This is a genomic window from Lentzea albida (assembly GCF_900111005.1).
Lineage (GTDB): Bacteria > Actinomycetota > Actinomycetes > Mycobacteriales > Pseudonocardiaceae > Lentzea > Lentzea albida.
The window spans coordinates 55,245-285,930 of sequence record NZ_FOFV01000009.1 but is presented as its reverse complement, the minus strand read 5'-3'; the positions used below and the strand labels follow the sequence as shown (position 1 = coordinate 285,930).

The following is a 230,686-nucleotide window of genomic DNA, read 5'->3' as shown; positions in this document are numbered from 1 at the left end:
GTCGCGCGGCCGGTTGGGACGGTGTTCCGGCACGTGGCCGGCAACGGCGTCGAGAACTTCTCCGTGCTGCGCGAGGACGGCCTGGCGCCGGTGTCGCGCACCGAGGCCGTGCTGCTGCAGGCCAAGAACGGCGGCGCCGCCGTCGAGATCGGGTCCGAGGTGCTGGCGAGCGCACCGCACTCGGGTGACGACTCGCTCGTGACGCGCGTTCCCGACCTGCTGGCGGCGAAGCCGGTCCCCGCAGGAGAGCGCGCGTTCTGCCTGCGCCAGCAACCCGACGGCGCGGAGGTCGTGAGCCAGGCCGTCACGGTCGACCGCGCGGACGCGGGGTTCGGCATGAACGAACGGGTCGGGGTGCGCGCGAAGCCCGCCACGGGTGTGCTCGCCGCGTCGGTGCCCGCACCGAAGGGTGCCGGTGCCAAACCCGACCGCTACCTCATCACCGATCGCGGCCTGAAGTACCGGCTGGCCGACGACGACAGCATCAGCGCACTCGGGTTCGGCGGTGTCGCACCGGTACCGGTCGCCGCCGGGGTGCTGGCGCAGATTCCCAGCGGTCCGGGCCTCAGCCGGGCCGCCGTGGGCGTGAGTGGGAAAGGACGTGGCTGAGTGAGCCTGCTGACCAGGAGGCCGGATCACCGCGGTGGTGACCGGGACATGACCAGTCACACGATCGGCAACGCCCTCGTGGTGCACCCGCGCGATGTCCTGCGCGACGAGGTCCGCGACATGGCGCTGAACCTCGCCGCCGACCCCGACCACGAGCTCGTCGTGGTCGACCTGCCCCCGTCGAGCTCGTTCACGACGTGGGAGTCGGCGGCGAAGCTGTTGCCGCGCAAGCGACGTGGCGTGCGGCTCGTCATCGGTGGCCGCGCCAGGGAGACGACGGTGCTCGCGGGCCAGTGGTTCTCCGAGCGGCTCGGCCGCACCGTGATCGCACCCGACGGCGCGGTGATGCCGGGCGTCGGCGGCTCGCTCTTCGTCGACGCGGGGTGGGGCACCGGGTGGGTGCGGTTCCAGCCGGGAAAGCCCCCCAAGCGCGATGGCAAGCGCTTCCCCAGGCCCACGTGGGAGTCGGTGTCCGCGCTCGCCGAGGTGATGCCGACCAGCGCGAGCGCGGTGAGCGAGCCCTTGCCGGGCGGGGTGTGGCTGCGTCCGCGCGGGTCGGAGAGCCTGCTGATGCAGCACCGCCAGCGGTTGATCGAAACGATGCCGTGCCAGCCCGACGTCTGCACCATCGTGCTGGGCTGCCCCGGCGCCGCTCCGATCACGCTCTACGACATCACCCGGTTCTGGAGCTGGCTGCCCCAGGACCTGCGGGCCAGGCTGCGACTTGTCCGGTTCGGCCCGATGACGTTGCCCGACAGCGGTCCGTACGGCCAGCACGTCGCCGATGCGCTGGGCGAGCAGATCACCTGCTACAACGGTTTGCCGGTCGGGTCCCGCACCGATCCCCGCATCGTGACCCTGCGTTCCGACGGCACGCCGGGCTGGCAGCCGTTCGCGCTGGAGGTGGCCTACTTCCCCGCTCAGCAGGGGCAGACCGCGCCGCTGCCGACCCTGCTGAGCTACCGGGACCCGCTGTTCGGCATCGAGGAGGTCGAACCGGCCGTCTACCGGTACACCCAGGACGTGCTGCTGGAGGTCGTTCCGGCGGGGCTGTGGGTTCGCTTGGAGCAGGAGGTCGCCCACGGTCCGGCGGTTCGGACGGCCGAACCGGACGGCGAGCGGCACCTGGTGCTGTTCGAGGAGGGCGTTGACGCGGTGACGCCGGAGGTGCGGCGCGCGGCCCAGGACCTGCTGGGCCGGCTCGACTCGCAGACGCGCCGGGTGAGCGAACTGGTGCCCGCGCTGGCGGTCGCGCGGCAGCGCAACCAGGTCGGCGGCAAGGCGTGGGGCGTCGTGGAACAGCAGCCGGCCGAGCCGGTCGCCGCCCCGGTGCCGGCCCCGGTCATCGAGGTCGCGCCACTGCCGGTGGCCGAGCCCGTCGTTCCGTCGCTGCTGACCCCCGAACCCGCACCGCACGTCCCGCGCGAGTTCGCCACGGCGCCGACCGACGCGCCGTTCGCCCTGGAGCCGTCGTTCGAGACGGCGACGGTCCGCCTGGAGAACGGGCAGCTGGTCGCGGACCCGCTGCCGGCGCAGTCGCCGCTGGTCTCCGGCTCGGCGCCGGCGGAGGCGCTTTCCCGGCCGATGCCGGACTTCGCACCGGTTTCCGCGCCTCCGGCGAGCACGCCGCTGCTCCCGCCCTCGGAACCCGATCTGACCGTCGCCGAGCCCGCTGCTGCTCCGCCATCGGAGCGTCCGGTCGAACCCGCGGCCACGGAGCCTGCCGCGGCCCCGACCGACGAGCTGCCCCAGGTCGAAGAACCGGCACCGCCGCGGTCCGCGGCACGCCCGGTGGTGACGGCCGTGCAACCGACTCCGGCGGCCGCCGCGGCGGCGCTCGTTCCGCAGCGCGGCCTGGAGGAGGAACGGGGGTGGCTGCGCCGCACGCTCAGCCAGGAGTACGCGGCCGTGGCCAACTCCGTGAACCGCGTGCTGTCCGAACACCCCGGGTTCCAGGGCGCGATCGAGCGGTCGTCCGGCGCGGTGCTGACCGACGCTGTGGCGATCCGGCTGTACCTGTCGCCCAGCGGTGACGGCCTCGACCAGTCCCTGCGCTCGGGCGGGGTCGGTCCGCACGTGCCGTTCGCGCGCTGCGTCGTGTCGGGACTGAGCAGGCTGCCGTCGCACCGGGGGCCGGCGGTGTTCTCCACCTCCCTGACCGAGCAGGAGCTCGCCTTCTACGGCGGTCGCAAGCTGCTCACGGAGTGGGGTTTCATCAACGCGTTGAGCGCGCCCTGTGCGCGCCAGTCCGAGCAGAACGACGTCGACGTGCTCGTCTGGTCGATGACCGCCCGGCGGACGAAGCTGCTGGAACCGGACGCCGACGCCGTCGCCGACCGCGTGCTCTTCGTCCCGGGCACGAGCTTCAAGGTGCTGGAGCTGACCCCTCCCGCGGACGGTGCGCGCGGCCGGTTGCTGCTGCGCGAGCTCGCCGCCGGCGAGATCGACCCGACGGGCAAGGTCGACCGCAACCGCGAGGCGCTCGACGAGCTGGCGCTCAACTCGTTGCGGCGGTGCGTGCAGACCTGGGGGTCGGGCACGCGGGAGGCACGGGTCCCCGAGTCGTCGCTGGCGCGCTTCGTCCAGCGGCCGGGGCTCACCAGGACCACGACCCACGAGGAGAGCTGATGAACCGGCAACTTCTGGTGGTCGCCACCGACCGGCCAGGCGCCTACCCGACGATCGGCGCCGCGCTGCGGGACGCCCGCGACGGCGCCACCATCAGCGTCCTGCCCGGCCGCTACGAGGAGAACCTCGTCATCGAGCGGATGGTCACCATCACCGCCGAGGACGGAGCCGGCACGGTGGAGCTCGTCGCCCAGACCGGCAGCGTCGCGGTCGTGGCAGCGGCGGCGGCCCAGTTCTCCGGCCTGGTGGTCACGTGCGCCGACTCCGGTGTGCCGGCCGTCGACATCCGGGCCGGCGAGATCGCGCTGAACGACTGCCGGGTCTCGGCGTCCTCGTGGGCGGTGCTCGTGCAGGGGCGGGGAAGCCTGGTCCTGCGCGGGTGCACGATCACCAGCACCGGTGGCGCGGGCATCGTCGTCACGTCGAGCGTCCTCAGCACGGTCGAGGACTCCGAGGTGGTCGGCAACGCCTCGTCCGGCGTCGTGGTGACCGAGGAGGGCAACCTCGTGCTGCGCCGGGTCGCCGTGCGCAAGGCCGGCGGCAACGGCATCTGCGCCAACGGCCGCGCGCGGCTGGTCGTCGAGGACTGCGAGATCATCGAGGCGGACAAGCCCGCGCTCGTCGTGGAGCAGGAGGCGAACGCGGACGTCCGAGGCGTCAAGATCAGCCAGAGCGCGAGCCTCGACCTCTACGTGCGCAGCACCGGCGACGTCACCGTCACCGACTCAGTGTTCACCGGCGCGGGTGTGCAGTCCGCGCACATCGCGGGCGGTGCCTCTCCCCGGCTGCGGGGCTGCCACTTCACCTCGGCGGGCCGCAACGCCGTCTACGTCACCGGTGGGGCCTCACCCCGGTTCGACGACTGCCGCGTCGGTGCCAGCCCGGTCGGGGTGGTCGTCGACACGGCGTCCAAGGCCGTGTTCGGCAAGCTCACGGTTGAGGGCAGCGACCGCGGCGCCGTGCTGGTCGACTCCGGGTCGGCGGTGGAGCTCAAGGGCTTCCGCGCCACCCCGGCGAGCGGTCCCGCCGTCCTGGTGAAGGGGCAGTCGCGGCTGCTGCTCGCCGACGCCGTGATCGACGTCGGTGACGCGGCGGGCATCTCGCTGGCGGAGGCGGCGCAGGCCGAGGTGGCGGACGTGCGCGTCACCGGGTCCGCTGAGCACCTGGTCACCGTGCTGAGCGGAGCCCGCGGGGAGTTCGCCTCCACCCTGGTCCGCGGCGGCGGTGTCCACGCGAACGACGCCTCACTGTCCATCAAGGACAGCGAGGTGGTCGCGGCGGCGGGAGACGGGCTCAGCGCCGGTGCGGGCAGCGTCCTGCAAGCGGTGCGGTGCCGGGTGAGGTCGGCCCGGCGGCACGGCGTGCACCTGCTCAGTGGTGCGCGGGCAGAGGTGCGCGGCTGCGAGATCACCGACAGCGCCGGCGACGGCGTCCTGCTGGACACCGAGGAGGCGGTGACCGTCGCGGACTGCACCGTCACCGGCAGCGGTGGCAGCCCGGTGCGCCGCGCGGTCGAGCACGAACGGTTGTCCGTCACGGGGATCGCCACCGGTGAGCAGGCCTCCCAGCAGCCCGCCCAGCCTGCAGCTGCACCACCCAGGCCGGCCGCGCCGGAGCACCCCTCCGACGCCGGGTCCCCGGCGTCGTCCGCGCTCGGCGGTGCGATGGGTGCCGAGCTGGACGGCCCGCTGGCCGAGCTCGACTCGCTGATCGGCCTGGACGGCGTGAAGCACGAGGTGCTCGGCCTGATCAACCTCATCAAGATGTCCCAGCGGCGGCAGCAGATGGGCCTGCCGATGCCGCCCATGAGCCGCCACCTCGTCTTCGCCGGCCCTCCCGGCACGGGCAAGACGACGGTCGCACGGCTCTACGGCTCCGTCCTCGCGGAGCTCGGCATCCTCGCCAAGGGGCACATGATCGAGGTCGCCAGGGCCGACCTGGTGGCCCAGTACATCGGTGCGACGGCCATCAAGACGGCCGAGGTCGTCACGAAGGCGATGGGCGGCGTCCTGTTCATCGACGAGGCCTACACCCTGTCGAGCGGGTCGGGCGGCAGCGGTCCCGACTTCGGTCAGGAGGCCATCGACACGCTCATGAAGATGATGGAGGACCACCGCGACGAGATCGTGGTGATCGTGGCGGGCTACTCCGAGCTGATGGAGCAGTTCCTCGCCTCCAACCCCGGTCTGGCGTCCCGCTTCTCCCGCACCATCGAGTTCCCCAACTACAGCGTCGACGAGCTCGTCACGATCACCACCAACCTGTGCCGCAAGCACTACTACGAGCTGACCGACGACGCGGTCGACGCGCTCACCGACTACTTCGAGCGCGTGCCGAAGAACGACACGTTCGGCAACGGCCGCGTGGCCCGCAAGCTGTTCGAGTCGATGGTGAACAACCAGGCGTCCCGGCTCGCGCTGGCGCCACCGGACAAGGACACCGAGCTGAACAGGCTCACCGGTGACGACCTCGCCGCGGAGGTCAGCGCGCTCGGTGAGGTGGCGCCCAGGAGCGCAGGGCCTGACTCGGCCACGAACCCCGTCGCCGCCGTGGAAGCGACGCTCGGCTGGCAACGCGTCGTCGCGATGTCCGGGCTCACCGGTGTCCGCGAAGCTCTCGGCCGCACCCTGGTGCAGCTGTGCGGGCTCAAGGCGCGCAACAAGGGCGTCGGCCGGCACGCGAACGTGGTGCTGTCGGGCAGCAGGGGCATGGGACGGCGCGCGGTGGCCACGCACTACGCGCAGGCCTTGGCGGAGCTGCGGCTCGTCGACTCCGGTCACGTGACGCGGTTGTCGCTCGGCACGGACCTGTGCCCGCGTTGGCCGGGACAGGCGATGAGCCTGATGGCCACGGCCTTCGACGACGCGCGCGGTGGCGTCCTGCTGCTCGATGTCGACGACGAATGGGCCGCCGACTCCGCGGAACGGCGCATCGAGGTGCTCGAGGCCTTGGTGGAGGTGACCCGGCGCAACCCGGCCGGACCCGTCGTCCTGCTCAGCGGTGAGGACCTCGCGCTGGCCCGCCTGCTGGAGTTCTCCTCCGAGCTGAGCGGGTGCTTCGCCCAGCGGTGGGACTTCGAGGACTACGACGTGGACCAGTTGGCGGCGCTGGTCGTGCGCCACCTGACCCGGCGCGGGCACGAGGTGCCGGAGGAGGTGACGGCCGCGCTGCGCGACCTCCTGCCGCACACCCGCGGCCGGACGGCCAGGGACGTGCACCGGCTCGCACAGCGGCTCGCCACCACGGCGGCCTCCCGCACCCTCACCGCCGCCGACCTCGAACTGCTCATGAGGAGCGGGATGTCGCGGGTCGCCGCCGAGGAGGGGCTGGCCTCCGTGGGCTGAGCGGCCGGCGTGATCAGGGGTTCCAGCTCCGGCTGTAACCCCTGATCACGTCAGGCGGAAGCTCAGGAGAGGTCGGCGCACGGGATGACCGGCGCCGAACCCGTTGTCCCCGAGGGTTCCCACCGCACCTCGGCGAACTTGGCCTCGAACGTGCCGGTGGTGTGCACGAGGAACGGCACGTCGACGGCCGCCGCGTTCAGGCCCTTGCCCGCGAAGCAGCTCAGCGGGATCCGCATCGTCGTCTTCTCACCGATCGGCAGCCGCCGCATCGAGCTGGTGGCGTTGAGCTGCGCGGCGCACGGGTAACCGCAGTGCGCGGCGAGCGACACCTCGGCGGTGGGCGCCTTGACGACGACCACGTCGAACGTCAGGGTGCCCGACTCCACGTAGGACGTCGCGTCCAGGCGGCCCTGGGGGTTCTGCACGTAGAACTGCGCCGCGCCCTTGCCGGTCCACGTCACCTGCCGCCCGTCCTTCGAGCCGTTGACGTCGGCGGGGCGGACCGCGACCGCCTGCTGCGAGGCCTTGCCGTCGGCCGTCAGCGCGGTGCCCGCCCAGTTGGCCTCGGAGCCGACCATGCTGTGGAACGGCGCCACGTCCCGGCCGTCGTGCAGGAACAGGGGACCGGAGGAGGCCGGGGGAGTGCTGGTGCCGTTCGCCGCGGCTGGAGCCGTCGGTTCGGCGGAGTTCCCTCCCGAGGTCAGCACCACGGCCGCGGTGATGGAGCCTGCGGCCAGCACCGTCACGGCCGCTGCCGCGATCACGGCGGTGTTCCGCCTGCGCGCGGACCGGGTGGGCGGTGCCGCCGTGAAGTTGCGACGCCGCACCGGGAGCTCGTCGACGGAGGCGGCGGGCCGGATGCCGGGCAACGGCGGGCCTGCGGGGCCTGCGTGCGCCGACGGGCCCGAGGGAGCAGGCGGGTTCGTGTGCACTGGCATGCCCGCGGTCGGCGCACCCGCCGGAACCGGCGGCCCGGCCGGACGTCCGGGCACCGCATGAGCAGGCGCAGCGGACCGGTGGGCAGCGGCCGGCACGGCAGGGGAGCGCCGGAGTGCGTTGCGCGCCAGGGCAGCGGCGCCCAGGGCGACGGAGAGCTTGGGGTGCAGTCCGGCGCGGAGCGGTTTGCCGACGGCCTTGGACAGCGTGTCGGCCACCAGTGGGATCTGGGAGGACCCGCCGACGAGCAGCACGCTCGCGAGGTCGCCCGCGCGCAGGCCGGCCGACGAGATCGTGCGGCGGAACGCGTCCGTCGTGAGCGCGAGCTGCGGTGCGATGGCACGTTCGAAGTCCGCGCGCGTCACGGTCACCTCGCGGGTGCCGTCCGGGAGGTCCAGCCGCAGCACGGTGTCCGTGGCGGCGGACAGCTCCTCCTTCGCCCTGCGGCACGCCTCCCGCACCGCCAGCAGGACTCGTGCGTGTGCGGCGTCGGCCGGGTCGAGCCGGGTGATCTCGCCGTCCACCCGCTGGTCCACCAGCGCCACGAGCGAGTCGTCGAAGTCGATGCCGCCCAGTCGTTCGACCCCCTCCGGAGTGCCGAGGATCTCCATGCCGTGCCGCCGCGCCCGCAGCACGGTGGCGTCGAAGGTGCCGCCGCCGAGGTCGTAGACACCGACGATCTCGCCCTCGCCGAGCCGGCGTTCCACCGAGTGGTGCATGGCAGCGGCTTCCGGCTCGGTGACGATGACGGCGTCCCGCACGCCCGCCAGCCGCGGCACCTCCGAGAAGTGCTCGCGGCGGTACGGCCCCCACACCGCGGGGCAGGTCAGCACGACCGACTCCGGTGGCCGTCCCCGCGTGGCGGTCGCCAGCGAGATCGCGTCGCGCAGCTGCGCGGCCATCAGGAGCGCGGGGGAGCGCACCACGTCGCAGATCTTCAACGGCGTCGGGTCGGCCAGCCGCCGCTTGTGGGAGTGGGAGGCCCGCAGCGGCTGCTTCCTCGACTCCCCGTCCGCGGCGTCACCGGTGATCAGCTCGCCGCCCTCGGTGGCGAACACGACGGAGGACACGACGACGTCGCGGCCGAGCGGGATGGCACGGGTGCCCGAGGCGTCCGACACCGCGGCGGCCGTGTAGGTCGTGCCGATGTCGACACCCAAACCGTAAGACATGCGAGAACTCCATGGTGTTTGCCGCAGTGCGGTGGCATCCCAGTCAACTGGAGATCGCGGCGGCCAGTCGGAACTCGAACCGAACAGGCAGACATGTCTGCCTCCGGCCGGCCTGGGTGTTCCGGTGGCCGCGGAGCCGGTGCGGTCTCAGCCGATGAGCGTCCGCGTCCGCGCGGCTGCGGTGACGGGCCTCGCCGGGCGCAGGCCGGGCGGAACCACCGCGATGAGGGCCGCCAGTACCGAGCTCGCGGACGGCAGCCGGCGGTCGTCGGCCTTCGGGCAGCGCACCCAGCTCCTGTCCTGGGCGGCCGCGGCGACGTGCACCACCGGCAGCTCGACCGTGCTGGGTGCCATGAGGTAGCGAACGCCACCGGGCATCTGGCACTGCCCGAGCACGGCACCGTCGGACTCCGCGAGGACCACCGCGGTCCTCCCGCGCCGGTCCAGCACCGTGGGAGGCATCTCGATCCCGCTGTCCTCCATGACCTTCCGCGCACGGAGGAGAAGAGAAGCGGTGGTCTCGAACGCGACCAGCCCTCCGCCGAGCGACAACACGATCGACCCGCCGGCGACGGCCGTGTTCCAGAGCATGCGTTCGCGGTACCACTGCGCGCCGACCTGTGCAGGCTCGGGCTTGGTGAGCACCATCGGCCACCTCCTCGCTGGGGCACCCGTGAGTGAGTGCGGTTCCGAGGTTAGGAGCCCGTTCCGCTCCGGTGGGGTAACAGGTGCTCAGGGGCAGCGCGGTTCTCCCTTGTGGTCCACCTGCGGCCGGATTTCCCGTGATCTGGACGGGATCCGCCATCCGGAAGGGCAGGCGGGGCAGCGCCGTCCGCCAGGAGCAAGGGCCTGGCCCGAGTCGCGCTCAGGTCTGGTTTCTTGTCCACCGCGAGGACGGTGCGCTCGTCTCTCGCCCGCTGGAGCTTGTCGGCCACGGCGGTCCAGGTGGCGTCGGCGAGGAACATCTGGTCGTGCGCGGTGGACTCGTTGCGGCCGACGACGGTGCCCACTCCCAGGTGGTCGACGACCTTGCCCTTGTACACGCCGAGGGAGCCGTCGTCACCGGCGAATGACGACACGACCTCGTTGAACGCCGCGTCGACCTCCCGGTGCCGCGCGGGCGCCGAACCCGCCAGACCCTCTACGCAGCCGCGCACGCCGAGCCCGCGCGCCGTCCGTGCTCCTCGCCGGCCTCCGCCGGGACGTGTCCGCGGACCTCGACCACGTCCCCGCTCATGTGTGCACCGCGGTGACCGGCAAGGTGGAAGGCGTCTCACGAGGTCTCCCGATCCTTCGAGGTGATCCGACCAGCGCAGGTCGCGGGCGGCGGGAGCTGCCGGCGTTTCGTCCTCGAGCCGGGAGGACTGCTCGCCCCGCACCGGTTGTGCGTTCGTCGAGCTGGCCGGTCGGTGCCGACGTGGCTGCTCACCGGTGCGGACCAGAGGATGCTGTGGCGCCGGGCTGCCCCGGAGAACGTCCCGTCCCGACGGGCGGAACGAGTTGATCGCCTGACCGGAAGTGCAGGGCGGCGCGATTTCGTGTGCGTTCAGGCAGAACGGAACCGCGGCCGGCCTGATCGAAGTACAGTGGCCGTCGGCTGATCCAGCCGTTGTACGCCGCGCCACGGTGTACCCGTCCCGGGTTCGTGCCATCAGGCCGGGCCCGGGATGCAGCCGCCCGCAGGCTGATGTCTACTTAGGACTGTTTTCGGCCGCTGGGATTCAGGCAGAGTCCGGAGTTCGTTCGGGCACCGAGCTTGAGGCGCCGCTCGACACGCGGGAACCTGATTCCGGTCGCTCTACGCGATCACCGCCGATGACGGCGGCCACCGCTGCGATCGGAGAACGGATGTCTGAGCCCGGTGGGGAGAACGAGCACGGCTCCCTGGTCGATCTGGTGAACGACGTCTCGAGGGCCGTGGAGGCGGACTCCGCGCGGATCGTCGTCGCGGCGCGAGAACGCCTCGCGCGCCTCCCGGAAGCACCTTGACGAGCTCCCCGTCCCGGCAGGTGGGCTGACGTGGCGCGGTCGCTCGGAGAAGTGCTGCGCCGGCTCTGCTCGGCACTGCGGAACGCCGGTGAGGGCCGCTCCGCGCAGGACTTGGGAGAGCTCCAGTTCGCCGCCGCCGCGGCCGCCGAGATGATGGCCGCGTTCGAGCGGGGCGATCACGAAGCGGTGGCCTTCCACCTTGAGCTGCTCGCTCGTCAGGTGGAAAACCCGCGAAACCCGGGTTTCCGCACCAGCGAGGAGTGAACGGCTTTCAGTCCACAAAGGACATCGAGTGTCAGCGGTCGGCCGTCATCGTCGGGCTGGCGGTACCGTCCAGCACCGCGCTGAGCCCCGCCGACACCTCGGTCAACCAGGACACCGTCGGCTCGCAGGCGTTGCCGCGCACCTCTCCCCGTTCATCGGCCACCGCGGTGATGGTGACGAGGACGAGCCGGATGCAGCTCAGCCAGGCTTCCGCTTCCGCACGGGAAGCGAGGCGGACCACGCCGGTGGAGGACGACAGCGCGCACGCCATCAGGTGAGCGCGGGTCGAGACGTCGCGCAGGCACGCGGCCGCCGAGACGGAGTGGACCCAGTCGGGTTCCTGCCCCCCGATCTCGGCACGGAGGATCGCGGTGGCTCTCACGTCGCTGTGCAGCGAGGGATGCGGCCAGGACCACCCGTCCGGCGTCGTGTCGAACAGGGCGAGGTGGTGGTCCAGCAACGAGACGAGCCCGTTGGCGTAGCTGCGCAGCACCTTGATCTCGTACCTGCTCAGCACTCCGACGTAGGTGGAGTCGCCGCAACGGTCCCAGCTGATCATCGAGACTCCTCCGGTCCGTTCGGCGTTCACCAGGTCGGTGGGGATGCTCGTCCCATCGCCGGAGGTTCTCGACCGCACCGGGGCTTTCGAGTCCGTTTGGGCAGGAACTGTGCGCGAACACCCCTCCCTGCGTCGCACCACGGCCAGACTGGCCGACGTGCTCGGAGTGGGCCTCACCGTCCTGCCCGGTGGTCACGAGGGGTTCCTGACCCGTCCCGCGGCGGTCGCCTCGACGGTGCGTGCGCTGCTGACCGTGCCGGACGCCCGTGTCAGCACGCCACTCCCGCGGTGATGATCCCGCACGACGGGTCACGGCTGATCTCCGGCATGGGCATGCGCAGGCCGGGGTCGCGCACTCCGTACAGCCCACCGGGGTAGCGGTCGCGGATGAACGGCAGTCTTGCGGCGTCGGCACCGAGATGTGCGGCGTAGGAGCGGACAGCCGTGGCGATGCCGGGGTGGTGCAGCGTCCGCAATGGACGGTCAGACGTCAGGTCGGGCAGTACCGTGCGGAACTCGGCCGCCATCATCCGGCACACCGCCGGGTTGCGCGTGACGGTGGCGACGGCGTTCGCCCCGGTCGTGTCCACGAACTCGCGGAAGCACCGCGTTCCCAGCCCTTCCCTCTGATGAGCGGGTGTGATCGCCCGTCCCTCGACGACCCACAGGTCCTGCGCCAACTGGTTGAAAAGGCCGAAGCCCACGATCTCACCGCCGACCCGCAGGATCTGCGCGAGCGTCGCCTGGGCGAACCGGTCGGCGACCTGTTGTCTCATCACAGGTTCGGGCCGGGCGAAAGCGCTGGCGCCGATGTGCGTCAGCACCTCGGTGTGGTGGCGGAAGAACGCCGCGGGATCGTCCGGCCACTCGATCCGGAGGTTTTCCACCGAGCTGGTCACGAAGGCTCCTCGGCCCGTTCGGCCGTGCCCGAGCCGAACCGGCCCGGGCACGGCCGTGGGCAGTCAGAAGTGGACTACCGGGGCTGGACCCAGAGGCCGACCTGCTTGGAGTTGGGGTAAGCCTGGTACATGCACGTGTTGTACCAACGACCCTGGGCGACGCCCTGCTTGCAGGCTTTCACCGCCGCGTCGTGGTTGGGGTAGACGCCCGCGAACGACGCGGCGTGCGCGGCCGGGGCGACCACCACGAGCGAAGCGCACGCGAGTGCGGCACCGGCGATCAACTTCTTCACCATGCTGTTCCTCTCAAAAAGATCATGGATGTGCCCGACTGGGGCGGCGTGTGGCACAGCCTGGCGAACAGCCGTGGTGGTGCCAAGGAAAAGACGACGACAAGGGCATGGGGCGCACACTTGCTTTCCTCTACGCCCATTGGTCACACCGCGCACCCGCACTCGTCCCGGACAGTGGAACGCGCGCTTCCACCCTTGCCGCGCAACGGGTTTCCATTGCTTCGCCGGCGACCACGGGAGGGCGCGGGCGGCCGGCACAACAGGCGTTCCGCCGGGCGGGACATTTCCGGGCCATCGGGCCGAGAAGGCGAATGACCATGTGCGCACAAAGCATTTCCCCTTCGTCCGGGTGTCAGTGCGTCGGTGTCCTGCGCACCGCGAACCCGTCCGACGGAATCCGGACCGCGCGATGACGACCGCACGCGAGCGACCGCTCGGGCTCGACGTCCTGTGCCTGCCGATGCCCGGCGAGCCGCTGGCCGAGCCGGACCCCGTCTTCGGAACCGGTCCGGTGGCGCCGAAGGCGTCCGCACCCGTCGCGAGGGTGGCGGCCGACGACTCGGATCGGGCGTTCTACCGCTGGATGATCGGCCACCACCTGACGTTCGGCGTGTGGCGCATGCTCGCGGACGTGCTCGCCGACGCGGGACGAACCGGCGGCCTGTCCGAGGCCGGCACGGCACGGGCGGCGTGGTGGTACGACTGCTACAGCGCGCTGCTGCTCTACGCGGGCAGCTGCACCCCGGAGGTCTACGCCCGGTCCATCCGTCCGCGGATGGCCGCGACGCACCCGGCGTTCAGCGGACTGTGGGCCCGCGACCACGAGTGGGTGGCCGGTCTGCTCAGCACGCTGAGCCTGCCTCGCGACGGCGTGCTCAAGCGAGCGCTCAAGCGCAACCGCCTGGTGCACATGACCGTGGCGCAGATGCTGGTGCCCGGAGGTGCCTCGCTGTTCAAGGGCCACGGAGGCCGCGCGGCCAACGGCGTCACGGACGCGGAACGCGACCTGTTCGACGAGTTCTTCCTGGTACACCGGGAAGCGGTCACGCAAGCCGGCTTCACCGCCGCGATGCTGACGCGGCTGGGCGCGGTCCGGGACGACCTCGCCGCTGATCCGATCGACGCGAGGGCCGATGTGTTCGCCCTTCTGCCCACCGACCTCCCCGGCATGGTCGACGAGTTGATCGCCGTCGTCGGCGAGCCCCTGGCGGCCGAGGCGCCCATCGGGGTCGCCCTGCCGTGAACGTCCCGGCTGTCCGTCCGTCCCGGCGGAACCGGGATCGAGCTGGCCGACTCGGTCAGCTCGATACCCCGTGCCCGCGCTCAGACCGTCCTCGTCAGATCATCGCCGGTACCCGGCGGGTAGTTTGCGCGCGATGGTCAGCCCGTCGGCCAGCGGCAGCATGACCGCCTGCACCCGGTCGTCGGCCCGCACGTGCTCGTTGAACGTGCGGATGGCAGCGGCGTTGCCCTCGGCGTGGACGCTGGTCGCCTCACCGGCGTACAGCACGTTGTCGGCGATGATCAGTCCGTTGTCGACGACCCGGGGCACCAGTTGCTCCCAGTACCTGATGTAGCTCACCTTGTCCGCGTCGATGAACACGAGGCCCACGGCCGGCTCAGGAGGCAGCTGGTCGAGCAGGTCCGCCGCCGGACCGATGTGCTGGCGGATGCGGTCGGCGAACCCGGCCTCCTGCCAGGCCCGCCGCGCGGTCGACGACCACTTGTCGGTGATGTCGTAGGTGTCGATGACGCCCTCGGCGGGCATGCCTCTGGCGAATGCGAGCGCGGAGTAGCCGGTGAACGTGCCGACCTCGACGATCCGGTGTGCTTTGCTCGCAGCCGCGAGCAGGGTGAACAGCACCGCCTGCTCATGGGCGACCTGCATCTCGGCTACCTGCCCGAGCGCGGTCGTGGCGTCGATCAGCCACTGCTGCACCGGCACCGGTTGCTCGGTGCAGGTGAGGACGTAGTCGAGGATCTCGGGCGTCAACCGGATCCGCTTGTCCACCTGGGTGGCGCCGTTCAGGGTCACGCTCATGCCAGACCTCCTCGATCGGTGCGGCGGCTCAGAGGCCTTGGTTCCACGCTGCGGTCGTGACGTCCCCGGAACCACCGGGGTCACCGGGCTCGGCCATCCCGGCACCGGCGACGTAGGCGTCCACGACGCCGGCCGCCAGGCGCACGTCGGCGTCCAGCGGCCGGTCCTGCTCGATCGGCGGGACCACCTCGGCCAGCCGGTCGGCGAGGCCGGCGCAGAACGGCGCGGTCGGCCGGTCGGCGCGCAGGTGCACCGCCTGCCGCAGCGCGACCGCCAGACCGCCCTGCAGGTGCCGCAGCAACCGCGCGGTCTCCCACGCGTTCTGCGCCGCCTGCGTGCCGAACGGGACGATGTCCTGGTTGTGCAGGTTCGTCGGGAGGCTCTGCACGCTCGCGGGCACCGCCTGCCGGCGCATCGCCGCCACGATCGCCGTCGACGCCAGCTGCACGCCCTGGACCCCGTGGTGCACACCAGGACACGGTGACAGCATCGGCGGAAGTCCGGTGTTCCGGTTGGGGTCGACGAGCAGATCCAGCTGCCGCTCGGTGAGGTTGCCGACCTGCACCGCGACCGTGGTGAGCAGGTCACTCACGAACGAGCAGGGCTGGCCGAAGAAGTTGCCGCCGTGCGCGACGGCCTCGTCGTCGACGAAGAACAGCGGGTTGTCGCTGACCCCGTTCAGGTCGTCGTGCACCACCCCGCCCGCATACCGGTGCGCCGACGTCGCGGCGCCGAGGAGCTGCGGGGTGCACCGGACGCTGTACGGCTCCTGCAGCGGCCGCAGGCCGGTCGGTCGGGTTCCGTCGAGCATCGCGGTCATGCGTGCGCCGACCTCACCGGCGGCGGCGTGGCCGAACGCGGCGAGCAGCCGGTGGTCGAGGAACGCGGTGGTGCTGCCGAGCACGTCCGCCAGCAGCGCGCTCAACGCGGCGGCGGTGTGCAGCGAACGGCCGATCGACCGCCACGCGAGACCCGCGGTGGCAGCGGTCAGCGAGGTGCCGTTGACCAGGGCGAGCGCGTCGCGCCCGTCGAGCTCCAGCGGCGTGAGTCCGGCCGCCCGCAACGCCTCGGCCGCGGGCAGCCGCGCACCGTCCACATAGGCGTGACCGGTGCCACGCAGTGCCTGTGCGACGTAGGCCAGCGGGACGAGGTCACCGCTGGCTCCGACCGACCCGTAGGTCGGCACCGCCGGGGTGAACGTCGTGCGCAGCATCGCGGTCAGACCGTCCACAACGGAGGGTGTGACACCGGACCTGGCCTTGGTCAGCGACGCCAGGCGAGCCAGGACCGTCGCCCGCACCACGGGTATCGGCAGGTCGGCGCCCTGTCCTGCGGTGAGGTGCTGCAGAGTGTTGTCGCACTGCCCGGCCGCGGTGTCCCGGCCGGCGTAGGTCACCAGCGGACCGAACCCCGTGGTGGCGCCGTACACCTCGTGGCCGTCGGCGACGACCGAGTCGACGAACCGGCGGCAGCGTTCGAGCTCACCGCGGCCGGACTCGGACAACCCGACGTCGAGCACCCCGCTCGCCCGCTCCAGCATCACCGCGTCGATCCGGCCCGGCAGGGTGACGTCGTGGGTGACGATGTCGTGAACCGTCGACATGCGAGCTCCAGTGGGTGATGGTGGGTTGAGACGAAGTCACCAGGTGACCGGCGTGAGACCGGGGCCGCGCACCACCCGGTGCTTCCACTCGCCTCCCAAACCGGTCGGTGACCACGGCGCGAACGACGTGATCCACCTGACGGAGGTAGGTGTTGTGCTTTCGATGTCCACCGGCCGATTGTGTGTCGGCAGCCGCGCGCTGTCTGCCCATCGTTCCACGAGCTGGGACGTCGCTCGCGCAGCGGTTCGACAGGTGTCGGGCACAGCAACGCCATCGGTCAAGCGGGAACGGTGCCGCGACTGTCCACAACCGACTCTCGGGCGCTCGTGTCCAGGTGGTCGTGTCACGACGCCGGCACCGAGCACCGGCCAGATCGCGAACGCGTCCACCGCCCGGATCGCGATCCACGGGCACGAGCCTGCGCGGCATCCGCGGCCGGACGAGCGACAACTGCGGAAGTCCACAGGGGTGTTCTGCTCGTCCTGCCTCTAGTGTCGTCACCGTCCTGCCGCTCCGGAGCGCGGTCCGGGCACGCTGCCCGCAGTGGGCGCCTGATGTAGCCGTCAAGTGACGAAGCCGGGCATGGACTGGGCCGCGTCCCGGAGCGGCGGGGGGTTCCTCGATGCGCCCGTGTGCGAGCGGCAGGAGAAGGTATGACGACATACGGGCACTGGACGAGGAACCTCGCCGAGTCGGTCTGGCAGGACGCCACGTCCCAGCGCACAGCGCTCATCGAGCACAGCGGCGGACGCTCGTATCGGTACCCGGAGCTGAAACGAGCTGCTGAACGGTTCGCCGCCGCACTGCGTCCACGGCTCCATCGTCCGGACGAGGTTGTTGCACTTGTGTGCGACAACACGGCCGAGTTCGTCGTGGCCTACCACGGCACCCTGCTCGCAGGTGGCGTCGTGCTCCCTCTCGAACCGCTCGGCACCCCGGACGAGTGGCAGCCAGTGCTGGAACAGTGCCGTGTCGCCCATGTGGTCGCCTCGTCGAAGTCGTGGCGGCAGCTGTCCGCTCTCCCGTCGGCCGCGTCGTTGCGCACCGTGGTCGTGCTCGACGAGTCGTCGTCTGACGGCAGGACGATCGGCTGGCACCAGTGGCTCGACGTATCGGTCGTCGACGCGGGCCCGGCCGTCGGAGGCGAACGGCCGGCGCTGCTCGCCACCTCGAGCGGGTCCCTCGGGCTCCCGAAGCAGATCGTGCTCACGCACCGCAACCTGGTGTCCAACCTGGACCAGATCGGCGCGGTGCACCGGCTCGCCGCCGACGACGTCGTGCTCGCCACGACACCGTTCCGGCACATCTACGGCATGCAGATGGCGATGAACCCCACGCTTCGCGCGGGCGGCACACTTGTCACGGTCCGCACTCCCTTCGACATCGACGACCTGGTGGAGGTCATCGAAACGCAGAAGATCACCGTCGCGTACCTGGTGCCGAGCATCCTCGCGGAGCTCGCCCGCCGCGGCGGCACCGGTGGCCGCGACACGAGCAGCCTGCGCCTGGTCTACTCAGGTGGCGCCCCGCTCCCCGCGAACGTCGCCCAGAGCTGTGCCCGCCTGCTCGGTGTGCCGGTGGTGCAGGGCTACGGCATGACGGAAGCCGGGTGCACCTTCGCCCCGCCCGACGGCATCCCTGCGGTGCCGACCTCGATCGGCAAGGCGTTGCCCGACACCGAGATCCGGCTCGTGGACCCGGCGACCGGACTGGACGGGGAGACCGGGGAGATCTGGGTTCGCGGCCCGCAGGTGTCGCCGGGCTTCCTGGGCGAGGACGGCACCGTGCACGGCCTCGCCGACGACGAGCGCTGGCTGCACACGGGTGACATCGCCCGGCGCGAGCGGGACGGACACGTCACGATCGTCGGCCGGATCAAACAGCTCATCAAGTACAAGGGCCACCAGATCGCGCCCGCTGAGCTGGAATCCGTGCTGCTCAGCCATCCCGACGTCGCCGACGCCGTCGTGACCGGAGCGCCGGACGAGGTCGCGGGCGAGATCCCGGTCGCATACGTCGTGCTGAGCGGGCCGGTGGCGTTGTCCGAGGTGACCGACTTCGTGGCGTGCCGGGTCGCGCCCTACAAGAAGATCCGGTCGATCACCGCGGTCGACCGGATTCCGCGTTCCGCCATGGGCAAAGCGCTGGTGCACCAGTTGAACGACGTCGGCGCCGGAGGAACGCGATGAGCAGAGGGTTCCGGTCACGGGTGGAGCCGCAGGGTTCGGTCGCGTCTTCGCGGAGGAGATGTGCCGCGCCGGAGCGGCGGTCGTCATCACCGGCGGGGAGCCCGGGTCACTGCGGCAAGCCCGCGACGAAATGCTCGACCTGATGCACGGATCGCATTGCGGCGAGACGACCGGTCTCCGAGAACCGCTCGGCCTCGGTCCTGTGGTCGGGTAGGAGCTGCATCCGGTGCCGGCTGGCTGAAGAGCCAGATCGTCGTGACATCCATGCACGACGACGAGATCGGCCGCCTGTTCGAGGAGGCCTCCTTCATGCTCGGACACCCGAGCGCGCTCACGGCGCCCGCGAGGGGTCCAAGCGTCGTGCAACAGCCTCCAACGAGGACAAGGGGTGATGACAGTCGCGGGTTCCATGCGCAGTGGTCCCAACGTACGAGACAGTGCCTTGGTTGCGGTGTGAGCGTGTTCGTACCATGCCGGTGCACGACCGAGTACCGGCTGTCCCGGCATCCGACCGGAGGAGGAAGATGCCCACCTCCGCAGGCTGGCGGACAGCTTTCTGCTTCTCCGGTGCGGGAGCCGTTTTCGCCGATCCGTTCGCCTACTGCCCGGCCGGCCGTGGCATCGCCGCCGGGATCGCGAGGCGGATCGACGCCGTCACGTCGGGCTACGGCTGGCCGTCCGTCTTGACCGGACCCGATCTCAGCTCGTGGAGCCCGCTGCTCGAACTGCAGACCTACCACGCGCAACTGGCCTGCTACCGAGTCCTCCTGGACGAGTTCGGGGTTCGCCCGGACGTTCTGCTCGGGCACAGCCTCGGCGAGATCACCGCATTGGTGGCCGCGAACGGCCTTACCGTCGAGGACGGTGCGTTCCTGCTGTGCGAACGCGCCGTCGCGCTCGCGGCCCACGCGGATGACGATGCCGCGACTGCGGCGTTCATGCTGTCGCCACAGGAGGGAAGGGCGTTCGCCGAACAGGCGGAAGGCGTTTCAGTCGCGGCGGTGAACAGTCCCGCACAGGTGGTTCTGTCCGGTCCCGCTGACCAGATGATGCGACTCGGAGACCTCGCCGGCGCCCGAGGCGTCACCGTGACTCCGTTGCGCGCGGGGCCATACGCCCAGCACCACCCCGCTCTCGAGCCCGCGTTCGAGCGCTACCTCCAGTCCGTGCGAGGCGTCCAGGCCGCGCCGCTGCGCACCGCGGTCTGGTCCCCGGTGCTCGCCAGGGCTCTCGAGCCGGAGGACGATCTGGTCCTGCTCGCCGCCCTCCAGATGGTGCGGCCACTGGACTTTCGCGGCGCCGTCGCCGAGTTGCGGTCGGCCGGGGTCGGCGAGTTCGTCGAATGCGGTGTGAAGGACACGTCGACACGGCTGGTCACCGCGACGCTCGGTGACCGGGTGCGCGTGTCCGCGCCGTTCAGAAAACGGTCGGCCGAAGCCGAGATCCGTCAGATCACCGCCCACCTCACCAGTCACGAGGAGCACGCCATGACCGACTCGAACGACGACATGATCGGCCACCTGCGCGAGGACTACGCCGCCGCGCTGCAGATCCCGGCGGAGATGGTGACTCCGGACGTGGACCTCGAGGCGGAGTTCGGGCTCGACTCCCTGCAGCACCGCCTGGTGCTGGTGAAGGCGGCCGAGCGGTGGTCGGTCGACCTCGCCCGTGCCGAGTCGCCCGCGACGATCACCGTCCGCTCGGTCGCCGGGATGGTCAGGGACGCGGGCGCGGCGGGACAGGCCTGAACCGTGCACACCGACCGGGTCTGTCTCATCGCGGCCGGTGTCGTGACGCCGGGTTGCGAGAACGTCGAAGAGCTGTGGCGGCGGGCACAGGACGGCCCGATCGTGTTCGGCCGTTCCGACCGCTTCGGCGGGACCGGGTTGGCCTCCACGCTGAAGCACAGCGAAACCGGTCTGCCCTACGACCTCAGGTACGGGGAGGTGCGGGACCTCACGGCCGACGGGTCAGGTGATCTCCAGGTGGGGTGGCTGCGCCATGCCCTGTGGCAGTGCCTCGCCACCACGTCCGCCCCGGCCGGCCGCACGGGTCTGTTCGTCTCCGCGTCGACCGACACGAGCTACGAGATGGACCTGGCGCTCGCCGCGGACACGCTCGCGGCACAGGCCGCCGCGCGGTCGCCGGAGAACGGGCGTGCCCAGCGGTACGAGGCGATCCGGCGCAGGTTCGCCGAGTCGGACGCCTGCGTGGGCCGTGGACACACCGAGTTCTTCCCCCACAGGCAGGTCGCGCGTGCTGCCCGCGGACTGCTCCCGCCGGACACGAGAACGCTCGTGTCGAACAACATCTGCCCGTCCGCCCTGTACTCGGTGGACCTCGGGGTCCGGCACCTGCTGGACGGCGCGGTGGATGTCGCGTTCTGCGGGGGAGTGAGCTCGCACGGGCCACTGCGGCAGGTGTACTTCGCCGAAATGGGCACCCTGTCGCGCTCCGGACAGCTGCGTGCCTTCGACGTGGACGCGGACGGCACGGTGTTCTCCGAGGGCGCCGGCGTGGTGGTGCTCAAGCGGTGGAGCGACGTGCTGCGGGACGGCGACGACGTGCTGGCCGTGCTCGCCGGGTTCGGTGCCGCCTCGGACGGCAAGAGCAAGGCCATCTTCGCGCCGAGCCAGGATGGACAGACCCGCGCGATGACGCGGGCGAGGTCGGTCAACGGCGTGACCGGCGCCGAGGTCTCGTGGGTGATCGGGCACGGGACGGCGACGCTGGCGGGAGACGCGACGGAGCTGCGGTCCATCGCGGCCGCTCACCCCGGCGGCGAACCGTGGGTGACGGGGAACAAGGGGTATCTCGGTCACACCGGCATGGCCTGCGGTGTCGTCTCGCTCATCCAGGCCGCGGCCGGCCTGCACCGGTCGACGGTGCCGCGGCAGCCGAACCACGTGGAGCTGCCGGAGTACGCCCGCTCACTGTCTCTGCGGGTGCCCTCGGCGCCGGTGCCGCTGCCGGAGGAAGACTCCTCGTACGTCGGGGTGTTCGCCTGCGGGCTCGGCGGCATCAACGGGTACCAGCTGCTCCGCTCGCCCCACGGACAGGTGGGCGACGTGCGGTCCGCCCCGCCGGACCTCGGCGACGAGCTGGTGCTCGTGCGGTGGAGCGCGTTGCTGCCGGGCAAGCCGTCGGACGACGAGATCGCGGCCCGGCTGGCCCGAGGTGACGAGCCGGCCGACGACACCCGTTTCGAGTCCCCTTATCCGCTTCCCCCGTTCCCGGACACGCTGATCACGCCCAAGGTGGCGGCCGCGCTGGACATGAGCCAGCTGCTCACCGCCGAGCTGGCGAGCAGACTCGCCGGTCCGGCCGGCGGTGCGCCCCTCTGGGAGGGGGTCGAGGAACGCACCGGCGTGTTCGGCGCCCAGTACGGCCTCAGCACGTCGGCCGTCGAGTCCACCGTGCTGTGCCTGGGTGATGGGTTCGTGGAGACGCTGGAAGGCGAGGAGAAGGCGGCCGCCGCGGCCTACCTGGCCGAGCTTCGCGGACGAGTCGCGCCCATCAGCCCCTACAGCCTGGTCGGACGAATGTCGTCCACCGCTCTCGGCTGGGTCAGCAACCGGAGGAACCTGCGCGGTCCCACGATGATGGTCGACACCGGTGAGACGTCCGGGCTCGCCGCGCTGCACACAGCGGGTAGCTACCTGCGGCGCGGCGACGTCGACCTCGCCCTGGTCATGGCGTGGAACGCTTCCGCGCCGCAGGACGCGGCACGCTCGCTCGGCCTCGGGGAGGAGGACGTCGCCGAAGGTGCGGTCGCGGTCGCGCTCACCCGCCGGGAGATCGCCACGGCCCGTGGCTGGGAGGTGCTCGCGCGAGTCCGGACCGATCTCGGCCCGGCGCCGGAGCCGTCGCGCCGCGGAAGCGGTCGCTACCGGGCCGCGGACGGCGTGCTCGACGTCGTGCGGTGCGTCGTGCGCGGAGAGTTTCCACGGTGGTTCTCGGCCGAGTCCGGTCCTGCCGTCCACGTGCTCCCGCCGTCATGACGTCCGCCGTCGTGGCAGCAGGGGTGGTTCAGCCGTACGCGCTGAGGCTGGTGGCACGCCCCGCGACGCCTCAGGTCCCCGAACGCGAGCCGCTGCCGCCCGGCGCGCTCGTGCTCACCGACGACGCGGAGATCGCTGACCGGGTACGCGCCACCGCCGGACACAGCGTCACGGTCGTGCTCGTACCGGAGACGATGGCCACCTCGGACGAGGAAACGGTGACAGGCCTCCTCGCCGCGGCGGGGCCGGTCGGCGGTCACCTGCGCGTGATCACGTCCCTGCGCGACGCCGAGTGGCCCGCCCCGCCCCGGCAGGGCCTGGTCGCTCTGCAGGAGACGGTGTTCGTCGCGTTGAAACGGCTGGCCGGCTCCGCTCACGACGACTCGTCGGTGGCGATCCTGGTGCTGGACCGCCTGGACGGGGGAGTGCCGCACCCGCACTGCGCGCTGCTGACCGGCCTGGCGAAGTCCGTCGTGTGGGAGCTGCCGGAGACACACGTGCACGCCCTGGTCACCGATGCCGGCTTCTCCGGCGCAGTGGCCCAGCTCCGCGTGGAGTCCGGCTGCGCCAAGGGCCTGCCCGTCGCCTACTACCGCACGGCGTCGGTTCCGGTGGGCCGGTGGGAGGAACGGCTCGTCCCACTCGGCGAACTCGCCGCGGCCGTCGGCCACTCGGATGCCGAGGGTCCCGTGGTGGTCGCTGCCGGAGGTGCGCGGGGCATCACCGCGCGATGTCTTGAAGGCATGAGCCCTCCGCCCTCGATGCTGTGGTTGCTCGGCAGCACCGAACCGGAGGCCATGGCTGCCCTGTCCGCGGAGATCGGTGACCTCAGCGGTGCCGACTACGTGCGGGCGAAACGCCTTGAGGACCCGAGCGTCCACATCGCAACGCTGCGGGCGACCTACGACCGGGCCCGCCAGGCGCGCGAATCGCTCACGACCATCGAGGCCCTGCGCGAGCGGATCGGCGCGGAGCGGGTGCGCTACCTCGGGTGCGACGTCACCGATCCGGCCGCTGTCCGGCGTGCGGCGGCGACGGTCGCGGCGGACTCGTCGCGCATCGACCTCCTCGTGAACGGAGCGGGAATCGGCGGCGCTCGCCGTCTTCAGTCCAAGGACCTCGCGACGTTCCGCCGGGTGCGCGACACCAAGATCGCGGGTCACCACAACCTCAAGGCCGCCTTCCGCGACCCCGCGCCATCGGCGTGGTGCACCTTCAGCTCCGTCGCCGGAGCGTTCGGCCTGCCCGGTGAGATCGACTACGGACCCGCCAACGACGTGCTCAACGCCGCCGCCCGCTACGAGCAGGGCCGCGGCTCGCCCGCCGAGTGCGCGATCGGGTGGAGCCTGTGGGGCGAGTCCGGGATCGGTCCGCGCACCGGGTTCACCGACTACACGGCGAAGACCGGGCAGCTCGGCCTCCTCGGTGACGCGGAAGGGCAGCGGCTGTTCACGAGCCTGGTCGCGCCGGACCGCATCGGGCGGCACCCCTCGCCGGTCCTGCTCGGCGAGGCGGAGCGGCGGCTGGTGAGGACGCGTTTCCCCGGCCTGGTCGACGACGGCATCCGGCTTCCCTACCTGAGCAGCCCCCCGCACACCCGTCAGGACGACACCGTCTGGCCGTTGGACCTCGTTCGGTACGACCACCTGCGGGGACACGTCCGCCAGTCGCGAGCGCTCGTGCCGGGCGCCCTCGTACTGGAACTGGCCGCGCACGCCACCGACCACCTCGCCGGGAACGGTCTCGTGGACAGGTTCCAGGACATCAGGTTCGGCGCTCCGGTCGCCGTCGACCCGCAGCTGGCCGAGTACACCGTCGCCGCGTCGTTCGTGCCGTCAAGCCCGGACGGCGGCGTGGTCCGCGTCGCCGTCCAGTCACAGCTCGGGGCGGGGAACGGCGACCGCCGCGTCACCCACGTCGAGCTGGCGGTTCCGCTCGGCGACGACGTGCCCGTCCGCCTCCAGCCACCTCAGCCGAGTGTCCGCCGCGCACCCGCGACGATGTCCATGTCAGGACTGTTCGACCAGGTCCGCGACTTCCACGTCACCGACGACACCGCCTCGGCCCGGTGGGAGCCGTCGCTGACCGCCCGCGAGTTCTTCTCCTCGCACCGGCTTCCGTGGCTGCTGATCGACGCGCTGTTGCAGACCGCCTGCGCCACCGGCGTTCCGCATCGGTACGCGACACCGCACTCGATCACGGAGGTGCGTCTGCACACCCGTCACAACGACCTCGCGCTGGCCGACCAGGCGACGAGCGTCCGCCTGCACGTGACCCACGAGGCGGGCGTCGCCAACGGCGTGGCCGCCACCGATGACGGCACCGCGCTCGTGACGCTGACCGGGCTCGTGCTGAGCGGACGGGACGGTGTGACGTGATGGGACCGCACGACCTGCTGCTGGGCCTGCTGTCGCCTGCGGGACGCGTCGACCCCTACCCGTACTACCGGGATCTGATCGAGCGCTGGCCCGTCCTGCCGATCACCCGTGAGCGCCTGCTCGTCACCGGTTACCAAGAATGCGTGGGCGTCCTGGTGAACCCCAGGCTCTTCCCGGTGCCCGACCGCCACTGCGCCGACCGGCTGTGGCCGGCGTGGCGCACGTTCCCGTCGACCGATTTGCTCTACCGCAGCCTGCTCTTCCGCAACGCGCCCGACAACCAGCCGGCCCGGCGGCTGCTCGCGCGCTTCTTCGGTCCCGGCGAGGTCGCGCGGATGCGACCGATGATCACCCGGCACGCCGAAGCCGGCACGGCACCGTTCGGCGCTGCCCATGCGGTGGTGGACGCAGCGCGAACGTTCATGACGATTCCCAACGGGGTCATGGGCGAGTTGCTCGGCTTGCCGCGGCAAGACGACGAGATCCTGGCAGGGTGGGTCAACAGCTTCCTGGAACGCAACGAGCTGCACCCACCGGACAAGGCGCTCGCGGTGGCGGACGAGGCGGCGACGCGGCTCGTGGAACACTTGGACGCCACGGCCGGCGGCGGGACCCCGCTCGTCCGCACGCTCGCGGGCCACGGCCGGCTCAGCGCCGGCGACCTGATGAGCAACCTGGTGTTCCTGCTCGGCGCGGGCACGGTGACCACGGGATCGCTGCTGGGTACCGGTGTACGCCGCCTCGCGGCGCGCAACGACCTGTTGCCGCGTCTGCGGGAGGACGACGCGTTGCTGCGGTCCTTCGTCCAGGAGACGCTGAGGTACGACCCTCCGATCCAGTACGGCGTGAGGGTCGCGGCGGAGGACACCGAGCTCGCTGGAGTGCCGCTTCCCCGCGACAGCGTGGTGCTGGTGTGCTTCGGTGCGCTCGGCCGTGACCCTGCGAGGTTCGCCGATCCCGACGTGTTCGTGGTGGACCGCTTCGACACGCTGGAACCTGCGGTGCGGGACGTCCTGTCGTTCGGCCTGGGCGCGCACCGGTGTGCCGGTGCCGAACTGGCGCTCGTGACGAGCGAGATCGCGTTCCGGCAACTGGCGGCGCGCGTGGACGCCATCACGGAAGCGGGCAGGCCCGAGAGGCAGGCCCGTGCGGTCACCCGCAGCTACACCAAGCTCGCTGTCGAGGTCGTACCGGTGGATCGCTCCTTTCCGGAAGGCGCCACGACGGTGAGGTGATCAACGACTTCACGTGAGCCGGCCGTGTTCGAGATGGGTACGAGTGCTGCTTCGACGACGTGTCCGACTGCCCAGCCATAGTGAACGAGAGCTCAGGACGCCGGCGTGCGAGGTCACGCTGCACCGACTCGGCTGCGGAGTGGCTACGTCGCTCGGACGCTCTCCACCATCAAGCCCAGTTCTGGTGGAGTGCCGTCGAGGGTCAACAGGGCTCGCACCCTCTCGATCGTGTAATCGGCGTAGCCGAGCTCGTGAAATGTGCGTGGGCACCACACTGTTCCGAGCAACCGCCACGCATGACCGCCACTTGCGTCGAGTACGGCCGGGCAGCTCTCAAGCCGAGAACGCCGCCCGTGGCGACAACTGAACGCACGTGGTCGGCCAGATCGGCCTGACCGGGACCGCGTTCCCCGCGCACCGAAGTCAGGCACATCACCGGCCGGGAGCGATCATGACCACCTGGTGGTCTCCCGGCCGTCCGCTGAGGACGTCCATCATCGCCGCGACCGGTCCGCCGTCCAGCGGCACGACGTCGGTGATGATCTGGCCGACCGGAACGCTGCCACCCGCGATGAGGCCCAGGGCCGCCTCGAACGCGCCCCTGTTCTGGGCGAAGCTGCCCACGATCCGGATCTCCTTGGTGATGAGGGCGACCGAGTCCAGCTCGGTGGGCCGCTCGTTCACCCCGAGTGCGACGACCGTTCCCCGTGTCCGCACGCGCCGGGCCGACTCCGCGAGCGCGGTCACCGAACCCACGCACTCGAACACCACGTCCGCGGACGCGGTCGTCTCGTCCACGTCCACCGCGGTGATCCCGGTCGCGGCCAGGCGTGCCCGCCGCACGGCGTTCGGTTCCACCACCCACACGTCCTCGACTCCCCGCAGCCGCAGCACGTGCGCCAGCAGGAAGCCGACCGTGCCGCCTCCGAGGACCGTGACGGTGTCCGCCGCCGACACCCCGGAGCGGTCGACCGCGTGGACCGCGCAGGACAGCGGTTCCGTCAGGGCGGCGTGCTGCAGCGGAACGCCGTCCGGCACCGGGTAGACCGTGTGCTCGGGCACCACGATGCTCTCGGCGTAGCCGCCGGGACGGGTGCCCAGGCCGAGGGAGCTCAGGTGCCACGGTTGCACCGCGCACAGGTGGTTGTCGCCCGCCCGGCAGTCGCCGCAGTCCCCGCAGCCCGCCTTCGGCCACACGACCACGGCCTGTCCCTCCGCCAGCCGCTGCCCGCCCGGTGCGGCGACGTGACCGGAGATCTCGTGTCCGAGCACGGCCCCGGCCGGGACGACGTGCGGCATGGCCCGCAGGTGCAGGTCGGAGCCGCAGATGGCGCAGAACGCCACGTCCACGCGCACCCAGCCGGGGGCCGGCTCGCGGTCCTGGAGCTCCGCGAGGCACAGCCCGCGTTCCTCGGTGACGACCAGCGCCCTCATTCTTCCTCCACAGCTTTCTCGTCGGCGAGGAACGCCCGGATCCGCGCGACCAGGACGTCGGGTTGCTCCTCGGCGGGGAAATGCCCGCAGGAGTCGATCCGGGCCCCCTCGACCCCGGTGGCGTAGTCCCGCCACAGGTCGAGCACGGGCAGGCTCCCCACGAGTCCTTGCGCGCCCCAGGCCAGCTGCACGGGCATCGTCAGGCGGCGGCCCGCTTCCGCGTCGGCGTCGTCGGCTTCCAGGTCCTCGTGGCGGGCGGCCCGGTAGTCGTCGAAGCTCGCGCGGAGCGCCCCCGGCCGGGCGTAGGTCTCCGCGTAGTGGCGCAGGTCCTCCTCGGTGAACGCTTCGTGCCGGAACGCCCCGGCCGCCAGCATGAACCGCACGTACTCCCCGCCCTTCCCCTCGGTGAGGAACTCGGGGAGGTCGGGAACGAGGTGGAAGAGCCAGTGCCAGTAGGCGGTCCCGACGCGTGCGTCCATGTGCCGCCACATCTCCCGCGTCGGCACGACGCTGAGCAGTACCAGGCGGCTGATCTCGTGCGGCCGGTCCAGCCCCCACCGGTGGGCGACGCGCGCACCCCGGTCGTGGCCGACCACGACGGCCTGCTCGTGGCCCAGCTCGTGCATGAGCCCGCTCATGTCGGCCGCCATGGTCCGCTTGTCGTACCCGGTGCGGGGGCGGCTGGACGCCCCGTAGCCGCGCAGGTCCGGCGCGACCACCTCGTGGTCCCGCGCCAGAGCGGGGAGGACGTGGCGCCAGGCGTGGCCGGTCTGCGGCCAGCCGTGCAGCAGGAGGACCAGCGGGCCCTCTCCGGCGCGCCGCAGGCGGAACCGCAGTCCGCCCACCGCACGCGTCTCCTCATGAACGCGCATCGCCACGGCGGCGGTTCACCTGCCTTGTTCCGGGATGTGCACGCCCAGGGCCCGCGCCGAGGAGGTGAACTCGGTCAGGTAGCGGTCGTCGACCATGGGGGCGGTGACGAGCTCCGGCAGAGGTGCGAGCAGGTCGGCCAGGAGGTCGATCTTCTCCCGGTCGGGCGACACCGGCCGGTGCGGCTCGCGCAGCCGGTGCGCGGCGAAGTCGGCCACCAGGTCGTCCATGACCTGCTGCGGCACCAGCGGCTCGGCGTCGTGCTCGGCTGTGATGAGGTCGAGCATGCGGGCGTGGACGAGCACGACGGCCTCGGCGTGGGTGAAGGACCCGTTCTCCCGACTGCGCCACGTCTCGGTCAGCGCCCTCTCGACCCGTTCCGGCAACGTCACCGGCGGGCGGGAGGCGAACCGGTCGGACCCCAGGGCGCTGCGCGCCACCTGGTAGGCCATCACGGAGTTGTCGCCCGCGAAGGTCACGTTGACCTCGAAGTCGGTCCGCAGGGTGACGATCTGGTTGTGGCCGTGGAAACCCTGCGAGCCGCACATCTCCCGGCATGCGGCCAGGACCTCCAGGGCCAGCCAGGAACCGCACTTCCCCGTGGCGGTGAGGACGTGCATGTTCTTGCGACCGGGGTCGGTGTGCCAGTCGCGTTCGACACCCCTGACGACGGCGCGTTCCAGCAGCCGCAGCGCGAGGCTGCGCAGCTGGACCTGGTACAGGCGGTCGCGGAACAGCGGCTCGTCCAGGAGGGTCCTGCGCCGGGGCGCACCGCGGGTCTCGCGGTGGCCGGCGAACCGCCAGGTGAGGTGGGTCGCGAGCTCGGCGGCCCGCGCCCCGGCGCTGAGCGGGAAGATGCGTTCCTGCACGAAGGTCTCGATCGACTTCACGAAGCGGGTGCCGGCATCGGGCAGCGTGCTGGAGAAACGTCCGTTCTCGTCGATGCGCGAGTACCGTTCCATCAACGCCTCGCGGGGGAGCCGGACCCCGGTGAAGCGGGCACCTCCGACCTGGTTGGCCTGGATGCCTCCCTTGGGGTCGCAGGAGAGGATCGTGATGCCCGCAAGGGGAGGGCCGTTCTCCTCGTCGCGCAGCGGGACGCGGAACCAGTGGTGGCCGACGTCCTCACCGTCGATCACGAGGCGGGCCAGGACCATGCCGACGGTCGCGGCGTGCTTGATGTTCCCGATCCAGAACTTGCACGCGGCGTCCGAAGGGGTGTCGAGCGTGAAGCACTGCTCCGCGCGGTCCCAGGACACCGTCGTGCGGATCTCCCGCAGGTTGGTGCCGCCCCCGATCTCCGTGCAGCAGAAGGCGTAGACCTGCCGCATCTGCGTGATCTCGTCGTGGTGGCGGGCCACCTGCTCGGGAGAGCCGTGGTTGAACAGTGCGCTCCCCGCGATCAGGTGGTCGGTGATGGTCGAGGTGAGCGCGAAGTCGAACGCTCCCGTCAGGCCCATCACGTCGCACATGGACCGGAACCCGTGCTCGCCTGGGCGGCCCATCCACATGTCGTTGTGCACCAGGCCTTCCCGGAAGATCGCCTTCATCCGGTCGATGGTCAGGTCCATGTAGTCGCGCAGGGACAGGTCGTCCCGCAGCCGCGGATCGAACAGGTCCTCCCGCAGCAGGTCGCGCATCGTCTGCCGACAACGGGCCGAGGTGAGGAGCGGGTGCTCGTGAGGACCTGCGGTCGCGGTCATGTGGTCGAATCCTCTCGATCTGCGGGTACGCGCATCCCGATGGGCGGGTACCTGTGAGAAGTCTTCGGTCTGCGGCTGACCGATGAGCGGTGGAGCGTCCGAGGCGAAGCTAGCGGTGTTCCGCGAGTTGATCACGCCCTGGTCCCACGGCGTGGTACGCGTCCGCTGTGGCCTCGAAGTCGCAGGCGTACCGTCGTTCCACTGCCGACGAACGCGCCGTCCGCCGGCGATGTCCAGTCCACAGTGGATTATTCAGCGTCGAGGAGCGTTCCATGACAGTCAACCGCCGCAGTCTTCTGCTGGGCAGTGCGGCTCTGCTGGCGGGTACCGCGGGTGCGGCCGGTACCGCGGCCGCTGCGCCGGCGGGGTTTCCGGACTACCGGTACCGCGGGCTCGCGCTGGTGAAGAGCAAGCTGCGGTACAACCCGACAGGTGAGCTGATCTTCCCGACGATCCGGGGCACCAAGAACCGGATCCCCGGCGCCCGCGCCGCGTACTACCTGTACTACGCGCCGCACGACGCACCGGGCGGGATCTGCCTGGCCTACGCCAACAGCCTCGACGAGGAGTTCACCGAGCACCCCGGCAACCCGATCATCACCCGCAGCTGGCCCGGCGAGTACAGCGTGTCGCACGTGTCGTCTCCGCACGCGATGTGGAACGACGACGTCAAGCGCATGTACCTGTACTTCCACGGCGAGAACACCGTGACCCGGCTGGCCAGCTCCGCCGACGGCATCAACTTCCGCTACGAGAAGGAGGTCCTGTCCACCCGGCTGATGCCCGCAGGCACCACCGAGACCTCCTATGCCAGGGTGTTCCGCCACGACCTGCCCGCACGCGGCGCCCGGTACGTCATGGTGTTCATGATCAACAACAAGACCGACCACCGCGACATCGGCTGGGGCTGGTCGCCGAACGCCCGCGACTGGACGTTCGCCCAGACCCCGCTCATCCGTCACCAGGACGTCGGCGCCGTCAACGTCGGCGGGCCGCACCTGCTGTTCCGCAACAACAGCGCCTACGTCGTCTACAACACCGACATCGGCAGCGGCGGCAACATCCTCATCACAGAACTCGGTCGTGACTTCACCCAGCGCCGCCACCTCGGCGTCTTCCACGACTCACTGTCCGGCGCACCCGACAACGGCCGCTCCGCCGCCCCCTCGTTCGGCACCTACCAGGGACGCGAATACATGATCTACGAGGCCGGCGACCGGCTCGCGGGCAACATCGCCATCGCACGAGCGGTCTGACGCCGATCGGCATCGCCGGCCACTCCTGTGTGGAACGGCCGATGCCGGTGGGCGGTCGTGCTCATCCGGCGAGCCGGTGACCCGTGGACGGGGGAGTGGAGTGGAGCTCCCTGGACGCGATCTCGGCGGTGTGGTGGACGCGGCGCGCGACGGCGTCCGGGCTGAGGCGCTGCACGGGGCCGAACACGGAGATCGCGCCGACGAGGGTCGGGCCGGGTCCCCACACCGGGGCCGCGACACCGGTGAAGCCGGGAAGCCATTCGCTGCGGTCGAAGGCGACGCCGTGCTTGCGCACGCCGGTCAGCGCGGACTGCAGCACCCCCGCGGAGGTGATGGAGGCGGGAGTGAGCGCTTCCAGCCCCTGGGCGCACAGGACGGGGAGCAGGCCGGGATCGCCGGCCAGGAGGACCTTCCCCGGTGCGGTGCAGTGCAGGGGGAGGGGACCGCGCAGGCGCGTCGCGAGCTCGCTCGACTGCCTGCCGTGCAGGCGTTCGACGACGCGCGCCGTGGTGCCGCACAGGACGGAGAGCTGGACGGCCTCGCGAGTGGACTCGTAGAGGTCCGCGAGCACCGGCAGCAGTCGTTCGCGGGTGTGGTCGGAGATCTCCAGGGGAACGGCGGTCGACAACTCGGTGATCTTGGTGGTGAGGAGGAAGCGGTTGTCGATCATCTCGACGAGCCCCTCGGCCCGCAGGAAGCCGACCATGCGGTGGACGGTGGACTTCGGGAGGTCGGCGTAGCGGGTGAGCTCGTTCAGCGACGCCGCGCCGTCACACGCGCCGAAAGCCTGGAGCACGGACAACACCTTCGTGGCCGCGGTGCGTCGCGAAGGGTGGGGGTCTCGCGCGGGCGGCACGGTCGCGGGGACTTCCAAGGCGGTGTTCTGGTTGGTGATCACGGTTTTCTTCTTTCGCCTGTGGGTTCCACCACACCGTATTGAGGGCGTCGCGTTGTGTAGCTACGGAGTTCCACAAAGCCGCACGCGAAAGAGTGAACGTTGCGAGCACTCGGGGTTACCGCCCGCTGATGTCCGAAGAGGTCCCACCGGTTGGCACGGCTGGTTGACCGGATGGATCGGTTGTGAATAGGTTCGTTTGGGACCAATTTTATTGGTGCTGGGACGCGGGATCACCGTGGAGCTGCGCAAAGACGGTGGCCGGTGTGGACCGGAAGCCCGATCGCCGAAGTCGTGGTTCCCCCCGCGACACCCGAGGAGCTGGTAATGGCCGTTCTCCCGGAACCCTCCCCGAAACCGTCCGCCGAGCTCGCCGCCGCACTGATCCGCACCGGGTTCTTCGACACGTACTTCCTCTACGAGCACGGCGAAGTCTGGACGATCGCCTGGGGCGTGCGCGTGGAGATCGTGGTCGACGCGACCCGTGTGCGGGTTCGGCGCGACTCGGTGGAGGAGTCGTGGCCGGTCGTCGGCGGGCCCGTGCGCGCGGCACGGGCGGCGCTGGAGCGGTTGTCGTTGCCCGAGTGGACGGTGTGCGGCTGGATCGCGTTCGAAGCCGTGCACGTGATGAACGACCGCTCGGACCTCGCCGGGGACTCGGAGGTCGTGCACCTCGTGGTGCCCGAGGTGGAGGTGCGCATCGAGAGCGGAAGGGCGAGCGTCGTGCGGGGCGGCGACGCGCGGCTTGGCGCACTGCTCGAACACCTGCGCACGGCACCGGTCGAGGACGCGCCGGCATCAGGGCGCGCGACCGTGCCGGTGGACCTGGACGCGGGCGGCGGCCGGTACCGCGACGCGGTACTGGAGGCGGTGGAGGAGATCCGTTCCACCGCATTGCGCAAGGTGACCCTGTCCCGCAGCGTGCCCGTGGACGAACCCGTCGACTTCGTCGCGACCTACCTGGCCGGGCGCGCGGCCACCGCACCGGAGCGGTCGTTCCTGTTGTCGATCGGAGGCCTGACGACGACGGGCTTCTGCCCGCAGACGGTGCTGGAGGCCGGGTCCGACGGGAAGGTGGTGACGCGGCCGCGGCTGGAGACCCGTGCGGACGAGCTGGTGCCGGACCCGGACGAGGCGCACGAACACGCGATCGCCGTCGAGTGCGCGTTCGCCGGGCTGACCGAGGTGTGCGAACCGGGTTCGGTGGTGGTGGAGGAACCGCTGGCGGACACGGCCCCGGGAGGTGTCCACGACCTGGCGTCGCGGCTGTGCGGCCGGCTGGCCGAGGGCAAGACCTCCTGGGACGCCTTGGAGTTGCTGTTCCCCGGCGCCACGATCTCAGGTGCGCCAAGGGAAGCAGCGTGCGAGTTCATCTCTGGGGCGGAAGCCGCACCGCGGGGGGTCTACTCAGGTGCCGTGCTGTTCGCGTCGGACGACGGTTTCCTCGACGCCGGCCTCGTCCTGTGCGCGGTGTACGAGCTGAAGGGACGGCGGTGGTTGCGCGCGGGAGCGGGGATCGTGGCGTCCTCTCGCCCGGAGCGGGAGCTCAGGGAGACCTGCGCGAAGCTGCGCGGCATGTCGGCGCACCTCGTGGCGGGCACTGCGTGACGGAAGCCGTTCCCTACCTGCTGCTGCCGGTCGAGTAGAGCATCGCCGCCAGTTGCGTGCGCCGCTTGATCCCGAGCTTGCGGTAGACGTGCGTGAGGTGGAACTCGACGGCCCGCCGGGACACGGACAACTTCCGGGCGACCTCGTCGTTCGAGGAGCCCGCGGCCACCAGGCTCGCCACGCGGTGCTCCTGCGGTGTCAGCGGAGAGCCCGCGGAAGCGGGAGCGGCCGGCACGGCGTCGGACCGCCGCACCGCCTCCGGCGGCAGTTCGGCGAGCTTGGTGAGCAACGGCAGCGAACCGCACCGCTCGGCGACCGTCTTCGCCTGGGCCAGCTCCTCCCGGGCGAGCTTCTGCTGCCCGTGGTGCCACCGCGTCGTCCCGAGCTCCACGAGGATCGTCGCGCGCAGCAGCAAGGCCTGCGTGTTGCGCAGGACGTGTTCGGCCTCCATGAGCCACGGCAGCGCTGCCGCACCACCGGTCGCGAGGCCGACGGTGAGCATCGCGCGGGCCAGACTCGGTGCGGAGGTCCACTTCTTGGCCAGCTCGAGCTCTTCGAGGGCCAGCTGCACGGCCTCCAGCGACTGACCGAGGTGGAGGTGCGCAATGGCCGCGTACGAGCGCCACGGCAGGACGGCGGGGCCGGGAGCACCCCACGACTTGAGCCTCCGTCCGCACTCCAGGTGGTCCATGAGCGCGCCGGCGTCGTCCCCCAGCCGCATGCGGAGCTGACCGCGTCCCTGCAGGAGGCTGGTGTGGTGCCAGCTGTTCGGCAGCGGGCGGGTGAGGCCGATGGGCTCGACCAGCTCCCGTGCCGCCTCGACGTCACCGAGGTGCAGCAGCGCGGACAGGAGCGCGTCCATCGGCCAGATGCGGCCCGGGTGGCGCTGGTGCAGGTTCATCCGCTGGGCCTTGGCCAGTGCGAGCCGGGCGTCCACGACCGACTGGGACAGCGCCCCGCGGTGGAAGTGCACCCTCGACCGCAGCGTGTGGCCCAGGACGAACACCAGGTCCAGCTTCTGGCGGTGGGCTTCCAGGATCGCCTCGCTGGAGTACCGCAGGGCCAGCTCGAGCTCGTCGGTCCGGATCAGCGAGGTGATCGCGGCCATCATCCGCTGCGGATCCTGCATGATCGACACCGCGCCCACCGACAACGCGGCCAGCGCGGCCTCGCGGGACGTCGTGAGGTCTTCTCCCCGGTTGCTCAGGTCCTCCGCCACCAGGGCGGCCAGCCCGCGGCCACGGGCGTCGCGGCGCCGCCAGTCGACCGCGACGCGGTCCGGAGCGGCGTCGTGCTCCCCGGACTGCTCGGTCGGCAGGGTGACGCGGAGCGCGAGGCGCAGCTGAGCGGAGAACTCCGGCGCCGAGGCGCACATCCTGGCTATGGACTCGCTCAACGCCCCACGCGCGTCCTCGTAGCGCCCGTCGAGGTACAGCGTCCGGGACAGCAGCGAGGTGACGTCGAGGAGGAGTTCGGGCTCCTCGATGTCCTCCAACGCCTGTTTGAGGTGCGTGGCCGCCTGGTAGGGGTCGAAGAACGATTCGGCGTGGCCGAGCTTGACGAGCAGCTTCGTCCTGAGTTCGGTCGGCACGTCCTCCTGCAGAGCCCTGGTGAGGAAGCTCGCGGCGGTGGTCGCGTCACCGTCGTGCAGCAAGCCGTCCGCTGCCCGGTGGAGGGCGTCGGCGGCCCACCGGCCGAGCTTCGCGGAGGTGCACTGGACGTGCCGTGCGACGAGCGCCGCTCGTGCCCCGGACGCGTGCAGGCTCGCGGCGGCCCGTGCGTGGAGGTCGTCCCTGGCCGCACGCGTGATCGAGCCGGTGATCGCATCCGTGAACACGGAGTGGGTGAACGCCGGCTTGCCCGCGCCGGTCAGCAGTCCCATCCGCGTCAGCCGGTCGGCGCCGTCGGTGGCTTCCGGCACCGTCATCCCGGCGACCTCGGCCGCGAGCCCGAGGTCCGGGGGTTCCACGACCGCGATCGTCCTGGCCAGCCGGACGAGGTGCTCGGACTCGCCGTGCAGCCGCGCGAGCACCGACTCGCCCAGCTCCTCCACCCCGTACGAGGACGGGATCTCCTGCACGGAGAACTCCCCGGTCGTCGACAGCAGGGAGCGGAGGAGCAGCGGGTTCCCACCCGTGGCCGTGTGAAGGGCTTTGACGGTCTCAGGTTCGGGCCGGCTGCCGAGCACCGGCTCGGCGAACTGCGACACCTCCTCCGCGGTGAGGCCGCCGATCCGCACGCGAGCGGCGTAGATCTGCACCTCCGCGACCTGGAGCGGGTCCGCTGGGTACACCCCGGTCGTGCAGCTGAGCAGGACGGCGAGCGGCAGCTTGGTCGCCCGCCGCATTAGGTAGTTGAGCCATTGCAGCGACGAGACGTCGGCCCACTGCAGGTCGTCGACGACGAAGCAGACCGGTCCGCGGTCGGCGAGGCCGCTCACGAGCCGGTAGAGGTCGTCGTAGGTCTGGTGGGTCGCCAGTTCGTCGAAGCCCGCCGCGGTGCGGTGGTCCGCTCCCGGCCGACCGCGCACACCGATGATCGACTCCAGGGCGCCGGCCCCCGGACCCGCGGTGAGGTTCTCGAACAGCTGCCGGACGACGGAGAACGACATGAAACTGTCCAGAGTGGACGTCACGGCACCGGCCACCTGGAACCCGCGTGCCCTGGCGGCGTCCGCCACCTCGCCCAGCAACGTCGTCCTGCCGACGCCGGTGGTGCCCTCCAACAGCACCACCGCCGGCCTGCTCGTCTCCGCCGCGGTGAGCGCGCTGAGCAACCGGCCGAGCTCCTTGCCCCGGTGGACCGGCAGGGGCGCGTCAGAGGAAGTCCTATGTGGTTCGTTGCGCTGCTGAGCCATCTGCGGAGCTCCGTCGTGAGTCGGTCCGGTTGGTGAGCACCAGCGACGCCACAGCCTGGCTCAGGCCTGCTGCGGCGTCATGTCGCGCAGGGTGGACCCCTCGGCCATGACCGCGTGCAAATTCGAATTAGCACGGAGTTTGCGGCAGTGCTCAGTCGACGTCAACCCGCTGCTGACCCGGGTCGGCGCCGTGTCGAGCCGCTGCTCGTGCGAGTGCGCGACCGGGATGTCGGCCGCTCCTCCCGGCTCGGCCCGCGTGGTGGATGCGGGGTCCACCGGCCACAGCCGGCCCTCGGGTTCCTCTAGCATGTCGCCTCCGCTGCCTCGACGTCCGCCAGCGCTTCGGGGCGAACAGTACGACAGCCGCGCCAGTCGCCGTCGCGTCCACATCGGCGGCGAACAGGCCGTGGTTCCCGGACTTCGGCAGTGGAAGTGCGGTGCTGGAACGCTCGTGCGCGAGGTGCCGTCGAGGGTGTCCACACCATCCGGTCGCGAGGCGGTCCACCGCAGCCGGTGATCCTGTGCGAGCGGTGTGACCCGGAGCGTGCGGTTCGCTGCTCATTGATGTCGTGACCAGCGGTGACGTTGCCCGCCAGGTCGGCGGAACCCGAATTCCGCAGCGGTCCGGTCGCCACACCCCCGGTGATCTCCGCGGTGACGGCCGCCGTCACCGCGGGAGCGGTGCCGAGCGCGCCGGGACACCGTGTGCGGAACACGGGCTCGCCGCGCGGCTTGGGCACGACGGGCAGGAGCGCGCCCGATTCCGCACTGCCCGCCTAGACCCCCGTGTCTGCCTCAGCGATCACGTCGCGGACAACCCAAACGAGACGTGACCACACGAGTTACGTCTCGGAACACGACGATCCCGGTGGGTCCGCACGGGCGGACCCACCGGGATCGCTCAGCGACCGCCGTGGGCCGCGGCGCGCACGTCTTCCAGGTCCACCGCCCCGTTGGCGTAAGCGGTGCGCATCAGCTCCTCCATGTCGGCCAGCACCGGCTGCCTGGGGTTGGCCGGAGCGCACTGGTCGTCGAACGCGTTGAGGGCCTGCTGCGGCAGCGAGCTCAGGAACGCCGCCTCGGGCACCCCCGCCTCCGCGAACGAGGCGGGCAGCCCGACGGCCGCACGCAGCCGTTCGATCGCGGCGGCGTAGGAGCGCACCCCCTCCTCAGGCGTGGCGGCGGGCAGTCCCAGCGTGCGGGCGATGTGCTGGAAGCGTTGCGGTGCCTGGTAGTTCTCGTACTTGGGCCAGCCGGTGAGCTTCGACGGCGGCTGTCCGTTGTAGCGGATCACGTGCGGCAGCAACAGCGCGTTGGTCCGGCCGTGCGCCAGGCCGAAGGTCGCGCCGAGCGTGTGCGACATGGCGTGGACGATGCCGAGGAACGCGCTGCCGAAGGCCATGCCGGCGATGGTCGCCGCGTTGTGCATGGCCTCCTGGGCCTTCTCCGCTCCCAGCAGCACGGAGTCCTCGAGGTTCTCGAAGATCAGCTTGATCGCCTGCAGGCACAGGCCGTCGGTGAAGTCGTTGCTGTAGACGGAGACGTACGCCTCGGTGGCGTGGGTGAGGGCGTCGAACCCGGAGTCCGCGGCGAGCCCGGCGGGCAGCGAGCGCACGAGCACCGGGTCGACGATGGCCACGCTCGGGGTCAGCGCGTAGTCGGCCAGCGGGTACTTGCGGCCCGTCTCCCGGTCGGTGACCACCGCGAACGGGGTCACCTCCGAACCGCTGCCCGAGGTCGTCGGCACGCACACGAGCTTGGCGCGCTCCGGTTCGGGGAAGCGGTAGAGGCGCTTGCGGATGTCGGCGAACCGGCCCCTCGCCTCGGCGAAGTCGACCTCGGGGTGCTCGTACCACAGCCACATGAGCTTCCCGGCGTCCAAAGAGGACCCGCCGCCGATGGCCACGATGGTGTCCGGCTGGAACTCGCGCATCATCTCCGCGCCGCGCTGCACGGTCTGCAGCGACGGTTCCGGCTCGACGAAGTCGATCAGCTGCACGGCCACGGGCTCGGAGCGGGCGGCCAGCACGGAGCGCACCTTGTCCGCGTAGCCGAGCTTGGCCACCGTGCGACCGGTCACGATGCTCACCCGGTGCACCCCGGCCATCTCGCCGAGGTAGCGGATCGAGTTCGGCTCGAAGTAGATCTTCGGCGGCACCTTGAACCACTGGATGTTGTTGTTGCGACGGGCGATGCGGCGGATGTTCAGCAGGTTCGCCGCGGTGACGTTGCCGGAGACCGAGTTGCCGCCGTAGCTGCCACAACCGAGGGTCATCGACGGCAGGAACGCGTTGTAGAGGTCACCGATACCGCCCTGCGCCGCAGGTGAGTTCCACACCACCCGCACGGCCTTGACGCCGTTGCCGAACCGCTCCGCCAGGCGCTCGTCGGCGGTGTGCACGACCGCCGTGTGGCCCCTGCCGTGGAACTCGACGACCTCAGCGGCCCGCCGGATGCCCTCCTCGGCTCCGGTCACGCGCAGCAGCGCCACGACCGGGCACGGCTTCTCCCTGGTCAGCGGTTCGTCCGGGCCGATGTCACCGACCTCGGCGAGCAGGAGCGTGGTGTGCTCGGGGACGCTGAACCCGGCGCGGCCGGCGATCCAGTGCGCCGAACGGCCGGAGGCGGCCGGGTTGACGGACACCTTGCCGTCCCTGCGCGCGTCCGGGCCGAACAGGAAGTCCTCCAGCGCGCGCTTCTCCTGCGCGGTCAACACATGCGCGTGCCGAGTCCGCAGGCTGTCCACGGCCTGGTCCCACACCCCGGTGTCGATCAGCAGGGTCTGCTCGGCGGCGCACGTCATGCCGTTGTCGAAGCTCTTGGACAGGACGACGTCGTGCGCGGCGCGGGCCAGGTCGGCGTCGGCGGCGATGAACGCGGGCACGTTTCCCGCTCCCACGCCGATCGCCGGCTTGCCGGCCGAGTGCGCGGCGCGCACGACGTCGTTGCCGCCGGTGGCCAGCACGAGCGAGACGCCGTCGTGGTTCATCAACGCCTGCGTGACCGCACGCCTGGGCGTCTCCACCCACTGCACGCAGTGCGCGGGCGCACCGGCCGCGACGGCGGCGTCGCGCACGATGCGGGCCGCCTCGGCACCGCAGCGGGGAGCCAGGTGGTGGAAGGCGAAGATGATCGGGTTCCTGGTCTTGAGCGCGATCAGGGCCTTGAACACGACGGTCGAGGTCGGGTTGGTGACCGGCGTGATCGCACACACCACACCGACGGGCTCGGCGATCTCCACCAGGCCGGTGAGCTCGTCGCGGCGGACCTCTCCCGCGGTGCGCAGGCCGGTCATGCTGTTGGTGACGTGCTCCGCGGCGAAGAGGTTCTTCACCGCCTTGTCCTCGACGACCCCGCGCTCCGTCTCGGCGACCGCCAGCACGGCGAGGTCCAGGTGGTTCGCGGCGGCGGCACGCGCCGCCTTCGCCACGATGTGGTCGACCTGCTCCTGCCCGAGCGCGTGGAACGCCTCCAGCGCCTGCCGCGCACCGCGGACCAGACCGTCCACGAGGGCTTCCACGCTCTCCGCCGGAGCCGCGGCGGACGGCTGCGGCCGGTGGACGACCGGGCCGAGGGAGGCGGCGAGGTCGCCGACGGTGCGGTGCTCGTAGAACACCTCCAGTTCCAGGACACCGAAATGCGCCTGCAACGCGACCGCGGCCTCGACCAGCGCGAGCGACGAGGCACCGAGCTCGGCCAACGCGCTGTCCGCCGTCAACGCTCCCTGCGGCAGTGCGAGCACGTCGGTCAGCGCGTCGACCACGATCGCGAGAGCGTCCTGCTGCTCGGCACCCGCGGCCTCGCCGGGTTCACGCGCGCCGGCCGGGTTCTCGGCCAGTGCGGCGAGCGTGCTCAGGCGCGGTCCCGCGTCGACCACCGCGACCGCGGAAGTCTCCGGGGCATCGTCCGCCAGGACGGCCGACTCCGGGTCGAAGCGGACCTCGGCGGCCTGCTCCGCCGTCAGCAGGTAGTCCGTGCCCCCGGCCGCCGGTGCTCCGCCGGCGACGCTGTCGAGGAAACGACGAGCAGGCTCGTTCTTGGCCGTGGGCACGTAGGGCAGGCGGATCTTCGCGGACGTCCCCGACCCGAGTGACGCCAGGACCTGGTGCTCCACGCCCCTGCCGAGCACCCGGCAGCTGAGCAGGAACGTGTCGACGACCAGCTCGTCGGTGTCCTGCCTGCTGATCACCGCGCCCACCACGCCGTGGTCACCGAAGCGGTCGGTGGCGCGCACCACCTGGCAGCGCACGCCCGGCTCCGCCAGCAGGGCGCGCAGCTCGTTCTCCTGCCTGCGCACGGTGCTGAAGTTGAACTGGTTGGTGCGCTGGGTCATCTGCGCGACCCGGCGCAGGTCCGCCTCCGTCGCGGGCGCGATGTCCACGACCAGGTCGAGGCCTGCGATGAAGTCGGCGAAGGTCAACGAGGACCGGCGCAGCTCACCGCGGTCCCGGTTGGCGTCGTAGGCGGCAGCGCGACCGCGGTCCTCCTCCGTCACCACCAGGCGGTCGAAGGCCCACACCCGTTGCAGGAACGGCTTGATGTCCTCCTCGTCGGCGGGCACGGTGAGCGCCAGCACGCCGGGGCACGCGGCACGGACCTGGCCGACCTCCACCGGGTTGTCGTCGAGGAAGACGAAGCTGTCGAGGCCGAGGTTCAGCTCCGCAGCCAGCCGCGCCAGGCCGACGGGCTTGGGATCCCACCCGATCGCCCGCGCGGCGACGTGGTCGAGCCGCAACGGGAACTCGGGACGGGCGCGGAAGACCGCGTCCACGGTCTCCGGGTCGTTCTTGCTGGCGAGAGCGAGCAGCACACCCCGCTCGCGCAGGGCGACGGCCCACTCCTGCACGTGGCGGTGACCGCCGGTGAGCTGAACCCCTTCCGGACCGTCCTCGCCGGCCACGCCCGCCCACAGGGTGTTGTCGCAGTCGAGGACGAGCACCTTGAACGGCCGGGCGAGCAGGGCGTGCACCGAGCGGGCGATCCCCGTGGCCAGGGCGTCGTAGCCCGCCGGCGTGTAGGCGAGGCGCGCGATGCGGTAGCGGGCCTCGTCGTGCACGTCGCCGGGATCGGTGCCACCGTGCCAGTCCTCGGCGCCGAGCAGGTGCACCCCGGAGGTGTCGCCCAGATCGGCGAAAAGCCGTTGCTGGCGCGGGTCTGCGCCGGGGGCCGACGGGCTGGGGCAGATGCGGAGCAGCAGGGGGACGCGGGCCCGACCGGCGAACGACCGCACGGCCTCGGCCAGCTCGCGCAGGGTGCGCTCGGTCTCCTCGGCCGGCCAGTCGTCGAAGCGCACCAGCACCACCGCACATCCCGACCGCGCGGACCCGAGGGTGCTCGTGGGGTCGAGCAGCTCCTGGAACACCTGGCCGAACGGCGCGAGCACCGGGCGCAGGCCGAGACCGAGGTCGCGGCACCACGCGGCGAGGGGCTCCGCCAGCGGGTCGGTGGTGAAGGTCGCGGCGACGGCGAGCACGGCGACGTCCGCCGCCGGCGTCTCGGACGAGTGTGCGGTTGCGAGCACGGCGACATCCGCCATCGGCGGCTCAGTTGCGGGTGCGGGTGCGAAGGACTCCAGCACCTCGACCCGGCCGGCGCTCATCCGACCGAGCCCGGCCACCGCGGCCGCGGCGACCGCTTCGACGGCGAGTCCGTCGACGACCCCGCGGACCGTCGGCGAGAACCCCGTGTCCATCCTCGGGGGCCGCAGGACGAGCCCGCCGAGGCCGGGGTGCCCGCTGACCGTCGTGCGCAGCAGCTCCTCGCAGCGGCGCTTGGCGTCCACGTAGTGCTGCCAGGTCCGTGCGGCGCCGGCGACCACGTCACTGGACACGAGCACGATCCGGCCACCGGCCGTCGACAGCGGCTCGGCCAGAGCGGCGAGCGGTGCGGACACCGCCGTGACGGCCGAGGTGACGTACTCGGCGGCGCGATCGGCGGTGTCCGGCCCCGGCAACAGTGGCTGGAAGCTCGGGAACGCGTTGAGCACCACCAGGTCCAGCCTGCCCTCCTGGGCGAGCACGTGGTCGCGCAGCCGTGCGCACCCGCCGCGGTCGGCCGCGTCGGAACGCACCGCGTGCAGGCGCTCGGCGGCCGCTCCGAGGCCGGCCAGCAGGTCCGGCGGGAAGCCCGGGTCCCGGCGGTGGGTGACGTACACGTGCGCACCGCGCAGGACCAGTGCGGCGGCGAACGCGGCACCGAAGCCGCGACTGCCACCGGTGACCACGGCGACCTTGCCCTCCAGGTCGACGTCCTGACCGGCGAGGGCGGCGGCCAGGACGTGCGCGTTCGGTTCGGCCGGAACGGCCCTGGCGACGACGGCCAGCTCGACGCGCCCCAGACCGGGCAGGGCGCCGCCGAACCGCACCATGTCGCGACGTTCGTCCACGGCCGTGACCTGGACCGAGCCGTCGCCGGTCGCGGCCGGGTCGAGCTCGACGGTCAGCGAGGAGATGAGCGACTGCCGGCCGGGGACCTCCATGCCCGCCAGGTAGCTCGCCCAGCCGAGCAGCCGCGCGACCTCTTCCCGCACACCGCTGCCGATGCGGTCGAGCAGGCTCGTGAAGTCGCCGGGATCGCTGCGGTAGGACACTGGGATGGTCTGTCCCACTTGGAGTTCCGCCGGCACGCGGTCAGCGGCCTGCTGCCTGCGTTCTCCCGACCCCACGCGCACCGCGCCGACCTCGGCGCTGCCCGTGCCATCCAGTTCGAGGTCGACGGTCGCGACCGGCTGCCCACCGTCCGACACCTCGAGCCGGACACCCCCGTTCCCGGCGCGTGCCACGTCCAGCGAGTACGACTGCGCCGGGTAGACCGCGGCGTGGAAGCGCGCCCGGACACGCCGCACCGCCGCAGCGTCCTGCGAGGGCAGGCCCGCCACCGCGTGGAGGACGGTGAGCGCGCCCTGCGCCACCTCCGCGCCGAACCCGCTCCTGGACGCGTAGGCCGCGTCGAGGTGCAACGGGTTGAGATCGCCGCTCGATCCAGCGAATCGGCCGAGATCATCAGGATTGACATGCACTGCGAACACCGAGGACTCCGTTTCGACGCGCCCGTGAACGGGCAGAGCAGGGATTGGAGTCGAAGCTAATGACGTCGCGGCAAAGCAAGAAGCTCGCGTTCCAACCGTTGGGTCGGCTGACGAAATCGCCTTTGTTCAATCCTGGAATATCCCGCACATTCACCGAAGCGCGACATGACTGAATTCAGCTCCGCCCGGCGACGCCCAGCTGCTCCGTCGCCAGCACGAAGAGCTGGTCGAGGTAGGCGTTCCCAGTGGGCTCCGTCAGCGGCCACCAGACGAAGTCGTCGTGCGTGCTGTCGACCCGCGGCCGGGCGTCGTGCTCGGCGTGGGCGAGGAAAGTGACGTTGACGGTGTGGGTGGGGGAGTTGCCGTGTGCAGACGCCTCGAAGACGGTGGAGAAGGTCCCCAGCACACCGCGCAGGGTCAAGCTCAGCCCGGATTCCTGCTCGGCCGTGCGCACCGCGGCCTCGGCGAGCTGCTCGCCCTTGCGCATGCGGCCGCCCTGCAACCACAGGGAGCCTGCCTGGGGTTCCTGGCTGCGGCGGGTGAGCAGCGCCTCGCCTGCGCGGACCACGAGCGTGTCGACGCAGACGACGGGCATCCGTTCCAGGATCTCGCGGTAGAGCTCCTCCGGCACCCACGCGTGGCCCCCGGCGCCGCGGCCGTCGCGCCAGTCGAGCACGGGTGGTGCGGACAGTGCGTCCGACTGCACGGGGTTGAGCGGTCCAGGCATCGTCCTCCGCCTTCCGATGATCGCATTCCCGGTGGAAGGTATGGACCTGTTGCGCACCGGACCACCTCCCGTCCCGTTCGGTGGGACGAACTCCGCTTCGTCTGGCCCGGCCGGAATTCCATCCCGAGCGCTGGAACGGGCTTTGGATGATCGATGCCGGCTGTCACACACTCCCTTCAACCGACGGGCGGCTGCTGGTCGAGAACTCCCACAGGCAGCTGCGAAGAAGAACACGACAGCCCGATCTCACGAATGGAAATTCCTCATGACCCAGCAGGAATTCTGGCGCGGCAAACGAGTGCTGGTCACCGGTGGCTGCTCGTTCATCGGATCGCACCTGGTGGAGCACCTCGTCAGTGCCGGTGCCAGGGTGCGCGTCGCTGACGACCTCAGCTCGGGACGCTTGGAGAACCTCAGCGCCGTTCCGGAGTCCGCGTGGGAGTTCGTGCGGGGCGACCTCTGCGACCCGCGGCTCGCCGCCGAGGTGATGCGCGGGGTCGACGTCGTCTTCCACCTGGCCGCCATCCACGGGGGACGGGGGTTCATCGAGCTGCACCAGGCCGCGTGCTCGCGCAACTTCGTCCTGGACGGCGTGGTCTCGCAGGCGGCGGTCGACGAGGGCGTGGAGAACTTCGTCTTCGCGTCCTCCGGCTGCGTCTACCCGGTCGACCTCCAAGCCGACGTGAACGAGGAGGTGCGACTCACCGAACCCCAGGTGGGGCCGCCCTTCCACGCGGACGGGATCTACGGCTGGGCCAAGTTGATGACGGAGCAGCGGCTCGCCGCGCTCCACAGCGAGCTCGGGTTCCCGTCGGTGTCGTGCCGTCTGTTCACGGTCTACGGCGAGCGCTGCCCGGAAAGCCATGCCCTGACCGCCATGGTGGGCCGGGCGTTCATCCAGCAGAAACCCTTCGAGGTCTGGGGTGACGGGACGCAGATCCGCAACTGGACCTATGTCACGGACATCGTGCGTGGTCTGGTCCTCGCCGGTGAGCGCGTCCACGACGGCAGCGCGATCAACCTGGGCACCGAGGAGCCGATCCAGGTCGGGCAGGCGGCCAGGATGATCCTGGAGTTCACCGGCCAGGCCGACACGGAGATCAAGCCGCTGCCGGACAAGCCGACCGGCCCCTACAACCGGGTCGCGTCCGCGGCCATGGCGTTCGAGCGGCTCGGCTGGACGCCCGAGGTGCCGTTCCACACCGGCCTCAAGCGGCTCACCGAGTGGTACTTCGAGTCGCGGCAGGCGGAGCGGATGACGACCGACGAGTTCGCCGAGCGGCTGACCACGAGGTAGGGATGGCCGACGCACCGCGGTCGACACCAGGACCGGAGATCACCACCGGGGAACACCGGCGCACGGCGTGGTCCAACTGGAGCGGGGCGGTCCGCGGCATCGCGGACCGCCTCCTCGCTCCCGACATCGCGGACCGCCTCCTCGCTCCCGACATTGCGGACCAGCTGCGCGACATCGTGCTCGACGACACCGCACGCGCACGTGGCATCAGCGTGGTGGGGTCGGGGCACTCCTACGCGGACCTCGTCGCACCGACCGGCCGGACGCTGGTCGACCTGCGCCACCACCGCGGTGTCGTCGCCGTCGACCCGGCGGCCATGACGGTCAGGGTGAAGGCGGGCACGACGATGCGCGAGCTGAACCGGGAGCTCGCCGCGGCGGGCTTCGCGTTGCCGAACCAGAGCGCGATCGACGAGCAGACCGTTGCCGGTGTCGTGGCCACGGCCACCCACGGGAGCAGTCCCCGGCACGGCACGCTCTCCAGCCACGTCGTGGCGGCGCGGATCCTCACCGCGGACGGCCGGGTGCGCACGATCACGCAGGACGCCCCGGAGCTCGACGGGGTCCGCGTGCACCTGGGGTGCCTCGGTGTGGTCCTCGACCTCACCTTCACCGTCGTGCCCGGCCACCGGCTGCGCAAAGTCGTCCACCGCAGGCCGCTGCCCGAAGTGCTGGCCGATCTCGACGCGTTCCGGGAAGTCCACTTCGGAGGCTTCTGGTGGTACCCGCACACCTCGCAGGCGATCGTCTGGGAGGCCGCGCCGACGGACGAGCCACCGACCCCGCCACCGGGACCGCCCGGTGCCCTGCTCGGGTTGCTGTGCAACAACTCTTGGCCGCCGCGGGTGACGGGCGCCGCGCACTACGCGGCCGCGGTGGCTGCCGGGCGGAGCGGTGCGCGGGTCCTGCGTTGCGACGACGCACTGCTGCACCACCTCCCGCCGCCCGTGCAGGGAACCGAGTACAGCGTCCCGTTCGACCGGGCGGCCGACGCGATCCGCGCCCTGGTCCGGGAGGTCCGCCGAGGCGGGTTGCGCGTCAGCGCACCCGTGGACGTCCGCTTCACCGCCGCGGACACCGGCTGGCTCAGCCCGAGCAGGCAGACCCCCACCTGCCACATCGGCGTGACGCACCCCGTGTCGGCGCGGGATCCCGAGAGGTGGGTCGCACCGCTGCGCGCCGTGGACTCGGTGCTGTGGGAGTTCGACGGCCGGCCGCACTGGGCCAAGGTCCACTTCAGGACGGGCCGGGAGCTGGCCGGGCGCTACCCGGAGTGGGACCGGTTCCAGGAGCTGCGCAGGGCCTGGGACCCGGACGGCGTCTTTCTCGGAGGGCACCTCCGAGAGCTCTTCGAACGCTGAACCCTTCGAGAGGCGGAAGCTCATGGCGATGAAGTTCGGCTACCACACCTGGTCCTACTCCAGCTTCGGCAGCTGGGTCCCCGCGTACACGTTGGACGAAACCGTCAAGCGGCTGGCGCGGATCGGCTTCGACGGCATCGAGATCGGGGCCGCCGCACCGCACGCCTATCCGCCGTACCTGAGCCCTGCCAGGCGGCGCGAGGTGCGCGCCCTGCTCGACGACCACGGCATCGAGGTCTCGGGCATCGGCCCGGCGCCCACCGGGGGTCCCGGCTACAACCCGAGCTCTCCTGTGGCCGAGGAACGCGAAGCGACTGTGGAGCACTACCGGGCGATCAACGAGCTGTGCGCCGAGTGGGGCGCCGCAGCGGTGGTCTACCTGCCCGGCTGGGTCGTGTTCGGCACCCGGCGGCGGCAAGCCTGGGCGTGGTCGCGCGAATGCCTGGCCAGGGTCGCCGACGACGCGGCGCAGTACGGCCTCACGGTGGTGGTCGAGCCGCTCGCGGAGAACTCGAACCTGTGCGAGAGCGGCGAGGACGCCATGGAGCTGATGGAGGACATCGCGCGGCCGAACGTGAAGGTGATGTTCGACTGCAGCCACGTCCGTTACCGGCGGGAGTCGCTCACCGACCAGGTCCACCTGATGGGTGCGGACCTGCACCAGATCCACATCGCCGACACGCGGGGAACGCAGACCCGGTTGCCCGCCGGTCTCGGTGACGAGGACTGGGAGGGCCTGGTCGACGCCTTGCTCGACACGGGTTTCGACGGCTACCTCACGGCCGAGACGGGGTTCCACCGCCGCGGGATCGACCCCGACCACGACGCGCGAACCGGGCTCGCGTTCCTCAAACCGCTGGTGGCCCGGAAATGCGCCGAACGCGCCGCCGCGTCGACGACCCTCGCACCCTGACCGCGGCCCCAGCGACCCGATCGAAAGGTACCGGCACGATGGAGACAGTCGCCCTGCACACCAGGCTCAAGCCGGGCAAGGAAGCCGCCTACGAGGCCGCGCACGCCCGGATACCCGATGAACTCGACGCGGCGTTGCGCGCGGCGGGTGTGCGGTCGTGGCGGATCTGGCGCAGCGGTCTCGACCTCTTCCACGTCGTCGAGGTGGACGACTACGCGGCCATGATGCAACAGATGCACGGGCACCCCGCAGACATCCCGTGGCAGCAGAAGATGGACGAGTTCCTCGATGCTCCGCTCGACTACGACTCGGGCCGCTCGGACGCGAAGTTCGTGTGGGAACTACCGTGATCATCGGCCTCGGCCTCGGCGGGTCCGCACTGGGGAACCTGTACCGTCCCGTGTCCGAAGTGGACGCTCGTGCCACCGTCGACGCCGCGTGGCTTGCCGGCGTCCGGTACTTCGACACCGCTCCGCACTACGGCCTCGGCCTGTCGGAGCGGCGGCTCGGTGCAGCTCTCGCGGAGCGGCCTCGTTCGGAGTTCGTCATCTCGACCAAGGTCGGCAGGCTGCTGGAGCCCTGCGCCACCGGCGGCGACGACCTGGCCGAGGGCTTCGCCGTGCCCGCGACCCACCGGCGGGTGTGGGACTTCAGCGCGGACGGGGTGCGCCGGTCGCTGGAGGCTTCCCTGGCCCGGCTCGGCCTGGACCGGGTCGACCTCGTCTACGTCCACGACCCGGACGACCACAGCGAGCAGGTCCTGCGCGAGGCGTTGCCGGCCTTGGCGGAGCTGAAGGCCCAGGGCGTGGTCCGCGGGATCGGCGTCGGCGTGAACCGGTGGGAGGTGGCGGAGCGGTTCGTGCTGGCGCATCCCCTGGACCATGTCATGCTGGCCGGCCGGTACACGGTGCTCGAACACGCCGCGACCGCGGACTTCCTGTCGCTGTGCGCGGAACGGGGCGTCTCCGTCGTGGCAGCCGGCGTCTTCAACTCCGGGCTGCTGGCCCGCCACGAGGTCCCGGCCGACGCCACGCACGACTACACGACGGCACCGGCCGCGCTGGTCGCGCGGGCCCGCAGGATCGCCGGGATCTGCCGGCGGCACGGCGTCCCGCTTCCGCGGGCGGCGCTGCACTTCCCGTTCGGGCATCCGGCGGTGCGGGCGGTCGTCGTCGGTGCCCGGTCGGCGGCGGAGGTCACCGAGAACGTCGCGATGGCCGCCGGCGAGGTGCCCGCCGGCGTCTGGTCCGACCTGCGTGCGGAGAACCTGCTCTCCTCGACCGTTCCCGTGCCGCTGCCGAAGGGCTTCGAGAAGGCGGCCGACTGATGTTCCTTCGATCTTCGTTTGGGGTGTGTGATGTTTGAGCTGCGAGGAAATCCCACGGGCTGGCGACTGCCGCAGGAGCCGATGACGGCGGGCGCGGCATACCAGGCGGTGCAGGACGAGCTGCGCCCGGACGTGCGGCCACAGCTGAACCTGGCGACGTTCATCACCACCGGGATGGAACCGGAAGCCGAACGGCTGATGGCCGAGTTCCTCTACCACAACACCGTTGACGGTGTGCAGCCGTTGCACACGGCCGACTTGGCGCAGCGGTGCGTCGCCGCGCTCGCCGATCTGTGGCACGCTCCAGATCCGGACAGCGCGGTCGGCACGTCGACCGGCGGCTCCAGCGAGGCCTGCATGCTCGCCGGGCTGGCGATGCTGATGCTGTGGCGCTCCCGCACCAGCGGCTCACGCGAGCGGCCCAACCTGGTCATGAGCACCGCCGTGCACGTCTGCTGGGCCAAGTTCTGCGCCTACTGGGACGTCGAAGCGAGGCAGATCCCGGTGGCCGAAGGGGGCTCCGGCATCGACCCGCACACTGCGGCCGAGGCGTGCGACAGCAACACCATCGGCGTGGTGACCGTGCTGGGCACCACCTACGACGGCTTCTACGAACCGGTGCAGCAGGTGTGCGCCGCGCTGGACCGGCGGTGCGCCCGCGACGGCGTGGACGTGCCGGTGCACGTCGATGCGGCCTCCGGCGGGATGGTGGCACCGTTCCTGGACCCCGCGCTGGTCTGGGACTTCCGGCTGCCCAGGGTGAGCTCGATCAACACGTCCGGGCACAAGTACGGCATGGTCGCTCCGGGGCTGGGGTGGATCGTGTGGCGCGACCCCGGCGTGGTGCCCGCTGAGCTCGGGTTCTCGACCGACTACACCGGTGGCCGCATGTCGACCCAGACCCTGTCGTTCACCCGGCCTGTCGCGCCGGTCATCGCGCAGTACTACCAGTTCCTCCGCTTGGGTGCGGAAGGTTACCGCGCTGTCGTGCAACGCTGCCGCGACCTCGCCCAGTCACTGGCCGCCCAGCTCTGCCAGGTCCCCGAGTTGCGGGTGATCTCCTCCGCGGACCATCTGCCCGTGGTCGCGTTCACGACCCACGACCACGCCGGCTTCAGCGTCACCGACCTCGCCGACCGCCTCCGCCGGCGCGGCTGGCTCATGCCCACCTACGCACTCCCGTCCGACCAGGCCGACGTCACCGTCGCGAGGATCGTCTGCCGCAACGACCTCTCCGACGTCCTCGCCCGCCGGCTCGCGGACGACATCGCCACCGCGGTCACCGCACTCCGCGCCGACCGCGGTGGCTCGCGCTCTCGGCGACGCCGCGACGTGGTGCCGTCGAGCTCGGAGATCGCCTTGACGATCGACGCGGGGAAGACCCTGGGGCGCGGGGGATCCGCCGATCTCGACACCGTGGTCGCCGGGGTCGCGCCCTGACGCTCGTCGGAAGTCGCCTCACCGCGTGCACGCTGTGTCCGATGATCTGCCTGCGCACCCCGGCTTCCCCGGGGGCGCAGGCCGCCGAGGAGTCGTCACGTCCCACCCGAACGACGAGTCCTTCCCACTGCCGGGCGCCGATCTGACCCGATCGAGCGTCGCCCGGATCTACGACCACCACCTCGGCGGAACCAACAACCGGGAGGCCGGCGGGCAGTTCGCCGAGCGCGTCCTTCGCGACCACCCGGTGGTCAGGTCGGTTGTCTGCGCCAACCGGATGTTCCAGCGCAGGGGTGGTGCGTTACCCCGTCCGGTTGGGCATCCGCCAGTTCACCGACATCGGGTCCGGCACGAGCCGGTGATCGTCGATCACGCGAACCCGCTGCTCGAAGGCAACGGCGAGCCAGGCCGACATGCGGCTGTCCACGCGGACATGCGCGACACGGAACGGGTCTGGTCGTGAATCGCGGACACCGGCGTGATCGGACTGCAGGGACCGGCGGCGGTGCTCCTCATGGTGGTGCTGCGCAGCGACAGCACCGAGGACCTCGGCCCGTGCCTCGACGCCACCTACCGCGACCTGCTCGTGCCGGGGTCGTACCTCTCCCTGTCCCATGTCACCGACACGGAGATCTCCCGGCAGAGCGCCGCGATGCTCGGCGAACCGAAGAGCATGTACGCGAACTCCGTCAGCGCAGCCATCTTCCGCGTCCGCAAGGGGATCACCGCTCTTTCGGAGACTTCACCCTCCTGGAACCCGGGGCCACCTGGGCATCCGACTGGCATCCGGAAGAGGCGAGCGGGCACGATCAGGTAGCGGATCTCAGCGAACCGAGCGGGTCGCTGCTCCTGGTCGGCCCCGCCCGGAAGTGAGGCGCCGGACCGGGCGAGCCGGTTCCGGCGCCGAAGCCGGTCAGCCCGGCCGACGAGCTGTGCGCCACATCGGTTGCAGGAGTTCGTGGCCGTCGAGAACGACGGGTGGGCCGAGCGGCGTGTAGTCGCGGGAACCGAAGAAGTCCACCAGCCGCCTGCTCGAGGCTTCGCCGTAGGCATCGCGGCCCAGCTCGTCCAGGACCTGGTGGTGGTGGTTCAGCAGCAGGGTGGCCGCACCGTTGTTCTGCTCGGTCGGGCGCACGGCGAGATATGCGCCGTAGTAGTGGGACTGGTGCGGATGCGCGGAGAGAAAGGCCGCCTCGAACCGGGCGAACCGTTCGAAGTACGGACCGGTGAGGTCCCTGAGCCAGCTCTCCCGTTCCGGTGTCGGCTCGGGTTCGACCGCGTGGTCGAACGCGACCAGGGCGGCGGACAGGTCCGGGAGGGTGTAGACCACACCGCAGGCGATGGCGTCCCGAACCTCGCGTTCGAGGTAGTGAGGACCGATCTTGCGCCAGTCCTCCAGGTCGTCCACCAGCCAGCTGGTGAGGTCGAGGTCGCGGAACGACTCCGTGATGAGTTCGCCGAGCGCTGGAGCGTCCGACTCTGTCGCGAGCACGATCTGCATGGCAGAACTCCTAGGTCAAAGCCGGGCGGCTGATGGGATCGCCGCGCGACGCATCTTCACAGCGGGCACGTTCGGCCCGCTGACCCGTCCGCGACCTCCTGCTCGACTGCGCTCGGATGTCCGCCCGCCGGTGTGCACCGCCCCAGCCGGATCACCGGGATTCCACCAGTCCTGCCTGTTCTTCCGCCGCAACGGCGACGACCTGGTCGAGCAGGGAGCGGTAGTCGGCGCCCGAGGCGTTCGGGTGCAGGAGGGTGAGCTTGAGCCACAGCTTCCGGTGACCGTCCACTGCGTCCGGCAGTGCGGCTCGCCCCACGATCGCGGTCCCCCTGGCCAGCAGTTCGCGCCGGATGCGGCCGACGAGCGCGTCCCCCGCGGTGATCGGCAGCTCGTCGAGGACGGTCGGCCGGAAGAGCACGGTGGACAGGGAGGGGCTCTGCCACAGCCGCAAGTCGGGCCGGCGGTCGATCTCCGCCGCGACCTCCAGCGCGGTCGCGCAGCAGTGGTCGACCAGGCGACCGACCCCGTCGGTGCCCAACGCCATCAGCGTGACCGCCATCCGGAACGCGTCCGCGCGCCGCGAGGTCCAGATCGACCTGCCGAGCAGGTCCGGCAGGCCGGCGTCGACGTCGTCGGACGCGTTGATGTAGTCCGCGCTGATGGTCAGCGCACCGAGGTCCGCCGCGTTGCGCGTCGCGAGGAGACCGGCCGCGATGGACTGCCAGCCGAACTTGTGCATGTCCAGCGTCACCGAGTCTGCCAGCTCAACGCCTCGCACGTGCCCGCTCCACTCCTCGCTGCACAGCGCGAGTCCGCCGTAGGCCGCGTCCACGTGCAGGCGGGCCCCGAACCGGCGGCACGCCCCGGCGATCTCGGCCAGCGGGTCGATCCGGCCGGTGTTGGTGGTGCCCGCGGTGGCGACGACGAGGGTGGACGAACCGAGCCGCTCCAGAGCGGCTTCCAGGGCCGCCGGAACCATCCGGTCGTCTTCACAGGCGACGACGACCGGGGTGGGCAGACCGAGGAGCCAGGCCGCCCTCGTCACGCTGTGGTGGGCGTTCGCGCCGCACACCACCTGGAGGTCGGCACCGAGCAGAGTGCGCGCGAGGAGGAGCGCAAGGAGGTTCGACTCGGTCCCCCCGGAGGTGACCACGGCGTCGGGGGAGAGCTCGGCCGGGTAGCAGAGGCCGGCGATGCCCGTGGTGAAGTCCCGCTCGATCTCACTGGCCATCGGCGCCAGCTCCCACACGTCCATGGACGGGTTGAGCGCGCTCGCCACGACGTCCGCGGCGACGGACACCGCCAGCGACGAGCAGACCAGGTGGGCCGCGCAGTGCGGGTGGGCGGGATCCGCCGAGCCGAGGCCGAGGAGCCTGCTCATCTCCTCCAGCGCGCGTTCCTCGCCGATGCCCTCACGGGGCAGCCGGCCCGTTCCCCCGCCGGCTGCCGCGAGAGCGGCCGAGACGACAGCGGGCCCTCCCGCGGGCAGCGGGCCGCCGCGTTCGCGGATGCCGGCCTCCATGCCGCGCAGGGCCACCCCGAGCAGAGCGCTCAACTGCTCGGCGCCCTGCGGTCCGCTCGCCAGCTGGACACCGTGTGCGCTCATGTCGACGCTCCTCCTCGAATCTGCGCTGCCGGGATCTCGACGGCTTCGACCGAGACCCGGTTGTCGTGGAACACCGCTCCACCGCCCATGTCCGCATCCCGCTCGTCCACCGTGGCGTTGACCGTCGCGCCGCCGGTGAGCTTGAGCCAATGGCCTTTGGTCGTGCTGAGGACACCGCGGCGGACCCGTGCGTCGACCAGCACGTCCGCGGTGAACTCACCGCGTCCGTTGAACACCCTCACGTGGGTGCCGGTGGCGAGCCCGTGTGCGAGGGCGTCGTCGGGGTGCACGACCACGGTCGGCGAGCCCGCTCTGCGCCGCAGCTCGTCGTTGTTGCCGAAGATCGTGTTGATGGCGAAGTGCGATGCCCCCGCTATGAGCACGAACGGGTGGCGTTCGGCCATCTCGTCGTCCACGACCTCCAGCGGCGGGGTGTAGCCCGGCATCGGGTCGAGGCCGTCGGCGGCCGCCGAGGCCGAGACGAACTCGAACTTCCCCGACGGGGTGGGGAACCCGTGCTCGAACGGCGCGAGCGGGCTGGGGTAGTTGAGCCGGGCCCACCCGCTGGCCCGCAGACCGTCGAGCGTGATCCCGTGCAGCGAGGGGTGGTCGGAGTCGAGGAGCTGCTCGGCGAGCCGCTCGTCGGAGTCGTAGAGGCTGGGCTCGCGCAACCCCATCCGCTTCGCCAGGTCGCGGAAGGTGTCCGTAGTCGATCTGCATTCGCCCGGAGGCTCGACGGCACGTTCGTTCCACGCGAGGTACAGGTGGCCGTACGCGTCCATCAGATCCGTGTGTTCGTGCTGCATCGTTGCGGGCAAGACCAGGTCGGCGTAGTCGACGGTGTCGGTCGGGAAGTGGTCGATCACCACGGTGTACAGGTCTTCCCTGGACAGCCCCGCGCGCACCCGGTTCTGGTCGCTGGTGCTGACCACCGGGTTGGCGCCGTACACGACCAGCCCCATCACCGGTGGGTCGCTCGCTTCGAGCAGCCCCTCGGCGAGACGCGTCATCGACAGCGTCCGCACCGCTTTCGGGCGTAGGTCGTCGCGGAACAGCGCCTCGCGGTTCCCGCCGAAGTAGGTGTCGGTGGAGAACATCAGCCCACCGCCGGGCCGATGCCAGTCGCCCGTGACGGCCGGGATGCAGGCCAGCGTTCGCAGTGTCGCGCCCGCACCCGCGTGCCGTTGGATACCCTGTGAGGTGCGGATCGCGGTGGGCTTGGTGCACGCGATCCGCTCACCGAGATCCCTGATCTGCTCGGCGAGGACACCGGTGATGGACGCGGCGCGTTCGGGCGTGAAGGCCAGCACGCGCTCGCGGAAGTCCTCCCAGCCGAAGCAGTACCGCGACAGGAAGTCGTCGTCCTCCCGGCCAGTCGCGACGATGACGTGCATCAGGCCGAGTGCGAGCGCGCCGTCGGTCCCGGGCATCGGTGCCAGGTGTTCGTCCGCGGCTGCCGCGGTCCGCGTGCGCATCGGGTCGATGGCGACGACGTGACCACCGTTCTTGCGCCCCGCCTCGATGAACCTCCAGAGGTGGTGCCCCGACGTCAACGTGTTCGTGCCCCACAGCAGGGTGAGCTTGGAGAGCGCGAAGTCCTCCGGGTCCATGCCCCTGCTGGTGCCCAGCGCGTACGTCAACCCGGTCAGGCCCGCGATGGAGCAGATCGTCATGTCGTGGTGGGATGCGCCGAGCACGTTCCACAACCTGGTGCCCGCTCGCCCCTGCACTCCCTGGAGGTACCCGAGCGCACCGGTTCCCTGGTAGGGCCACAGCGCCTCACCGCCGTGCTCGTCGGCGATGCGGGAGAGCCTGTCGGCCATCTCGTCCAGCGCCTCGTCCCACCCGATCCGCGCGAACCGGCCCTCGCCCTTCGCCCCCACCCGGCGCATCGGGTGCAGGATCCGGTCCCGGTGCGAGGCCTGCTCCAGGTAGCGGTTCACCTTGACGCACAGGGTGCCCCTGGTGATCGGGTGTTCCGGGTTGCCGCGCAGCCCGGTCGCCAGCCCGTTCTCCACGGTGACCAGCCAGCTGCAGCAGTCGGGACAGTCGAGCGGGCACGCTCCGGCGACCTCGCTCGTGGTGCCGGTGATGGTGAGCAGGTTCTGGCGAGGCACGACACTCCCTCAGGACGGTTGCGGTTCTTTCACCCGCGAGGCGATCCCGGCAGCCAGCCGGCCCGTGGCGATGTGCTCGACCTCACCGGTCATGAGCACGGTGCCCCGGCGGTCGAACCGCGTGGTGAAGGCACCGCCGCTCATGACCACTTCGACCTGGTCCCCGACCAGACCGAGGCGGCGTGCGGCTGCGGCGGCCGCGCAGCCACCACTGCCGGAGGCCAGCACGCGGCCCGCTCCCCGTTCCCACACCACCACGCCCAGCACGTCCTGACCGACGACCGCGGCGAACTCGACGTTCACCCTGCCGGGAAACCGTGGATGCGCGGACAGCAGAGGACCGACCGAGTCGACCAGTTGATCATCCACAGCGGACAGCACCAGCACCGCGTGTGGGTTGCCGTTGTTCAGCGCGGTGACCCGCCACCGGATACCGCCGACCTCGATCGGCACGTCCACGGCCTCGCCCGCGCAGCCCTGCAGGGGCACCGACTGTGCGGAGAAGTCCGGGCGGCCGAGCTCGATCGACACGATCCCGGCGTCCACGTCGTCGACGGAGATCGTGGACGTGCGGAACCCCGTGTCGACGACCAGCTGCCTCGTCCCGTGCAGGCGTGCGTGCTCGAGCGCGAACGCGCGCAATCCGTTCGCACTCCGCTCGCACGCCGAACCGTCGGCGTTGTGGATGCGCACCTCGACCGCGCCCGCCGCGCCCGGTCGTCCCAACGGCCCGAACACCACCCCGTCAGCGCCGACCCCGAAGTGGCGATCGCACAGAACGCGTGCGGCGAGCGGACCTGCGGCCACGCCGTCCTGCGGCTCGACGAGCAGGTAGTCGTTGCCCATCGCGTGGTACTTGGCGAACGCCACCATCGCGGTCAGTCCTCTGTGGTACCGGACGTGCCGTCGGCGAGCGCCTTCGCGTCGTGCTCGTCGCCGTACCACTTCCTGCTCCACCGGGAGAACGCCGCGATGAAGATGTCCCTGTTGGCCGGGCGACCGTCGATCGACTCGACGTCCGTGACGTCGTGCTGGATGGCCCGGTCGTCGAGCAGGACCGCCTGCCCCTCCTCGATGGTGCCGCTCCAGAAGGGTTCGTCGGCGCCCGGCTTCCACAGCCTGGTCAGCGCACCCCCGACGTTGGCCCGCCGGAGCACGCCGATCATCACGTAGTCGTGGCCGTCGTGGTGCACGCCCTCCGGGGTGAGCGGCGCGGTCGAGGCGTTGGTCGCCTGCGACCGGTTCTGGTGCAGGTTGATCGACCAGTCCTCGGAGAGGTCGAGCGGAAACCCCTGTACGCCCGCGCGGAGCAGGTCGGTGAAGTCGACCTCGACAGGCTCGTACCGGCGCCGGATACCGCCCGCCACCGGGTTGAACTTGACGAAGGTCGTGTAGTCGCGTTGTGGCAGCAGCTCGAACGAACAACCGGAGTCCCGGTCCTGGGACAGCCGGTACTGGCAGAACCGCTTGAACCTCGTGCCATGACCCATGTACTCGTCGACCGGTAGGTTGTCGTAGCTCGCCAGCAACTCGGTGGACGCCGCCGGGAGGTCGATGATGCTGAAGCCTGCTTCGTTGAGTGCCATGTCCGGGAACCCCTTCCTCCTCAAGACGCGGGACGGCCGCTCACCCGGCGGTCGTGAGCCTCGCGGACAGGTCCACTTCGGACATCCGTTCGTCGAGGTAGCGCTGCGACGAGTTCAGGCGCCACAGCGTGCCGCGGGCGATTCCCCTGCGCATGGCGGGTGATGTGGCCGCGGGTTTGATGACGTTGTGGAACCAGCCGGCGGCGTGCTGGGCGTCCACGGTGATGTGCAGGCGGTGGTAGACGATGCCCACGTCCGGCAGACCGAGCCGTTCCCAGGCATGCACCACCTGGACGAAGCGGTCGGGGACCAGCCATTCGGTCATGCCGAGGAAACCGACCGCCTCCGGGTAGCTGGAGCGGTAGCGGCACAGCATGACCGCGAGGTTGCCGGACAGCAACGCGTTGGCGGTGAGGGCGTTCTCCAGTTCGTCGTCGGTGATGTCGAACACCTCGAAGATCTGCTTGAACAGGTGGGTGTGGACCTCTGCCGGGTTCCCGTTGCCCATCTCGTCCCAGAAGTTCCGGGCGATCTCCATCTTGGCCGGACCGCTCGTCCCCACCTGCATCAGTGCGAGGAGGTCGTCGAAACGTCCGTCGATCACCGACTCCTGGATCATGTAACGGCGGATCGCTTCGGAGTCGGCGCGGTCGCGGATGAAGTCGGTGTAGTAAGGGTGCTTGAAGACGGTGTGCCGCCGCGCCAGCTTCTTCAGCCAGGACACGAACTCGGCGGGTTCCGCGGGCGCGTTGTCGAGCGATCCCGCTTCGATCCGTGAGTCCTCCGCCGCCGCGGTCGCCTGTTCCAGCAGGCGCGTCACCCGGTGCAGCGCGGTCGAGCCTTCGGCAGACGGTTCGCCGGGCGCCACTCGCAGCTGCGTGGTGTAGATCCGCGACAGCAGGAGCTGCTGCCGGTAGAACATCTCCGGGTCGCTCGCGGCCGCTCGGCGGTTGAGCTCGTGGATCGCACCGAGCACCCGTTCCAACTCCACCGGATGCACGAGCCGGTCGACTTCGTCCGCGGGCCGGCCGAGCCAATCCGACACCCGCTCCACTGCATCGCTCACTGGAAACCCTTTCCGGAGGCCAGGTCTGAACGACTGCGAGTGCCCTTCCGGTGTAGACGGAACTCGACCGCCGTCCCAAGCGAGGACAGAGAATCACCCGAACAGGTCGGAGTGGCGTGCCGCACATGCGGATTGCCCCCGCACACCAGCGGATCGACCCGAACACCCACCTGGAACAGGAGAGGGTCCACATGCTCAGCCGGGGCTGCCGGGCGGATCGTGGAATGCCGTCGGCAAAACCCGTGCCGGCGCGTCCCACGCGGTGGACAGGCAGAAGTGCCCACCGCCGATGAGCTTGTCCGCGCCCAGCACCCGCCGACGTCTCGGAGTCGAAGAATCCCGGTGACACGCAGTTGATCAGCAGTCACCGGTGCCATGCACGGGCGAGCGACCGGGTGGCCGACTCCATGGCGCCCTTCGCCGCCGAATGAACGCGCCGTCCCGGACGGCCGCGTTGCGCGCACACGGACTCGATCATGACCAGACGACCACGTTTCCGGAGGAACTGGCGTCGTCTGCGGCTCAATGTTCACCTTTCCGACTTCCCCTCAGTGCAAGTCTTCCAAGAACGACAGCCGCGGCACGGCGAACTCGGCAGGCCTGCGGCGCGCATACACCCGTAGCCGCACGACCGCCGGCTGGCTGAGGAGCACTTCACGCACGGCCGGTGGTGAGCCCGACGCCGTGGTACGGACTGCGGACCAGTGACTCCCGTTCCGGATCCTCAGCCGAGGACGGTCGATGTCCTCCTTGGTCAACCAGGACAACAGGAAACCAGCGCGGCCGTCATGCACCGCGAAAGCCGCACCGGTCTCGGTCGACGCGTAGATCCAGCTGATGCGGGCACGTGGGAAACGGCGGGCTTGTTCGTCGAGCAGACGTTGTTCGACGGCCTCTCCACCGAGGGGGATCTGCTCGAGTGTCAACCACGACGGCCCGCTCGCACCGCGCAGCAGCGCACGACGCTCAGAATGTCGGCGTGGCCGACACCGCGGTGACACCCTCCGCCGCTGTCAGGTCCGCCCAGTGCTCCAGTTGGTGGGCACCCACCCCCACCCCGGCGAGACCCTGGCCGGGCACTGCCATGGACGAGGTGACGAGCTGCCACCAGGCACAGCTGCCCGGGTGAAGGGGAGGAGCCACCGGCGGCGTTCCTGGGCCGCTTCACCGTCGTCACCCCGGCGAGCGTGTGAGCCACTCGCTTCGGGCGGCCGGAACTGCCGCTGGTGGGAACCCACGTGCGTCCGGGCGTTGCGTCCGACGCGTGGTGGTCCGCGCGTCCCGGAACGGCGAAGCCCGCCGCTTCGAGCTCGGGGGTGCAGGTCTCGTCGAAGCGTTGCGCGGGAACGACGAGCAACTCCGTGTCGCCGCGCTGCTGGTGCACCGACACCGCGGCCAGAGCCGTGCGGCGGTGGTTCGTTGCGATCACCGCCGAGCGCTTCGAGAGCAGGCCTCCCGCGGCAGGTCGCGCCGGGAGCCCCGGATCTCGCCGGCGACGATGAAGTTGTTCGCCGTCAAGGTGAACGCATCAGGGAGGCCAACTGGTCGATCGGGTCACCGATGGTGTCGAGCGGTGACCGGCGAGCTGAGGTACTTCCAGTGACGGTAACGAGTTCCCGTCCGCTGATCCGGCCCGAACCGCCACGACGACCGCCCGTGCAGGCCGCGCTCACCTGAGCTCGGTGTGGGAGACGGCCAGCGCCTCCACCCTGTAGTGCAAGTACGGGATGAAGTCTTCGAACTCCGGTTTCATCAGCGCGCTGCGGATGATCCGCGCCTCGGAGGCATCGGCGGTGATACCGGGATGTCGGCTGACGAGTGCATCGGATCGCACCTTCAAAGTGCTCAAGAACACCGCGTCTGCCTCTGTGGCACCGCTCTCCAGCATTGCGGCCGAGGTCTGATCCACCAGCCGCATGCTCGCGGGCCGGACGACAGGGAAGTAGGTGACGATGTCCAGCTCAGGTTCCTGGTACAGCTCGAGGGTCTCGGACGACGCTATCCTGGCTGACCACTCCAGGGCGGCCCGCCTGCCGGCGCCGAGCACTTGGCCCAGTCCCGAGGGGGTCGGCGGCAGGACCTGGAAGGTGAGCCAGAGGGCTGCCGCGGCCGCACCGGCCCGCGAGCACTCCAGGCTCGTCTCGCCGGGGTTGAACTCGGCAGGAGCGCAGTAGGTGTACGGAGAGTCGTGGGCGTAGAACCGGTTGACGTCCGGGTCGTTGAAGAGCACCGCGCCGCAGCCGTAGGGCTGCAGTCCGTGCTTGTGCGGATCGACCACCACGGAATCACACCGGGAAATGGCCTGCCACGGCTCTGGCGGTAGCGCCTCCGCGGTGTCCGATCCCCTGAGCAGCGTGAAGAAACCGCCATAAGCGGCATCGACGTGGATGCGGATGTCGTAGCGCTCCCGCAACGCGAGGACCTCGTGGATCGGGTCGACCGCGCCGAGACCGGTCGTGCCGGCTGTCAGGACGACTGTGCCGATGCGCTGTGTCCGCAGCAGCCCCTCCAGGGCCTCGACGTCCATTCGGCCCCGGCTGTCTGCCCGCACCGCATGACTTTCCAAGCCCAGGACGCGGCACATGCGGCTGTGCGTGAAGTGGGCTTCTTCGCTGAAGGCGACGCCTCGGCCCGGTCGGAGTTCTCGCGCGACGTAGAGGGCTTCGAGGTTCGCGATCGTGCCGCTGGTGGTCAGATGGCCGAGCGAGGTGCCGAACCCGAACATGCCGGACAGCTGGGCGACGACCTCCTTCTCCATCTCGACGGTGGCCGGGCCACCGTCGAACGCGTGGTTGTTCGGGTTGACCAGCATGGCTGCCAGGTAGCCGATGGTGGCAGCGGAGTGCGGCGGGCGGACCATGTGCCCGGCGTACGACGGGTGGAAGAAGGGGTAGTTCTTCCCGAGCCTCTTCGTGAAGTCGTGAAAGGCCGCCGCGAACACGTCATCGTCGACCTCCATCGACGGATGGGGTGAGAACGGTGGGAAAGTGTTCTGCCACCTGGCGTTCTCTTCACGTGCTCGGATCATCCACTTTGTCAGATCCACGGATATCCTCGGCTTCCGTCGAAGGAAGGATCGTGCTGGGGGCGCTGCTCGCCGATCGGCCAGAAGAGCCGGTTCTCCGTGCACCGCTGCAAGTACTCGATGCCCTCTGTGCCACCGGTTCCGCTGCTGCCGCTTATCATCGATCGCGCGATGGAGTGGTGAGTGCGCTTCCACTTCTGATGACTCTGTTCCAGCAGCTGCAGCGCGTTCGTCACCAGCGTGCTCTCCGCGTCACTCCACCTGCTCTGCCGGCGACGGTGCCAGGCGGACAGGGAGTCGTGCCCGGACAAGGCGCGCAGCCGCACGCGGGGAACGGAGAGGAACGCGGGGGAGTCGAGACGACCTCTTCTCGGCAACGCGCAGAAGATCTCCACCAACTTGTACGCTTCCGACTGGATCGCGCTCGATCCGTCGGTCCGCATGCGGAAGGCCCGGAAGTTCGCGGGCGGCATGGTGGCCAGCAGGCTGAACAGTCCCGACGCCTGGTCCAGCGTTGTAGCAGCCGACTCAATCCGAGCGGCAACCTCGGAGACGCATCCGGACGCTGCAACCGCAACTGCTTCCTCAAGCGTGGCCGCCATCATCGTGAAAACCGTCTCGTAGCATTGCAGAACTCGGATGAAGAGATACTCGTCGTGGTGGTCCGAGACGGGGAGAACGCTGAAGCGGACGACTTCCTCGACCAGTTCTCCCGCGAAACCAGGTCTTGTTCTCGGTGGGTCGAAGTGCTCGCGCAAGGAGGCTGTCTTGTGAATTCTCTTGAGTGCGAGCTGACGGCTTGGCCGACCGTTCGGGAGGAACTCGCTGCCGTCGTCCTTCATCGTCATCCACTCGAACTCGGCCAGGTCCCGCAAGAGGTGCGCGACGAGGTCCCGTCCGGTGTGGGTGTTCCCCGTCGTCGGGAGCAGGGGCTTCAGAACGTCCAGGGCCAGGTAGCTCCGGTAGGAGTACCGGTTCTCTGCTTTGTCCAGAACGCAGTTGTAGAACTCCGCGATCACCGGTTCGGTCGCGGCGTCGGCGCGGTTCGCTCTGACCTGTTCCAGGGCCTCGTCCCCGAGCCGGTCCTTGCCGTGCCGCAGTATCTGCAGACGGATCGAGCTTGCCAGGCCCGGTGTCGTTTTGCCTTGCCGTGCATCGGTGACGGAGGCCGCCGCGCGCTCACCCACTGTCGTTCTCCGCGGCTCAGACATCACGCCGGAGACCGGGTGGAACTGCCGCGCCCATCCTGGTCAGCGCGTAGGCCCGATACGGTCCGGAGTAGACGTTGATGGCGTGGTTCAACCCGGCATGCGCATCGCGCCAGAAGCGCTGCATGGGCCGATCCGACCGCAAGGCGTTGCCGCCTGAATGGCTGTAGAGGCGGTCGAGTGCCTCTACAGCGCGCCGGCTGCCGCGGACCTGGTCGCAGCGGGCCGCGGCGCGGAGCTCGAACGGCACCTCTTTCCCGGAGCCGACGATGTCCCACATCCGGCCCACGTTGGCCATCATCTGGACTCGCGCGGACTCGACCTCGGAATGGCACTCGCTCAGCTGCGCCAAGAGGAAGTTGTCCTCACGCACCAGCCGACCGGACTCGTCGACCCGGTCGCGCTGGTAGTCGAAGGACGCGGCGAGAGCGCCGCGGCACATGCCGATGATCGCTGCCGTGATCGCGTTGGGGAAAATGGCGGACCAGGGCATGCGGAAAAGGTTCTCGCTCCTGCCTGCTTCCCGGGCCGCGACGCCGCTGACGATCTTCTGCTCCGCTATCACGCGCTCGGCAGGCACGAACGCGCCGCTCACCGTGACGTCTTTGCTTCCGCTGCCGCGCAGCCCGACCGCGTTCCACGACCCGTCGATGATCGTGTAGTCGCTCCGCGGCAGCAGCATGTGCAGGGTGCCGTCGGCACCGGCGCCATCGCCTTCGGCATCGACCACGGTCGCACCCAGCCAGGCCCATTCGCAGTGGTCCGTGCCGGATGAGAACGGCCACCTGCCGCTCAGCAGATAGCCTCCCTCAACCTTTCGCGCCTTGCCGAACGGTGAGAACGGCGACGCTATCCAGGTGTCCGGATCAGCCGCCCACACGTCGTCCTGAACGGACTCCGGCATCAAGGCCAGCTGCCACGGGTGTGAACCCAGGACACCTGCGACCCAGCCCGCCGCGCCGCAGGACTCGGCGGTCATGATCACCGCGTCGAGGAACTCCCGCGGATCGGCCTCGAGGCCACCGTGCTTCGCGGGTTGCAGCATTCTCACCACACCGGTTTTCCGCAAGATGTCCGCGGTGTGCGTGGGGAGTGTCCCCAGCTCCTCTGCTTCGGCTGCCTGGGCCCCGAGTTGCACACGGGAACCCTCGATCTGCTCAAGAACATCGTTCGCCATGTGAAGTGGTCCTTCATCGTGAAGTGTTCGGTGCTTCTGTCTTCGTTCGGAGCTTCAACCGCGAACGCAGCAGATGGGCGGCCGCAGCAGCCGACAACGCGCAGATGACCGGGAGGAAGAACGTCGACCGGGCACCCAGCTCGTCTGAGACCTTGCCGACGATGGCGGTGCCCGAACCGAAGCCGAGCGAGAGACTGGACCACACCCAGTTCATCGCTTCGGTCTGGATCGCCACCGGAACGAGCTCGTCGAGGAGGTGAAAGCTGTTGATGACGGTCGGCGCCATGCTGAGGCCGTTGACCGCAGAGCACGCCATGAGGGTGGGCAAGCTGTCCGCGGTCAGGTAGAGGGCGGGGAGCAGGCCGAAAGCCGAGGCGCTCAGGGCAAGCTGAAGCGACGTCGGCCTGCTTCGCGTCCGTGAGCCGTACAGGATGGCCGAGACGCCACTGCCCACTGCGAAGCACGTGAGAACGAGGCCAGCGCCACCTGGCCTGCCCAGGTCGGCCGAACGTGCGACGAGCAGCACTTCCGCGGCACCGCAGGTGGCTCCCACCACGAGCAGCAGGAGGAGCAGCAGCGGCATGCCCGGATACCGTGCGGCGAGGCGCCGATGCCCGCGGGAGACGGGAGGTTGCCTGGGCGGCTCGGTGTGTCGCTGGAAGATCAGCCAGGTCGCGCCGGAGGCGGTGAAGAGGACTGCCGAAGCGACGGCCAGGTACGGCGAGACGTGGACCGCGAGAGCTGCTGTCAGGAGAGGGCCGATCGCGAAGACGACCTCGTCCAGTACCGTTTCGACCGAGTAGGCGGCGGATCTCTCAGCGCTGTCGCCCGGCCACATCGTCGCCCATCGCGCTCGCGTCATCGGGCCGGTGTTGACCACTGAAGCGCCCAGGAGAAGTGCCAGGAGCAGGGTCGCCGGAAGAGGTGCGCCGAGTGCGACCGATCCGAGCACCATCGTGGCCAGCGCGAAATGCGCGAAAATGGACAGGAGCAGTGTTCTGCGCTGCCCGAAACTGTCTGCGATGATCCCGGCGGCGGGACTGCCCAATGCGTTCCCGATCGTCCAGCAGCCGCTCACCAACGCGGCTTTCCCGTACTGTCCGGTGGGCAAGGCCAGCAAAAGGAGCAAGCCGAGCGGGTAGATTCCGACGAAAAGACGCGACAGCACACCCGCGATGCAGAAGGACGCGGCACCCCGCTTGGCGAAGGCGCTGCGGTAACCGGCGAACACAGCGGACCTCCAAGGGCGGTCGGACGAGTTGGTGGACAAGACAGCGAGAATTCACCGCGCTCGTGGAGATCAGGTCGCCGCAGCGCTCCGACACTGTGCATCGCGGATGGTCGCGGATGCGAGGCTCGTTTCGCCTGGCGGGACGGTTTTGTGAAGAACCGGTCGACAACGTCGCCGCCCGTGTCCGATCGGGAAGCTCGCCGAGGCGAACGGGCAGACATTCTTGGTCCGAAGTCGACGGCTGGTAATGGTCCCGCGCTGAAGCTAAGGGGCAACCGGGCGTCGGGGGACGGGCGAACCCACCATCTCGCGCGGACGCACGAGCGAGTGCTGCAACAGTCCGTCCAGCCGGGAACGCAGGAACAAGCGGTACGGGTTCGGCTCGCACAGTCCCGCCAGGGTGCTCACCGCCCGCGAGTGCAGGTCGTGGATCTCGCGGTCGTACAGCTGCACGGCACCAGGGGTGCTGGAGAGGTCCCGGAGCACCGTCCTGGCGGCGGCGTTCCGGCCGGCCTCCTCGCCGAGTCGAATCATGTGGTGCCTGAGGTGCGTGCTCGCGACCTTGCAGGCGTTGGCGAGCAACAGCGGTGGTGTCCGATCGTCGCCGGCGGAGTTCGCGGCGGCCTGATCGGCCAGCAACCCGTACAGCCTCCCGAACTCGCGCCACTGCGGCCCGTCGGAAGGCGCGCAGGTCCGCGCCGCCATGAACGCCTCACGCGCGTAGGCGTTGCTTCGAGCGCTTGGCCTCGAAGCGAGATCGACCGCCGTCTCTTCGAGGTCGGTGGTCCACCCCCTGCGGAGGTCCTCCGCGATGTCGAGAGAACGCAGGTAGCGCAACGGCAACCGGGCGGCCGCCCCGCTCGTGCGCGTGTCCGCACCGGCCCACCACAACGCCGACATCACCGACACCGGCATGGTGTTGTGCAAAGAACCTCCCGCTGCCGCCGCGGTGACGACGGCGAACAGCCGGGCGAACACCAGAGGCGGCTCCACCTGCCTGAGGAGCTCGGCGCTCGACGGGGGAGCCGCCGCGGCAGCCCGGAGATCGGTCGCGAGGCGGAGCTCCGCGTCGACGCAGCGAACGGCGATGCGCAGGGTTCTGGCGAAGTTGCCGAGAGGAGGCCGGGCGCGATGCTCGGTACTGGGCATGGTGGATCCCAACTGCTCAGCTGGAGGGGAAGGGCAGGCGCCACCGGCGTGCCGCCGGCGGCGTGCATCACAGCACGCCGTTGATCTCGCGGTGAAGTGTTGTTCCGCACCGCGTCACCTTCAGGCCGATGATCGTGGCGGTTCGGGCACCGGGCCGGAGGACGCAGGTTCGCGAATGATCTCTCGCGTTGCCCGTACCCGACTTCGATCTCCGGAGTCGGGTACGGGCATGGACGGTGACCGTGGGTCGGGTTCGCGCCTGTTCCGACCTGTGAGAGCACCTCGTAAAACGTCCTATGTAGACGATTTATCCTGTTCTTCGCGGACTTCCCGGGACAGTCTGGAACAAGGAAGATCAACTGTGAAGGAAAAGCTGATGTCGTCTCTGGGGAGAGGTCGGGGCCAGGAACCTGACACGAGGAACTGAACCTCAGAAGTATCCTTCGGACACATGCATCGCGGCATTGTGACGACTTGCGTCGATCTTACTGTGACGTGGACGCAGGGGCCCATGTGGTTGCCGAGCCTGTCCCGCACGTTGGAATGACGGCTTCTGCGGAACGGGCAGACCTGTCAGACTCCGAAGGGAAAGGTTCGCTCTCATATCCAGAAATGGACCGCAACCGAGATTGCTTCGCATTCTTCCGAATGTCGCGGTTTCATTGAATCGTAACGGGCACTCCACGTGACCTCGCTCGTACGAAAGTCAGTGGCCAAGTCGGATCACCTGGTGTGGCCAGGTGGTCGAAGTTCCCTGAGGAGTCGAATGTGGCCAGCGCAGCACCCCATCTCATCGGCGGCACCACCACTGCGACGGTGCCCCCGGCCCGGACAGGCGCTGAGCCCCTGTCGCTGCTACCGGCCGAGGACCTCGACACCCTGCTGATGATCCGCCACTTCGAACTGGCTGTGCTGGAACTGTTCTCGCAGGGTCTGCTGCACGGCACCACGCACACCTGCCTCGGACAGGAGTACATCCCCGTCGCGCTCTACGCACTGCTGGACGAGGGCGACTACATCTTCAGCAACCACCGCGGGCACGGCCACTACCTGGCCCGCTTCCGCGACCCGCACGGCCTGCTGGCGGAGATCATGGGGCGCGAGGGCGCCGTGTGCCACGGGGTGGGCGGCAGCCAGCACATCTACCGCGACCGCTACCTGTCCACCGGCGTACAGGGCGAGAGTCTGCCGGTGGCCGCGGGTGTCGCCCTGCACCTGCGACGGGCCGAGCCCGGACGGATCGCGGTGGTGCACATCGGCGACGGCACGTGGGGCGAAGGCGCGGTGTACGAGGCGCTCAACATGGCCCAGTTGTGGCGGCTGCCCCTGCTGGTCGTGGTCGAGAACAACAAGATCGCTCAGTCCACCCCGACCGAGCGGCAGATGGCCGGCACCATCCAGGCCCGCGCGGCGGCCTTCGGCATCCGGTACCACCACGTCACCTCTCATGACGTCGTCCAGGTGCGCCGGGAGCTGTCCGACGCGATCGCCGACATCCGCACCCGACCCCAGCCCCTGGTGGTGGAGTTCAGCACGCACCGCGTGGGCCCGCACAGCAAGGGGGACGACTCGCGCCCCGCCGAGGTGGTGCGGCACGCGGCCGCCCGCGACTGGTACCACCGGTACGGGGAGCGGCACCCGGAGCAGTTCGCCGTGGCGGACCGCAACCAGCGGCTGGCGATGGCCGAGGTCGTGCGCGAGGTCCAGGCCCGTCCCGCATCCCGCTGGGAGCACTCATGACCAGGCCGGAGAGGGTGATCGGCAACCTCAACAGAGCCCTGCACAAGCTCCTCGACGACGATCCCCGCGCCTACGTCGTCGGCGAGGACATCGCCGATCCGTACGGCGGCGCCTTCAAGGCCACTCGCGGTCTGTCGGACCGTCATCCGGAACGGGTGATCTCCTCACCGATCAGCGAGGGCGGCATCGTGGGCGTCGCCGCCGGGCTCGCCCTGACCGGCAACCACCCGGTCGTGGAGATGATGTTCTCCGACTTCGCCGCCCTCGCCTTCGACCAGCTCCTGAACTTCGCCAGCAAGTCCGTGTCGATGTACGGCCGCACCGTTGCGATGGGCATGGTGGTCCGCTGCCCGACCGGCGGCAACCGGGGCTACGGGCCGACCCACAGTCAGAGCCTGCAGAAGCACTTCATCGGCATCCCCGCGCTCAGCCTGCACGAGATGTCGCCGTTCCACGACAACGCGGACGTCCTCACGGCGATGCTCTCCCGCGAGCAGCCGTGCATGTTGTTCGAGGACAAGACGCTCTACACCCGCGGCATGCACCAGGGCGGTGTCGTCGACGACCTCTTCCGGTACGAGCTGCTCGACGACCCGAGCCGGACCGCGCGCGTGTTCCCCGTGGACTGCGGCGACCCCGACTGGATCATCCTGGCCCCCGGCGGTCTGACCGAACGAGCCGTCGCCGCCATGCGCACCCTGCTGCTGGAGGAGGAGGTCACCTGCGAGCTGCTGGTGCCCTCCCGGCTCTACCCGTTCACCGTCGAACCGCTGCTCGAGACGGTGTCCCGCGCTCGCCGCATCTGCGTCGCGGAGGACAGCGCGGCAGACGGCACCTGGGGCGAAATGCTCGCCCAGCAGCTGCACCAGCACCTGTGGCGACGGCTGGCCCGCCCCGTGCTGCTGCTCAGCGCCCAGCCGAGCGTGATCCCCACCGCCGCCCACCTGGAGCACGCCGTCCTGCTCCAGGCGACCGCACTCCGCCGCGCCCTCACGGAGGCTTCCCAGTGATCAGCGTCGAGCTGCCCACACTCAACACCAACGACGCCAGCTACGTCCTGGTCGAATGGCTCGCCGAACACGGCGCGCACGTCGCGACGGGGCAGCCGCTGGTGGTGATCGAGACCTCGAAGGCCCAGCAGGAGATCGACAGCACCGCCGACGGCATCCTCCACACCCTCGTCGCGGACGGCGCGGACTGCCGCCCCGGTCAGACTGTCGCCCACGTCTTCGCCTCGGCGGACGAACGCAGTGCCTACCTCTCCGCTCCGGCCGTCGACCCCACGGCACGGCCGGAGCCGGCAACCGGTGCCGGCCTGACGCTCACCAAGGCGGCGCGCGCCCTCGCGGACCAGCACGGCCTGACCGACGACGAACTGCGCGGCCTGGGCCGCACCGTGATCCGCGCAGCCGACGTCGAAGCGCTGGTGCCACGCCCCGTGCAAGCGGGTGTCCCCACCGTCCGGCGACTGCCGGCACAGCAGCGGGCGGTGGGCGCCGTGGTCACCGAGTCGATGCGCACCATCCCGGCAGCAGCCGCCTACGCCAAGGTCGACGTCGGCCAGGCTCAGGACCTCGCCCGGCGACTGCGCCGGCGCACCGGCAGCGTCGTCTCCCTGCTCGGCCTGCTCATCAAGTCGGTGGCGGAGCAACTCCCGGCGCACCCGAGTCTGTTCGCCCAGCTCCTCGACGACGGCACCTTCCAGCCTGCCCCCCGCGCACACGTCGCGGTGGCCGTGGACGCCGGGAAGGGCCTGTACACCCCGGTCGTGCACAACGCCGCCGCACTGAGCGTCGCCCAGATCGCCGACGCCGTGACAGGATTCCGCGACAAAGCCGTCCGCGGCACCTTCCGGGCCGACGAGCTCACCGGCGCCAACATCTTGATCGCCCCACACACCGCAGACGGCGTGGTCTTCGCCACCCCCATCGTCTTCCCCGGCCAGACCTGCGCGCTCTCCTTGGGCGCCATTGACGAACAGCTCGTCCTGGACCAGCGGGGCAGGCCGGAAGCCCGCCGGTTCACGTACCTCGGCCTGGTCTACGACCACCGCGTGGTCAACGGCCGCGACGCGATGGCCTTCCTCGGCGACCTCAAACGAGCACTGGAGACACCAGCCGCCCTCGCGGCCGGCGCCGAAGGCGACGAGGACGCGCAGAAGAAGGCGTGCGAGCCCGCGACCTGACAGCGGGACCTCCACGCACGGCGGACAGCCGGAGCACGGCGTCCGCAGCCCACCCCTCGGCACACGAGCGCTGGTGCCGGGGTGATGACAGTGATCCCGTCGAAGGACTCAGTGTGCGGCTGGTCCGGTCAGTCAGCCTTCGGCGGCGCTCCGCAACACCGAGAAGTTCCGGTCATTTCGAGGAGGCTGCTGCCCGATGGAGAAGTTCGCCTTGCTGTGCGACGCCGTCGCCCACATCCACGCCGGCCGCCCCGCGCAGGCTCGCCCTGCGCTGGAGACGTTGCGGAAGCTGATCGGGCCTGAGGTGCAGCCGCAGGACGCGGCGTACGAGCTCTACCGCGCCGCACTGGTCAACCGCGTCGAGGAGCACGGCAGCCCTTCGGAGACCAACCTGTACACACAGACCTACGACCAGGCGCAGATCGATCTGTACTACCTGCTCACCACCCACCTGCCGTTCATGGACACGAGCCGGGTCGTCAACGAGCTGCTCGCCGGGCAGGTGGGCGCCGCAGACGACTTCGCCCTGATGTCGGTCGGCATCGGGCACGGCCGCCAGGAGAGCGCGCTGCTGCACGGTCTCGCGGCCGCAAACCCGGGGTTGCGCCACTGCACGGTCATCGGTGTCGACCCCGACCGGGAGAGTCTGGCCACAGCCGAGCGCACCCTGCGGCAGGCCACGGCCGAGCACGGTGTCGATCTGGACTTCCTCCCGGTGGCGAAGGTGGCCGAGGACCTCGACGACGACGACTGGATGAGCCTGTCCCGCATCGACGTCCCGTTGGTGGTCAACGCCTCTTTGGCGCTTCATCACATGCAGGACCCGAGTCCCGGTCACGACGCCCGGGACGAGTTCTTCCAGCGGTTGCGCATGCTGGACCCGTGCGGGGTGGTGCTGAACGAGTTCGACACCGACCACCACGAGGTGTCCTTCCCACAGCGGTTCTTCAACTCATGGCGGTTCTTCGGCACCATTCTCCGCGCCATCGAGGCCGCGCCCGCCACCCGGCAGGAGAAGGACCACATGAAGACGTTCTTCGCCCGCGAGGTCATGAACATCGTCGGCTCGCGCACCGACGACCAGCGTTTCGAGCGGCACGAGGCGGCCGTTACCTGGATCAACCGGCTGCGCCGCTGCGGCTTCGAGCCTTACGGTGACGCCCCGGGGCTTTCGGTTCCCCCGCTCCCCGCGGACTTCACGGTTCGCGTCCTACCCGACCAGGTCCGGCTCGGCTACCGCAACGCCACGGTCTGCTCGGTCATCGGCGCGCGTCCTGCCGGATGAGGCATCCGGAGGCTTGCGCGGTGACCACACTTGCCGAGCACCTGTCCACTGTCGCATTCGTACGCGCTCAATCAGGGCAAGGGGTCCAGCTTGCAGTTCAGAAATCCTGCCCCCTTTTGGCGCAAGTCAGGTCGCCAGGGGGTGTGGTCGCCGGTGAGGGCACGAGGGCAGTGGCGACCTCGTTGATGCCGACAGGCGAGGAACTTCGGGTTTCAACCGCCGCAAGCTGCATCGCTGCTGATCAACCGCATCGTCGCCGTATCACGGCCGTTGTCGGGAGGATGCTGGCCACCTGATTTGCGCATTGGTGTTCGGCGCCCATCGTGGTCGACACAGAACCGTAGTGGGAGGAAAAGGGGAGAAGTCAAGGCGGGGTAACGGGATCGAGCTGCCCTCAAGGGCACCCAACTGCACCGCCGTGACCTGCTGCGGCGACGTTCCTGCAGGTCAAGCTGTGGTTTGATCCACCCTGGGGGTCAAGGGTCGCAGGTTCAAATCCCGTCGTCCCGACGGTCTGAATCAGCCCGCTGATTCTGGGTGAAAGCCCAGGTCTGCGGGCTTTTTCGCGCGCTCGAAATGATCATATATTGATCATCATTTCCATGATCAACAATTAGATGAAGGAGTGAATCCGGAGCCGCTCACTCCTTCTTTTTGGACTAACGCCAAATGGGGTCACCACGAACGGGTGAACTTGCTGAACGGGTCTGAACAGGCGTCAACCAGCCCGAGCCGGCCCTGCCTGCCGCCAAGCTGCTGTGACGATCTGCGCTTCTACGGGAGAAGAAGTCGATCACGAGGAGGCCGTGAGTGTGCTCGAACGTCCTTGTGTCGACCTGCGGAGTGGTGTCGCTGCCGCAACGTACGGCAACGGGCATGAGTTGGAGTTCCACCGACTGAAACCGAACGAACTGTGGGTCACCGACATCACCCAGCACAGGACAAGAGAAGGATGGCTCTACTGCGCCGCGGTCCTCGATGCGTTCAGCCGGCGGATCGCGGGCTGGTCGATCGACTCCGCACAGGACTCAACCCTGGTCGTCAACGCACTCGACATGGCCATCCACAACCGGCGCCCCGAGCCCGGCGGCATCGTCCACGCCGACCACGGAACCCAGTTCACCTCCTGGGTCTTCGGCGAGAAGGTCCGCTCAGCCGGATTGCTGCCGTCCTCCGGAAGCGCCGGCGACGGCCTCGGCAACGCGATGATGGAATCCTCTGGTCATCGATGCAGATCGAGCTACTGAACCGCCAGAAATGGAAGACCCGCGTAGAGCTGGCCAACGCGATCTTCGACTACATCGAGATCTTCCACAACCGCCGCCGACGGCACTCCGCCCTCGGCTACCTCACCCCAATCGAGTACGAACTACGCTCCGACCACGACACCATCACCGCTGCCAGTTAGCCACGACGACTGGAACCCTTCCGGTGGGGCAGGTCAAAGATGTCACCTAACGGTGCAGCAGACCCGTCCGTCGTCCTGGTACAGGCTATGGCGCGGAACTCCAACGTCGACGTCGTGCCCTCATGGAGAGCAGGGCGTCGACGTCGCCTACCCGCTGATGCGCCGCCAGAAGACGATTTTGTCGTCACTTGGTCCGTAGAACTCCCGGATCGTGGCCTCTTGGACGAATCCACGAGCGAGGTAGAAGTGACGAGCACGCCGATAGGAGTCCGTGCTCGACGTTTCTACGATGAGCACTCTGGCGATGGACTCGCCAGCGCTGGTCAGGATGGTTACAACGTGATCGACAAGCGCACTTCCCGCGCCGCGTCCGTGAACGGCAGGATCGACCGCGAGGAAGTAGAGGTTCCACACCCGATCTGCAAATGGTTCGGGAGCCCAGTAGCACGCCCCCTGGATCGCCGGATTGGCTTCGGATACCGCCACGGCCCACTGGTGCTCGGGCATCGTGGCGTCGAGATAGCCCGACAGCATCTCGTCGAAACCGGTCATGTCCTCGGGTGCGAACATGTTGTTGATCAACGCGAGGTCGCGGACCGCGGAACGGTCGGCACGCGTGAGAGGACGAACGTGAAGAGAGGGGGCTGCCAAGGCAGGTCCTTTCGCTGACACAGCACACCGAAGCGATTGCGCGGTGAGCCGTTGTTGCAAACGGTTGCGGATCTTGCGCAACTGCAGAGGTTCGGTCCTGCGGAGATATGGCGCCGAGGTGGTCCGAAGGACCAGCTGGTCAGGCCATGTGTGCGTGGATCATGAAGCTCCTGTGTCAGTGAAAGGCCGTGTCCTCATCGCAGCCTAGATTGACGCACAGTTCTGTCTCCAGCGGGTTTCTCATCACGAGTGGGTCCTTCGGCACCGTACGCCCGCATCGCCGGTGATGCCGATCGGTAAGCGCATCCCGCTGGAAAGCCGGCGGCACTGCGAGTTTCGTGTGGTGATCGCGCCGACCGGATCAGCGTCAGCTAGCCCGAACCGCCCGCCGACAACGCGGATCACGGACATTCTGTGACGAGTGGTACGGCTTTCTAGGAACCGCCTCAACCACCGGAAACCTTTGCGTCTCAGCCTGACGAGGCCTGGCACCGCGTGGACCACGACCGCGCGGTCGTGACATGGCCGAGCACGCCGGCCGGATCAGCGCATGGAGCCTGTGGCAGGCGGTGCTCTTCACCGACCTCGTCTGACTCATCGAGGACGTCGTGATCAAGGAGCCGCACAGGGCGCCGAGTTCGGTCCCGACTTCACCACAACCTCGCCTTGCACCGGCCGGTCGGCCACCCTCTTGGGCTGCTCGGCACCATCCTCCGCAAGGCCGAACGCGACCTCGAGATCTCCCCTGCGGTCACGAAGCGCTCGTTGACCGAGAAGGAACCGTTGATCGGCCTCGCGTCGTAGATTCGGTTCGGTCGCAGGTTCGAATCCTGTCGCTCGATGGTCTGAATCAGCCCGCTCACAGGCTGTCGATGTGCCTTCTGAGTGGTGCGGCGAGGTCCGGGTGGTGTCCTCTGTCGATGCGGTGGAGCAGTTGGGCGGCCACGTAGAACTGGGCCAGCAGGCCTGCGTCGGTGGTCAGCACGTCGGCGAACACGCTTCGCACCCGCTCGGCCGTGTGCGGTACGAGGAGGCTGTGGCTGAGCAGGGTGGCGGCGTCCGTTCCCGCTGGACCGCGGCCCCATGTTTCCCAGTCCAGCAAGCCGAACGCCGGAGCCATCAGGTTCGCCCAGTGCAGGTCGCCGTGCACCGTCTCCCATTCGCGCACGACGGGATTCACCGAGTTGCCGAACTGCTGTTGGATGCGGCCGGTGACCAGGGCTTGATCCGCGTGGACGCGGTGTGTTGGCATCGCCGCTGTCGACTTGGTCGTTCTGCACAGTTTTGCCCACCACTCGTCTGGGAGGTCGATCGGGTGGCGCAGGACGTTGCTGCGGGAGCAAGGCGAGCCTGGCAGTGCCGTCATCAACTCTGCTCGCTGGTGCCGTTCGTCCTCCCACTCGAAGACGGCGACAACGCGAGGCTTGGACAGGTCTGCGAAGGCGTTCGCTTCGAGGTTGCCGGTCCATGACTCGCCTTCGACCCACTGCCTGTCCTCGGACACCACTCGTAGCCACAAGTGGTCGCCGCGGCCTCGTACTGGTGCGCTGATCGACCGGTCCTGGCGGCCGAGGCCGGGGTCGCCGAGGACGGTGAGCCCGAAGTGCTCGGCGGCGTGGGCGAGGTTGTCGTGCATCCACCTCCGGAAGTGCGCGTCGGCCGCGCTGAGGCGTGAGTGGTCAGGTTGTTCTGGCACGGGATCCCTTCACCTCGAGCATCCCCCGCCGCTTGTTCTACTGGTTGGAATTCCTCCAAAGCGAGACGCCGCAGAGTGTTTACGTCTTTCGAGTACGTCGGGGTCAGGTGATGTTGTGTTGCTGCAACCACAGTTCCAGCACGCCGAGGTGCCACAACTCGTTGCCGCCCGCCTTGGTGGCGTGGCCGTTCGGGTCGGCCAGCAGGTCGTCGACGTAGTCGCGGCGGAGGACGCCGCGGCGGCGTGCTTCCGGTGAGGTCATCGTTGTCCGCAGCAGGTCGAGGACCTCGCCGTCGAGCCTCGTGAGGGCCGGTACGGGGAAGTAACCCTTCTTGCGGTCCACGACTTCGAGCGGCAGCAGGTCGCGGCCGATGTCCTTGAGCAGGCCCTTGCCGTTCTGGTCCGACTTGAGGTCCGGCGGGCACGCGGCGACGAGTTCGACCAGGTCCTGGTCCAGGAACGGGACTCGTGCCTCGACGCCCCACGCCATCGCCATGTTGTCGACCCGCTTGACCGGGTCGTCGGGCATCAGGAGGTGGGTGTCGGTGCGCAGGACGGCGTCCAGTGCCGTGTCCGCGCCGGGGTCGGCGAGGTGGGTGGCGGCCAGGTCGCCGCTCACGTCGTGGCGGGGGAGCCAGTGCGGTTCCAGGACTTGTGTGAGTTCGTGGTGCTCAAGGTCGTGGAACGCGTTGCGCAGGACGTCGGCTGCTTTGCGCCTTGGTGCGTTCGCGGCGGGCTGGTGGTAGCGGTAGCCGGCGAACACCTCGTCGGCGCCCTGGCCGCACTGGACGACCTTGACGTGCTTCGAGACCTCGCGGCACACGAGGTGGAACGCGGTGACGTCGTGGCTGCCCATCGGCTCGCTCATCGAGCCCACGGTGTCCTCGACCGCCTTGGCGATCTCCTCGTCGCCGATGCGGATCTGGTGGTGGTCGGTGCCGAACTTCTGCGCGATCGCGTCCGAGTAGACGAACTCGTCGCCTTCGACGTCGTCTCGGCTCGTGAAGCCGATGCTGAACGTGCTCGGCTTCTGGCCTTCCGCTGCGAGGAGCGCGACCAGGAGGCTCGAGTCGAGGCCGCCGGAGAGAAGAACACCTACGTCCACATCGGACACCGTGCGGCGACGTACGGCTACCTGCAGTGCTTCGCGGACGGCCTGTCGCCAGTCCTGGGCCGTCCAGTCCGCGTACTCGGGGCGGCGCGTGTACGACGGCTGCCAGTAGACGTGGTCGCGGGGAGCCTGGCCGCGTTCGAACACGCGGATGGTGGCGGGCGGGAGTTTGCGCACTCCACGCAGGACGGTGCGCGGGGCGGGAACGATCGAGTGCCACGTCAGGTAGTGGTGCAGGCCGACCGGGTCGAGTTCGGTGTCGACGCCACCGCCCGCCAGCAGTGCGGGCAGGCTCGAGGCGAACCGCGTCCGTCCGCTCATCTCGGCCACGTAGAGCGGTTTGATGCCGAGGCGGTCGCGGACGAGGAGCACGCGGTCGCGCCGGCGGTCGACGAGGGCGATCGCGAACATGCCGACGAGGTGGTCGACGAACCGGTCGCCCCAGTGGTCGTAGGCCTTGAGGATCACCTCGGTGTCGCTCGTGGACCTGAACCGGTAGCGCCCCGACAGTTCTTCGCGCAGCTGCTCGTAGTTGTAGATGCAGCCGTTGAACGCCACGGCGAGCCCGAGTTCGTCGTCGACCATGGGCTGCGCGCCGGCGTCGGACAGGTCGATGATCGACAGCCGCCGGTGCCCGAGCGCCACGTGTCCTTCCGACCAGTGGCCTGCGCCGTCCGGACCGCGCGACCACATGGTGCGCGTCATGCGCTCCACCGCGCTGAGATCCGGCCGGCCCGCCTGGTCGGTGACGATCTCACCGGCGATTCCGCACATGGCATCTCCTCGGGATGTTCGGCTGACAGTGGTCATCCGGGTACCCCGGAACGCCGATGACCATGTTCCACCTGTGGTCTGGCTCGCGTGTGAGCAAGACCACGGCCACTTCGCCCGCCTGCCGGTTGCGCGCGCGGACCGGCGGGCGGGCAATGGACGCATGCAACTGTCGGCCGCCGATCTCGACCGGGCGACCATCCCGCTGCTCGCGCGCCGGATGGCGGACGGCGAGCTCACCTCGTCCGGTCTGACCCGTGCCTACCTGCGCCGCATCGCCGAAGTGGACCGGGTGCTGCGGGCCGTGCTCGCGGTCGATCCGACCGCCGTGCGCCAGGCGGAGGAGAGCGACCGCAGGCGGTCACGCGGTGAGTCACGCGGGCCGATGGACGGCATTCCGGTGCTGCTGAAGGACAACATCGACACCGAGGGGCTCGCGACCACCGCCGGGTCGCGGGCGCTGCGCGTGCCGCCTCGCGCCGACGCCGAGGTGGTGACGCGCCTGCGGGCGGCCGGTGCCGTGGTGCTGGGCAAGACGAATATGACGGAGTGGGGCAACTTCCGCTCCCCGCAGGCGACTTCGGGATGGTCGGCGGTGGGCGGGCAGACGGTCAACCCGCACGTGCTGGACCGCACGCCGTGCGGGTCGTCGTCGGGCTCGGCCGTCGCGGTCGCGGCGTCGCTGGCGCAGGTGGCGGTCGGCACCGAGACCAACGGGTCGATCGTGTCCCCGGCGGGGCATTCCGGCGTCGTCGGGTTCAAACCGACGCCCGGCAGGGTCGGCAACGCGGGCATCGTGCCGATCACCTCGCTGCGGGACACGGCCGGCCCGCTGGCGCGGCACGTCGTGGACGCGGCGATCCTCCAGGCGGCGATGGAGGGCGCGGACCTCTCGTTCACCCCCGGCACGTTGCGGGGCACCAGGGTCGGCGTGTGGCGCAGGGCCGGGTTCGACCCGGAGGTCGACCGGGTGATGGAGTCCACTGTGGACCTGTTGCGGGAGAACGGGGTCACCGCGGTGGACGTCGAACTGCCGCACCAGGACGTGATCCACGCGGCCGACCGGCCGGCCATGATCGTCGAGTTCCGGCACGACCTGGAGCAGTACCTGCGCACGAGGCCGGGAGCGCCGGGCACGATGCGCGAGCTGATCGAGTTCAACGAGGACGACCCGGTCGAGCTGAGCCGGTTCGGTCAGGAGTTGTTCCACGACACCGGGAAGGCGCGGCCGCTCACCGACCCGGTCTACCGCCACCAGCGGCGCACCGCGACCGGACTGGCACGCCGCAGCATCGACGAGGTGCTCACGGCCCACGGCCTGGACGTGATCATGGCGCCCACCAACGGGCCTGCGTGGCCCGCCCGCGGTGCCGACCCGGCCGGTCCCTGCACCGCGCTGCCCGCGGCGGTCGCGGGCTACCCGAACGTCAGCGTTCCGGCAGGGTTCGCGGGACCGTTACCGCTCGGCGTGTCCTTCATCGGCGGCCACGGAGCCGATGACGAGGTGCTGCGCTTCGCCGCCGCCTTCGAAGACGCGTCACGCGTGCGGCGGACGCCCGCCTTCCTCCCTTCCGTCTGACGCACCGTTCCGCGTGGCAGAACGCGGTGCTTCGTCCACGCGTGCGCTGAATCACATACTCCGGCCCGGCAGAGCACACCGCTCACCACCGGGAACCGCGGAGGCGGTCTACAGAGGACGAGGGTCGTCAATGGAACTCAGCGCCGAGCAGGTGGACAGACCACCCACCGAGCAGTTCGTCTCGTCACGAGGGCGCGTCCCTCTCATCGCGGTGACCGTCGTGATCGGCTTCACCGCCGCCGCGGTCACGTTCATGCTCTCGCCCCTCCTCCCCGTTCTGCTGCGCGACTTCCAGCTCACCGTCGGTGACGTCGCGTGGGTCTTCACGGCGTTGCTGATCGGCAGCGGCGTCAGCACGATCCTGTTGCCGCGCCTGGCGGACGTGCTGGGCGACCGCACGGCCACGGCGCTCGGTCTGGTGTTCCTCGCGATCGGGGCCGCGATCCCCGGCGCCGTGCACACGTATCCGGCGCTGCTGGCCGGCGCGTCGGTGATGGGGGTCGGGGCGGCGACCGGTCAGCTCGGCGTCGGGGTGCTGCGCCGGCACCTCCCCGGCGAGTCGGTGCGGACGGCCGTCGTCGTCACGCAGTTCGCCCAGGCGAGCGGCTCGGGTGTCGGTCTCGTCGCCGGCGGCATCGCCCTGAGCCACATCTCCATGCAGCAGTTCTTCCTGTCCGCCATGGGTGTCTACCTCGTCGTGGCCGTGCTGGCGTGGCTGGTCATCCCGTCCAGTCCGCGCGATCGCACGGTGGTCTTCGGGGTGGGCAACGTCGTGGGGCTGGTGGCCTGGCTGGTGCTGCTGCTCTACGGCATCAACACGGCCGGCTCGGAGGGCGTCACCTCGCCCAAGGCCATCGGGTTCGCCGTCGTGGGTCTCGCCGGCGCGGTCGTCTGGGCCGTGCTCGAGAAGCGTTCCCAGGCACCGGTGTTCGACCTCGCCCTAATCCGGTCGGGCACCGTGGCGAGGACCATGCTGGCGGGGCTCACGATCGGCATGGCCATCCAGTCGGTCACCTTCCTCATCCCGTTCTACGTGCAGACGCCGAACGCCGTCGGGTACGGCTTCGGCTACGACGCGCTGAGCACCGGCCTGATCCTGCTGCCGTACTCGGTGGTCGGCGCCGTGGCGGGTATCGCGGGCGGGGTGATCGCGGCGCGCACGCGGCCGCTCGTGGTCGCCGGGATCGGCGCGGTGTGCCACGCGGTCGCGGCGCTGGTGCTGATCACGAGCATGCCCGGCGCCTCGGCGACGTCGTTCTTCGTGGCGGCGTGCGTCTACGGCGTGGGCAGCGGCATGGTCGGCGTCGGCCTGTTCGCGTCGATGCAGAGCTGCGTGCCGCAGAGCCTGACGGGCATGGGCACGAGCATGGTCGGGATCATCGTCACGATCTCCGGGGCGCTGGGCCCGGCGATCTACTCGACCATCCTGCAGTCGAAGAGCCTCGCCGCCGCTCCCGGTGTGCCCGCCGAGGACCGGTTCCAGATCTGCCTGGCCGTCGCGATCGTCTGCGACGTGCTGGTGGCCGCCATCTGCCTGACGGCACGCCGCAAGGCCGCACCCGCGAGCTGACGACCGAACGCGGGGACGGGGGTGACCCGTCCCCGCGTTTCCGTTCGCCCGCATCGTGTTCCGCACAACGGCACGGTGCGCTCGTCCGAATGCCCGCCGCCGAGCAGAGTTGGCCCATGACAAGAGTCATCCACACGGCGTTCATCGGCGGCGACATCGTCCCCGCCGAGCTGGTGCCGCAACCGCACGTCACGGCGGGAGTCGGCTTCGTTCTCAAGGAAGACCTCGGCGACGGCCCTCTCGACGACGCGCAGGTCCGCGAGGCGATCGCCTACGGCGTCGCCGTGATCGAGGTGTGCGGCGGCCGGGGTGCCTTCGTCACAGGACCGCGCCGCGTGGCGTTGCGGGACTTCGACCCGACGCAGGTGCGGATGTCGTTGCACGTCAACGGAACCGAGGTCGCGACCGGCGGCGCCGCGGACCCCCTCGGTGCGCTGGCCCTGCGGGCGCGCGCCTCCCGTGACCGCGGCAACCCCTTGCGCGCCGGCGAAATGGTGTTCACCGGCGCGCTCGGTCCGCTGTGCGCTCTCGTCCCGGGTGACGTGGTCACCGCGCACCTGTCCGGTCTGGGCGCGGTCAAGATGTACTTCGGGCACCGGGAGCCGTGACCCGGGCTAGCCGGCGCTGCGGCCCGGTAGGCGCAGCGCCGGCACGACGGCCAGTACGGTCAGCACGACCGGCAGCCACGACAGGGTGGCGAACGCGTCGGCCAGCGCGGGTCCGAGTTCGGCCCGCGCGGTGTCGTCGAGTTCCACCAGGGCCTCGACGCCGCGTCCGCCGGTGACCTCGTCGAGCCGCAGCTGCACCAGCACCGCGACGACGGCGGTGCCCAAGGCGCCCGCCACGTACTGGTTGATGCTCATGAGCGTCGAGGCGCCGGGGATGTCCGCGTCGCGCAACGTCACGTAGCTTGCCGTCGTCAACGTGGTGGCGGCCGCCCCGACACCGACGCCGCGGACGAACCAGGTCGCCGACAGCCACACCTCGCTCGTGTCCGGTCCCAGGAACAGCAGCGGCAACACTCCCAAGAGGACCATCACGAGACCGGACAGGACGAGCGCACGCGCGCCGAACCTCTCCAGCAGGCGTCCGGCGAACAGCAGCACGAGCATGGCGCCGAACGCCGACGGGGCGACCAGCACCGCCGACCTCAGCGCGCTGGCGCCGCGGGCGAACTGGAAGTACAGCTGGATCAGGAAGAGGACGGCGTTGGTGCCGGCGAGGTAGAGGAACAACGACGCCCCGGCGCCGCGGAACGCCCGGTTCTTCCACAGCCGCAGGTCGACCAGCGGGTGGTCCGCGCGCAACGCGTGGAAGACGAACCCGCCCAGCAACACGACCGCGAGCCCGCCGCTGATCACCACCGGCGGGGTCAACGCGGGTGAGTTGCCGAACTCGGTGAAGCTGTACACCAGCAGCGCGAGGCCGGGCGGCAGCAGGCACAGGCCGACGACGTCGATCTTCCGCGACCCTCCCGGTTCGCCGCGGTCGAGCACCACCGCGGCGAGGGCGAGCGCGATCACGCCGACCGGCAGGTTGACGATGAAGATCCACCGCCACGAGAACGACGACAGGATCAGCCCGCCGAAGATCGGTCCCAGCAACGGGCCGAGCATCGCCGGGATGCCGACGACCGCCATGACCCGTCCCAGCCGCGCGGGCCCGGCGTGGCGGGCGAGGATCGACTGGCCGGTGGGCAGCAGCATCCCCCCGCCCAGCCCCTGGAGCACGCGGGCGACGATCAGCAGAGGCATCGAGTTCGCGAGTCCGCACAGCAGCGAGCCGATCAGGAACAACGCCATCGACGCGATCCACGACCGCTTGAGGCCGAACCGGTCGTTCGCCCACCGCGTCAGCGGCACGACACCGGCGAGCGCCAGCAGGTAGGCGGTGCTCACCCACTGGACGGTCGACAGCGACGTGTCGAAGGTGCGGACGAGGGTCGGCAGCGCGACGTGGACGATCGTCGTGTCGAAGATGGCCACCAGCGAGCCGAGGACGGTCACGCACGCGATCAGCGTCATCCGGCGGTCGAACACGCGGGGGCGCGGCTCCGTGGAGGTCGAGCTCACCTGTGGACACTCCTCCTGGTCGGCCGCCGGTCGCCGGCGGCGGCAGGAGCAGTGTGCGTCGCGCGTTCGTCCTGCGCCGCAACGGTGTTCCGGCAGGCAGAATGACGCGGCCGACGTCTCAGCGAGGGGCGAGCCCGTCGATCAGCAGCTCCATCGTGCGGTGCACGTCTGCCCGGCTCTCGTGGTAGTCGGACGCGAACGTCATGCCGATGACCAGGGCGACTAGTTCCTCGGCGGTGAGGTCGGCACGGATGCCGCCCGCCTGTTGCGCCGGCAGCAAAAGACGCGCGACGACCGGTACCACCTGTGCCCGGCCCTCCCGCGCGTTCGCGTTCGGATCGCTCTCGTGCAGGCCCTGGGACAGCAGGACGGTCAGCACCCGGTGCGACTCGACGCTGAAGTCGATGAACTCGCGGAGCCAGTGCAGCAACGCGTCCATCGGCCCGTGGGCGGCGCTTAGTTCGGGCGCGCGGTCGAGCACCGTCAGCATCCGCGAGCGGTACACGGTCTCGAACAGGTGCATGCGGTTCGGGAAGTGCCGGTACAGCGTCGCCGGGGCCACGCCGGCACGCTTCGCGACCTCGTCCAGCGAGACGGCCGGGCCCTGCTCCTCGACCAGGGCGTGCGCGGCCGTGACGATGCGGTCGATGCTGCGCCGGGCGTCGGCGCGCAACGGGCGTGCCGGTGCGGCGGCGCGGAGGTCGTCCGTCAACTCGTCGTTCCTTCCCTCTTGCGCAGTGAGCACCGTCACCTTAGTGTGACGGCGAACTGAGAGTACTACTCCGACTTAAGGGGCGGTCGATCCGGCGGCGGGCATCGTCGCCTCCTGGTGCGGGACTTGCGGAAAGAAGCGTCAACGTGGACGAGCAACGGCAAGCAGTGGTGACCGGCGGGCGCGAGCCGTCCGCCAAGAGCGACACGTCGGTCGGCAAGGGGCTGTGCGTGCTGGACGCGCTGGCGACGTCACGGGCGCCGCTCGGCGTCTCGGAGATCGCCCATCGCACCGGGATGGCCAAATCCACCATCCACCGCCTCCTGATGTCGATGATCTCCCACGGGTACGTGGCGAAGGTCGACGACCGGTACTCGCTGGCCGACCGCGTGTTCGAGGTCGGCAACCGCGTCCAGGTCGGCGAGGTCGGCAACCTGAGGGAGTCGGCGGCGCCGTACCTCGCGGAGCTGTTCGCCCTGACTCGCCAGACAGTCCACCTCGGTGTCCTCAATGGATCGGACGTGCTGTACGTCGACAAGGTCGCGGGAACGAGCAGTCCGCGCATGACGACGCGCGTCGGCGGCCGGCGCCCGGCGTACGCCACGGGGCTCGGCAAGGCGCTCCTGGCGTTCGCGAGCCCGCCGGTCGTGAAGCAGACGCTCGCCGGTTCCTTCAAGCGCTTCACGGCCTACACCGTTCCCGACGCGCAGCGGATGAAGCAGTCGCTGGTGCGCGTGCGGGAGACCGGCGTCGCGACGGACTACGAGGAGTCCTTCCTCGGCGTCGCGTGCCTGGCGGCACCGGTCTGGAACGCCGACGCGACCCGCGCGGTGGCGGCGATCTCCCTGTCGTGCACCGTTTCCGGTCGTTCCCCGTCGCGGTACCGCACCGCGCTGAACGACGCCGCCCGCCAGCTCTCGGCCGCGTTGGCGAGCGGGTCCCGCTGACATTCCGCCTCGCGGAACGCGACGCTTTGCGCGTAGGTAAAAGCCTTGCAGGATAAAGGAATCACCGCCAGGTACGCGCCCGCTCGGGCCAGCCCTGTGCAGGGACCCAACTCAAGGAGCAGCCACCGTGGGGTACATCAAAGCGCTGGGCTACATCGGGATCGGGGCGAGGGACCTCGACGCGTGGGGCGAGTACGCGGCCGACGTCCTCGGCCTGCAGGTCACGCGCGGCCGCGACGACCAGGACGTCGAGACCCTCTTCCTGCGCATGGACGAGCGCCACCACCGCATCGCGGTGCGATCCGGGGACGACGAGCTCACCTATGTGGGCTGGGAGGTGCCCAACGAGCTCGACTTCGACGCGCAGGTGGCCGACCTGGAACGGCAGGGCGTCGCGGTGAAGGAGGACGCCGGGCTCGCCTCGCTGCGCGGTGTCCAGCGGCTCGCGCGCTTCACCGACCCCGCGGGGTTCCAGCTGGAGCTCTTCTTCGGCGCCGCGGTCGTCGCCAGCCCGTTCGTGTCGCCGACGGGCGTGCGGTTCGTGACCACCGACCCGGCCGGCAACGACCTCGGGGTCGGGCACGTCGTGCTGCAGGCGCCGAACACCGACGAGATGATCGACTTCTACCTCAACGTCCTGGGCTTCAAGGTCAGCGACTACATCGTCATGAAGCAGTACGGCATCTCGCTCACCTTCACGCACGTCAACCCTCGCCACCACTCCCTGGCGTTCGGTCCCGCCGAACCGGGCAGCAAGCCCGTGCTCAACCACTTCATGCTCGAGATCGACACCCTCGACGGCGTTGGCCGCGCCCTGGACCGCGTGCGGGAGAAGAAGATCTCGCTCACCGCGGCGCTCGGGCGGCACACGAACGACGGGATGCTCTCGTTCTACATGGAGTCGCCGTCCGGCATCGGTGTCGAGTACGGCACCGAGGGGAAGCTCATCGACGACGAGACCTGGACCGTCACCGCGTGGGACGCGGCGCAGCTCTGGGGTCACGACCGCTCGCACACGCACTGATCCCCGGCCCAGCCCCCGAACCCCGGGCCGCTCCGCCGTGCCCGCAGCAAGGAGACCAGCATGACCGACGTCCCCAGCGTCGTGGACCGGCTCGACGACCTCGTCCGCCTCGACACCGGCGAGCTCGACCGGCGCATCTTCAGCGACCAGGAGATCTTCGACCTGGAGATGAAGAACATCTTCGGCCGCGCCTGGCTGTTCCTCTGCCACGACACGCAGATCCCTAAGCGGGGCGACTTCTTCGAGGCGCCGATGGGATCGGACAACGTGCTCGTCGTGCGCCAGCGGGACGGGAGCATCCGCGCGTTCCTCAACACCTGCTCCCACCGGGGCAACGCGGTCTGCCGCGCGGAGGAAGGCAACGTGCGCAACTTCATGTGCACGTACCACGGCTGGACGTTCGGCCTCGACGGTGAACTGGTCGGCGTGCCCGGCAAGTCCATCTTCTACAAGGACAAGCTCGACCTGTCGAAGCACCCGCTGCGCAAGGTCGCGCAGCTGGACACCTACCGGGGCTTCGTGTTCGCCACGTTCGACGAGACCGCTCCGCCGCTGGAGGAGTACCTGGGCGCCACGGGCCGCCTCGGCCTCGACCTGATCGCCGAACGCGGCGACATGGTGGCCGTTCCCGGCGTGCAGAAGTTCACCGTGCAGACGAACTGGAAGTTCACCGTCGACAACGTCTTCGACTACTACCACCCGCAGATCACGCACATGTCGGCGTTCTCCGTGGGCCTGATCCCCGCGCCACCGGACGACTTCGTCGAGGGCGGCGCCAAGTCCGACACGGGCGCGAACCTCGAGGTCCCCTTCCTGCCGACGGACCTGCACAACTTCGTCGTGGTGGGGGAGTACGGCCACGCGATCTCCGGCCCGGACCAGGAATCGCTGGAGGTGAGCGCCGGCCCCGAGCCGTTCGCGTGGCGGCACAAGCCGGAGGTCGAGGAACGGCTGGGCCGCCACGGCGGTCGGGTCGCCGGTCACCCCCACATCTTCCCGACCACCTGGGTCACGACGAACGCCCAGCTGAGCCTGCGGGTCCCGCGCAGTCCGGACGTCACCGAGATCTGGTGGTTCTCCTTCCGGGACAGGAACGCCTCGCAGGAGGAGCAGGCCGCGTCGCTCGACTCGCAGATCCACTTCTTCGGACCGGCGGGGATGCTCGAGCAGGAGGACGGCGAGAACTGGGCGCAGTCGACGCTGCAGACCAAGGGGCTCCAGAGCCGCGAGGTCCCGCAGTTGCTGAAGATGGGCCTGGGCACGTCCGAGGTCGTCAAGGAGGACGGGCTGGCCTTCATGGACGCGCCGATCAACGAGCACGCGCAGCTGTGGACCTACCACGCGTGGCGTGAATGGCTGCGCAACCCGAGCTGGGAGGAGTTGCGCGAGCGCACGATCCCCAGGGACCGCTACTAGGCCGAGGTGGACCGATGACGATCGAAGCCCCGTCCGCCACGCAGTCCACAGTGGACGCGATGGTGGTGCAGCACCAGGTCGAGCAGTTCCTCTACCACGAGGCGGCCCTGCTCGACAGCCACAGCTACGAGGAGTGGGTCGCCCTCTTCACCGACGACGCCCACTACTTCATGCCCCTGCGGCGCACGATGACCCGGCGTCAGCTCCACCTGGAGTTCACCAAGCCCGGGGAGATGGCGTACTTCGACGAGAACAAGACGTGGCTCGAGACCCGCGCGGCGAAGTTCGCCACCGGGACGTCGTGGGCCGAGGACCCGCCGTCGCGGACGCGCCACCTCGTCACCAACGTCCGGATCGTCAAGGACGACGGCCACGAACTGGCCGTGCACAGCAACTTCCTGCTCTACCGCACGCGGCTCAAGAACGACGTCGACCAGTGGGTCGGCCGCCGCGAGGACCGGCTGCGCCGCGTCGGCACCGGCCTCGCCATCGTCAAGCGGTTCATCTACCTCGACCAGACCGTCCTGCAGTCGGGGAACCTCAGCACGTTCTTCTGATCCGCAGCCAGCACCGACCGAAGGTTTTCGACCATGCCCTGGATTCGCGCCTGTTCCGTCGACGAGCTCGACGACGGTGATGCGCTTCAGATTCCGACGAACCCGCCCGTCGCCGTCTTCCGGGCGGACGGGGAGTTCTTCGCCCTCGACGACACGTGCAGCCACGGCCAGTCGTCGCTCGCAGACGGGTACGTCGAGGGCGACCAGGTCGAATGTGCCTGGCACATGGCCAAGTTCGACCTGCGGACGGGTGCCGCGCTGACGCTGCCCGCGACGAAACCCGTGTGCACGTACCGGGTCAAGGTCGACGGTGACGACGTCTCGGTCGAAGTCCCCGATCGGGTGTGAGCGCCTGATGCGCAGATCGAGTTGCGTGATCGTCGGCGCCAGCGCCGCGGGCATCTCCGCGGCCGTGGCGATGCGCCGGCTCGACTACCGCGGCAGGATCACGGTCGTCGACGCCGACCCCAACCCGCCGTACGAACGGCCGCCGCTGTCGAAGTCGCTGCTCGACGGCACGGCCGGCGGGCTGGTGCCCATCCTGCCGTGGTCGACCTACGACGACCTCGAGATCGACCTCCGGCTGGGCGAGCGGGTGACCGCGATCGATCTCGGCGCGCTCCAGGTGCGCCTCGGTGGCGGCGACCGGCTCGACGTGGACCGGCTGGTGCTCGCCACCGGTGTCACGGCGCGACGGCTCACCGTTCCGCACGCCGACGCGGACAACGTGGTGAACTTGCGCGACGCCGCCGACGCGTGGCGGCTGAACTCCCTGCTCACGAGGGGCGGTCCGCTCGTCGTGATCGGCGCGGGGTTCATCGGGCTCGAACTCGCGGCGGTCGCGCGGCAACGCGGCATCGACGTCACCGTCGTCGAGGCCCAGCCGCACCCGCTCGCGCACGTCGTCGGGTCCGAGGTGGCGAGCCTCGTCGTGGACCTGCACCACGGGCACGGCGTGCGCCTGATCACCGGTGCGACCGTCGAACGCTTCGTCGCCACCGGAACGACGGTCGAGCAGGTCGTCCTCTCGACGGGTCGGCGGATCGACGCCGCGACCGTCGTCGTCGGCGTCGGTGTGGAGCCCCGCACCGAGCTCGCCGCGTCGGCCCGCGTGGACGTCGACCGCTGGGGCTTCCCGGTGAACGAGTTCGGCCAGACCAGCAGGGCGTGGATCTTCGCCGCCGGTGACGTCGCGAGCCAGGCGCACCCGCACCTGCCCGCGCGCGGGCGCCTCGAGCACTGGGACGTGGCGCAGCGCCACGGCGAGGCGGTGGGCTCGACCGTCGCCGGGGAACCGGTGCGGTACAGGGAAGCCCCCTACGCCTGGTCCGACCAGTACACCGGCACGTTGCAGATCGTCGGACGCCCGCGCGGCACCGACCAGGTGGTGCTCCGCCGCGGAGCGACGCCGGAGCGGTTCCTGGCCTTCTGGCTGCGGGACGGACGGGTCGGGGCCGTCGCCGGCATGGACGCGTCCCGCGAGATCGGCGTCGCCCGCCGCATGGTCGCCGCGAACGTGCTGGTGGACAGCGATGTGCTCGCCGACGCCGCCACGGACCTGCGCGGCCTCCTGAAGCCGCGCCGCACCCGCACGACCGAACAGCTCGCGGGCTGACGCGGTCGAGCCCCACCAACCGAAAGGCATCGCGCAGTGACCTCCGTGACCACGGACCTCAGCAACGAGTCGACCTACCGCCTGGTCGACACCGCCGACTACCGGATCCAGATCAACGAGGCGGGGCAGGGACATCCGCTGCTGATGATCCACGGCACCGGCCCCGGCGCCACCGGCTGGTCGAACTTCGAGCCCAACATCCGGGCTCTCTCCTCGTCGTTCCACTGCATCGCCGTGACCATGCCGGGCTGGGGCGACTCCTGCGAGCAGAGCGTGACCACGGGACGCGACCAGGGCCGCGCGGCGCTGCAGCTGATGGACGCGCTCGGCATCGACCGGGCCGCGATCATCGGCAACTCGATGGGCGGCGGCATCGGCACGATCCTCGCCACCGAGCACCGCGACCGCGTCTCGCACCTGGTGATGATGGGCGCCGGGATCTGGGGCCCCAGCGTCATGTCGTCCAACGGCCTGTCCGAAGGCATCCGGATCATCTTCGACACCTACGAGGACCCGTCGGTCGAGAACTTCGAGAAGCTCGTGAGGGTCATGTGCTACGACCCCGCCTTCGCCACCCGCGAGCTGGCAGAGGAGCGGTCGCGCACCGCCCTCGCGAACCCCGCGCACCTGAAGAACTGGCTGGAGGTGATGCGGTCCGGCATGGGAGCCCACGGTTTCCTCGAGGCGGCGCAGAAACTGGCGCAGTGCGACGTGCCGACGCTGGTCGTCCACGGACGCGACGACCGCACAGTCCACTTCGAACTGAGCCTGCGCGCGCAGGGGATCATCCCCGACTCCCGGCTGCTGATGTTCAACCGCTGCGGGCACTGGGCGCAGCTCGAGCACGCCGACGAGTTCAACTCGACGGTCCGGCACTTCCTGGAGACCCGCTGATGGCTCGGGACGGCCGGCTGGCCGGTCTGTCGACGCTCGTGACCGGGGGCGGGTCCGGGCTGGGCCGCGCGATCGCGGACCGGTTCGTCGCCGAGGGCGCGACCGTCACGGTGCTGGAACGCTCCGCGGCCAAGATCGAGAGCCTCGTCTCCGCGCACGGCGACCGCGTCCGCGGCGTGCGGGGTGATGTCACGTCCGCCGCTGACAACGCCGAGGCGGTCAGCACGGCCGTGTCGGCGTTCGGCGGCCTCGACACCTTCGTGGGCAACGCCGGGCTCTGGGACTTCGGCCGCGAGCTGCGGGCAATGAGCCCGCAGGAGCTCGAACGCGGCTTCGACGAGCTGTTCGGCGTGAACGTCAAGGGATACGTGCTCGGCGCCCGCGCGGCCGCCGAGGCCGTCGCCGAACGCCGCGGTTCGATGATCTTCACGCTGTCCAACGCGGCGTTCCACCCGCGTGGCGGGGGAGTGCTGTACACCGCGTCGAAGCACGCGGCGGCCGGGCTGATCTCCCAGCTGGCGTACGAACTGGCGCCCCACGTCCGGGTCAACGGCGTCGCGCCGGGAGGGATGGCGACCGACCTGCGCGGACCGGGTTCGATGGCGCTGGACGGCACCGCCATCACGGACGTGCTGCCGGACGCGGACTCGCTGGGCAGGTACTCGGCGCTCGACTTCAGCCCGCGGGCCGAGGACTACGTGGACTCCTACGTGCTGCTCGCCGCCCGCGGTGAGTCGAGGACGGTCACCGGTGCCGTTTTCGACATCAGTTCGGTGGGGACGCCACGGCGTCCGGATCTGCCGGTCTGACGGCGTTTCCGCTGGCGTGAAAAGAGATTTCGTGCCCTCGCAGGCACCTCCGTAGCGTCGATCGCATGGGATGGAGCTTTCACTCGGCCGAGGAACTCGTCGCCGCGATGCGGGCCGGTGCGGTGACGTCGCGGGAGCTGACCGACGAGGCCATCGCCCGCGTCGAGCGCGACGACGTGGTGGTCAACGCGATCTGCGTGCCGGACTTCGACCGCGCCCGTGCCGCCGCGCGCGCCGCGGACAAGGCACGGGCGAGAGGCGAGGACCGGCCGCTGCTCGGTGTCCCGGTGACCGTCAAGGAGTCCTACAACATCGCCGGGCTGCCCACGACGTGGGGCATGCCACCGCACCGGGACCACGTACCGGCCGAGGACGCGGTGCAGGTGTCGCGGCTCAAGGACGCGGGCGCGGTGGTGCTCGGCAAGACGAACGTGTCGCTGGGGTTGCAGGACGTCCAAAGCTTCAACGAGATCTACGGCACCACCACCAACCCGTGGGACCCCGGTCGCACGGCGGGCGGGTCGTCCGGTGGGTCGGCGGCGGCGCTGGCGGCCGGCTTCGGCGCGGTGTCCATCGGCTCCGACATCGGTGGCTCGCTGCGCACGCCCGCGCACTTCTGCGGTGTGTACGCGCACAAACCGACGCTGGGGCTCGCGGCGAGCCGCGGCATGGTCGCGCCTTCCGAACCGGCGCTGCCGATCGACCTCGACCTCGCCGTCGTCGGCCCGATGGCGCGCACGGCCCGCGATCTCGCGCTGGTGCTGGACGTGATGGCCGGACCGGACCCGCTGACGTCCGGCGTGGCGCACCGCCTGTCGTTGCCGCCCGCCCGGCACGACCGGCTCAGCGATTTCAGGGTGCTGGTCCTCGACGAGCACCCGTTGCTCCCGACCGGTGCCGCCGTGCGCGCGGGGGTCGAGCGGGTGGCCGCCGCGCTCACCGGCGGTGGTGCCCGCGTGCAACGGCACAGCGCGCTGCTGCCCGACCTGACCGAGGCCGCGACCGTCTACATGCAACTGCTGGTCTCCGGTTCCGCAGCGCGCTTTCCCTTCGGCCCGCAGGAGTCCTGTGTGGACGACCGGAGTCTGCACGCCGTGCGACTGCGCGCCGTGGAGTTCACCCACCGCGAATGGCTCGAGGCCAACGCCCGCCGCGAAGCCCACCGGCACGGCTGGCGGCGGCTGTTCGCGGAGTTCGACGCCGTGGTCTGCCCGGTCACGCCGACGCCCGCGTTCCCGCACGACCACAGCCCCGACCCGATGCGGCGGCTGATCGAGGTCGACGGCGTGGAGCACCCGTACCTCGACCAGCTCGTCTGGGCGGGGCTCGCCACCATGCCCGGCCTGCCCGCGACCGCCGTTCCCGCCGGTCGCTCCTCCGAGGGGCTGCCGGTGGGTGTGCAGCTCATCGGCCCGGCGTTCGAGGACCGCACGCCGTTGAGGCTGGCCGAACTGCTCGAACGGGAGATCGGCGGTTTCCAGGTACCGAGGTGATGCGCGGGACGTCGCGGTCGCCGCCGCGTTGCCCCCGCGAGTCGAACCTCACCCAGTTCACTATTTGACTAGTGAAAGCTGCTACCTTGCCGTTGTCCGATGACGAGAGGAGGTGGCCGTGACCACGCGAAGGCACCCTGACCGGGCGCTTCCGGTCCTTGCCGAGGGGGTGGGCAAGAGGTATCGCAGGGGCTGGGCGCTGGAGGAGACCTCCCTGGTGATCCCGGAGAACCGGGTGGTGGCCCTGGTCGGTCCGAACGGTGCCGGGAAGAGCACGTTGATGGGGCTGGTCACGGGCATGCTGCGCCCGTCGGCCGGGTCGATCGCGGTGTTCGGGGACGAGCCGAGCGGCAAGGGGCTGCACCCGGCGGTGTCCTACCTGGCGCAGCAGAAGCCGTTGTACCGGCAGCTCACGGTCGCGGAGACGCTGACGTTCGGGGCGCGGACGAACCCGACCTGGGACCAGGGGTACGCCTCGCACCTGGTCGAGCAGGCCGGGGTGCCGATGAACGCCAAGGTGGGCACGCTGTCGGGTGGGCAGCGCACGCGCGTCGCTCTGGCGCTGGCGCTGGGGAAGCGGCCGAGGTTGTTGTTGCTGGACGAGCCGCTGGCCGATCTGGACCCGTTGGCGCGCGAGGCGGTGCTGCGCGTGTTGATGTCCGAGGCGAGGATGCAGGGGATGACGGTGGTGTTGTCCTCGCACGTGCTGGCGGAGCTGGAAGGGGTGTGTGATCACCTCGTGTTGCTCCACAGAGGACGCGTGCTGCTGGCCGGGGACGTGAACCGGCTGAGCGGGGACGGGACGCCGTTGGGCGAGTTGGTGCTGCGGCACATGCGTGCGGCGGCGGCGCAGGAGGTGGCGGCATGATCTGGGCGGCGTTCCGGTTGCAGCGCCTGCAACTGCTCACCCTCCTCGGACTGCTCGTGGCCGGCTCGGTCACCGTCGTGCTGCTGCGGTCCACCATGGTCGACTTCTTCACCTCGACGCGGCTCATCGAGTGCGTGGCGCCGAACGCCGGCCCGTGCCCGGCCTCCCCGGAGGACCTGGACGCGTTCGCCGCGAACTGGGGTGACCTCTTCCTGGTCGGGCGCGTCGTGATCGTCCTCCTGCCGGCCCTGGTCGGCGTGTTCATCGGGGCCCCGCTGTTCGCGCAGGAACTGGAACAGGGCACCCACGTGCTGGCGTTCACGCAGTCGGTGAGCCGCACGCGGTGGATGTTGAGCAAGCTCGTGGTCGCGCTGGTGCCCGCGCTGGTCGTGCTGGTGGTGCTGCAGTACCTGGTCTGGTGGTGGCTGGACGCGGCCGGTGTGCTGGGGCCGCACGCGAACGGTTCGTTCCACGTCCTCAACTTCGGCGTCGAGCACGTCTCACCGGTCGGGTACGCGCTGTTCGCGTTCGCGCTCGGCACCTTCGCCGGGGCGGTGTCCCGCCGCACCCTGGTGGCGATGACCGCGGGACTCGGGGTGTTCGTCGCCGCGCGGTTCGCCCTGTTCGGGCTGGCGAACCGCTGGGTGCCGCGCGAGCGCCGGGACGCCCCGGTCGGCGCGGACGCGGACCTGAGCCAGGGCGGCGGCCTGTGGGTCGGCTCGGGCTGGCTCGACACGGCGGGACAGCAGGTGTCGCCCGACAGGGCCGCCGCACTGACCAGGACCTGCAAGGGGGGAACGGAGACGCAGGAGGCGTACACGGCCTGCCTGCAGCAGTCCGGCGTCGCCAGGCGGTACGTGATCACGATTCCCGAGAGCAGCGCGTGGCTCGCGCACGTGTACGACTTCGCGGTGTTCGGAGGGCTCGCGGTGCTGCTGCTGGCGGGCACCGCCTGGGCGCTGCGGCGGCAGAGCTGAGTGTGGTGGAGGCCTCGGGCAGGGGGAGCACCTATGCTGACGGGCGTGATCGAGTTCCGGATCGACCGGCACTCCGGGGTCTCCACCTACGTGCAGATCGTGCAGCAGGTGAAGCAGGCCATGCGGCTGGGGCTGCTGGCGCCGGGGGACCGGCTGCCCTCAGCGCGGGAGGTGGTGGACGCGACCGCGGTCAACCCCAACACCGTGCTCAAGGCCTACCGCGAACTCGAGCGCGAGGGGCTCGCGCAGGGCCGCCGCGGCCTGGGCACCTTCATCACCAAGTCGCTGGCGTCGGAGGCGACGGCCGGGGACGACGCACCGTTGCGCAAGGAACTGGGCCGCTGGATGGGCCACGCCCGCGAGGGCGGCCTGGTCGTCGAGGACGTCGACGCCCTCTACTCCGCGGTCCGCGACGAGCACTACCCCGCCGAGGAACGATCATGACGCCGTTGACCGCGACCGCCGTGGGCAAGCGCTACGGCCGCCGCTGGGCGGTCCGCGACTGCACCTTCAGCCTGCCGGAGGGCAAGGTCGTGGCCCTGGTCGGCCCGAACGGCGCCGGCAAGAGCACCCTGCTGCGCATGGCCGCCGGCCTGGTCCGGCCCACCACCGGCGAACTCCGCGCCTTCGACACCCCGGTGCGCGGCCGCATCCACCCCGACGTGTCGTTCCTGGCACAGGACCGGCCCCTGCACGGGCACCTGACCGTGCGGGAGATGATCCGCCTGGTCGCGGCGCTCAACGACCGCTGGTCCACCGACCGCGTCGAGGAGATGCTCGCCCTGCAGGCGGGCGTCGACCGCGACGCCACCATCCGCACCCTGTCCGCCGGCACCCGCACCCAGGTCGCCATCGCCCTCGCGCTGGGACGGCTGCCGCGGCTGCTGCTGCTCGACGAACCGCTGTCCGACCTCGACCCGCTGGCCCGCGACGAGACGTTGCGGATCATCATGGCCGAGGTCGCCGACCGCGGCACCACCGTCGTGATGTCCTCGCACCTGCTCGCCGACCTGCGCGAGGTCTGCGACCACATGTTGCTCATCGACGACGGCCAGGTCCAGATCGACGGCGACATCGACGACGTGCTCGCACGCCACCGGATCCTCGTCGGCCCCGCCGCCGACGAGACCGCGGTGCAGGGGGCGCTCGTCAGCGCCACCCGCACCCCGCGCCAGACCACCATGCTCGTCCGCGACCCCCAGCCGACGCCGCACGGGTGGACGGGTACCGAACCCGACCTCGAGTCGCTGGTCATGGGGTACCTGCGCGCCGCACGCGACCGGTCGGCGCGGCGCGACTAGCGCGTGAGTCGAAGTCCGATCCGCGACAGCCGGGCCCGAGGCGTTGACCACCAGTTCGGGCTCCTCGCTCGCCGGGGGACCGGACATCCGCCGGGAGCGGTGGGGGTGGCGGCGGCCGGTCTGGGAGGTGCTGGAGGAACTGACCGGCCTCGTCACGAGGTGAGCGCGGCGTGCGGGACCTCGACCCGCGTTCCCGGCAGCACCAGCCGGACCGCGACCTGGGGGGCGAGCCGGGCGACCGCGTCGGCGTAGTGGCGCGGGTCCTGGTTGCCTCGCGTGATCATCCGGTCGCCCAGTTGCCCGCTGTGGAAGGCGTAGTGCTGCGGGATGGCCATGACCGGGTTCAGCACGGCGGTGAGGGCCGCGGCCTCCTCGGCGTTCATGACGACCTGCCTCATGTTCAGCGGCCGCAGGCACAATCCGTTCGTCGGCAGGAGGGCGAGGTCCACCTGCCCGAACCGGGCCGGGATCTCGTCGAGTTCCGGGACGCGCAGCGAGTCGCCGCCGAAGAAGACCGAGCGGCCGCCCGCCTGCAGCACGAAGGTGACCTCGTGGACGCCGTGCTTGCCCGGGGTGGCGGTCACCGTGAGGTCGCCGGTCGTGGCGGACTCCCAGCTCTCGATCGCCTGGACGTTCCGGAAACCCCTTTGCCTGGCCAGTTCCGCGACGGTTCCCGGCCCGATCACCGGGGTGTCCAGGTCGAAACCGCCCGCGACGAGCGCGTCGAGGTCGCAGTGGTCGTAGTGCTCGTGGCTGATGACGAGCGCGTCGATGCGGCCCAGTTCGCTGACGGTGGCGGCCACGGGCTCGCCGGGGTAGTAGGTCGCCTTCTGGGTGAACCACGGGTCGGTGAGCACGCGGGTGTCGCCGAACTCGATCAGCTGGCAGGCGTGCCCGATGCGGGTCACGGCGAGGGTGGTGTTCATGTGGGTCTCCTGTGGGGGTTCAGTGGTTGCCGAGGTCGAGCAGCGCGCCGAGCAGTTCCTCGGGCGACTCGAGCTGGGGCAGGTGTCCGGTGCGGGGGATCGGGGTGAACGTCGACATCGGGACCGCGGCGGCGAAGGCCTTGCCGTACTCCAGGTCGACGATGCCGTCGCTCTCGCCCCACAGGACGTGGAAGGGGACGTGCACCTGCCCGAGCCGTTCGGCGAGCGTCGGATCGGACATGGCGGGCCCGGTGTAGTTCAGGAGGGCACGCACGTCCGGGCCGGGGCCGGTGCCCGTCGGACGCGGGGCCTTGGCCGGGTCGTGCCAGGAGAGGGCGCTGAGCTCGGCCGGGGAGAGGCCGCGCACGTCCGTGGCGGGGTGTCCGGGGACGTCGAGCCCGATGCCGTTGACGATCACGGCGCCGCTGACGCGCGGGCTGTCCAGCAGGGCGATCTCGGCGGCCAGCCAGCCGCCGAACGAGTTGCCGATCACCGTGACGTCGCTGAGGCCGAGCTGGTCCAGCAGCGCGACGTACGTCTTCGCGAGGCCGACGACGCTGGAGAGCGCTTCCGGCCTGGGGGTGCCCGCGAAACCGGGATGCGTCGGCAGCAACACCCTGGCGTGGGTCCGTTCGGTGAGCAGGCCGGCGAAGCCGGTCATCGTCGCCACGCCACCGCCGCCGTGCAGCAGCAGGTAGGGCCGGGTGCGGTCGCGGTCCTGCACGGTCAGCTCGACCGGGCCCGCGGGGGTGTCGAGCACGTGCGTCTCGGTGCGGGTGGGCCTGAGGCTGCCTGCCTCGGGGGTCGGGGTCATCGTCGCTCCAGGTGTTCAGGTTGCTTATGTAAGGAACCTTAGATCAGGTTCCTTAGTTACGCAAGGCCTGCCTGTGCCCGGAGGAGTGGTGGGTTTGTTCTTGCTGGTCGCGCGAGTGGCGAGAAGGTGTCAGTGCGTTCCGTGTGGCCGGCCGGGGCGCAGGGGCTGGCGAGGAGACGTGCGGACCGGGGGGCGCGCGGATGGCGAGTCGGCGAGGCGGTCCGTGGGGGTGCGGGGGCGCGCGAGGCGGGCGGTTCGTGGGGCGGCGCGCGCGAGGTGGGGCCGGGCTCGGGCGCGTGAGCCGCGTGGTGGCCACGGGGATCGCGTCATGCGCCGGCCATCTGTGTCGCCGGCGGCGGCACGCCCGCCGCCCGTCCCCACCGGGCGACGGGCGGCGGGACCGCGGCCGCTAGGCGTGCCGGGCCGCGCGCTCCCGCAGCACCTCGAGGGCCTGGTCGGCGTGGACGGTGAACTTCAGCTCGCTCTTGACCACGGCGAGCACCGTCCGGTCTGTGTCGATGACGAACGTGTGCCTCTTGGCGTGCAGCGGGCTGAAGCGCCGCCAGACGCCGAACTGCTTCGCCACGGCACCGTCCTCATCGGACAGGAGCGGGTAGTCGAAGCCGTAGGTGGTGGAGAACGCGCGTTGCTTGCTCACGGCGTCGGGGCTGATGCCGACGCGGTGCGCGCCCACGTCGCCGAACTCCGCCGCCAGGTCGCGGAAGTGGCAGCTCTCCGCGGTGCAGCCGCCTGTCATCGCGGCCGGGTAGAAGAACAGCACCACCGGTCCGGAGGCCAGGAACTCGGACAGGGTGCGGGGGTCGCCGTTGTCGTCGGGCAGGGTGAAGTCGGGGGCGGTGTCTCCTTGTTTCACACCAGGTCTTCGGAGCCGCGACCGGTGAGGATTGCGGCTGCGAAGACCTGGCGAACGCCGCAAGGCCGCCCCGGGGCGCGGTCGGGGCGGCCTTGCACTGGCGGGTGGGTCAGAGGCTCAGGTCGAGGTCGTTCAGGACGCCACCGACGTTGACGTCGCCCAGCTCGCCGGAGATGTCGCCGATCTTGCCGAGGTCGCCGACGGAGCCGACGCCGGTCACGTCGCCGACGTTGCCCACGTGCGAGACGACGTCGGTGACGTTGCCGACGTGGTCGAGGGAGAGGTCGTTGCCCGTCACGGTGCCGATGGCGGAGGTGATGTCGCCGCTGAGCACGTCGTTCACGCCCAGGTCGCCGGTCTGCACGCCGCTCGTGACGTCGCCGACGACGTCGGTGACGTGCGTCGTGTCGAGGACGTCGGTGCCGTTGGTGATGTCGCCGACGGTGTTGGTGACGTCGAGGTTCGTGACGGTCTCGGTGACGTCGGTGATCTCGGTCCCGGCGACGACGTCCAGGGCGCTCGACGGGTCGCTGAGCACGTCGAAGCCGTTGGTGACGCCGTGCACGGCGGCGGTGAGGCCCGAGACGGCGCCGAGGACCGTGTTGTCGTCGAGCTGCTGGCCGACGGTGTTCTGCAGCGTGCTCATGAGGTCGAGCTGCTGGTCGAGGTCGAGGCCGGAGATCGTCGAACCGAAGTCGCCGAGCGAGGTGACCGGGGCGAAGTCGAGCACGAGCGGCAGGAGCTCCTGGATGTCCGCCGGGTGCACGTCACCGAGACCGGCCGCGTCGAGCGAGCCCTGCGGGTCGAGCTGGAAGGCCGAGCGGGCCTCGGGGTCGCTCAGCAGGTTGAGGGTGAAGTCGTGCAGCGTCTGCGGCAGGGTCACGTCGAACTCCAGTTGCGTCGTTGTGCTTGTGCCACTGAAAGCTACGAAGAGCGGGTTGATCACCGCATCGGGTGACGTGCCTGGTCCTGTCCGTGGGGGACGGATCGGGGGTTGGGGCTACCGCGTGTAGGGGGATAGGGGTGTCTCCCGATCTTCCGGCCGAGACCAAGCCTGAACGGGTGATGCATCGAAGTACCCCGGTAGAGGTCGGCCACCAGGAGGTTCACGCGCTCATGTCCCCGATGCCGGACACGCCCTTGTTGCTCGACGACGGGACGGCCCGGACGCTCGAACGGGCACGCGGCGCGGACCACGTCGTGCTGACCGGGCCCGCCGGGTGCGGGAAGACCACGTTGCTGCGCACCTTCGCGCAGCCGATCGCCGTCGACGACGGGCACGCGCTCGGGGAGGACGAGGCCGACCGGCTGCTGGACGAGGTCCGGGCGGGCGGACGGCTCGTCCTCGCGCATCGGCCGTGGCCGGACAACCGCGTGCTGGGGCGATTGGTCGGCACGTTGCCGGGGACCGTGGTCCGGGTGCGGCTCCGGCCGCTGACGCAGACGCAGGTCCGGTCGCTCGCCGCGCGCGTCCTCGACACCGAGGTGAGCGACGAGGTGGCGGCACGGCTGCACGAGCGGACCGGGGGCACGCCGGGGTTCGTGCTGGACGAGCTGTCGCCCGAGCCGCGCGGCGCGTTCGCCCGCCACCTCGACGAAGTGCCCGTCGCGGCGAACGACCTGCTGCTCGCCCGCGCGCTCGGCGCCCCGTTCGACGTGGGACTGCTCGCGGCGGTTCTCGCGCTGGACCCGCACGCGGTGTCGGAGTCCGCCGAGGCGCTCAGGTCGGCCGGCCTGCTCCGGATCGACGGGACACCGCTACCCGTCGCCGCCGAGGCGGCCGAGGCACTCGCTCCGGCGGAACAGCGCGCGGACCTGCTGCGCAGACTCGCCCTGGCGCAGGTGCAACGGTCGCAGCCGGTGGCCGGGTACGCGCGGCCGCTGCTGGAGCTCGGCGTGGTGGACCCCGGGCTCGCGGACGTGTTCACCGCGGCGGGCCACGAGGTGGTCGATGACGACCCGGCGCTCGCGGCACGGGTGTTCGCCGCCGCCGGTCCGGGCTCCTCCGCACTCCTCGCGCGGGCCCGCGCGCTCAGCGGCGACCTCGACGGGGCCGTGGACGTGGTGGACCTCGAACACGCCGACGCGGACGCGCTGCTGGTCGCCGCGACCGTGCTGACGCTGCGCGGGCAGGTCGGCCGCGGGGGCGAACTGCTCCGGCGCTCGGACAACGGCCTCGCGCTGGGCTTCGCCGTGACCGGTCTCCTCGGTGCCGGACGGCTGGAGGAGGCGCGTGCCGTCCAGTCCGGCGCGCAGCCCGCAGCGTCGCTCACCGACACGCTCGGGCATCGGCTGGCGGGCGTCGTCCTCGACACGGTCACCGGCCCGCCGATGGCCGCCGTCGCCGCCGCGGTGGCCACGGCGGGGGTCAACCAGGCGGGCTCCAGGGCGTCGGTGCAACCGGACAGCCCCACCGCGCTCGCCGCGCTGATCTGCGTCCACGCGGGAGAGCTGTCGGTGGCGAGGTCGTTGCTGGCCAAGGCGGTGCGGGGCGACGGCGGCCGGGGACTGCACGCGGACCGGCACCAGCTGCTGCTCGCCTGCGTGGACCTGTTCCGCGGTGACGTCGAAGAGGCACGACGACCTTCGCGTCCCGACCTCTCCCGGGAGCCGCGGGAGGCCCTGCTCGCGGCGGCGCTGGAGCTCGGCGTCACCCGCCGCGCCGGAGACCTCCACGCCCTGCGCGTGGCGTGGGAACCGGCCCAGCAGGCGCTCGTCGTGCACCCCGTCGACCTCTACACGCTGCTCCCGCTGACCGAGATCGCCGTCGCGGCGGCCAGGATCGGGCAGTTCCACCGGGTGGAGACGCACCTGGACGAGGCGTGGACGTTGCTGCGCGACCTGGGCGACCCTCCGCTGTGGACGGTCCTGCCGCGCTGGAACGCCTTCCACGCGGCACTTCTCCTCGGTGACCGCCCCGCTGCCGAGGTGCACCTCGCGGCGCTGGACGCCGCGGCGGACGCGTTGCCGTTCGGCCGCGCGCTCGCGACCGCCGCGCACTGCTGGAGCGAGGCCGGTCACGGCCACGTGGACCACCTGCGCGTCGAGTCGGCGGCGCGGGAACTGCACGCCCACGGCCTGCGCGCCGACGCGGCACGGCTCGCCGGGCACGCGGCGATGCACACCACCGACCGCAGGGCCATGACGCAGCTGCTCGACATCGCCCGCCAGTTCCACGGCACGAACGGTGGCCAGGGCAACGGGGGCGCCGAGGTCCTGAGCGACCGCGAGCAGGAGGTCGCCGCGCTGGTGCGGGACGGGCTCACCTACCGCGAGGTCGGCGACGCCCTGTTCATCTCCGCCAAGACCGTCGAACACCACGTCACGCGCATCCGCAACAAACTCGGCGCGCGGAACCGGCGCGAGCTCGAACGCGCGTTGGAGGACGTCTCCCTTCCCGCCGCCCGGTGATCACTCGATCAGGTGCAATGGGCCTCGAACACCGATCCGGAGCCGCTGCGGGGTACGGATGTGGTGCGCGAGGATCCGCCAGATGCGGTTCAGCCGGCTCGGGACGGCGCCACGCGGGTCCCTGTGCGTTCCCACCTGTGGACGCACAGGGACGCGGCGCCTCCGGCCACGTGATCACCGTCCGTCGACATCGGACACACGACTCTTCATCACAAAGTAGTCGGAAATGAATGTTTCAAAATAATTAGTTCTCGTGAGCTGCGGAGAAGAAATTTCCCGCACTTTTGTGCAATCCACCCTCTTGGGGGAACCCGAATGCCTTGACGTACAGGTGCTCATTCGGTGAGAGGGGGTGATTGCATGAAGTTGACATGCTCCACAGCGCTCAAGCGGACTTTCGGCGTGGCCGGTTTCCTCATCGGATTCGGCCTTCTCTCGGCGGGGGTCGCGAGTGCTGACGACGGCGGGTCGCCCGGTCCGCTGGGCGGTGTCGCCGGACTTGTCGCGCCGGTGACCGACACGGTCGCGCCGCTGACGAGGGACGTGACGGCGGTGGCCGAGCCGGTGCTCGAACCGGTGCTGGAACCGCTGGCGCCGCTCGTCGACCCGGCGACGCGGGCGCTGGACCCGGTGCTCGAGCCCCTGCGGCCCGTGACCGCGCCGCTGCTCACCCCCGTGGTGAACGCGGTGCGGGACGTGCCGCTGGTTCCGCGGATCGTGGAACCGCTGGTGGCACAGCCCTCCGCCGCGGCGGAGGTCCCGTCGCCGGTGCCCGTGGCACCGGAGACGCCGGACGTTCCGGTGGTCGTGCCGCAGGCGCACGTGGTGGCTCTGCCCGAGCGGGTCGCGGTGGCGGGAACGCCGCAGCGGCACCCGATCTCCGCGCCTGAAGCGGCGCCGCCGACCGAGGCGCCGTCCCCGCCGTCACCTGGCGTGCCGTTCGCTCCGACCGGCACCACGGGATCGGCGTCCTCGACCGGATCGACGGGCCTCGTGCTCTCGGACCTCCCGGCAGAACGGGGAGTTCACGCGGGCGACGGGTCCCTCGTGGTGGTCACCGGCCACCAGATCCACGGGTCGTGGTGTTACTACTACGGCCGGAACCATCCCAGTTGAGCAGTCCTGACGACCAAGCCGGCAGATCACCAAGCTTGATCAACAGGAAGGTTCGACAATGCACAGCTCTGTGCGACGCGGTCTGATGGCCGCAGCGTTCTCGGGAGGATTCCTCCTGTTCGGAACGGCGATGGCAAGCGCCGACACGGGTGGCGACGGCCTCCTGGGCGGCGTCGGCGACGCCGTGCACTCGGTCGTCAACGGCGGCAACGGCGGTGACTCGGGCAAGGGCGGCGACGCCACGAGCTCGAACAACGCCAGGTCCGGCGACTCGGGCGACTCGGGGAACTCCGGTTCCACCGGCGGCAACAGCGCCTACGGCCTGTGCGTGCTGGCCGAGTGCCACACGAACGTGAGCTCGGGTGACTCCGGGAACACGGGCGCGACGGGGTCGACCGGTGACGCTTCCAACCACAGCAACACCGCGGGTGGGAACTCCGGATCCGCCGGCAACGGCGGCGACGCCACCGCGGCGGGCCGCTCGGGCGATTCCGGCGCGAACGCGGGCGACGGCGGCAACTCGGGCAACGGCGGCAACGCCTCCAGCTCGAACAACGCCACGTCCGGCAACTCCGGCGACTCGGGCGACTCGGGTGACACCGGCGGCAACAGCGCCTACGGCGTCTGCGTGCTCGCTGAGTGCCACACGAACGTGAGCTCGGGTGACTCCGGGGACACGGGCGCGACGGGGTCGACCGGTGACGCTTCCAACCACAGCACCACCGTGGGCGGGAACTCCGGTTCCGCCGGTGACGGCGGCGACGCGACGGCCGTGAGCAAGGACCAGAAGTGGAGTCACGACAACGGCTCCACCGAGGCCACCGCGGGCAACGGCGGCAACTCGGGCAACGGCGGCAACGCCACGAGCTCGAACAACGCCACGACCGGCGACTCGGGCGACTCCGGTAGCTCGGGTGACACCGGCGGCAACAAGGCCGTCGTGCGCACGACCGGTTCGGAGCAGGGCCACGGCTGGAACCGGGACGACAAGTCCTGGGACGGCAGCAAGTCCTGGACGACCGTCACGTCGGGCGACTCCGGCGACACGGGTGCCACCGGCTCGACCGGTGACGCGGGGAACCACAGCACCACGGTGGGCGGCGACTCCGGCCCGGCCGGTGACGGCGGCGACGCCTGGGCGGTGACCGAGCAGGGCAAGTCCTGGAAGCACCACGGCAAGTGGGGCAAGCACGGCAACAACGGCTCCACTGAGGCCACCGCGGGCAACGGCGGGGACTCGGGCAAGGGCGGCAACGCCTCCAGCTCGAACAACGCCACCACCGGTGACTCGGGCGACTCCGGGAACTCCGGTGACACCGGCGGCAACTCGGCGGTGGTGAAGAACGAGAACAAGAACAACGGCTGGAAGCACCACGGCTGGAAGAACCACGGCACGCAGTCCTGGACCGAGGTCACCTCGGGCGACTCCGGTGACACCGGTGCCACGGGTTCGACCGGCGACGCCTCCAACCACAGCACCACGGCCGGTGGCCACTCCGGTCCGGCGGGCGACGGCGGCGACGCCGCGTCCTGGACGCACGGGAAGCACTCCGTGAAGGCGTGACCACGAGGTGATCACCAGGGCGGGGCCGGTTCCGACCGGTCCCGCCTTTCGCTGTGCCGTGGAACGCCCTGGGGGTACGTTCGGGTCCGGGAGCATTCGCGGTCACGCGATCGGAAGGGCCCAGCTGTGGAGCACGTGACGATCCGCCCCAGGCAGGTCGGCGACGCCCTCGTGCTCACCCTCCTCGACTCGGTGGGCGCCGTCAGCCCCGCGCTGCTCATGAGGACCCTGATGGTCGCCGCGGCCCCCGGCGCGCGGCTGGTCGTGCTCGACCTGCGGGCCGTCGGACTGGTCTCGGTGCACGTCGCGAGGACCCTGGTCGCGTTCGCGGACAGTTGTGCCGAACGGGGCGTCGGCTGCGTGCTGGTGCCCAACGCGGCGAGCGCCGCCGTCCACCTCGTGCTGGACGTCGTCGACCCCGGCGCCACCGTGCCGCGGTTCGGCACGCTCGACGAGGCGCTCTCCGGACGCGCCGGGGCGGGCGCGGACCCCGCCGGACCGGTGCACAGCCTGTCGTTCAGCGGCACGGACCTGGACCGCGTGGAAAGGGTGCTGAGCAGCGCGTACGCGCCGATGCGGATCAGCAGCGCGAGCGGCCGTGCACAGGTGCACCTCTCTAGGCTCGCCGCCGGCGTGATCAGCGTCGACGAGCTGGCCGTCGGTTTCGAGATGACCTTCGAGGCCGGGCCGATCGGCCGGATCTGCCTCGTGGAGGTCGAGTCGGGCACGGTCGCGGACCACCTGGTGCGGGGACGGCGGAGGTCGCGCACGTTCGGGGCCGGCGACCTCTTCTCCGCACCACCGGACCTGCCGGTCACGGGCCGCGCCGACCACGTCCGCGCCCGCGTCACGCTGCTCGCGCCCGACCTCCTCGCCCAGGTGGCGGGGCCGGACCGGGGGACCAGGCCGCTGGGTGACCGTCCGGTGGACGACGCCGCAGCCAGGCGGCTGCGGTCCGCGATCGCCCACGTCCGCGACACCGTGCTGGCCTCGCCCGAGACCAGTCTCCTGCTCGTGTCGACGGCGTCGCAGTACCTCGCCGCCGCGGTGCTGCAGGCGTTCCCGAACAGCGCGTCCTCCCCGGTGTCCGCGATGGACGACCACGACGCCCACTTCCAGACGTTGCGACGGGCGATGGTGTTCATCGAGTCGAGCGCCGACAAGGCCATCAGCGCCGTGGACATCGCCACGGCCGCCGGAGTCACGTTGCGCGCGGTGCAGCTGTCGTTCCGCCGGCGCCTGGGCATGACGCCGATGGTGTACCTGCGGCGCGTCCGGCTCGACGGGGCGAGGGCCGAGCTCAGGGCCTCCGACCCCGGCGAGATGACGGTCACCCGGATCGGCGCGCGCTGGGGGTTCAGCCGTGCCAGCACGTTCGCCGCGCTCTACCGCGACGCGTACGGCGAGTCGCCCTCGCAGACGCTGCGCGCCGACACGTCCGCGCTTCGCATTCCCGGCGGTCCGGACTTCGCTTCCGCCGGTATTCGCCCTCCGGCCGCCACTGGTGGACTGGACGGCGAACCATTCACCACCGATCCGGGGGAGGCGGGGTATCGCCGCGACTGAGAACGACGACGTCCTCGACGCGGAAGTGGACCACTTCGAGGAGCTGATCCGCAGGCTGCTCCACACCTCCAGCGTGGCCGAGGCCCTCCAGCAGGTCGCCGACGCCGCCGGTGCGGTGGTGGTGGGAGCCGACATGGTCAGCGTGACGGTCCTGGCGCCCGGCGGCGCGTTCCACACCCCGGTCCAGACCGACGAGGTGGCGGCCGAACTGGACCAGGTGCAGTACCACTCGGGCCGGGGCCCGTGCCTCGACGCGGCCCGCGGCGACGGTCCCGGCTACGTGGCGAGCGACGACCTGGGGACCGAGACCCGCTGGCCCGAGTTCGCCGCCGCCACCCGCGGGTACGGCTTCCACGCGGTCCTGTCGAGCGCGCTGTTCTCCGCCGCGGGACCGGACCAGCTCTCCGGCGCCCTCAACGTCTACTCGCGCCGCGTCGACGGTCTCGACCACGCGGACCGCCACACGGCCCTGCTGCTCGCGACGCACGGCTCGCTGGCGCTGGCGCACGCGCGCGCCACCGAGCTGGCGGACCTGCGGCGGGCCCAGTTCCGGCAGGCCATCGACAGCCGCGACGTCATCGGTCAGGCCAAGGGCATCCTGATGAGCCGGCAGGGCATCACCGCCGACGAGGCGTTCGACCTGCTCCGCCGGACGTCGCAGAACCTCAACGTGAGACTGCTCGACCTCGCGACCACCCTCACCGCCCGTCACTCGGAACTCGACGAGCACTGAGTCCCCGCTGCGGGCACGAGATCCGTGACCGGGCACCTCGAGAGAGGTGCCGTCGTCACGTACTTCGCCCCCTCGCCGTTCGCCGAGGTGGCGTTCCGGCGCGCGGTCGCGATCGGACCCGAGATCGCCGATCCGCGCACGAACACCCTGTGGATCCCCTTGATCCGCAGGGATCTGAGCGTCGACATGGTGATGGCGAACCTGGTCGTGGACATCGCTCCGGTGTAGTTCCCGCAGCGGTGTCAGGGCGTGAGCGCCGGGGTCCTGGCGTTCAGTTCGGCGAGGACGCGGCGCGCGGTGTCGTCGTTCTGGCGGAAGAACGGGGCGTTGCGTCCGGGACGGGAGAACGCGCCCAGCGCCCCTCCACCGGCGAACAGGCCCAGCGCCAGGCGGCGCGGATGTGCGTCGCCCGTGTCGTCGAGGACGTGGAACGTGTCCGGGTCCACCGGCACGCGGGTCCTGTTGTGCGCCAGCGGGAGGAGCAACGGGTGTGTGCGGGCGTCGGGGTCGGGCAGGCGGGCCTCGACGAAGTGCCTCGCCCTGACCGCGAACGGCAGGGAGTCCGTGTGCGCGGTGAAGGCGTCGGTGCGGGTGACGCGCAGCCCTGCTCCCAGGAAGTGGAGCAGGCCTGCGCGCGTCAGGGCTTGGAGTTGCTCCAAGCGGTGTGGGGGAGGACCGGACCCCAGGTAGGCGGCGAAGCGCGACAGGACCGCGGCCGTGCGCGCGGTCGACGGGGTGGGCGCCGCCCGTTCGAGCACCTCGCTCACGGTCAGGAGTCCGTGCAGGACCGCGGCGTGCGCGCTGTGACGGGGGTCGGTGGCGCGGGCCACCGCGTGGCGCAGGTGGTCGCGCATCCACGTGTTCAGCGCCGCCTGGTCCGGGAACGAGCGGGTGAGCGGGGCGCGCAGGAAGCTCGTGTCCGCGCGGTCGGCCTGGTCGGGAACGGCCTGCGCGACCAGGACCTCCAGTGCCGGGTCGGTGATCGGCAGCGCGGCGAACTCCGACGCGAAGGCGTCCCACGGCATGCGGGTCCGGGCGGTGTGCGCGGCGAAGAGTTCGCGGTAGTGCGCCCAGACGAGTTCGCGGCACGCGGCGCCTACCAGTTCGCCCGGCGTGGTGGCGCGGGCGAGGAGCGCCGGGGTGAAGAAGCGGGGAGCCCGGTCGGCCAGCGGGGGCAGCACCGGCTTCGGCAGGTAGGGGACGCCTCGGCGGGATCCCGCGTGCAGCACCGGTTCCCGGCCGCTCGGGTGGTAGGTCAGCGAGCCGTCGCGGCCGCGGGTGAAGCGGCCGCCCCGGCCCTGCGTCAGCAGGACGACCAGGTCCACGAACGCCAGGCCCATGCCGGACACCAGGACCGCCTCGCCCGCGGGCAGGCGGTCGAGGTCCTCGTCGCCGGGGCACGACGGGGGCAGGTACGTGCCACCGGTGCGGGCGGCGAAGTCCTGGTGCGCCAGTTGTTCCGGGGTGCGGTGACCGCCCACGTTCCCCTGCGCCAGCACGACCACGTCGGCGACCACGTGCGTGCCGTTCGCCAGGGCGACGGTCTGGCGCGGGCCGTCCGAGAGGGCCACGGCGTTGGTCTGGTGCACGAAAACCCTGACACCGCGCGGGAAAGCGCGTACGGCTCGGTCGAAGCACCACCTCAGGTAGGCGCCACCCTGCCGGCGGGTCGGGAAGACGTCGTCGTCCAGCCCGGACCACTCGGCGAGCGTCGGGCCCGGGGAGATCGGGCCGGCGCAGCGGACGCTGTCGTCGGTGAACATCGTGACGTCGCCCGCGCGCGAGTTCATCAGCATCAGCGGGGACTGGTCGGGGCGCCACACGCGGCCCGCTCCCGCCGGGTGCGGGTCGACCACGTGGATCTCACATCCCGCCGGGAGCAGGGAGGCGTTGGCCGCCAGCCGTTCCAGCAGACCGGTGCCGCGCGGGCCGGCGCCGATGATCGCGAGCACGGCGGTCATACGAGCACCGCCGGTTCCTCGACCGGCGCGGGCCTGCGGGTGACCACCACGGCCCGCAGCAGGGGCACGCAGCCGAGCAGGGCTAGGCCCGCGCACACCCACGCCGTGGGCCGCAGGCCGAGCGCGTCGGCGAGCAGTCCGCCGCCCAGCGCGCCGAGGATCTGGGCCGTCGTGGCGATCGTGCGCAGACTCGCGATGGCGCGGCCGAGCGCGTTCTCCGGCACCAGCTCCGTCAGCGCGCCGCTGAGGCCCACGTTGGCGATCGCGCCGAACACGGTCGGCAGCGCCAGGCCCAGCACGGCGATCGTGACGGCGACGGGCAACGGCCCGCCCGCCGACGGCAGCACGAACGCGGCACCGACGGTGCCCGCGCTTCCCAGCACCGCGAGCGAGTGCAGGCTCATGCGCTCGGCGAGGCGTCCGGCCGCCAGCGAGCCGACGAGCCCCGCCAGGCCGCTGACCGCGAACAACGCGCCGTAGAGCTCCAGCGGCACGTTCAGGTCGCGCAGCAGGAACGGCGCGACGATGGTCGCGAGCGCGCCGACGCTCATCGAACGTACCGCCGTGAACACGCCGAACGTGCGCAGGAACGGGTACTTCGCCACCTGGCGGAAACCCTCGCCGATCTCGCGGTGCAGCGACCGCGGCGCGTCGGCGGGCGGGGCGCCCTGGTCGGGTGCGGTGATGCGGGTCAGCAGGACGAGGCTGACGAGGTAGGTCAGCGCGTCGACCACGAGCGCGAAGGCACCGCCCAGCACGGAGATCAGCACACCCGCGAGCGCCTGGCCGGCTGTGCGGGCGCCGTACTCGCCTGTCTGCAACCGGGCGCGGCCCGCGGTCAGCCGGTCCGGCGGCACGAGGCCGCGCAGGTGCGTGAAGTAGACGGTCTCGACGACGGTCGCGATGCAGCCGAGCACGAAGCACAGCGCGGCGAGCCACCAGATCGTGGCGGCACCGGTGCCGATGCCGAGCGCGACGACGAGCACCAGCGAGGCCGCCGCGGCGTTGCAGCCGATCAGCACGCGGCGCGGTCGGCGCAGGCGGTCGCCGAGGACACCGGCCAGCAGGCCGAAGACGCAGGCGGGCAGGATCGCGGCCGCGCTGACGAAGCCGAGCTCGCTCGGCGACGCGTTGAACACGATGACGCCGAGGGTGGCGATCGCCATCGTGGTGAACGTCGAACCGAAGGTGGAGCTCACCTCGGCCGACCAGTAGTAGCGGAAATCGCGGCTCACGCTGGTCCTCCTGCGACGCGGAGAAGTCCTCTGGGGCGGAAAAGAGCTTCGGGGCGGAGAACGGGGGAGTTCCCCCGCCCCCGCCCCGTGGCACGGCGTGACCTGTGGAAGGTCAGGTCAGCAGACGATGCTGGCGGTGCTCTTGCCCGGCTCGACCTCGACCGGGTTGGTGTAGCCGGCCTCGGTGTTCTCGTCGTCGGCGAGGTTCTGGAGCTCGTTGATGTCGGACATGTCCGTCTCCTTCGTTGAGGTGAAGTGCTTGCTGTGGTGCGGGAAGAGCGGGTGGGGCCAGGTCAGCAGACGATGCTGGCGGTGCTCTTGCCGGGCTCGACCTCGACCGGGTTGGTGTAGCCGGCCTCGGTGTTCTCGTCGTCGGCGAGGTTCTGGAGCTCGTTGACGTCGGACATGACTGCCTCCTCAAGGGTTTTCTTGCTACCGCTCGACTTCGTCGAGGGCGAACAGGGGGTCCGGGTGGTCGTCCAGCACTCCGGCGAGCACCGTCAGCACCCCGGCGGACCCGAACCACAGGTCGCCGCTGAGGCGCAGCGCGTGCTCACCGGGGACGTACGTCCCGGTCTCGTGCGGCACGGCGTACAGGAAGAGACGCTGTGCCAAGGTCTGCGCACGGTCCAGGCTCGCCTGGTCGCCGTGCCTGCGGCCGTGGTCGTGCAGGGCGAGGCTCAGCCCCGCCATGCCGTCGAACAGGCCGCCGTAGTGGGTGAACGAGCAGTTCAGTCCCGTCAGCAGGCCCGGGATCGCGGCGGCGACGCGGTCGTCGCCGGTCGTGGCCAGGTAGCGGCTCGCCGCCATCAGCACACCCGCGGTGCCGGTGCTCAGGTACGGCATCAGCCTGCGGTCGCGGTCCGAGACCCCGAACAGCAGTCCGCCCTCGGAGAGTTCGGCGCGGTCCAGTTCCTCGTGCAGGAGAACCAGTCCCCGCGCGAGGTGGTCCTCGTCCCCGGTCAGCAGACCGAGGTGGTGGTGGAACAACGCGAGCCCGGTCCGTCCGTCGACGAGTCCGGCGGCGTTGTGCCGGCCGAGCAGTTCGGTCGGTGAGCCGGGGATCTCCCCGGCGTGCCGGACGGCCCGGTCCAGGTGGGCGCGGTCGCCGGTGTGCCGGTACAGCGCGAGGTGGGCGAGCCCGACGCCGGCGGAACCGAAGCCGAGCGTCGCGGACCCGTGCAGCAGCGGGTGCTCGTCCGCCCGGGCCAGGAGCTCCTGCGCCTCGGCGATCCTGCCGTGCTCCGCGAGGACGCGGGCCACGCCCGCCTGTCCCGCGACGAGTCCGGGAGGCAGGTCGTCCGCCTCCGCCAGCGCACGGGCGCACAGCCGGTCGAGCAGCTCCTCCGACGGCGTCCCCGCCACGTGCAGCGCGTGCACGACGCCGGCGAGTCCGTGGCCGAAGCCGAGCTTGTTGGTGGCGTAGGACCGGGGACCGAGCGGCACCACACCGTCGGGGTGCGCGGTGCCGCGCAGGCCCGTGATCAGGCCGTCGCGCAACGCCTTCAGGCAGTTCCAGGGGTTCGAGGTGACCTCGTCCGCGGACGGGACGGGGTCGGGCTCGCGGACCTGCGTCGCCAGCGCCCACATCTTCCGCGGCACCAGGCCGTGCGGGTCGAGCTGCGCCTTCAGGTGGGCGAGCACGCCGGGGAACAGGTCGGCCGTCGTGGTGATCGGCGCGATCAACGCCAGCGCGATCGAGGAGAGCGCGTAGTCGTCGTAGCGCACCGGGTCGTCGGCGAACCGCAGCGGGTCGGCCGGGAAGAACCCCGGCGTGCCGATCGGCGTCAGCGGCCCGCCGAGGCGGGTGGCCGTCTCGAAGTCGATGAGCCGGATCCGGTCCTCGTCGTCCACGAGCACGTTGTCCGGGCTCAGGTCGATGAAGGCGTAACCCAAGCCGTGCAACCGTTCCAGCTGCGCGGTCAGTTCGTCGACGATCTTCGCGGCCCGTGCGTAGTAGGCGCGGAAGTCGTCGTCGGTCGCGGTGGACCAGATGATCGGGTTGTGCTCGACCCACCACGAGCGCAGCGATCGTCCCGGCACGAACTCGGTGACCAGGAACTCGTTCTCCAGGTGGCGGAAGTACCGCACCGGTTCGGGGGCGAAGCCGGAACCGGCGCGGTGCAGCTCCTGCAGCACCTCGTACTCGTTGCGCAGCCGGTCCTGGCTCGCGCTGGTGGGGCTCACCAGGCCGTGGTGGCCCCGGCTCTCCTTCACGAACACCGTGCGACCGGTGGCGACGTCGGTGCCCTGGTAGGCGCCGCCGCCGTTGCTGTGACGCAACGCCTTCTCGAACCGCACACCGCCGAACTCCGGAGCACCGGCGCGTTTCGGCGCGTCTACAGAGGACTCGGCGAACGGGTCGGTGATGCCTTCGGGCGTGCTGAACCTCGTGCCGCGCACGTCCGGGACGCTCCGCCCGGCCGCGTCGAGGACCAGCAGCTCGTGCCAGCCCTGCGCGGTGAGCCTGCGCCGGGCGACGAACGCGCCGTAGCGGTAGTGCACGACCCGCGAGTCGCCGAACCGGCGATCGCTGAGCACGTAAGGACCTTCCTCACCGTCGAACGCGGCGGCGAGGTCGCGCATGAGCGCCTCGGCGGTCGCGGCGTCCGGCGGGTAGGCGGCGCAGAACTTGCCCGACTGGCTGCGTTCGGCGTGCTTGTGGTGCGTCACCACGAAGTACAGCGAGCAGCTCAGGTGCTTGAACGCCACGCCGTGCGCCGCGAAGATCGGCGCGGCGACGTCCAGCACGTGCTGGGCGCGGTCGGCGCGGGCCGATAGGTGGATCTTCCAGCCGTCGGTGACGCCACCGAGCTTGTGCGGCGGGTACCAGGCCGTCCACACGTCCTGGTGGTGCTCGCTCCAGTCCGCCGGCATGCCCGTCGCGGTGTACTCGGTGCCACGCCGGGTCGTGCGGCTGAGCGGTGCGTAGAACTCCGGATCGGCGTGCACGAGTGAGATGCTCATTTCTCGTTCCCCTCTCCGGATTCTTTCGGGCTTTTCCCTTGCTCTGGAAACAATTCTGCTTGCCCGCCAACGGGTTCGGAAGGTCGTGGCGCGTCAGCTTCCGGACCGGTCGCGGGCAACAAGATGACCCCGTTGCGGGGTGACGAAAAGGGCGGGCACCCGTGGGTACCCGCCCTTGGTCCGCGCCGGTCTTTTCAGTCCCAGCCGAACGCGCCGATCACGTCGTCGTCCTCGCCGATCCCGTTCGATCCCGCCTTGCGCACCATGTTTCCTCCTGAACAGTGTCACCTGCTGTTTTCAGGGCAATGAGGTCTCAGATCCAGCCGCGCCGCGCGGCTGCCATTCCCGCCTGGAACCGGCTGTCCGCGCCGAGTTCGTCCATGAGCCGCGCGATCCGGCGGCGCAGGTGCCGCACCGACACGCCGATCTGCCGGGCGACGAGCTCGTCGGTCAGCCCGGAGGCGAGCATCCGCAGCACGGACCGGTCGTCGTCGGACGGCGTGCCGGCGGGTTCGGCGAAGTCCTGGGCGCCGTCCCACAACTGCCGGAAGCGGGCGACCAGCTCGCTCACGATGCCGGGCTGGTGCACGACCAGCGCGCCGGAGCCCGCGTCGGTCGGATCGGACGGCACGATCGCGATCCGTTCGTCCAGCAGGATCAGCCGCGCGAGCGGACCCGGCAGGAACCGGATCTGCGCGCCGGACGCCGTGCGCTCGCCGAGCCGGGCACGGGTGCGTTCGGCGCGCAGCACCCGCTCGTCGTAGATGATCCGCATCGTCACCCCGCGGCCCAGGCTGCGGTTGTCGAGCCGGGACGCCTCCGCGCGGGCCGCCTCGCTCGACGCCCGCGCCGGCTGCACCGCGTACACGCTGGAGCGGGTGAAGAAGCACAGCTCCGCGAGCCGTTCGCGGATCCGTTCGGGTTCGGTGATGTGCTCGACCTCGACCGTGCGCGCGTCGTGCCGGAACCCCGCCGCGAGGCCCGCCAGCTCGGTGCGCGTGCCGCCGATCTTCTGCTGGCGCCGCAACGTCTCCTGCTCCAGGCGTTCGATCAGCTCGCCGACCACGACCTCGGGGTCACCGGGCGCGTACCCGCACGGGGCGGTCGCGGCGACCTCCACGACACCGAGGGCGAGCAGTCCGGCCAGCGCGTTCCGCACGGCCGACTCGTCGGTGAGGGTGAGCGACGCGAGGGTGCTGTTGTCCCGCAACGGATCGGCGAGCAGGCTCCGGTACACGCCCTCCTGGACCGCGTCGAAGCCGAGGTCACGCAGCGACATCCCACCACCCCGATCAGTTCCACCGCCTACGGAGACTTTGCGTCACCTAGTTGCGCGGTCACATGGGTAGTGGCTCCCCATATTCGCTGCGGGGTGTGGGGGCGGAACACGCAACAAGCCCGGTCCCGCAGGGGCAGGACCGGGCTTTGCGCAGGTAGAACGGCTACTCGACCACCCAGGGGCCGAACGCCTGCAACGGCTCCTCGCACTTCGTCGCGTCCCCGATGACGACGGCCGCGAGCAGTTTGGGGGCCAGCAGGTGCACTCCCACGTGGTAGATGTCGGACGCGGTCACCTCCGCGAGCAGGTCGGGGCTGCGCCGGATCCAGTCGAGGTCGAGGCCGACCCCCAGCAGCGTCACCAGGGTCGTGGCGAGGCCCGACCTGGTGGCGATCGACATCGCGAGGTTGCCGGCCGCGAACTGGCGGACGTCGCGCAGCTCCTGGGCGCTCGGCCGCAACGTCGACAACCTGCCCAGCTCGTACCACATCTCGAGCAACGCGGGCGCGGTCACGTCGGTGGCGACGTCGGCCTCGATCACGAGCGTGGACCCCGCGCTGCTGTGCATGATCCGGCTGCGCGGGGTGTAGGTGTACCCCTTGTCCTCGCGGATGTTCGCCACCAGCCGCGACGAGAAGTACCCGCCGTAGATCAGGTTCGCGAGGTGCAGGGCGGGGAACAGCGGGTCGTCGCGGCGCAGCGCGGGCCCGCCGATCCGGATCGACGACTGCACCGAGCCGGGCCGGTGGAACAGCCGGGACGCGCCCGCGGGGGCCTCGTCCGGCAGTGGCGGCAGGTCCGGCACGGGGAGCCCGCCCGGCCGCCAGTCCGCGAAGTGGCGGTGCATCGCCGTGACGGCCCGGTCCGGGTCGACCAGGCCGACGACGACCAGCACCGCGTGGTCGGGCACGACCCGTTCGGCGTGCAGTGCCCGCAGCTGCTCGGCGGAGATCGCGTCGACCTCCGCGCCGGTCGGGATGCTCGCGCCGTAGGGGTGGTCGCCGTACAGGTGCCGGTGCAGGATCTCCCGCGCCCGGATGGCGGCCTGCGACCGCGCCGCCGTCAGCCGCGACGCGAGCCGCCCGCGTTCGGCCAGCACCTCCCGGTCGGGGTAGGTCGCCTCCCGCACGACCTCCGCGAGCACGGCCAGCAGGTCCTCGAACCGGTCCGCCAGCACGGTGCCGCTGAACAGCAGCCGGTCGTGGTCGACCTCGGCCCGCAGGCTCGCCCCCAGCTCGCCGATGCGTTCCGCGAGCCCGATCCGGCCGGTGGCCGCGGTGCCCGCCAGCACCGTCTCCGACAGCAGCCACGCGCGGGCCAGGTGACCCGGCGCCATCGAACCGAACGGGACGCTCAGCCGGATCTCGGCCAGCGGCGCGCCCGGCCGGTGCAGCGCGAGGAGCCGCAACCCGTTGGCACAGCGGACTTCCGTGACGTCCGGGGAGGTGATCTCCGGCCACGGCCGCAACGCGGGAACGACGCTCGCCGTCATGCTGCCTCCTCCTGGTACGAGGCGGGCAGCAGTTCGACCACGGCCCGGCGGTCGGGGGTGATGCGCGCGGCCGCCCGCGCCACCTGTTCGGGCGTGATCGAGGTGAGCAGGGCGGGCAGCTCCCCGAGCAGTTCGGCACGGCCGTGGCGGAGTTCCAGCGAGGCCAGCGCCTGCGTGCGCGCGAGCACCGAGTCCGTCTCGACCAGCAACCGGGTGGTGAGGCGGCTCGCGATCCTGTTCAGCTCGCGTTCCTCCGGACCGTGCCGCGCCACCAACGCGAACTCCTCGGCGATCGCGTCCAGCACCTGCTGCGAGCTCGTGCCGGGCGTCTGGCGGGCACTGAACACGAGTGCCGTCGGGTGGCCCGTGTCGAGCGGGTCGCCGAGCATGCCGAGGTAGCAGCGGTGGCTCGTGGCGAGGCCGTCCTGGCGCACCAGCCTGCGGTGCAGCCGGCACGCGGGTCCGTCGTCGGACATCACGTCGGCGAGCAGCAGGTGCGGCAGGTACTCGTCCCACTGGCCGATCGGGTCGGGCACCCTCCACCCCGCGGCCACGGCGGGCAGCGGAGCGTGCGGGTCGTACTTGACCGTGCGGCGCTCGCCGGTGATCTCCGGTTCCGCGAAGTCCGGCCGGGAAGGCCTGGGGCGGAACGGGATCGGACCGAAGTGGCGTTCCACCATCGCGAGGGCCTCGTCCGCGTCGAAGTCGCCGCACAACGTCAGCAGCGCGTTCGCCGGGGCGTAGTAGCGGTCGAAGAACTGGCGCGCGTCCTCGACGGTCGCCGAGTCCAGGTCGTCGAACGAGCCGTAACCGTCGTGCGAGTTCGCGAAGCTGTCGAAGAGAACTCCCGGCAGCGTCACCCACGGAAAGCAGCCGTACGGCTTGTTGGTGACGTTGGCGCGGATCTCCTCTTTCACGACGTCGATCTGCACGCGCAGGTTCTCCGCGTTGAGGTTCGGCGCGCGCATCCGGTCGGCTTCGAGGAACAGCGCGCGCTCCAAGGCGTTGCTGGGCAACACGTTGTGGTACTGCGTGTAGTCGAGGTGGGTGCTGCCGTTGAACACCCCGCCGGAGGCCTGCACGTAGTGCGCGTGGTCGAGCTTCGGCAGCAGCTCCGAACCCTGGAACATCAGGTGCTCGAAGAGGTGCGCGAACCCGGTGCGGCCCTCGGGTTCGGAGCGCATGCCGACGTCGTAGTGCACCGCGACGGCGACGACCGGGACCGTGCGGTCGGGTGCGAGCAACACCCGCAGCCCGTTGGCCAGCTGAGTGCGGACCAGGTGCTGGTGCGTTCTGTGCACGGCCGTCTCCTTCCGGTGCGCGTGCGAGGACTTCTAGCGGAACGGAACGCAGAGGCCGGGGCCGGTCAGCTCCTCGTCGGCCTCGAGCAGTTCGATGAAGTTCGGCGCCGAGGGCGTCTCGTCGTCGTGGTGCTCGGGTTCGGTCATGGTCGGGTCACCTCCTTGCGCGCGCGGATGACGTCGAGCACTCCGGCGTCGAGTGCGTCGGAGAACGCCTGTGTGCGCGGGAGTTCGCCGCCGCAGCGGCGCCAGCGCGCACGGGATTCGTTGCTGTAGCCCGAATCGAGCTCACCGACGGCGAGGTCGTTCTCGCCGACCGCGTCCCAGCAGCTGAACAACGTGCCGTCCGGTGCCACGACCGCGCCCAGCCGTCCGTCGGCCTCGGAGCAGAAGTCGCAGTGGTCGTCGCGCGGGCGGACGAGCCGGAACCCGAGTTCCGCCGCCCTGGCGCAGGCTTGCACCGCTTGTTCCGCGGCCCGTGCGTCCGGTGCCGGGACGCCGGCGCCGTAGTCGAGCACGGGAGCGATCGCGAGGTTCGTGCCGGGGACGTCGAGCACCGCGGCCGCCTGGTCGAGGAGCGTTCCGAGGTGGGGCAGGACGTCCGGTGTCACGTTGACGCGCACGGTGAAGCGGAGGCCGGTGTGCCGCTGGGCCGAGGCCACGTTCGCCAGGATGAGGTCGAACGTGGGCCTGCCCCCGCGCGTCACGCGTGTCCTGTCGTGCCGGTCGCGCTCGCCGTCCAGGGTGACCTGGAGGTGCCCGAGCCCGGCCTCGTGCAGCCGTGCGGCCGTACGTGGGGTGAGCAGCACGCCGTTGCTGATCATGCTGGCGGTGACCGGCATCCGCGCACCGAACGCCCGCAGCACCTGCAGACACCCGGCGGGGTTGAGCAGCGGCTCACCGCCGAACAGGAGCAGCTCCAGCCGCCGCACGCCCAGTTCGGCCATCTTCTTCTCGGTGAACTCGACACAGCGCGCGACGGTGCGGGCGTCGAGCCGTGCGGGAGCGATGCGCCGCCTGCCGTCCGGGGTGTTCTGGAAGCAGTATGAGCACCCGAGGTTGCAGCCGGTGGACGTCACGACGGTCAGGCTGTAGTGGTCCGGCGCCTGCACCACGTCGATCCCCATGGCGTTGAGCTGTTCCCGGCCCTCCGCGGTGAGATCGCCGTTCTCCACCAACCGGTCCGGCAGCAACGCCGTCGCCGACCGGCCGATGCACCACCAGCCGTTCTCGCCTCGCACCAGTCGCACGTCCCGCACCTCCCTCGGCACCCGCGGTGGATCAGATCCCGTAGTAGTCGCCGAGGTCGTGGTAGCCACCGGTGCCGACGCAGCGCACCTCCTGGTCGCCGTACTCGTCACCGAAGTCCGGGGTCTTGAGCATCTGATCCACCTCCTTCCGCTCGTTCGTGGTCTCCACTGTCGCCTGGGGGGAGGGCGGGCGACAGCGGATCGAACGGCAGGTAGGGGACGCCGTGATGGCAGCTTGGTGACCTGTGCCGGGTGGAACCGGATCAGCGCCGTCGTGCGGGTGCGGGCCAGGACCGGTACCCGCACGACGACAGCCGACCGCTTCGCGTCACGTGGCGGTCACACCGACGCTGCACCGGCACCGGGTCCCTGACATCTCGAAGTGCGACGACCTGTTGCCGCGCGGCTACCACCGCCCCGGCACGGAACTAGGTGGCGCGCGTCGCGGCAGCCAGCCAGGCCGCGGGCACCGGCGCGACGGTCCGTCCGTGCCCGATCGCCGGATCCACGCCCGCGTGCACCGCCGCCCGCCACCCGGACGCGCCCAGCCAGTCCTCCAGGTCGTCACGGGCCGCCGCGAACACGACCCCGTGCTTGCCCAGCCCGCCCCGCACCCGCGTGCCCCGGTCGCCGAGCATCGACACCTGCAGGTGTTCGAGCAGCAGGTGGCTGCCGGGGGCGGACAGCGCGGTCACCGCGTCCAGGAGCGCGTCACCCTCGTCGGGCGTGAGGTACATCAGCACGCCCTCGACCAGCCACGCGGTGGGCCTGCGGGGGTCGAACCCGGCGGCGAGCAGGGCGGTGGGCCAGTCCGTTCTGAGGTCGGCGGCCACCCCGATCCGCCCACAGGTGGGAGTCAGGCCGGACTGCTCGACCAGTGCGGTCTTGAACTCGATCATGGCCGGCAGGTCGAGCTCGAACCAGCGGGTGTCGCGCGGGCACGGCAGGCGGGTGGTGCGGCCGTCCACGCCCGCGGCGAGGGCCACGACCTGCCGCACGCCGTTGTCCAGCGCGTACCTGATCCGGTCGTCGAAGTACCGGGTGCGCACCACGTGGTAGGACGGGAAGCCGCTCGAGGTGTCCTGCATCTGCGCGATGAACGCGGCCAGCGCCGGGTGGTCGCCCGCCGCGGCGACGAGGAAGTCCGCCAGCGGGTCGGTGAACAGCGGGTCCGCGCCGGCGGCCTCCCGATGCCTCACCCAGGCCGTGTAGAGGGCGGTGTGGCTCAGTCCGTCGAGCGGGATCCGCATCAGGCCAGGTCCGATCGGAAGGCGGCGGCGAGGGCCGGGACGAGGTGGCCGAAGCGGTAGCCGCGGGTGCGTTCTCCGTCGCTCAACCGGTACCGCGCTCCGGGGTCGTTGAGCGACCAACTCGCCCGGCGGGCGAGGGTTGACCATTCACGCACGTGCCGGCCCAGGTCGCTGTCCTGGGTGACGACGACGGGCTCGCCCCGGTCGGCTGCGGCCAGCGCGGCGGCGAGACCCGGGGTGTCGCCCACGCCCAGCTCGGCGACGAGCGCGGCCACCTCGGACCTGTTTCCCCTCGACGGCTTCGTGCGGCTGAACCAGGTGTCGACGTGCATGCTCGGCAACGAGGCCGTGACCTGGTCGAACGTGGGCAGAACGCCGGTGATCAGGCCGGTCAGCCGCAGCGCGCGGGCCACCGGCTCCTCGTAGCGCAGCCGCCAGCTCTCGTCGTCGTCATCGTCGTCGTCCGGGTAGGCCAACCCGGCCTCGAGCATCAGCGGCAGCAGGCGGTCCGGGTCCTCGCCGCCGCGTTGTTCCGGGTAGTTGAGGTTGAACCACGTCGTGACGGTGCCGTCCACGGCGTGGGTGAAGTTCGGCGAGGCGTAGTCGTGCCGCAGGACCGCGACGGCCTCGGTGCCGCGGGAGAGCGCGTCCACGACGTGGGTCAGCGAGAACCCGGTCGGCTGGACGAGGACCGCCCACTCGCCGAGCCCGAACGCGGAGACCACCTCCGGGTAGCCGTCGTCGTAGTCGTGCGTCTCCGCGATCTCCCCCGGCGTGCGGTCCGCCAGCGTGTCCTCCAGACCGCCGGCGCGCCGCAGGGCGTCGAGCGGGGCGACACCGCGGACGAACGCCAGCGAGTAGATCTCGCCCAGGAAGGGCCCGGAGCCCGGGTGGGCGTCCGCCCAGGACAGGTCGTGCTGGTTCAAGTGGTCCCCCCGAAGTGGTGGGTGACGCGCGTCGCGTCACGTGGATTCGAGTCGGTGCGCGCTGTTCGCCTAGGGTGCTGCGTGTGTCGCAGTGCGGCCTCGCCCGGATGCCTGGGTGCCTCCACGAGCGCGGTCGCTGCCAGGGACAATGGTTCCCGACCGTTCAGCTCCAGGAGGATTGTTGATCCACAAGTTCTCGGTTCGCTCCGCGGGGGTCGCGGAGCCCGACATCCGTGAGCTCGGCCGATCGTGGGGGCTCGACGACCTCGAGGTGTGGCGCGACTACTACGTCGAGTTCGAGGGCACGCCGGATCCCGCCGCGCTCGCCGACGTGGCCGCCGTGCTCGGGGACCAGCTCGACGTCGAGGTGTCGCTGGACCGGCCGTTGGACGCCGGTGCCGTGCAGGTCGCCTACAAGCGCGGCGTGGTCGACAACGAGAGCGACTCGATCATCACCGTGTGCGGGTTGCTCGGGGTGAAGGCCCGCGCGGGCAAGGTCGCCACCAGCTACAGGTCGGCATCGCCGCAGCTGAGGGACCTGGTCGCCGCCACGCGGTTCAACGCGACGATCGAAGAGCTGCACGACGAGGAACCGCACTACGACACCCTCGTGCCGCAGGGCCACTACGAGTCGGCCGCGCAGTACGACCTGCGCGGGCTCGACGACGAGGCGCTCGCCGCGCTGGGCGTGGCCGGTGGCCGCAACCTCTCGCTCGCCCAGATGAAGCACGTCCAGCACGTCCAGGAGACGCTGAAGGACGAGTTCGTCACCGACGTGCTGCTGGAGGCGCTGGACGCCCGCTGGAGCGACCACTGCGCGCACACCACCTGGAAGTCGCTCGGCAGCCTGCTCGGCCGGCTCGTGCAGGCCGCGAAGGACGTCGACAACCCGAACGTGCTGAGCATGTTCCACGACAACGCGGGCGTCTGGGACTTCTACGACGGCCACGCGATCGCCATCAAGGCCGAGACGCACAACGGCCCGTCGGCCATCTCCGGCTACTTCGGCCAGCTGACCAAGCTCGGCGGCGTGCTGCGCGACATCCTCGGCACGGGCCTGTCCGCCGACCCGATCGGCAGCTTCGAGTACACCGCCGTCGGCGAGCCCGAGGCGCCCGCGCCGATCAAGGGCCGTCCCGACGCGAAGAGGCTCGCGGGCGAGACGATCCGGGCGATCAAGGAGTACGGCAACACGTTCGGCGTGCCGATGATGTCGTCGCGCATGACGTTCCACCCGAGCTACCGCGCCAAGCCGTTCGCGCTCGGCGGCAGCATCGGCCTGCTGCCCGTGTCGGCGGCGCAGCGCGGCACCCCGCGTCCCGGCGACTTCGTCGTGCTCATCGGCGGCCTGACCGGCAACGAGGGCATCCACGGCGCGTCCGCGAGCTCCGCGGGCGCCACGATGGACACGGCCGCCGTGCAGATCGGCGCACCGCTCGAGCAGGTCAAGTTCCGCAAGGCCCTGATCGAGCTGCGCGAGGCGGGCTGCATGAGCGCGCTGACCGACGTCGGGGGTGCGGGCCTGAACAGCGCCGTCGGTGAGATCGGCGAGGCGTGCGGCGTGTGGATCAACACCGCACTGGTGCCGCTCAAGACCGCGGCGCTGCCGATGTGGCGGATCCTGCTGTCCGAGTCGCAGGAGCGCATGCTGCTCGCCGTCCCGCCGGAGCACCAGGCGCGGGCGAAGCAGATCCTCGACCGCCACATGGTCCGTTCGACGGTCATCGGACGGTTCGCGGACACGGGTCGCTACCACGTGTTCCACGCCCCCGACCTGACCGAGGAGGCGCTGATCGCGGGCGCCCCCGACGAGGTGCCGGCCCACCAGGGCGAGACCGGCTTCGACGTGGCGTACGACCTGCTCGACCTCGAGGTCGAACGCGTCGAGGTCGGCGCGCCGCCGCGTCCGACCGACGTGGTGGAGTGGCCCGAGCTCGCGCCCACGCAGCTCGCCGGGCTGCTGGAGGAGGTCGTCGCCGACGCCGAGGTCGCCTCGCAGCACTTCGCCGACTCGCAGTACGACTCCACCGTCCAGGGCAACACCTGGTACGGCCCGCACTACGGCACCGAGCACTCGGTCCGCACGGCCTACTGGGCCGGCACGCCGGTCACCGGGTCGCCCGCCGCGGCCGTGCTGAACACCGCGTTCAACCCGTGGATGTTCGACGCGGACCCGGTCGCCGCGACCCGTCAGATGTTCTGCTCGGCGATCGCGGGCCAGGTGCTCGCGGGTGTCGAGGTCAAGGACATCTGCATGTGCGACAACTTCTACACCCCGCACCTGTCCCCGCACTGGCGCGAGTGGCTGGTCGGCATGGTCGACGAGCTCGCCGTGCTGGTGCGCCACTTCGGCGTGCCGCTGATCTCGGGCAAGGACTCGTCGGCCGGGTCCGTGCAGACCGACGAGGGCCTCGTCAGCGTGCCGCCCGCGGTGTTCCTGTCCGCACTGGGCAAGGTGCCGCACACCGACCGCCTGCTGCGCGAGCAGTGGACCACGCCGGGCAACGTGCTCGTGCGCGTCGGCCTGGAGACCCCGTCCCCGGTCGGCACGGTCGCCGCGCGCAAGCTCAGCCTGCCGACCGGCGCGCTGGACGACCTGGAACTGTCCGATGTGGACAGCTACCTGACCGCGCTCGCCGCGAGCAGGGCCCTGCTGCGCAGCGGCGCCCGCATCGGCGCCGGCGGCGTCGCGGCCACGCTCGCCCAGGGCGTGCTCGCGAGCGGCATCGGCGTGAGGCTGGAGTCCGGGACCACCGCGTCGCTCTTCGCCGAGCACCGCGTCGGTGCCGTCGTCGAGGTCACCCCCGACGACGTCGCCGCCCTGCCGGCCGAGCTGAACCCCGTCGTCCTCGGCACCCTCGAAGGCACGCTGGAGGGCACCGGGATCGGGCTCGAAGGCATCGACCTGTTCGCACCGGCCGCGCGCGACGGCTGGCTCAACTCGTTCACGGCGAGGATCGCATGAAGCCGACCGTCAACGTCCTGTACCTGCCCGGCACCAACTGCCAGGAGGAGACCGTCCGAGCGTTCGCCGAGGTGGGTGCGCAGCCGCGGATGAGGTTCGCGGCCGACCTGCTGGCGGGCACCGAGCGGCTCGACGACGCCGACATCCTCTGCATCCCCGGCGGGTTCTCGTTCGGTGACCACCTCGGCGGTGGCGCGGTGGCGGCGGCGTTGCTGCGCAGCCACCTCGCGGACCAGTTCGAGGCGGCGCGCACGCGTCCGCTGATCGGCATCTGCAACGGGTTCCAGATCGCGGTGCGCGGCGGCTGCTTCGGCAAGGTCGGCCTGAAGGTCAACAGCGCCGGCACGTTCCGCAACGAGGAGAACCAGCGGCACGTCGTCGAGAACGACAACGACAGCCCGTGGCTCACCGGCCTCGGCGGCCAGACGCTGACCTTCCCGTGCGCGCACGGCGAGGGCCGCTTCGACCCGGGCAGCGAGACCGCGGGCTTCCGCGTCGCGCTGCGCTACGAGAAGGACTCGAACCCCGACGGCTCGTTCGACGACATCGCCGGTGTCACGAGCGCCGACGGGCTCGCGTTCGGGCTGATGGACCACCCGGAGCGGGCGATCGACCGCGAGGTGCGGCTCGCGTTCTTCTCGAACGGCGTGCGCGCGGTCCGCTAGCGGTGCTGGTGCCGGCCCCACCGCGAGAGCGGGGGCCGGCACCCTGTCCGTGCCGTGATCACCACGGCACGGTGGTGATCATGAAATCACTCCTGATCGCGGCCCTTGTCGCCGTGACTCCCTTACCGCCCCTGCAACCGGAACTGCTGCACGCTGCCATCGCCGACCTGGAGCACCCGGTGGCGACGTCGGCGCAGCTGCGGGTGGCCGGTCCGGCCGGCCGCTGGTACGGCGCGGAAGGCCTCGCGGACGGCCGGCGCGAGGTCCGCCCGGACGACAGGTTCCGGATCGGCAGCGTCACCAAGGTGTTCGTGGCGACGGTCGCGCTGCAGCTCGTGGCGGAACGCAGGCTCAGCCTCGAAACGAAGGTCCGCCACTTCTTCCCGGACGTGCCCGAGTCGCTGGACGCCGTGACGGTCGGCCAGCTCCTCGACCACACCAGCGGCATCCCGAACGAGGTCGGCTACCCGGACCTGAGCACGCCGGAGAAGGTCCTCGCGCACCGCTACGACCGGTGGACGCCGCAGCGGCTCCGGGACCTCATCCCGGAGAGCGGGCCGAAGTTCCCGCCCGGCACCAGGCAGGAGTACCGCGGCATCAACTACCTGCTCGCCACGATGATCGTCGAGAAGATCACCGGCCGGGACCTCGCGCGGGAGGTCGAAGAACGCGTCACGCGCCCGCTGGGCCTCACCAAGACCTATGTGCCGCAACGGAACGAGACCACCATCCGCGGCGCGCACGTGCACGGCTACCTGGACGTCTCGGGGCAGAGGGTCGACGTCAGCGACTTCAACTCGTCCCGCGCCCACGGCGAGGGCGACATGGTGTCCACGACCGGTGACCTCACCCGGTTCATCGACGCGCTGTTCGGTGGCCGACTGCTGCCCGAACCGTTGCTGGAGCTGATGTTCACCCTGCCAGAGGTGTCCATGGTGGACGGAACGCCCGCGAGGTACGGCACCGGACTGCAGACCTTCACGGTCAACGGCGTCGAGGTGTGGGGCAAGACGGGGGAGTGGTACGGCTACAACGCGGGCATGTTCTCGACGCGCGACCAGCAGCGGCGCATCGCCTACTCCTTCACGCCCACGGTCAGGGACGCCACCCAGCAGGAGATGACACTGCGCATCGCCAACGCGGTGACTAGCCCCTGATCTGGTCGGCCTTGATGCCGTACTGCGCCATCTTGCGGTAGATCGTCGCCCGCCCGATGCCGAGCTCGGCGGACGCCTGCGCGATCGTCGCGCCCGGCGCGGTCAGGCAGCGCACGATCTCGTCGCGTTCCAGCACCTGCAACCGGCTCAGCCGGTGGCCGACGCTGGTGAACACCTCGGCGGGCAGGTGCTGCACGTCGACGACGTCGGACCGGGCCGCGGCGACGCGCACGACGTGGCGCAGCTGCCTGGTGTTCTCCGGCCACTCGTACGACAGCAGCGCGCGGGCGGCGGCCGAGGTGAACGTGACCTCGCGGCCCCGGTCGCGGTGCGCGAAGTAGTGGGCGAGCGGCAGGATGTCGTCGGGGCGGAACCGCAGGGCCGGGGCCTCCACGACGACGTCCACCAGCGGGGCCAGCGCCTCGGGCAGGGCCTCGGTCGCGGTCAGCACGAACCCGGTCAGCAGCGGCGCGAGTGACGACGCGGCCCACGCCGGCAGCGCGTCGACGTCCGAGACGACGACGCACGTGTCGGCCTTGCCCAGTTCCGGGGTCCACAGGCGCAGCCACTCCCCGACGGCGTCGGGGGCCGGTGGGCGGGCGTTGAGCAGGCGTTCGCGGGGGCGGACGGACCGGCGTGCGCACGTGGCCAGCGCCGTCTTGCCCGCTCCCGGCTCGCCGACGACGGCCACCACGCGGTCCTCCCGCATGGCCTCGGCCGCCGTCGCCACCGCCGACGTCCAGGACGCGGACAGCTTCGGCGGCGCCACCCGGTCCGAGTAGACGCGGAACACCTCGCCGCGCGGGGTCGGGCGCGCCTTGCGGCCCGAGGCGCGGGCCAGCATCAACGCCGCCGTGTTGCCCGCCGCGGCCTGCGCGAGCGCCAGGAGCAGGTCGGACGACTGGTCGGACCAGGTCGTGAGGTTCACGCTGCCCGCGAGGGCCCCGGACACCGGGTCGAGCACCGGCACGGCCGCGCACGTGTAGCCGCGCAGGCCCGTGCAGTAGTGCTCGTCGGCGCGGACCAGCGACGCCGTGCGGTCGGCGAGCGCGAGGCCCAGGCCGTTCGTGCCGGCGTTGGTCTCGGCGAAGTGGAAACCGGGGGCGAGGTAGACGCGGTCGAGGGAGCGGACGATGCCCGGATCGGTGCAGAGCCTGGTCAGGACGAGGCCGTCGCTGTCGGTGATCATCAGGCTGATGGGCTCGTCGGACAGCGTGGCGTGCAGGCCGCGCAGCACCTCGTGGCCGCACTCGTAGAACAGCGAGGACGTGTCGACCGTGCCGGTGAAGACCGGTCGCACCTCGTCCTCGGGCACGCCGTACCGCTCACTGCGCAACCACGACGCCCGCAGTCGCTGCGGGATCGCGGCCAGCCGCCGGTCGTCCACGTCGACCTCCTCGTCGCGCGTTCGAAGCCCAGAGTACGGCCGGGACGTCCGTTCGGCGTGTGGCTCCCTGTCTCAAAGTGAGACACCGGGTGGGTGCCTGAGCTGCGCCGATCTTCCTACGGTCTGCCACAACCACCACGCCAGCGGGAGGCAGCATGTACTCGAAGGACGGCGAGGACTACTTCATCGTCGACGCGCACATCGCTCTGTGGGACGCCCGCCCCGGGAACCAGCGCAACATTCACGGCAAGCAGTTCATCGACTGCTTCTACGACTACCACCGCAACCTCTCGCCCGAGTCGGAGGTGTGGCCGTACGAGGAGTACCTCTACCAGGGCGGTGACCGCCTGATGAAGGACCTCTTCGACGACGGGTACGTGGACCACGCGATCTTCCAGCCCGCCCACCTCGGCGCGTTCTACCACAACGGTTTCGGGCAGACCGAGGAAGCGTGGGCGCTCACCTCGAAGCACCCGGACAAGCTCACGTACAACCACTGCTGGGACCCGCGCCGCGAGCAGAAGGGGCTCGACGAGCTCAAGCGCGACGCGGAACGGTTCGGGCTCAAGGGAGTGAAGCTCTACACGGCCGAGTGGTACGGCGACTCGCGCGGTTACCGGCTCGACGACCCGTGGAGCTACAAGTACCTGGAGGCCGCGCAGGAGCTCGGCATCCGCAACATCCACGTGCACAAGGGGCCCACGATCCGGCCGCTCGACCGGGACGCGTTCGACGTGGCCGACGTCGACCACGTGGCGACGGACTTCCCCGAGATGAACTTCGTGGTCGAGCACTGCGGGCTGCCGCGCCTGGAGGACTTCTGCTGGATCGCCACGCAGGAACCGAACGTGCACGCCGGTCTCGCGGTCGCGATGCCGTTCATCCACACCCGGCCGCGCTACTTCGCGCAGATCATCGGCGAGCTGCTGTACTGGCTGAACGAGGACAGGATCCAGTTCTCCAGCGACTACGCGCTGTGGACACCGCGCTGGCTGGTCGAGAGCTTCGTGGACTTCCAGATCCCCGAGGACATGACCGAGTACGCGCCGCTCACCGTGGCTCAGAAGAAGAAGATCCTCGGCCTCAACGCGGCGCACCTGTACGACATCCCGGTGCCCGCCGGTCTCGACATCGCGCCGGTCGAGCAGGAGGCGGTGGCCGTCGCATGATCCAAACCGCCGTGTTCAAGGCGCTCGACGAGGTGATGGACCCCGAGCTGGACGAGCCGATCACGACGCTCGGGTTCGTCCGCTCGGTCGAGCTGGACGGCGACGTGCTGACCGTCCACCTGCGACTGCCGACGGCGTTCTGCTCGCCGAACTTCGCCTACCTCATGGCGTCGGACTCGAAGGACGTGCTGCGCGACCTGGCCCCGCACGTGGTCGTCGTGCTGGACGACCACCACGACTCGGACGTGATCAACCGTGGCATCGCGGCGGATTCGGGATTCGTCGGCACGTACGGCGAAGAGGCGTCGCGAGAACTCGAAGTGCTGCGGCTCACGTTCCAGCGCAAGGCGCACGCGGCCGCGATGGAACGGGCCGTGCGCGACGTGCCGGTCGACCGCCTGAGGTCGTTGACGCTGAAGGACCTCCCGGCGACCAAGGCGGCGGAGGCGTTGCGGCGCAGGCGGTCCGCGCTCGGCTTCGACATCTCACCGGACGCGCCGGTGCTCGTCGACGACCACGGCGTGCCCCTGCCCGCGGGCCAGTTGCCGCTGCGGCTGCGGTTCGCCCGGTCGGTCGGCATTTCCATCGAGGGCAACGCGCACTTCTGCCGCGGCCTGCTCCGCACCCGTTACGCAATGGAGGAATCGGCATGAAGGCCGTCCAGGTAGTCGGCTACCACCAGCCGTTGGCGCTCACCGAGGTCGAGCAGCCGAAGGCGACCGGCCCGTTCGACGTGGTCGTGCGCATCGGCGGCGCGGGCGTGTGCCGCACCGACCTGCACATCCTCGAGGGCCAGTGGGCGGAGAAGTCCGGTGTCGCCCTGCCGTACACGATCGGCCACGAGAACGCGGGCTGGGTGCACGAGGTCGGCTCGGCCGTCACGAACGTCGCCGTGGGCGACAAGGTGATCGTGCACCCGCTGATCACCTGCGGCCTGTGCCGGGCCTGCCGCAGCGGCGACGACGTGCACTGCGCCGCCTCCCAGTTCCCCGGCATCGACACCGCCGGCGGCTACGCGGAGTACCTGAAGACGTCCGCTCGCAGCGTCGTAAAGATCGACGACGCGCTGGAGCCCTCCGACGTGGCGGCGCTCGCCGACGCGGGCCTCACGGCCTACCACGCGGCGGCCAAGGCGGCGCGCAGGCTGCGGCCGGGGGACCGGTGCGTGGTGATCGGCGCCGGAGGCCTCGGGCACATCGGCGTGCAGGTGCTGAAGGCGTTGACGGCGGCCGAGATCGTCGTCGTGGACCGCAACCCGGACGCGGTGAAGCTCGCCGAGACGATCGGTGCCGACCACGGCGTCGTCGCGGACGGTTCGCACGTCTCCGCGGTCCTCGACCTCACCGGCGGCAACGGCGCCGAGACCGTCATCGACTTCGTCGGCGAGGGCGGCGCCACCAAGGACGGCGTGGCGATGCTGCGGCGCGCGGGCGACTACCACGTCGTCGGCTACGGCGAGAACATCGACGTCCCGACGATCGACATCATCTCCACCGAGATCAACCTGATCGGCAACCTCGTCGGCTCCTACAACGACCTGTGCGAGCTGATGGTGCTGGCGGCGCAGGGGAAGGTCACGCTGCACACGCAGAAGTACCCGCTCGACCGGTTCCAGGACGCGATCGACGACCTCGACGCCGGACGGGTGCGGGGCCGCGCGATCCTCACGCCCTGAGCCGGAACTCGTTCGGGCTGTAACGCTCCGCGCGGCCGCGCGGATGAGTGGTCCATGGGTCTGGTCACCGTCAACGGCAGGGACGTCGGGTTCACCGACGCCCTGTCCCGCGTCGCCGAGCAGCTGGAACCGCTCGGCGACGCCGGCCGGTGCGTAGCGGAGACGTACGCGCTGGCCACCGAGATCCGCCGGATCACCGAGGCGGCGGCGGTGGACGACAGGGAGGTCAAGCTCGCGGTGCTGCACCAGCGCCGCCGCGAGTCCACCGCCTCCCTGCGCAGCATGCGCAAGGAGCTCGGGAGAGCCGACAGGAGCGCGGCGGCGTTGCGCGAGTGCATGGTGAACATGCAGCGCGCGACCGTGAAGCCGGGCATCGAACTGGCCGAGCGCCGCGCGTACATCGACCTCACCCAGCACTTCACGACGATGCTGGTGCAGCACCACACCGAGCTCACCGGCGGCGTCGCCGACGTCATCGACAAGGTGCTCAACGGATCCGGTGCCACCGCGCTCGCGCCCGCCCGCAAGCCGCGCCGCCGCCGGTGAGCCGGAACAAGAGCGGGTGCGGGGGCTGCGGACTCGCGATCTTCGCCGTGTTCTTCCTGCTCCCGCTGGCGATCGTGCTGATCGCGCCGGCGATGGCGGCCCGCATCCACGTCGACGGCGTGCCGGAGCACCAGCCGTTCCTGCGGGAGTGGCTCTGGGGCGCCGCCGTCTCCGTGCCGCTGAGCGTCCTGCTGGTCCGGTTCGCGTTGAAACGCGACGGCCGGGTGCGCGGTGCCCCGCCGCTGAAGCGGTGGTCCGGTCTCCTCGGGCGTGGGCTGGTGCTGCTCGCCGCCGTCAACGTCTTCGCCTTCCTGTGGAAGGCACCGTCCGCCGCGGGTGAGTACGCGGTCGACGACACCCTGCCGTTCTTCGGCACGGCCGCACTCGTCGGCGTGGGCGTGCTCGTCTTGATGTCGCTGTGGGACCGCCGCGCCCGCCGGGTCACCGTCCAGGAGGTCCGCGAGGCCGCCGTTCAGGCCGACCGGGCGCTGAAGCGGGTCCGCGCCGAGAACGCCAAGGTGCGCCGCCAGGCCGAGCAGGTGCAGGCGCGCCTGGTCGAGCTCCAGGCCCGCACCCCGGCGCGCTCCGACGTCGAGTTCCACTCGTTGCGGGTCTTCCACCGCGAGTCCTACCAGTGCGCCGACACCGCGCACGACGCCTACCGGTCCGCGCAGACCTCGCTGCACACCATGGCGTTCCTCGTCCGCCGGGCGCACAGCGCGCCCCTCCGGCTGACCGTCAGCAGGCGCGCCCGCGCCGAAATGCGCGAGGCCGCGGCGCATCTGGCCAGGTCGCACGGCGAGCTGCGGACGCAGGTCGACCACGGGCTGGGCATGGTCCGCGACCTGAACGCCAACACGTCCGAGCTCAAGCACCAGATCCGCGACAACTGCGGCGCGCAGGGCCGGCGCTGGTTCGAAGAGCTGGAGGACCGCATCGAGCAGGCGCGGGAGGAGCGCCGTGCGAGTCGTACCCGCTGATGGCCGCGGGTGAAGGAGAAAAGAGCTCGCGTTCGCGGTGGTCGGAGAACTTGCGGGAACTCCCCAGCAGGACGAGAAGTTTTCTATTCCACGCCAATCCTTCTTCTTAGGGGGTTCGGTACGGGCAGGAAACGGACAGGAATCGCGCAGAGTGTCGGCGCCCGTGGCGGCGGGTTACCCGGACGGAGTAGTGGCCGTCGCCGTGTGGCCCAGGACACTGCGGCAGGCGGGTGTGCCGCGCCGTAACGCCTGCCCGCCCGTCTCGGCACGGCGATGACCAGCGGAATTGACGCGTTTCGGATGGTGTCGAACGCCAAGATCACGACGGGGTAATGGCGGAGTTGATCACGCTCGGCCGCGAGATCCGCATGCGAAATTCCGAATAAGCGCCGGTGACGGAAAGCAACATCCGGTCGCGCTGCGTTCTTGCTTAGAAGACGCCCCGCGACCGTGTCAAGTTGCCGCTCATTAGGGGGCTCGTTCCCGGTGTCGCGCAACGAAAGCCCAGCTCGGTGGCGCTTTCGTCCACTCGGTCGAGGGGGAGCGCCCCTAGCTGTCAGAACACCTTCCCCCAACGCGACAGGTCACCTGAACTCGGATAGGGGGTGTTGCGCTGCGCATCTGACTGAGTACTCTGCTCTCACCCCTCAAGATCATCGCTGTTGATAGTGTTGATCTTGCAGTGCTATCTTTCCGTCGCCAATTCGGGTGGTCGTGGAGCGTTGTGAAGCTGAAGAACGTGCCTGAGACGAATTACAAGACAATTCGTTCTCGGCTCACTGGTGTCGTGGTGGTTCCCAGCGTCGTCCTTCTGGCCATGTGGGCGCTGTTCTCGTCGTACACGGTGTTCGAGGGTCTCTACCTCCAGCTGGTCGCCTCCGGCGCGCGGGACGCGTCGATCCCCGCCGTGCAGTCCTTCGCGTCGCTGCAGAAGGAACGCGAGCTCAGCATGACGAGCCTGAGCCGTTCCGGCGCGACCTCGTCGGCGTTGCTCAAGCAGCAGCAGGACACCGACAAGGACGTCGAGAAGATGAAGGCGGCCTTCGGCGAGCTCGCCTCGCAGGCGCCGCAGGAGATCGTCGACGGCATCAACAAGCTCAACGGGCTGCTCGACCAGCTGCCGGACCAGCGCGAGCGCCTCGAGTCCGGCAACTCGTCCAAGGACGAGGTCTACCGCTACTACAACAGCGTGCTCGACGCTGGTGGCTCGCTGTTCGGCACGCAGGCCCGCATCGTGCCCGACGCCGAGACCGTGCAGGGCGCGCTGACCGCGTTGCAGGCCTTCCAGGCCTCCGACGCGATGTCGCGGGCCAGCTCGGTCGCCGCCGGTGCCATCGCGGCGGGCAAGTTCACGCCGGAGGAGCACCGCGAGTACGTCAACCTCGTCGGCGCGTACCACTTCACGCTGAACGTCATCGAGCCCGTCGCGCTGCCGGACGTGCGCGAGCACTACAAGCAGCTCACCGGCAGCGCGCCGTACCAGCAGCTGGTGACGTTCGAGAACCGCCTGCTGCAGAACTCGGAACGGCCCGTCGGGCAGCAGGTCACCCTGGCGGACTTCGAGAACGCCACCCGCGCGGTCTCGCAGGAGATCGTCACGATGGTGCAGGAGCAGTCCACCGGCGCCGTCAACATCGCCATGGCGAACGGCAAGGAGAAGTTCACCACCGTCCTCATCGGCTCCCTCATCGCCCTGATCGCGGTCATCGCCGGCATCTTCGTCGCCGTGCGCGTGTCGAACCGACTGGTCAACAAGGCGTTGATCGTCCGCCTGATCAGCCTGAAGAGCGACTCGCTCAAGCTCGCCCACGAGCGGCTGCCGGACATCGTCGAGCGGCTGCGCGACGGCAAGCACGTCGACGTCGCCGCCGAGGTCCCCGCGCTCGACTACGGCAACGACGAGATCGGGCAGGTGGCCGACGCGTTCAACGCCGCGCAGTACACCGCCGTCGCCGCGGCCGTGAAGGAGTCGCAGACGCGTGAAGGCGTGAACCGGGTCTTCCTCGACATCGCGCGCCGCAACCAGGGTCTCGTGCACCGCCAGCTCAAGATCCTCGACAAGCTGGAGCGCGAGGAGGAGAACCCCGACCACCTCGACGCGTTCTTCCAGCTCGACCACCTCGCGACCCGCGCCCGCCGCAACGCCGAGAACCTGATCATCCTGACCGGCGAGCAGCCGGGCAGGCAGTGGCGCAAGCCCGTGCGCATGCTCGACGTCGTCCGCGCCGCCGTCGCGGAGACCGAGCAGTACGCCCGCGTGAAGGTGAACCCGGTGCCCGAGGTCGCGCTGGTCGGCGCCGCCGTCGCGGACACCATCCACCTGATCGCCGAGCTCGTCGACAACGCGACGTCGTTCTCCTCGCCGCGCTCGCAGGTCGAGATCCACAGCAGCGAGGTGCCGCAGGGCCTCGTCATCGAGATCGAGGACCACGGCCTCGGCATCAAGCCCGAGGACCGCGAGCAGCACAACCAGATGCTGGAGGCGCCGCCGGACTTCGAGGCGATGAGGCTGCGCGGCGAGTCCCGCCTGGGTCTCTTCGTCGTCGCCCGGCTGGCCGCGCGCCGCCACATCCACGTCGAGCTGCGCGACTGCCCGTCCGGCGGCACCATCGCGCTGGTCCTGGTCCCGTCCGAGCTGATCGTCGGCGAGGCGGGCGCGGTGGACCCCGCGGACTCGGTGCAGATGCCGAAGCCGACGTTCCGCCAGCAGACGATGCAGCAGGCCGCGCGGTCGCCCGAGGCCCTGGAGGCCGCGGTCCCGCTGCAGGGCGACCTGACGCACGAGTCCCTGCCGGCCGAGCGCCCCACCGAGACGTTCCAGCTGGACGAGTTCTGGGCCGGGAGGGCAGTGGGAAACGGCCACGCCCCAGACCCGGAAAGGGATCTGGACAGCAACAGCGGGCAGCTCGAGCTGCCCCGGGACGACCGCCAGGCAGGCGCCTGGCCGACCGACGACCCGGCGGAAGGTGAGACGACGCGCCAGAACGCCCGGCCCGAGCTGCCGCGCCGGAGGCGGCAGCAGCACCTCGTACCGCAGTTGGCCAACGACGACCTCCGGCCGATGCCCGAACTCGCGGAGTTCAACCCCGAGGAACGGGCGGAACGCACCCGCGACGGCATGGCCGCGTTCCAGCGGGGAACCCGTGACGCCCGCCAGGCCGACGACGTCGTGGAACCGTGATGACGAATACTGAAAGGGCTATTTCCGTGGACGACCTGACCAGCGGGCACCCCGAGCTCAACTGGCTGCTGGAGGACCTCGTCGCGAGAGTGGTCGGTGCCCGGCACGCGGTGGTGCTCTCCGCGGACGGCCTGCTGCTCGCCCACTCTCCCGAGCTCTCCAAGGACGACTCCGACCACCTCTCGGCGATGGCGTCGGCGTTCCAGAGCCTCGCTCGCGGCACCGGGAGACACTTCGGAGGTGGGCAGGTCCGCCAGACCATCGTGGAGATGGAGCGCGCGCATCTCTTCGTCACCGCGGCGGGACAGGGCGCCTGTCTCGCGGTGGTGGGCGACGAGGACGCCGACATGGGCATGATCGCCTACGAGATGAACATGCTCGTGAAGCGCGTGGGCGCCTACCTCTCCTCGGCACCCCGAACAATGGCCTCGCCGAGGATGCCCAACCCCCTCGGGTTGTCATGAGCAACTCCTCCGACTGGTGGTACGACGAGGCGGCGGGCCCCATGGTCCGCCCCTACGCCATGGTGAGCGGTCGCACCAGGCCCAAGCCCGCGGGCGAGGACCTGACCCTCACGACCCAGGTCCGGGCGCTGCGCACGACGACGGACCAGGGCACGCTCTCGGTCGAGCACCTGGAGATCATCAAACTCTGCCGGAAACCGCTTTCCGTGGCGGAGGTCGCCGCCTACCTGCACGCGCCGCTCGTCGTGGTGAAGGTGCTCCTGAGCGACCTCATCCAGCGCGGTGACGTCATCACCAGCAGCCCGTCCACGAAGGTGGTCCCGGTCGACATGAACCTACTCCAGAAGGTGCTCGATGGTGTCCGTGCAATCTGAGCAGGGCAGGGAAGAACTCTCCGTCCCCACCTCCGTCAAGATCGTCGTGGCCGGCGGCTTCGGCGTCGGCAAGACCACGATGGTCGGCGCGGTCAGCGAGATCACGCCGCTGCGGACCGAGGAACTGCTCACCGAGGCCGGCGAGGAGATCGACGACCTCTACGGCGTCGAGGGCAAGACCACGACGACGGTCGCCCTCGACTTCGGCCGCATCACGATCAACCCCGAACTGGTGCTCTACCTGTTCGGCACACCCGGCCAGGACCGCTTCTGGTTCCTGTGGGACGAGCTCGCCATCGGCTCGATCGGCGCCGTCGTCCTGGTCGACACCCGCAGGCTCGACGCGGGCTTCGGCGCGATCGACTTCTTCGAGCGCAGGGGCATCCCGTTCGTCGTGGCGGTGAACTGCTTCCAGGGCAGCCACACCTACACGACCGAGGAGCTGCGCGTGGCGCTGGACGTGCCGGACTCGGTGCCGCTGGTGCTGTGCGACGCCCGCGACCGCGAGTCGTGCAAGGCGGTGCTGGTCCGCGTGATCGAGCACGCGATGAACCGGCTCGACGTGATGGCCTGAAGCAGGCCCGCTGAAGCTCTTGGTGTGCCGCACACCAAGGGCTTCAGCCGTTCCTACGACCTGATCTGCTCCAGCCGGCACCGGAACGGCCGCAGGATCGGCGGCACCTCCGTGAGCCGGTAGCCGGGCACCTGCTCCGGGTCCTTCGCGATGCCCGCCAGCGTCTCCGCCACGTACTCCAGGTGACTGCGGGTGTAGACGCGGCGCGGGATCGCGAGCCGCACCAGCTCGAACGGCGCGGGCGTGAGCAGCTCGCCGGACGGGTCGATGTCGCCGAGGTAGAGCGAACCGACCTCGGCGCACCGGATCCCGCCCGCGAGGTACAGCTCCGACGCGAGCGCGTGGCCGGTGAACCGGCTCGGCGGGATGTGCGGCAGGAGCCTGGCCGCGTTGAGGTAGACCGCGTGCACGCCCGTCGGCCGCACACTGTCCACACCGGCCTCACGCGCGCAGTCCGCGAGGTACGCCGTGGCGTCGGCGCGCTCGCGCAGGTACATCGGGTCGGTCACCTCGACCAGGCCCTGCGCGCACATGTCGAGGTCGCGGCCGGAGAGCCCGCCGTACGTGCTGAACCCCTCGGTCGCGATCAGCAGGAGTTCGCACTGCTTGGCCAGATCGGCGTCCTGCAGCGCGAGCATCCCTCCGATGTGGACGATGCCGTCCTTCTTCAGGCTCAGCACGCACCCGTCGGCGAGCCGGAACGCGAGCTTCGCGACCTCGCGCGGGCTGTGGCCGCGGTAGCGCTCCTCGCGCTGCGTCACGAGCCACGCGTTCTCGGCGAACCGGGCCGCGTCGAGGATGAACGGCACGCCGTGCTTGCTGCACAACGCGCGCACCGCCTCGAGGTTGGCCATCGACACCGGCTGGCCGCCGCCGCCGTTGTTGGTGATCGTGATGAGCACCAGGCCGACGTCCTCGGGCCCGTCCAGCAACGCCTCCAGTGCGACGAGGTCGATGTCGCCCTTGAACGGCACGTCGCTGTCGAAGTCGGCGAAGGCCGGTGACGGGAGGTCGCGGACCACGCCGCCCGCCAGTTCCACGTTCGCGCGGGTGGTGTCGAAGTGCGTGTTGCTGACCGAGATCTGCCCGGGTTTGAGCAACGCGCTGAACAGGATGCGTTCGGCGGCGCGGCCCTGGTGCACGGGCAGGATGTGCTCGTACCCCGTGAGGTCCGAGGCCACCTCGCGGAACCGGAACCAGGAGCGCGAGCCCGCGTACGTCTCGTCGCCGCGCATGCCGGCGGCCTGCTGTTCCGCCGACAACGCGCCGGTGCCGGAATCGCTCAGCAGGTCGATCGTGACGTCTTCCGCCGTCAGGTTGAACTGGTTGTACCCGGCCTCGGAGTAGCGGCGTTCCCGGTGTTCACGGGTGGTGATGGGAATGGGCTCGACGACCTTGATGCGGTACGGCTCCACGGCGGTGGCCTTTCTGGTGCAGCGCTAAGCGGATAGTGCTTTGGTGCGGGGCGGCGTGACGTCGTACGCCTCCGACGACAGGTAGACCGAGACACCGGGCTTCGGTCTGCCGAGCCGCAGCGACACGTGGGCGATCAGGCCGACGCCGTCCCCGAGCGGGCGCTGGACGAGGCTCGCCAGCGCCATCACGAACGGCGTCGTGTCGAGCCCGCACCTGGCCATGATCGCCAGGACGCGCTCGCACGCCTCCAGGTCGTCCTGCACGTAGTCCCGCACCGGGATGTAGAGGGAGTAGCCGCTGGGCCGTTCCGTGTCGCCGGACAGGAAGGTGTAGCTCGACATCAGCGGACGCCGGGAGAACGGCCCCGTGCCGCCGCAGGCGAGCTCGCAGACGTCGGCGAGGATCACCGGGTCGACCTCGGGCACCGCCGCCGCGGCGCGCACCACGTCCGCGACCACGGCGTCGTCGTGCGCGACGTAGGTCTTCACCCGCGCCCGGTTCTCGTCCATGAGGTCGAGGGCGAAGAAGGAGAACCGGTCGAGTCCCTCCCGCCGCAGCGCGTGCTCCCGCACGGCCGGCAGGGCCGCGCTCAGGCCGAGGCGGGACAACGCCTCGCCGACCAGTGCGGTCGCGCTCTCACGGCCGCGCACGTCGGGGTTGAGGTAGACCTTGACGGCGGGAGGCGCACCCGGCCCGACGATCAGCGAGTACCAGAACGCGAACGCGCCCTGCGGGTCCTCGGGAAGGAACAGGTCGCGGACCAGGTCGAGCTGCCGCAGCCGCACCTGGTGCCGTTCGGCCAGCCCGTCGAGCACCCGCAGCGCGGCGGTGACGTTGGCCTGCCGGCCGGGCCGCTCGGCGAGCGACTCGATGATCATGCGCACGGCGGGGGGTTCGTTTTGAGCCAAAGCCACCGAGAATTCGACCGGGGTGTGGTCGTCGGCGACCGATGAGGGCCAATGGGGAACCGCGGAGAGGGGAAGCCGGGAACCGGGGCCTAATGCTTCACCCAGCAGTTTTGTCGCGCTTTCGGCTGAGTTCGTTAAACCGACAGCGCGAAGCAGGTCGTGTAGTTGTCCGATGGCGAAATCGTGCAACGAGACGGATGGCGCGCTCAAGATGGGGCACTCCTGATCGGCCGGGGAATCAGGTCGGCTTGCAATCCCTGACGGGGTGGAATCGCACCGTGAATTCTCTCAAGCGGCCACATGCCCAGGTCAAGAGCCAAGGGGGTTGCATACGACACTCTCCACTGTGATGAAGATTGCACCACTCGGTCTATTGACTCGGTTGTTTGAGCCTGCCATTGAGCGCAATTGCGTCTGCGCGTATGGGTGTGCTATGTGCACCTGATGTCGGTTTCGCAGAGTAAGGTTTGTGCCATTGGCGGCCGATATGGTAGCGAGACCCGCATCCCGCCCGTTTGTCCCGGTACAAAAGAAAACGGGGGTGTCCGCCGGAGCGAACACCCCCGTTCGGGGTTGTTTCGGAACTGATCAGCCGCGCGACTTCGCACACCGCGCTTTGCCGGGGCAACTGCGGATCATGCGCACCGAAGGGGCCTCGTCGATCGTGGCGGGCGGGTTCACCGCGCCTCCCGGCCACTGCACCGAGATCGCGATCGACGCCGCGTTGTTGTCGTAGTTCTTCTCCAGCAACGCGCGGTCGGCGTTCACCACGTTCACGACGTCGTAGGTGCCGGACTTCACGTTCGTGAGGTCCAGCCACTGGAAGTCGACCTCGTGCTTGTAGTCGTCGCCCGACCCGACCGAGATCCCGAACATCACGTCCAGTGCGGACGGGTTGTGGTGCTCGCACATGTGACCGCGAAGCCGTTGTGCCAGCTTGCCTTCCGGGCTCTCCGGGTCGGACGGCCGGTGCTCCAGGTCGTCGGACACCGTGTACCGGTCGCCGATGCAGAAACCGTTCTTGCGGTCCGTCACGACCACGCCGCCGTCGGGCGTGCGCAGCTGGAAGTACTCGAAGTTGAGCAGGTGCCAGTGCGTGTGCGTGGGCGCGGGCTCGTAGTAGGCGCTGGAACGGGTCTCGCGCCCGGCCTCGTTGTACGACCCGGCGATCGAACCGTCCACACCGGACTGAACCGCCTGGCGCACGTTCATCGTCGGGGTGGCGGTGCTGTCGCGGTGCGCGTGCAGCAGCAACGGGCCGTCGCCCACGTTGTCGATCGAGGTGGTGAACCGCAGGCGCACGGCCTGGGCCCTGCCACCACCGCGGTTCATGCACTTGCCGCGCGGCGCCGAGGCGTCCTCCACGAGGCAGACGTCCCAGGCGCGGCACAGCAGCGGCGCGCCGTCGTGCCCGCCGGGACAGCCGATGGGCGCCTGGCGGAGGTCGGGCAGCAGCGGTGCCGGATCGGCCTGGACGTGCTGGGAGGAGACCAAGTTGACCGCGGTGATCGTCAGTGCTGCGATCACCGCGCCGATTCTGCTGACCATGCGGTGTTCTCCTGTGTCGAGGAACTCCTGGCGTCGCGCAGGAGTGCGTCCGTCACGGAGTTGGAGAGCTCGACGCTCGAGTTCCAGCTCGTGACGTTGGGGTAGACGTGGGCCGTGGTGGCGAGCCGCAACCGGGTGCCGGGCACCTCGACGGGCGGGCGCTGCGCGAGATATCCCAGCGGGTAAACCGGTTCGACGAACGGCGCCTTGAACACGCGCACCTCGTCGACGTCGTCCGGCGTCAGTCCCTCATGGATGCTCAGCAGCTGCTCGGTCCAGCGGCGGGCGATGCTGTCCGAGTCCTCGCGGTACAACGCCGACTCGCGGTCCGTGTAGTGCATGACGTACACGAGGTGCCGGTCGCCGTAGCGCTCCGAGCCGGTGAGCGGCGTCATCTCGATCACGCCGTCGAAGTCCGTGCCCGAGCGGATCACGGGCGCCCAGTAGTGGCCGGACAACGGCTTGCGCAGGAAGAACAACGTGTTGACGACGCCCTGGTAGGGCAGCCGGACCTCCGGCAGCCGCGGCGCGAGGTCCGGGTCCGCGATGGACCGCAACGCGGGCAGCGGAACGGTGGAGACCGCGTGGTCCGCCTCGATCGTCTCGCCGTCGATCAGCGTGACCAGCACTCGGTCTTCCGTCGCCTCCAGCCTGCCGACGGGAGCGGAGGTGCGGACCTCGCCGCCGTGCGCCTCGATGGACGCCTTCAGCGCGTCGATCACGCTCTTGTAGCCACCGGCGGGGTAGCCGCGCACCGACTCGTTGCTCTCGCGGCCCAGGCGCTGCCACACGTAGAGCGCGGGCACGTCGCCGAACGCGGAGCCGAACTTCGCGCCGAACAGGGGAGCGAGCAGCAGCTCCCAGATCCTGTCGCCGTACAGGCCGCGCAGCCAGTCCTCGGTGCGCAGGTCGTCGAGGTCCTTGCCCTTGCCCAACCGGCGCAGCAGCAACGAGACCACGCCGAAGCGGATCCGGTCCGCGAAGCTCAGCGGGCGGAACCGCAGCAGGTCGAGCGCCGAGTTGAACGAGCGGTGCTCGCCCTCGACGACCATGCCCATGGTGGTCGGTTTCCAGGCCACGCTCTCGCGCAGGCCGACCTCGTCCAGCAGCGCCAGCAGGGCCGCGTCGGTCGGCATCACGCAGTGGTAGAAGCGTTCCACGGAACGGCCCTGCGAGGTGAAGAACGTGCCGAGGCCACCGAGCTGGTCGCCTGCCTCGAGGAGGGTCACGGCGAGGCCCTCGCGGGCGAGCCGGTGGGCGGTGGCGAGGCCGCAGATGCCCCCGCCGACGACGACAACGCGCTGGGGCATCAGAGCTTCCGGAACGGAACGGGCGCGAGGCGGTCACGCGTGAGCAGGAGCAGGTACTGCTTGAGGGTGCGGCCGAGCCGGAGCTTGCTGGCGCCGGGCTTGCGGTCGTAGCGCAGGTGCAGCGGGATCTCGCTGACGATCGGACCGCAGTGCCGCAACTTCAGCAGGAGCTCGACCATGCAGGCGAACCCGCGTTCCTCGACCAGGCGCTCGCCCCAGTGCGCGGCGGCCCGGCGCAGCAGGCTCACCCGGTACGCGCGGAAGCCGCTCGTGAAGTCCTGGACGCCGTCGAAGTGCAGCACCTTGCCGAACACGACGCGGGCGCCGCGCGAGAGCAGCCGCCGCCACTGCGGGGCCGTCGAGTCGTCGCCGCCCGCGACGAACCGGGAGCAGATCACGACGTCCGCGCCGGCCTTGATCTCGGCCAGCATCGCGGGGAACACGCCGGGGTCGTGCGTGTCGTCGGCGTCCATGACGATCAGGACGTCGTCGGGCGCCGCCTCGGCGAGCGCGGCCATCAGTCCTGATTGGACGGCCTGGCCGAGGCCGAGGTTGACCGGGTGCGTCACCAGCCGGACGTCGAGCCCGCGCACGTCCGCCGTGCAGGCCCCGGTGCCGTCGGACGAGCCGTCGTCGACGACCCACACCGTGATCCGGGGGGCGAGGTCGGTGCCCGCGATGCGCGCCAGCAGCGACGGGAGCGCCACGGCCTCGTTGTAGGCGGGCAGGACGACGTGGACGTCGCCGCACGTGCTGATCGGTTTCTGCACGATGGCGACGGGCTCACCGGCCGAATGCCGGATGCCGTGTTCGTCGACTCTCACTCTGGCGCCCCCTCTTCGGTGGCTCGTGGTTGGTGGCGTGAATTATTGACACCGCGTGCTAAAGCTTGGAGGCGGCCCTGGGTGAGTTCAGGGCAGGAACAACGTCGAAACCTCACCATTCGCGTTCACGCGTGACACCGAAGAGGGATATTGATACCTGAAGAGATGATTTCTCAGCGCTCATTCACTCTTTCGTGCACTCTCGCGGCTCTAACTCCTTCGATCGGATGATCTTCCATGAGGCGATTCTCGGCGGTTGCCGTTCCAGCAGACCCGCTCCTCACCCACGAGGCTGAGCTCCTGCGGCCCGCGCAACGGCCCCTCAAGCCGTCCTCGGTGGGCCGCGACGTGCTCAGCCGGGTGAACGCGGTCGCTGTCCTGCTCGCCTTCGCGGACCTCGCGGCGCTCGCCCTGGTGTGCGTGCGGCACGACCTGGGGTGGGGCTGGAGCACCGCGGTCGTGGCCTCGGTGGTCACGATCAGGGGGACGTGGCGGCTCTACCGGCGGCGGCTGTGGCTGTCGTGGCTGCAGGACCTGCCCCGGTCCGCCGCGAGCACCGCGCTGGCCTTCGCGCTGCTGTCCGGCGCGAGCCTGGTCAGCGGCTCCGACCAGGTCGCCCTCTCCGCCGTGCAGTGGGCGATGATCGAGTTCGCGCTGGTCATCGAGCCCGTGAGGTGGGCGGTCTTCGCGTTTGGGCGGTGGTGCCGGCGCCGGTTCGACCGCTGCGACCGCACGATCATCGTCGGCGCGGGCGAGGTCGGCGTGAACCTCGCCAAGACCATGCTGGAGCACCCCCAGTTCGGCCTGCGGCCCGTCGCGTTCGCCGACTCGGGCCCCGACCCCGACCGGCGGCCACCGCTGCTCGAGGTGGTCGAGGGCGACCTGGCGGACGCGATCGTCCGGCTCAAGGCGGGCACCGTCGTGCTCGCGTTCTCCCACACCCGCGACTCACCGCTGGTCGAGGCCGCGATCACCGCGCACCGGCTCGGCTGCTCGACGCTCGTCGTGCCCCGCATGTACGAGCTGCACCCGGACGGCCCCGGCATCGAACGGCTGCGCAGCTACCCGCTGATGCGCCTCGGCACCGCGCCGACCAGCAGGCCGACCTGGTGGATCAAGCGCGCCGCCGACCTCGTGCTGGCGGCGTTCGCGCTGGTCGTGCTCTCGCCGGTGATCGGGCTGTGCGCGCTAGCGGTGCTGGTCGAGAGCGGCCGGCCGCTGTTCTTCCGGCAGGTCCGCGTGGGCATGGACGACCGCACGTTCACGCTCTACAAGATCCGCAGCGTCCGGCAGACCGGTGAGGACGACTCGCAGTCCACGTGGTCGGTCGTCGGCGACTCGCGGGTCGGGCCGGTCGGCCGGTTCCTGCGCCGCACGTCGCTCGACGAGCTGCCCCAGTTGTGGAACGTGCTGCGCGGCGACATGTGCGTCGTCGGGCCGCGCCCGGAGCGTCCCGGTTTCGTTCGCGAGTTTTCCGCTATTCACGAGCTATATTGGGCGCGCCATCGCGTTCCGACCGGCTTGACGGGACTCGCTCAGGTGCACGGACTGCGAGGTGACACTTCCATCGCCGACAGGTCTCGGTACGACAACTACTACATCGCGAATTGGTCGTTGTGGCTTGACCTGAGGATTCTACTGATGACAGCGGGTGAGTTGTGTTGTCGGAGAAATCGCTGATTCGTCGATTCGCCGTTGTCGCCTTCGTACTTCTTTCGAGTGCATGTGCGGTCAGCGCCGCCGAGTCGGACCCGATCATCACGGGGCCGATCCCGAAGGCCCTGGCCCCCTGCGCCTGGTGGTACGGCATCGGCGACTCGCCCTCGGCGTGGGAGATCAGAGCCGCCGCGAAGCACTACGACGTCGTGGTGCTCAACGCGTGGGAGACGGCCGCCATGCGGAAGCTCCACGAGCTCAACCCCGAGGTCAAGGTTCTGGTGTACAAGGACTTCTCCAGCACCCGCAACTACAGCGGCGCGGTCGAGGGCGACCGCGACGCCCAGTACCTGCCGACCGGGATCGGGTACAACGCCGCGGAGCGCACGCCGGGGTGGTTCGCGATCAGCACGCTCGGGCAGCGCATCGAGTGGAACGGCTACCCGAAGCACTGGCAGATGACGGTGTGGGACCCGGCCTACCAGAAGGCCTGGGCGGACGCCGTGGTCAGCGAGGTGCTGCGCGAGGGCTGGGACGGCGTGCTGGCGGACAACGACTTCAGCTCCCTCAAGTACTACTCGTCGTCCGTGATCGCGGGCACCGCCGACGCCGCGGGCTCGGACCGGCTGCTGCGCGACGGCCTCGACGGCATGCTCGAACTGACCGGCGACGCCCTGGAGAAGGCGGGGAAGATGCTCGTCCCCAACGTCTCGGAGTCGCAGCTGACACCGGGGCGGTGGTCGGCGCACTCCCGGTACGCGGGCGCGATGGAGGAGAACTTCGGCCTGCGGGGCGACGACGGCACCGGCGAGCTGATCACGTTCCAGGGCAACCAGTTCAAGGAGCAGCGCGCCCAGGCCGCGCTCGGCGAGTCGTGGCTGCTGCTGATCACGCACACGAAGTCGGACAGGGAGGAGCGGGTCGGGTACGCCTCGGCCGCGCTCCTCGCGAGCCCGCACACCTGCTGGACCAGGGCCCAGCCCGACTACAAGAACCCGTACTGGTCGACGTACCAGGACGCGCGGCTCGGCGAGGCGGTCGAGACGGCGAACCGGCTGCCGAGCGGGGTGTGGAACCGCCGCTACTCGAACGGCTGGGTGGCCGTGAACCCGACGAAGACGTCCGTGCTGCTGACGCCTCCGCCGGGCCTCGTGACGCTGCGCGGCGAACCGGTGCCGCCCCAGCTCGACCTGCCGGCCGCCGACGCCGTGGTGCTGGTCAACGGTCCGCGGCGGTGAGCCTGCGGTAGAGGTCGAGGTGCCTGCGGGCGCAGACCTCCGGGGTGAACCGCTCCCGTGCCCTCGTGGCGAGCCGGTCCCCGGTGCTCGCGGGATCGGGATCCGCGAAGAGCTCCTTCAGCCGTGCGGCGAGCGCGGGCACGTCACCGGGCTTCGGGCAGTCGTCGCCGGGGATGCCCAGCATGTCCGCGACCCCGCCGGTGTCGGTGGCGACGACGGGTTTGCCCGCCGCCATGGCCTCCGCGACCACGAGCGGCTGCTGCTCCATCGTGGACGGCAGCACCAGGGCGTCGTGGTCGAGCAGCAGTTCGGGGACGTCGCCGCGGAACCCCAGGAACCGGACCCTGTCCCCGAGTCCCCTGCGCGTGACGCGGCCCTCCGCCTGAGACCTCTGTGGACCGTCGCCGACGATCGTGAGCGTCGCGTCCGGCGGCATCGTGGTCTCGAGGGCGTCCAACAGGTTCAGCAGACCTTTGCGCTCGACGAGCAGGCCCACGAAGATCAGTTTGCGCACCGGCCGGGCGGGCGGGTTCGCGGCGCCGACCTCCACGCAGTTGTCGATGTGCGTCATGCGGTGCGGTGGCACGTAGAGGCGTTCGCGCAGGAACCTGCCCATCTCCCTGGCGGGGACGACCGTGCGGTGCACGACGCGGGCGACGGCGGCGTCGGCGGCCAGCACCGCCCTGGTGTAGGCCGGGGGAGGGGTGGCGCCGCGGACGTTGCGGAACCACGGCTCGGCCACGTCGTCCGGCACGCCGTGGTAGGTGTGCACGATCTTGGTGCCGGTGGTGGCGAGTGGCGCGCTGACCAGTCCGGAACGGCGGTCCTGGGCGTGCACGAGGTCCGGGCGCCACGCCTTGATGGCCGCGCGCGCCTGCCTTGCCGCGGCCATGTCCCCCTTGCGCACCACCAGGGTCTCTTCGAAGAACGGGTCGATCAGCTCGGCGCCGCGCCTCGGCCGCGGGCCGAACACGCGCACCTCCGCCTCACCCGACTTGGCCAGTGCGGCGGCCAAGCGCACCGTCACGTCCACCGGGCCACCGCTGTCCTGTGTGAGCAGGTAGGCGATCCGTGTCATCGTCGTCCTTCCTCGGTGACGAGCCTCGCGGTGAGCGTCACGATCTGATCGGTCATGCGGTCGAGGTCGAACAGGGTCTCAGCCCTCTGCCGGCCCCGTTTCCCCTCCGCCGCGGCGAGTTCGGGGTCGGCGAGCCTCAGCGCAACCGCTTGCGCCAACGCCTTCACGTCGCCGGGGGGCACCACTTCACCCGCGTCGCCGATGCTCTGCGCGACTCCCTCGACGTCGAACGCGACGACCGGGCGCCCGCACGCCATGGCTTCCAGCGGCACCAGCGCCATGCCCTCGGCGCGGGACGGCAGGACCACGACGTCGGCCTCGGCGTAGTGGGTGTGGACGGCGTCGCTGTGGCCGTGCCAGCGCACGTGGGGGTGGTGCCGTGCCTGGAGTCGTGCCGCCATCGGACCGTCGCCGACGATCAGCAGTTCGGCGTCCGGGACCTTCCCGAGCACGTGGGGCCAGGCTTCCAGCAGCAGGTCCTGGCCCTTCTGGTGGGCCAGCCTGCCGACGCATACCGCCGTGGGGGTGTCGGTGGTCTTGGCCCGCGGGGCCAGGCGTCGGGTGTCGACGCCGTTGCAGACGACCTCGGCTCGTGCGGTGACTACGGCTTCCCGGCCGGCCTTCAGCTCGTCGTCGCTGACGCAGAGGAGCAGGCTCGTCCAGCGGGAGGCCTTCGCTTCCCAGAACCGGCAGGCCCTGCTCAGTGCTCCGGTGGCGACGCGGAACGACCACAGGTGCGGCTGGAAGATCGTGGGGACGCCGTTGCGCACGACGAGCCTCGCCAGACCGGCTTTGGAGCTGTGCAGGTGGACGACGTCCGGGTTCAGCCGCCGCAGGATCTTCCGCAGGGCCCTGAGTTCCAGCGCGGTGCGGGGCCCGGGGCTGCGGGTCGCCTGCCAGGGGAGTAGCGGGATCCCGGCTTCGTGAGCTCGTTCCGGCAGCCATCCTTCTGCGGGGCAGGCGATGCTGACGTCCCAGCCCCGGTCCCGCTGGGCCCTGGCGAGGGCCAGGACCACGACGGCGACGCCGGCCTCGACCGGTTGCGTCACGTGGACGATCTTCACGCGCGCTCCTTCAGTCCGATGAGGACGGTGCGGTTCAGGGGGAGGGCGATCGCGCAGTAGGCGGTGAGCAGCACGAGCCCGGTGGTGACGAGGCCCGCGAGGCCGGTGCTGCCGGGCAGGACGGCGCTGATGGCCCAGCAGGCCGCCGCCGCGCCGCCGACGCTCGAGATCGCGCGGACCGGGAGGGGGAATGCGAGGCCGTTGCGCCGGAGCACCAGCCAGGTCACCGGGACCAGCAGCCACACGACGGTCACCTGGGTGATCGCGACCGCCGCCGGGCCGTGTCCGGTGGTGAACACCAGCGCGGTCAGCAGCAGGACGAGGTGGGTGGCTTCGAGGGCGAGGTACTGGCGGGCGTGACCGGCGGCCCTGATCACCTGGTACCAGACGTGCAGCAGGCCGAGGCCGAACCCGTAGCCGCAGAGGAGGGCGAGGAGCCGTGCCGCGCCGGCCCACTGCTCGCCGAGGACCACGATCCCGTGGGCGGACAACGCGACCGTCGTGTAGAGGCCACCGGTGATCACCAGGGTCGCGGTGGTGAAGCGCTCTAACGTGGCCGGCAGCTGGTCGGACCGTCCACTCCGGACGAGTCCGGCGCAGATCGGGAACAGCACCCCGCCCAGCACGACCGCGATCATGATGTACGGCACCCAGGCGATGCGGAAGGCGAGGCTGTAGCCGCCCACCGCCTGCGGCCCGAGCACGTGCCCGATCGCGAGGTAGTCGACGTTGATCAGCAGCACCGCGATCAACGCCCCCGGCCCCACGACCACCAGCCAGCGGGTCGCCTCCGCCGCGGCGTCTCGGTCCCACACCGGCCGGATCCGCGCCCCGGCCACGGCGGCCAGCACGGGTTGGGCGACCGCGGTGCACAGCAGGCCCCAGACGAGTGACGACGGCCCGGTTCCCCGTGCCGCCAGCGTGACGGTGACCGCGGCGCCGAGGAGCATGCCGCCCGCGTCGGGGAGCATGCGGCGCCGGAAGTCGAGGTCGCGGTGCATCAACGCCATCTGCACCCCGCCCGCCGCGGTGAACGGCAGGGTGAGCGCCGCGAGCCGCAGCATCCCGGCCGCGTCCGGAGCCCCGAGCGCGGCGGCGAGCGGGCCGGCGGTGGCGACGAGCACCGCGGCGAGCACCGCGCCCGCCGCGACGCTCATCGTGAGCACCGTCCCGGCCGTGGTGAGGGGATCACGGGTCGTGCGGCTGACGATGTCGTAGACACCCATCGCCTGGACGACCTGGCCGATGTTGACGAGCGACACGACCAGGGCCACCGCGCCGAGATCGGCCTCGGTGAGGAACAGGGCGAGCGCGAGGGTCACCACGACCTGGCTGCTCTTGCTCACCAGGTTGACCGCGAAGAGCCACAGCGACCCCCGCACCGCCACGTCCGTCATGCGGCGCGCCGGACGTGCCGCACCGCGAACACCGCGAGCACCAGCCACGCCGCCACCAGCGCCACCCCGTCCAGCGTGACGCTCGCCCGCGCGCCGAGCAGGCTCTTGACGGCCGTGTCGACGAAGTAGAGGTGCGCGAACGGAACCACGACCAGCAGTGCGGCGACACCGGCCCACCGCCAGTGGCTGTCCTTGCGCCGCCGCCACGCCACGACCGCGAGCGCCACCAACGCCGGAACCGCGATCAACACGTCACCCGGCTGGTGCACGAGCGCCACCACGATGCCGAGGCACACCAGCAGATCCGCCGCCGGGGTGCCGTTCTCGGTCCGGTCGAGCCGGCGGGCGAGCAGTGCCGTCACCGCGAGAACTCCGCACAGCGCCAACAGTTCTGCCGCAGGCGGCAGCCACCCGGTCGTCCGGAAGAACACCGCGGGCAGGTCGACGCGCTGGGCCGTCATCGAGTCGACCGCGCCGTACCCGGTGCTGCTGGCCCACTCGAGGTTGCGGGAGATGACGTCGAGGAACTCCTTGACCCCACCGCCCCGCACGACCAGCAACGCCGCCACGGGAAGGCTGGCCACCGCCGCGATGCCGGTGCCCAGCAGCGCGACCCTGCGGTCACCGCGCACGAACAGCAACACCGCCAGCGGGAGCCCGAACTGCGGCTTCAACCAGGCCAGCGCCAGTGCCGCGGCCGCCCATCCAGGACTCTTCGCGCGCAGCAGCAACGCCCCGGCCACGCTGACCGCGATCAGCGGGTTGACCTGCCCGATGTACATCTGCGCCTTGCCGACCTGGCTCGTCACCAGCAGCGTGGCGATCACGACGCCGCCCGCGACGACCGGCAGCCGGGCGCCGTTCGCGGCCATGACCGCGAGGCCGACGAGCAGCACCAGGCACGCCAGGGCGAACGCCACCGCGCCCACCCGGTACTCCGGCAGCGCGAACGGCAGGTGCAGCACCAGGTGGTAGGGCTGGTAGAGGTTGAAGTTCTGCCGCACCGGCCAGTGGTCGAACATCACCGCCGGGTCGTACGGGTTGCCGCCGCCCAGGAACTCGCGGACGGGGAAGTAGAGCGCGTCCCGGAAGTCCTGCATGCGTTCTTCGGGGAGGTTCTGCTCCGTCGGGAGCGGAACCTCCCACGAGGGCTTGAGGGCGCGGAAGGCGCTGAGGGCACCGGCGAGGGCGACCAGGGCGACGCCGAGGGTCCTGGCGAGGCCGGCCCGGTCGGTCGTGGAGATCATTCCGGCATCACCGCCACCACGATGGCGGCCGAGGCGAGCGCGACGACCGCGGCCAGCACCGCGAAGCCCACCGCGGCGAGCACCGCGGGGATGCTGTCGCTGCGCAGGAGCGCCGCCCAGCGCGAGGAGAGCGTCACGCCAGCACCACCGCCACCAGCACCGAGGACTTGGGCAGCACCGCCAGCGCCGTGGCCAGGTCACCGCGCCCCGCCCGGTCACCGGACGCGACGGCGATCACCGCCGTGCCGTCCGCAGGCTCGGAGGCCTTGTCCGGCAACGCCCGCGCGAGCGCCTCCGCCCGTTCCACCAGCGACGGGCTCACCGGCAGCACCCGCACCGGACGTGCCGCCGCCACGCACAGCGCCGCGAGCCGCTCGGTCAGGCCGGGGTCGTCGTCGGCGGCCACGACGACCGGGTGGCCGATCCCCGCGGCGGCCAGCGACGTCCGGACGTTGCCCCGCAGGCGGCGCAGCGCCACCACGGCCACTCCCGCGATCACCGCGGCGACCAGGGCGAGTCCGGTGGCGAGGCGCCAGTCCGGCGACACCTGCGTGGTCTCGGGACGCGGGTCGACCAGCCGGAAGCGGGCGGCCGGGGCGAGCAGGTCCGCCTCGACCACGGCCCGCGCCACCGCCGTGACCGCCGCCGAGGCGTGGTCCGCGGAGTCCGCGCGCACCGAGATCCGGGCCACGCCGGACGCCGGGACCAGTTCGACCGCGATGGCGTCGGCCAGGCGCTCGGGCGTCGTGCCCGCCGCTCCGGCCGCCGCGTCCAGCACGGACGGGCTGCGGACCAGTTGCACCACGGCCGGTGCGGCGAGGGAGGTGACCTCGCCGAACTGGGCGCTGTCGGCCGCGACGGGGGTCGCGAGCAGCGTCAGCCTGCCCTCGGTCACGCCGTCGCGCATCGCCACGGCCAGCAGCACGGCCGCGCCGACCACCACGGCGGCCAGCACGCCTTCCAGCACAGCTCTGGGAGCCTTCATCGTCCCTCCAGGACGGTACGAAGCAGTTCGTCGTAGGACTTCATCAACGTGTGCGCGTCGGCCGAGCCGTCGTGCGAGGCGGCCACCGCCCGCGCCGCGGGGGACTGGAGCAGGCCGCGCAACGCCTTCGCGGTCCGCGCGGGGTCGCGGCGGGGCACCAGGACCCCGCCACCGCCGGACAGCACCTCGCGCACACCGTCCACATCGGACGCCACGACGGGCCGGTCCGCCGCGAGCGACTCGAGCAGCGCGATCGGCATGCCCTCCCAGTCGCTGGTGAGCACGGTGACGTCCGCCGCCTCCAGCAGGTCGCGCACGTCGGTGCGGGTCCCCAGGAAGCGGACCCGGCCGTCGGCGCGCGACTCCAGTTCGGAACGCAGGCTGCCGTCGCCCGCGAGCCACAGCTCGGCGTCGCCGGGGACCTGCGCCCACGCGTCGAGCAGCACGTCGTGCCGCTTCTGCGGTTCCAGCCGGGCCGGGCACAGCGCGACCGGCACGTCCGGAGGCGTTCCCAGCCGGGCGCGCACGGTCGTGCGGTCGGCCGACGGGGGAGTGGGGAACACGGCGTTCGGGATCACGACCACGGACCGGAGTCCGGCGCCGGTCAGCTTGGCCGCGGCGGCGGAGGCGACGGCCACGACCGTCGACGACACCCGGTTCAGCACCCGCACCGCACCGGGCACGTCCGTCTCGGCCACGCCGTGGAACACCGTCACGACGGGCCTGCGCGCGGCGGCGAGCCGGGCGACGAGCGAGGCGGAGACGTTGTGCGCCAGCACGACGTCGGGCCGGAAGCGGCGCACGGCCACCCGGACCGCCCACGTCGCTCGCAACACACCGAGCGGCGACCGGCGCGCCACCGGCACGTCGAACGTGGGAACCCCACCGGCCCGCACCGACTCGAGGCGGAACCCGGGACCGCTCGCGACCGCGGACTCCCAGCCGACGTCACCGCCCGCGAGCGCCATGCCGGCCACGAGCGCCTCCGCGCCGCCCGCGCCCATCTCGCTGATCACGTGGAGAACGCGCATCGACTCTCCTTCAGTGAACGCTGCTCGATCGCGACGGCGAGGGCGACGAGCGACCACAGCGGCAGGTAGTACTGCTCGGACAGGAAGATCGAGGCGATCAGCACGGCGATCAGCGCCGCCTGCACGGCGACGGCCTCACGCCGGTCCGCCCCGCGGCGCAACGCCCGTTCGCTCGCCACGAAACCGATGGCGACGAACGCGATCAGCAGCGCGAAACCCGGCACGCCGAGCTCGGCGGCGACCTCGAGGAACATGTTGTGCGCCACCGGGGTCTGCTCGTCGATCTCCGCGTTGTGCCCGGCCGCCGCGTACTCCTGGCGGAACCCGCCGGGCCCGACGCCGAGCAGCGGGTCGTCGGCGAGCATCCGGGAGGCCGCCTGCCAGCGCAGCACCCTCGTGTCCGCGTTGGTGCCCGCGATGTGGCTCTTCTCCTGCAACGCCCGCGACAGCTCGGCCTGCGCGGCCGAGGCGAACACCAGTGCCGCCACGCCCGCGACGGCGGCGGTCACGGCCACCGCGCGCACCGGGATGCCGCGCCGGACGACCAGCCACACCAGCGCGCACCCCAGGGCGAGCCCGCCGCCCCGGGAGAACGTCGCCGCGGCACCGGCCACGAGCACCGCGCCCAGCACCAGCGACACGACCCGCGACCGGCCGCGAGCGGGCAGCGCGACCAGCAACGGCAACGCCGCCACGAGGAAGAACGCCAGGTCGTTGGGGTCCTCCACCGGCCCGGTGGCGCGCAGCGACCCGCCCACCAGGCTCAGCAACCCGCCCGCGGCCGCGACGACCGCGCCGGCGACCGCCGCCGCGAGCAGCGCGCGGACCGGCACCTCCCGCGCGGCCACGTCGGCGAGCACCACCGCGATCACCAGGAACGGCACCCACCGCACCAGGTACTCCAGCGTGAACGGCTCGGCCACGTGCACCGCGGAGGTCGCGAGCAGCACCACCGCCAGCAACGCGATCACCAGGTGCAGCGGGTGCGCCGCGGGCAGCCGCCGGTGCCGGTACAGGGAGAACAGCCACACGCCGATCAGCAGAGCGGGCACGACCTTGGCCGACTGCCCGTGCACCTGCAGCAGGTACCCCTCGAGCGGGGCCAGTGCGACCGTGCCGCAGGCGAGGACGCGCAGCAGGACCGTCAGCCACATGCGACGGGATCCCGTTCGCGCAACCGGGAACCCGTGACGCGCTCGACGTGCTCGCCGGTGCCGACGACGTCGAAGTGCCTGCGCAGCAACGACAACACCCACCCGAGCAGCGCGACCTTCTCGGCGCCGGGCACGGCCATGCCGGGGAAGAACTCCATCCCGGGCGCCTCGGCTCCGGACAGCACGTCGGTCGGGTGCAGCAGCAACGACGGGGAGACCTTGCGCGCCAAGCACAACCGCAGCGCCGTGCGGAAGTAGCCGCGGGCCAGCCGGGGCGAGATCTGGTGCAGCTGCAACAGGTAAGCGCCGTGGATCGGCACCCGCAGCAACGGCATGGTCGTCACCGGCAGCTCGACGACCCCGTTGCCGCGCCAGCGGAACGCCGTGTTGGGCGCCTTGACCTTGCCGAACCCGCCGAACAGGTCCTCGCCGCCGTCCGTCGATCCGGCGGTCCGGTTGTGGTAGGCGCGGGCCAGCGGGCCGATCCACGTCGGCAGCACGCTGGCGTCGTAGACGTACCCGCGCCGCGCGAGCACGTCGAGCAACGCGGGCGTGACGCTGTACCCCGGGCCGCGGAACCCGACGGGTCGCGGTGCCCCGGCGGCCATGATCGCCTCCTCGGCGCGCATGACCTCCTTCTCGACCTCCTCGTCGGAGAACCGGTGCAGCCACGGCTGGTGCCAGAACGAGTGGTTCGCGATCTCGTGGCCCGCGGTCACGAGCGACGACACCGCCTCGGCGCCGTCGTCGCGTTCCGCGTCCGCGCCGACGACGAAGACCGTGGTGGTCAAACGTTGTTCGCCGAAGACGTCCAGCAGCCTCGGCACCGCGGACGGCAGGAAGCTCGGCCTGCTCTCCCAGCGCGGGTCGCCGTGCGTGCGCAGGTACGCCCAGAGGTTGTCGAGGTCCAGCGACACGCTGGCGACGGGCTTCACCGCTCACCTCTGGCGGACACGAGCTCGGCGGCGGGCCTGCGCGCGGTGGACCCGAGCACCAGCACACCGGACACCACGAGCAGGATCCCCAGCGCGACCCACCACTCGCGGCCGGGCGTGATCCGGTCGCCCATCACCGCGAGCCCGGCGGCCGCCCCGAGCACGACGCTGGTCGCGTCCATCGACGCCACCGCGGAGGTGGCCGAACCGCGCTGCAACGCCGTCGCGAGGCACGCCTGCCCGACGAACGCGGCGATCACCATCACCCACGTGAGCGGGTGCAGCACCAGGTCGAGCAGCGGCTTGCCGGAGACGTTGCGCGCGGCCACCGCCACGACGGCGAACGCGACACCGGCGAGCACCGGCGTCAATGCCTTGAAGACCCGTGCCAGTGGCAGCACCGCGAGCGTCAGCACCCCCAGCACGGCCAGCGCCGGCACCAGCGGGAGCTCGCGGGCCTCGGACGGCGCCGCGGCGCCCGTCAGCAACAGCAGGCCGCACGCCATCACCGCCAGCACGGCGATCTCGACGCGCCGGATCCGCCAGCCGAGCAGCAGCACGCCGATCACGGTGGCGAGGCCGACCGCGGACGACGAGCCCGCCTGCACCAGGTAGAGGGGCAGTTCCTCGCGGGCCAGGAACGCGAACAGGAAACCGCCGACCTGACCGGTGAAACCCAGCAGGTACAGGCGATCCGAGGCGAGGCGGGCGAGCAGCCCCACCCCGGCGCCGGGACGTTCGTCGGCCCTCCGCGCGGCGACGGTCTGCGCGACTATCCCCAGGCCGTACAGGACAGTGGACACAGCGAGTGCCAGATGACCGGACATGAGCGCGGACATTACGACACGCTTGTGCCCCAACACTTTCGAGCGATATCCCAGGCAACTCTTTCGAGTGAACGTGAGCGGCTTTCGCCCCGATTCGTCAAGATCGATGAAGTACCTTGCCGCGGTGCGGGAAACGAACACCGTGACGATCGTCTGCGGCACAAGACCGGAACTGATCAAACTCGCGCCGCTCGTGGAACACCTCGGCAGCGCGTGCACCATGATCTACACCGGCCAGCACTACGACCGCTCGATGTACTCGCTCATCCGCCGTGATGTGCCGGAACCGGGCGGCTTCCACGAACTGCGGCTCGGCGGCCTGCGCCGGGGCGACCAGCTCGGCCGCGCCGTCTCGGCCGTGGACGAGGTGCTGGCCTCCGAACGGCCTGCCGCCGTGGTCGTGCAGGGCGACACGACCTCCGCGCTCGCGGGGGCGTTGGCCGCCAACGCCTGCGACGTGCCGCTGGTGCACGTGGAGGCGGGCCTGCGCAGTTACGACCGCGCGATGCCCGAGGAGCACAACCGCGTGCTCATCGACCACCTCTCCGACCTCTGCTGCGCGCCGACGTCGTTGAACCGCGACAACCTCCTGGCCGAAGGCGTCGCCGGCAGCCGCATCGCGGTCACCGGCAACACCGTTGTGGAGGCACTGGCCCACGCACTGCCCTCGCCCGACGAGGAGGACGCCGTCCTCGGCGACCTGGGCCTCAAGCACGACGGCTACGTCCTCGCGACGATCCACCGCCCCGAGAACGTCGACGACGCCGCGAACCTCGAGACCGTCCTGCGCCAGCTGGGCGAGCTGCCGCTCCCCGTCGTGCTCCCGCTGCACCCGCGCACGGCCCAGCGCGTCACCGCGTTCGGCCTGGGAGCGCTGCTGCACGGCCTGCAGGTCATCGAACCCCAGCCGTACCGCCCTTTCCTCGCCCTGGCCCACGCCTCCGCCGTCATCGTGTCGGACTCGGGCGGGATCCAGGAGGAGGTGAGCGTGCTCAAGCGCCCGGTCGTGGTCGTGCGGCGCAGCACCGAACGCCCGGAGATCGAGGGCACGTTCGGCACCCTCGTCCCGCCCGGCCCGCTCGTGAGCACCGCGGTGCTGCGCTGGCTCGACGACGTGGAATCCCACCGCGCGGCACTGCGCGAGATCCCCTCGCCGTACGGAACGGGTTCTCCGTCGGCACGCATCGCGTCGGCGGTGCGCACGATGCTGGAGTCCGCCCGCTGAGCCGGGCGGTGTGGCCGCGCCCCCCTACGCCGCGGCCACACCTGGTCTCAGAGCCGCACCAGCGTCATCGGCTGGTCCGGACCGACCTCCTCGGCGGCGGGCTCGTCGGACGCCGGCACCCGCAGCGCCCGTCCGGACGCGAAAACGGACTGCCAGGTGTCCCACACGGCGATGAGCGCCGCGGACAGCACCACCGACGCGGCGACGGCGAGCACGCCGTCGTCCTCGAGCAGCACCACGGCGGCGACGACCGCCCAGAGTTCGACGGCCGTGAAGACGACCGCGAACAGCACCCGTTCGGTGTGCTTGCGGCGTGCGCGCGCCATCTGCTTGCGGGAGCCGGGTTCCGGCACGGTGTGGCGCTTCATGGTCTCTCCCCTGGTGACTGCTGGTGGCCTGTGCACCAAGGGAACCGCGACCACGCCGCAACGTCTGCGTCAAATGCCGCAGACCGCGCGCAGTTCGTCCTCGCGCAGGATCTCCACGTGCGAGCGCCGGGTGGCGATGATCCCGGCCTCCCGCAACGTTTTCAAGGCCCGCACCAGCGTCTCGCGCGAGATCCCCGCGATGGCCGCGAGCTCGCGCTGGCTCAGGGGCACGGTCGCGATCATGTCGCTGACGTCGCGGTGCGCGAGCCCGAGCAACACCCCCGCGACCCGCTGCAACGACGGCCCGGTCCGCAGGTCCTGCTGGTCACCCGCCGCCCGGGCACGTGACACCACGACCCGCAGCACGGCCCACACGACCCGCGGATGCCTTTCACACAGCCGGATGAAGGCGGCGGCGGTGATCAGGATCCCCTCGACGTCGTCGACCGCCGTGATCGTCGCCGACCGCCCCTGCCCGTCGATCGCCGCGACCTCACCGATGATGTCACCGGCCCCGCGCACGGCCAGCAAGGTCTCGTCGCCGTTGAGCGCGAACCGGCTGACCCGCACCCGCCCCCGCGACACGACCAGCACGTTCCGCGTCTCGTCCCCTTGGTGGCAGATCACGGTGCCGGGGCCGAACGTCCTGCGGGTCGCCGCCGCCAGCATCGCCGCGCGTTCGGTCTCGTCGAGCATCCCCCAGAACGACCGGCCGATCCCCATGCTTCCATGATTCACGGAACAGCTCGGCGGTCACTGCCCCGATCGATCTAATCGCACCCCGTTCGCACCGGTGCGCGTAACGGTCCGCCACGACCTCCCGAAAATCCCGGCGGGGCACGCCCGTGCCCGCTGCTCTCATCGGCTGAAATCTCCGGCGGAGCAGTCCGAGTGCTCCTCGGTGTGAAGGGAATCCTGCTGTAGTAACGCACGAGTGTCTGCTGTGCGAGATCCCGCGGGGTGGAACCGGGCCTTGTGCGTCAAACGGCGCGCAGCCCGGCCGGGTCGGTCTGGTACACGACGAATCGGCTCGCCGGCAGCCGCCGGCGTCATGTCGTGGGAAGGACGGTCGTGCCCCACTCGCCACCGACCGAACACCGGACGATCGTCGCGGTCGACGTCGCCGAGTTCACCCGTCCGGACCGCACCGTCGCGGACCAGATCGCGGTGCAGGAGGGCCTGTACGGCGTGTTGAGGGCCGCGCTCACCGCCGCGGGAGCGGTCGTGGACGAGTGCGACATCGAGGACCGCGGCGACGGCGCCCTGATCCTGATCCCGCCGTCGGTGTCCAAGAGCGAACTGGCGGACAAGCTGCCCGACCGTCTGGCCGCCGAGATCCGCCGCCACAACGCGACCCACGCGCGACCGGCGCAGTTCACGCTCCGCGTGGGGTTGCACGCCGGGGACATCCGCAAGAACGCGAACGGCTGGGTCGGGAACGCCGTGGTCCAGACGTTCCGGATCCTCGACTCGGAGGAGGCGAAGACGGAGTTGAGCAGATCCGGGCAGCTCGTCGCCTTCATCGCGAGTTCCTACTTCTACGACGAGGTCATCAGCCAGGACCCCGGCAGCGCACCGGAGTCGTACCGCCGCATCGACGTCTCGGTGAAGTCGTTCGACGGGTACGCGTGGCTGAGGCTGCACGGGGGGCGCTGGGAGGCCGGCGCGTCGCCGCCGGCCCTGGTCGCCGGGCCGGCGCACGACGACGTCGTCGTGCGCTCCCTGTTCCCCGCGGACGAGATGAAGGTGCTGGAGGGGTTGCTGTCGGGCGTGGAGACCGACCGCCTGCCGATGCTCGTCCGCCGCGCCACGCGGGCGAGGATTCCCCTGCCCCGTTTCCCCTCGGTCTGGGAGGCTTTTCTCAACCTGGCCGACGTGAACGCGGATTCCGACGGAATTCCTCCTGCCATCGAATTCCTCGAACTGCTCGCCGAGGAGCTCGGTGCCGACAGCGCGGCCGAACTGACGGAGTGGGTTTCGCAGAAGATCTACAACCTGCGGCGTACCGAGCAGCGGCAGGAACGCCGGGAGACCAGGGGCCCGATACCCGAGCAGCCGTTTCTGCACCTGATGATCGTGGTCGAACTGGACGCGATAGACGAGACCAGGTGCGTGCTCTCGTTCTGGCGCCAGGAAGATCCGCTCGAATGGCCGCCGCCGCGCGGGGGACCGCACGAGCTGGCCGTCGGTGAACTGGAACGGCGAATCGACGAGGTGATCGTCCAGGCCGAGAGCGAGTGGTCGGACCAGGCTGTTTCGGTCGCGCTGGAATTCGTGATGCCCAGGCCGCTGCTCCAAATGCCGATCATGGCGTGGCGCAAGGAATACGGGTCTGGTTACCCACGCCCGCTCGTGTACGACTATCCTTTGGCGCTCAGATCTCTAGAACGAATGCGGTCCGCTCACTGGCACCGGATTTGGCGCATGAGGTGGGAGTCGGCTGTGGACGACACCCCGTCGATTCGGCGAATTCACCCGTACGGGCCAGCTGAAGCCAGGGAGAATCCGATCGACGCCGTGCTGAGCGAATCCACGTGGGTTGGAATGGTAATGGACGAGCCGCCTTCCGCGCATCCCGATCCGAGCTCCGGGCCCGATGCGCTGACCGCCGCGTTGCGGGCCGGTGTGCCCCTGGTCGTCTGGCACCCGCGCGCGAGCGCCGCGGACCTGCGCGACCTCGTCGGCCGGCTCGTCACCGGTGAGGGCGGCATCTCCGGGGTGCCGGCCCGTCACCGCGCCGCGCACCTGGCCGCGACGGAGGACGACCTCATCCGCAACCTCGTCGTGCTGCTCGACGACCCGAACCGGAAGATCGGACCCGGCGGACCTCCGCCGACGTCGAGTGGGGGCCTCGAATGAGCGTGCGGGAACACGGCCGGGACGACCGCAGGGCGGGACTCGACGCGCCGGACTGGTGGATCTACCGGGGTACCGGCAGGGAGATCCACGACATCGATCTCGGCGAGATACTCCCGCCTCCTCCGCCGTGGCGCGACTTCCAGGGCGGCCCCCTCCCGGTCGACGACGTGCCACCGGGTGATGACGGCGAAGCGGATCGCCGGCTGGGGCCGGAGATCAACCTGGCGGAGTCCGACGTCGACGCGCACGAACTCGACGTCGTCAACGCGGCCCTGTACCTGCGCCGTCCGCTGTTGCTGACCGGCAAACCGGGAGTCGGCAAGTCCTCCCTCGCCTGGCGGGTCGCCCGGGAACTGCGTCTCGGCCGCGTGCTCAGGTGGTCGATCACCAGCCGCACGACGCTGAGTTCCGGGCTGTTCGACTACGACGCGATCGGCAGGGTCCAGGCGGCCGCGAGCCGCGCGCAGTCGGGGAACGCCGAAGAGGCACCCATCGGTGAGTTCGTCCGGCTCGGACCGCTGGGCACCGCGTTCCTGCCGCGCAGGCTTCCCCGCGTCGTGCTGGTCGACGAGCTCGACAAGTCGGAGTCGGACCTGCCCAACGACCTGCTGAGCATCTTCGAGGACGGCGAGTTCGTCATCCCGGAACTGGCCCGCGTGCGCAACCAGACGCGGGAGGTCACCGTCCACACGAACGACCCCAACGGGACCGCGACGGTCGTGGACGGCCGGGTCGCCTGCCGTGCGTTCCCGATCGTCGTCATGACGAGCAACGGCGAGCGCGAGTTCCCGCCCGCGTTCCTGCGCCGCGTGCTGCAACTCGAGATCAAGGACCCGACGGTCGAACAGCTGGCCGCCATGGTGGCCAACCACCTCCTCGACGAGCGCGGAGAACACCGCGACCGGCTGGTGCGCGAGTTCATCGCGAAGAGTCGCGCGGAGGGCGGGCTGCCGGCGGACCGCCTGCTGGACGCCGTGTACCTCGCGACGTCCGGGGCGTACCAGCCGGACGACCTGGCGTGGCAGCGGTTGCTGGACTCGTTGTGGCGCCGTCTGACGGAGCTGTGACGTGGACGGCTTGGAGGTTCTGGGCTGGACCGACGTCGGGGACGTCGTGTGGCTGGCCGCCGCGATGGGCGGCGGCGCACCGGAGAGCCGGGAGGACGACCTCGGTGATCCGGACCCACCCGTTCCCGTGAGGCCGCCGCCCGTCGAGTCCGTGCGCGAGGAACCGCCCGCGCCCGAGGAACCCGAGCCCGACGACGCTTCCGCCGTGGAGCCTCCGCCCGTCCCGGAGCAGGCGGAGGCGAAGGCGGAACCGGCTGAACCCCCATCGGGTCATGACGACGAGGAACGCGGAGAACTGCCGCCGGCCGCGGTGGTGGCGCCCGCTCTCGCCGAGATGCTGGAGTGCTTCCGCGCGTTGCGGCCGTTGAAGCGCGAAGTCCCTTCTTTCCGTTATGGCGCAACGACTCTGGACGAGGTCGCGACCGCGGAGCAGGTGGCGAGCACCGGCACGTGGTGGCCCATCACCCGGTCGTGTCCGGAGCGTTGGCTCGATCTGACCGTCGTTTTGGACGACAGTCCGTCCATGTCGCTGTGGCGGCCGAAGGTCGTCGCGTTCCTGGAGATGCTCGCGCGGCTGGGAGCCTTCCGCACGATCCAGTTCCGCTTGGTCGACGTCGTCCGCGACGGGGAGGGCACGGAGGTCCCGGTGTTGCGCGGTGGTACGCCCGGTGCGCCCGCGCGCGACCCGGCGGAGGTGCTCGACGTCTCCGGCCGCAGGGTCATGCTCCTCGTGACGGACGGCGTCGGCGGCGTGTGGCGACCGGACCTGCTCAACCCGATGCTCGCACGATGGGCGCGGTCCATGCCCGTGAGCGTGCTGCACCTCCTGCCGCAGTGGCTGTGGGGCCGTGGTGCCGTGCCGCTGCACCGCGCGAACCTGACCGTGCCGGCCGCGATGCGCCCCAACGGCCGCTGGACCTACGACCTGCCCGACGCGTGGCTGGAGGAGGACCCGCAGGCGCACCTGCGCAACGGCGCCGTCGCGGTGCCCGTGATCGAATTGCAACCTCGTTACCTGAAGTGGTGGGCGCGCTTGATCACGGCGGGCCACCGCGGTCCGGCCGCCGGAACGGTGGTGCTCGCCACCCGTGAGACCGCGACCGCGACCAACGGCGACCTGTCGGCGAAAGAGCACGTGGGCAGGTTCAGAAGCCTCGCCTCACCGCCGGCGCTCCGGCTCGCGACGTTGCTGGCGGCGGTCCCGGCTCACCCCGAAGTCGTGAAACTCATTCGCCATCAATTCGTCCCGGAGGCGAAAACCGAGCACCTCAGCGAATTGCTTCTGAGCGGAGTGGTGCACTATTCTCCCGTCGGCCGTGGAGTTCCTGCTTGGGACTCCACTGCTTTCGTCTTTCCCGAGAAAGTGCGAGAACTGCTGCTCAGCGGCGCTCGGCGGTCCGAAACCGCGGGTGTCGTGCAAACGGCTGCCGCGGTATTCGGGGATCGTATTCCGGCACTGAGACGTCTCCGTGACGCCATAGTGGATCCAGACAACACCCCGGACCCCGTTCCCTCTGTTTCGACAGCCGCTGAAGTCGGGCTCCAGCGTGCGGTGATGGGAGCGTTGTCGGGTCCTTACCTCTCACGCGCTGATCGGCTGGGCGATGCTGTGAGACGCGGCGGCGGCCATGCTGAATCAATCAAGCCCAGTGAGCCTAGGATAGCGAGCAAGAAAATGTCCGATGCGGCCGAGCGCGCCAGCACGACCACGGTATCCGAACCACCCGCGTATTCCGCATCGAACGCGGCGCAATCCGCCGGGTCGCGCGACAACGACCTCCCCGAGGTGAGCGGTATGACAGTTCTTCCCGCTTCGAGCTCGAGGACGTTTCACGAGCGGAGGTCGGATGATCCTCCCGTCATCTGGGGAAATGTCCCGCCGCGAAATCCGAACTTCACCGGCCGCGAAGAACTGCTGGACCAGCTGGGCAAACGCCTGACGGCCGGTGGTGCCACCGCGGTGCTGCCGTCCGCGCTGCACGGCATGGGCGGTATCGGCAAGACGCAGATGGCGACCGAGTACATCTACCGCCACCTGCAGGACTACGACCTCATCTGGTGGATCGAGGCGGCCCGGCCGACCCAGATCCGCGCCGGTCTCACCGAACTCGCGCGTCAGCTCGGACTGCCCGGCGCCACCGAGGCGAACACCGCCGTGCCCGCCGTCCGCGAGGCCCTGCGCGTCGGCCGGCCGTTCCGCCGCTGGCTGCTCGTCTTCGACGCCGCCGAGAGTCCCGAGGAAGTGCGCCCGTTCTTCCCGGCCAACGGTCCCGGCGAGGTGCTGATCACCTCCCGCAACCCGGACTGGGCGGGCGTCGCCAGGCCACTGGAACTCGCGGTGTTCGATCGGCGGGAGAGCATCGAACTGCTCGGCAAGCGCGGCCCGGAGATCGACGAGGCGGACGCGAACGTGCTGGCGGAGAAGCTCGGCGACCTGCCGCTGGCCGTGGAGCAGGCCGCGGCCTGGCGTGCGGTCACCGGCATGCCCGTGAGCGAGTACCTGAGGCTGTTCGACGAGTCCGTCGCGGAAATCCTCGACACGTCCGCCCAGACGGACTACGAGCGTTCGGTCGCCGCCGCCTGGAACGTGTCGTTCGACGAGCTGAAGAAGCGCAACCCGGCTGCGCACCAGATCCTGCACATCTGCGCGTTCTACTCGCCGGAGCCGATCTCCCGCGACCTGTTCACCGGCGTCAGCCGGGTGTCGATCTCCCCGGAGCTGGACGCGGCCCTGCGCGACCCGATCAAGCTCGCCAGGGCGATCCGCGACATCAACCGGTACGGCCTGGCGAAGATCGACCACGGCAACAACACCCTGCAGCTGCACAGGTTGGTCCAGTTGGTGCTGCGCAACCGCACCATGGCGCCGCAGCTGCACGCGCAGATGAAGCACGGGGCGCACCAGCTCCTGGCCAGCCTCGACCCCAACGACCCCGATTCGAGCAAGCACTGGTCGCGCTACCGCGAGCTGCTGCCGCACGCCTACGCGTCCGACATCGTCGAGTGCGACGAGGACTGGCCCCGGCAGCTCATCATCAACGTGATGCGCTTCCTGTCCGCGTGGGGCGACCACGACGAGGCCGCGCGCCTGGCCGAGCGGGTCAGCGAGGCGTTCGAACGCAAACTCGGCCCCACCCATCCGCAGTCGTTGTACGTGGCCGCACGCCTCGGCTTCTACCTGTGGGTCGTGGGCAGGTACGAGGAAGCCTCGCGGATCAACCAGCGCACCCTGCAGCGCCAGATCTCGGTGACCGGTGAGGACAGCGAGGAGGTGCTCACCGTCCAGGCCAACGTCGTGACCGACCTCCGGGCACAGGGGGACTTCGCCACGGCGGCGAAGCTGAGCGAGGAGATCCTCACCAAGTCCAGGCGCCTGTTCGGGGACGACGACCCGGAGACCCTCAAAGCGGCGTACCAGCACGGCATCAGCCTCCGGCTGTCCGGCGAGTACGTCGCGGCGGCCGAACTCGACCGCGACACCGCGGACCGCCGCAGCGAGGTGCTCGGGCCCGACCACCCGAGGACGGTCAGCAGCTACTCCGCGGAGATCGTCGACAGGCGCGAGGCGGGCGAGTACATGCGCGCCCGCATCGACATGGAGAAGTTCGCCGAGACGTACCGGATGCGTTTCCCCGCGGACAGCCCGGAGCAGTCGACCAGGTCGTTCCTCCTGTCGGTGTTGCGCCGCAAGGACGGTGACCACGCGCGAGCACTGGAGCTGTCCACTCCGGCACTGGCCCAGTTCACGTTGCTGTACGGCCACGACCACCAGACCCGGTTGGCCTGCGCCGTGGCGCATTCGATCGATCTTCGTCACGCGGGCGAGCTCGAAGCCTCGAAGACCCTGGGAGAGGACACGTTCGAGCGGTATCGGCGCGCTCTGGGCGACGACCACCCGCACACCGTCCTCGCGACCGTCGACCTGGCGTTGACGATGCGGCTCAAGGGCGAGGTCGCCGAAGCCCGGGAGCTCGACGAACGGGCGTTGGAACTCTTCCGCGGCCGCCTCGGCCCGAACCACCCCTACGCGATCATCGCCATGATCAACCTGGCGAGCGACCTCGCAGCCCTCGGCGAGATCGATCGGGCGATCGCGCTGGGACAGGACGCCGTGCAGCGTGGTGGCCAGGTGTTCGGTGTCAACCACCCCACTCTGCTGGCTGCGTCGCTCAACCACGGTCACGACCTGCGGGTCGCGGGGCGTCTGGAAGAGGCCGAGCAGCACCACGAGCCGGTGCTGGACAGGTATCGCAAGGTGCTCGGCGAAGGGCATCCCGGCACCATCGCCGCGATCAAGGGGATGCGGGCCAACTGCGACATCGACCCGATCCTGATGTAGCGGGCCTCAGCCGGAGACGAGCTGGCCGAGCCACCAGGCGAGCTTCTCCGGTGTCGGTACGTCGAGTGCGGTGCGCCGGAGTTCCCGGTGCACCGCACGCACCATTTCCGGGCAGTGCAGCAGTGCGCGTGCGGCCGGGTTGGGACCGGCCGCGTTCAGGGCGAGTCCCAGCCCCACCAGTGCGACCGGCCGGTCGGGGTCGGCGCGCAGCTCCGCGCGGTAGCCGCGGGCCGCGTCGACGTGGTGTCCGGTGATCAGGGCGAAGTCCGCCTCGGTGGCGCCGGGGACCGTCCGCCAGTCCTCGTGCCCATCCCGGCTCAGGGCAAGGCGCAGCAACGTCGCCCGGCTTCGCGACCACGGTCCGTCCGGCACCGGCGTCGGGGGGAGATCGGCCGGCGCCAGGACGACAGGAGGCCGCGCGTCGCCGGCCAGCCAGGCGGCTGCTGCCGCGGAGACCACCGCGTGATCCGGCCGCAGGTGCCGCAGGAGCCAACCGGCCCGGTGATCGGCGGCGAGCAGTTCGGTCAGTTCCAGGACGTCCTCGGGCACCGGATCGTGCTGCCACGGTCCGAGCACTTCGGCGATGCCGTCCAGAAAACGTCGTCCCGCTTCGGTCAGCGTCGGATCCTTGCGCAGAGTCAGCAGTGTCCGCCACGTCTGGCCCCGCCAATGGGCGAACTCGAACACCGCCCGTCGCGATGTCCCTGATCGGGCCGTGGCGCGCCAGAACGAGGTCACGCCGAAGAACGCGGTGACGCCCTGGTACGCACCGCTGAGAGGGCGGGGATCGTCCCGCCAGGGCACGTAAATCCGCTCCGTGCGGTCGTTCTCGTACAACCGCGCCAGGTGGAGGATCCCGCCGAGCACGATGTGCTGGTGCTCGTGGACCAGGGTGGCGGCCAGATCGGCGGAGTTCTCGGGCAGCCCGATCACGACACTGCCGAAGGCCTCGCCGGTCGACGCGCTCGGGTTCTGGAACGGCACGTTCGGCTTGGGCACCACGGAGTTCAGACCGGCGGCGATCATCCCGGCCAGATCCGGTGTGACGTCTCGCAGCAGGTCCCAGGCTTCGCTCAGCAGACGTCGCCAGGTGGCGGTCGCGGTGCTCGCCAGCCGGTCCGGCGGCAGCGGCTCGTGCAGCCCGCGGTAGGGGTCGAGGTCGTCCAGGGTCACCGAGAGCCGGCTCGCCGCGTCACCGGCCCGGCACGTGCGCAGTGCCCACCAGCCGGGGGAATCGGCGTCGAGCCTGGCCGGCAGCCGGACCTCGCCGCTCTCACCGCGGACGGCGTAGCGGCCGCGTCCACCGCTCACCACCGCCGTGGAGAAGCGGTCCGCGGCAGGCAACCGCGCCGTCCCCAGTGAAGGCAGTGCCGCGTTGCCCTCCCACAGCGGTACCGCGATCTCGAAGTCCAGGTCGGCCGTGATCGCCGCCGCGGCCGCGAGCGCGTGCACGTGGCCGAGGTGGGTCCACAACGGACAAACACCGGCCGCGCCGTGGGTCAGCAACCTCGTCGAGTACCCGGCCCAGCTCCCGGTGTAGGGGTGCGCGAACACCCGGTCGAGGGCGGCCGGTGACACGTTCTCAACCCGCGCGAGCAGGTCCCAGACCGCCTCGAGCGGCGGCAGCGGCCCGAACGCCCCTGGCGTTTTCGCGGACGCTTCGAGCAGTGCGTGCACGAGCAGCTTGCGCCTGCTGAGTTCGGCCGCGCGCAACCGGCCGATCATGGACGCGTCCCCGTTCAGGCGTGCGAAGGCGTCGAAGTCGGCCCACGGCATGCGGTGGAAAGGGGTGGGCTGCGACATGATCAGTCGATTCGCTCACCGCCGGATTCGTTGGAGCTTCTGTAGCCCGCGGTCACGAGCGCGGCTCGTTCCACGACGTGTTGCAGGGAGCGGCGCAGGTGGGCGCTGTCCAGGTCGCGCAACCTCGTGAAGGGGACGCCTTCGAGGTCGATCAGCGCGGATTCCAGGTCCGGCTCCAAGCCCGATGAGCTCATGGTGTCGATTCCCCTCACGCCGAGTGCCGGTCAGTGCAGGCGATTCCCATGATGACGCAACAATGCGGGCTTCAGGTAGGCCGATGCCTTGCGCTTCCTTGCGCCGAAACGAGCAACTGCCGCGACGGCAGGCGGTGCTGACCTGGAATTGGACACGAATTGGAAGGCTATTGACGTTGGCGCTCGTGCGGCTGGCTCGCGCTGCGTGGCTGACGCGGTCCGCGGGTGTCCGGCTCACGTGCGAGTGCTTTTCCGGGTGGGGTGTGCTCGGTCGGGCTCCCTTGTGTCCGTTGTGGACTGTGGATCGAGCTGGAGGACCCCGCACCGCCGCGAGCCGGTCTCGTTCACCGGTCCCGGCTGATCGGCAGCGCGGTGGACACCTCCACTGTCACGCCTGGGGCGTGCCGGCCTGGGAGGACGCGGGCTGAGCCTTCAGTTCGCTCTTGCGGCGCGTCAGCACCAGCGGGCCGTCCTCGGTGATCGCGACCGTGTGCTCGGAGTGCGCCGTGCGCGAGCCGTCGGCCGAGCGCAACGTCCAGCCGTCCTCGTCGTAGACGATCTCGTCGGTGGTGGCGGCGAGCCACGGCTCGATCGCCACGGTCAGGCCCGGCTTGAGCTTCATGCCGTGCCGGCGGCGGCCGTTGTTGGAGATGTGCGGAGCCTCGTGCATGGTCCGGCCGATGCCGTGGCCGCCGAACTCCAGGTTGGGCGTGTACCCGTACTGGCCGCAGACCTCGCCGATCGCCGCCGAGATGTCGCCGATGCGGTTGCCGACCTGCGCCGCCTCGATCGCGGCCGCGAGCGCCACCTCGGTGGCCTGGATCAGGCGCTGGTCCTCTTCGCGTGGCGTGCCGACGATGACGGTCATGGCCGAGTCGGCCGCCCAGCCGTCGATGAGGACGGCGATGTCCATGGTCAGCACGTCGCCGTCGGCCAGCACGTAGCTCTTGGGCAGGCCGTGCAGCACCGCGTCGTTGACCGCCAGGCAGGTGACGTTGCGGAACGGCCCGCGTCCGAACGACGGCGAGTAGTCCCAGTAGCAGGACACGGCGCCGCGTTCCTGCAGCATGTGGCGCGCGTGGTGTTCGAGGTCGAGCAGGTTCACACCCACCGCGGCCCTGGCGGAGAGCTCGTCGAGCACTTCCGCGATGAACTGGCCGGTGACGTGCATGCGCTCGATCTCGGCGGGGGACTTGAGCTCGATCAACGTGTTCCTCCATCAGCGGTTACCGGTATAACTATACCGGCTTCGCGGAACCGGCTGAACAACACCACCCAGGAGGGGGACGCGCGTTGCATCCTCCCGGCCGCGTCACCACAGTGCCTCATCATGAAGCAGGTGTTGCAGCACAGGATCGACTCGACCTTCGCCCACTACGACGTCAACCGCAACGGCGTCATCGAACTGGCGGACATCTACGCCCTCGCCAACCGCCTGCTCCAGGCGTACGGCGAGCCCGCCTCCTCCGAGCGGGGCCGCGACCTGGTCGAGGCCTACGACAGGTTCTGGGAGATGCTCGCCGACCACTGCGACACCGACCGCGACGGCCGCATCGGCCCGGACGAGTACCGCGCCGCCATGATCGAGGCCTTCGTCGAGGGCGGCCCGATCAACATGGACTTCCTCGAGGTCGTCCAGTCCCTCCTCGTCCTCATGGACACCAACGGCGACGGCCGTGTCGACGCCGCCGAGTTCGGGGTGCTGCTGAAGGCGCGCGGCCTGTCGGTGGAGGAGTGCGCGACCGCGTTCCTGCACCTCGACACGGACGGTGACGGGGCGATCAGCGTGCAGGAGTACGTCGCGGCGGTGCGGGACTACTACACGAACCCGGCGGAGGACACGCCCGGCAGCTGGCTGTACCCGAAGGCGCTGCAGCGCGCCTGAGTTGGTGGGGGAGAGGACGCTCCGCGGGCGTCGCGTGCACACGGTCGGTCGACCTCCGCGCGCCGCTAGGGTGAACCGATGGTCACCCGAGCGGAACGCAACGCCTCGAACCCCGATCTGGGCGTCCTGTCGGGCCGCCTGCTGTTCGCGGTGCAGCGGGAGCTCTTCGAGAAGCTCGCCGACCTGGGGTTCGGCGACCTCAAGCACCGCCACGGCGCGGTGCTCGCCTACCTCGACCCCGAGGGGGTGCGTGCGACGGACCTCGCGCACCTCTCGGGGCAGCACAAGCAGATCATCGGCACGCTGGTCGACGAGCTGGAGGCGCTCGGCTACGTCGAGCGCCGGCCCGATCCGAGTGACCGCCGGGCGAAGCTCGTCTGTCCCACCGGCCGCGGGCTCGCGCAGATGAAGGCCGCCGACCACATCATGGCCGCGATGCAGGAGCGGCACGCCGAACGGGTCGGCGAGGACGAGTACGCGCGGTTCAAGCACGTGCTCGTGGACATCACCGAGCACCAGCGCCTCGTGGGTCGACCTGGATTTGGTCAAGAATCGTGACTATCATGAAAACATGACTACTTCGGTGGAACTCACCCGCTTCCGCGTGGCACCCGAGAACGTCGAGGCGCTGCTGGCCGCCCGGCCGGGCATGGTCGCCGACTTCGAGGCCGACCGCGAGGGTTTCCTCGGCGCGCGGCTCGTGCGGCTGCCGAACGACGAGTGGCTCGACATCGTCGAGTGGCGCTCCTCCGAGGACTACGCCGCGTCCAGCCGGAAGGGACCGAACCTGCCGGGCATCAAGGCGTTCTTCGACGCGATCGACTCGCTCGTCTCCGCGGAGGAAGGGGCGCTCGGCCTCGTGTCCGCCGGCGAGGCCGAGCCCGGCGCCGAGCCGCCCGCCTAGAGGCAGCGGTAGCTGGAGGCCGCCTTCGGGTCGCCGTACACGTACCGCGACACCTTCGGGTACGCGCAGAGGTCGCGGGTCGAGCCGGCCGTGGCGGCGGTGAGGGTGGCCGGCGCCTTGCCGCGTTCGACCCAGTCGACCAGCTGGCCCAACGCGTTCGTGGGCTGAGCGCCGCTGCCGCCGGAGCAGTGGTCGACTCCGGGAGCGGTGAACAGGCGGTAGAAGTCGTCGACGTGGCCCATCCGCCGCTCGACGGCGTCGCGGTACCGCAGCGTGCCGCCGGGCGGGATCAACTGGTCGTTGGTGCCGACGAACGTGATCAGCTTGCCGCCCGAGCGGCGGAACGCCGACAGGTCCGGATCGGAGGTGCCGATGACGCCGTCGTACTCGCGCACCGACTGGCGGAACAGGTCGCGGTACTGGGCGTAGGTGAGCTTCGAGGTGTCGAAGCCGGGCTGCTTCAGCAGGAAGCTCTGCACCCACAGCGCGGCGACGGGGAAGCCGGGACCGGACGCGCCGGGCAGCGTGCCCGCGAGCCACACCGGGTCGGCGCCCTTCGGCAGGCCCGGCCAGAGGCTGCGGCCGCGCTCGTCGGTCGGGCCGTCCCAGATCTTGCGCATGACGTCGGCGTCGGCCTTCGTCACCGTGATCTCGGTGCCCTCGCACAGGATCTTCGTGCCGATCAGCTGCCGCGGGTCGTAGCCGCAGCGGTCCGGGCGGTCGACGATGCCGTCACGGACGCGGTCGTTCGCATCGCACGCCTCCACGGCCGCCTTGCGGAACGCGTCGAGCACGCAGTTGCTGACGACGTGCCCGTCGTTGCCCTGCACGACCTGCGGCCACAGGGTCGCGACGGCGAACTGCGCCCAGTTGACGGCGGGCGCGTTGGCGAGGACGCCGTCGTAGTCGTCCGGGAAGTGCTGCGCCTCCGCGTACCCCTGGCGGCCGCCGGTCGAGCAGCCGTTCCAGTACGAGTAGGTGACCGGGCGCTGGTAGTGCCCGCGCACGACCTGCTTGGCGATCACCGCCGCCTCGTGCACCGACCGCGTGGCGAAGTTCGCCAGCAGGGTCTGGTCCACCGAGCCGTTCCGGAGCGCCCAGCTGGTGTTGAGGGCGTCCAGCACCCCGGCGTCGGTCGTCACGGCGGCGTAGCCGTCCTCGACCGCCTGCTCGAACGGCGCACCGGTGTCGCCGGCGGCGTAGGCGCTGCCGCCGACGCCCTGCAGGCGGCCCGTCCAGTTCTGCGGCAGGCCGACGACGACCTTCACGTGGTCGCCGGTGTGGGTGAGCGTCACGGTGATCTCGCAGTGCGCCGGACGGCTCACGGCGCCCACGGACTCGATCTTCGCACCCGCCGGGGCGGTGACCGCGACCGCCGCGCAGTCAGGGGTGCTCGCCGAGGCGGGCGCGAGTGGCGCCAGGCCGGTCAGGAGCAGTGTTGTAGCCAACAACTTCGTCAGTCGTCTCACGCCGCGCGACGCTAGGCGGGGCTCCGGAACGCTCGCGCCCGTCAGGTGACGCTGCCGGTGTACGTCACCGGACCGGGTGACAGACTTCCGCGCATGCGCGAGGTGGGCAACAGACGCTACCGGCTGGACCGCGAGCTCGGCCGGGGCGGCATGGGGGCCGTGTGGCTGGGGAAGGACACCGTGCTCGGCCGCGAGGTCGCCGTGAAGGAACTGCTGCTGCCCCAAGGCGTCCCGGCCGCGGAACGCGCCGTCTACCAGGAGCGGGTGCTGCGCGAGGCGCGCATCGCGAGCCAGTTGCAGGATCCCGCCGTGGTCACCGTCTACGACCTCATCTCCGAGGACGACCAGACGTACATCGTCATGGAGCTGATCAACGCCCCGACCCTGGAGTCGCTGGTCGAGAGCTCCGGTCCGCTGGGCGTCCGCGCGGCCGCGACGCTGGCGGGGCAGCTGCTGAACGCGCTGGAGGCCGCGCACGCGTCCGGCGTCGTGCACCGGGACGTCAAGCCGGGCAACGTGATGGTGCCCGGCAGGGGCACCGCGAAGCTCACCGACTTCGGCATCGCCCAGGCCGTCGACGACCCCAAGCTGACGGCGACCGGCACGTTGATCGGCTCACCCGCCTACATGGCGCCGGAACGCCTCGCGGGCGGTGACGCCTCGCCCGCGTGGGACCTGTGGGCGCTGGGCGCGACGCTGTTCTTCGCCGTGGAGGGCCGCGGCGCGTTCGACCGCCCGACCACCTCGGCGACGATCCTCGCGGTGATGAGCGAACGCCCGGTGCCCCGCGTCACCGGTCCCCTCGGCGAGCTGATCACCGGCCTGATGGAACCCGATCCCGCCCGCAGGACCGGTGTCGAGCGGGCACACCGCCTCATCGAGGCGGCGCTCCTCGCGGAGACCCACGCGTCCAGGCGGACCGGGCCGGTGGCGGACGGCATGCCGACCGTGGCCGGTCCGGCGTTGGGCGCGGTGCTCGCGACGCTGCCGGCGCAGGGCCCGCCGCCGCCGACGTCGGGCCCCGTGGCGATCGGCCGGTTCACCCCGCCCCCGACGTCGGGTCCCGTCGCGATCGGCCAGTTCGCCCCCGCCCCGGCCTTCCCGGTGCCCCCTCGCCGCAAGCGCCCCGTCGGCGCGATCCTCGCCGGAACCCTGATCCCGCTGTTCCTCGTCGGCGCGCTGGTCCTGCTGTACTTCACCGTGTTCAAGCCGATGTTCACGAGCTGGGGCCTGGGCACGCCGGACGGCCCGGCGAGCACGCCCGCGATGCAACCCGTCCTGACCATCGGGCCGGGTGGCGACATCGCGGACGGCGTGGTGTCGATGGCGTTCCGCAAGTCCTGCCTCACCTGGGTGCCGGCCAAGGACGTCCGCAAGATCGAGTCGAAGGACCGCGTCGGCTGCTACGCCGAGCACGACGTCGAGGTGCTCGACACCGTCCTCGCCAACACCGAGATCGAGAAGGACGTGCCCTACCCCGGCGCCGAGGAGCTCACCAAGATCGGCGGTACCGGGTGCACGCGCACGTTCCTGTCGGACAAGGTGAACGGCCAGGACAAGGAGAAGACCCTGCGGTACTGGGTGATCATCCCGACCGCGGAGGCGTGGAAGGTGAAGACGGAGAACGGCTACCGCAGTTCCGACCGCCTGATCTACTGCTTCGTGGGCAAGGCGGACGGGACGAAGCTGGTCGAGCCGCTGATGAAGGACTAGGAGGGGACTTGTCGTATCCCGAAGAGGTCTACTTCGGACAGACCGGCGAGGTGAACGCGCGCTTCCGCCCCGCGAGCACGCCGCCGGACAAGGGCACCGAGGGCGACGGCATCCACTACCTCGCGACCACCGCCACCACGGGTGGCGAGTTCGGGCTGTACCGCGTGATGATGAGACCGAGGGCGGGCGGCCCGGCGACCCACTTCCACCGGACGATCTCCGAGTCGTTCTTCGTCCTCAACGGCGTCGTGCGCCTCTACAACGGCGACAGGTGGATCGAGGCGGGGCCGGGCGACTTCCTGCACGTGCCGCAGGGCGGGTTGCACGCCTTCCGCAACGACTCCGACGCGGCGGCCGAGATGCTGCTGCTGTTCACGCCCGGCGCGCCGCGCGAGGAGTACTTCGAGAAGCTCGGGGACATCGCGGAGGAGGACCTCACCGCGTTCCGGGTCAAGCACGACTCGTACTTCGTCTGAGCCCGGGGGTGCCGGACCGGCGAACCGGTCCGGCACCGCGGGACTACTCCGAGACGGCGATCGCCGACGCCGGGCAGACGGCGGCCGCGTGCTTCACGTCCGCGAGGCGCTCGGCCGGCGGGTGCGCGTCGAGCAGATCCACCAGACCGTCGTCGTCGCGCTGGTCGAACACGTCGTCCGCGGCCAGCACGCACTGACCCGCCCCGACGCACTTCCCCTGGTCCACCACGATGTTCACGCCGACCTCCAGGTGACGGGCAGCTCCGCCACGCCGCCGGTGAGCGTCGCGCGGACCTGCAGCTGATCGAGTTCCTTGGCGAGCCGCATCTGCGGCAGGCGCTTGGCCAGCGCGGCGAACACGACGCGCAGCTCCGTGCGGGCCAGCGAGGCGCCGATGCAGAAGTGGGCGCCGTGGCCGAAACCGAGGTGCGTCCTCTCCGGACGGTCGGGGTTGAACTCCTCGGCGTCGGAGTACACGGTCGCGTCGCGGTTGGCGGCGTTGATGGAGAGCACCACCGCGTCGCCGGCCTGGATCGTCACACCCGCGATGTCGACGTCCTCCCGCGCATACCGCAGCAGACCGAGGTCGCCGGGGGCGCCGAGGCGCATGACCTCCTCGACCACCGCGTCGACGCGGCCGTCCGGGTCGGCGACGAGCGCGTCCCAGCGCGAGCGTTCGGTGAGCAGGAACAGCACGCCGAGGCCGATGCGGTTGACCGTGGTCTCGTGGCCCGCGAACAGCAGACCGACGCAGAGCCGGACCATCTGCACGTAGTCGAACGTCTCGTCGTCGGCCTGGGCGCGCACGAGGTCGGAGATCACGTCCTCGCCGAGCGCACCGCGCTTGCCCTCGACGAGACCGACCATGTACCGCATGAACTCCTCGCGCGCCCGCTGCGCCTCGTCACCGATCTCGGTGCCGGCCATGCGCTCGGACAGCGACGCGAACTTCTCGTTGTCCTCCTCGGGCACCCCGAGCAGCCGGCAGATCATGGCGACCGGCAGCGGGAACGCGAGGCCGTGGTGCAGGTCCACCACGCCGGTCCGCTCGTGCTCGGCGACCAGCGCGTCGAGGTAGCCGTCGACCAGCTCCTCCATGTTGTCGCCCAGCTTCCGCATGCGCTTCGCGGAGAACGCGGGCGTGAGCAGGCGGCGCATGCGCGTGTGGTCGGCCTCCTCGGTCGCGTACTCACCGGTAGGCCCGTCCTGGACGGCGGCCGTCGAGACGCGGGAGGCCTTCTCCGGTTCGGGGTGGGACCGGCCGAAGCGCTTGTCCCCCAGCAGGAGGCGGACCTCCTCGAACCGGGTCACGAGCCAGGCGGGGTCACCCGCCGGTGTCGTCACGGGTGCGATCGGCGCCTCACGTCGCAGCACCTCGTAGAGCGGAGCGAGTTCGAGGACGTTCGGCCTGGGCAGCGGTAGCGTCAGGCGCTCTGCGTCAATGCTCATGCACCGACCGTAGCGCTTAATGGCAGATGGTGCCAATAAATGTTCTCAGGCGGGTGACGTGCTTAAATCGCCCGATGACGGACGTTGCGACAGAAAAGCCTCGCCGGGGACGGCCGCCGGTGAGCGACGAGCAGCGTCGGCGTCAGCGCCTCGACATCTCGCGCCACGCCGTCCGGTTGTTCGCCGAGCAGGGCGTCGCCGCGACGTCGGGGGAGCAGATCGCGCAGGCCGCGGGCGTCTCCGAGCGCACGTTCTGGCGCTACTTCCCGCAGAAGGAGAGCTGCGTCGAGCCGCTGCTCACGAAGATGGTGGACGCGTTCTGCGCCGTCGTGCGGGCCTGGCCGCGTGAGATCGACCTCATCGACCACCTGCGCGAGGCCTACAGCCCGTTGCTCGACGCGGCCTCCGACGAGGACATCGAGGCGGTCCTCTCGGTCGTGCGGCTCACCCACGGCGAACGGGCGTTGCGCGCCGCCTACCTGATGCTGCGCGAACGGGCGGAGGACGCGCTCACCGAGGTGCTCGCGGAACGCCTGGGCCGCCCGTCCGACGGATTCGACGTCCGGGTGCAGGCCGCGTCGATGAGCGCGGTGCTCAAGGTCGCCACCGACGAGGTGGCGCGGGCGGCGGCGGGCGGCGTCACCACGGAGACCCTGGACGGGCACCGGGAGCAGATCGCCACGGCACTCCGGGACCTGTCGCAGATGCTGTAGCTACACCGCCATGTTCGACCACGCCCAGATGAACGTCACGACCAGCGCGATGACGACCAGCACACCGACCGAACCGGCCAGCGCGAGGCCCGTCCCCGCCGACCGCCACGGTGCCGGTGCGGCGACCTTCACGACCAGGCCGACGAGGGCCGAGCCGAGGGCGATCCAGATGAACGAGTAGGCGTACTCGCCGCCGCGCCAGCCGAACGACTCGAAGGTGTCGTTCAGGAAGGCGATGACGGTCAGGGTCAGCAGGACGGCGGTGGTGGCGAACCCGGCCAGTGCGGCGAGTCGGCCACGGTCGATTTCGGTCACACGTCGAGGGTGCCGCCACTCCTGGGAGACGGCATCGGTACAACTACTCACACCCCGAGGAGCGACACCACCCGGTCGCGCAGCGCGTGGGCCACCGAGTCGAAGCCGTTCTTCACGTAGGCGCCCTGGGCCGCGAAGACCGCGTCGGCGTACTTGCCCGTGAACGTCTCGAAGGTCCGGTAGCCGCACCGGTTCGCGGACAGCGGCGTGATCACCTGGTCGCGCGTGCCGAGCAGGCCGGGGAACGTGTCCCCGGTGTCGTAGCGCAGCAAACGCGGGGGTTCGACCGCGCGGATGTACTCGCGACTGACCCACGTGCCCGCGGAGCCGTCCGGGCGCGGCAGCGTCAGGTCGATCGGCGAGCCGACGGCCAGCGTGGTCGTCACCGCGAGCGTGTAGGGATTCCACTGTGGATAGTTCGGGTAGTCGAGCAGCACGTCCCACACGAACGCGGCGGGCGCGTCGATCTCGACGGCCACGGACTCGATCAGATGTGTGCTCATGCCGGCATGTACTCCCCGCCGTTGACGTCCAGCACGGCCCCGGTGACCTCGGAGGCGTTGCGGGACAACAGGAACAGGATCGCTCCGGCGCAGGCGTCGTCGGCCGGGATGCGGCCCAGCGGGTTGCGGGCCGCGATCTCGTCGTAGACGGCCTGTTCGGTGGTGCCGCGCGCCTCGGCGGTGACCTTGAGGTAGAAGCGCACGCCGGGTCCGTCGAGCCAGCCCAGCACGGCCTGGTTGGCGCGGATGCCGTGCTCGCCCAGTTCCAGGGCGAGGAACTGGGTCGCGGTCGCCATCGCGGCCTTCGCGACGGCGTAGCCGCCTTCGCCCCGCATCGGTTTGCGGGTGGTCATGGTGCCCACGTTGACGATCGAGCCGCGCCCGGCGGCCTTCATGTGCGGCACGACCGCGCGCGTCACGTTCAGGGCGCCGAACAGGATGATGTCCACCGAGCGGCGGACGGCCTTCTCCGGCGTGTCCAGCAGGTCGAACCAGCCGGGGTGGCCGAAGGCCGAGTTCACCAGGCCGGTGATGGTGCCGAAGCGCTCGACGGCCGTCTCGACCAGGTGCGCCACCTCGTCGGGGCGGCGGACGTCGCACCGCACTCCGATCGCTTCCCCGCCGGCCGCGCCGATGTCCTTCTCGGCCTGCTTCATCACGTCGGCCGAGCGGGCGGCCATCACGACCCTCGCCCCCTCGGCGGCGGCGCGGACGGCCAGCTTCGAGCCCAGGCCGGGGCCGACGCCGGTGATCAGCACGACCTCGTCTCGCAGCATCACAGGTAGACCTCCGAGTAGAAGGCGAAGTCGCGGCGCAGCTGGTCCTCGGAGAGTCCGAAGTCCTCGGGGGTGTAGGAGTGCGAGCCGTGGCGTTCGGTGCGGTTCTGCTCCAGGTAGGTCTCGAACGCCTCGTCGTCGGCGGGACCGGGAGGCAGGCCCAGGGCGGTCATGACCTCGCGGGCGACCTCCAGGGGTCTGCCGACGGTGTCGGCGAACCGCACGTCCACGAACCGGCCGGGGCGTGCGGAGCGGGCCGCGGCGAATCCCTCCAGCGTCCTGGCGAACCGGCGGGACCAGTACCGTCCGATGTGGACCGGGTCGGTGTTGTCGCTGTACTGCGAGGACATCGCGCGGACCATCGACGCGTACGACGGCACGGCGCTGACCGGGGAGCGGTGCGTCATCACGATCCTGCAGTCCGGGAACTCGTCCAGCACCGTGTCGACGGCGGTCAGGTGGTGCGGTGACTTGAGCACCCAGGGCAGTGAGCGCGCGGTGTTCTGCCACTGCAACACCTGCAGCCACTCGCGCAGTTCGCGGTAGGCGGGGCGCTGGTCCGCGGAGCGCAGCCAGTCGCCGTAGGTGGGCACCCGGTAGAACGAGTCGAAGCTCATCGACACGAACGTGCGGTCCAGCAGGATCACGTCCTCCTCCGGCCCGTCCCACACGACGGTGTGCAGGTCGCCGAAGTCGGGGGAGAGCTGCGAGAACACCTGCATTCGTTCCCGGGCGCGGGCTTTGCGCAGCTCCGCGTCCGGACCCTCGCCTGGGAACGGCAGCGGGTAGGCGACCTCCCACGACAGCGTGGACGTCACCTGCGGTGAGGCGGACAGCAGCCGGTGCAGCAGCGTCGACCCGGTGCGCGGCAGGCCACAGATCTCGGCGGCCACGCGGACCTCGATGTCGAGCACCCCGGGGTTCGACCGCTGCACCGCGCGCAGCCGCAGCCGGTCGGACAGCAGTGCGGTGAGCCGGTGCCTGGTGAGCTCGAAACCCGGTGGGGACAACGCGGCCTCGGTGTTGAGGCTGTGCACGAGCACGTCCAGCGGCTCGCGGAACCAGTCGTCGCCGAAGTCCGCGAGCCCGGTCTTCGCCGTGGCCCTCTCCATCAGGTCCGGCACCTTCAGCGCCGTCATCGAACCTCCTCCAGTGCGACCACGCGGCACTTCGGAACGGGGTGCTCGGACGCGCCGAGCCAGCGCAGCAACGCCGTGCCGGACGTGTGGCCGCAGGTGTCGATCCAGTTGCCCACGCCGGGGTCCTCGGCGGCCACGACGATCGTCAGCCGGCCGTCGGTGAGCGACGCCGTGTGCTTGTTGACGGTGATCCTGCGCCGGTGGTCGAGCGACTCCATCCACCAGTTGTCGAGCTGGAAGTTCCAGTACGGGCAGTCCGGCACGTCGGTCTCGATCACCCACGCCTCGCCGGGTCGCAACACCCAGTACCCGTGCAGGTAGAAGATCTCCGGGTCGCCGCCCGCGCGCTGGAACATCTCCTGGCCGAAGTCGGGGAGTTCGTTGGGGCGCGCCATGAACGTGCGCGTCCAGTGCGCGAACGTGGCCGCGGTGCCGTGCACCGACAAAGCAGCCCGCTGCAACGCTTTGGCGAGGAACTCGGGTGTCAGGGGAGCGGGTTCGGCCGGGCCGCCGACCTGCTCGACGTGCCACGAGCCGGGGGTCTCGGTGGTGCGGTCGAGATAGGTCTGGCGCACCACCAGTCCCGTGGAGTCGGGAGCGAGCGGGAGCCAGTTGCCGCTCTGCTCGGTGGCGCTCGCGATGATCTCGACCGTGCCGTCCGGGGCGATCTCGAGGTCGCTGTCGGACAGCTCCCCGGTCGACGCCATCGTGCCGTCCTCGGCGTACCGGTTGGCCTTCGAGCCGATGCTGAAGTACGCGATGGTGCCGCGGGTGCCGGTGATCCGGTACGTGCGGTCGCCGCGGACGTTCGCGGACAGGTAGACGTTGTCCGGGTTGTCCGCGCCGATCTTCACGAGGTCGAGCTCGTGGAAGCGCGGGAAGTCGGGATCGGCGTTGTCCAGGCAGGAGTAGAGCATCTCGCGGGTCAGCCGCGCGAGGTAGCGGTACCCCTCCGCGCGGTCCAGCGGGGTGTCGGGCGCCCCGTCCGAGAGCACCACGTCACCGGCCTTCTCCAACGCCCGGCAGAACTGCGACCACGCCTCGTCCGGCACCGGATGCCTCCCGAAGTTAGAACGTGTTCTAGCGGAACCTACACGATTCTGGACAACGTTCAACAGACGCCGAGCGTGCGAAGCCGTGCCACCACGGCGTCGGCGGCGGCCTGCGGGCTCAGCTCCGTCGTGTCGATCCGGACCTCGGGATCGAGCGGTGGTTCGTAGGGGGAGTCGATGCCGGTGAAGTTCGCCAGCTCACCCCTGCGCGCCTTGCGGTACAGGCCTTTCGGATCGCGCCGCTCGGCGACCTCGAGCGGGGTGTCGACGAAGACCTCGCAGAACTCGTCCTCCTCGACCAGGCCCCGTGCCAGCGCCCGCTCGGTCCGGAACGGCGAGATGAACGAGACCAGCACGACCAGTCCGGCGTCGACCATCAGCGCGGCGACCTCGGCGATGCGCCGGATGTTCTCGACGCGGTCGGCGTCGGTGAACCCGAGGTCGGAGTTGAGCCCGTGCCGGACGTTGTCGCCGTCGAGCAGGAACGTGTGCCTGCCCTCGGCGTGCAGCGCCTTCTCGACGAGGTCCGCGATCGTGGACTTGCCCGCGCCGGACAGCCCGGTCAGCCACACGACGCACGGCCGGTGCCCGTTGCGCGCGATCCGGGCGTTCTTGTCGACGGTCAGTTCCTGCCAGCGCACGTTCGCCGGGCCCAGCGCGAAGTCGATCATCCCGGCGCCGACCGTGGCGTTGGACAGCCGGTCGAGCACGATGAACGACCCGAGGTCGCGGTTCGCCCGGTAGCACTCGAACGGCACGGGCGCGTCGAAGTGCACGGTGTCGACGCCGATCTCGTTGAGCGCCAACGCCTTCGTCGCGGTGAAGCCGACCGTGCGCGCGCCGATCTTCGCGAGGTACCGCCGGCCGGGCAGCAACCCCGTCTCGTGCAGCCAGACCAGCTTCGCCTGGAACGAGTCCGCGACACGGGGTGGGTCCGCGGCGTCGCCCAGCACGTCACCGCGGCTCGCGTCCACCTCGTCGGCCAGCACCACCGTGACCGACGAGCCGGTCGGCGCCGCCTCCAGGTCGCCGTCCATCGTGACGATCCTGGCCACCCTGGTGGTGCGCGTGCCGAGGCGGACCTCCTGGTCCCGTGCCAGCGTCCCGTCCAGCACGCGCCCGGCCAGGCCCCGGAACGTCGCGTCCGGCCTGGTCACCCACTGCACGAGGAACCGGGCCGGGCCGTCTCGCCGCGTCGGGGGCTTCACGGTTTCCAGCCACTGCACCAGGGTCGGGCCGTCGTACCAGGGCGTGAGACCGCCGCGTCCGACCACGTTCACGCCCTCGGTCGCCGACATCGGCACGCAGGTGACCTCGTCGAGGTCCAGTTCCGCCGCGAACTCCAGGAGCTCGGCCCCGACCTGCTCGAAGGCGTCCCGCGAGTAGCCCAGCAGGTCGAGCTTGTTCACCGCCACGGCAACGTTCCGGATGCCCAGCAACGACACGATGCGCGCGTGCCGCCGCGTCTGGCTGAGCACGCCTTTGCGGGCGTCGAGCAGCAGGACAGCCGCATCGGCCGTGGACGCGCCGGTGACCATGTTGCGCGTGTACTGCTCGTGTCCCGGGGTGTCCGCGACGATGAACCGCCGTGCCTCCGTGGCGAAGAACCGGTAGGCGACGTCGATCGTGATGCCCTGCTCGCGTTCGGCGGCCAGACCGTCCACGAGCAGCGCGAAGTCCAGGTCGCCGCCGCGCGTGCCGACCCGCCGCGAGTCCGCCTCCAGTGCCGCGAGGTGGTCGGCGTAGAGCAGCTTCGACTCGTAGAGCAGGCGCCCGATCAGCGTGCTCTTGCCGTCGTCGACGCTGCCGCAGGTGATGAACCGCAGAAGCTCCATCAGAAGTAGCCCTCCCGCTTCTTGCGCTCCATCGACCCGCTCGAGTCGTGGTCGATCACCCGGCCCTGCCGCTCCGACGTCGTCGCGGTGCGCATCTCCTCGACGATCTCCGCGACCGTGCGGGCCCCGCTGCGGACCGCGCCCGTCAGCGGGTAGCAGCCGAGCGTGCGGAACCGGACCAGTTCGTGGCGCGGTCGTTCGTGCAACGGCATCCGGTCGTCGTCGACCATGATCAGCGCTCCGTCGCGGTCCACCACCGGGCGTGACGCCGCGAAGTACAGCGGTACCACGGGGATCCGCTCGCGTTCGACGTAGCGCCACACGTCGAGCTCGGTCCAGTTCGACAGCGGGAACACCCGGATGCTCTCGCCGGGCGCGACCCGCGTGTTGTAGAGCCGCCACAGCTCGGGCCGCTGGTCCTTCGGCTCCCAGCGGTGCTGCGCGGTGCGGAACGAGAACACCCTTTCCTTGGCGCGGGAGGCTTCCTCGTCCCGTCGCGCGCCCCCGAACGCGACGTCGAAGCGGTGCTCGTCCAGCGCCTGGCGCAGCCCCTGCGTCTTCCACAGGTCGGTGTGCACCGCGGAACCGTGGTCGAACGGGTTGATCCCCGCCGCCACGCAGTCCGGGTTGCGGTGCACGATCAGCTCCAGGCCCAGCTCGGCGGCCGTCGCGTCGCGGAACGCGATCATCTCCCGGAACTTCCACGTGGTGTCGACGTGCAGCAGCGGGAACGGCGGCTTCGACGGGTAGAAGGCCTTGCGCGCCAGGTGCAGCAGCACCGAGCTGTCCTTGCCGATGGAGTACAGCAGGACCGGTCGCGCGCTCTCCGCCACGGCCTCGCGGAAGATGTCGATGCTGTCGGCTTCGAGGTGGTCGAGGTGGTCCACGTCACCGAGGGTAGGAGCAAAACGAACAACGTTCAATATGCGTTCTGAACGTTGTTCAAGTTAGGCTGGACGCGTGAGCACCGAGCAGACCGCCTGGGGTGACGCGGAGGGCAGGCGGCGCGACATCCTGTCGTCCGCCGAGCGGATCCTCGAGGAGCAGGGGTACGCGGGCCTGACCATGCGCGCGATCGCGGTCGGCGCCGGCGTCAGTTCCGGCACCGTCTACCAGTACTTCTCCGGCAAGGAGGACGTCTTCGCGGCGTTGATGGAGCGGCGCCTGGACGAACTGCGGCGCACCCTCGCGTCCGTCGACCGCAGCCTCGGCATCGCGGGCGTGCTGAAGGAGGTCGAGCCGCAGGTCACCAAGTTCTGGCGGCGGTTCGGGCGGTCGGCCGCGCAGTGGGAGGCCAAGGTGCTCTCCGGTGGCCGTCGAGGCAAGGAGGCCGCGAACTCGGCCCAGGACTACCGCAAGACGCTCAAGGCCCTCGCGAAGGCTCTCGAGGAGACGGCCTCGGCGAGCGGTCAGGAGCTGATCGACGACCCCGCGTTGCCGCACTGGGTCTGGGACTCGCTGATCGGCCTCGCGGACGACCTGCTGCTGCAGGGCGCGCGGATCAACCGGGTGAAGCCGGCTCAGCTGGTCGCGTTCGCCACGGGGGCGATCGAACGGGGGATCATCGCCCGCTGACGGGCTGGTCGTAGCGGCGCCGGATGCTCGTGCCGAGAATGCCGATGTCCGCTCCGTAGACGTGGATCGAGATGGCGACGGAGCTGGAGTTGTTGCACACCTTGTGGATGTCGCCCGGCGGCACGAGGTAGGACGCCACGCCCTCGGGGGTCTTGTTGACGCGCAACGGGATCAGCCGGTCACCGCGCAGCCGGTAGGTGGTTTCCTCCTCTTCGCCGACGTAGGTGCCGACGACGCACCACGAGACGTGGTCGTGGATGCACGTCTCCTGACCCGGCAGCCAGACCAGCGCGACGACCGAGAAGCTGCCGTCCGGTTCGACGTGCAGGACGTGCTGGCGGTAGGCGTTCGGGTCGGGCTCGCGCTGCGCCGCGCTCAGCAGGAACGGGTCGGTAAGGTGCCCTTCCAGCGTGCGGGCCACCTGTGCGGCAACGGTTTCGTCGTCGCCACCGCGGGTGATCGCGGCGCGGAGGGAGCCCACGAGAAGCGTGGCCGTGGGGGAGAGCAGGCTGTGCGTCATGTGCGGGTCCTCCTCCGAGGAACGGGGAGATCAGCCGATCAACACCGTGCCGGTCAGCACGAGCACGACGATCACCGTGGTCGAGAGCAGGCCCAGCAGCAGCACGGCCGGGCCGGAGCGGATCAGGGAACGCAGGCGCACCGCCGTGCCGAGCGCGAACATGCCCGCGGCCAGCAGCACGGTGTCGACGAACGTCGCCGCCGACAGCACGACATCGGGCAGCAGGCCGGTCGCGCGCACCGCCGCCATCGCGAGGAAGCCGAGCACGAACAGCGGCACGATCGGCGGACGTTGGCCCGAGGTGGGGTACTTGAGACGTTCGGCGAAGCTCACGGCGGCGAGCATGGGCGCGAGCAGCACGACCCGCGTCAGCTTCACCGCGACGGCGATGGCCAGAGCACCGCTCACCGGTCCGGCGGCGGCCACGACCTGCGCGACCTCGTGCACGCTGCCACCCGCCCACACGCCGTACTGCGCGGACGAGAGGCCGGTCAGCGGGAACAACGCGGGCAGGCCGAACATCGCGACCGTGCCGAAGAGCGTGACCAGGCCGAGCGCCTTCGCCACGTCCTCCTCGTCCTGCTGCCGCACGCTGTTCATCGCGGCCACGGCGGAGGCGCCGCAGATCGAGAAGCCGGTCGCGATCAGCAACGACAGGCCCTCACCCACCCCGAGCACCCGTCCGAGCCACCGCGTCACGACGAACGTGACCACCACGGCGACCACCGCGAGGACGAGGATCTCGTAGCCGAGCTTCAGCACGTCCTGGAAGACCAGCTTGAGCCCGAGGAGCACCACACCGAGGCGCAGCAGCCGACGTCCGGCGAGCTTCACGCCCGGCGTGACCGAGGCCGGCAGCGTCACGACGTTGGCGACGACGGCGCCGAGCAGCACCGCGGCCGTGAGCGCGCTGACCGAGGGGAAGAGCCACGACAGGACCATCGCGACGGCGACACCGGTTCCGACCAGCGCCAGGCCGGGCAGGACCGGGTCGGCGGTGCGCGGAGTGGTCCTGACGATGCCCATGCCACCACGATGGCGAGCAGGGGCTATGGGCAGTAGAGGGCCATTTGTTGGGGGTCCATAAGGCGCGCTTATGCCCTCGCCGACGCGGAGATCAGCGCGTCCACCGTGGCGCGCATGATCGGCAGCCGGATGAGGTCCGGCCAGGTGTACAGCGCGGTCAGCCGTTGCGCCGCCGACTCCACCTCGATCGCCGTCAGACCGGGGTGCTGCAGGAACGACAGCAGCAGCCTCGGCACGAGCGCGACGCCCAGACCTGCGGTGACGAGGCTCTGGATGGCCAGGTTGTCGTCGGTCGAGCAGGTGATGTCCGGGACGAAGCCCGCCTTCTCGCACGCCTGGTGCAACGCGCGCTGGCAGCGCACGCAACCGGCGATCCAGCGTTCCTCCGCCGCCTCGGTCAGCGACACCCGCTCACGCCCGGCGAGCCGGTGGCCGGTGGGCACCAGCAACGCGAGCGGCTCCCGCAGCAACGGCACGCTCAGCATGCCGTTGACGGTGGCCTCGTCCTGCGGTTCGTCGAGGTAGCTGAAGCTGAGCACCAGGTCGGCCTCACCGCGGCGGAGCAGCGCGAACGAGTCCGGCGGCTCCTCCTCGACGAGCTCGAGCCGCAGCTGAGGGCGTTCCTCCGCCAGGATCGCGGCCGCCGCGGGCACCAGCGAGACGTTGGCGCTGGGGAAGGCGCAGATCCGGATCGTGCCGATGTCGTGCGTCGCTATCGCGCTGACCTGCTGGTGGGTCGTCGCGAGCCGGTCGAGCAGGTCCGACCCGCGTTCCGCCAGGATCCGCCCGGCCTCGGTGAGGTGCAGGCCCCGGCCCGTGCGCACGAACAGCGGCCCGCCCACCTGCCGTTCCAGCGCGCGCATCTGCTGGCTGACGGCGGGCTGGGTGCAGTGCAGCAGTCGTGCGGCGGCGCTGAAGGATCCGGTCCTCGCCACCATCGCGAAGACCTCCAGCTGGCGGGTGTCGAACATCCCCGCAGCGTAAGGCTCACTTGCCGGAGAAGAACGCGTCGAGCGTGCCGCCGTTGCTCTCGCAGTGCCGGCGGGTCGTCTCGAGCGTCGCCGGTTTCTCCGCCTCGTCGGCCATGCCCACCTGCGCGAAGACCCGCCGCAGCAGCTCGATCTGCTCCTCCAGGCCGGCCCGCAGGAAATCGCTGCAACTCGACCGGACGGTCAGCCCGCCGTTCGACGGCGAGCCGTCCGCGGGCACGAAGACGAAGAGCAGGGCGATGACCACCGCGAGCCCGAACCCGACGACCGCGCCGTTGCCGGAGCTCTTGCGCGGCGCCAGCCAGGCCTCGGCCTCCCGCACGAACGGCTCGGCGGGGGAGAGGTCGGTGTCGATCCAGAATTCGAGGCTGTCACCGCCGATCACGTCGAACTGGACGTGACCGGCGGCCAGCATGATGCGTTCGACCTGCTCGCGCTCGTACGAACCGGTCCAGAACGGCTCCGGTCGCACGAACACGAGGCGGTCCGGCAGCAGGAACACGACGTCGCGCTCACCGCGGGCGAGGCGTCCGGTCTGGCCGGGGCCGAGGATGGCGCCCGCGAGCCGTGCCGTGACGAGGGCGTGTTCGTGCTCGTCGAGGGCCTCGGCGGCCGACGACCACAGATCGGGTTCCACGTCACTGCTATCGCCGCGAGTGGGGACCTGGGTTAGCCGTGCCGGCCGAGGTTCCTCCGAATGCCTTTCAGAACGTGAGCTTCCAGGAGTTGATGTAGCCGGTGTCCTGCCGCGCCACGTCCTGGACCTGCAGCTTCCACGTGCCGTTCGCGACCTCGCTCGACGCGTTGACCGCGTAGGTCGCCACGACGTTGTCGGCGGAGTCGTTGTTCGAGGCCTTCAGGCGGTACGCGGTGCCGTCCGGGGCGATCAGGTCGATGACCAGGTCACCGCGGTAGGTGTGCACGATGTTGACGTCGACCTTCAGCGTCGCCGGGGCGTTGCCGCTGACGCCGGAGACCGTGATGGAGCTGCTCACGGCCGCCCCGGCGTCCGGGATGGCCACGTCGTTCGTGTTCTCGAACGAACCGCCACCGGGAGGGGTCGTGCCGGTGTCGACGGCGGCGAACGCGTCGACGCGGCCCTCACCGAAGAAGTTGTTCTTCGCCGTGGTGCCGCTGCACCGGCTGTCGGTGCAGCTCAGGTCGTCCGCCTGGGTCGCGAGCAGCGCGCGCAGCTGCGCCGGGGTCGCGGTGGGGTTGGTCGACTTGAGCAGCGCGGCGACGCCCGCGACGTGCGGGGAGGCCATCGACGTGCCGGACATGGTGGTGTAGCGGCCACCGGGGATCGTCGAGTAGACGGCCTCGCCGGGCGCCGCGACGTGGATCTTGTCGGTGCCGAAGTTGGAGAACTGCGACTTGGCGTTGCCGGAGCCGATCGACGCGACGCTGACGACGCCGGAGACCTCGGTCGGGACGCTCAGGCAGGAGTTGGTGACCGTGCGCGTCGCCGGGGTCGAGTCGTTGGGGCTGCTGGAGTCGCTCGACTTGTTCGCGAGGTTGTAGTTCTCGTTGCCCGCCGCGGCGACGTTGAGCACGCCCTTGCCCTCGGCGTACGCCACCGCGCGCTTCACGCCCTCGAGGATCGCGTCCTGGTCGGCGTTGTCCGGGCAGTTGAACAACCACGGGTCGGTGTAATAGCTGTTGTTGGTCACCTCGAAGCCGCGGTCACCAGAGAACACCATGGCGCAGATGGTGTTCTCGGGGAAGAACAGCCCGCTCGGCTTCTCCGCGATGCGCACCGACGCCACCTTCACGCCGGGAGCGACGCCGACCATGCCGCGGCCGTTCTTGGCGGCCGCGATCGTGCCGGCCACGTGCGTGCCGTGCGTCCCGGTGTCCCGCCACGACCCGGTGCGCGTGTCGAGCTTGCCGTAGGCGCACGACGCGGAGTTGGCGGAGTCGAAGTTCGGCGCGAGGTCGGCGTGCAGGTCGTCGACGCCCGTGTCGAGCACACCGACCGTGACGCTGGAAGACCCGGTGTTGACCGCCCACGCCCTGTCGGCGCCGATCTGGCTCATGTCCGCCCGCACCGGCTCCCCGGTCGCCGGCGTGGACTGCGACGGCGAGGTCGGAACCGGCGGGTTCGCGGCCTCCGCCGGAACGTCACTCGTGCGGGTGGCACCGACCTTCTGCACACCGGCCGTGGCGCGCATCTTGGCGGCGAAGTCCGCGGTGCTCGAATGCGCGACGACGACGCCGATGGCGTCGAAGCTCGACCACACCGTCCCGCCGTTGCTGCCCACGGCCGTCTTGGCACCGGCGGTGTCACCGGGCGCCGTGATGACCAGATAACTACGCGTACCTGCGGCAGGCGCGGCAGCGGCGGGGGTGGCCGCCGCCAGCACACCGGCGCCGACGGCCGCGGCGATGACCGCGGCGCGCAGGCGTGATCGTGAACCCAGGAACACGATTCCTCCAACTCCTAAGCGGGCGTCGCCCGCGCACGTCGCGCGGGTGCAGGGGCCCGTCAGAGTCATTAGAGGAGGTCAGGCGGGAATCGGGACGCCTGGTTCCGGAAATGCCCCGTTCGGCTTACTACGAACGTCGCACGTCAGGCGTGTCGCGTGAGGACACGGCCGTCGGCAGGGCCGCGCGGCAGGCCTGCTGTGGAAGTGGTGCACGCGGTGTCCGGACAACCGGTCTCCGCCGGGTCGTAGGCGATCCGCCCCTGGTCGAACGCCGGCGTGCGCACCCCGCGCTGCACGCTCCCCACGGTGCCGATGTCCTGCTGGCGCAACACCTCGTCGAGGTACCGGACGGCGTCGAGGATGCGTCCGGCCGCGTCGGTGCTCACCCGCCGAGCTCAGGCGAGGCTCGCCGGCAGGCGTTCGAAGCCGCGCAGGATGAGGGTCGGGCGGCGGTGCGCGCCCGGCAGCGTCGTCAGGCCGGGGAAGCGGTCGAAGATCGTCCGCAGGCCGATCTCCCCCTCCATGCGCGCGAGCTGGGCGCCCAGGCAGTAGTGGCGGCCCGCGCCGAACGAGACGTGGTCGCGGGCGTTCGGGCGGGTCACGTCGAACGTCGACGGGTTCTCGAAGACCGACGGGTCGCGGTTCGCACCGGCGAGCACGGTCGTGACCAGCTGGCCGCGCCGCACCGGGACCCCGGCGACCGTCGTGTCGCGGGCGCACAGGCGGCCTGTCAGCAGGACCGGTGGGTCATGTCGCAGGACCTCGTCGACGGCGTTGCTCCACAGCGACGGGTCCGCGCGGAGGGCTTCGAGTTGCGCGGGGTGCTTGGTGAGCAACGAGATGCCGTTGCCGATCAGGTTGACGGTGGTCTCGAAACCGGCGGCGAGGACGAGGCCCGCGGTGGCCTTCAGTTCGCGCTCGGTGAGGCCCTCGCCGTCCTCGCGGGCGGTGATGAGGCGGCTCAGCAGGTTGTCGCCGGGGTTGGCGCGCAGCGCGTCGAGGTGGCGGGAGAGCCAGTCGTCGAACGAGTTCAGGCCCGTCTCGACGTCGCGGAACACCCGCCACGACAGGCCGAGGTCGAGCGACGGTGCCGCGGCCGCGCCGAGGGCCAGGACGGTGGAGCGCTCCTGGGTCGGCACACCGAGGATCTCGCTGACCACGGTGACCGGGAGCAGGCCGCAGTACGCCTCGATCAGGTCGACCGGGCTGGACGGGTCCAGGTCGTCGAGCAGTTCGTCGGCGATCTCCTGGGTGCGGACGCGCAGCTGTTCCACGGCGCGGGCGGTGAAGACGCGCGTCACGAGCTTGCGGTAGCGGGTGTGCGCGGGCGGTTCGACGGCCAGCAGCGACGGCGGCTGGACGGGGTGCACGACCTCGGTGGACGACCACGCGGCGAGCTTGCCGAGGACGCCGGCTCCGAAGCGCGGGCGGGCCGTCACGAACGCGTCGTCGGACAGGACCGCCTTGACGACCTCGTGCCGCGTCGTGGTGTGGCCGATGCGCGTGGCGGCCAGCGGGCCGCGGGCGCGGATCTCGTCGAACAGGCCCGTCAGGTCGGCGCCGGTGGAGGCCTCGACGGTGATGCGGCCCTGCAGGTCGCCGCGGCGGGCGGCCAGGCGGAGCACGGCACGCGGCAGGGCGTGCCCGATGCTCCAGCGCACCGCGGGTTTGACGTGCTGCTCAGCGAGGCTCGTCACGGTTCGCAGCGTGCCCAGTGGGCCGCCGGGAGTCAAGGCCTCGGCCGTCCGGGCGATTCGGGAGTCCACTTGGGACGGCGCGATAGGGTGCGCCGCCATGGAGATCCGGGCGCTGCTCGACCGCATGGACGACGACCGCTGGAGGACCGAGGCGGGCGACTTCACGCGCGAGCACGGGATCACGACGTTCGGCCGGTTGGTGGAGCTGCTCACGACCGCGCAGGACGGCGACGTCGTGCGGCAGGGCTATCGGGTCTTCTCCCTGCTGGCGGCGGACGACGAGCTCTACGCCGGCCTGCTGGGCCACCCGCACCACGGCATCCGCCGGGCGGCCGCGAGCATGTTCCGCGGCGAGAAGGCGTTGCGGTACTCCCGCGAACTCCTGCCGCTTCTCGCCGACGAGGACCATCACGCGCAAAGGGAAGCGCTGTGGGCGTTCGGGACGATGGGTCCGGAAGTGCTGCCACTGCTGCAGGAGACCCGCCGCACGGCCAAGGGCGCGCTGCGCAGGGGCGCCCTCGTCGGCATCGCCGAGGTCGCCGGCCCCGACGCGTTCCTGCCGCGGGACCGCAGGGTGGTCGACCGGTTCGTCCGGTACAAGATCGAGGACGAGGTGTACGACGTCGACGAGATGCACCTCTGCGGCGGCTGGTACGCGATCAGGACCGACGACCAGGCGGCCGTCCTCGGCGTCTGCGGCCTGCACGACCCGGTGCCGGTGACCAGGGTGCTGGGCGCCGACGCGTGGAACAACGACCACCACGCCTGGTCGAAGGACGACGAGCACGTCCGGTGCGCCAGGGTCTACGTGACGGGCGCGTGGGACGGCTGGACGCTCGTGTTCGGCGAGCCGTTCGAGCACGGAACCCGTTCGGTGCAAGAGATCTGCGCGGTGCTGAGCGCTGTCTTCGGCGAGACGCACTACTACGGCATGAGCTGTGGTGACGGCTGGACGGCGTGGTGCATCGCGAAGGACGGCGAGATCGTCCGCTACTACGACGCGTTCGAGGAGGACGAGCAGATCGGTGAGCTCGAGGTCGAGAACGGCTGGTGCCTGCCGCACGACCTCAGCGAGGAGAACGAGGACCTCGACGACATCTACGCCACCGACGTGGCCGGCGAACTCTCGGTGGACCCCACGTACTTCGAGGGCGACGTCGAGGGGCACGGCGTGCTCGCGCTGACCCGGTGCGGCCGCGACCACGGCTCTCCCAAGGGTTTCCTGCGGATCAGCAACTGATCACCGGCACCTCCAGCGCGCGCACGGTGTCGTTGTCCGCGTCCGTGATCACCCCGGCGACGTCGGCGAACGGCAGCACGGTGAACCGCGAGGCCGTGCCGATCTTCTCCGAACTGGCCAGCACGTAGGTGTCCGCGGCCTGGTGCGCGAGCGCGCGCTTCATCGCGGCCTCGTCCGCGTCACCGGTCGTGAGGCCCGCGTCGGGGTGCACGCCCGTGACGCCGAGGAAGAAGAGGTCCGCGTGCACGCCCCGTGCGGCCTCCACGGCAGCGGCACCGCACGCGACCATCGAGTGCTTGAAGAGCCGCCCGCCGATCACATAGACCTCGACGTTCTGATGCTCTTCCAACGCGCTCGCGATCGTCGGACTGTGCGTGACGACCGTGGCGCGCAGGTCGAGCGGTAGGGCGCGCACGACGGCAAGAGTGGTCGTGCCGCCGTCGAGGATCACGGTGCTGCCCGGCTCGATCAACGCGGCCGCCGCCCGTGCGACCCGTTGCTTGCCATCGACCTGCACGCCCTGACGCGTGGCGTAGTCGGCGATGGCGGGCGATACGGGCAGTGCGCCGCCGTACACGCGTTGGCAGAGACCCGCCGCCGCCATGTCACGCAGGTCGCGCCGGATCGTGTCCTCGGAGATGCCGACTTCGGCGGCGAGGTCCTTGGCGACGATCCGGCCGTCGGTGCGCAGTCGTTCGAGCAGCAGGTCACGGCGTTGGGCAGCCAGCATGCACGTTTCTCCTTGTTTTTGCCGAGTCTTGCACATTATGGTCGGAGTCATGCTGATTCTGATCGCAGGCCCGTACCGCTCGGGCACCGGGGACGACCCCGAACTGATGGCGCGCAACCTCGAACGCCTGGAGGAGGCCGCGTGGCCGCTCTTCCGCAGCGGGCACGTGCCGATGATCGGCGAGTGGGTCGCGCTGCCGGTGCTGCGCGGCGCGGGCGGCAGCTCGCCGACGGACCCGATCGCTTCGGAGATCATGTACCCGACGGCCGAGCGTCTGCTGCGGCACTGCGAGGCGGTGCTGCGGCTGCCCGGCGAGTCGGCCGGGGCGGACGAGGACGTGCGGATCGCGCGGGAACGCGGGTTGCCGGTGTACCACCGGGTGGAGGACGTGCCGGGGTACCGCGCGGCCTAGCCGCGGGATGGAGTTGCCGGTGTGCCGCGCGCCGGCGCGCGGTGAGGACGAGCGGGCCGCCGGGCTCGGGCACGCCTCTGGCCGCCCAGCCGCAGACCTGCAACCACGCCACGGCTACCGCGTCCCGGCCGCTGCGCGGCTCAGCCGCGGGCGGCCGCCACGAACTCCCGCATCCGGCCGTGGTCCTTGACCCCGCGGCTCGACTCGATCCCGCTCGACACGTCCACGCCCCACGGCCGCGCGACGCCGATCGCGTCCGCCACGGTCTCCGGCGACAGCCCTCCCGCCAGCACCCACCTTCCGGTGGGCGGGTTCCCGGCGAGGCGCGTGATGTCCCACTGCTCGCCCGACCCGGCGACCGGGGAGTCGATCAGCAGCAGCTCCTCGCCGAACGCCCCGGTGCGCACGTCCGTGCCCGGCCCCAGGGCCGTTGCCCTGACCAGGTCGAACGGCAGGTCCGCCAGTTCGTCGAAGGCTTCCTTCGAGTAGTCGCCGTGCAGCTGCAACGCGCGCACGCCCGTCTTCAGCGCCAGCTCGCCGGCCTCGGTGGCCGAGATGCCGCGCACGACGGCGACGGTGAGGACGTCCGCGGGCACCTCCGCCACGAGCCTGCTCGCCAGGTCGACGTCGATCTGCCGGGGGCTGGTGGTCAGCACGAAACCGACGGCGTCGGCGCCCGACTCCACGGCGGTGGTGACGTCGGACTCGGTGCGCAGGCCACAAAGCTTCACGAACACACCACCGATCCTAGTGATGTGGCGACGAACGCACTGTCACGCGGCTAACAGTCACAAGCTCCGGTGCTGCGCGGTCCTGGTTAATGGAAGACACGGGCAACGGAGGCCGCGATGAACCAAACTGAACGCCGAGTAGCCACTTCGGTCCTCGTGATCGGCACCGGAGGCGCGGGACTGCGCGCCGCCATCGAACTCGCCGAGCGCGGCGTCGACGTGGTGGTCGTCGGCAAGCGCCCCAAGGCCGACGCGCACACCGCGCTCGCGGCCGGCGGCATCAACGCCGCGCTGGCGACGATGGACCCCGCCGACACGTGGCAGCAGCACGCGGCGGACACCATCAAGGAGAGTTACCACCTCGCAAACCCCGAGATCGTGCGGGTCGTGGCCGAGCAGGCGCCGCGCGGCATCGAGGACCTCGAACGCTGGGGCATGCCGTTCGCGCGGGAGGCCGACGGGCGTATCTCGCAGCGGTTCTTCGGCGCGCACACGTTCCGGCGCACGTCGTTCGCCGGCGACTACACGGGGCTGGAGATCCAGCGCACGCTCGTGAACCGGGCCGCGCAGCTCGGCATCCCGATCCACGACTCCTGTTACATCACGCGGATCCTGGTACGCGACAACGTGGTGTTCGGCGCGTACGGGTTCGACCTGAACACCGGCACGCGGTCCGTGTTCCACGCCGACGCCGTCATCCTCGCGGCGGGCGGGCACACGCGGATCTGGCGCCGCACGTCGAGCCGCCGCGACGAGAACACCGGTGACTCGTTCCGCCTCGCCGTGCTCGCGGGCGGCCGGATCCGCGACCCCGAGCTGGTCCAGTTCCACCCGTCCGGCCTGCTCGAACCCGAGAACGCGGCCGGCACGCTCGTCTCGGAGGCCGCGCGCGGTGAGGGCGGCGTCCTGACGAACGCCTCAGGCGAGCGCTTCATGGCCCGCTACGACCCGCAGCGCATGGAACTGTCCACACGCGACAGGGTGGCGCTCGCCGCGTACACCGAGATCAAGGAGGGCCGCGGCACCCCGAACGGCGGTGTCTGGCTCGACGTGTCGCACCTGCCGCGCGAGCAGATCATGCAGCGCCTGCCCAGGGTGTACCAGACGCTGCTCGAACTGCAGATGAAGGACATCACCCGGGAGCCGGTGGAGATCGCGCCGACCGCGCACTACTCGATGGGCGGCGTCTGGGTGTCGCCCGCCGACCACTCCACCGGTGTGGAGGGCCTGTACGCGATCGGGGAGGCGTCCAGCGGGCTGCACGGCGCGAACCGGCTCGGCGGCAACTCGCTCATCGAACTGCTGGTGTACGGGCGGATCGTCGGCGAGGCGGCGGCGGAGTACTCGGCCTCCCTGGACGCGCAACGGCGTTCGCGCGAGGCGATCGACGAGGCCCGGTCCGAAGTGGACGGACTGCTGGCCGCTGACGGCCAGGAGAACGTCCGCGCCCTGCAACGGGCACTGCGCGACACGATGACCGAGCACGCGGGCGTCGTCCGCGACGAAGCCGGGCTGCGCAAGGGACTCGAGGAGCTGGACCAGCTGGAGGAGCGCATCCGCGACATCGGCGTGCACCCCGACCTGGCCGGGTTCCAGGACCTCGCGCACGCGTTCGACCTGCTGTCGTCGGCGCTCGCCGCCCGCGCGACCCTGGAGTGCGCGCTCGAACGGCGCGAGACCCGCGGCTGCCACAACAGGTCCGACCACCCGGACCTCGACCCCGCGCAGCAGGTGAACCTCGTCTGGTCGGGGCCTGGGCAGGTGGACCGGGAGGAGATCCCCGCGGTGCCCGCCGAGATCACGGCTCTGATGAGGGACGTCGACACGACCGGCAAGCTGGTCGAGTGAGCGGCCGGGGGGCGGGGACGGGCCCCGCCCCCCGACGAGGACGTCACGGTCGTGGCGCCCTGAGGTGCTTGCGCGCCTCCAGTTCTTCCGGTTCGACGACGGTCAGCATCGGCTGACCGGGCGCGCAGAACATCGTGACGACGAAGGCCGACTCCTCGTCGGCCAGGTGGTTGCCGTCCTGGTAGTGGATGACGTCGCCGCCCGGTTCCCAGAACGTCCCGCCCGCGCGCACGACCCGCTCCGGCTCGCCTTCGAGCTCGAAGACGATGGCGCCCTTCACGACGTAGCCGTACGCGGGCCCGGAGTGCCGGTGTGGCGGCGCTCCCGGGCTCGACGGCGGCAGCGTCACGAAGATCGTCATGGCCTCGGCGCCGCCGGGGATCTGCGGCGCGCCCGGCACGGTGCCGATGACGTCGATCTCCGGCGGCGGACCGCTCTGGTCGGGGTTGTCCAGCTGGTGCGTGTGTTCGTGGCTCATGTCCGAAAAGACAACGCGGCGAGGCGATCTGTGACAGCGTCCGGGTTCGCCCGCCGAGAGGAAGACCGTTGCACGAGGAGATCGCCGGCTGGGAGCTGTCCCGCCGAGACGGCGAAGAGCACTTCCGCAAGCGCCTGGCCAACGGCGTCACCGTCCACGCGACCTGGGACGGCACCGGCACGGTCGAGGCGTACGTCGAACCCGCCGGGATCGGGCGCGCGATCGCCCGCGGCCGCGACGAGTTCCGCGGCAGGGAGGCGTTCTTCACCGCCGCCCGGCTCGTCGTCGACGTGGCCGCGAACCTGCCGTCGTTCCGGATGGGCGCGCAGACGCACGCGGACCACGTGCTGACCGGCGAGGTGGCGGGGTCGGTGGACGCGATGCCCGGTTCGGGCGCGGTGCCGGAGGCCGAACTGAGGTTCACGCTCACGGACGGCCGCTCGGTCACGCTGATCCTCACCGAGGACCAGTCGCACGACCTCACGTCGAGCATCTACTCGCTGAGCAAGCACGTCTGGTCCGAGCAGCACGAGCAGCAGCGCGAGGCGGTGCCGGAGCGCGCGGCCGAGGTGCCGGACGTCAGCGAGGTGGAGGCGGGACCGGACACCGGCCACGAGCTGATGCTGGTGCTGGAGCAGCGCTTCGGCGTCACCCAGGACTTCCTGCTGGCGCACGTCGACTGGTCCGCCGTGGTCGTCGTCGGCGAACCGGCGGTCAGCACGCTGCTCGACCGCGCGGACGAGCTGACCGAGGCCATCGCGCCGAGGTGGTTCCCCGGCGCGGTCGAACGGCCCGGTGAGGTCTGGGTGGTCCTGCACCGGGCGTTCGGGTAGGTCAGGGCTTGAAGGGGAGCAGTTCCTCCTCGACGCCGGTCCGCACCACCACGCACGTCGACTCCGGCACCTCCTGCCACGCCCCGACGAGGTCGGCCAGCGGTTCGGAGACGATCAGCCGCGAGTCGTCGGCGAGGTTGTGCAGCGCCGGGTTGTCGGGGTACTGGCGGCGCAGCGTCGACACGTCGGTGCTGTGGTAGAGCGTCCGCGACTTGCCGCGGCTCGAGTACCGGAACGCCCAGGTGGTCGAGCCGTCGGTGACCGCGACCGTCATCTGGACCGGGTACTCGATCCCCGCGCGCCGCCCGACGTCCTCGACGAACTCGACCATGCGCGCCACCCCGGCCGGCGGGTCCTGCTCCAGGCCGAAGCTGATGGCCAGGTAGAACATGATCTCGGAGTCCGTCGACCCCTCGACCAGCGGGAACAGCACGGGGTCGATCGCGAGCATCAGCTCGCGCCGCACCAGCGGGAACTTCGGGATCAGCCCGTTGTGCATCCACAACCAGTTCTGGTGGCGGAACGGGTGGCAGTTCGACCGCTGCACCGCGCCGCCCGTGGACGCCCGCACGTGCGCGAAGACCCGGTCGACCGTGATCTGCGCGGACAGTTCCCGCAGGTTGCGGTCGTTCCACGCGGGCTCGGTGCTCAGGAAGAGGCCGGGCGTGCTCGTGCTGCCGTACCAGCCGATGCCGAACCCGTCCCCGTTCACCGCCGTCGCACCCAGCCGGGCGTGCTTGGACTGCATGACGAGCGAGTTCTCCGGCGCGTAGAGCAACTCCTCCAGCAGAACGGGCGAACCGGAATACGCGAGCCACCGGCACATGACGAACCTCCTCCACCCCAGCCGCTACATGGGAACACGTAGCAGACCGGAATGGGAGGTTTGCGGCGACGCGCCCTCCTCGGGCAGCATGGCTGGGGTGACGGTCCCTCCCGGCTTACGGCAGCCGCCCTACGAACAGCCGCGCGGGAACTTCGAGACGATCGAGGTGTACGCGCCGGTCACGCAGGTGCCGCCCCGCCAGGAGCCGCCCCGTCCCGCGCCGCCTCGTCCCGGGCCGGAGCCGGTCGAGGAGTCCGCGGAGCGCTCCGACATCGCCGTCATCGGCCCGATCGCCGCCGTCGTGCTCGCCCTCACCGTCAGCACCCTGGTCCTCGACCACCCCGCGGCCCGCGCCGTCGCCGCCGGTCTCGCCACGATCGGGCTGATCGTGGCGGTGGCGTTGATGCTGATGGGCAGGAAGCCGAAGCCGGGCCGGCACGTGGCCCGGCACGCGGTCGACCCGGAGGCGACGGACCGGATCGCGCCTCCCGGGTGGGGGACGACGGACCGGCGCCGCTGACCCGCGGCTCAGCGCAGGGTCGCGAGCCCCGCCTTCGCGAACTTCTCGTCCAGGTCGCCGCTGGGCGCCCCGCCGACCCCGATGCCCGCCACGGACGTGCCGTCGACCGCCACCGGCACGCCGCCGCCCAGGAACAACGTGCCGGGGATGTCCCGCAGCGTCGCGCCCTGGCCGGTGACGCGGCCGGCGAGTTCCGAGGTCGGGGCGTTGAACGACACCGCGGTGAACGCCTTGCGGCGTGCCGACTCCTCGGTCTGCGGGCCCGCGCCGTCGCCCGCGAGGAGCACCACCAGGTCGCCGCTGCGGTCCACGACGGCGACCGTGACGCGCTGGTTCTCCTTCTCGGCCGCGTCGAGGGTGGCCTGGGCGGCCCTGACCGCCGCGTCGATGGTCAGCACCTTCTCCGTGCGGGTGGTGGTGCGCTGGTCCGCGGCCGCGTAGCCGCCGCCGATGCTCAGCACGACGAGGGTGGCGATTGCGATCTTCTTGATGTCCATGGCCACAACAGTGGTCTCGCGACGGCCGTTCGCCATGGTGGTGATGGTTGAACCCCGGTTCAACCCATCGGTTGACCCGCGGGGCGTGCCGGGTCGCCTAGGGTCGCCGCCGTGTGGCTGCACAGGGCGATGCACGCGGGGTTCTACGTGCTGCTGACGGCGTCGGCGGCGCGGTACGTCGCGTACCACGGTGCCGACCTCGCCGTGCTCGGGCCGGCGGCGGTGCTGGGGCTCGTCTACCCCGCGAGCGTGCGGTGGCCGCGGACCCTGCCGGTCGTGCTGGCCGTGTGGCTGGTGCTGGTGTGGCTCGCGCCGAGCTTCGGCTGGTGCGCGATCCCGTTGTTCTTCCAGTGCCTGCGCCAGCTGCGGCCGCGGGTGGCGCTGCCGGTCGCGGGCGTGCTGACGGCCGCGGTGGTGGCGGCGCAGGTGAGGCTGGCGGCGACGTTCGACTGGTCGCTCGTGCTCGGCCCGGTGGGGGTCGCGGTGCTGACGGCGGCGGTGTTCTTCGACCGCGCGCGGCTGCTGCACGAGGCCGGGGCGCTGGAGGAACGCCAACGCCTCGCGCGCGAGATCCACGACACCCTCGCGCAGGGCTTCTCCAGCATCAACCTGCTGCTCTCGCTCGGAGAGACGGAGAAGGCCGCCGAGGTGGCGCGGGACAACCTGGGCGAGGCGCGCCGGTTCGTGCGCGACCTGGCGCCGATCCACGGCACGCTGGTCGACGCGCTGCACCGGCTGGTGCCGCACGTGGAGGTGGACGGCGAGCCGTACCCGTTGACCGTGCAGACGGAGGTCGCGCTGCTGCGGGTCGCCCAGGGCGCCGTGGCCAACGCCACCGAGCACGCCGCGGCCTCGCGGGTCGCGATCACGTTGTCGTACCTGGGAGACGCGGTGACACTGGACGTGGTGGACGACGGGCGCGGCTTCGACCCGGCGGCGGTGCAGGCCGCCGACGGACGCGGTTACGGGCTGGCGTCGATCCGCGGCCGCATCTCGGAGCTGGGCGGCACCGTGTCCGTCGAGAGCGCGCCGGGGGAGGGAACCGCAGTGGCCGTGACGGTGCCGACGCCGTGAGGGTGCTGGTGGTCGACGACCACCCGGTGGTCCGCTTCGGACTGGCCGGGTTGCTGTCGCGCGACTTCGAGGTGGTCGAGGCCGCGACCGGCGAGGACGCGGTGCTGCGGGCGTCCACCGTGGACGTCGTGCTGATGGATCTCCAGCTGGGCAAGGGGATCGACGGCGTGGAGGCCACCCGCCGCATCCGCGCGCAGACGGACGCGCCCCAGGTCGTGGTGCTCACCACCTACGACTCGGACGCCGACATCGTGCGCGCCGTCGAGGCGGGCGCGATCGGCTACCTGCTCAAGGACTGCGCGCCGGAAGAGCTCGCGAAGGCCGTGCGCACGGCGTCGACCGGCCAGACCGTGCTCTCACCGGACATCGCGCAACGGCTGCTGCGCCAGGTCCGCGGCCCGGCGCCGAAGCTCAGCAAGCGCGAGGTGCAGATCCTCGAGCACCTGGCGCGCGGCCTGTCGAACCGGGAGATCGCGAAGGCGCTGTTCATCAGCGAGGCCACGGTGAAGACACACCTGGTGCGGATCTTCGCGAAGCTCGGGGTGGAGACGCGGACGGCGGCCGTGACGACTGCCGTGGAGCGCAAGCTGATCCGGCTCTAGTCCAACGACGGCGGCGTGGTCTTCACCAGGCGCTCGTCCGGCCGGCCGCCCGACATCGCGAGCATCCCGCGCACCACCTGCAGCAGCTTGCGCAGCCCACTCGGCCTGCGGCGGTCGATCCCCCCGATCACCTGCTTCAGCAGGCTGAGCTGGTCGAAGTAGATCCGCTCGGTGACCAGGTTCTCGTTCTCGTCGAAGATGAAATACGCGTTCATCCGGGTGCGGTGCGTGCCGCCGGTCGGCGGGATCTTGCCCAGCGGACCGAGGTGCGTGCCCAGCAACCAGAACTCGACGATCACGGCGTCGACGCTGTGCCGGAACGAGATCAGCTCGTGGTGCTGGTCGGGGAACGCCACGCGCGTGTCGGTGTAGTACTGGCGCACCGCGTCGTCGCCGTCGTGGACGACCATCTGGGCGATGATCTCGTAGTGGGGGTGCGGGAACGTCGAGAGCGTGGCGTCCCAGTCGTGGGCGACCTCGTCGCGGAAGTGGTCGAGCACGAGCTTTTCGCGTGCCTGCAGGACTTCCCTGGACGGGAAGGTGAAGCGGTCGGACATAGCGGGAGCTCCTCAGTGGACGATCTGGCCGTGGCTGAACGTCGGTTTCGTGCCGGGGTTCGTCCAGGCGCCGGTGAGTTCGCTGGAGGGGAAGAACTGCAGGAACCGCGGGTCGGACTGGCTGCGGTCGGCGAGCGTCTTCTCCAGGACGGTCGAGTTGTACTGGTCGGCCGTGCTCTCGATGGTGTTGGCGTTGAGCACGACCTCGTGCTGCCACCGGCGTGACCAGGCGGCGAGGCCCGGCAGCTTCGAGTGCTCGGGGGTCAGCGCCTCGGCGGCGATGACGTTCTCGCTGCTCACCCAGATGCCGGTCGAGGTGTTGACGACGAGGCTCTGGTTGCCGAACACGTGGCCCGGGGTCTTGACCACCGCGACACCCGGTCCGAGCACGACGGAGCCGTCGATCGGCAGGAACGCGTCCGGGGGCAGGTCGCGATAGGTCGACGGCTGGTACCAGGGGCGCTGCAACGGGTGCAGGTCGGTGAGGGCGGCCAGCTCGTCGCGTTGCACGATCACCTTGGCGTTCGGGAAGTACGGCGTGGTGCCGATCCAGCGCCTCAGGTCCTGGGTGTGCAGGTGGTCGAACATCAGGTAGTCGACGTCCTCGGGTGCGATGCCCAACTGGTCGAGGTGGCCGGGCACGGTGCCGTGGACCTTCACCATGCGCCGCTCCACCACGTCGGGAGTGCGTTCGGACAGGTCCTCGAAGTACGGCGTGTAGCGGCCGTACTCGTGGTCGCTCGGCTCGAACAGCAGGACCCGCTCGCGGTCGCCCTCGGTCCAGCGGATCACCAGCATGCGGTTCGTGATCGACAGGAACGGCGCGATCGCCCGCGACGCCCTGAACAACCCGAACCGGGTCGGGTACGGCAGCGTCACCAGGTCACGCGTGACGATGCTGCCCGGTGTGCCGGTCGTGGCGAACTCCCGCCGGAACGCCTCGCCGCGTTCGCGCACGAGACGCAGCCGCGCTCCAGGGCCGCCTTCGACGTCCATGCCGTCGAGCGTGTCGATCGCGCTGAAGTTCATCACCCCTCCAATACCCACACTGTGGGTTAATTCGAAGGTTAAACCCACGGTGTGGGCATCCGCAAGGCACAATGGCCGGATGACTGGAACCCGCCGAGGCCGTCCGCGGACGCCGCTTCTGTCGCGCGAGTCGATCGTCGCGGCGACGCTGCAGGTCATCGACGCGGAGGGCGTGGCGGGCGTGGGCATGCGGTCGGTCGCTCGGGCGCTCGGGGTCGACGCGAAGAGCCTCTACAACCACGTCGACGGCAAGGACGGCCTGCTCGACGCCGTCGCCGAGCAGCTGCTGGGCGGCCTGGTGCTGCCCGCGCCCACCGGCGACGCGCGCCACGACCTGCACGCCATCGCGACGGCGTTCCGTTCGCGCGCGCTGGCGCACCCCGGTGCCGCGCCGCTCGTGCTCACCCGCCAGCTGTCGTCACTGGAAGGCCTCGCGCCGGTCGACGCGGTGCTCTCGGTGCTGCTGGCCGCGGGCGCCGCGCCGGAGCAGTCCGTGCACCTGCTGCGGATGCTGCTCGCCACGCTGATCGGCACGTTGCTGCGCGAGCTCTCGGCCGCGCCGGCGTTCGGGGGCGACGACGGGGAGCGCCGCCGGGCGCTGGAGGCCTCCGGGCTGCCGGCGGTGGTCACGACGGCGCCGCACCTGGCGGCGTTCGACCGCGACGCCGAGTTCGAGCACACCGTGGACCTGGCGATCACGGCCGTGCTCGACCGCCTCGGTCAGCGGTCGGGGTCCAGGTCCTCGTAGAGGCCCTGCACCAGCCGCCCGGTCGGTTCGCCGCCGGACGTCTCGAGCAACGCCCAGCCGGGCGAGCCGGTGGCGTCGTCGCCGGGATCGTCCAGGAAGTACAGGGCCGAGTGCAGTGCCTCGTACGCGACCATGCGCGCGAACGCCCGCAGGTCGTCCGGGTCTGCGCCGAGTGCCTCGAGGCGTGCGCGGGCGGGTTCACCGCGCTCGAAGGTCGGGCCGGGGCCGTGCTGGTCGACGATGGCCCACATGCCGCGCAGGAACCGCTGCCGTGCGCGCTGCGGGATGTTCTCGTCGTCGTGCGGATCCATGCCGGACAGCATGCCGGTTGATCTTCGTCCGGCGCGGTGGGCCGAACGGAGGCAGACTGCCTCAGCGTGAACCTTCGACGGTGGCCCGTGGTCGCGGCGGCGGGATTCGTCTTCGCGGCGGTCGTGTACGTCCTCGCCGTGCTGACGAGGGCAGGCCAGACCATCGAGAACGCCGCGCTGCGCGGCGCGGACCAGGACGACGTGTCCGGAACGGACGCCGCCTGGCAGTCGCTCGGGCAGATCACGATCTACTCGCTGGCCGCGGCGGTCGTCGCGGTGGCGCTGGTCGGTGTGCTGAGAAAGCGCTGGGACCTCACGATCGCGGCCGTGGGCGTGATCGTCGCCGGCCAGGTCGTGGTGCAGGCGCTCAAGCGGTTCGTCCTGCCGCGCCCGGCACTGGTCGAGGTCACCGGCGACTACGCGCACAACAGCCTCCCGAGTGGACACACGACGATCGCGATGACCGTGCTGTTCGCGGCGGTGATCGTGGTGCCGTGGAAGTGGCGCGGGGTCGTGCTGTTCTTCGTGCTGCCGTGGGCGACGGCGATCGGTCAGTACACGCTGACCGCGAAGTGGCACCGCCTCAGCGACACCCTCGCCGCCGACGGCATCGCGCTCGCCCTCGCCGCCCTCGCCGCGTGGTGGTTGCAGCGCAGGGGATCCCTGAAGCCCTACACCGGACCGCGGCGCGTCGGCCGGGTCGTGCTGGTCGTGTTCTGGTCGCTCGCCGCGGTCGCGTCACTCGTCCTGGGCGCCATCCTGTGGGGATTTCCGCTGGCCAGGGAAGGGCTGAACGCCGACGAGTGGGTGATCTACCTCGGCGCCGGGTCGTTCGCGTCGGCCGGGTCGCTGATCGCCGCGCTGACGTACCTGGCGTGCTGGCGCCGGATCGAGTGACAACCAGTTGATCTCCCGCGCGTCCATTCCGGTGGAGAGGTTTCGGGAGAAGGGGACAGGACGTTGAGCTTCAACCGACGTGCGGCGCTGACCTTGGGCGCGGGAGCGGCACTGGCCGTGGCGGTTCCGGCCCAGGCACAGGCGTCGACGATCACCGGCAGGCTGCGCGAGCTCGAGAGGCAGCACCACGCGCGCCTCGGCGTGTTCGCGACGGACACCGGCACCGGCCGCACGGTGCTGCACCGGGCCGACGAGCTCTTCCCGATGTGCTCGACCTTCAAGACCATCGCGGCCGCGGCGGTCCTGCGCAAGGACCGCGACGGGACGTTGCTGGGCAAGGTGATCACCTACACGAAGTCCGATGTGGACAAGTCCGGGTACGGGCCGATCACGGGCAAGCCCGAGAACCTCGCGAACGGCATGACCGTCTCGGCCCTGTGCGAGGCGACCATCACCTACAGCGACAACTGCGCGGCCAACCTGCTGCTCAAGGAGCTCGGCGGCCCCACGGCGATCAGCCGCTTCTGCCGCTCGATCGGCGACCCGGTCACGCGCCTCGACCGCTGGGAGCCGGAGCTGAACTCCGCGGAACCGGGCCGCGTCACCGACACGACGTCGCCGCGCGCCATCGGCCAGAGCTACGCGCGCCTGACGCTGGGCCACGCCCTCAACTCCAACGACTCCGACCAGCTCACGAAGTGGTTGCTGGCCAACACGACCGGCGACAACCGCCTCCGCGCCGGCCTGCCCGCCGCGTGGCGCTGGGGCGACAAGACCGGTACCGGCAGCTACGGCACGACGAACGACGTCGGCATCGCGTTCCCGGTCGGCCGCGCGCCGATCGTGATCGCCGTGTTGTCGACGCGCGAGAGCGAGCCGACCGGCGGCGCCGACGAGCCGCTGCTCGCCAAGACCGCCGAACTGGTGGCGGCCACGTTCAGCTGATCGCCGCTAGCCGCATCGCCGCCGCACCGGCTACGTTCGACGTGAATCTCGTTCACGTTCCCAAAGGCGGCGGCGATGCGGCGAGCGGTTCTCCTGGCGGTCCTCTTCCTCTTCTCCCTGGTGATCACCTCTGCCCGCGCGGAGTTCGACGGCTCCGAGCTGCGGGTCTCCGGCGGGGTCTTCCGCGACGAACACGGCCGCGAGGTGGTGTTGCGCGGCTTCAACGTCTCCGGCACGGCGAAACTGGCCGAGAACCGCGGGCTTCCATTCGCCAACGTCGCCGACGCGCGCAGGTCCGCGCAAACGATGAAGCAGCTGACCGGCGCGAACGCCGTGCGGTTCCTGCTGACGTGGGCGTGGATCGAACCGCAGCGCGGCCAGATCGACCACACCTACCTCGACCGCGTGACCGCCCAGCTGCGGGCTTTCACCGGTGAAGGCATCCGCGTTTACCTCGACTTCCACCAGGACCTGTACTCGCGATACCTGTTCAACAAGGACAGCTGGTACACCGGCGACGGCGCCCCGGCCTGGGCGGCGAGCGGGTACCCCAAGGAGTCGTGCGGGATCTGCGTGCACTGGGGCCAGAACATGAAGAACAACAACGCCGTCACCGCCGCCACCTACGACTTCTGGCACAACCGGAACGGCGTGCAGGACTCGTTCGTCAACGCGGCCGGCGCGGCTCTTGCGCACGTCAAGAACGCCTTGCCCGTCACCGACTTCAAGCTCGTCGTCGGCGTCGACCCGCTGAACGAGCCGTACGCCGGGAAGTACGACGCCGGACAGACCTCGCAGACGTGGGAGCGCGACCTGCTGATGCCGTTCTACCAGCGCTTCCGCGCGGAGATGGACGAGGCGGGCTGGGCGCACAAGCCCGCGTTCGTGGAGCCGCTGGTGTTCTGGAACCAGAACGTGGACTTCTTCGCCGAACCCGGCGGGCTGACCCTGGTCCCGTCGCTCGGCGAGAGGTTCGTGTTCAACGCGCACTTCTACGACGGCAAGGCGCAGTCCGGGATCCTCATGCCGGGCAAGGCGGGCGACGGCCAGTACACCCAGGCGTTCGGCACGATCCGCGACCGCGCGCGGGCGCTCGGCACCACCGCGATCGTCTCCGAGTTCGGCCACCCGGTCGCGGGTTTCACCTCCGACAAGACGCCGTCCGTGCTGAAGGCGATCTACCAGGGCCTCGACTCGACGGCGCCGGGCGCGCGCTGGTGGTCGGCGCCGCGCGGCAGCGTGCTCTCCGGCAGCCAGTGGCACTGGGACACCAACTACGGCCGCCACCGCGAACTGATGAACGACAACCCGGCCAAGGTCAAGACCGACGGCGATGCGATGAACGACGAGCACTTCTCGGCCGTGAAGCTCGACGACGCCGGCAACGCGGTGCTGAACGTCGACCGCGCCCTCGTCGACCGCGTGTACCCGCAGGCCGTCGCGGGCACCACGCTCGCGTTCACCTACGAGGACCGCGCCTACCAGACCTGGCAGCAGATCCCGCTCCCGAACGTCCGCGCGCTCGTCGGCTCGGCCCCGTTCGCGGTGCTGGTCTGGGACTCGGACGGGGGCTCCGCGCCGACCGAGCTGCACCTGCCGGGGTCGCTGCGCTCGCCGCTGGTCGTCAGCTCGGCGGCGTCCACCGCCCAGGGCGACAAGCTCCTGCTCCGCAGTGGCGCCGGACGCCAGTTCGCGCTGGTCACGGCCCCGTCCGGCGGCGACGTCGCCGCTGCGGAGGCCGAGATTCGACAGTGGTACGTAAGCTGGTGAAGTGCGAACAAGGCCCACTCTGACCTGGTCGAACCCCGGCCCGTCGCTGCCGCGCACCTCCACCCTCGCCGACGTCGTGCCGATCGTCGAGGAGGGCGGGGTGCTGGTGCTCAGCGGCGCGGGCATCTCGACGGAGTCCGGCATCCCGGACTACCGCGGCGAGGGCGGGTCGCTGCGCAAGCACACCCCGATGACGTACGAGGAGTTCACCACCAGCGAGGCCGGGCGGCAGCGCTATTGGGCGCGTAGCCACGTCGGCTGGCGCACGATCGCCCGCGCGCACCCGAACGCGGGCCACCACGCCGTGAGCCGGCTGCACCCGAAACTGGCCGGGGTGATCACCCAGAACGTCGACGGCCTGCACCAGGCCGCGGGCTCCCCGGACGTCGTGGAACTGCACGGAGGCCTCGACCGCGTGATCTGCCTCGGCTGCAGGCTGATCACGCCGCGCCTCGACCTCGACCGGCGCCTGCGCGAGGCCAACCCGGACTTCCACGCGACGACGGACGAGATCAACCCGGACGGCGACGTTTTTCTGCCGGAAGAGCAGGTGCGCGGCTTCCAGGTCGTGCCCTGCGAGGCGTGCGGCGGCGTGCTCAAGCCGGACGTCGTGTTCTTCGGCGAGAACGTGCCGCGCCCGCGCGTCGAGCAGTGCTACTCGCTCGTCGACGGCGCGCGGTCCCTGCTCGTCCTCGGCTCCTCGCTGACGGTGATGTCGGGTCTGCGGTTCGTGCGGCGGGCGGCCGCGGCGGGCATTCCCGTCGTGATCATCAACCGGGGCGAGACGCGCGGTGATCCGCACGCGTCGCACCGGGTCGACCTGCCGCTCGGGACAGCGCTGACGGAGCTGGCGGAAGTCGTTGTACGGTAAGGAATGGTGACATTTCCGGTCGACGACGTCATGCCCGTCACCGACTCGCTGCCCACCTCTCGCACCGCTGACCTGTTCCCCGCGGCGCTCGCCACCGGAGGCGACGCGCAGGTGCTCAGGCCCAACGGGGTGCACCCGTTGCTGCACGCGGTCGGCAAGGCGTTCGCGGAACACCGGCCCCTGGTGCTGTCACCGGACGCGGTGTGGCTGACGATCGCGCGCGGCATTTCCGACCACGTGAAGCAGCACGCCGAGGAACTGAGACCGGTCCTGGTCGGCCACGAGGGCAAGGAGCGCCTGACGGCGCACTTCGGCCCGGGCGACACGTGGGACTCCTTGGTGGAGCGGCTCGCGAAGCAGATCGGCGACTCGATCTTCGAGTGCGACTTCAGCACGAGCACCGCCGTCGAGCGACTGGCCGGCCGGGTCGCGATGCTGGACGCCTACTCGCCGTACTTCGGGTTCTGGATGATCGCAGTCTGCGGCATCCCGTCGATCACCCTGACCGGCACGCCCGACGACTGGCGCCGCATCCGTGCCAGGATCGACGACCTGCCCCGGTTCGGGCTGGAGCGCTGGTGCCGCTCGCTCGTCCCGATCACCGACGAGTTCGTGCGCGCGGCAGAGGGCAACGCGGACGCGGAGTTCTGGAAGCGGATCTACAACCCGGTCGACGCCTACGGCGGCGAGATCGTCACCGGCTGGGTCACGCGCTTCTACCCGTACCTGGAGTACCCCGCTGACGGCACCGTGCCGAACCCGATGCTGGACCTCCCGGTCGGCGAACCGCGGGACAGCGCCGAGCACGGCCTCTCCACGGACACCGTGCCCGCCACGCTGAGCCGTGCGGTGATCAACGTCAACGACGGCCGCGACGTCAGCGCCGTGGCCCTGGAAGCGGGCCTCGTCGGCGTCACCCAGCACGAGGACGGTGCGCTGGAACCGGTGGCGGGCTGGGCGCTGACGCCTGCTCCGCCGGGCATCGAGACGGTGCTGGACCGCATCGCGGCCGAGCACGAATGTGAGCCCCCTGAGCCTCGGGTGCGGCGCCCGGGACCGTTCAGCATCTACATGGGACCGCAGGGCAGTGGCGAGCTGATCGCGCTCTACGAGCGCTTGGGTGCGGCGTCGCTGCGCGGTGGTGCGTGGAGGATCCGCCCGGACAGCGCGCGGGAGCATGTAAAGGTCGGCCGCTACCAGGTCGACGTGGTGTTCGACCTGGCGGACGGGCGGTGCGCGGGTGAGGTCGCCGACTTCCGCACCGGACTGAGCCACTGGGTGGTCTTCGGTCCCGGCGACCGGCCGGAGGAAGTACCGGTGCTCGGCGGATCACTCGCGATGCTGCTGGAGTCGGTGCTCGACCACGGCGACGTCGCGCACCTGGAGACGATGAAGCTGTCGGAGCTGCGGCTGAGCTACGACTAGGCCCTAGTTCTGCGACCGGAACTGGTCCAGCACGCGCCGCTCCCGCTTCGTCGGACGGCCCGCGCCCCGGTCGCGGCGCGCGATCGGGATCTCCGGCGGTGGTTTGGGCGTGCGGTCGATGAAGCACATCGCCGCCACCTCGGCGCCGACCCGCTTCTGGATCACCCTGACCACCTCGACGACGCGGGTCTTGTCGCCGACGCGGGCGCGGACCTGGTCGCCGGGCACGACCGTCGTGGAGGGCTTGGCGGGCTTGTCGTTGATGCGCACGTGGCCGCCCCGGCACGCCTGGGCGGCGTCGGGGCGGGTCTTCGTCAGCCTGACCGCCCACAGCCAGCGGTCGATGCGCGTGGACTCCACCCCGCCATCATGGCACCCGCCGGGGTGGTGACGCCGTCCCGGCCCGGCCGCTAAGCCTCCACTGTGGACGGCAGGCCGAGCATCCGCCCGAGGCCCGACAGCTCCAGTACCCTCGTCACCTGGACGGACGCCGCCGAGACCTTCAGGCCGCCCGCCGCGGCCGACGCGCGGGCGTGGCCGCGCACCAGGGCGCTCACGCCGCTGGAGTCGCAGAACGTCACGCCGCTCAGGTCGAGGACCACGTAGCGGTGGCCGTTGTCGAGCAGGCGGTCGAGCCGGGCGAGAAGCCGTTCCGCGCCGGGACCGGCCAGTTCACCGGAGACGGTGACCAGGGTGGAGGCAGGCGACGACTTCGTCACCGTGACTTCGAGCATTTCGCAGCTGTACCCGCTCCCGCCGCGCCCGAAACCACCCCTCGGCCCGTCGCCCGTGCGGTGGGCCGTGACGACAGCGCGTGAAACTAGATCCGAATTCACAAGATCGCCTTTTCGGCGGTTCCCGAGAATATTCTCGTCCACCTCGTATCCGCTGCGTGACGGCATTTTGGTTCTCGGCAAAAGCTTCGACGGTGTTTTCATCCGTACGGAGACTGGCGGTGGGGCAGGTGCTTGTTGGGGAGAACAGGTCGCCTGGTAGAGGGGATACAGGGGGAGACATGAAGAGGCACGTGCGCGACAGTTTCTTCGTCGTGGGCGAAGGAGTGCTGGAATTCGACGACAAAGGTGTGGCCACCACGCGTCAGCCCTCCACGGCGGAGGAGTTGCGCAGGTTCCGGTTCTCGCGACTGGGGCCGAAGGGGCCGCGCACGGACGAGGAGACGCGGACCGCCCTCGCGACCGCGATCACCGCGAACGTCCCGCAGCCCGACTCGGCCGACCCGGTCGTCCCGGCGGGCTTCACCTACCTCGGCCAGTTCGTCGACCACGACCTGACGATGGACCGCACCGAGTCGCAGCTCGGGCAGGACGTGAACCTCGACGAGCTGCTGCAGGGGCGCTCGCCCGCGCTGGACCTCGACTCGGTCTACGGCCGCGGCCCGCGCGACAAGGACGACCAGGCCTTCTACGCCCAGGACGGCGTGAAGCTCAAGGTCGGCACCACGACGCCGGTGCCGTTCCCGGACGAGGGCACCAACGTCCCGTTCGAGGGCTTCGACCTGCCGCGCCGCGGTGGGACGGCCGGCACGGCGGCGGATCGGCGGCTGCCGCTGATCCCGGACGCCCGCAACGACGAGAACCTCGTGGTGGCGCAGACGCACCTCGCGTTCATCCGCTTCCACAACCGCGTGGTCGACGAGCTCGCGCTCACCGGCCTCACCGGCTCGCGGCTCTTCCGCGCCGCCAAGGAGCTCGTGGTGCGGCACTACCAGTGGATGCTCAAGACCGACTTCCTGCCGCGGATCGTCGACCAGGCGATCGTGGACGACGTCTTCACCCACGGCCGCCGGTTCTTCGAGGTGCCGGGCCGCTGCCGCGACGACTCGCCGACCATGCCCGTCGAGTTCTCGGTCGCCTCGTACCGCTTCGGGCACAGCCAGGTCCGCGACGTGTACCAGTGGAACCGCGTGTTCAACGAGACGGGACCGGGTGGAATCGCGACGTTGTTCGCGCTGTTCACCTTCACCGGTGTGGCCGGCAACTTCGACCCGGGCTCCCGCACGCCGGGTGACCTCGACGACGTGAACCGCGGCCCGATCTTCACGTTGCCCAGCAACTGGATCGCGGACTTCCGGCGGCTGTACGACTTCACCGAGGCCGAGCGCGAGGACCTCGTGCCGCCCGCGGCGACCGGCGGCGGCAACGTCACCAAGCGGATCGACACGCTGCTGGTCGACCCGCTGACGCGGCTGCCGGCCGGCACGTTCGGCGGGCGCGGCACGCAGTTCCGGGAGATCGAGCGCAACCTCGCGTTCCGGAACCTGACCAGGGCCTCGATGATGGAACTCGCCACCGGTCAGCAGATCGCCGAGATCTTCGGCGTCGAGCCGCTCACCGCCGAGGAGATCCTGGTGGGCAACGGCGGCGCGGTCGTCGAGGGCCTGACCGAGCAGCAGCGGGCGCAGCTGGTCGAGGCGACCCCGCTGTGGTTCTACGTCCTGCGGGAGGCCGAGGTCGCCGGTGGGCTGATGGGCCCGGTCGGCGGCAGGCTCACCGCGGAGGTCTTCCACCGCGCGATGGAGGGCAGCCGGATCTCGATCGTGCGCTCGCCGTACTGGCGGCCCACGCTCGGCCCGGACTCCAGCACGTTCCGGATGGTCGACCTGCTGCTGTTCGCGTTCGAGGGCAAGGCCGACCTGCTGAACCCGCTGGGCGACTGAACCGCACGCCGGAAGCCGCCCGGTTCAAGGGATCGGGCGGCTCCCGCGTCGTTGTAGCTTGTCCTGATGGGGGATCCACTCGCGCCTTTGGCGCATCCGGCTTTCCGCTGGCTGCTCGCGGGTCGGGTCACGACCATCGCGGGCAACGCGCTGGCACCGATCGCACTGGCCTTCGCCGTCCTCGACCTCACCTCGTCGATCACGTCGCTGGGCGTCGTCGTCGCCGCGCGGTCGATCGCGAACGCGGTGTTCCTGCTCTGGGGCGGCGTCGTCTCGGACCGCCTGCCACGCCAGCTCGTGCTCGCGGGGTCGTGCGCGGTCAGCTTCGCGAGCCAGGCCCTGATCGCGGCGCTCGTGCTGACCGGGACGGCGTCGGTGACGTGGTTCGTGGTGCTGTCGGTGGTCAACGGCATGTCGAGCGCGTTCTCGCTCCCGGCCTCGATGGCGCTGGTGCCGCAGACCGTGCCGGTCGAGGTGCGCCTGCAGGCCAACGCGGTGCTGCGCCTCGGGTTGAACACCGCGCGCATCGGCGGTGCGGCGCTCGGCGGCCTGCTGATCGCGTTCATCGGACCAGGCTGGGGCCTCGCGGTGGACGCGCTGTCGTTCGCGCTGGCCGGGGTGTTCTTCGCGCTCGTGCGCGTGCCCGCCGCCCGCCTGCCCGCCGAGCACAAGCCCTCGGTGCTGTCCGAGCTGAAGGTCGGCTGGGCGGAAGTCGTGTCACGGCAGTGGGTCTGGGTCGTGATCGTGAGCTTCACGCTGGTCAACGCGGCCCTCGTCGGCGGTGTCATGGTGCTCGGGCCGGTGCTCGCGGACACGACGTTCGGGCGTGAGGTATGGGGCCTGGTCCTGGCCGCGCAGACCGCGGGCATGGTCGTCGGCGCGTTCGTCGTGATGCGGCTCAGGGTGCGCCGGCCGCTGCTGCTCGGCGTGGCGCTCGTGTCCGGTTTCGCGGTGCTGCCGGTCGTCATGGTCGTGCACCCGGCGCCGTGGCTGCTGATCGCCACCTCGTTCGTGACCGGGGTGGGCCTGGAGCAGTTCGCGGTGGCGTGGGAGACGGCGCTGCAGCAGCACGTGCCGGCCGACCGGCTCGCCCGCGTCTACTCCTACGACATGCTCGGGTCGTGGGCGGTGATCCCGCTGGCGCAGCTCGCGATCGGGCCGGTGACGCACGCGTTCGGCACGTCGGCCGCGTTGCTCGGGTGCGCCGCGCTCTACCTGGTCGCGACCGGGGCGATGCTCGCCTCGCCGTCGGTGCGGGCGTTGACGAACGAACCTGTGCCGGCGCGGTGACCTACACGGCCGCCGTGCCGATCAACCCGTTGCGCGTCACCAGACCCGCGAGTTCGGCTTCGGTCAGCTCCTGCGTGCCGTCGGGCCGGCGCGGCAGCACCATGTACCGCGACTCGGCGTTCGCGTCCCACACCTCGATCCTCGTGGACTCGGGCAGCGTGAGGCCGAACTGCTCCAGCACCTCGCGCGGGTGGCTGACCACCTTCGAGCGGTACGCCGGGCTCTTGTACCAGGTGGGGGACGGGCCGAGCAGGGAGAGCGGGTAGCAGCTGCAGAGCGTGCAGACGACGACGTTGTGCACGTCGGCGGTGTTCTCGACGACGTGCAGCACCTGTGGTTGCAGGCCGCCGCCCATCGACAGGCCGAGCTCGGGCAGCGCCTCGTTCGCGTCGTCGAGCAGCCGTGTGCGGAAGCCGTCGTCCGTCCAGGCGCGGGCGACGACCCGGAAACCGTTGGCGGGGGAGGACTTCGCCGCGAACGCCTCCAGCACCTGGTCCAGTTCGCGCGGGTCGAGCAGGCCCTTCTCCTCCAGCACCGCCTCCAGGTCCCGGACCTGGGCGGCGATCGCGGAGTCGTCGTGGTCGTCACTCATCGCTGAGGTAGTCCTCCCAGAGGGACAGCGTCACGCTGTGGTCGCCGTGGCCGAAGAGTTCGCGTGCGGTGAAGCGCACCAGGTAGACCTGTTGCGGCTGCTGGATGCCCTGAGCGCTCAGGTCCGCGAGCGGGTGGACGCCGTCGCTGCCGACCACCGTGCCGACGTGGCCGCGCGCGTAGTGCGGCAGCCGCGTGTGGTGGTCGGGGTCCACTGTGGACGTCCGCACCCGGTCGCCCGTGCGGTAGCGCTCAGACAACGCCCTTCTCCTTCAGGAGCGTCCGGATGGCGCGGAACCAGTTCTCGTAGTAGCTCGACTCGTGGGACATGGTCCGTTCGACCGCGTCGCGGAACTCGTCGAGGTTGTAGACCTTCTGCCCGATCAGCGCGCGGTTCATCGCCATCACGTGCGCCTCCCAGTCGTGGTGGAAGGGCGGTTCGTCGAGCTCCTCGACCACCGGGCCGAACCCGTCGAGGCCTCCGACGTCGTTGGTCCTCGGCATCTCACCTCCTGCGCTCAGCCAGATTCTGCGCCGCCTCCCGCCAGTTCGGGAAGTGGAACTCGAATCCCGCGTCCTGCAGCCTGCCCGGGACCACCCGGCGGCTCTTCAACAGCAGCTCGGTGTCGGTGCGCAGCGCGAACGCCCCGATCTCGGCCATCCAGCTCGTCGCGGGCAGGCCCACGGGCACGCGCCACGCCTTGCGGAGCTCGCGCATGAACTCCCGCTGCGGCACCGGTCCCGGCGCCGCGAGGTTGACCGCGCCGGAGATCGGTTCGCGGATCAGCAGCGCGACGGCCCGCACGAAGTCGTCGTCGTGGATCCACGAGACGTACTGCCTGCCGCCCGCGACCGGGCCGCCCAGCCCGAGCCGGGCCATCCACGACAGGTAGTCGAACACGCCGCCCCGGTCCGGGCTCATCACCATCGCCGAGCGCAGCGCGACCTTGCGGGTGGCCGGGGTGTCGGCCTCCTCCAGCTCGGCCTCCCAGCGCTTGGCGATCTCGACGCTGTAGGCCCAGTAGCCCGGCACGTCCGGCTCCCGGCCGCCGAGCACGCCGGTCTCCTCGTCGTTCGGCGCGTCGAACCGGTGCGCGTAGATCGTCGCCGTGCTCATCTGCAACCAGACCCCGGGCGGGTCGTCCGCCTTCGCTATGGCCTCGCCGACGACGCGGGCCGAGTCGACCCGCGACCGCATCATCTGCTGGAGGTTCTCGGCGTTGTAGCGGCAGCTCACGCTGCGCCCGGCCAGGTTGATGACGACGTCGGCGCCGTTGATCTCGTCGGCCCACGGACCGAGCGTGTGGCCGTCCCAGCGCACGCCGGAGCTGCGGCTGATGACCACCACCTCGTGGCCCGCCGCCCTGAGCGCACGGGTCAGCACGCCGCCGACCTGTCCGGTCCCGCCTGGAATCACGATCTTCATGTCGGTGTCCCCCTCGCGGCCGAAGCTAGTCCCCGGTCGCTGAGAGTCGTGTCAGCTATGCTCGCGGCAAAACGCTCAAACGAACAGGCGGTCGGTCATGCGGGAGTCCAGCGAGGCACGGCGGCAGCGGATCCTGGCCGTCACGGCGTCGCGGGGCACGGTCAAGGTGAGCGATCTGGCCGAGGAACTGGACGTTTCGATCGTCACGATCCGCCGTGACGTCGAGGAGCTCGCCCGCTTCGGCAAGCTGCGCCGCGGGCACGGCGTCGCGCGGTCGCTCACCCCGGTCGAGCAGCCGGAACCGCGACAGGCGGTGAACGGGTCGATCGCGCTGGTCGTGCCGGAGCGCCACACGTACCTCTACGAGACGATGAACGGCGCCCGCAAGACGCTCGAAGAGGCCGGCATGCGGGTCGTCCTGCACATCGCGCCGCAGGTCAGGGGCGCGGAACGGCCCATCGTCGAGAAGGCGCTGACCGAGTCCGTGCAGGGGCTGCTGATGGCGCCGCGGTGGCGCACGTCCGAGGAGGAGGCCGAGGACGACTGGCTCGCGGACACGGGCGTCCCGACCGTTCTCATGGAGCGCCGGCCGAGCGGTGGGCTGCGCGCGATGAACTCCGTGTGCTCCGACCACTGGTACGGCATGTACCTGGCCGTGAAGCACCTGACGGACCTTGGGCACCGTCGGATCGTGCTGGCCGCACGCGACGACAGCCCGACCGCACGCGTGTTGCGCAGGGCGTTCGCGGAGATCTCCGCAGGACTGGAGGACGCGGTCACGGTGCGGAGCTCGCCGGACACCGAGCTCGCGGACGTGCTGCGCGCGCACCGGGCCACGGCGGCGGTGCTGCACGGCGACGAAGACGCGTTGATGCTGGTCCAGCAGCTGATGCGCGCGGGGGTCGACGTGCCGGGGATGTGTTCGGTCGTGTCGTACGACGACGTGGTCGCCTCCCTCGGCAGCATCCCGCTCACGGCCGTCGCGCCGCCGAAGACCGAGGTTGGGAAAGTCGCTGCCGAGCTGCTGCTGCGGAAGCTGAAAGGCGAGGTCACGGCCGCCGAACGGGTCGAGCTGCTGCCCGCGTTGAAGATCCGCTCGTCGACTGAGCGTTTGACCGTTTCTTGACGTAAAACCGATCAGGCGATCAGGATGCGATTCATGCGCCTGAGTCGTCGCACACTTCTCGCGGCGGGCCTCACGGCACCACTGGCGGCCTGCTCCACTCCGCAACGCCGCGGTGCCGGAGGTCCGGTAGAGATCACGTTCTGGTCGGCCCTGCGAGGTAGTCAGCAGGTCGTCGACGCGTTCAACTCCTCGCAGAACCGCATCAGGGTGGTCTTCCAGCAGATCCCCTCGGGTGGGCAGGGCGGGTACGCCAAGCTCAGCAACGCGGCTCGTGCGGGCAACGCCCCCGACGTCGCCACGATCGAGTACCCGCAGGTGCCGGGGTACGCGATCGACGGCGTCGCCAGGGACATCACCGACCTCGTGACCGATCGCGTCAAGCAGAAGATCCTCCCGCAGGCCCTGAAGCTCACGACGTTCGACAACCGCGTGTTCAGCGTCCCCCTCGACGTCGAGCCGATGGTCCTGCACTACCGCGCGGACCTGTTCCAGGCCAACGGGTACGAGATCCCCGCGACGTGGGACGAGTTCGCCTCGCTCGCCCGCACGGTCCGCGACCGGTTCCCCGAGCAGCGGCTCGCGATCTTCCCGACCGACGGCGCCATGCAGTTCGCCTGCTACGCCTGGCAGGCGGGAGCGCAGTGGTTCGACACGAGTGGCGGCAAGTGGCGCGTTTCCCTCGCCGACGCGCCCACGCGCAAGGTCGCGGACTACTGGCAGGGGCTGATCGACGAGGACCTGGTGTTCCGCAACGCCGCCGACAGCAAGCAGCACGACGCGCAGCTCGGCCAGGACCGCGTGATCACGAGGCTCAGCGGCGCGTGGGACGCGGGCGCGCAGATGCGGGCCCGTCCGGCGCAGAAGGGCAAGTGGCGCATCGCCCCCATGCCGATCTGGGACGAGCAGGTCGTCGGCACGCACGGCGGGTCGACGTTCGCCGTCACCAAGGACTCGCGGCAGCCCGAGGCCGCGATGGAGTTCATCGAATGGCAGTGCACGCACCCGGACGCGCTGACCGCCCGGCTCAAGAGCGGCACGAGCAGCCAGTACCCGGTGGCGCCCGGCCTGGTCGAGGCGGGCGCGAAGGCGTTCCCCGGCGAGTACTACGGCGGTCAGGACATCTACCGGCTGTTCCAGCAGGAGGCGGACAAGATCCGCGACGGCTGGGTGTGGGGGCCGCGGATGACCGCCACGCAGAAGGTCATGCAGGACGGGTTCGCGCGGGCGGGTGCGGGAGTCGGCACGGTGATCGACGCCCTGCGCGAGGCGCAGAGCGGCACGATGCCCGACCTCAAGGCGCTCGGTCTGTCCACTGAGGAGGGTGCCCGGTGAAGGGCAGGCTCGCCTGCGCCGTGCTGATGGCGCCGTTCTTCGTGCTGCTCGTGACGGTCTTCCTCGTCCCGACCGGTACCGCGGTCTGGCTCAGCTTCTTCGCCGCCGACCAGCCCGGGCTCGGGTTCGGCCCGGAGAGCACCGTGTTCGTCGGGCTGCGCAGCTACCTCGCGGTGCTCAGCGACCCGACGTTCCTGAACGGCCTGCTGACCGTCGTGCTGTACTGCCTGCTCTACATCCCGCTGATGGTCGTCGGCGCCCTGACCCTCGCGTTGCTGCTCGACTCCGGCGTGGCGAAGCTCCGCAGCTGGGCGCAGATGAGCCTCTACCTGCCGCACGCCGTGCCGGGCATCATCGCGGCGCTGATCTGGCTCTACCTCTACACGCCGGGGCTGAGCCCGATCGTCGACCTGTTCGCCAGGGCCGACATCCAGATCAACTTCCTCGGCATCGACACCGTGCTGCCGTCGATCGTGAACATCGCCCTGTGGAGCAACCTCGGCTACAACATGGTGATCTTCTACGCCGCGTTGCAGGCCGTGCCGCGCGAGGTGCTGGAGGCGTCCGTCGTGGACGGTGCCGGTCCCGTCAAGCAGGCCGTGCGGATCAAGGCGCCACTGGTGCGCGGCGCGATCGTCACGGTGGGCATCTTCACGCTGATCTGGGCGCTGCAGCTGTTCACCGAACCGGTGCTGCTCTCGCAGTCGACGCCCATGATCAGCGCCCGGTTCTCGCCGAGCATGTACATCTACGACGCCGCCTTCACCCGCAACAACTACGGCCTCGCCGCGGCCGCGTCGGTGGTCCTGCTGGCCTTCACCATCGCGCTGTCCTACGGCGTCACCCGCTGGACGAACAGGAAGGCCATCTGATGACCCTCCTCGGCCGGACCACGGTGAACGTGGTCGTGGGCATCTCGGTGCTCTACACCCTGCTGCCGGTGATGTGGCTCGTGCTCGCCGCCACGAAGAACGTCGACGCGCTGTTCAACAGCGACCTGTTCGGCGGGTTCTCGCTGGTGGAGAACGTGCAGAACCTGTTCGCGATGGACAAGGGCCTGTACGGGCGCTGGTACCTCAACAGCCTGCTGTACGCGGTGTTCGGCGCGGCCGTCAGCGCGTTCATCTCGATCGCCGCGGGCTACGCGTTCGACAAGTACGCCTTCCGCCACAAGGAGAAGCTCTTCGGGCTCGTGCTCGCGGCGGTCATGGTGCCGCAGACCGTGCTCGCGCTGCCGCTCTACCTGATGGCGTCCGAGGCCGGCCTGGTGAACACGTTCTGGGCGGTGTTCATCCCGGCGCTGTTCAACCCGTTCGGCGTCTACCTCGGCCGGATCTTCGCGCAGGGCTACGTGCCCGACGAGGTGCTGGAGGCCGCGCGCATCGACGGCGCCGGCGACCTCGCCACGTACTTCAAGGTCGCGCTGCGCATGCTCGGCCCGGGGCTGGTCACGCTGTTCCTGTTCCAGCTCACCACGATCTGGAACAACTTCTTCCTCCCGATGGTGATGTTGTCCGACCAGTTGCTCTACCCCGTCAGCCTTGGCCTGTACCAGTGGAACAGTTCGGCCACGGTGTCTCCCGAGTACTACCCGGTGGTGATCATGGGATCTCTCTTCGCGGTGCTGCCGCTGATCCTCGCGTTCATGTTGCTGCAACGGTTCTGGAAGGCCGGCATGACCGCGGGAGCCGTCAAGTGAGGGCCGCGGGCGTGATGTCGGCGGAGGCCGCCACCGCCGTCCTCACGCCCGTGCTCGGCTCCCTGGAGTCGGTCTGCGAGTTCGCCGGCGTCTTCCCGGACTTCGCGGACGTGCCCGACGTCGACCTGCTCGTGACGGGCTGGGGGTGTCCACCGATCACGGCCTCCGTGCTGTCCCGGTTGCCTCGTCTGACGGCGATCGTGCACACGGCCGGGTCGGTCAAGGGCTTCGTTACCGACGCGTGCTGGGACCGCGGCATCGCGGTGTCGTCGGCCGCCCAGGCCAACGCGCTGCCGGTGGCCGAGTACACCGTCGCGATGATCCTGCTGAGCGGCAAGCGGGTGCTCGAACGCGCCCGCGAGTACCGCGAGACCAAGCGGATGGCGGTGTACGAGGTGGCTCCTTCGGTGGGCAACTTCGGCACCGTCGTGGGCATCCTGTCGGCGTCGCTGATCGGCCGCCGGGTGATCGAGCTGCTCGCGCCCTACGATTTCCAGGTGCTGGTGCACGACCCGTTCGTGACCGAAGTGGACGGTGCCGAATCCGTGGGGCTGGCCGAGTTGTTCGAACGCAGCGACGTGGTCAGCGTGCACACGCCCCTGCTGCCGGAGACCGTCGGCCTGGTGAGCGCCGAACTGCTCGGGTTGCTGCGCGACGACGCCGTGCTGATCAACACGGCCCGGGGCGCGGTGGTGGACCAGGACGCGCTGGCGGCGGAGGCCGGGCGGATCCGCGCGGTGCTCGACGTGACCGACCCGGAGGTGCTGCCGGCGGAACACCCGTTGTGGCACAGCGATGCCGTGCTGATCACGCCTCACCTGGCCGGTTCGCAGGGCAACGAGTGGGGGCGGCTCGGGCGGCACGCGGTGGACGAGGTGCGGCGGTGGGCGGCGGGGGAGGGGTTCGCGACCCCGGTGCCGGCGGAGTTGAGGGGGAGGATCGCGTGAGGGAGCAGGAGAGAGCCGGGGGCCGCGTGGCGGGTCGGGTCCAGGCCCGCGTGGCGCCACCGCACCACAGCCCACCACCTGCGGCGCAGCCGCCCCACGAACGCATGAACCTGTCAGACCACAGCCGGCCGCCGGCCGAGCGAAGGGACCCCATCGCGTGAAGCTGCCCGACCCCGACCACGCCCTCAGCCCCCGCACCGGCCTCACCCGCGCCCACTGGGTCGCCACCGCCGACGGCCTGCTCGACGCCGCCTGGCGCCACGCCTCCCCGGACCACGCCTTCCTCGACCTGCCCGGCAGGCCGTCCCGCAGCGGCGTCCGGTCCGACGGCCTGGAGGGCTACGCCCGCACGTTCCTCGCCGCCGCCTTCCGCACCGCGCACGGCGACGACCCGCACAACCGGCTCGAGCGGTACGCCGCGGGTCTCACCGCCGGGACCGGCGGGCAGTGGCCCGCCATCTCCGACGTCGGCCAGCCCATGGTCGAATCGGCCTCCGTGGCGCTCGGACTGCGCCTGACCAAACCGTGGCTGTGGGACGAGCTCCCCGAGGAGACCCAGGACCGGGCCGAGGCCTGGCTGAGGGGCTCGCTGCGGCACGTGCCGGCCGCCAACAACTGGTACTTCTTCCCCTACACCGTGGCGTCGTTCCTGGAGAACGCCGGTCGCGGCGACGACGAGACCCGTCGGGCCAAACAGCGTGCGATGGAGTTGCTCCAAGGCTGGTACGTCGGGGACGGCTGGTACTCCGACGGCGACGGCAGGGCGTTCGACCACTACAACGGGTGGGCGCTGCACCTCTACCCGGCGCTCGACGCACACCTCGACGGGCGGCCGGTCACCACGCACCTGCGCGAGCACCTGAAGAGCTTCCACCTGCTGTTCGGCGCGGACGGCGCTCCGCTCTACTTCGGACGGTCGCTGACCTACCGGTTCGCCGCCGCGTCGGCCGTGGCGCTGGGGGCGGTCACCGGGGAGACGCCGTTGAGCCCCGGCCACTCGCGGTACCTCATCAGCAACTCGCTGCGGTACTTCCTCGACCGCAGCTCGCTCACCGACGGCCTGCTCAGCCTCGGCTGGCACGGGCCGCACGAGGCAAGCCTGCAGCCCTACTCCGGCCCGGCCTCGCCGTACTGGGCGTCGAAGGCGTTCGTCTGCCTGCTCGCCGGCCCCGACCATCCACTGTGGACCGCGGTGGAAGAGGTGCAGGACGAGGACCGAACGCTCGCGCTGCCCGGTCCGGGCCTCCTGGTCCAACGCCACGGCGGCGTCACGAGGCTGCACAACCACGGCAGCGACCACGTCCGGCCGTTCGAAGGGGAGTACGCGACCGACGACGATCCGCTGTACAGCCGGTTCGCCTACTCGACCTCCACCGGCCCGACCTCGAAGCACAACGTGGCCGACAACCACCTCAGCCTGGTCGTCCGGGGCGACCGCAGCGTGCGGCGGCGGATCCACCCCCTGGGCGCGCGGGACAACTGGGCCGCGTCCTGGCACCGGCCGGTGTTCGACGCGAACCAGGTCGTGGTGCCGGGCTTGAAGGTCGAGAGCGTCACGGCCGTGTGGGGTGACCAGGAACTGCGCGTCCACCGCATCATCGGCGCGCCACCGGGCACGACGGCCGAGCTCACCGGCTGGGCCACCGACCTGCCGTCCCGGCTCGTCGGGGTGCGGGGCTGGACCGGCGAGAAGTCGCAGACCGCACCTCAGGGCACGGCCTTCACCACCGCCGCACACGTCCCGACCCTGACCGCGGACGTGGAGGGCACGGTCACGCTCGCCGCCGTCGCCGTCCTGAACGGCACCGTCGAGGAGGCGGACTGGGACGCCCGCGTCGACGACCTGCTGGAACGAACCCTCGACGCGGACTAGTGGTGTGGCGCAGGAGGTTGTCGGGGGAATCCGTGGTCAGACGGGTGCATCGTGGTGCCGCCCCCACGTCGTCGTACTGGTGGTACGGGGGCGTGGGGGCGGTGCCGCGAGGCGCCCTGCTGAGCGCGCGTCACCTCGCCGACCTCCTGCGCCACACCACTAGACCGGAACGTCGAAGAACGACCGCACCCGCGCACCCGGCGCGAGCCACGGCTCCACCAGGGCGCGGGCGCGGGCGGGATCGCGGTGGAACAGGCCGACGCGCACGGCGAACACGAGGTCGAACCGCCGGTCGCCCAGGTTCACGTCCTCCAGCGACGCGATGAGGAACTCCGCCTTGCCCGACGCCACGTACGGGGCGTTGCGGCGGGTCGCGGCCTCGACCATCCTCACCGAGCGGTCGATCGCGGTGAGCGTGCCGGTGGACAGCAGCTGGCACACCATCGTGGCGGCCACGCCCTGCCCGCAGCCGATCTCCAGCACCCGGTCGCCGGGCCGGATCGCGAGTTGGCCGACCACACCTCTCAGACGCTCGCTCATGATCCCCATGATGCGTCAGCGCGGCGGGCGGGGCTACTCCCGCGGCCCCGCCCCGCCGGTGGTCAGCCCAGACCGCCCAGGTTGACCATCCAGTTGACGCCGAACCTGTCGACGAGGTCGCCGTACTCGTCGCCCCACATCTGCTTCTCGAGCGGCGTGCCGATCTTGCCGCCCTCCGCGAGGGCGGTGAAGTACTGGCGCAGCACCTCGTCGTCGCCCGACAGCGACACCGTGATGCTGGAGCCCTGCCGGTACTCCATGCCGGGCGGCGTGTCGGCGGCCATGATCGTGTAGCCGGCGTCGGTCTCCAACTGCGCGTGCATGATCTGGTCGGCCTGCGGCGTGTCCTGCATGCCGAACTCGCCGAAGGTGTTCATCTTCAGCTCACCACCGAAGACCGACTGGTAGAACTCCATCGCCTCGCGGGCCTGGCCGTCGAAGCTGATGTACGGGTTGAGGCGAGTGGCCACCGGAATCGCTCCTTCTCCGAGGATGGGTCCGCATCGTCGCAAACCCTTGGCACGCCTACAACTTGAACCTATTCCGTCACCCCGGGGTCACCCTGTGCGACCTTGCCCGCGTACACGAGTGTGGCTTCGGGTGTGAGCGGGTGGAACGTTCCGGCACGCACGTCGCGGTAGGCGCGTTCCAGCGGTGAGCGCTTGAAGAACGACCGTCCACCGAGGACCTCCATCGCGATGTCGACGACCTCGATCGCCTCCACGACGGCCTGCCGCTTCGCCAGCATCACCGTGGTCGTCGCCTCCGGGCCCGCCGTGTAGTCCGAACCGAGCTCCTCGATCGATCCCATCAGCGACCACCACGCCGTGCGCAGCTTGTAGTCCATCAACCCGATCTGCCGGGTGGCGTTCTTCGTCGTCGCGCGGACGGCCACGTCCCGCGCGCCCGCCGCGATGCCGAAGTACGTCGCCCCGCACACCGGTGCGAAGTGGACGACCGCGGCGAACAGGGGAGCGCCGAACTCGCCGTACGGACGGCGGGCCGCGATCTTCTCGGCCGGGATGAACACGTCCTCCAGCACCACGTCGTGGCTGGCCGTGCCGCGCATGCCGAGCGTGTCCCAGGTTTCCTCGATGCGCACGCCTTCGGCGTTGAGAGGCGCGCTGAAGTGCAGCACCTCCTCCCCGAGCACGGCGGACGTGGCCACGACGTTCGCGCGCGGCGACTGGCTGCAGAACGCCTTGCGCCCGTTCACGAGGAACCCGCCGTCGACGGGGGTCGCGGTCGTCGTCGGCCACAGCCAGTCCGACCCGCCGCTGGTGGCGATGACCAGGCCTTCCGCCGCCACGCGCCGCAGCACGCCCTCCGCGTCCGGTGCGCCCTTGCGTCTGCGGTAGCCCTGCATCAGCGTCAGGTAGAGGTGCATCGTGACGGCCAGGGCGGTGGCGCCGTCGTGGCGCGCGAGCTCCGCCTGGGCGTAGCAGACCTGGCGCATCGTGGCGCCGAGCCCGCCCAGTTCCTCGGGTACGGCCAACGCCAGGTAGCCCTCCTCGCGCATGGCCTCGTAGGCCTCGCTCACGAACGTGGCGTCGCGGTCGTGCTCGGAGGCGTGGGCCGCCGCGACCGCGCCGATGCGGGCGGCCAGGTCGGTGAACTTCGCGTCGTCTTCCCTCGTGACGGTCGGGAACGTGCCGGTCACACGGGGTGCGTCAAGAGTTGTCATGCGATGAACGTAAGAACCGGCAAGCCCCGCGGGTAGTTCTGAAAGTGAACCGGACGGCGGTAACGAAATGCGCCACCGGGCGGAAACCTCCCCTGTGAGGACCTATGCGCAGTACTGCCCGATCGTCCGCGCCGTCGAGGTGCTGGGCGACCGGTGGACGTTGCTGATCGTGCGGGACATGCTCGTCGGTGCCTCGCGCTTCAACGAGCTCTCCCGCGGCCTGCCGGGACTCTCCCGGGCCCTGCTGTCGCGGCGGCTGCGGCAGCTGACGACCGCCGGTCTCGTGCAGCGCACCGGCGACGGCTACACGCTCACGCAGGCGGGGGAGGCGTTGCGCCCGCTGGTGTTCAGCCTCGCCGACTGGGGTGCCCGTTACGCGTTCGGCGACCCGCGCGCCGAGGAGCTCGACCCCGAGGTGCTGATGTGGTGGATGCACGGCCGCGTCGACACGAGCGGTCTGGACAAGCGCGCGAACATCGAGGTCCGCATCAGCGACCGGCAACGCACGTTCTGGCTCGTCGTCGAACCCGGTGACGCCTCGATCTGCTACACCGACCCCGGCCTGGAGGTCGACGCCGTGCTGGCGTCCGACCTCGCCACGCTCTACCGCATGTGGGAGGGCGAGTTCGAACTGCTCGACGCGGTCCGCGCGGGCACGATCGAACTGACCGGTCAGCGCTGGGTGGTGCGCGGCCTGCCGGACTGGCTCAGGCTCAGCCCCGTCGCGGAGTACGTGCGCGCGGCACGCGTCTGACCAGCTGTTTCGAGGTTTCTCAAGATTTTTCGGTGGTCGTGTCGATCCGGGGTGGTGCCCGTTCGACTCCTCGGTGGAAGGACACGACAGCCCAGGAGGAACCCGAGATGACCGCCACGACCACCACCCCCGCCGCCACCACCGTCCGCAAGTCCGCCGCCGCCCGCCACGCGACGCTCGTGACCCGCGTGCTGACCGGCCTGCTGTTCACCGCGACCGGCTTGAACGGGTTCCTGAACTTCATGCCCGCACCCGATCCGAGCACGATGGCGCCCGCCGGAGTGGCGTTCAGCGCGGCTCTCCACGCCACCGGCTACATGCTGCAGCTCGCGTCCGGCGTCCAGGTCGTCGCCGGTGTGCTGCTCCTCGCCGGGCGGTTCGTGCCGCTGGCGCTCGCGCTGCTGGCCCCGATGGTGGTGAACATCCTCCTGTTCCACGTCTTCCTGGAGCCGAGCGGACTGGTGACGGGACTGCTCGTGACCGCCGCCGAGATCGGCCTGGCGTGGGCGTACCGCGACAGGTTCCGCCCGATGCTGCAGGCCCGCTAGACCCCACAAGGGAAATCCCCCGCGGGCGCGCCGCCGGCGGGGGATTTCCCTTGGCGCTACGGCGTTCCTACCGGACGAAGGCGGCGAGCAGCGCCTGCACCTCGTAGACGTCGACGCCCTTGCCGAACTGCTTGGAGATCGGCACGTCGTGGCTAGAGACCCAGATCTTGAGCTCGGCGTCGAGGTCGAAGTGCCCGGCCGTCTCGACCGAGAACTGCGTGATCGCCTTGTAGGGGATCGAGTGGTACTCGACCTTCTTGCCCGTCATGCCCTGCTTGTCGACCAGGATCAGCCGCCGGTCGGTGAACAGGAACGAGTCGCGCAGCAGCTGGTACGCCGCGTGGATCTGCTCCCCGTGCGACAGCAGGCGCCCGAACTCCTTCGCGGCGTCCCGCGGGTCGAGCTTCGACGCGTTCCCCATCATCCCGCTGAGAAGTCCCATACGTCCACGTTTACCAGGCTTTCCCCGCTTCCGGGCCGCCTCCTGGTCAGCGCGGGAGGGCGTTGCGCAGGCGGATGCCGCTGAAGGTGTGCGGACCGGTCACGACCTCGTCCCAGAACGGCCACAGGCTCGGCAGCAGCCGCAGTTCGATGCCGGCGGCGTCGTGCAACGCGAGCAGGTCGCCGACGGGTTCGGCAGGCCCCAGCGGCGTGACCGGCTCGGTGGCGACGTGCGCGTGGCCGCCGCCCTCACCTTCCTCGCCGAACGGCCGGAACGGTGCCGCGTCGAACCGGTACGCGTACAGCTCCGCTGTCCGCATCCGCTCGAGCCACCCGTGCTCGATCGCGTGCACCCTGGCCGTCGGGGAGATCACCAGGACTCGCGGGCACTGCCGCGGGAACCAGTAGTCCGGCGCGCGGTGCGCGTCCACCGCCCACACGTACGCATCGGGCTGCCGCGCCGTCGCCGCCACGTGCGGGACGAACCGCGTGAGCGGCGGGTCCTCGGAGAAGTGCATGACCTGACCGGGTTCGGGGCGCATGTGGTCGATACTGGCCCGCATGCGGAGGCTGACGCTCGCGGTTTTGCTGGTCCTCACCGGCTGCTCCTCAGGCGGTGCGGACAACACGGCCGGATTCACCGCGGTCGACCTGACGGCGACGCCGGAAGCGTTGGCGACGCACGGGGAGACGCTGGTGATCGGCACGCGTCCGTCCGACCACCCGGAGCTCGTGACGCGGGCGAAGGACGGCACGACCACCAACTCCCGGCTGACCCCGGCGACGCCGTACGGCAAGGAGGCGCACTGGTACGGCCTCACCTCCGACGGCACCACCATCACCGGTGTCGGCGGTGAACGGGGTGGCGCGCACGGCAACGTCCGCTGGAGCGCCTGGACCGGCGACACGCGTGCGATCACCGAGCAGCCGCAGGCCTTCAGCACGTTCGGCGGTTACGGCGCGGGCGAGCTGATCGGGCCGGTGCGGACGAAGAACGGCCCGCTGATCATCGGCACGTGGCAGAGCGACAAGGCCGGCCTCGACATCGCCGCCTGGACCTACGCGGCCGGCACGTGGACCCGCCGGCCGTCCGCCGGCACCGTGCTGGAGAGCTCGCAGGAGCTCCTGCGCTTCCCGCTCGCCGTCACTCCGGACGGCGACGGCGCCCTCGTCGTGGGCTGGCAGATCGCGAAGGGCGTGGTGAGCGCCGCGGTCTGGCGGTTCGACGGCAGCACCTGGACCACCGCCGTCCTCCCGGACGGCGACGCCGCGCTGGCCGCCCGCTGCTGGGACGGCACCTGCCACGTCGTGGGCCGCGCCGGGGGCCGGCTGGCCTGGTGGACCGGTCCGGACTGGAAGAAGGTGACGACGCCGGACGTCCCGGTCGGCGACGACCAGACCCTCACCGCCCCGGTGCCCGTCGACGGCACACCGACGCTGTTCGTCGACCACGGCGGCGTGAAGCTGGTGTCGGAGAAGGGGGAGCGCCCCGCGGACGGGCCGTCCGGCGCGGTGGTCGCGGTGGAGAGGGCGGGAGATCAGGTGTTCGTGATCGCCGGCGGCCGTTTGTGGCGCCTTTCTTAGGCTCACCTAAGCCATCTGGCCATGTCAGATGTGACGCGGTTCACGCCGTTCGGCCTAGTCGCCCGTGAGCTGCTCGGACGTCCGCCCTGCTCCGCGTCGGTGCAGTAACGGTGCACACCTGAAGCGCTTCACAGCGTGATGTCCGGTTTCCGATCACATTGCGCTGCTTGTCTCACATCTTCTGGTCAATGCATTCACCCAGATGCGTCACATGCATCCGTGGTGAGACAGAACTTCACGCGGAAAACAGCGATCCGGCCGCACAATGGTCACGCTTGAACACACAATTCACGAGAGTCAACTGTTGATGCGGCTGTTCCACCGGCCAATCCTTCACGCATGGGTGACTATGGCCCGGTCAGTGGGCCTCCGCCGCATTGGTGGGGGTGGGCAGCGGTCCGCCGGATCGGCGGTTAACCTCTTGCAACTCGTCCACTGCAATCCAGTGAGCCGACGTCGCAACCACCGGGGAGAGGACTGAACACGGGTGGCCGGATTTCTGTTGCGGCGGTTGGTCAACTACGTGGTGCTCGCCCTCGTGGCGACGTTCCTCGCGTTCACGTTGGCCTCCGCCACCTTTGACCCGATCGGGGTGTTGCAACAACGCAACCCACCGCCGCCGGCGGCCTCGATCGAGGCGAAGAAACGAGACCTGCACCTCGACCAGCCGATCCCGCAGCGGTTCGTGACGTGGATGGGGGGAGTGGTCCAGGGCGACTTCGGCCGCACGATCACCGACCGCCCGATCACCGACGAACTCGGCAGGCGCGTCGGCGTGAGTCTGAGGCTGTTCCTGCTCGGCATCACGATCGGCATCCTGTTCGGCGTGCTGCTCGGCGTGGTGAGCGCGATCAGGCAGTACAAGTTCAGCGACTACTTCGCGACTTTGTTCAGCTTCGTGTTGCTGTCCACACCCGTGTTCGTGCTGGGCACGCTGCTCAAGATGGGCGCGCAGGGGATCAACGACTCCATCGGCACGAACGTGCTGATCTTCGTCGGTGAGACCACCCCCGGTTTCCAGGGCAACTGGTTCGAGCACCTCGGCGACCGGCTGCAGCACCTCATCGTGCCGACGCTCGCGATCGCCCTCGGCCAGATCGCCTACTACAGCCGCTACCAGCGCTCGTCGATGCTCGACGTGCTCGGCAGCGACTTCCTGCGCACCGCCCAGGCCAAGGGGCTGACGCGCCGCAAGGCGCTGTTCAAGCACGGCCTGCGCACCGCGCTCATCCCGATGGCGACCCTGTTCGCGTTCGGTTTCGGCCTGCTCGTCGTCGGTGGCACGTTCACCGAGCGGATCTTCGGCTGGTTCGGCATGGGTGACTGGCTCGTCACCGGCATCTCGGCGCAGGACACGAACATCACCGCCACGGTGACGCTCTTCGTCGCGGTGTGCGTGCTGTTCTCCGGCTGGCTCGCCGACGTGCTGTACGCCGCGCTCGACCCCCGAATCCGCGTGAACTAGGCAAGGTGACGACGACGTGACCGTGATCCTCAACGAGGGCGACTCCGCGGGAACCACCGGCGCCGCCTCCGGCAGCCCCGTGGACGCGGCGCCCGAACCGGGCAAGGCGATGACGCGCGGCAGGCTCGTGCTGATCCGCTTCGCCCGCAACAAGCTGGCGCTGGTCGGCCTCGTGCTGATCGTCGCGATGTACCTGATGGCGTTCGTGGGCCCCTTCCTGACGAAGTGGAGCTACGACCAGCAGGACTACACCGCGTTCCTGGAGCCCCCGTACTCCGAGCACATCTTCGGCACCGACAAGATCGGTACCGACATGTTCGCGCTGACCATGCGCGGCCTGCAGAAGTCGCTGATCATCGGCCTGCTCGTGGCGCTGATCTCGACCACCGTGGCCGCGATCGTCGGCGCGGCGGCGGGCTACTTCCTCGGCGTGGCCGACAAGGCGCTCATGTGGGTCGTCGACCTGCTGCTGGTGCTGCCGTCGTTCCTGATCATCGCGATCCTGAGCCCGTGGTTCCGCGGCAAGTCGTGGTTCCTGCTGGTGCTGATGCTCGCGGCGTTCCAATGGATGATCACCGCCCGCATCGTCCGCGGCATGACGCTGACGCTGAAGGAGCGCGAGTTCGTCAAGGCGGCCAAGTTCATGGGCCAGCCGGCGCGCAAGATCATCGCCAAGCACATCGTGCCGAACATGGCGTCGCTGCTCATCATCGACGCGACCATCAACGTCGGTTCGGCCGTGCTCGCCGAGACGGGCCTGAGCTACTTCGGGTTCGGCGTGCAGTCGCCCGACGTCTCGCTCGGCACCCTGATCGGCCTCAACGCCGAGTCCGCGACGACCTTCCCGTGGCTGTTCCTGTTCCCGGCGGGCTTCCTCGTCGTGTTCGTGCTGGCGGTGAACTGGGTCGGCGACGGGCTCCGCGACGCGCTCGACCCCACCTCCACGCGCGTGCGCCGCAAGGAGAAGAAGGACACCAAGGAGAAGGCCGCCTGATGACCACCTCGGAGCTCCAGTTCGACACTCCGGCCGACCGCGTCGTCGAGGGTCCGGTCCTGCAGGTCGACGACCTCCACGTGTCCTTCCCGAGCGAGGCGGGCCGCGTGCGGGCCGTGCGCGGCCTGAGCTACCACGTCTCGCCCGGTGAGGTCCTCGGCATCGTCGGCGAGTCCGGTTCCGGCAAGTCCGTCTCGTCGCTCGCGGTCATGGGCCTGCTGCCGAACTCGGCGCGCATCACCGGTTCCATCAAGTTCCAGGGCCGTGAGCTGATCGGCCAGAGCGACACCGAGCTGTCGCGGATCCGCGGCCGCCGCATCTCGATGGTGTTCCAGGACCCGCTGTCCGCGCTGACGCCGGTCTACACCGTCGGCGACCAGATCGCCGAGGCGATCCTGGTGCACCGCAAGGTGTCCAAGTCCGCTGCGGCCAAGCGCGCGGTCGAACTCCTCGACCTCGTCGGCATCCCGAACGCCGCCGAGCGCGCCAAGGCGTTCCCGCACGAGTTCTCCGGCGGCATGCGGCAGCGCGCGGTGATCGCGATGGCGATCGCCAACGACCCCGACCTGATCATCGCCGACGAGCCGACCACCGCGCTCGACGTGACGGTGCAGGCGCAGGTGCTCCAGTTGCTGGAGACCGCGCAGGAGGTCACCGGCGCGGGCATCGTGATCATCACCCACGACCTCGGCGTCGTCGCCGGGTTCGCGGACCGCCTGATGGTCATGTACGCGGGCCGTGCCGTGGAAAAGGGCAAGGTCGACGACATCTACCAGCAGCCGCGCATGCCGTACACGCTCGGTCTGCTCGGCTCGATCCCGCGTCTCGACGTGAGCGAGAAGCAGGCGCTCGTGCCGATCAAGGGCAACCCGCCGTCGCTCACGGACCTGCCCCCGGGCTGCCCGTTCGCGCCGCGCTGCCCGATGGTCGTCGACGCCTGCCACACCGCCGAGCCGCCGCTGGTGGACGTCGACGGATCGCTCGAGCACGCCGCCGCCTGCATCCGCACCAACGAGATCGCGGCGGCGGACGGCGAGGGCGCCGAGGCCGCCGTCGAGATCTTCGGCGCCGAGGTCGCGGACGAGCCCGAGGTCGCGAAGATCCCGCGCGAGCAGCGCGAGGTCGTGCTGGAGCTCGACCAGCTCGTCAAGGAGTACCCGGTCAACAAGGGCGTGGTGTTCAAGCGCCGCGTCGGCACCGTGCACGCGGTCGCGGGCATCTCGTTCGACGTCCGCGAGGGCGAGACCCTGGGCCTCGTCGGCGAGTCGGGCTGCGGCAAGACCACGACGCTGATGGAGATCCTCGGCCTGCAGAAGCCCATGGGCGGCGAGATCTCCGTGCTGGGCACGAACGTGTCCGATGTGGACAACAAGCGCCGCTTCGAGATCCGCCGCGACATGTCCGTCGTGTTCCAGGACCCGATGGCGTCGCTCGACCCGCGGCTCACGATCAACGACTGCATCGCCGAGCCGATGCAGGTGCACGGCTACTCGAAGGACGAGATCAACCGGCGCGTGCCGGAGCTGATGCGGCTCGTCGGCCTGCGTCCCGAGCAGCTGTCGCGCTACCCCGGCGAGTTCTCCGGCGGTCAGCGCCAGCGCATCGGCATCGCGCGGGCGCTCGCGCTCGAACCGAAGCTCGTCGTGCTCGACGAGCCGGTGTCGGCGCTGGACGTCTCCATCCAGGCGGGTGTCATCAACCTCCTGGAGGAGCTCAAGTCCAAGCTGGGCCTGGCCTACCTGTTCGTGGCCCACGACCTGTCGGTGGTGCGCCACATCGCGGACAGGGTGGCCGTGATGTACCTCGGGAAGATCATCGAGATCGGCGAGGTGGACTCGGTCTTCGAGGCGCCGCGCCACCCGTACACGCAGGCCCTGCTGTCGGCGATCCCGATCCCCGACCCCGTCAAGGAGCGCCAGCGGGAGAGGATCATCCTCACCGGCGACCTGCCGAGCCCGGCGAACCCGCCGTCCGGCTGCCGCTTCCGCACGCGCTGCTTCCTGCACGCGCAGCTGCCGCCCGAGAAGCAGCGCCAGTGCATCGAGGTGGAACCGCCGCGCGAGGTCCAGGCCCCCGACCACGAGGCCGCCTGCCACTTCGCCCAGATCCGTCAGGTCCTCTGATGCATCCGTCGCCTCAGAAGACCTACGAAGGAACAGTGTCCCCGGCAACTGGTGTCCGGGCACGAGGGAGGTTCACGACAGTGAGTCGACGTACCACGGTGGGAGTGTCCGCGCTGGCCGCGGTCGTCCTCACGCTTACCGCGTGTGGGGGGCCCAGCAACAACGGCGGCAACTCCGGCCTCAAGGGCGCGGACAACACGATCGGCCAGGCGGACGTCAACCCGCAGGACGCGTCGAAGGTCAAGGACGGCGGCGAGTTCCGCTGGCCGGTCGACCAGTTGCCGGACAACTGGAACTACAACCAGCTCGACGGCACCAACGCCGACGGCCGCCGCATGATCGACACGGTGATGCCGAACCTGTTCAAGCAGAAGGCCGACGCGACGATCGAGGTCAACAAGGACGTCCTCGACGACGCGAAGCTCGCTTCGAACGACCCGCAGGTTCTCGAGTTCAAGATCAACCCGAAGGCCAAGTGGTCGGACGGCACCGCGCTGTCCTACAAGGACTTCGAGGGCATGTGGAAGGCCCTGAACGGGACCGACAAGGCGTTCGAGGTCGCGAGCACCACCGGGTACGAGGACATCGAGAAGGTCGAGAAGGGCGCGACCGACCAGGACGTGAAGGTCACGTTCAAGAAGAAGTTCGCCGAGTGGAAGGGCCTCTTCACGCCCCTCTACCCGGCCGCGCTGACCGCCACGGCCGACGAGTTCAACAAGGGCTGGGCCGACGCCCCGAAGATCACCGCCGGTCCGTTCAAGATCGGCACGATCGACCGCACCGCCAAGCTCGTGACCGTGGTCCAGGACCCGGCGTGGTGGGGCCCGAAGCCGAAGCTCGAGAAGATCACGTTCCGCCAGGTCGACCGCCCCGCGCTCGCGGACGCGCTCGCCAACGGCCAGATCGACTTCTTCGAGATCGGCTCCAGCATCGACCTGTTCACGCGTGCGCAGTCGATGCAGGGCGTGACGATCCGCCAGGCGATCACGCCGGACTACTCGCACATCACGTTCAACGGTGCGAAGGGCGCGATCCTCGAGGACCCGAAGGTCCGCGTCGCGCTGCAGCGCGGTGTCGACACCAAGACGATCGCCAAGGCCCTCCTCGGCCAGATGATCAAGGGCGACGCCCAGGTCACCGGTAACCACTTCTTCCTGCTCGGCTCGGCCGGCTACAAGGACAACTCGTCCGTGGCGTCGTACGACAAGGAAGCCGCGAAGAAGGAGCTCGACGCGGCCGGCTGGAAGCTCGAGGGCGAGACCCGCAAGAAGGACGGCAAGGAGCTCGTGATCCGCTACGTGATCCCGA

Annotated in this window: 205 protein-coding genes and 2 pseudogenes (2 of these 207 only partly in view); 103 read left to right on the top strand and 104 right to left on the bottom strand. The window is 70.6% G+C overall.

The window, feature by feature from the left end; translation table 11 throughout:
- The 3 genes in view from eccB to BMY74_RS23795 are tightly spaced (at most 48 nt apart) and all read left to right on the top strand, a layout consistent with a single transcriptional unit that may run on beyond the window.
- A protein-coding gene (gene eccB / locus BMY74_RS23805) for a type VII secretion protein EccB (RefSeq protein WP_089919626.1) crosses the window boundary here: on the top strand, positions 1–609 show its end. 765 nt of this gene lie to the left of the window's left edge; only the last 609 of its 1,374 coding nucleotides appear in the window; its start codon lies off the left edge, out of view; the stop codon is at positions 607–609.
- 48 nt (positions 610–657) lie between these two features.
- Complete coding sequence (locus tag BMY74_RS23800) at positions 658–3,237, top strand: hypothetical protein (RefSeq protein ID WP_143091681.1); 2,580 nt, start codon at positions 658–660, stop codon at positions 3,235–3,237.
- Positions 3,237–6,581 (top strand): right-handed parallel beta-helix repeat-containing protein, encoded by a 3,345-nt coding sequence (locus BMY74_RS23795; protein WP_089919622.1) that lies wholly within the window; start codon positions 3,237–3,239, stop codon positions 6,579–6,581. The genes BMY74_RS23800 and BMY74_RS23795 overlap by 1 nt, the downstream gene beginning before the upstream one ends.
- A 62-nt stretch (positions 6,582–6,643) precedes the next feature.
- On the opposite strand, the gene BMY74_RS23790 is transcribed toward BMY74_RS23795, so the two are convergent.
- From BMY74_RS23790 to BMY74_RS23780, 3 genes are all read right to left on the bottom strand, one after another.
- Positions 6,644–8,689 carry an Hsp70 family protein gene (locus BMY74_RS23790; RefSeq protein WP_089919619.1) on the bottom strand — a complete coding sequence of 682 codons (2,046 nt, stop codon included), beginning with the start codon at positions 8,687–8,689 and terminating at the stop codon, positions 6,644–6,646.
- Between the two features lie 147 nt (positions 8,690–8,836).
- Positions 8,837–9,337, bottom strand: a complete 501-nt coding sequence (locus tag BMY74_RS23785; protein WP_089919615.1) for a hypothetical protein — start codon at positions 9,335–9,337, stop codon at positions 8,837–8,839.
- 47 nt (positions 9,338–9,384) lie between these two features.
- Positions 9,385–9,846 (bottom strand): hypothetical protein, encoded by a 462-nt coding sequence (locus tag BMY74_RS23780; protein ID WP_089919613.1) that lies wholly within the window; start codon positions 9,844–9,846, stop codon positions 9,385–9,387.
- 691 nt (positions 9,847–10,537) lie between these two features.
- Here BMY74_RS23780 and BMY74_RS45175 point away from each other — a divergent pair.
- Positions 10,538–10,678, top strand: a complete 141-nt coding sequence (locus tag BMY74_RS45175; protein WP_177229884.1) for a hypothetical protein — start codon at positions 10,538–10,540, stop codon at positions 10,676–10,678.
- A gap of 30 nt (positions 10,679–10,708) precedes the next feature.
- Positions 10,709–10,942: a hypothetical protein gene (locus BMY74_RS23775; protein ID WP_089919610.1), complete on the top strand. Its 234-nt coding sequence runs from the start codon at positions 10,709–10,711 to the stop codon at positions 10,940–10,942.
- 31 nt (positions 10,943–10,973) lie between these two features.
- On the opposite strand, the gene BMY74_RS23770 is transcribed toward BMY74_RS23775, so the two are convergent.
- Complete coding sequence (locus tag BMY74_RS23770; RefSeq protein WP_143091680.1) at positions 10,974–11,501, bottom strand: hypothetical protein; 528 nt, start codon at positions 11,499–11,501, stop codon at positions 10,974–10,976.
- Between the two features lie 109 nt (positions 11,502–11,610).
- Here BMY74_RS23770 and BMY74_RS23765 point away from each other — a divergent pair, with 109 nt between their 5' ends.
- Positions 11,611–11,793: a hypothetical protein gene (locus BMY74_RS23765; protein ID WP_089919607.1), complete on the top strand. Its 183-nt coding sequence runs from the start codon at positions 11,611–11,613 to the stop codon at positions 11,791–11,793.
- Here BMY74_RS23765 and BMY74_RS23760 read toward each other — a convergent pair.
- Together BMY74_RS23760 and BMY74_RS23755 are read right to left on the bottom strand one after the other, a co-directional pair.
- A complete protein-coding gene (locus BMY74_RS23760) occupies positions 11,771–12,400 on the bottom strand; it encodes a GNAT family N-acetyltransferase (protein ID WP_089919605.1) in 630 nt (209 codons plus the stop codon). The two genes, BMY74_RS23765 and BMY74_RS23760, sit on opposite strands and share 23 nt — an antisense overlap.
- Before the next feature lie 74 nt (positions 12,401–12,474).
- On the bottom strand, positions 12,475–12,696 hold the full coding sequence (locus tag BMY74_RS23755; RefSeq protein WP_089919602.1) for a hypothetical protein: 222 nt from the start codon (positions 12,694–12,696) through the stop codon (positions 12,475–12,477).
- 406 nt (positions 12,697–13,102) lie between these two features.
- On the opposite strand from BMY74_RS23755, the gene BMY74_RS23750 reads away from it, so the two are divergent.
- Positions 13,103–13,936 carry a hypothetical protein gene (locus tag BMY74_RS23750; RefSeq protein WP_089919601.1) on the top strand — a complete coding sequence of 278 codons (834 nt, stop codon included), beginning with the start codon at positions 13,103–13,105 and terminating at the stop codon, positions 13,934–13,936.
- A gap of 99 nt (positions 13,937–14,035) precedes the next feature.
- Here the strand turns inward: BMY74_RS23750 and BMY74_RS23745 are convergent, their stop codons facing one another.
- A complete protein-coding gene (locus tag BMY74_RS23745) occupies positions 14,036–14,734 on the bottom strand; it encodes an O-methyltransferase (protein ID WP_089919599.1) in 699 nt (232 codons plus the stop codon).
- 28 nt (positions 14,735–14,762) lie between these two features.
- The gene (locus tag BMY74_RS23740) at positions 14,763–16,337 is read right to left on the bottom strand and encodes an HAL/PAL/TAL family ammonia-lyase (protein WP_089919598.1); all 1,575 of its coding nucleotides are present in this window, start codon (positions 16,335–16,337) and stop codon (positions 14,763–14,765) included.
- Positions 16,338–16,991: 654 nt separating this feature from the next.
- On the opposite strand from BMY74_RS23740, the gene BMY74_RS23735 reads away from it, so the two are divergent.
- The 5 genes from BMY74_RS23735 to BMY74_RS23715 all read left to right on the top strand — a co-directional run bounded on the left by BMY74_RS23735 (position 16,992) and on the right by BMY74_RS23715 (position 26,141).
- Positions 16,992–18,527 (top strand): AMP-binding protein, encoded by a 1,536-nt coding sequence (locus BMY74_RS23735; protein WP_089919596.1) that lies wholly within the window; start codon positions 16,992–16,994, stop codon positions 18,525–18,527.
- A gap of 524 nt (positions 18,528–19,051) precedes the next feature.
- Complete coding sequence (locus BMY74_RS23730) at positions 19,052–20,275, top strand: acyltransferase domain-containing protein (RefSeq protein WP_177229883.1); 1,224 nt, start codon at positions 19,052–19,054, stop codon at positions 20,273–20,275.
- A 3-nt stretch (positions 20,276–20,278) separates the two neighbouring features.
- Positions 20,279–22,528: a beta-ketoacyl synthase N-terminal-like domain-containing protein gene (locus BMY74_RS23725; RefSeq protein ID WP_089919592.1), complete on the top strand. Its 2,250-nt coding sequence runs from the start codon at positions 20,279–20,281 to the stop codon at positions 22,526–22,528.
- Positions 22,525–24,906 (top strand): SDR family NAD(P)-dependent oxidoreductase, encoded by a 2,382-nt coding sequence (locus BMY74_RS23720; RefSeq protein ID WP_089919590.1) that lies wholly within the window; start codon positions 22,525–22,527, stop codon positions 24,904–24,906. The genes BMY74_RS23725 and BMY74_RS23720 overlap by 4 nt, the downstream gene beginning before the upstream one ends.
- Positions 24,906–26,141, top strand: coding sequence for a cytochrome P450 (locus BMY74_RS23715; protein WP_089919587.1), 1,236 nt, complete (start codon positions 24,906–24,908; stop codon positions 26,139–26,141). Before BMY74_RS23720 ends, BMY74_RS23715 begins: the two co-directional genes overlap by 1 nt.
- A gap of 432 nt (positions 26,142–26,573) precedes the next feature.
- On the opposite strand, the gene BMY74_RS23710 is transcribed toward BMY74_RS23715, so the two are convergent.
- Genes BMY74_RS23710 through BMY74_RS23700 form a run of 3 tightly spaced genes read right to left on the bottom strand, consistent with a single transcriptional unit; the run spans position 26,574 to position 30,148 of the window.
- The gene (locus BMY74_RS23710) at positions 26,574–27,575 is read right to left on the bottom strand and encodes a zinc-dependent alcohol dehydrogenase (protein ID WP_089919585.1); all 1,002 of its coding nucleotides are present in this window, start codon (positions 27,573–27,575) and stop codon (positions 26,574–26,576) included.
- Positions 27,572–28,447, bottom strand: coding sequence for an alpha/beta fold hydrolase (locus BMY74_RS23705; protein ID WP_177229889.1), 876 nt, complete (start codon positions 28,445–28,447; stop codon positions 27,572–27,574). Before BMY74_RS23705 ends, BMY74_RS23710 begins: the two co-directional genes overlap by 4 nt.
- A 15-nt stretch (positions 28,448–28,462) precedes the next feature.
- The gene (locus BMY74_RS23700) at positions 28,463–30,148 is read right to left on the bottom strand and encodes an acyl-CoA dehydrogenase family protein (protein ID WP_218159711.1); all 1,686 of its coding nucleotides are present in this window, start codon (positions 30,146–30,148) and stop codon (positions 28,463–28,465) included.
- Positions 30,149–30,420: 272 nt separating this feature from the next.
- Between BMY74_RS23700 and BMY74_RS23695 the strand changes: the two genes are divergently transcribed.
- Positions 30,421–31,404: a hypothetical protein gene (locus BMY74_RS23695; RefSeq protein WP_089919581.1), complete on the top strand. Its 984-nt coding sequence runs from the start codon at positions 30,421–30,423 to the stop codon at positions 31,402–31,404.
- A gap of 61 nt (positions 31,405–31,465) precedes the next feature.
- Here the strand turns inward: BMY74_RS23695 and BMY74_RS23690 are convergent, their stop codons facing one another.
- Positions 31,466–32,302 carry an IclR family transcriptional regulator gene (locus BMY74_RS23690; RefSeq protein WP_089919579.1) on the bottom strand — a complete coding sequence of 279 codons (837 nt, stop codon included), beginning with the start codon at positions 32,300–32,302 and terminating at the stop codon, positions 31,466–31,468.
- A 324-nt stretch (positions 32,303–32,626) separates the two neighbouring features.
- Between BMY74_RS23690 and BMY74_RS23685 the strand changes: the two genes are divergently transcribed.
- Entirely contained in the window at positions 32,627–33,907 is a 1,281-nt protein-coding gene (locus tag BMY74_RS23685; RefSeq protein WP_089919578.1) for a chorismate-binding protein, read from the top strand.
- Between the two features lie 13 nt (positions 33,908–33,920).
- Here BMY74_RS23685 and BMY74_RS23680 read toward each other — a convergent pair whose 3' ends face one another.
- The 4 genes from BMY74_RS23680 to BMY74_RS23660 all read right to left on the bottom strand — a co-directional run bounded on the left by BMY74_RS23680 (position 33,921) and on the right by BMY74_RS23660 (position 44,518).
- Positions 33,921–36,764, bottom strand: a complete 2,844-nt coding sequence (locus BMY74_RS23680; RefSeq protein WP_089919576.1) for a helix-turn-helix transcriptional regulator — start codon at positions 36,762–36,764, stop codon at positions 33,921–33,923.
- Between the two features lie 60 nt (positions 36,765–36,824).
- Positions 36,825–37,073 (bottom strand): hypothetical protein, encoded by a 249-nt coding sequence (locus tag BMY74_RS23675; RefSeq protein ID WP_089919574.1) that lies wholly within the window; start codon positions 37,071–37,073, stop codon positions 36,825–36,827.
- 592 nt (positions 37,074–37,665) lie between these two features.
- Positions 37,666–43,791, bottom strand: coding sequence for a bifunctional acetaldehyde-CoA/alcohol dehydrogenase (gene adhE, locus BMY74_RS23665; protein ID WP_089919570.1), 6,126 nt, complete (start codon positions 43,789–43,791; stop codon positions 37,666–37,668).
- A 175-nt stretch (positions 43,792–43,966) separates the two neighbouring features.
- On the bottom strand, positions 43,967–44,518 hold the full coding sequence (locus tag BMY74_RS23660) for an NUDIX domain-containing protein (protein WP_089919568.1): 552 nt from the start codon (positions 44,516–44,518) through the stop codon (positions 43,967–43,969).
- A gap of 265 nt (positions 44,519–44,783) precedes the next feature.
- On the opposite strand from BMY74_RS23660, the gene BMY74_RS23655 reads away from it, so the two are divergent.
- The 8 genes from BMY74_RS23655 to BMY74_RS23620 are packed head-to-tail and all read left to right on the top strand — an operon-like array spanning position 44,784 to position 51,673.
- A complete protein-coding gene (locus tag BMY74_RS23655) occupies positions 44,784–45,815 on the top strand; it encodes an NAD-dependent epimerase/dehydratase family protein (protein ID WP_089919565.1) in 1,032 nt (343 codons plus the stop codon).
- 2 nt (positions 45,816–45,817) lie between these two features.
- On the top strand, positions 45,818–47,176 hold the full coding sequence (locus BMY74_RS23650; RefSeq protein ID WP_089919562.1) for a D-arabinono-1,4-lactone oxidase: 1,359 nt from the start codon (positions 45,818–45,820) through the stop codon (positions 47,174–47,176).
- Positions 47,177–47,204: 28 nt separating this feature from the next.
- Positions 47,205–48,089, top strand: coding sequence for a sugar phosphate isomerase/epimerase family protein (locus BMY74_RS23645; RefSeq protein WP_245786320.1), 885 nt, complete (start codon positions 47,205–47,207; stop codon positions 48,087–48,089).
- A 38-nt stretch (positions 48,090–48,127) separates the two neighbouring features.
- Entirely contained in the window at positions 48,128–48,439 is a 312-nt protein-coding gene (locus BMY74_RS23640; RefSeq protein ID WP_089919555.1) for an L-rhamnose mutarotase, read from the top strand.
- Positions 48,436–49,416, top strand: coding sequence for an aldo/keto reductase (locus BMY74_RS23635; protein WP_218159710.1), 981 nt, complete (start codon positions 48,436–48,438; stop codon positions 49,414–49,416). Before BMY74_RS23640 ends, BMY74_RS23635 begins: the two co-directional genes overlap by 4 nt.
- A 30-nt stretch (positions 49,417–49,446) precedes the next feature.
- Positions 49,447–50,856, top strand: a complete 1,410-nt coding sequence (gene gad / locus BMY74_RS23630) for a glutamate decarboxylase (RefSeq protein WP_089919714.1) — start codon at positions 49,447–49,449, stop codon at positions 50,854–50,856.
- A 34-nt stretch (positions 50,857–50,890) separates the two neighbouring features.
- Positions 50,891–51,319, top strand: coding sequence for an SAM-dependent methyltransferase (locus BMY74_RS23625; protein WP_177229882.1), 429 nt, complete (start codon positions 50,891–50,893; stop codon positions 51,317–51,319).
- A gap of 15 nt (positions 51,320–51,334) precedes the next feature.
- Complete coding sequence (locus BMY74_RS23620; RefSeq protein ID WP_089919550.1) at positions 51,335–51,673, top strand: hypothetical protein; 339 nt, start codon at positions 51,335–51,337, stop codon at positions 51,671–51,673.
- Positions 51,674–51,769: 96 nt separating this feature from the next.
- Here the strand turns inward: BMY74_RS23620 and BMY74_RS23615 are convergent, their stop codons facing one another.
- The 13 genes from BMY74_RS23615 to BMY74_RS23555 all read right to left on the bottom strand — a co-directional run bounded on the left by BMY74_RS23615 (position 51,770) and on the right by BMY74_RS23555 (position 66,522).
- Positions 51,770–52,357: a hypothetical protein gene (locus tag BMY74_RS23615; RefSeq protein WP_089919548.1), complete on the bottom strand. Its 588-nt coding sequence runs from the start codon at positions 52,355–52,357 to the stop codon at positions 51,770–51,772.
- A gap of 151 nt (positions 52,358–52,508) precedes the next feature.
- A complete protein-coding gene (locus BMY74_RS23610) occupies positions 52,509–53,963 on the bottom strand; it encodes a pyridoxal phosphate-dependent decarboxylase family protein (protein WP_089919546.1) in 1,455 nt (484 codons plus the stop codon).
- Complete coding sequence (locus tag BMY74_RS23605; protein WP_218159709.1) at positions 53,960–56,080, bottom strand: molybdopterin-containing oxidoreductase family protein; 2,121 nt, start codon at positions 56,078–56,080, stop codon at positions 53,960–53,962. The genes BMY74_RS23610 and BMY74_RS23605 overlap by 4 nt, the downstream gene beginning before the upstream one ends.
- 9 nt (positions 56,081–56,089) lie before the next feature.
- Complete coding sequence (dapF, locus tag BMY74_RS23600; protein ID WP_089919543.1) at positions 56,090–56,953, bottom strand: diaminopimelate epimerase; 864 nt, start codon at positions 56,951–56,953, stop codon at positions 56,090–56,092.
- Positions 56,954–56,958: 5 nt separating this feature from the next.
- Positions 56,959–57,666 carry a 2OG-Fe dioxygenase family protein gene (locus BMY74_RS23595; RefSeq protein ID WP_089919541.1) on the bottom strand — a complete coding sequence of 236 codons (708 nt, stop codon included), beginning with the start codon at positions 57,664–57,666 and terminating at the stop codon, positions 56,959–56,961.
- 40 nt (positions 57,667–57,706) lie between these two features.
- Positions 57,707–58,732: an iron-containing redox enzyme family protein gene (locus BMY74_RS23590; protein WP_218159708.1), complete on the bottom strand. Its 1,026-nt coding sequence runs from the start codon at positions 58,730–58,732 to the stop codon at positions 57,707–57,709.
- 364 nt (positions 58,733–59,096) lie between these two features.
- Positions 59,097–59,258, bottom strand: a complete 162-nt coding sequence (locus tag BMY74_RS23585; RefSeq protein ID WP_281244998.1) for an SDR family oxidoreductase — start codon at positions 59,256–59,258, stop codon at positions 59,097–59,099.
- Positions 59,259–59,280: 22 nt separating this feature from the next.
- Positions 59,281–59,658 carry a hypothetical protein gene (locus BMY74_RS23580; protein ID WP_089919536.1) on the bottom strand — a complete coding sequence of 126 codons (378 nt, stop codon included), beginning with the start codon at positions 59,656–59,658 and terminating at the stop codon, positions 59,281–59,283.
- 743 nt (positions 59,659–60,401) lie between these two features.
- On the bottom strand, positions 60,402–61,778 hold the full coding sequence (locus BMY74_RS23575) for a pyridoxal phosphate-dependent decarboxylase family protein (protein ID WP_425434852.1): 1,377 nt from the start codon (positions 61,776–61,778) through the stop codon (positions 60,402–60,404).
- Entirely contained in the window at positions 61,769–62,944 is a 1,176-nt protein-coding gene (locus BMY74_RS23570; protein WP_089919532.1) for a tryptophan 2,3-dioxygenase, read from the bottom strand. Before BMY74_RS23570 ends, BMY74_RS23575 begins: the two co-directional genes overlap by 10 nt.
- Before the next feature lie 16 nt (positions 62,945–62,960).
- Positions 62,961–64,142 carry an acyl-CoA dehydrogenase family protein gene (locus BMY74_RS23565; protein ID WP_089919530.1) on the bottom strand — a complete coding sequence of 394 codons (1,182 nt, stop codon included), beginning with the start codon at positions 64,140–64,142 and terminating at the stop codon, positions 62,961–62,963.
- A gap of 13 nt (positions 64,143–64,155) precedes the next feature.
- On the bottom strand, positions 64,156–65,373 hold the full coding sequence (locus BMY74_RS23560) for an MFS transporter (protein ID WP_177229881.1): 1,218 nt from the start codon (positions 65,371–65,373) through the stop codon (positions 64,156–64,158).
- A gap of 264 nt (positions 65,374–65,637) precedes the next feature.
- Entirely contained in the window at positions 65,638–66,522 is an 885-nt protein-coding gene (locus BMY74_RS23555) for a hypothetical protein (protein ID WP_143091679.1), read from the bottom strand.
- A gap of 768 nt (positions 66,523–67,290) precedes the next feature.
- On the opposite strand from BMY74_RS23555, the gene BMY74_RS23550 reads away from it, so the two are divergent.
- From BMY74_RS23550 to BMY74_RS23530, 5 genes and pseudogenes are all read left to right on the top strand, one after another.
- Positions 67,291–68,262, top strand: a complete 972-nt coding sequence (locus BMY74_RS23550; RefSeq protein ID WP_218159707.1) for a thiamine pyrophosphate-dependent dehydrogenase E1 component subunit alpha — start codon at positions 67,291–67,293, stop codon at positions 68,260–68,262.
- Entirely contained in the window at positions 68,259–69,272 is a 1,014-nt protein-coding gene (locus tag BMY74_RS23545; RefSeq protein WP_089919525.1) for an alpha-ketoacid dehydrogenase subunit beta, read from the top strand. Before BMY74_RS23550 ends, BMY74_RS23545 begins: the two co-directional genes overlap by 4 nt.
- Complete coding sequence (locus tag BMY74_RS23540; protein WP_089919523.1) at positions 69,269–70,447, top strand: 2-oxo acid dehydrogenase subunit E2; 1,179 nt, start codon at positions 69,269–69,271, stop codon at positions 70,445–70,447. Before BMY74_RS23545 ends, BMY74_RS23540 begins: the two co-directional genes overlap by 4 nt.
- A 196-nt stretch (positions 70,448–70,643) precedes the next feature.
- Positions 70,644–71,732, top strand: a complete 1,089-nt coding sequence (locus BMY74_RS23535; RefSeq protein WP_089919522.1) for a GRAS family protein — start codon at positions 70,644–70,646, stop codon at positions 71,730–71,732.
- 884 nt (positions 71,733–72,616) lie between these two features.
- Positions 72,617–73,140 (top strand): annotated as a pseudogene (locus BMY74_RS23530) (IS3 family transposase); the annotation flags it as partial.
- A 147-nt stretch (positions 73,141–73,287) separates the two neighbouring features.
- On the opposite strand, the gene BMY74_RS23525 reads toward BMY74_RS23530, so the two are convergent.
- Positions 73,288–73,872: a GNAT family N-acetyltransferase gene (locus BMY74_RS23525; protein ID WP_143091678.1), complete on the bottom strand. Its 585-nt coding sequence runs from the start codon at positions 73,870–73,872 to the stop codon at positions 73,288–73,290.
- Between the two features lie 585 nt (positions 73,873–74,457).
- Between BMY74_RS23525 and BMY74_RS45170 the strand changes: the two genes are divergently transcribed.
- Positions 74,458–74,595 (top strand): hypothetical protein, encoded by a 138-nt coding sequence (locus BMY74_RS45170; RefSeq protein ID WP_177229880.1) that lies wholly within the window; start codon positions 74,458–74,460, stop codon positions 74,593–74,595.
- Between the two features lie 55 nt (positions 74,596–74,650).
- Here the strand turns inward: BMY74_RS45170 and BMY74_RS23520 are convergent, their stop codons facing one another.
- Both BMY74_RS23520 and BMY74_RS23515 read right to left on the bottom strand, forming a co-directional pair.
- Positions 74,651–75,487 carry an aminoglycoside phosphotransferase gene (locus BMY74_RS23520; RefSeq protein WP_245786319.1) on the bottom strand — a complete coding sequence of 279 codons (837 nt, stop codon included), beginning with the start codon at positions 75,485–75,487 and terminating at the stop codon, positions 74,651–74,653.
- Positions 75,488–75,590: 103 nt separating this feature from the next.
- On the bottom strand, positions 75,591–77,372 hold the full coding sequence (locus BMY74_RS23515) for an N-acetylglutaminylglutamine amidotransferase (protein WP_089919516.1): 1,782 nt from the start codon (positions 77,370–77,372) through the stop codon (positions 75,591–75,593).
- Between the two features lie 160 nt (positions 77,373–77,532).
- On the opposite strand from BMY74_RS23515, the gene BMY74_RS23510 reads away from it, so the two are divergent.
- The 3 genes from BMY74_RS23510 to BMY74_RS23500 all read left to right on the top strand — a co-directional run bounded on the left by BMY74_RS23510 (position 77,533) and on the right by BMY74_RS23500 (position 81,126).
- On the top strand, positions 77,533–78,948 hold the full coding sequence (locus tag BMY74_RS23510; RefSeq protein WP_089919514.1) for an amidase family protein: 1,416 nt from the start codon (positions 77,533–77,535) through the stop codon (positions 78,946–78,948).
- 130 nt (positions 78,949–79,078) lie between these two features.
- Positions 79,079–80,518: an MFS transporter gene (locus BMY74_RS23505; protein ID WP_177229879.1), complete on the top strand. Its 1,440-nt coding sequence runs from the start codon at positions 79,079–79,081 to the stop codon at positions 80,516–80,518.
- 116 nt (positions 80,519–80,634) lie between these two features.
- Positions 80,635–81,126: a fumarylacetoacetate hydrolase family protein gene (locus BMY74_RS23500; protein WP_089919511.1), complete on the top strand. Its 492-nt coding sequence runs from the start codon at positions 80,635–80,637 to the stop codon at positions 81,124–81,126.
- Between the two features lie 6 nt (positions 81,127–81,132).
- On the opposite strand, the gene BMY74_RS23495 is transcribed toward BMY74_RS23500, so the two are convergent.
- Positions 81,133–82,590 (bottom strand): DHA2 family efflux MFS transporter permease subunit, encoded by a 1,458-nt coding sequence (locus tag BMY74_RS23495; protein ID WP_089919509.1) that lies wholly within the window; start codon positions 82,588–82,590, stop codon positions 81,133–81,135.
- Between the two features lie 118 nt (positions 82,591–82,708).
- Positions 82,709–83,302: a TetR/AcrR family transcriptional regulator gene (locus BMY74_RS23490; protein WP_177229878.1), complete on the bottom strand. Its 594-nt coding sequence runs from the start codon at positions 83,300–83,302 to the stop codon at positions 82,709–82,711.
- Between the two features lie 146 nt (positions 83,303–83,448).
- On the opposite strand from BMY74_RS23490, the gene BMY74_RS23485 reads away from it, so the two are divergent.
- The 13 genes and pseudogenes from BMY74_RS23485 to BMY74_RS23425 all read left to right on the top strand — a co-directional run bounded on the left by BMY74_RS23485 (position 83,449) and on the right by BMY74_RS23425 (position 95,203).
- On the top strand, positions 83,449–84,249 hold the full coding sequence (locus tag BMY74_RS23485; protein ID WP_089919504.1) for an IclR family transcriptional regulator: 801 nt from the start codon (positions 83,449–83,451) through the stop codon (positions 84,247–84,249).
- A gap of 127 nt (positions 84,250–84,376) precedes the next feature.
- Complete coding sequence (locus BMY74_RS23480) at positions 84,377–85,273, top strand: VOC family protein (RefSeq protein WP_089919502.1); 897 nt, start codon at positions 84,377–84,379, stop codon at positions 85,271–85,273.
- 60 nt (positions 85,274–85,333) lie between these two features.
- Entirely contained in the window at positions 85,334–86,689 is a 1,356-nt protein-coding gene (locus BMY74_RS23475) for an aromatic ring-hydroxylating oxygenase subunit alpha (RefSeq protein WP_089919500.1), read from the top strand.
- 14 nt (positions 86,690–86,703) lie between these two features.
- On the top strand, positions 86,704–87,246 hold the full coding sequence (locus BMY74_RS23470) for a 3-phenylpropionate/cinnamic acid dioxygenase subunit beta (RefSeq protein ID WP_089919498.1): 543 nt from the start codon (positions 86,704–86,706) through the stop codon (positions 87,244–87,246).
- A gap of 33 nt (positions 87,247–87,279) precedes the next feature.
- Positions 87,280–87,594, top strand: a complete 315-nt coding sequence (locus tag BMY74_RS23465) for a bifunctional 3-phenylpropionate/cinnamic acid dioxygenase ferredoxin subunit (protein WP_089919496.1) — start codon at positions 87,280–87,282, stop codon at positions 87,592–87,594.
- A 7-nt stretch (positions 87,595–87,601) separates the two neighbouring features.
- Positions 87,602–88,861, top strand: coding sequence for an NAD(P)/FAD-dependent oxidoreductase (locus tag BMY74_RS23460; protein WP_089919494.1), 1,260 nt, complete (start codon positions 87,602–87,604; stop codon positions 88,859–88,861).
- Between the two features lie 45 nt (positions 88,862–88,906).
- Positions 88,907–89,755 carry an alpha/beta fold hydrolase gene (locus BMY74_RS23455; protein WP_218159706.1) on the top strand — a complete coding sequence of 283 codons (849 nt, stop codon included), beginning with the start codon at positions 88,907–88,909 and terminating at the stop codon, positions 89,753–89,755.
- Positions 89,755–90,564 (top strand): 3-(cis-5,6-dihydroxycyclohexa-1,3-dien-1-yl)propanoate dehydrogenase, encoded by an 810-nt coding sequence (gene hcaB, locus BMY74_RS23450; RefSeq protein ID WP_089919492.1) that lies wholly within the window; start codon positions 89,755–89,757, stop codon positions 90,562–90,564. The genes BMY74_RS23455 and hcaB overlap by 1 nt, the downstream gene beginning before the upstream one ends.
- Before the next feature lie 65 nt (positions 90,565–90,629).
- Positions 90,630–92,057, top strand: a complete 1,428-nt coding sequence (locus BMY74_RS23445) for an amidase (RefSeq protein ID WP_089919490.1) — start codon at positions 90,630–90,632, stop codon at positions 92,055–92,057.
- A gap of 112 nt (positions 92,058–92,169) precedes the next feature.
- Positions 92,170–92,694: pseudogene (locus BMY74_RS23440) on the top strand (ATP-binding cassette domain-containing protein); the annotation flags it as partial.
- Positions 92,695–92,921: 227 nt separating this feature from the next.
- The gene (locus BMY74_RS23435; protein ID WP_089919487.1) at positions 92,922–93,902 is read left to right on the top strand and encodes an ABC transporter permease subunit; all 981 of its coding nucleotides are present in this window, start codon (positions 92,922–92,924) and stop codon (positions 93,900–93,902) included.
- 45 nt (positions 93,903–93,947) lie between these two features.
- A complete protein-coding gene (locus BMY74_RS23430; RefSeq protein WP_089919703.1) occupies positions 93,948–94,346 on the top strand; it encodes a GntR family transcriptional regulator in 399 nt (132 codons plus the stop codon).
- A complete protein-coding gene (locus BMY74_RS23425) occupies positions 94,343–95,203 on the top strand; it encodes an ATP-binding cassette domain-containing protein (protein ID WP_089919485.1) in 861 nt (286 codons plus the stop codon). The genes BMY74_RS23430 and BMY74_RS23425 overlap by 4 nt, the downstream gene beginning before the upstream one ends.
- Before the next feature lie 152 nt (positions 95,204–95,355).
- Here BMY74_RS23425 and BMY74_RS23420 read toward each other — a convergent pair whose 3' ends face one another.
- The 4 genes from BMY74_RS23420 to BMY74_RS23405 all read right to left on the bottom strand — a co-directional run bounded on the left by BMY74_RS23420 (position 95,356) and on the right by BMY74_RS23405 (position 98,700).
- Complete coding sequence (locus BMY74_RS23420) at positions 95,356–96,129, bottom strand: MBL fold metallo-hydrolase (protein WP_089919483.1); 774 nt, start codon at positions 96,127–96,129, stop codon at positions 95,356–95,358.
- A gap of 19 nt (positions 96,130–96,148) precedes the next feature.
- Positions 96,149–96,943 (bottom strand): alpha/beta fold hydrolase, encoded by a 795-nt coding sequence (locus BMY74_RS23415; protein WP_089919481.1) that lies wholly within the window; start codon positions 96,941–96,943, stop codon positions 96,149–96,151.
- A 409-nt stretch (positions 96,944–97,352) separates the two neighbouring features.
- A complete protein-coding gene (locus tag BMY74_RS23410; protein ID WP_089919480.1) occupies positions 97,353–97,817 on the bottom strand; it encodes a peroxiredoxin in 465 nt (154 codons plus the stop codon).
- A 109-nt stretch (positions 97,818–97,926) separates the two neighbouring features.
- Positions 97,927–98,700, bottom strand: a complete 774-nt coding sequence (locus BMY74_RS23405; RefSeq protein WP_143091677.1) for an IniB N-terminal domain-containing protein — start codon at positions 98,698–98,700, stop codon at positions 97,927–97,929.
- A 233-nt stretch (positions 98,701–98,933) separates the two neighbouring features.
- On the opposite strand from BMY74_RS23405, the gene BMY74_RS23400 reads away from it, so the two are divergent.
- The 6 genes from BMY74_RS23400 (at position 98,934) to BMY74_RS23375 (ending at position 106,435) form a co-directional block, all read left to right on the top strand.
- Positions 98,934–101,228, top strand: a complete 2,295-nt coding sequence (locus BMY74_RS23400; protein WP_089919476.1) for a helix-turn-helix transcriptional regulator — start codon at positions 98,934–98,936, stop codon at positions 101,226–101,228.
- Between the two features lie 360 nt (positions 101,229–101,588).
- Positions 101,589–102,344, top strand: a complete 756-nt coding sequence (locus BMY74_RS23395; protein WP_143091676.1) for a hypothetical protein — start codon at positions 101,589–101,591, stop codon at positions 102,342–102,344.
- Positions 102,345–102,474: 130 nt separating this feature from the next.
- A complete protein-coding gene (locus BMY74_RS23390; protein ID WP_143091675.1) occupies positions 102,475–103,908 on the top strand; it encodes a serine-rich family protein in 1,434 nt (477 codons plus the stop codon).
- Positions 103,909–104,034: 126 nt separating this feature from the next.
- A complete protein-coding gene (locus BMY74_RS23385; RefSeq protein ID WP_218159705.1) occupies positions 104,035–105,474 on the top strand; it encodes a helix-turn-helix domain-containing protein in 1,440 nt (479 codons plus the stop codon).
- A gap of 25 nt (positions 105,475–105,499) precedes the next feature.
- Positions 105,500–106,207 (top strand): ANTAR domain-containing response regulator, encoded by a 708-nt coding sequence (locus BMY74_RS23380; protein ID WP_245786317.1) that lies wholly within the window; start codon positions 105,500–105,502, stop codon positions 106,205–106,207.
- A gap of 24 nt (positions 106,208–106,231) precedes the next feature.
- Positions 106,232–106,435 carry a hypothetical protein gene (locus BMY74_RS23375; RefSeq protein WP_089919469.1) on the top strand — a complete coding sequence of 68 codons (204 nt, stop codon included), beginning with the start codon at positions 106,232–106,234 and terminating at the stop codon, positions 106,433–106,435.
- Between the two features lie 14 nt (positions 106,436–106,449).
- Here BMY74_RS23375 and BMY74_RS23370 read toward each other — a convergent pair whose 3' ends face one another.
- From BMY74_RS23370 to BMY74_RS23330, 9 genes are all read right to left on the bottom strand, one after another.
- Entirely contained in the window at positions 106,450–108,168 is a 1,719-nt protein-coding gene (locus tag BMY74_RS23370; RefSeq protein WP_089919466.1) for an FAD/NAD(P)-binding protein, read from the bottom strand.
- On the bottom strand, positions 108,165–109,403 hold the full coding sequence (locus tag BMY74_RS23365; RefSeq protein WP_089919464.1) for an MFS transporter: 1,239 nt from the start codon (positions 109,401–109,403) through the stop codon (positions 108,165–108,167). The genes BMY74_RS23370 and BMY74_RS23365 overlap by 4 nt, the downstream gene beginning before the upstream one ends.
- 432 nt (positions 109,404–109,835) lie before the next feature.
- Positions 109,836–112,370, bottom strand: coding sequence for a class III lanthionine synthetase LanKC (gene lanKC, locus BMY74_RS23360; protein WP_089919462.1), 2,535 nt, complete (start codon positions 112,368–112,370; stop codon positions 109,836–109,838).
- 313 nt (positions 112,371–112,683) lie between these two features.
- A complete protein-coding gene (locus tag BMY74_RS23355; RefSeq protein ID WP_089919460.1) occupies positions 112,684–113,649 on the bottom strand; it encodes a hypothetical protein in 966 nt (321 codons plus the stop codon).
- Between the two features lie 163 nt (positions 113,650–113,812).
- Positions 113,813–115,141: a M16 family metallopeptidase gene (locus tag BMY74_RS23350; RefSeq protein WP_089919458.1), complete on the bottom strand. Its 1,329-nt coding sequence runs from the start codon at positions 115,139–115,141 to the stop codon at positions 113,813–113,815.
- Positions 115,138–116,442, bottom strand: a complete 1,305-nt coding sequence (locus tag BMY74_RS23345; RefSeq protein ID WP_218159704.1) for a M16 family metallopeptidase — start codon at positions 116,440–116,442, stop codon at positions 115,138–115,140. The genes BMY74_RS23350 and BMY74_RS23345 overlap by 4 nt, the downstream gene beginning before the upstream one ends.
- A 143-nt stretch (positions 116,443–116,585) precedes the next feature.
- The gene (locus tag BMY74_RS23340; RefSeq protein WP_143091674.1) at positions 116,586–117,692 is read right to left on the bottom strand and encodes a radical SAM protein; all 1,107 of its coding nucleotides are present in this window, start codon (positions 117,690–117,692) and stop codon (positions 116,586–116,588) included.
- A gap of 428 nt (positions 117,693–118,120) precedes the next feature.
- A complete protein-coding gene (locus BMY74_RS23335; RefSeq protein WP_177229876.1) occupies positions 118,121–118,942 on the bottom strand; it encodes an SAM-dependent methyltransferase in 822 nt (273 codons plus the stop codon).
- Positions 118,942–119,868: a DUF6461 domain-containing protein gene (locus BMY74_RS23330; protein WP_089919453.1), complete on the bottom strand. Its 927-nt coding sequence runs from the start codon at positions 119,866–119,868 to the stop codon at positions 118,942–118,944. Before BMY74_RS23330 ends, BMY74_RS23335 begins: the two co-directional genes overlap by 1 nt.
- A gap of 181 nt (positions 119,869–120,049) precedes the next feature.
- Between BMY74_RS23330 and BMY74_RS23325 the strand changes: the two genes are divergently transcribed.
- The 3 genes from BMY74_RS23325 to BMY74_RS23315 all read left to right on the top strand — a co-directional run bounded on the left by BMY74_RS23325 (position 120,050) and on the right by BMY74_RS23315 (position 124,655).
- A complete protein-coding gene (locus BMY74_RS23325; protein ID WP_143091673.1) occupies positions 120,050–122,833 on the top strand; it encodes an AIR synthase-related protein in 2,784 nt (927 codons plus the stop codon).
- Complete coding sequence (locus tag BMY74_RS23320; RefSeq protein ID WP_089919449.1) at positions 122,830–123,498, top strand: phosphoribosylformylglycinamidine synthase subunit PurQ; 669 nt, start codon at positions 122,830–122,832, stop codon at positions 123,496–123,498. The genes BMY74_RS23325 and BMY74_RS23320 overlap by 4 nt, the downstream gene beginning before the upstream one ends.
- Before the next feature lie 80 nt (positions 123,499–123,578).
- The gene (locus tag BMY74_RS23315) at positions 123,579–124,655 is read left to right on the top strand and encodes a serine hydrolase domain-containing protein (RefSeq protein ID WP_089919696.1); all 1,077 of its coding nucleotides are present in this window, start codon (positions 123,579–123,581) and stop codon (positions 124,653–124,655) included.
- Here the strand turns inward: BMY74_RS23315 and BMY74_RS23310 are convergent.
- On the bottom strand, positions 124,645–126,042 hold the full coding sequence (locus BMY74_RS23310; protein ID WP_089919447.1) for an AAA-type ATPase lid domain-containing protein: 1,398 nt from the start codon (positions 126,040–126,042) through the stop codon (positions 124,645–124,647). The two genes, BMY74_RS23315 and BMY74_RS23310, sit on opposite strands and share 11 nt — an antisense overlap.
- 155 nt (positions 126,043–126,197) lie before the next feature.
- Here BMY74_RS23310 and BMY74_RS23305 point away from each other — a divergent pair, with 155 nt between their 5' ends.
- The 9 genes from BMY74_RS23305 to BMY74_RS23265 all read left to right on the top strand — a co-directional run bounded on the left by BMY74_RS23305 (position 126,198) and on the right by BMY74_RS23265 (position 135,005).
- Positions 126,198–127,211: an amidohydrolase family protein gene (locus BMY74_RS23305; protein WP_089919445.1), complete on the top strand. Its 1,014-nt coding sequence runs from the start codon at positions 126,198–126,200 to the stop codon at positions 127,209–127,211.
- Positions 127,208–127,864: an iron-sulfur cluster assembly protein gene (locus BMY74_RS23300; protein ID WP_089919443.1), complete on the top strand. Its 657-nt coding sequence runs from the start codon at positions 127,208–127,210 to the stop codon at positions 127,862–127,864. The genes BMY74_RS23305 and BMY74_RS23300 overlap by 4 nt, the downstream gene beginning before the upstream one ends.
- Positions 127,861–128,886, top strand: a complete 1,026-nt coding sequence (locus BMY74_RS23295) for an NAD(P)-dependent alcohol dehydrogenase (protein WP_089919442.1) — start codon at positions 127,861–127,863, stop codon at positions 128,884–128,886. Before BMY74_RS23300 ends, BMY74_RS23295 begins: the two co-directional genes overlap by 4 nt.
- Before the next feature lie 54 nt (positions 128,887–128,940).
- Positions 128,941–129,432 carry a hypothetical protein gene (locus BMY74_RS23290; RefSeq protein WP_089919439.1) on the top strand — a complete coding sequence of 164 codons (492 nt, stop codon included), beginning with the start codon at positions 128,941–128,943 and terminating at the stop codon, positions 129,430–129,432.
- On the top strand, positions 129,429–130,412 hold the full coding sequence (locus tag BMY74_RS23285) for a hypothetical protein (protein ID WP_143091672.1): 984 nt from the start codon (positions 129,429–129,431) through the stop codon (positions 130,410–130,412). Before BMY74_RS23290 ends, BMY74_RS23285 begins: the two co-directional genes overlap by 4 nt.
- Before the next feature lie 787 nt (positions 130,413–131,199).
- Positions 131,200–133,593, top strand: a complete 2,394-nt coding sequence (locus BMY74_RS23280) for a sensor histidine kinase (protein ID WP_245786316.1) — start codon at positions 131,200–131,202, stop codon at positions 133,591–133,593.
- Positions 133,593–134,057 (top strand): roadblock/LC7 domain-containing protein, encoded by a 465-nt coding sequence (locus BMY74_RS23275; RefSeq protein ID WP_089919694.1) that lies wholly within the window; start codon positions 133,593–133,595, stop codon positions 134,055–134,057. The genes BMY74_RS23280 and BMY74_RS23275 overlap by 1 nt, the downstream gene beginning before the upstream one ends.
- The gene (locus BMY74_RS23270) at positions 134,054–134,431 is read left to right on the top strand and encodes a DUF742 domain-containing protein (RefSeq protein WP_089919434.1); all 378 of its coding nucleotides are present in this window, start codon (positions 134,054–134,056) and stop codon (positions 134,429–134,431) included. The genes BMY74_RS23275 and BMY74_RS23270 overlap by 4 nt, the downstream gene beginning before the upstream one ends.
- Entirely contained in the window at positions 134,412–135,005 is a 594-nt protein-coding gene (locus tag BMY74_RS23265) for a GTP-binding protein (protein ID WP_089919432.1), read from the top strand. The genes BMY74_RS23270 and BMY74_RS23265 overlap by 20 nt, the downstream gene beginning before the upstream one ends.
- Positions 135,006–135,058: 53 nt before the next feature.
- Here BMY74_RS23265 and BMY74_RS23260 read toward each other — a convergent pair whose 3' ends face one another.
- The 5 genes from BMY74_RS23260 to BMY74_RS23240 form a co-directional block, all read right to left on the bottom strand.
- Positions 135,059–136,420: a tryptophanase gene (locus BMY74_RS23260; protein ID WP_089919430.1), complete on the bottom strand. Its 1,362-nt coding sequence runs from the start codon at positions 136,418–136,420 to the stop codon at positions 135,059–135,061.
- Positions 136,421–136,444: 24 nt separating this feature from the next.
- Positions 136,445–137,518, bottom strand: a complete 1,074-nt coding sequence (locus tag BMY74_RS23255; RefSeq protein ID WP_281245000.1) for a tryptophan dimethylallyltransferase family protein — start codon at positions 137,516–137,518, stop codon at positions 136,445–136,447.
- 399 nt (positions 137,519–137,917) lie between these two features.
- A complete protein-coding gene (locus tag BMY74_RS23250) occupies positions 137,918–138,877 on the bottom strand; it encodes a lysyl oxidase family protein (RefSeq protein ID WP_089919428.1) in 960 nt (319 codons plus the stop codon).
- On the bottom strand, positions 138,853–140,187 hold the full coding sequence (locus BMY74_RS23245; RefSeq protein WP_089919426.1) for an NAD(P)/FAD-dependent oxidoreductase: 1,335 nt from the start codon (positions 140,185–140,187) through the stop codon (positions 138,853–138,855). The genes BMY74_RS23250 and BMY74_RS23245 overlap by 25 nt, the downstream gene beginning before the upstream one ends.
- A complete protein-coding gene (locus tag BMY74_RS23240; RefSeq protein ID WP_089919424.1) occupies positions 140,187–141,011 on the bottom strand; it encodes a glycosyltransferase in 825 nt (274 codons plus the stop codon). The genes BMY74_RS23245 and BMY74_RS23240 overlap by 1 nt, the downstream gene beginning before the upstream one ends.
- Before the next feature lie 237 nt (positions 141,012–141,248).
- Between BMY74_RS23240 and BMY74_RS23235 the strand changes: the two genes are divergently transcribed.
- Complete coding sequence (locus BMY74_RS23235; RefSeq protein ID WP_089919422.1) at positions 141,249–142,691, top strand: sugar transferase; 1,443 nt, start codon at positions 141,249–141,251, stop codon at positions 142,689–142,691.
- Entirely contained in the window at positions 142,670–143,905 is a 1,236-nt protein-coding gene (locus tag BMY74_RS23230; protein ID WP_089919421.1) for a putative glycoside hydrolase family 15 protein, read from the top strand. The genes BMY74_RS23235 and BMY74_RS23230 overlap by 22 nt, the downstream gene beginning before the upstream one ends.
- Here the strand turns inward: BMY74_RS23230 and BMY74_RS23225 are convergent.
- The 10 genes from BMY74_RS23225 to BMY74_RS23185 are packed head-to-tail and all read right to left on the bottom strand — an operon-like array spanning position 143,886 to position 153,623.
- A complete protein-coding gene (locus BMY74_RS23225; RefSeq protein ID WP_089919419.1) occupies positions 143,886–144,983 on the bottom strand; it encodes a glycosyltransferase family 4 protein in 1,098 nt (365 codons plus the stop codon). The two genes, BMY74_RS23230 and BMY74_RS23225, sit on opposite strands and share 20 nt — an antisense overlap.
- Positions 144,980–146,047 (bottom strand): glycosyltransferase, encoded by a 1,068-nt coding sequence (locus BMY74_RS23220; protein WP_089919417.1) that lies wholly within the window; start codon positions 146,045–146,047, stop codon positions 144,980–144,982. The genes BMY74_RS23225 and BMY74_RS23220 overlap by 4 nt, the downstream gene beginning before the upstream one ends.
- A complete protein-coding gene (locus BMY74_RS23215) occupies positions 146,044–147,492 on the bottom strand; it encodes an oligosaccharide flippase family protein (protein WP_245786314.1) in 1,449 nt (482 codons plus the stop codon). The genes BMY74_RS23220 and BMY74_RS23215 overlap by 4 nt, the downstream gene beginning before the upstream one ends.
- Positions 147,441–148,691: a glycosyltransferase family 87 protein gene (locus tag BMY74_RS23210; RefSeq protein ID WP_089919414.1), complete on the bottom strand. Its 1,251-nt coding sequence runs from the start codon at positions 148,689–148,691 to the stop codon at positions 147,441–147,443. Before BMY74_RS23210 ends, BMY74_RS23215 begins: the two co-directional genes overlap by 52 nt.
- Entirely contained in the window at positions 148,688–148,828 is a 141-nt protein-coding gene (locus tag BMY74_RS45165; protein ID WP_177229875.1) for a hypothetical protein, read from the bottom strand. The genes BMY74_RS23210 and BMY74_RS45165 overlap by 4 nt, the downstream gene beginning before the upstream one ends.
- Positions 148,825–149,676, bottom strand: coding sequence for a hypothetical protein (locus tag BMY74_RS23205; protein WP_089919411.1), 852 nt, complete (start codon positions 149,674–149,676; stop codon positions 148,825–148,827). The genes BMY74_RS45165 and BMY74_RS23205 overlap by 4 nt, the downstream gene beginning before the upstream one ends.
- On the bottom strand, positions 149,673–150,707 hold the full coding sequence (locus BMY74_RS23200; protein ID WP_089919409.1) for a glycosyltransferase: 1,035 nt from the start codon (positions 150,705–150,707) through the stop codon (positions 149,673–149,675). Before BMY74_RS23200 ends, BMY74_RS23205 begins: the two co-directional genes overlap by 4 nt.
- Positions 150,689–151,861: an O-antigen ligase family protein gene (locus BMY74_RS23195; protein ID WP_089919406.1), complete on the bottom strand. Its 1,173-nt coding sequence runs from the start codon at positions 151,859–151,861 to the stop codon at positions 150,689–150,691. The genes BMY74_RS23200 and BMY74_RS23195 overlap by 19 nt, the downstream gene beginning before the upstream one ends.
- A complete protein-coding gene (locus BMY74_RS23190; RefSeq protein WP_089919403.1) occupies positions 151,852–152,796 on the bottom strand; it encodes a polysaccharide deacetylase family protein in 945 nt (314 codons plus the stop codon). The genes BMY74_RS23195 and BMY74_RS23190 overlap by 10 nt, the downstream gene beginning before the upstream one ends.
- Positions 152,793–153,623 carry a hypothetical protein gene (locus tag BMY74_RS23185; protein ID WP_089919690.1) on the bottom strand — a complete coding sequence of 277 codons (831 nt, stop codon included), beginning with the start codon at positions 153,621–153,623 and terminating at the stop codon, positions 152,793–152,795. Before BMY74_RS23185 ends, BMY74_RS23190 begins: the two co-directional genes overlap by 4 nt.
- Before the next feature lie 124 nt (positions 153,624–153,747).
- Here BMY74_RS23185 and wecB point away from each other — a divergent pair, with 124 nt between their 5' ends.
- On the top strand, positions 153,748–154,848 hold the full coding sequence (gene wecB, locus BMY74_RS23180; protein ID WP_245786313.1) for a non-hydrolyzing UDP-N-acetylglucosamine 2-epimerase: 1,101 nt from the start codon (positions 153,748–153,750) through the stop codon (positions 154,846–154,848).
- Between the two features lie 47 nt (positions 154,849–154,895).
- On the opposite strand, the gene BMY74_RS23175 is transcribed toward wecB, so the two are convergent.
- A complete protein-coding gene (locus BMY74_RS23175) occupies positions 154,896–155,216 on the bottom strand; it encodes a hypothetical protein (RefSeq protein WP_089919399.1) in 321 nt (106 codons plus the stop codon).
- Positions 155,217–155,285: 69 nt separating this feature from the next.
- Complete coding sequence (locus BMY74_RS23170) at positions 155,286–155,939, bottom strand: Crp/Fnr family transcriptional regulator (RefSeq protein WP_245786312.1); 654 nt, start codon at positions 155,937–155,939, stop codon at positions 155,286–155,288.
- Positions 155,940–156,287: 348 nt separating this feature from the next.
- Here BMY74_RS23170 and BMY74_RS23165 point away from each other — a divergent pair, with 348 nt between their 5' ends.
- The 3 genes from BMY74_RS23165 to fxsT are packed head-to-tail and all read left to right on the top strand — an operon-like array spanning position 156,288 to position 163,481.
- Positions 156,288–158,075 (top strand): VMAP-C domain-containing protein, encoded by a 1,788-nt coding sequence (locus BMY74_RS23165; protein WP_143091671.1) that lies wholly within the window; start codon positions 156,288–156,290, stop codon positions 158,073–158,075.
- Complete coding sequence (locus tag BMY74_RS23160; protein WP_089919394.1) at positions 158,072–159,142, top strand: AAA family ATPase; 1,071 nt, start codon at positions 158,072–158,074, stop codon at positions 159,140–159,142. Before BMY74_RS23165 ends, BMY74_RS23160 begins: the two co-directional genes overlap by 4 nt.
- 1 nt (position 159,143) lies before the next feature.
- Positions 159,144–163,481, top strand: a complete 4,338-nt coding sequence (gene fxsT, locus BMY74_RS23155; protein ID WP_281244997.1) for an FxSxx-COOH system tetratricopeptide repeat protein — start codon at positions 159,144–159,146, stop codon at positions 163,479–163,481.
- Positions 163,482–163,487: 6 nt separating this feature from the next.
- Here fxsT and BMY74_RS23150 read toward each other — a convergent pair whose 3' ends face one another.
- The 3 genes from BMY74_RS23150 to map form a co-directional block, all read right to left on the bottom strand.
- A complete protein-coding gene (locus BMY74_RS23150; RefSeq protein ID WP_089919391.1) occupies positions 163,488–165,284 on the bottom strand; it encodes an HEXXH motif domain-containing protein in 1,797 nt (598 codons plus the stop codon).
- A gap of 2 nt (positions 165,285–165,286) precedes the next feature.
- Positions 165,287–165,478, bottom strand: a complete 192-nt coding sequence (locus tag BMY74_RS23145; protein WP_245786311.1) for a hypothetical protein — start codon at positions 165,476–165,478, stop codon at positions 165,287–165,289.
- A gap of 388 nt (positions 165,479–165,866) precedes the next feature.
- Positions 165,867–166,685 (bottom strand): type I methionyl aminopeptidase, encoded by an 819-nt coding sequence (gene map, locus BMY74_RS23140; RefSeq protein ID WP_089919388.1) that lies wholly within the window; start codon positions 166,683–166,685, stop codon positions 165,867–165,869.
- Between the two features lie 123 nt (positions 166,686–166,808).
- On the opposite strand from map, the gene BMY74_RS23135 reads away from it, so the two are divergent.
- The 3 genes from BMY74_RS23135 to BMY74_RS23125 all read left to right on the top strand — a co-directional run bounded on the left by BMY74_RS23135 (position 166,809) and on the right by BMY74_RS23125 (position 168,267).
- Positions 166,809–167,363 (top strand): EF-hand domain-containing protein, encoded by a 555-nt coding sequence (locus tag BMY74_RS23135; protein ID WP_089919385.1) that lies wholly within the window; start codon positions 166,809–166,811, stop codon positions 167,361–167,363.
- Positions 167,364–167,441: 78 nt separating this feature from the next.
- Entirely contained in the window at positions 167,442–167,921 is a 480-nt protein-coding gene (locus tag BMY74_RS23130; protein WP_089919384.1) for a MarR family winged helix-turn-helix transcriptional regulator, read from the top strand.
- 13 nt (positions 167,922–167,934) lie between these two features.
- On the top strand, positions 167,935–168,267 hold the full coding sequence (locus BMY74_RS23125; protein ID WP_089919382.1) for an antibiotic biosynthesis monooxygenase family protein: 333 nt from the start codon (positions 167,935–167,937) through the stop codon (positions 168,265–168,267).
- Here BMY74_RS23125 and BMY74_RS23120 read toward each other — a convergent pair.
- Entirely contained in the window at positions 168,264–169,736 is a 1,473-nt protein-coding gene (locus BMY74_RS23120) for a tannase/feruloyl esterase family alpha/beta hydrolase (RefSeq protein WP_089919380.1), read from the bottom strand. The genes BMY74_RS23125 and BMY74_RS23120 overlap by 4 nt on opposite strands.
- Before the next feature lie 93 nt (positions 169,737–169,829).
- Here BMY74_RS23120 and BMY74_RS45775 point away from each other — a divergent pair, with 93 nt between their 5' ends.
- Positions 169,830–171,449 carry a serine/threonine-protein kinase gene (locus BMY74_RS45775; protein ID WP_089919686.1) on the top strand — a complete coding sequence of 540 codons (1,620 nt, stop codon included), beginning with the start codon at positions 169,830–169,832 and terminating at the stop codon, positions 171,447–171,449.
- Positions 171,450–171,457: 8 nt separating this feature from the next.
- A complete protein-coding gene (locus BMY74_RS23110) occupies positions 171,458–171,925 on the top strand; it encodes a cupin domain-containing protein (RefSeq protein WP_089919378.1) in 468 nt (155 codons plus the stop codon).
- A gap of 43 nt (positions 171,926–171,968) precedes the next feature.
- Here the strand turns inward: BMY74_RS23110 and BMY74_RS23105 are convergent, their stop codons facing one another.
- On the bottom strand, positions 171,969–172,163 hold the full coding sequence (locus BMY74_RS23105; RefSeq protein WP_089919376.1) for a ferredoxin: 195 nt from the start codon (positions 172,161–172,163) through the stop codon (positions 171,969–171,971).
- Positions 172,160–173,374: a cytochrome P450 gene (locus BMY74_RS23100; protein ID WP_089919375.1), complete on the bottom strand. Its 1,215-nt coding sequence runs from the start codon at positions 173,372–173,374 to the stop codon at positions 172,160–172,162. The genes BMY74_RS23105 and BMY74_RS23100 overlap by 4 nt, the downstream gene beginning before the upstream one ends.
- 119 nt (positions 173,375–173,493) lie before the next feature.
- On the opposite strand from BMY74_RS23100, the gene BMY74_RS23095 reads away from it, so the two are divergent.
- Positions 173,494–174,087 carry a TetR family transcriptional regulator gene (locus BMY74_RS23095; RefSeq protein WP_089919373.1) on the top strand — a complete coding sequence of 198 codons (594 nt, stop codon included), beginning with the start codon at positions 173,494–173,496 and terminating at the stop codon, positions 174,085–174,087.
- On the opposite strand, the gene BMY74_RS23090 is transcribed toward BMY74_RS23095, so the two are convergent.
- From BMY74_RS23090 to cysD, 7 genes are read right to left on the bottom strand one after another with little or no spacing between them, the layout of a single operon-like run.
- Entirely contained in the window at positions 174,088–174,402 is a 315-nt protein-coding gene (locus BMY74_RS23090) for a hypothetical protein (protein WP_089919371.1), read from the bottom strand.
- 47 nt (positions 174,403–174,449) lie between these two features.
- Positions 174,450–174,905, bottom strand: coding sequence for an SRPBCC domain-containing protein (locus BMY74_RS23085; RefSeq protein WP_089919369.1), 456 nt, complete (start codon positions 174,903–174,905; stop codon positions 174,450–174,452).
- Complete coding sequence (locus tag BMY74_RS23080) at positions 174,902–175,681, bottom strand: SDR family oxidoreductase (protein ID WP_089919684.1); 780 nt, start codon at positions 175,679–175,681, stop codon at positions 174,902–174,904. Before BMY74_RS23080 ends, BMY74_RS23085 begins: the two co-directional genes overlap by 4 nt.
- A complete protein-coding gene (locus tag BMY74_RS23075) occupies positions 175,681–176,820 on the bottom strand; it encodes a sulfotransferase family protein (protein WP_089919367.1) in 1,140 nt (379 codons plus the stop codon). The genes BMY74_RS23080 and BMY74_RS23075 overlap by 1 nt, the downstream gene beginning before the upstream one ends.
- Positions 176,817–177,872 (bottom strand): DUF1214 domain-containing protein, encoded by a 1,056-nt coding sequence (locus BMY74_RS23070; RefSeq protein WP_089919365.1) that lies wholly within the window; start codon positions 177,870–177,872, stop codon positions 176,817–176,819. Before BMY74_RS23070 ends, BMY74_RS23075 begins: the two co-directional genes overlap by 4 nt.
- Before the next feature lie 59 nt (positions 177,873–177,931).
- Positions 177,932–179,707 (bottom strand): adenylyl-sulfate kinase, encoded by a 1,776-nt coding sequence (cysC, locus tag BMY74_RS23065; RefSeq protein WP_089919362.1) that lies wholly within the window; start codon positions 179,705–179,707, stop codon positions 177,932–177,934.
- Positions 179,707–180,594 (bottom strand): sulfate adenylyltransferase subunit CysD, encoded by an 888-nt coding sequence (gene cysD, locus BMY74_RS23060; RefSeq protein WP_218159703.1) that lies wholly within the window; start codon positions 180,592–180,594, stop codon positions 179,707–179,709. Before cysD ends, cysC begins: the two co-directional genes overlap by 1 nt.
- 73 nt (positions 180,595–180,667) lie before the next feature.
- On the opposite strand from cysD, the gene BMY74_RS23055 reads away from it, so the two are divergent.
- On the top strand, positions 180,668–181,282 hold the full coding sequence (locus BMY74_RS23055; protein ID WP_089919358.1) for a TetR/AcrR family transcriptional regulator: 615 nt from the start codon (positions 180,668–180,670) through the stop codon (positions 181,280–181,282).
- Here the strand turns inward: BMY74_RS23055 and BMY74_RS23050 are convergent.
- From BMY74_RS23050 to BMY74_RS23020, 7 genes are all read right to left on the bottom strand, one after another.
- Positions 181,269–181,802 carry a cysteine dioxygenase family protein gene (locus BMY74_RS23050; RefSeq protein WP_089919356.1) on the bottom strand — a complete coding sequence of 178 codons (534 nt, stop codon included), beginning with the start codon at positions 181,800–181,802 and terminating at the stop codon, positions 181,269–181,271. The genes BMY74_RS23055 and BMY74_RS23050 overlap by 14 nt on opposite strands.
- A 30-nt stretch (positions 181,803–181,832) precedes the next feature.
- Positions 181,833–182,828 carry a YeiH family protein gene (locus tag BMY74_RS23045; protein ID WP_089919354.1) on the bottom strand — a complete coding sequence of 332 codons (996 nt, stop codon included), beginning with the start codon at positions 182,826–182,828 and terminating at the stop codon, positions 181,833–181,835.
- A gap of 68 nt (positions 182,829–182,896) precedes the next feature.
- The gene (locus BMY74_RS23040) at positions 182,897–183,799 is read right to left on the bottom strand and encodes a LysR family transcriptional regulator (protein WP_089919352.1); all 903 of its coding nucleotides are present in this window, start codon (positions 183,797–183,799) and stop codon (positions 182,897–182,899) included.
- A gap of 16 nt (positions 183,800–183,815) precedes the next feature.
- Complete coding sequence (locus tag BMY74_RS23035) at positions 183,816–184,454, bottom strand: hypothetical protein (RefSeq protein ID WP_089919350.1); 639 nt, start codon at positions 184,452–184,454, stop codon at positions 183,816–183,818.
- A gap of 67 nt (positions 184,455–184,521) precedes the next feature.
- Positions 184,522–186,243, bottom strand: coding sequence for a S8 family peptidase (locus BMY74_RS23030; RefSeq protein ID WP_245786310.1), 1,722 nt, complete (start codon positions 186,241–186,243; stop codon positions 184,522–184,524).
- Between the two features lie 143 nt (positions 186,244–186,386).
- The gene (locus BMY74_RS23025; protein WP_089919348.1) at positions 186,387–186,629 is read right to left on the bottom strand and encodes an SRPBCC family protein; all 243 of its coding nucleotides are present in this window, start codon (positions 186,627–186,629) and stop codon (positions 186,387–186,389) included.
- A 9-nt stretch (positions 186,630–186,638) separates the two neighbouring features.
- Positions 186,639–187,940, bottom strand: coding sequence for a cytochrome P450 (locus BMY74_RS23020; protein WP_245786309.1), 1,302 nt, complete (start codon positions 187,938–187,940; stop codon positions 186,639–186,641).
- Between the two features lie 97 nt (positions 187,941–188,037).
- Between BMY74_RS23020 and BMY74_RS23015 the strand changes: the two genes are divergently transcribed.
- Positions 188,038–189,180, top strand: a complete 1,143-nt coding sequence (locus BMY74_RS23015; protein WP_089919346.1) for a HEAT repeat domain-containing protein — start codon at positions 188,038–188,040, stop codon at positions 189,178–189,180.
- Here BMY74_RS23015 and BMY74_RS23010 read toward each other — a convergent pair.
- A complete protein-coding gene (locus BMY74_RS23010; RefSeq protein WP_089919344.1) occupies positions 189,170–189,910 on the bottom strand; it encodes a DeoR/GlpR family DNA-binding transcription regulator in 741 nt (246 codons plus the stop codon). The two genes, BMY74_RS23015 and BMY74_RS23010, sit on opposite strands and share 11 nt — an antisense overlap.
- Before the next feature lie 49 nt (positions 189,911–189,959).
- Between BMY74_RS23010 and BMY74_RS23005 the strand changes: the two genes are divergently transcribed.
- On the top strand, positions 189,960–190,322 hold the full coding sequence (locus tag BMY74_RS23005) for a DUF4406 domain-containing protein (RefSeq protein WP_177229873.1): 363 nt from the start codon (positions 189,960–189,962) through the stop codon (positions 190,320–190,322).
- Positions 190,323–190,462: 140 nt separating this feature from the next.
- On the opposite strand, the gene BMY74_RS23000 is transcribed toward BMY74_RS23005, so the two are convergent.
- The gene (locus BMY74_RS23000; protein WP_342717696.1) at positions 190,463–191,053 is read right to left on the bottom strand and encodes a phosphoribosylanthranilate isomerase; all 591 of its coding nucleotides are present in this window, start codon (positions 191,051–191,053) and stop codon (positions 190,463–190,465) included.
- Between the two features lie 117 nt (positions 191,054–191,170).
- On the opposite strand from BMY74_RS23000, the gene BMY74_RS22995 reads away from it, so the two are divergent.
- Positions 191,171–192,901 carry an L-aspartate oxidase gene (locus tag BMY74_RS22995; protein WP_089919339.1) on the top strand — a complete coding sequence of 577 codons (1,731 nt, stop codon included), beginning with the start codon at positions 191,171–191,173 and terminating at the stop codon, positions 192,899–192,901.
- 43 nt (positions 192,902–192,944) lie between these two features.
- Here the strand turns inward: BMY74_RS22995 and BMY74_RS22990 are convergent, their stop codons facing one another.
- Positions 192,945–193,379 carry a cupin domain-containing protein gene (locus tag BMY74_RS22990; protein WP_089919336.1) on the bottom strand — a complete coding sequence of 145 codons (435 nt, stop codon included), beginning with the start codon at positions 193,377–193,379 and terminating at the stop codon, positions 192,945–192,947.
- 68 nt (positions 193,380–193,447) lie between these two features.
- On the opposite strand from BMY74_RS22990, the gene BMY74_RS22985 reads away from it, so the two are divergent.
- Positions 193,448–194,212 (top strand): hypothetical protein, encoded by a 765-nt coding sequence (locus BMY74_RS22985; protein WP_089919334.1) that lies wholly within the window; start codon positions 193,448–193,450, stop codon positions 194,210–194,212.
- Position 194,213: 1 nt separating this feature from the next.
- Here the strand turns inward: BMY74_RS22985 and BMY74_RS22980 are convergent, their stop codons facing one another.
- Positions 194,214–195,038, bottom strand: a complete 825-nt coding sequence (locus tag BMY74_RS22980; protein WP_089919332.1) for a class II glutamine amidotransferase — start codon at positions 195,036–195,038, stop codon at positions 194,214–194,216.
- Between the two features lie 97 nt (positions 195,039–195,135).
- On the opposite strand from BMY74_RS22980, the gene BMY74_RS22975 reads away from it, so the two are divergent.
- A complete protein-coding gene (locus BMY74_RS22975; RefSeq protein WP_089919330.1) occupies positions 195,136–195,558 on the top strand; it encodes a hypothetical protein in 423 nt (140 codons plus the stop codon).
- Between the two features lie 8 nt (positions 195,559–195,566).
- Here BMY74_RS22975 and BMY74_RS22970 read toward each other — a convergent pair whose 3' ends face one another.
- Positions 195,567–196,091, bottom strand: coding sequence for a GlcG/HbpS family heme-binding protein (locus BMY74_RS22970; protein ID WP_089919327.1), 525 nt, complete (start codon positions 196,089–196,091; stop codon positions 195,567–195,569).
- Between the two features lie 75 nt (positions 196,092–196,166).
- Here BMY74_RS22970 and BMY74_RS22965 point away from each other — a divergent pair, with 75 nt between their 5' ends.
- Both BMY74_RS22965 and BMY74_RS22960 read left to right on the top strand, forming a co-directional pair.
- The gene (locus BMY74_RS22965) at positions 196,167–197,129 is read left to right on the top strand and encodes a sensor histidine kinase (protein WP_245786308.1); all 963 of its coding nucleotides are present in this window, start codon (positions 196,167–196,169) and stop codon (positions 197,127–197,129) included.
- Positions 197,126–197,731 (top strand): response regulator, encoded by a 606-nt coding sequence (locus tag BMY74_RS22960; RefSeq protein ID WP_089919325.1) that lies wholly within the window; start codon positions 197,126–197,128, stop codon positions 197,729–197,731. Before BMY74_RS22965 ends, BMY74_RS22960 begins: the two co-directional genes overlap by 4 nt.
- Here the strand turns inward: BMY74_RS22960 and BMY74_RS22955 are convergent.
- Positions 197,728–198,288: an ester cyclase gene (locus BMY74_RS22955; protein ID WP_089919323.1), complete on the bottom strand. Its 561-nt coding sequence runs from the start codon at positions 198,286–198,288 to the stop codon at positions 197,728–197,730. The genes BMY74_RS22960 and BMY74_RS22955 overlap by 4 nt on opposite strands.
- Before the next feature lie 12 nt (positions 198,289–198,300).
- Positions 198,301–199,317: an MBL fold metallo-hydrolase gene (locus BMY74_RS22950; protein WP_089919320.1), complete on the bottom strand. Its 1,017-nt coding sequence runs from the start codon at positions 199,315–199,317 to the stop codon at positions 198,301–198,303.
- A gap of 79 nt (positions 199,318–199,396) precedes the next feature.
- Between BMY74_RS22950 and BMY74_RS22945 the strand changes: the two genes are divergently transcribed.
- The gene (locus tag BMY74_RS22945) at positions 199,397–200,065 is read left to right on the top strand and encodes a TetR/AcrR family transcriptional regulator (RefSeq protein ID WP_089919318.1); all 669 of its coding nucleotides are present in this window, start codon (positions 199,397–199,399) and stop codon (positions 200,063–200,065) included.
- Here BMY74_RS22945 and BMY74_RS22940 read toward each other — a convergent pair.
- Entirely contained in the window at positions 200,038–200,376 is a 339-nt protein-coding gene (locus BMY74_RS22940; protein ID WP_143091670.1) for a hypothetical protein, read from the bottom strand. The genes BMY74_RS22945 and BMY74_RS22940 overlap by 28 nt on opposite strands.
- A 66-nt stretch (positions 200,377–200,442) precedes the next feature.
- Between BMY74_RS22940 and BMY74_RS22935 the strand changes: the two genes are divergently transcribed.
- From BMY74_RS22935 to BMY74_RS22915, 5 genes are all read left to right on the top strand, one after another.
- On the top strand, positions 200,443–201,273 hold the full coding sequence (locus BMY74_RS22935) for a phosphatase PAP2 family protein (protein ID WP_245786307.1): 831 nt from the start codon (positions 200,443–200,445) through the stop codon (positions 201,271–201,273).
- A gap of 63 nt (positions 201,274–201,336) precedes the next feature.
- Positions 201,337–202,218 carry a class A beta-lactamase gene (gene bla / locus BMY74_RS22930; protein ID WP_089919309.1) on the top strand — a complete coding sequence of 294 codons (882 nt, stop codon included), beginning with the start codon at positions 201,337–201,339 and terminating at the stop codon, positions 202,216–202,218.
- Positions 202,219–202,293: 75 nt separating this feature from the next.
- A complete protein-coding gene (locus tag BMY74_RS22925) occupies positions 202,294–203,988 on the top strand; it encodes a cellulase family glycosylhydrolase (protein WP_089919307.1) in 1,695 nt (564 codons plus the stop codon).
- A 1-nt stretch (position 203,989) separates the two neighbouring features.
- Entirely contained in the window at positions 203,990–204,859 is an 870-nt protein-coding gene (locus BMY74_RS22920; protein ID WP_089919304.1) for an NAD-dependent protein deacetylase, read from the top strand.
- 6 nt (positions 204,860–204,865) lie between these two features.
- Complete coding sequence (locus tag BMY74_RS22915) at positions 204,866–206,284, top strand: DUF4419 domain-containing protein (RefSeq protein ID WP_177229872.1); 1,419 nt, start codon at positions 204,866–204,868, stop codon at positions 206,282–206,284.
- A 3-nt stretch (positions 206,285–206,287) separates the two neighbouring features.
- On the opposite strand, the gene BMY74_RS22910 is transcribed toward BMY74_RS22915, so the two are convergent.
- Together BMY74_RS22910 and BMY74_RS45160 are read right to left on the bottom strand one after the other, a co-directional pair.
- A complete protein-coding gene (locus BMY74_RS22910; RefSeq protein WP_245786306.1) occupies positions 206,288–206,644 on the bottom strand; it encodes an RNA-binding S4 domain-containing protein in 357 nt (118 codons plus the stop codon).
- Positions 206,645–206,694: 50 nt separating this feature from the next.
- Complete coding sequence (locus BMY74_RS45160; RefSeq protein WP_177229871.1) at positions 206,695–207,018, bottom strand: STAS domain-containing protein; 324 nt, start codon at positions 207,016–207,018, stop codon at positions 206,695–206,697.
- A 281-nt stretch (positions 207,019–207,299) separates the two neighbouring features.
- Here BMY74_RS45160 and BMY74_RS22900 point away from each other — a divergent pair, with 281 nt between their 5' ends.
- Together BMY74_RS22900 and BMY74_RS22895 are read left to right on the top strand one after the other, a co-directional pair.
- Positions 207,300–208,961, top strand: coding sequence for a peroxidase family protein (locus tag BMY74_RS22900; protein ID WP_089919297.1), 1,662 nt, complete (start codon positions 207,300–207,302; stop codon positions 208,959–208,961).
- A 66-nt stretch (positions 208,962–209,027) separates the two neighbouring features.
- Positions 209,028–210,251, top strand: coding sequence for an MFS transporter (locus tag BMY74_RS22895; protein ID WP_089919296.1), 1,224 nt, complete (start codon positions 209,028–209,030; stop codon positions 210,249–210,251).
- A gap of 1 nt (position 210,252) precedes the next feature.
- Here the strand turns inward: BMY74_RS22895 and BMY74_RS22890 are convergent, their stop codons facing one another.
- The 4 genes from BMY74_RS22890 to BMY74_RS22880 are packed head-to-tail and all read right to left on the bottom strand — an operon-like array spanning position 210,253 to position 212,268.
- The gene (locus BMY74_RS22890; protein ID WP_089919294.1) at positions 210,253–210,843 is read right to left on the bottom strand and encodes a nitrile hydratase subunit alpha; all 591 of its coding nucleotides are present in this window, start codon (positions 210,841–210,843) and stop codon (positions 210,253–210,255) included.
- Positions 210,836–211,102, bottom strand: coding sequence for an SH3-like domain-containing protein (locus BMY74_RS45770; protein ID WP_218159702.1), 267 nt, complete (start codon positions 211,100–211,102; stop codon positions 210,836–210,838). The genes BMY74_RS22890 and BMY74_RS45770 overlap by 8 nt, the downstream gene beginning before the upstream one ends.
- A complete protein-coding gene (locus BMY74_RS45765) occupies positions 211,095–211,346 on the bottom strand; it encodes an SH3-like domain-containing protein (RefSeq protein ID WP_218159701.1) in 252 nt (83 codons plus the stop codon). The genes BMY74_RS45770 and BMY74_RS45765 overlap by 8 nt, the downstream gene beginning before the upstream one ends.
- 1 nt (position 211,347) lies before the next feature.
- Positions 211,348–212,268 carry a TIGR01777 family oxidoreductase gene (locus tag BMY74_RS22880; protein WP_089919292.1) on the bottom strand — a complete coding sequence of 307 codons (921 nt, stop codon included), beginning with the start codon at positions 212,266–212,268 and terminating at the stop codon, positions 211,348–211,350.
- A gap of 97 nt (positions 212,269–212,365) precedes the next feature.
- On the opposite strand from BMY74_RS22880, the gene BMY74_RS22875 reads away from it, so the two are divergent.
- The 6 genes from BMY74_RS22875 (at position 212,366) to BMY74_RS22850 (ending at position 219,245) form a co-directional block, all read left to right on the top strand.
- Entirely contained in the window at positions 212,366–213,394 is a 1,029-nt protein-coding gene (locus tag BMY74_RS22875) for a substrate-binding domain-containing protein (RefSeq protein ID WP_089919290.1), read from the top strand.
- A 33-nt stretch (positions 213,395–213,427) separates the two neighbouring features.
- A complete protein-coding gene (locus BMY74_RS22870; protein ID WP_089919289.1) occupies positions 213,428–214,726 on the top strand; it encodes an ABC transporter substrate-binding protein in 1,299 nt (432 codons plus the stop codon).
- Positions 214,723–215,598 carry a carbohydrate ABC transporter permease gene (locus BMY74_RS22865; protein WP_245786305.1) on the top strand — a complete coding sequence of 292 codons (876 nt, stop codon included), beginning with the start codon at positions 214,723–214,725 and terminating at the stop codon, positions 215,596–215,598. Before BMY74_RS22870 ends, BMY74_RS22865 begins: the two co-directional genes overlap by 4 nt.
- Positions 215,598–216,425 carry a carbohydrate ABC transporter permease gene (locus BMY74_RS22860; protein ID WP_089919286.1) on the top strand — a complete coding sequence of 276 codons (828 nt, stop codon included), beginning with the start codon at positions 215,598–215,600 and terminating at the stop codon, positions 216,423–216,425. The genes BMY74_RS22865 and BMY74_RS22860 overlap by 1 nt, the downstream gene beginning before the upstream one ends.
- Positions 216,422–217,372, top strand: coding sequence for a hydroxyacid dehydrogenase (locus BMY74_RS22855; protein ID WP_245786304.1), 951 nt, complete (start codon positions 216,422–216,424; stop codon positions 217,370–217,372). The genes BMY74_RS22860 and BMY74_RS22855 overlap by 4 nt, the downstream gene beginning before the upstream one ends.
- Before the next feature lie 157 nt (positions 217,373–217,529).
- Positions 217,530–219,245, top strand: coding sequence for a DUF2264 domain-containing protein (locus BMY74_RS22850; RefSeq protein ID WP_089919285.1), 1,716 nt, complete (start codon positions 217,530–217,532; stop codon positions 219,243–219,245).
- 159 nt (positions 219,246–219,404) lie between these two features.
- On the opposite strand, the gene BMY74_RS22845 is transcribed toward BMY74_RS22850, so the two are convergent.
- The 3 genes from BMY74_RS22845 to BMY74_RS22835 form a co-directional block, all read right to left on the bottom strand.
- On the bottom strand, positions 219,405–219,785 hold the full coding sequence (locus BMY74_RS22845; RefSeq protein WP_177229870.1) for a class I SAM-dependent methyltransferase: 381 nt from the start codon (positions 219,783–219,785) through the stop codon (positions 219,405–219,407).
- Between the two features lie 62 nt (positions 219,786–219,847).
- On the bottom strand, positions 219,848–220,255 hold the full coding sequence (locus BMY74_RS22840) for a VOC family protein (protein ID WP_089919281.1): 408 nt from the start codon (positions 220,253–220,255) through the stop codon (positions 219,848–219,850).
- Between the two features lie 68 nt (positions 220,256–220,323).
- Positions 220,324–221,469, bottom strand: coding sequence for an acyl-CoA dehydrogenase family protein (locus BMY74_RS22835; protein WP_089919279.1), 1,146 nt, complete (start codon positions 221,467–221,469; stop codon positions 220,324–220,326).
- A 94-nt stretch (positions 221,470–221,563) separates the two neighbouring features.
- Between BMY74_RS22835 and BMY74_RS22830 the strand changes: the two genes are divergently transcribed.
- Together BMY74_RS22830 and BMY74_RS22825 are read left to right on the top strand one after the other, a co-directional pair.
- Positions 221,564–222,223: a winged helix-turn-helix transcriptional regulator gene (locus BMY74_RS22830; protein WP_218159700.1), complete on the top strand. Its 660-nt coding sequence runs from the start codon at positions 221,564–221,566 to the stop codon at positions 222,221–222,223.
- Between the two features lie 107 nt (positions 222,224–222,330).
- The gene (locus BMY74_RS22825; protein ID WP_143091669.1) at positions 222,331–222,771 is read left to right on the top strand and encodes a DoxX family membrane protein; all 441 of its coding nucleotides are present in this window, start codon (positions 222,331–222,333) and stop codon (positions 222,769–222,771) included.
- Between the two features lie 67 nt (positions 222,772–222,838).
- On the opposite strand, the gene BMY74_RS22820 is transcribed toward BMY74_RS22825, so the two are convergent.
- On the bottom strand, positions 222,839–223,213 hold the full coding sequence (locus tag BMY74_RS22820; protein WP_089919274.1) for a PH domain-containing protein: 375 nt from the start codon (positions 223,211–223,213) through the stop codon (positions 222,839–222,841).
- Positions 223,214–223,259: 46 nt separating this feature from the next.
- On the bottom strand, positions 223,260–223,754 hold the full coding sequence (locus tag BMY74_RS22815; protein ID WP_089919271.1) for a DUF6886 family protein: 495 nt from the start codon (positions 223,752–223,754) through the stop codon (positions 223,260–223,262).
- Positions 223,755–223,773: 19 nt separating this feature from the next.
- Here BMY74_RS22815 and BMY74_RS22810 point away from each other — a divergent pair, with 19 nt between their 5' ends.
- The 5 genes from BMY74_RS22810 to BMY74_RS22790 all read left to right on the top strand — a co-directional run.
- The gene (locus BMY74_RS22810) at positions 223,774–224,796 is read left to right on the top strand and encodes a hypothetical protein (RefSeq protein ID WP_089919268.1); all 1,023 of its coding nucleotides are present in this window, start codon (positions 223,774–223,776) and stop codon (positions 224,794–224,796) included.
- A 487-nt stretch (positions 224,797–225,283) separates the two neighbouring features.
- A complete protein-coding gene (locus tag BMY74_RS22805) occupies positions 225,284–226,261 on the top strand; it encodes an ABC transporter permease (RefSeq protein ID WP_089919264.1) in 978 nt (325 codons plus the stop codon).
- A 16-nt stretch (positions 226,262–226,277) separates the two neighbouring features.
- Complete coding sequence (locus BMY74_RS22800) at positions 226,278–227,255, top strand: ABC transporter permease (protein WP_218159699.1); 978 nt, start codon at positions 226,278–226,280, stop codon at positions 227,253–227,255.
- Complete coding sequence (locus BMY74_RS22795; RefSeq protein WP_089919262.1) at positions 227,255–229,378, top strand: dipeptide ABC transporter ATP-binding protein; 2,124 nt, start codon at positions 227,255–227,257, stop codon at positions 229,376–229,378. The genes BMY74_RS22800 and BMY74_RS22795 overlap by 1 nt, the downstream gene beginning before the upstream one ends.
- An 80-nt stretch (positions 229,379–229,458) precedes the next feature.
- Positions 229,459–230,686: the 5' portion of an ABC transporter family substrate-binding protein gene (locus BMY74_RS22790; protein WP_245786303.1), read on the top strand. Its footprint extends 467 nt past the window's final position; the window shows 1,228 of its 1,695 coding nt (coding positions 1–1,228); the start codon lies at positions 229,459–229,461; its stop codon lies beyond the right edge, outside the window.

What these genes read in the sequence shown, in the direction of transcription:
- lanKC (WP_089919462.1), bottom strand. Translation starts at nt 112,370, where the DNA reads ATGAGCATCTCACTCGTGCACGCCGATCCGGAGTTCTACGCACCGCTC.
- BMY74_RS23250 (WP_089919428.1), bottom strand. Translation starts at nt 138,877, where the DNA reads ATGGTCAGCAGAATCGGCGCGGTGATCGCAGCACTGACGATCACCGCG.
- BMY74_RS23640 (WP_089919555.1), top strand. Translation starts at nt 48,128, where the DNA reads ATGGAGACAGTCGCCCTGCACACCAGGCTCAAGCCGGGCAAGGAAGCC.
- BMY74_RS23160 (WP_089919394.1), top strand. Translation starts at nt 158,072, where the DNA reads ATGAGCGTGCGGGAACACGGCCGGGACGACCGCAGGGCGGGACTCGAC.
- BMY74_RS23355 (WP_089919460.1), bottom strand. Translation starts at nt 113,649, where the DNA reads ATGTCGCTGCGTGACCTCGGCTTCGACGCGGTCCAGGAGGGCGTGTAC.
- BMY74_RS23740 (WP_089919598.1), bottom strand. Translation starts at nt 16,337, where the DNA reads ATGTCGACGGTTCACGACATCGTCACCCACGACGTCACCCTGCCGGGC.
- BMY74_RS23370 (WP_089919466.1), bottom strand. Translation starts at nt 108,168, where the DNA reads ATGACCGCCGTGCTCGCGATCATCGGCGCCGGCCCGCGCGGCACCGGT.
- BMY74_RS23565 (WP_089919530.1), bottom strand. Translation starts at nt 64,142, where the DNA reads ATGGCGAACGATGTTCTTGAGCAGATCGAGGGTTCCCGTGTGCAACTC.
- BMY74_RS22815 (WP_089919271.1), bottom strand. Translation starts at nt 223,754, where the DNA reads ATGCGCCCCGAACCCGGTCAGGTCATGCACTTCTCCGAGGACCCGCCG.
- BMY74_RS45775 (WP_089919686.1), top strand. Translation starts at nt 169,830, where the DNA reads ATGCGCGAGGTGGGCAACAGACGCTACCGGCTGGACCGCGAGCTCGGC.
- BMY74_RS23790 (WP_089919619.1), bottom strand. Translation starts at nt 8,689, where the DNA reads ATGTCTTACGGTTTGGGTGTCGACATCGGCACGACCTACACGGCCGCC.
- BMY74_RS22990 (WP_089919336.1), bottom strand. Translation starts at nt 193,379, where the DNA reads ATGAGCCACGAACACACGCACCAGCTGGACAACCCCGACCAGAGCGGT.
- BMY74_RS23710 (WP_089919585.1), bottom strand. Translation starts at nt 27,575, where the DNA reads ATGAGGGCGCTGGTCGTCACCGAGGAACGCGGGCTGTGCCTCGCGGAG.
- BMY74_RS22995 (WP_089919339.1), top strand. Translation starts at nt 191,171, where the DNA reads ATGAACCAAACTGAACGCCGAGTAGCCACTTCGGTCCTCGTGATCGGC.
- BMY74_RS23075 (WP_089919367.1), bottom strand. Translation starts at nt 176,820, where the DNA reads ATGACGGCGCTGAAGGTGCCGGACCTGATGGAGAGGGCCACGGCGAAG.
- BMY74_RS23130 (WP_089919384.1), top strand. Translation starts at nt 167,442, where the DNA reads ATGGTCACCCGAGCGGAACGCAACGCCTCGAACCCCGATCTGGGCGTC.
- BMY74_RS23745 (WP_089919599.1), bottom strand. Translation starts at nt 14,734, where the DNA reads ATGAGCGTGACCCTGAACGGCGCCACCCAGGTGGACAAGCGGATCCGG.
- BMY74_RS23245 (WP_089919426.1), bottom strand. Translation starts at nt 140,187, where the DNA reads ATGCCCCAGCGCGTTGTCGTCGTCGGCGGGGGCATCTGCGGCCTCGCC.
- BMY74_RS23350 (WP_089919458.1), bottom strand. Translation starts at nt 115,141, where the DNA reads ATGACGGCGAGCGTCGTTCCCGCGTTGCGGCCGTGGCCGGAGATCACC.
- BMY74_RS23085 (WP_089919369.1), bottom strand. Translation starts at nt 174,905, where the DNA reads ATGAGCACACATCTGATCGAGTCCGTGGCCGTCGAGATCGACGCGCCC.
- BMY74_RS23730 (WP_177229883.1), top strand. Translation starts at nt 19,052, where the DNA reads ATGCCCACCTCCGCAGGCTGGCGGACAGCTTTCTGCTTCTCCGGTGCG.
- BMY74_RS23785 (WP_089919615.1), bottom strand. Translation starts at nt 9,337, where the DNA reads ATGGTGCTCACCAAGCCCGAGCCTGCACAGGTCGGCGCGCAGTGGTAC.
- BMY74_RS23195 (WP_089919406.1), bottom strand. Translation starts at nt 151,861, where the DNA reads ATGTGGCTGACGGTCCTGCTGCGCGTCCTCGCCTGCGGCACGGTCGCA.
- BMY74_RS23185 (WP_089919690.1), bottom strand. Translation starts at nt 153,623, where the DNA reads ATGTCCGGTCATCTGGCACTCGCTGTGTCCACTGTCCTGTACGGCCTG.
- BMY74_RS23460 (WP_089919494.1), top strand. Translation starts at nt 87,602, where the DNA reads ATGCGCAGATCGAGTTGCGTGATCGTCGGCGCCAGCGCCGCGGGCATC.
- BMY74_RS23390 (WP_143091675.1), top strand. Translation starts at nt 102,475, where the DNA reads ATGGCAAGCGCCGACACGGGTGGCGACGGCCTCCTGGGCGGCGTCGGC.
- BMY74_RS22875 (WP_089919290.1), top strand. Translation starts at nt 212,366, where the DNA reads ATGCGGGAGTCCAGCGAGGCACGGCGGCAGCGGATCCTGGCCGTCACG.
- BMY74_RS23395 (WP_143091676.1), top strand. Translation starts at nt 101,589, where the DNA reads ATGAAGTTGACATGCTCCACAGCGCTCAAGCGGACTTTCGGCGTGGCC.
- BMY74_RS23555 (WP_143091679.1), bottom strand. Translation starts at nt 66,522, where the DNA reads ATGCCCAGTACCGAGCATCGCGCCCGGCCTCCTCTCGGCAACTTCGCC.
- BMY74_RS23150 (WP_089919391.1), bottom strand. Translation starts at nt 165,284, where the DNA reads ATGTCGCAGCCCACCCCTTTCCACCGCATGCCGTGGGCCGACTTCGAC.
- BMY74_RS23680 (WP_089919576.1), bottom strand. Translation starts at nt 36,764, where the DNA reads ATGGCTCAGCAGCGCAACGAACCACATAGGACTTCCTCTGACGCGCCC.
- dapF (WP_089919543.1), bottom strand. Translation starts at nt 56,953, where the DNA reads ATGGTGGCGTTCGCCAAGTACCACGCGATGGGCAACGACTACCTGCTC.
- BMY74_RS23265 (WP_089919432.1), top strand. Translation starts at nt 134,412, where the DNA reads ATGGTGTCCGTGCAATCTGAGCAGGGCAGGGAAGAACTCTCCGTCCCC.
- BMY74_RS23500 (WP_089919511.1), top strand. Translation starts at nt 80,635, where the DNA reads ATGACAAGAGTCATCCACACGGCGTTCATCGGCGGCGACATCGTCCCC.
- BMY74_RS23235 (WP_089919422.1), top strand. Translation starts at nt 141,249, where the DNA reads ATGAGGCGATTCTCGGCGGTTGCCGTTCCAGCAGACCCGCTCCTCACC.
- BMY74_RS23510 (WP_089919514.1), top strand. Translation starts at nt 77,533, where the DNA reads ATGCAACTGTCGGCCGCCGATCTCGACCGGGCGACCATCCCGCTGCTC.
- BMY74_RS23715 (WP_089919587.1), top strand. Translation starts at nt 24,906, where the DNA reads ATGGGACCGCACGACCTGCTGCTGGGCCTGCTGTCGCCTGCGGGACGC.
- BMY74_RS23755 (WP_089919602.1), bottom strand. Translation starts at nt 12,696, where the DNA reads ATGGTGAAGAAGTTGATCGCCGGTGCCGCACTCGCGTGCGCTTCGCTC.
- BMY74_RS23770 (WP_143091680.1), bottom strand. Translation starts at nt 11,501, where the DNA reads ATGATCAGCTGGGACCGTTGCGGCGACTCCACCTACGTCGGAGTGCTG.
- BMY74_RS23100 (WP_089919375.1), bottom strand. Translation starts at nt 173,374, where the DNA reads ATGAGCATTGACGCAGAGCGCCTGACGCTACCGCTGCCCAGGCCGAAC.
- BMY74_RS23080 (WP_089919684.1), bottom strand. Translation starts at nt 175,681, where the DNA reads ATGCTGCGAGACGAGGTCGTGCTGATCACCGGCGTCGGCCCCGGCCTG.
- BMY74_RS23735 (WP_089919596.1), top strand. Translation starts at nt 16,992, where the DNA reads ATGACGACATACGGGCACTGGACGAGGAACCTCGCCGAGTCGGTCTGG.
- BMY74_RS22925 (WP_089919307.1), top strand. Translation starts at nt 202,294, where the DNA reads ATGCGGCGAGCGGTTCTCCTGGCGGTCCTCTTCCTCTTCTCCCTGGTG.
- BMY74_RS23800 (WP_143091681.1), top strand. Translation starts at nt 658, where the DNA reads ATGACCAGTCACACGATCGGCAACGCCCTCGTGGTGCACCCGCGCGAT.
- BMY74_RS23005 (WP_177229873.1), top strand. Translation starts at nt 189,960, where the DNA reads ATGCTGATTCTGATCGCAGGCCCGTACCGCTCGGGCACCGGGGACGAC.
- BMY74_RS22845 (WP_177229870.1), bottom strand. Translation starts at nt 219,785, where the DNA reads ATGAGCGAGCGTCTGAGAGGTGTGGTCGGCCAACTCGCGATCCGGCCC.
- BMY74_RS23445 (WP_089919490.1), top strand. Translation starts at nt 90,630, where the DNA reads ATGGGATGGAGCTTTCACTCGGCCGAGGAACTCGTCGCCGCGATGCGG.
- BMY74_RS23505 (WP_177229879.1), top strand. Translation starts at nt 79,079, where the DNA reads ATGGAACTCAGCGCCGAGCAGGTGGACAGACCACCCACCGAGCAGTTC.
- BMY74_RS22810 (WP_089919268.1), top strand. Translation starts at nt 223,774, where the DNA reads ATGCGGAGGCTGACGCTCGCGGTTTTGCTGGTCCTCACCGGCTGCTCC.
- BMY74_RS23475 (WP_089919500.1), top strand. Translation starts at nt 85,334, where the DNA reads ATGACCGACGTCCCCAGCGTCGTGGACCGGCTCGACGACCTCGTCCGC.
- BMY74_RS23015 (WP_089919346.1), top strand. Translation starts at nt 188,038, where the DNA reads ATGGAGATCCGGGCGCTGCTCGACCGCATGGACGACGACCGCTGGAGG.
- BMY74_RS23650 (WP_089919562.1), top strand. Translation starts at nt 45,818, where the DNA reads ATGGCCGACGCACCGCGGTCGACACCAGGACCGGAGATCACCACCGGG.
- BMY74_RS22950 (WP_089919320.1), bottom strand. Translation starts at nt 199,317, where the DNA reads ATGAACTTCAGCGCGATCGACACGCTCGACGGCATGGACGTCGAAGGC.
- BMY74_RS23750 (WP_089919601.1), top strand. Translation starts at nt 13,103, where the DNA reads ATGACGACCGCACGCGAGCGACCGCTCGGGCTCGACGTCCTGTGCCTG.
- BMY74_RS23535 (WP_089919522.1), top strand. Translation starts at nt 70,644, where the DNA reads ATGGAGAAGTTCGCCTTGCTGTGCGACGCCGTCGCCCACATCCACGCC.
- BMY74_RS22890 (WP_089919294.1), bottom strand. Translation starts at nt 210,843, where the DNA reads ATGAGTGACGACCACGACGACTCCGCGATCGCCGCCCAGGTCCGGGAC.
- hcaB (WP_089919492.1), top strand. Translation starts at nt 89,755, where the DNA reads ATGGCTCGGGACGGCCGGCTGGCCGGTCTGTCGACGCTCGTGACCGGG.
- BMY74_RS23515 (WP_089919516.1), bottom strand. Translation starts at nt 77,372, where the DNA reads ATGTGCGGAATCGCCGGTGAGATCGTCACCGACCAGGCGGGCCGGCCG.
- BMY74_RS23335 (WP_177229876.1), bottom strand. Translation starts at nt 118,942, where the DNA reads ATGCGGATCCCGCTCGACGGACTGAGCCACACCGCCCTCTACACGGCC.
- BMY74_RS23695 (WP_089919581.1), top strand. Translation starts at nt 30,421, where the DNA reads ATGACAGTCAACCGCCGCAGTCTTCTGCTGGGCAGTGCGGCTCTGCTG.
- BMY74_RS22825 (WP_143091669.1), top strand. Translation starts at nt 222,331, where the DNA reads ATGACCGCCACGACCACCACCCCCGCCGCCACCACCGTCCGCAAGTCC.
- BMY74_RS23645 (WP_245786320.1), top strand. Translation starts at nt 47,205, where the DNA reads ATGAAGTTCGGCTACCACACCTGGTCCTACTCCAGCTTCGGCAGCTGG.
- BMY74_RS45160 (WP_177229871.1), bottom strand. Translation starts at nt 207,018, where the DNA reads ATGCTCGAAGTCACGGTGACGAAGTCGTCGCCTGCCTCCACCCTGGTC.
- BMY74_RS22795 (WP_089919262.1), top strand. Translation starts at nt 227,255, where the DNA reads ATGACCACCTCGGAGCTCCAGTTCGACACTCCGGCCGACCGCGTCGTC.
- gad (WP_089919714.1), top strand. Translation starts at nt 49,447, where the DNA reads ATGTTTGAGCTGCGAGGAAATCCCACGGGCTGGCGACTGCCGCAGGAG.
- BMY74_RS23275 (WP_089919694.1), top strand. Translation starts at nt 133,593, where the DNA reads ATGACGAATACTGAAAGGGCTATTTCCGTGGACGACCTGACCAGCGGG.
- BMY74_RS22820 (WP_089919274.1), bottom strand. Translation starts at nt 223,213, where the DNA reads ATGGGACTTCTCAGCGGGATGATGGGGAACGCGTCGAAGCTCGACCCG.
- BMY74_RS23205 (WP_089919411.1), bottom strand. Translation starts at nt 149,676, where the DNA reads ATGAAGGCTCCCAGAGCTGTGCTGGAAGGCGTGCTGGCCGCCGTGGTG.
- BMY74_RS23685 (WP_089919578.1), top strand. Translation starts at nt 32,627, where the DNA reads ATGGCCGTTCTCCCGGAACCCTCCCCGAAACCGTCCGCCGAGCTCGCC.
- BMY74_RS23170 (WP_245786312.1), bottom strand. Translation starts at nt 155,939, where the DNA reads ATGGGGATCGGCCGGTCGTTCTGGGGGATGCTCGACGAGACCGAACGC.
- BMY74_RS23045 (WP_089919354.1), bottom strand. Translation starts at nt 182,828, where the DNA reads ATGGGCATCGTCAGGACCACTCCGCGCACCGCCGACCCGGTCCTGCCC.
- BMY74_RS23315 (WP_089919696.1), top strand. Translation starts at nt 123,579, where the DNA reads ATGAAATCACTCCTGATCGCGGCCCTTGTCGCCGTGACTCCCTTACCG.
- BMY74_RS23470 (WP_089919498.1), top strand. Translation starts at nt 86,704, where the DNA reads ATGACGATCGAAGCCCCGTCCGCCACGCAGTCCACAGTGGACGCGATG.
- BMY74_RS23465 (WP_089919496.1), top strand. Translation starts at nt 87,280, where the DNA reads ATGCCCTGGATTCGCGCCTGTTCCGTCGACGAGCTCGACGACGGTGAT.
- BMY74_RS23145 (WP_245786311.1), bottom strand. Translation starts at nt 165,478, where the DNA reads ATGAGCTCATCGGGCTTGGAGCCGGACCTGGAATCCGCGCTGATCGAC.
- BMY74_RS23210 (WP_089919414.1), bottom strand. Translation starts at nt 148,691, where the DNA reads ATGATCTCCACGACCGACCGGGCCGGCCTCGCCAGGACCCTCGGCGTC.
- BMY74_RS23300 (WP_089919443.1), top strand. Translation starts at nt 127,208, where the DNA reads ATGATCCAAACCGCCGTGTTCAAGGCGCTCGACGAGGTGATGGACCCC.
- BMY74_RS23040 (WP_089919352.1), bottom strand. Translation starts at nt 183,799, where the DNA reads ATGTTCGACACCCGCCAGCTGGAGGTCTTCGCGATGGTGGCGAGGACC.
- BMY74_RS23610 (WP_089919546.1), bottom strand. Translation starts at nt 53,963, where the DNA reads ATGAGCGCACACGGTGTCCAGCTGGCGAGCGGACCGCAGGGCGCCGAG.
- BMY74_RS22970 (WP_089919327.1), bottom strand. Translation starts at nt 196,091, where the DNA reads ATGGCGAACGGCCGTCGCGAGACCACTGTTGTGGCCATGGACATCAAG.
- BMY74_RS23425 (WP_089919485.1), top strand. Translation starts at nt 94,343, where the DNA reads ATGACGCCGTTGACCGCGACCGCCGTGGGCAAGCGCTACGGCCGCCGC.
- BMY74_RS23400 (WP_089919476.1), top strand. Translation starts at nt 98,934, where the DNA reads ATGTCCCCGATGCCGGACACGCCCTTGTTGCTCGACGACGGGACGGCC.
- BMY74_RS22980 (WP_089919332.1), bottom strand. Translation starts at nt 195,038, where the DNA reads ATGTGCCGGTGGCTCGCGTATTCCGGTTCGCCCGTTCTGCTGGAGGAG.
- BMY74_RS23200 (WP_089919409.1), bottom strand. Translation starts at nt 150,707, where the DNA reads ATGCGCGTTCTCCACGTGATCAGCGAGATGGGCGCGGGCGGCGCGGAG.
- BMY74_RS23305 (WP_089919445.1), top strand. Translation starts at nt 126,198, where the DNA reads ATGTACTCGAAGGACGGCGAGGACTACTTCATCGTCGACGCGCACATC.
- BMY74_RS22860 (WP_089919286.1), top strand. Translation starts at nt 215,598, where the DNA reads ATGACCCTCCTCGGCCGGACCACGGTGAACGTGGTCGTGGGCATCTCG.
- BMY74_RS23010 (WP_089919344.1), bottom strand. Translation starts at nt 189,910, where the DNA reads ATGCTGGCTGCCCAACGCCGTGACCTGCTGCTCGAACGACTGCGCACC.
- BMY74_RS23050 (WP_089919356.1), bottom strand. Translation starts at nt 181,802, where the DNA reads ATGACGCACAGCCTGCTCTCCCCCACGGCCACGCTTCTCGTGGGCTCC.
- BMY74_RS23435 (WP_089919487.1), top strand. Translation starts at nt 92,922, where the DNA reads ATGATCTGGGCGGCGTTCCGGTTGCAGCGCCTGCAACTGCTCACCCTC.
- BMY74_RS23660 (WP_089919568.1), bottom strand. Translation starts at nt 44,518, where the DNA reads ATGCCTGGACCGCTCAACCCCGTGCAGTCGGACGCACTGTCCGCACCA.
- BMY74_RS23420 (WP_089919483.1), bottom strand. Translation starts at nt 96,129, where the DNA reads ATGAACACCACCCTCGCCGTGACCCGCATCGGGCACGCCTGCCAGCTG.
- BMY74_RS23655 (WP_089919565.1), top strand. Translation starts at nt 44,784, where the DNA reads ATGACCCAGCAGGAATTCTGGCGCGGCAAACGAGTGCTGGTCACCGGT.
- cysC (WP_089919362.1), bottom strand. Translation starts at nt 179,707, where the DNA reads ATGGAGCTTCTGCGGTTCATCACCTGCGGCAGCGTCGACGACGGCAAG.
- BMY74_RS22945 (WP_089919318.1), top strand. Translation starts at nt 199,397, where the DNA reads ATGACTGGAACCCGCCGAGGCCGTCCGCGGACGCCGCTTCTGTCGCGC.
- BMY74_RS22880 (WP_089919292.1), bottom strand. Translation starts at nt 212,268, where the DNA reads ATGAAGATCGTGATTCCAGGCGGGACCGGACAGGTCGGCGGCGTGCTG.
- BMY74_RS23595 (WP_089919541.1), bottom strand. Translation starts at nt 57,666, where the DNA reads ATGGCACTCAACGAAGCAGGCTTCAGCATCATCGACCTCCCGGCGGCG.
- BMY74_RS23295 (WP_089919442.1), top strand. Translation starts at nt 127,861, where the DNA reads ATGAAGGCCGTCCAGGTAGTCGGCTACCACCAGCCGTTGGCGCTCACC.
- BMY74_RS45175 (WP_177229884.1), top strand. Translation starts at nt 10,538, where the DNA reads ATGTCTGAGCCCGGTGGGGAGAACGAGCACGGCTCCCTGGTCGATCTG.
- BMY74_RS45765 (WP_218159701.1), bottom strand. Translation starts at nt 211,346, where the DNA reads ATGCCGAGGACCAACGACGTCGGAGGCCTCGACGGGTTCGGCCCGGTG.
- BMY74_RS23175 (WP_089919399.1), bottom strand. Translation starts at nt 155,216, where the DNA reads ATGAAGCGCCACACCGTGCCGGAACCCGGCTCCCGCAAGCAGATGGCG.
- BMY74_RS23700 (WP_218159711.1), bottom strand. Translation starts at nt 30,148, where the DNA reads ATGACCGCGACCGCAGGTCCTCACGAGCACCCGCTCCTCACCTCGGCC.
- BMY74_RS23225 (WP_089919419.1), bottom strand. Translation starts at nt 144,983, where the DNA reads ATGACACGGATCGCCTACCTGCTCACACAGGACAGCGGTGGCCCGGTG.
- BMY74_RS23615 (WP_089919548.1), bottom strand. Translation starts at nt 52,357, where the DNA reads ATGCAGATCGTGCTCGCGACAGAGTCGGACGCTCCAGCGCTCGGCGAA.
- BMY74_RS23290 (WP_089919439.1), top strand. Translation starts at nt 128,941, where the DNA reads ATGGGTCTGGTCACCGTCAACGGCAGGGACGTCGGGTTCACCGACGCC.
- BMY74_RS23720 (WP_089919590.1), top strand. Translation starts at nt 22,525, where the DNA reads ATGACGTCCGCCGTCGTGGCAGCAGGGGTGGTTCAGCCGTACGCGCTG.
- BMY74_RS22900 (WP_089919297.1), top strand. Translation starts at nt 207,300, where the DNA reads ATGAAGAGGCACGTGCGCGACAGTTTCTTCGTCGTGGGCGAAGGAGTG.
- BMY74_RS22895 (WP_089919296.1), top strand. Translation starts at nt 209,028, where the DNA reads ATGGGGGATCCACTCGCGCCTTTGGCGCATCCGGCTTTCCGCTGGCTG.
- BMY74_RS23125 (WP_089919382.1), top strand. Translation starts at nt 167,935, where the DNA reads ATGACTACTTCGGTGGAACTCACCCGCTTCCGCGTGGCACCCGAGAAC.
- BMY74_RS23705 (WP_177229889.1), bottom strand. Translation starts at nt 28,447, where the DNA reads ATGCGCGTTCATGAGGAGACGCGTGCGGTGGGCGGACTGCGGTTCCGC.
- BMY74_RS23415 (WP_089919481.1), bottom strand. Translation starts at nt 96,943, where the DNA reads ATGACCCCGACCCCCGAGGCAGGCAGCCTCAGGCCCACCCGCACCGAG.
- BMY74_RS23545 (WP_089919525.1), top strand. Translation starts at nt 68,259, where the DNA reads ATGACCAGGCCGGAGAGGGTGATCGGCAACCTCAACAGAGCCCTGCAC.
- BMY74_RS23270 (WP_089919434.1), top strand. Translation starts at nt 134,054, where the DNA reads ATGAGCAACTCCTCCGACTGGTGGTACGACGAGGCGGCGGGCCCCATG.
- BMY74_RS22940 (WP_143091670.1), bottom strand. Translation starts at nt 200,376, where the DNA reads ATGGATCCGCACGACGACGAGAACATCCCGCAGCGCGCACGGCAGCGG.
- BMY74_RS22870 (WP_089919289.1), top strand. Translation starts at nt 213,428, where the DNA reads ATGCGCCTGAGTCGTCGCACACTTCTCGCGGCGGGCCTCACGGCACCA.
- BMY74_RS22955 (WP_089919323.1), bottom strand. Translation starts at nt 198,288, where the DNA reads ATGTCCGACCGCTTCACCTTCCCGTCCAGGGAAGTCCTGCAGGCACGC.
- BMY74_RS23135 (WP_089919385.1), top strand. Translation starts at nt 166,809, where the DNA reads ATGAAGCAGGTGTTGCAGCACAGGATCGACTCGACCTTCGCCCACTAC.
- BMY74_RS23320 (WP_089919449.1), top strand. Translation starts at nt 122,830, where the DNA reads ATGAAGCCGACCGTCAACGTCCTGTACCTGCCCGGCACCAACTGCCAG.
- BMY74_RS22835 (WP_089919279.1), bottom strand. Translation starts at nt 221,469, where the DNA reads ATGACAACTCTTGACGCACCCCGTGTGACCGGCACGTTCCCGACCGTC.
- BMY74_RS23795 (WP_089919622.1), top strand. Translation starts at nt 3,237, where the DNA reads ATGAACCGGCAACTTCTGGTGGTCGCCACCGACCGGCCAGGCGCCTAC.
- BMY74_RS23675 (WP_089919574.1), bottom strand. Translation starts at nt 37,073, where the DNA reads ATGCTAGAGGAACCCGAGGGCCGGCTGTGGCCGGTGGACCCCGCATCC.